This window comes from Rhizobium sp. RHZ01 (assembly GCF_014851595.1).
Classification (GTDB): domain Bacteria; phylum Pseudomonadota; class Alphaproteobacteria; order Rhizobiales; family Rhizobiaceae; genus Rhizobium; species Rhizobium altiplani.
This window is the reverse complement of record NZ_JACUZZ010000001.1, coordinates 57,672-288,357: the sequence shown is the minus strand read 5'-3', so window position 1 is coordinate 288,357 and position 230,686 is coordinate 57,672. Positions and strand designations below refer to the sequence as shown.

The following is a 230,686-nucleotide window of genomic DNA, read 5'->3' as shown; positions in this document are numbered from 1 at the left end:
CTTTCGCCGCCCCTTGTCGATTAGTCCACGAAGAGCCTGGAAGAGGTCCGGAAGGCGGTGGACCTCGTCGAGAATAACCAGTTTATCCTCGTGACCGGTAAGGTAGAGCTCCGGCTCGGAGAGCTTGGCTCGATCGGCGTCCGACTCCAGATCGAGATAGATCGACGGCCGCTGTTCGCCTATTTCCAATGCGAGCGTTGTCTTTCCTACCTGTCGAGGTCCCAGCAAAGCGACGGCCGGATTGGAATCGATGAGCTCAATGAGTTCTAATGTTTTTCGCCTGCGGATCATCCTTGCAATTATGGAGTTCAGATCCAGAAATGCAAGGTTAAATATCGAGATGGGAAGGGCGACATGCGATTCAGATCCCTAGGCAAGCGACAGCACGCTAACGATCTCAAGTCGTGAAGTGGCACCAGAGCGAGTCATATCCGCGGGGCGCGCGCGTCCGCTGCGCCGGGTTGCAACGTTGTAGCAGCTCGACGCCTGCTGCACCGACCGATGGCGTGATTGCTCCTCCGCCTCAGTGAGAGGACGCGATCTTCCAAATGTTCCGCTTTGAAGAACTATAGTGCGCTTTGCATTTCTCGGCAGAGAATCCCAAAGTTCAGCTTTCCTAAAGAGTTGGGATTTTCAATCCGCGGCCGCCGCAGCCGGAGGTTTGCTGTCTGGGTCGACCCGATCGACACCAAAAAGCTTACGCTTGACCGCCTCCCTGACCGTTTGAACGTATATATAGAGGAGTGGAATTATCAGGAGGCCGAGGACCGATCCGACCACCAGGCCGCCGAGAACCGTCGTGCCGATTGCCTGCCTGCTGCCTGCTCCCGCACCTGTAGCCACGACCAGCGGCACCACGCCAAGCACAGATGCCATCGCAGTCATCAGCACTGGCCTGAAGCGCTGTGACGTGCCATCGGTCGCCGCTTCCATGATGCTCAGCCCTTCCTCCCGGCGCTTCTTGGCGAACTCCACGATGAGAATCGCATTTTTGGCGGCCAGTCCGACCAGCAGCAGCAGGCCAATTTGGGCGTAGATGTTGAGGTCGATACCACCAATCAGAAGGCTGCCCAACGCTCCCAGAACGGCCACCGTCACGGACAGCATCACTGCAAGCGGGACGCTCCAGCTTTCGTATTGAGCAACGAGGAAGAGGTAGGTGAAAAGAATCCCCGCAATCAGGATGATTGTTGTTTGGTTACCGGCCTGCTTCTCCTGAAGCGCCATGCCCGTCCATTCGTATCCGAAGCCGGGTGGCAGCTTTTGCGCAGCGAGTGTCTCCATGGCGTCGAGGGCGGCGCCTGTACTCGTTCCCGCGGCAGCCTGTCCGTTGATCGCCGCGGACGGGAAAAGATTGTAGCGGCTGATGGAGTTGGGTCCGTAGACGGTAGAAATGGAAAGCAGTCCCTGGAGCGGAATAAGGCCCCCCGACTGGCTTCGCACTCTGAGCCGTTGAATGTCCTCGATGCGGGTTCGAAAACTCGGTTCGTCCTGAAGGCGAACCTGGTATACGCGCGAAAAAATATTGAAGTCGTCGACATAAGACGATCCCAGGTGGGCTTGCAGCGTGTTAAAGATTGTGGCGGGCGAAACCCCGTAAAGCTCCGTGCGCTTCCTGTCGATATCGAGATAGACCTCGGGAACGTCGGCGGAAAAAGTGCTGAAGACACTGGTCAATGTCTTCGTCTGGTTTGCTGCGATAATCAGGCCCCTCATGACTTCGGCGAGCTCCGCCTGGCTTTGCCCGGCCCGCGCCTGAAGTCGGAAGTCAAAACCCCCAGTCGTCCCGAGACCCGGAATTGCAGGCGGATTAAACGGCACGACCGAGGCGGTCGAAATCGCGGCGAACTCCGCGCGCAATCGGTCCATGAGAGCAAAGACGCTTTGATCGGTCCCCCGTTCATTCCAGGGCTTCAGCGCGGAAATGATCATTCCGGAATTGGAGCCGCCGCCACCAACCATGCTTGCGCCGGCAATTCCGATCGTATTTGCAACGCCCGGCGTGCGTTGAAGCACGGAACTGACGGCCGCAATTGTCTGCTGCGTGCGTTCGAGCGAAGCGGCGTTCGGCAATTGCACATTCATGAAGAGATAGCCCTGGTCTTCCGAAGGAACAAAGCCGGTCGGAAGGATGCGATAGAAACCGTATGTACCGCCCACGATGACAGCAAAAACCAGCGCGCTGAGGGCAAGCTTGCGGGCAAAGAGATCGAGCAACCGCAGATAAAACCGCCGTGAAGCATCCAGTCCCTGGTTCACCTTGACAAAAAACCGCGAGCGGCTCTCGGGGGTGGGGCGCAGCATCAAAACGCAAATTGCCGGACTGAACGTCAGCGCGTTGATTGTCGAGAAAGTGATCGTGACCAGGATGGTGACCGCAAATTGCCGATAGAGCTCACCGGTTATTCCGGCGAGAAAGGCGACTGGCACGAAGAGAGCGGCCAGCACCAGTGTGGTGGCGACAATCGGGCCCGTGACTTGGTCCATGGTGCGGAGTGTCGCCTCGCGGACGTCGACGCCGGTTTCGCTCATGACGCGCTGGACGTTTTCCACGACGATAATCGCGTCGTCGACGACCAGAGTGACGGCAAGGATCATGGCGAACAGCGTGATTGTATTCGCTGAATACCCCATCACGTAAAGCACGGCAAAGCCGCCTATCAGCGAAACGGGAATCGTCAACGTGGGAATGATCGTCGCACGCCAGTCCTGCAGAAAAAGGAAGACGACCGCCACGACAAGCACAAAGGTGATTGCCAGCGTAATGAAAATTTCCTCGATGGTTTGGCGAACGAAAGTGGTCGTGTCGAAAACGACCGTGTATGCGACGTCGTCAGGAAACTGCTTCGACAATGTTTGCAGTTCCGCAAGGACCGCGGCTGACACGGCGAGCGCATTTGCATCCGGAGATTGATAAACGACAACCGTGGCACTCGGCTGCCCGTTCAGGGTTGAGGCCGTGTCGTATGATTGCGCTCCGAGCTCCACCCGGGCGACGTCGCGAAGACGCACGATCGCTCCGTCTCTGTTGGTGCGGACGATGATGTTGCCGAACTCTGTTGCATCCGCAAGCCGTCCCTGGGCCTGGACCGTCAATTGCAATTGCTGGCCTGTCGGCGATGGAGGAGATCCTAGCTGGCCGGCGGATGCCTGCGCGTTCTGGCCCTGGATGGCCGCGGTCAAGTCGGATGCCGTCACCCCAAGCGCCTGCATCCGATCGGGGTTCATCCAGACGCGCATGCTGTAGACGGGACCAAATACGCTGGCTTCCCCGACGCCCGGCAGGCGTGCGATCGCGTCTCGGATATTGATCGTCGCGTAGTTGCTGATGAAGACGTCGTCCCTGGTCCCCTTTGGGGAATAGACCGCAAAACCGAGAAGCATGCTTGAGGAGCGACTTCTCACCGAGACGCCTGTTTGGGAGACCGCAGCAGGAAGGCGTGGTGTCGCCATTGCGACGCGATTTTGTACGTTGACTTGGGCAATCGCCGGGTCTGTCCCCGCCGCAAATGTGACCGTCAGACTATAGCTGCCGTTGTTGGTGCTCGACGACGACATGTAGAGCATGTCCTCGACACCATTCACCTGATCTTCGATCAGTGCTCCCACACTGTCAGTCATGACACTGGCACTCGCGCCCGGATAACTTGCCGTCACCTGGACTTCGGGCGGGGTGATCTGCGGAAACTGCGCGACGGGTATCTGAAGGAGGGAGACAAGTCCTGCGATGATCATGACGATCGCAATAACCATCGCGAACCTTGGCCGGGAAATGAACGGCGCGGATATGTTCATTGCGGCGTACCGGATGGTGATAGGACGGGAGTGGCAGAGGTCACGTTGTTGTCATCAGGGGATATCTGAGTGACGGTCACAGCCAAGCCCTCGGAGACATTCTGCAGGCCCTCGACGATCAGCTTCTCGCCGCCTTTCAAGCCGTCGTCCACCTCCCAGTTTGCTCCCACTTGTTGGGAGACTTTTATGCGCCGAAGCACGACCTCGTTCTTTTCATCGACGAGCAACACAAACTTGCCCTCGCGATCCTGCTGGACTGCTCCGAGCGGCACAACCGGGCGCAGCGTCTTTTCCCTTTCCGAAATTATCACCGTTACGAACTGGCCCGGGGTGAGCAGGAGCTCCGGATTGGGAAACAGCGCTCGAATTGCCAGCGTTCCCGTTGATTCGTCGATTTCGTTTCCGAAAAACTCGATCTTGCCGGGTTCCTTGTACTGCTGACCGTTGGATAGTCGCAGGGTAGGCTCGTACCGCTTTGCAAGATCGTCCTTGCTGGCACCTCCGGCAGCCGCACGCAGTTCAAGGATCGATCGGTCGCTGACAGAGAATACAACCCGGATCGGATCCAGCTCGACAATGCGAGCGAGTATCACCGAACTGCCGCTGACGAAGCTGCCGACCGACAACTCGGCCGCCCCTATGCGCCCCTTGATTGGTGCGGTTATCCGGGTGTAGCTGAGATTAAGTTCGGCTTGGCCCACGCGCGCCTGCGCCGACATCACGGAAGCCTGAGAGGTTTCGACCGCGGCCTGGCTTTCTTCCAGCGTTGCACGCGATACGGTCTGTGTGGTCAGTGACTGATTTCGCGCAAGTCGACGCTGGGCGTCAGCGAGGGTCGCCTGCGCACTCGCAAGGGCAGCCTTGGCATCTGACAGGGATATTTCCAGGGATCGAGGATCGATAAGGAAAAGGTCCTGATCCTTTTGGACGACCTGGCCTTCGTCGAAAAGGCGCTTGTCCAGGAACCCTTCGATCCGCGATCGAATATCGACGGCATTAACCGCTTCCACGCGCGCGACGAATTCGTGCTTGGGCGAAACATCTTCCACCGGAACGCTGATAACGCCAACCGATGGGGCAGTCTGTGCCACTGCACCCTCAGGCGCGGCCATCCAGGCTGCAAGCACGATCAACAGGCAGGCTGGCGGAACACGACATGACAGTTTCATCGACCAGTCTCCAGCAGAACCGAGATGGCTTCTTCAACTCCAGGCACTTAAAAGTAGGTATCAGATCGACCGCAATTCACAAATGCTACCGTTAGTCGCTGAAATCGGCAAGTCCCGGGACATCCAGGCTTGGAATGCTGATGGCGACCTGACGACGATGTCGTCGACAACAAGCCCTTCACGCATCCCGACTGGACCAATAAGCGGCCATGGGCCAAGGGCGACGGCAGCTTCGGCAATCCAACGGCATTCAGCAGCAGAGAAGGCGCCGTTGGGGCCAAAGGTGCGGATCAGCGCACAGGACAGGATGATCGCGAACAGGAGATGACAGGCGCCTGAAGCCGGGCCCCGGCATGCTGGCTCCGGCATGCGGGTTCCTGCACGCAGGCAGAAAGCCGTGCGAGGTTTCCTTCATTGAACCAAAGCAGAAAGTGCTGTGATCCGGCTTTGCCGGCGGCATCAGAAAGCCTCAATCGGGCCGGTCCCTGTCTCGAATGCGTGGGAAGGACGGTGAAGAGCCTGGCCTGGGAGACAGCAAGCCCTTCACCAAAGGCGTGGCCCGGAGGAAGGGCTCCGTGCGTGGCCATGGCTCAAACCTCCCAATCGCGAAAAGGTTCCGTCGGTCGTGAAAAATTCTCAGCAGACGACTGGGCGCCCCGTCATGAAAGGTTTTCTTCAGCAGCCCGCTCGCCGCGGTCTGAGCCTTGACCTGCATCCATATCCTTCGGCTCACCTTGATCTGGTCGTCCCGCAGTTCGGTCCCACAAGTAGGGCTGCCTGGCGCCGCATCGCAGGAGTATCGTGTGGGGAAAAGCACCCACATGGTTGACGCTACTCACCGTTGCGGTCGATCAGATGGCATCATCACAGGTTCGCCGAATCAGCAACTTTCAATATCGCCTACATGTTTATGCAGCATAAAACTGTATTTATCGGCCTTGCTTTCGATAAATCGCGCAACAAAAGATGTTTATTTATCCCTTGACTTAGTAATTTAAATTCCAAACTATAAGCACGGTTCCAGCTTACTTCACTGATGTCCGGAGGCGATGTCGTATTACATCGGGACACATGCAGTAACTCCGAACTAAGCCTGGGAGGAAGTTTCGTCTTAATCGAGGAACTTTCATGGCACCGACTAAGAGCCGGGTTTCGGCTATTTGCGCATCTCCGGGACTGCCCGACGTCATAGGTTCAAGTTTGTTGGGAGATTCCTCGATGTGTTTCGTTGACACGAAACGCAAGGAGGAATCATTGGTCGATTTCATCGGTCGCACCCTCCCAACTGTTGTTATTTGCGAAGTGGCAAATGACGCTGACCTTGCAGTCGGCAGGGCCGTGCGTCGGCTGTCAAATGCCGAGCGGGATAGCTCGTTCAAGGTCATCTACGCGGTGGATCCCCTGATCGCGCGCCGGATCGACGAAATCTACGTCGATGGCATGCTGAACATCGTCTTCACCAACGACGACGATCAGCAGATCTATAAGGCGATATCGCTTGTTGCGCAGGGTGGCCACTACATCAGCGCGGCTGTCTTCAACAGCTTGTCGGCGCTCGATATTCGCAGTTTTCATTCCCTGATCAATAGCGGACCCGAGAGGATCGAGCGTAGTTCCGAGGGCAATCTCAGCGCCAGAGAGGAAGTCGTGCTGAAGCTTTTTGCATATGGATTCAGCACGAAGGAAATTGCCGCCGAAATCCATGTGAGCACCAAAACAGTCGAGACATACAAGGCACGTGGAGCCGACAAGCTCAGCCTTTCCAGCCGGGCATCCATAGTAAAATATGGCGCATCGAGAGGCTGGTTCGACATATACAATACTTAAATCGCGCGCGTAATTAGAACGTACTATAGATGCTGCCGTCTATTCTACGGACCAATACAATTGCGCCTAAATATAAAATCGCCTTTTCGCATTTTCCCTACATTTATTCTGTTTTTCCCGACTTCATTTCTTTTGTCGCGGGCATAACATTCTCTTGCGCCTGACGAGACTCGAGACTTGCCTAAAAAGCAGACGCTGCCGGATTCCGCAGCGAGAGTTTTTAGTGATCGTAAAACGGGGACATGACATGTCGAGAATAAGCATTATTGGCATCGGATATGTCGGTGCCGTTTCGGCTGCCTGTCTCGCGGAGGACGGTCACACCGTTGTCGCGGTTGACACCGATCCCTCGAAGGTGGCGAAACTCAATGCGGGTGAGCCGCCAATTGTCGAAGCTGGACTGGCGACGCTGCTGGCCCGAAACGTTGAATGCGGACGGCTCTCGGCCACGACCGACGTTTGCGCGGCAGTGGCCAATACTGACATAACGTTCATCTGTGTGGGCACACCCAGCACCGCCGAGGGCTCAGTTGAGCTCAACTATGTCAAGCAGGCGTGCAGCGATGTTGCCGGCGCCTTGCGCAGAAAGAACTCATTCCACTCCGTTGTCCTGCGTTCCACGATTGTACCAGGGACAATGGAAGAGACCTGCATACCGATCCTCGAGATGGTTTCGGGCCTGACGGCAGGAAGGGATTTCGGGGTTGGCTATTATCCTGAATTCCTTCGTGAAGGTACAGCCATCGATGACAACTACAATCCGGGCCTTATCGTTTTTGCCGCCCTCGACTCCAAGACTGAAAACGTCCTGCGCGAGCTGAATGGCAGGCTTGCCTGCGCATGCAGCGTCGTGCCGCTGTCGACTGCGGAAATGATCAAATATACCAGCAATTCGTGGCGCGCGGCCAAGATCACCTTCGCAAACGAAATCGGTAACATTGCCAAGAGCTGTGGGATCGACGGCCAGTTGGTCATGAAGGTTCTCTGCTCCGACAGCAAGGTGAGCATGTCGCCCTATTTCATGCGACCGGGGTTTGCTTTTGGCGGTTCCTGCCTGCCAAAGGATGTGCGAGCGCTGCGCCATGTCGCCCAGAAAGGCGGTGTTCCGACGCCAATGCTGGATTCGGTCCTTGAGGCAAACACTCGCCAAATCGAAAGAGCCGAGAATCTCGTCCACAACAGCGGTGGCAGATCCGTCGGAATGGTCGGAATAAGCTTCAAGGCAGGGACGGACGATCTGCGGGAGAGCCCGCTTGCCGAGCTCGCATCACGACTGATTTCCAAGGGCTTCGGCCTGAAGGTCTACGACCCGAGCGTCCGTGTCGCCTATCAGAGCGAGCTTGGTGGATCCGGGCGCGGCGACGGCAAGGTTCCCGACCTTAAGGAACGACTGGTTGCCGGGATCGAAGAACTGATCGACGAAGCCGACGTTCTTTTGGTCGGCAATCGCTACGAAGAGACGATCGAGCCATTGGCAAGAGCCGCCGTGGCCAAAAGTCTTGTCGACCTCACACGCCTCAGACCGGATTTGCGGTCAGGCGGCTTCTACGAGGGTATTTGCTGGTAGGAGAGACCCGTATGCTTGTGCTTGGTCACATCCTCTACATGCTAGTTTTCGTGAGTATTGCGATTGCCGTGCCGACCCACCGGCTCGCGGAGAATGCCGGCCTGGCGCTGACAATCGGCACATTGGGAATTTGGCGCTATGGCTGGGGTGGTGTGAATTTCGTCAGGGCGAAGCTCTTCATTCACTTCGCGCATCCAGCCAGGCGAGCAGCTGCGGTCAAGGAATATGAGGCAAAAAACAGACCGGCTCACGCCTTCTTTGTCGTCACGACCTACAAGGTTGATGTCGCGGTAACAGTGCGTGTCTACCGCGCGATTTTTCGGGCTGCAGCCGCATCCCGGGGCGGCGCCACCGTCGTTGCCTCTGTCGTGGACGTTGCTGACGAGCGTTTGGTTCGGCGAATATTCTCGCTGATGCCGCAAAACGCCAGAGGCATCCAGCTGATCGTTGACCGAATACCGGCGACCGGCAAGCGCGATGCCTTGGCTGCTTCCTTGCGGATCCTTTCGAGGCAATGCCCCACAGATGATGACATTGTGGTCTTCGTCGACGGTGACAGCTGCCCACCGGAAGATGTTGTGGAGGCATGCGCGCCCTTCTTCGTCGATCACCGCCTGGGCGCGGTTACGACCGACGAAGATTGCGAAATCAGCGATTCAAAGCTCTTTCGCGACTGGTTTAATCTGCGCTTCACGCAGCGCCATATGATGATGTCTTCGATGGGCCTATCTAGGCGCGTTCTGACCTTGACGGGACGCCTGTCGATATTCCGTGCGTCTCTTGCCTGCAATGCCGATTTTATCGAGAGCATTCAGTACGACTCGCTTGAGCACTGGCGTCTTGGCAAAGTCCCCTTTGTCACCGGTGACGACAAGTCGACGTGGTTCTGGCTGTTGAAGAACGGCTATGAAATGGCCTACCTGCCCGACGTGCGCTCTGTTTCGATGGAAAGCCAGCCGAAGCCGGGCTTTGTGGGTTCCGCTGTGGCATTGATGCTGCGCTGGTTTGGCAACATGCTGCGAACCAATGGCCGAGCATTGGCTCTTGGGCCAAGACGCATTGGCTTGTTCACCTGGTGGTCGCTTCTGGACCAGCGCATCTCCATGTGGACTACCCTCTTCGGCCCGGTAGCGGTGCTCATGTCGACACTCTTCGTCAGTCCGCTCGTCCTGCCGATCTATGTCGCGTGGGTCATGTTCACGCGGTACATAAACTGCTGCCTGCTGGCGACATTCCGACCGTCCTTCCCGATATCCTATCCGTTCCTTCTTTATTTCAGCCAGATCTGTGGGGCGCTCGTCAAAAGCTTCGTGTTTTTTCGTCTCGATCGACAGAGATGGACACGTCAAACGGCCGAAGCCTCACACCGCATTCCAACCGCCTCCGAGCGCCTTCGCGGGCTCTCGTCGACCTACGTACACATCCTCGCAAGCGGGTGGCTGTTGTTCGCTGCCTTTATGATTTCAAGCGCCAAGATCTGATTTGGAGTTTCTCATGACGACATTTGATCAACGTGAACACAATGATAGCCCGCCGCCAACAGACGCGGAACGCGACAGTTTGCTCGATTTTGCCGATGGCAACGAACATCCGCGCGTCAAACTGCCCTTTTCGGTGACCATCGACGGGCGATCATATGAGGGCTCAGCACTGTCCATGGTCGCGGCCCGCGTGACGGGAATCGTCGGAGCAAATTGGCCGGGCGCCCACAAATTGGCGATCTTTCGCTTCAATTTTGGGAGCTTCTGGATGTCTCTTCCAATCGACGTGACGGTTTCCGCTGCTGACAGCAAGACCGGAGCAGTTACTCTTCGCTATCGCGATCCGACCGGCCAGCACATGCCGCAACTGCGTTACATCCTGAATTCCTGGCTTGCTGGCGACCACGTCGACGTTAATGGGATGCTGGTGGCCGAAAGCAGTCTGCCGAAAGGCAAAAATACCGCACACAAGGTCGCCCAGTCTGGCTCATCGCGCCTTTCGAAATTGCTTGGCACATGCGTCGTCGCAGCCGCGTCGGCTGCGCTATTTGTCTTTGCAGCATCGGTGCTCAGTGACCGCCTTTTCGTGACGGACGTCGAGGCACCGGCGATTGCTTACAGGCAGGGTTCGACGATGACCGCAACAACGGGCGGTCAGCTTGATTTTATCGACACTCATGCCGCAGTCGGCAAGCCCGCATATTCGATCCTTGCGTCAACCGGCGTTGCGGTAACGGCTACGATGCCTTGCGACTGCGATGTTGAGACAGCCGGTCTTGCGAAGGGTGGGACCGTGATTGCCGGTCAGCCGGTTCTCTTCGTCAGCGAGCCGGGAGCGCCGATGATCGTTCGCACGTCCTTCACGGGCTCCGACTTCCGCCATGTTGCGGACGGCGCGAAAGTGACGATTGAAACCGCCGATGGCGGCTCTGTTCCTGCGAAGGTCGAAGTTGATCGCGAAGCCATTGGCGATGGCCAATCGGCATCGGTAGTTCTGGTTCCACTGCAACCCGTGTCCGGACTGCAGCCAGGATCACCTGTTGCCGTCCGTCTAGACGCTACCCCGCAATGGCTGCGAACCATTCGCAGCGGCATCTCGTTTGCGGCCGAGCAAACCGTAGGAGGTGCACAATGAAGCGCATACATCCCCTTATTCTCTGCGGCGGCTCCGGGACGCGTCTCTGGCCGCTGTCCAGGGCTCATCAGCCGAAGCAATTTCAGCCCATTAACGGCGACGGCACGCTGACGTTCTTCCAAAGCACCGTTCAGCGCCATCGCACGCAAATGTTTTCTGATCCGATCGTGTGTGTGAATGCGCGACACGTGGAAACAGTGGGGCGTCAGCTTCGCGAAATACAATGCAAAGCCAGCATCCTCACGGAGCCGGTGACTCGAAACACCGGGCCGGCCGTTCTTGCCGCGTCGCTCTACCTTATGGCAGCCGAACCTGACGCCGTTCTCATTGTCCTTCCTTCCGATCACGTGATTCAGGGCGACCTGAACCGTGTCATCGCGCGGATGCACCGTGCGGCTCTGGACGGAATGATCGTGACCTTCGGTATCCATCCGACCTATGCGGAAAAGGGATACGGCTACATCATGGACGGCGGCGAATTTAATGATTACCCCGGCCTTCATAGGGTTGAACGCTTTATCGAGAAGCCGAGCGTCAATGTGGCACAGTCGCTGATTGACACCGGCTTTGCGTATTGGGCGTCTGGTATCAGCATGTTCCGTGCCGATAAACTTGTCGATGAATATCGACGGTACGACCCAGCCACACTTGATGCAGTCACCCGCGCATTGACGGCGGCTTCGCCGTTGGCCGCTGAAACCGGGCTGCTTCTGGAAGAGCATTTCTTTGCCCAGGCCGTCAGCCAGCCAACGGAAATGGCTGTGTTCGAAAAATGCAGGGATATCGCACTTGCCCCAACTGTAATCGAATGGGACGACGTAGGAGGATGGACCTCCATCCATTCGATCGGCTTGAAGAACGAGAGCGGCAACGTCACATCGGGCGATGTTGTCTTGCTGGACACCCGCGGCTCCCTGGTTCGCGGCAGTGATCGCCTGGTTGCCGTGGTTGGCATGAATGACGTCGTCGTCGTTGATACCGATGACGCCCTGCTGGTCACCAACAGGGCCAGTGCGCAGGATGTCAAGAAGATCGTTGAACATCTCGTTTCGCTCAAGCGTCGCGAGGCAGAAAGCCACCGCAGTCAGGTCACGGAATGGGGCGGCATGAAGACCATGCAGGCGGGTGCGGGTTTTGCAATGGATCTGCTGACGATTGATCCAGGAAAGCAGGTGACCCTGATTGGGGAAGAAGGCGTGTCGCGGGTGCTCGTGGTGATCCGCGGCAGCGTCAGCGTGAATGGCAACCGGTCTCAGGAACAGCTCACCGCCGGCTTGTCGGCGATGATCGATTCGGCAACGGGCGTAACGCTTTTCAACAATGCAGACGGTGCCGCGGAAATCGTCGAGATCAGCTGTGGAACGGTGATGGCCGGCGTCGTCGCGCCATCTCTGACACAGTTCGCAACCGGCGTGAGGATGGCCGACTATGCCTAGCTGGTTGAGGGTAGCCTCCCTGGTCGGTGCGATAGCAGTTGCAACGTCGTCATCGGCGACGGACGGCGGACCTGCACAGAAGCTGCAACCGCTCCTGGTCCTGGTACAGGACGCCCGTGACCTCTCCGTCGCGGCGCCTGATGTCTTCCAGCGCGCTGCGGCCTTTGGCGAGGTTCACGCGCTCCCAGCGCTCAAACAGCCAGACAGCGTCCCTGCTTCAAGTCGCCAGAAGAGGATCAGCCGATCTGCCGTCGACATTCTTGTGCGCCGCATCGGTCCATCAGCCGGCGCCGGTTTCATGGAGACGGTTCTGGCTGCGCAGCCGCCTGACGGGATCGGTGCGATCGTCATCGAGAGCGGCTCGTTCCGGCTTGGCGATGTCAGGCGTGAACTGGAAGCGCTTGGCCACGCCGGACATCTCGAAGCAACGCCTGGTGGATACATTGCACATACGCCAATCTTCATCTGGAATGGCGCAGAGTTGAAGATAACGCCCGGCGAAATTCTCCAGATGGACAATGCCAAGGGCGCGTTCATGGTGAACGCCGGTTCGCTCACGGTTGATCATGCAACATTGCAAGGCATTGGCCGGGGCGCGTCGACATTTCGGGCCTTCGTCCTGACCACCTTCGGCGGCACCACGACAATTGATCGCAGCAATCTCGTCAGCCTTGGCTTCGACGCGTCAGCTGAAACCGCGGGCATTGCATTTGCCCGACAGCAATTTGCGAACGCCGCCAGGCCTTCTATCGTGCAAGGCAGTCTGTTCCAGGATGTCGCGGGCCTCAGCCTGATCGACGTCAACGGCTTGAAAATCCTGGGTAATCGCTTCATTGACAGCCCAACGACGGCAATCATTCTCAGAGCTGCGCGCGACGTGCACATCGCTGGAAACATTATCGTCGGCGATCGTGGCTCGCATGGCATCAAGGTGATGAGCAGCTCGAGCGGCGTCACGATCACTGACAATCTCGTCGTGGGCGGCGCGGGCAACGGAATTTTTGTGACCGGTGGCGCGACATCGGTTGCGATCTCCAACAACATCGTCGCCCTGTCGGCACTGACCGGCATCGGTGTCGATACAGCAGCCTGCGTCACGGTGCAGCAAAACGCTGTCATCAACAATGGTTCCAAGGGCGTTGCGATGCGCACAGCGCTTCACAGCCACGTTCGTCAAAACCACCTCGCAGGCAACGGCTTTGCCGGCCTTTCGGTCGACGACCAGTATCACGGCATGCCGCTCGAAGTATCCCGCAACGCGTTTAGCGAAAACCGCGCGGGGTTGGCTGGGTCAGGTGTCGGATCCGTGGTTTTGGTGGGAAATGATTTCGACAGGCAAATGCCACGCCTCGGCATCGGTGAATTTGCTGGCAGCGTCGGCCAGTTGCTGGCTTTCGACGCATCAAGGCAGGATGGTGAATTTCGTCTTGCGGGAAAAACAATCGACAACCAGCCAGCTCTCGCGGCGTTTTCCGCTGTCGACCTTGCTGCCTGCGCAGGAAAGGGGGGATGAGTCAAAATGGTATTCTCCTCCGAAGTCTTCCTGTTTCTCTTTCTGCCAGTTTTCCTGGCGGTCTATTATTTGACGCCCATGCGGGGCCGCTCCGTCACGATCCTTTTGGGATCCTATGTCTTCTACGCCTGGTGGCGTATGGACTTCCTTCTTCTTTTGTTCGGAACGACCGTCTGGGTTTACACCTTTGCGATCCTGGTCGAGCGCAATCTCGGTAGCCGCCATGCCAAGCTCTTCCTAACCATTGGGATTGCCGGGTGCCTGGCTGTGCTCGGCATCTTCAAATACCTGAATTTCTTTATCGACAGCTTCGCCGAGTTGATGGGAACCGATGCGCACGGCCTTGGCGTTCACTGGCGCCTCATCCTTCCGATCGGTATCTCTTTCTATATCTTCCAGTCGATCAGCTATCTGGTCGACGTCTATCGGCGTGACACGCCTGCAACCCGCAATTTCATCGACCTCGCCGCATACAAGGCCCTCTTTCCGCAGCTGATAGCGGGCCCCATCTTGCGCTTCAGGGATCTCGCCGGCCAGTTCCAGTCGAGGCAGCATACGCTCGAGAAGTTCACGGACGGCACGTCCCTGTTCGTCATAGGCCTTGCAAAGAAGGTGCTGCTTGCCGATCCCATCGCGCCCATTTCCAACACCGTTTTTGCAAGCTCGCATCCGACCATGGCCGAGGCCTGGCTCGGCGCGATCGCCTACGCGATGCAGCTGTATTTTGACTTTTCGGGATATAGCGACATGGCAATCGGCCTCGGGCTGATGATCGGTTTCCAGTTCCGACCAAACTTTGACAACCCCTACATCAGCCGCAGCATAACCGAATTCTGGCGTCGCTGGCACATCAGCCTGTCGAGCTGGCTTCGTGACTACCTTTACATTCCGTTGGGCGGTAGTCGGCTCGGCCCGACGCGCACCTATGTCAATCTGGTTCTGGTCATGCTGCTTGGCGGCCTGTGGCATGGAGCAAACTGGACGTTCGTGCTTTGGGGTGGATGGCACGGCGGATGGCTTGCGCTTGAGCGTGCGACTGGCTGGAACAGGATCGCCGACACCAGGTGGATCGCCCTGCCAGGGACCTTGCTGGTCGTGTTGCTAGGCTGGGTGATGTTTCGCGCCGACAGCGTGGCCGATGCTTTTGCCCTTTATGGCGGCATGCTCGGTCAAAACGGGCTGGGAATTCGTGCCGACACGCTTCTCGATGTCACGCATGAGGCAATGTTGACGCTGGCCGTTGCGTGTTTCGTGGTGGCCATCGAGCCGATGATGGGATCGCTGAGGCAAACAAACATTGCAGCACCGGCAGGTAACGGCGCCGCCGTGATGCGCCAGCCGATCGTCATGCCGCTGCTGCTTTCCTTGCTCGCCACGGTCACCATTTTGAAGCTCGCGGAATCCAGCCAGACTCCCTTCCTCTATTTTCAATTCTGAGGGTGGTGCCATGTTTGAACGCGCAATGCCGATTACAAAGTTTCTCCTTCCCGCCTTGCTGTTCGGCTATGCGGCCTTCGCCAATGTCGACATCCGAGATAAGATTGCCGGCGCCTTTTCACGGCTGCCAACCGATGGCGGCTCTCTGAGCCACGGCATGCTCGGAGACGGGCTCGACGCGCTCTACAAGACTGAGCTTCCCCACCGGGAACTCGCGTTCGATCTGATCGGTGCAGCCAGGTACATGGTCCTTGGGGAGGGCCGCCGCGGCGTTATCGTCGGAAAGGAGGGATGGCTGTTTTCGGACGAGGAATTTCGTGGTGCCGCGAGCGCTGAAGCCGGTATTAGCGACGCCACAAGGGAAATAGCCAAGATCGCGGCGACGTTGCGCACACACGGCGTACGCCTGATTGTTGTTCCGCTTCCAGCCAAGAACGATGTCTATCGCGAGCACCTTGCAGATCCTCGTTACGCCGAGATTTCCCGGGATCGCTATCTGGACTTCACCCGTGCCATGGCTTCGGCGAATATTGAGTTTGTAGACGCAAGAGCGGCGCTTCTTGAGATGAAATCGAGGGGATCGGTTTTTCTGAAGACCGACACGCATTGGACGCCGCTTGGTGCCAAGGCCGTCGCCGAGGCTACCGGCGCCAGGGCGGGTGTTTCCCCCATGGCACAATATGCACTGAATGATGCCCCATCCGAGGATGTGCGGGGCGACCTGGTCAAATTCGTCACCGGCAGGGCGCTTGCGGCTGCGATCGGGCTGGCAGATGAAAGCATCACGCCGCAAACAGCGTCGCAAACCGGGTCCGACGCGCTAAATGACATTCTGGCAGACGAGAGCTTTCCAACGGTTCTGGTCGGGACAAGTTACAGTGCCAACGAGGCTTGGTCATTCGCTTCTTATCTTGAAGCGGCACTGGGGTCGAACGTCCTCAATGTCGCCGAGGTCGGTCGAGGACCGGTTTTTCCAATGCACAAGTTCTTGTCCAACGCAAACGGCACGAGTTGGCCAGAGACCGTCATATGGGAATTTCCGATCCGCTACTTGACCGATCCGGCGTTGTGGAAGTCGGACGATCTCGAGACGAAGGAGTAACAGGATGCTCAGGACCGCGAGTCTGATCGCTCTTGGCATCGCGATATGCATCGCTGGCAGCGACGCTGGCGCGGTTACCCAGTCGGGCGCGGTTACCCAACCCAAGAACACCAAGGTTGAGACCAGGAAATCGAAAGCCGACGAACGCCGTTATCGACGCGGATTTAATCAGGGAGTAACGCGCACCGATCAGCTCAACAGCGCCCAGCTTCAGGGAATCCGCAAGCGCATGATAGGCCACCGAAAAGTGTCCTACAGGGAGCTTCAATTGTTGGCGGATCGTGGCGATGGCCTGGCTGCGCTTTACGTCGCAAAACGGCTCTCGACAAATCCCGCCCATAACGCGGATACCATCCACTACTATACAATTGCCTGCACCACCGGCAGGGCGGGTGCGGTTGCGCCGCTTGCAAGACAGCTCAAGAGCGCCAGCGATGGTGTCAGCAAGGTCCGCCTTGACCAGGCAGAGGCGACCCTGCTTCAGCACGCCGCGCGCAGGAACCCCGTCGCAATCGACGCGCTTGTCAAATTCTATGCCGCCGGGGAGCCGTTCGGCACCAACCCGCAGGAAGCCGAACGACTGCGACGCGAGGCCGCAAAAGGTGGCGACAGCAAAGTCGCGCTTGATTTAGCCATCGCGATGATCTCGGAAGGCCTGCTGGACGAAGACGAAAAATCCGAGGCCCGCAGATATCTGGCGATCGCCGAAAAGTCACCTGAACTGAGTGTCAAGACAGTAGCCGCGGCGGTGCTCCGGCAGCTCGACGCTGCGCCCGTCAACCCGATCGAGGTAAGTCAATGAGGCATCCTCTGACAAAATCGTCGCGGTGGCCCTGCGCTGTCCTATGCGCACTGGGCGTTTTGGGGCTGGCCCATACCGCCAAGGCGGAATCAAACTTCGGCTGTGCGAACCTTGAGACCGACAAGCAACTGAGCGTCGTGGAAGGCAGGCAGGGGTATTTTTATCGGACGATCGCGGATCTGCGAATGGAGCAGCAACTTTCCGAGCATACGGCCAGTCAAATGGCCGCACTCTCGGAGGCTCTGGAAGCAGGAGGAACGACGCTCGTTTATGTGCCAATTCCGACAAAAAGCCTGGTGATGCCCGAATATCTGCCGCGCGAGGCCGGCGACTATGGTTTTGACTACGACGTGGCAAAGCGCGTCTATGACGATGTCATCAAGCGCCTTCGCGACCACGGGGTGGTGACGGTCGATGTTCTCGGTGCGATGAAGCGCGCGGGAGGCCAGGAGCCGCCGTTCTTTCAAGCGGACTTTCACTGGACCTCTTCAGGAGCTCGCGCGGCGGCAGATGAGATTGCGGCCGCAATCCAGCAACTTCCGGGCATTGATGATCTCGCGAAGGCTTCATTCGAGACCAAGCCCGCAGGGCGGCAGGCAATCATCTCAACGATGCGCCGCCTGCTGCAGGCAAACTGCAAACAGGCCCTGCCGTTGCCGGAAACCGATGCGTTTACGACCACTGAGGTGGCAGCCGGAGATGCCGGGCTCGATATCTTTGGAGACGATACTTCGAAGGGCGCTGTAGCGCTGGTGGGAACGAGCTACTCGGATCTGGCTGCATCAAACTTTGCGGGCTTCCTTTCGCAAGCGCTCTCCTCCCCGGTTACGAATTATTCGATCTCGGGCGGCAATCAGTTCGGATCAATTACATCCTATCTGACGTCGAAAAACTTCGCGCAGTCGCGACCGCGCTTTCTCATCTGGGAAAACCCGATCTACAACAGTCTTGGAAAATTTGGTGATGCGCCCCTGCTCGAGTTGAGGACGGCGGCTGGCCAGAGTTGCCACGAGATCGAGCCCGACGAGATTTCAACCGTTGGCGACAGTACTCTCGAAATCGCCCTTCAGGATGGCGGCAAAATTCCGGATTCGGCAGTAATATACGTGTATTCCGGCGATGACCGCAGTCGACAGGCAACCCTACGCTTCCGATTGAATGACGGCCACATGTTCGAGAGCAGCATTCGGCGTGCGGACAGGATGATCTCCACCGGGCGGTATTACTTTCCTGTGCGCTACTTTGGAGTACAGGCATCGCAAAAACTGAACCTTGAGTTTGATCGCATGTCGGCGAAGGAAGTGTCGGTCGGCATCTGCAACACAAGAGGAGGATAATCTGATGGATAGGGCTCGTGCCTTTGGAATATTCGCCGCAGGAACTCTTCTGGTTGCCTCAACCTACTCAGCTGGGCTAGCCCAGGACTCTGGCCTCTACGGCAAGCCGATAGATCCGAATTCGTCCTTCATTCGAGTTCTTGACGCAAGTGCCTCTTCAGCCATCATTGCGGGGGCATCCATCGAGAATTTTAGCGATGGCGTCTCACCCTACGTCAACGTGAAGCCGGGCGAAGTAGAGATGTCCCTGGGGGCCAAGACAGCCAAGGTGACGGCCGAACCCGGAAAATACTACACGTACGCCGCCCTGGCAGATGGGCAGACGAAGCTTTACACGGATGCGGTCAAGGACGATCCGTCGAAGGCACAGGTTTATCTCTACAATCTAAGCGATTTGAAAGCGGTGGATCTCGTGGTTCCGGCTGCCAAGGCCACCGCACTGAAGGCAGTGGCGCAGGGAGACGCTCAAAGCGTATCGCTGAGAGCACCACTGAGCTTGAGTTTTGCCATCCAGGAAGGCGGGAAGACTGTAGCGGAAACCAGCAAGGTCGATCTCAAGAGGCGCTCGGGCTTCACGATTGTTCTTTCCGGCAGCGCCGGCAACTACCGCGTCATCGCATTAGAAAATTACCTGAACCAATAGGAGATCCAATCGTGACCGGGCGTTTGCGTTTCTCAGTTCTGTGGATCAGCCATCTCAGTGTGGCAGCGGGCGTGTTTGCCGTTTTGGGGGCTGCATCCGCTGCTGCAAAGCCGGTCGCCGTTGAGTTTCTGCCTCCGGCGATTGAGTTGAAACCCATTTGCGAACAGCGCTCACAGGACAGCGATGTCGTCGGTCGCTGGCTTGCCTGGGACAGAAAGGCGCTGCCGAAGCAACAGCCTTGGCTTGTTCTGAGGGAGGCTCAGCGCCTGCGCGACATCGACCCGCAACAGTATTTTCCGATCATACAACGGATGATCGAACTTCTGCCCACGATCGACCCCGGAATGAAGGCAGACGATGTTGCCGCTGAGGAGATTACACTCTACCTGCGCGCCGGAAAGACTGACGAGCTGCGTCAGAGCAAGATGGTTGAACAGCTGATCAGTCGCGCAGAGGCGAACACCCCGAAGAGCCTCTATCTTGCCGCTGAACTGATGCTTGATGGTGTAAGCGCAAAGCACGATGAGAAGAAGGCCCTTTCCTATCTCGTGGCAGCCGCCTACGGCGGTAACCCAAACGCCCTTCTGGAGCTGGCCAAGAGAAATCTCGAGGGTCAGCAGATCCAGGGCTGGAGTGTCGATCCGTCGCTGGCCGTAACGATGGCCTTTGGCGCGATGGTTGGTAAGCTCGACAACGGAATATGTGACCGTGTCACTCGGATCGCGCGGGAGTACGAAAAGGGAGAAGTGGTCGCCGCCGATCGCCGTATTTCTGAGGCATGGTTGCGGTTTGCGGCCGATCTTGGAGATGGGAACGCAGCCTGGAATGTTGCCCGTTACCATCTCGACAGCTCCGAGATTACCAAGGACAACAATCTCCTGATCCACTATCTCCAATTTGCCGCAGACAAGGGCGTGGTTGCCGCGCAGTCTGAACTCGGGCACCTCTATGAAGTTGGGGCGATTGTTCCAAAGGACCTGGCCAAGTCCGAGTATTACTATCAGCTTGCCGTCGCCGCGGGCCATCGAAACAGCCTGATCAAACTTGCAAACCTTTACGAAGACTCCAGTCAGCAGGGCGCGCGCGAAAAATACCGCCACGCATTGAATGAACTCGCTGCACTCCCGGACCCACCGGGCTGGACTTTTGCCAAGCTTGGCAATCTTGCCATCGAGGAAAGCGGCTACTGGCGGGCAGAGAAAACAGCGACCGACTTGTTCGAAAAGGGCGCCGAGCGCCGGGATATGACATCAATCCGCAGTTTGGCCCTGATCCGTCTTCAACACAGTGCGACCGACGGTCAGTTCGACGAGGGCATAAATCTGCTTCTCGAATTGCTTGATAGCTATGGCCGGACGGACACGATGGCCGACCTTCGAGATGCCTACCTTTGCCATGCCCCCGACGGTCCGCAGATCGAGAAGGCCCAATACTGGTCGGCGACTGCAAAGGAGGCACTCAATGCCGGATGGTCCGTCAAGACCATCGGAGATCTTGTCGAGCATCCCAGCACCGCCGAAACGGCGAGCCTGCAGTCGGGCGCCTTGAACGGGCAATCCAATTTCATCGCGGGGTATCTCTGGTACCTCAAGACCTCGAAGGCTACCCCGGAGGCGATCGGCGAATGGGAAAAACGCGTTGCGCAAGATCCCGACGCGAAGACCGCCTACGCAGTTCTAATGCTGCAGGCGGACGACGGCGTAGACAACAAGAAGGCTGCCTTGAAAATGCTGCTGGAAGCGGCGCAAGCCGGGGGCCGGGGCGCAAAGACAGCCGCCGCCGATCTTATCCTGACCTCTCTTGGTCAAGACGCGAAACTGGTTAAGACGGCGGGAGATTTCCTTCATGCCGAAGCGGCAGGCGGATCGGGAGCAGCCATGCAGCTTCTTGCAACAAAGTCGGGCCCGTCGACATCGCCTGCCGACGTCTACCGGGAGTATAGCGACGCTATCGAAGCCCGCGGTGATACGGAGGCAATGATCTTCGCGGCCGGACAGGTTTCCGACGTCGAACAAAAACGGAGCTATCTTGCCCGGGCGGCGGGTAGAATCGATTGCTCTTTCGACTCGGCACTTTTGATGGCCAGCGCCTATTTCTCCTTCAATCAGGCGGCGGATGCCGTCAAATGGATGACGGTTGCAGAGGCGTTTTCGGCAGGAAAGCCGTGGAGATCAAGACTGCTCGGCGAGACGTTCCAGCGGATCCCACAGCCCGATATGCAGACCAATGCCATGCGGCTGTTTGAAGTCGCGGCCTTGGGCGGCGACGCAAAGGCCCAGCAGTATCTGCTGAAGGTCTACCTGGACGCCGCGGGCCCCAATTACTCCCAGGAAAAGGCGGTCGACCTGATGGTGGCCACGATCAGCAAGGCTTCGCCTGCGCAGATTCTTGACAGCTTGTCGCGGCTTGAGCGATCACACAAGGCCATACAGCCGCAGGTGTTGGCGCGCGTGAACCTGGCGACACTGTTTCACGATGCAGCCGCAGCCGGCGATCCCGTGGGCATGAGGGAATTTGGAAAGCTCCAGCTTGCCAGGATGGACGGTCCCGAAGACGCGGTGGTCGCCCAGGATATGTTCCAAAAGGCAGCTGGCAAGGGTGACGTCGAAGCGATGGTGCTGCTTTCCAGAAATTACGCGTTCGGTATCGGCACCACCCCATCCCTCTCGCTGGCCAGGACGTGGCTCGAAAAGGCAGCAAGCCTGGGCAACAAGGAGGCCAAGGAAATGCTCGTTGTCATGACAATGAAGGCCAATTGACATGCAAACCATTCGGTTTTGGACACCATGCGAAGGTGACGTCGATCGGCGCCGAAAGTGGCAGTTGCCATCTATCATCATGACAATTGGCCTGCTTGCTGCACCGCCCTACGCGCTGGCCGCCGTAAAGTGCCCCAGCGTCGGAAAGCCTGTGGTCAGCCTGGAGTTGGGCAGCCGATATGAAAGCAATGACAAGTCTCGTTCCGACATCGACGAGAATGCAGATGCGGCCGTCGACAAGGCGTTGAAGCCGATCGACGTCTATGTCAGGAGCCTGGCAAATCTTTCCGACCAGTCGCCGAAGTCTTCGACGCGGGACGAAACGAACCGCTGTTTGTATCGTGCGCTGTCGAGTTGGGCGGATGCCGGCGCACTTTCCGACCTCGGCACGCTCAATGCCAAGCTTGCGATCTCGCCGCGAGTGGCGGGAATGGCAATATCCTACCACGACGCAAAGGCCGTCACGCCGCCCGACGACGAGCAGAAGAAGGCGATCGAAACCTGGCTTCAGTCTCTCGGCGTGGAGCTCATGACATTCTTCGACGAAGACGCGCCGAAAATGGCTTCGCGAAACAATTTACGGGCCTGGGCAGGGCTCGCCGTCGGCCAGATCGGTGTGGCGACAGACAATGACCAGCTTTCCAGTTGGGGCGCAAAGACGAATGAGATGGTCATCTGCTCGGCAGACGATGACGGCGGACTGCCCTTGGAGATGAAGCGGGGCGACAAGGCGCTCCATTACCAGCTTCATGCGGTGGGTCCTCTTGTCGTCAATGCGGCACTCCTCAATGCGAAGTTCAACGACAGTTTCAGTGTGTGCCAGGGCAAGCTCGACCGGATCGTTGATTTCACGCTGTCCGCACTCCAGAAGCCAGAGCTGGCTGCGGCCAAGGCAGGCACTGAACAGACATTTTCGACTGGCAAGGAAAAACTCGAACCCTTCCAGATCGCATGGCTGGAGCCCTATCTGAAGTTTCGGCAAAGTGAGAAAGCGACACGGCTCGCCGAGCGCTACCGGCCGCTATCCAATTCGAACCTCGGCGGAAACTTGACCAGTCAGTATTCCGCGAAGTCGAAAAAATGAGTGCAGGATAGCTGGAACCCCCTGTTTTACCACGACTGACGGTCAAAGGCGGGCTTGCAATCTATCCTCAAAAACCAATCGATAGGGAGGTCGCGTTGAAAAAGCACCTGGTATTTGGGATCGCGTTCAGTGCCGTGGCCGCACTCACCTTTAATCCGGTTCTTGCTGCTCCGCCCACTGCCCCGCAACAACAAAGCGCATATGTTGCGCCTGACAGTCAATCCAGGCTCAGTCCGAAGGCCTGCGCAAAGCTGATTGCAAAAGCGAAAAACTCAGGCAAAAGCAACGAAATCATACTGAGAAGAAAGATGCGGCTTGAGGCACGAGGCTGCGTTTTCTGACGTCGGCCAGCGGCCATGTTTTCCGCGATCTGCGGTGTGAATATCCCGCGGCCGGCCCCTGTCAGCACGGCGTCCTGGCACGCCCGCTGAGGCGCCACCATCCCCTCAGGTGGACCTGACGGTGCCAACGGCGTAAGATGCCGCCAATGCTGAGGGGCTCTCCGAAGGACACACGCACGTGGCTATCTTCATGGACCGGCATGATCTTGCGGGGACATCCGCCGAAGATATAGCCGAGGCGCATCGCAGGGATCTGGCTGTCGAGGATCGGTATGGGGTGAAGTTCCTCACCTATTGGTATGACCAGCGGCGCGGAACGGCGTTCTGCCTGATCGATGCGCCGGACGCCGAGACCGCGCAATGCGTGCATCGCGAGGCACATGGATTTGTCGCTGGTGAAGTGGTCGAGGTGGCGTTGTCGGCGGTCGAGGCATTCCTTGGGCGCATTCACGAGCCCGAGCAGAAGGCCGGCCAGCCCGGTGCGGAAAGGGATGCCGGGCACAGGGCGATCCTGTTTACCGATATCGTGGGCTCGACGGAGATGACATCACGCCTTGGCGACCGCATGGCTGCGGAACTGGTGCGAGCGCATGATGCGATCGTGCGCCGTTGCCTGACACAATGCGAGGGTCGGGAAGTGAAGCATACCGGCGACGGGATCATGGCCTCGTTCGTTTCGACCCACGCCGCCGTTGGCTGTGCCATGAGCATCCAGCGCGAATTCACCAGCTATAACAGCGGAACGCCGGAACCCATTCACGTTCGTATCGGCCTTGATTGCGGCGAGCCGATCGAAGACAGCCACGATCTCTTCGGCTCGACGGTGCAGCTCGCCGCTCGGCTCTGTGCGGCAGCCGGAGTCGATCAGATACTCGTATCGGAGAATATCTTCCGGGAGCACGGAGCCTCCGATCTTTTCGCCAACGCAGCGCGCCGACGTCTCAAGGGCTTTTCGAAGCCGGTGCTGGCATTCGAATGCGCCTGGAGCGACGCCGAGGGAGTTCGGTCGGACTAGGTAAATCGCAATATCGATGTCGCCGCCGCGCAGGTTCGAGCCGAATGAACGCAACACAGCCTGCGAAAACGCCGCCCTACCCCATCACGATCTGCAGCTTCACGTCACTCGGACGCGCTTCGACGGCGCGATCGAAGGCGGCAATGGAATCCTCGAAGCGGAATGTCTCCGAGATCAGCGGCTTGAGATCGACACGGCCGGAGCCGAGCAGCGCAATCGAACGCTCGTATTGGTGTGCGTAGCGGAACACGGTCTCAATGCGGATTTCCTTTGTCGAGGCCGTCGAGACATCGAAGCCGATCGGATTGACCGGCAGACCGACGGCGACGATGACGCCGCCCGGACGGGGCAGTTCCATGATGGTTTCCCAGGCCTTTGGCGAGCCGGAGCATTCGAAGATCACATCAGCGCCCCACCCATCCGTCAGGCGAGCCACTTCCTCGACGAGGTTCCTCTCGCGGATATTGACCGGGATGACACCCTGATATTGGGCGGCAATGTCGAGCTTTGGTTGGGCCAGATCGGCAACAACAGCGCGAGCACACCCACCGGCAAGAGCGGCAATCGCCACCATCGTGCCAATCGGACCGGCACCAAGCACGACAGCCGTATCGCCGGGGCTGATCTTCGCCTTGGCTGCGGCCTGCATGCCGACCGCGAAGGGCTCGACCATGGCGCCTTCGGCGAAGCTGACGCCATCAGGAAGCTTGTAGGTATAATTGGCCGGATGCACGACTTCTGATGTCAGCACCCCGTGGACCGGCGGAGTGGCCCAGAAGGTAACGGCCGGGTCGACATTGTACATTCCAAGGCGACTCGCCTTGGAATTGGGGTCGGGGATACCGGGCTCCATGCAGACGCGGTCGCCGACTTTCAGATGCGTGACGCCGGCGCCGACCTCGACGACGGTGCCGGCCGCTTCGTGTCCGAGCACCATCGGTTCGTTGACGATGAAGGGACCGATCTTGCCATGGGTGTAGTAATGCACATCGGAACCGCAAACCCCGACGGTGTGGATCCTGATCTTCACCTGTCCCGGGCCTGTCTCCATTGGCAAATCGATGTCGCGAAGCGCGAGTTCATGCTGGCGCTCGAGCACCAGCGCGCGGACTTTGGCCATTTGTGTGTTTCCTTCCCGGTTGGCGCCCGCTCTTTACCTGGGCGCGGCGGCTTTGGACGGACTATATGATCCGAAGCCTTCGCATTCAATCGGATCTAGAAGGCTTTTGCTCAATAAAAGTTCAAATGCTCATTTTGCTTGAGATCGGATCAGCCGGGACCTGACGCGATTTATCGCTGACGATGGTCCACTGGGAACCCCCGATCAAATCATTTCCAGAAACTGGCCGCTTGCCTGAATTTTCCTCGATCAGGGGTTGGAAGCTTGGGTGATCTTTATGCGGTGCTTATATTTGTAGTCGTTTATCACGCTCGAACCTTTATCCCGTCTGAGCCTATGAACACGGAGACTGGCGACCCACGAAACCGGCTGGCGACAGCGACAGTCCTGGCCGGTCCCCGGACCCGCCCGCACGAACGACAAGAGAGACTTCATGGACCTTTCGATGATCATCCGTCCCGAGCACACCTTCATCGGCGTGTCGGTGGCGACGAAATGGAAGGCGTTGGCGAATATTGCTGAGAAAGCCGCCATCGCCTTCCATGTCGAGGAGAGGAAGATACTCCAGGCTCTGGAGAGCCGTGAGAGCCTTGGATCGACGGGGATCGGAAATGGTGTCGCCGTTCCGCACGCTGTCGTCGAAGGGCTGACACATCCGCGTGGCTTGCTCGTGCGCTTTGCGCGGCCACTCGATTTCGAGGCCGTCGACGACGTGCCGACAGACATTGCCTTCGCGCTTCTGTTTGGCGAGGCCAACCGCGGCGAGTATCTGAACGTGCTGGCGGCAATCGCGCGTCAGCTGCAGGCGCCGGGGGTTCTTGCAGCCATGCGCAAGGCCAAGACTGTCGAAGAACTCTATTCTGATTTCCTGGCGGATTCGCGTCTTTGACGAACCGGTAGATCTCTCCGATTTGGCTCGGTGTGCCAGTGCCGCAGACCCGGGCTGCCGCCCGGACCCGGCGGACAGGATCGCACCGAATGCCTCTCGACCATCGTTCGCCTCGTTGCCGGGGACAGCTTCGGCTTCTCGCCGCTCGGTGGACCCGCCAGCCGATGCATCCGATCCGATTCAGGCAATATCGATGAGGATAAGCGCCCGCAGACGGGCCGCGTTCAAGTGGTGCACCTGAAGGTCCGGCGTGCCCAAGGGAGCAAGTCCATTTCCAAAGTGCCTTCCAAATGGGATGCCATTCCAGAGTTGAGGGGGGGAACAGAAACATTCTTCGTTTCATTATACGACTGACTTGGTAGAGTTTCGGCCATCAACGAAGGAGGTTTCCATGCAGTCCATAAGGATCACACGGCTTCTCGCGGCTGTGGCGCTGGCAGGCAGCGTCGCAATCGGGGCTGTCGCTCCCGCACTCGCGGATCAGACGCTTCTCAACGTATCCTACGATCCGACGAGAGAACTGTATAAGGATTTCAACGCCGCCTTCGCTGCGAAGTGGCAGAAGGACACCGGTGAAGCGGTCACCGTCAAGGCTTCTCATGGTGGGTCTGGCGCACAGGCGCGTTCTGTCATCGACGGGCTTGATGCCGATGTCGTAACCCTCGCCCTCGAGGGCGATATCGACGCGATTGCCAAGAAGACTGGAAAGATCCCTGCCGACTGGAAGACCAAGTTCCCGAACAACTCGACGCCGTACACCTCCACGATCGTCTTCCTTGTGCGCAAGGGCAATCCGAAGGGCATCAAGGACTGGGCTGATCTGGTGAAGGATGATGTCCAGGTCATCACGCCCAACCCGAAGACGTCGGGTGGCGCGCGCTGGAACTTCCTGGCCGCCTGGGCATGGGCCAAGCAGGCCAATGGCGGCGATGACGCCAAGGCACAGGAATATGTAACAAAGCTCCTGCAGCATGTCCCGGTACTCGACACCGGTGCGCGCGGCGCAACAACGACCTTCGTGCAGCGCGGCCTCGGCGATGTCCTCCTTGCCTGGGAGAACGAGGCCTATCTCTCCCTGGAAGAACTCGGTCCCGACCAGTTCGAGATCGTCACCCCGGCATTCTCGATCCGCGCGGACCCCCCGGTCGCCGTGGTTGACGGCAACGTCGACAAGAAGGGCACCCGCAAGCTCGCTGAAGCCTATCTGAATTATCTCTATTCGGACGAAGGCCAGAAGATTGCTGCCAAGCACTTCTACCGGCCGATCAAGCCCGAAGCTGCCGACAAGGCAGACATTGCGCGCTTCCCGAACCTGAAGCTGGCGACAATCGATGATTTCGGTGGCTGGAAGGACGCGCAGCCGAAATTCTTCGGCGATGGCGGCGTATTTGACCAAATCTACAAGCCGGCACAATAATACGTCGCATGAAAGCATATAGCCCCACGCGGTGGCGGTTCAGACGGCCGAGCGTCATTCCAGGCTTTGGAATGGCGCTCGGCCTTACCTTGACCTGGCTCACCCTTCTGATCCTCATTCCGCTTTCGGGCCTTGCCTGGCGGTCGAGCGAGCTCGGCTGGACAAAATTCCTGGCCATCGCCTTCGATCCTCGAACGTTGAGTGCTCTACGCATCAGCTTTGGAACCGCCTTCGCAGCCGCCTGCCTCAATGCCGCCTTCGGCGTCGTTCTGGCCTGGGTGCTCGTGCGCTACCGCTTCCCTGGCAAACGCATCATAGATGCCATGGTCGATTTGCCCTTTGCATTGCCGACCGCCGTGGCCGGTATTGCGCTTGCAACACTTTATGCGCCGAATGGCTGGATCGGCCAGTTCCTGACACCACTCGGCATCAAGATCGCCTTCACGCCGCTTGGTATCGTCATTGCCCTGGTCTTCGTCGGCCTTCCCTTCGTCGTGCGGACGGTCCAGCCCGTCATGGAGGAGATCGACAAGGAGGTGGAAGAAGCTGCCGCAACGCTTGGCGCCACGCGTCTGCAGACGATCTTCCGCGTTTTGCTGCCGGGCCTCGCCCCACCTGTCCTGACGGGTTTTGCGCTCGCCTTCGCCCGCGGCGTCGGCGAGTATGGCTCGGTGATCTTTATTGCCGGCAATCTTCCGTTCCGGTCGGAGATTGCGCCGCTTCTGATCGTCATCAAGCTCGAAGAATACAATTATGCAGCTGCGACGGGCATTGCGGCCGTGATGCTGGTCATCTCCTTTGCCATGTTGCTGATCATCAACCTCATCCAGAGCTGGAGCAGACGGAGATATGGTTATGGCACTTGATACCAGCGCTCCGACAAAGGTGCGCTCCGCCGTTACCGAGCACCGGTTCGCGCGGTGGACGCTGATCCTTGTCTCTCTCACTTTCCTGACGCTGATCCTGCTTCTGCCCCTGGCAGCCGTTTTCGTCGAAGCCTTCCGCAAGGGGGCGGGACCGTTCCTCGAGGCGCTTCAGGACGAGGAGACCTTTTCCGCCATTCGCCTGACCCTCATCGTCGCGGGTGTCAGCGTGCCTCTCAACCTGTTTTTTGGAGTGGCGGCCGCCTGGGCGATTGCCAAGTTCGAGTTCAAGGGCAAGGCTCTTCTGACGACGTTGATCGACCTGCCCTTTTCGGTCTCGCCGGTCGTTTCGGGCCTGGTCTTCGTCCTGTTGCTTGGTGCCAATACCTATCTTGGTCATTGGCTGAGCGCCTACAACATCAAGATCCTGTTTGCCGTTCCGGGGCTCATTCTCGCGACCATGTTCGTCACCTTTCCCTTCGTGGCGCGCGAGCTGATCCCCCTGATGCAGGAACAGGGGACGGGTGACGAAGAGGCGGCGATATCGCTGGGGGCCAGTGGCTGGCAGACTTTCTGGCATGTGACCTTGCCGAACATCAAATGGGGTCTGCTCTACGGCGTGCTGCTCTGCAACGCCCGCGCCATGGGTGAGTTCGGCGCCGTTTCTGTGGTCTCCGGTCACATCCGGGGACAGACGAACACCATGCCGCTGCAGGTGGAAATTCTCTATAACGAGTACAATTTCACCGGCGCGTTTGCCGTTGCCACCCTGCTTGCCTTGCTTGCGCTCGTGACCCTTGTTTTAAAGACGCTGCTCGAGATGCGATACAGCGAAGAAATCGCCGCCAGCCGACGGCACTGAAGGAATTAGAATGGAAGTTCGCGTACAAAACCTGCGCAAGGAATTCGAACGCTTTCCCGCGCTGCACGACGTCTCGCTCGACATACACTCCGGTGAACTCATTGCGCTGCTCGGACCGTCCGGTTCCGGCAAGACGACCTTGCTGCGTCTTATTGCCGGTCTCGAGAGCCCGACGGAAGGGTCGATCTATTTCGGCGACGAGGATGCGTCGAAAAAGACCGTGCAGCAGCGTAATATCGGCTTCGTGTTCCAGCATTATGCCCTCTTCCGGCATATGACCGTGCTCGACAATGTCTCCTTCGGCCTGAAAGTGCGCGATGGTGCGCGGCGTCCGCCCAAGGCTGAGATCCGCAGGCGGGCTCTGGAGCTTCTCGACCTCGTTCAGCTCTCCGGCCTGGAGAAGCGCTATCCGGCCCAGCTTTCCGGCGGCCAGCGTCAGCGCGTGGCGCTTGCGCGCGCCATGGCGGTTGAGCCGAACGTGCTTCTGCTTGACGAGCCCTTCGGCGCGCTCGACGCCCAGGTCCGCAAGGATCTGCGCAAATGGTTGCGCGAGATCCATGATCGCACCGGCCACACCACCGTCTTCGTCACGCACGACCAGGACGAGGCAATGGAGCTTGCCGACCGCGTGGTCGTCATGAGCCAGGGCGCGATCGAGCAGATCGGAACACCCGACGAGGTGTACGACAACCCAAACTCGCCCTTCGTCTTTGGCTTTGTCGGACAGTCGAACTGTCTCGACGTGCGGGTCAATGGCGGCGAGATCTGGTTCGAGGACCGGCCGCTCGGGCTGAAGGTCGAGAGCGAAGCGGATGGAGACGCCCAGCTTTACTTCCGGCCGCACGATATCGAGTTGCGGGACGGCTGCGGCGGTTGCATCGCCGGTCTGCTGACGACAAGCCGGCGCGTTGCCGGCACGCGCCATATCGAGGTCGACATCGGCAAGGGACATCCGCCCATCGAACTCGAACTGTCGCCTTCGCAGGCAGGGGCGCTCGATCGGACGCGGATCGCCTTCAGACCGACACGGTGGAAGTTGTTCCGGCCGGCTGCATAGTGACGGTCCACGCGGGCGATAGCGGCACGAATCAGCATGCCGCGCGGGCCGATTTCGGTGGTTGCATCCGCCTGGCGGTCATTACCGGTGATGGAAGATCTCTTTGTTTTCGGTGGGCGGCAGCAGTGCGAATCACCCTGCGCAGCCGGGCGAACGGCGCCCAAATCAAATTGTGATACTAATTGGGTTTGAAATTTACCTGAAACGCAGGTAAAAAAGCGATCACTTAATCGAGAAGGGCTTACTACTCTAAATAGGGGGCACCTGACATTGAGGGCGCATACATCGTTGGGAAAATCTCTCGCCGGGATTTTGCTCGCGGGCGTGGCTGTTGCAGGCTGCACGACCGCACAGCAACCGGCTTCGAAGGTGGTGAGCGACGCCACCAAGCCCAGGAATGCGGCGCACGCGGCGCAATCATCCAAAGTTACCTTCAATTATACGGCCAAGGATCGCGATTGCCTGAAGCGGGCAATGTACTTCGAATCCGAGCATTCTGATCGCGACGGCTACATGGCGGTCGGAACCGTGGTCATGAACCGTCTGACGTCGGGCGCCTATCCCGATTCAATCTGCGGTGTCGTTGCCCAACAGAGGCAGTTTGCACCTGGCGTGATGACGCGCGAGGTCGAGCCTGTGGCCGAGGTTGAACTGGCAGACGCCGCTGACGCAATCTTGCGTGGCGAACGGCATCCGGGCGTCAAGGACGCGATGTTCTTTCACACGGACGGTCTGTCGTTTCCATATCGCAACATGCACTACGTGACGATTGCCGGCGGCAATGCGTTCTACGAGAAGCGTGGCCGGGACGGCGAGCTGCAGACGCCAGCACCCTTGCCCGCATATGAAGTTGCAATGAACTATCTGCCGGGCCGCAGCAGGATGCCGGCTCAGTTCGAGGCGCTTGTTCCGACGACGGTCCCTGTGCCGATCCCGATGCCCGGGGCGGTGGCGACCTTGGGAACGGAACCGGCTCCTCCGGCACCGACGGAAGCTGTCGTGCCTGTCAGCACCGACGCGGTGATACCAGTCGCCATTCCGACGCCGAGGCCGGACTTCGATAACGCCGTTCTGCGCGGCAGCCTCGCCCACGGCTGAGGCTGTTCGCCCTACTTCGCCCTGTTTCCATCGGCATCGAAGACGTGCAGATGCTGCGCGGGGAACGACACGTTGATTGTCGGGCCGGATGTCAACGCGGCCCGGTCGAGCGTGAAGATCTTGAATGGCAGGCCGTGCAGCGACAGGTGCAGGATGATGCCGAAGCCGGTCGGCTCGACCAATTCGACGTTCGCGGTCAGACCGCCCTCGCTGGCAATCACAACATGCTCCGGACGAATGCCGAGCGTGACTTTAGCACCGTTTGTCAGCGACAGCGGCGCAGCGAGCGGGACAACCGTTCCGTCCTTCAGGCGGACCCCGCCGTCTGTATAGGTCGCGTCCAGGAAATTCATGCCTGGCGAGCCGATGAAGCCGGCGACGAAGAGGTTGGCGGGAGTATCGTAGAGTTCGAGCGGGCTGCCGACCTGCTGCACAACACCGCCATGCATGGCAACGATCCTGTCAGCGAGCGTCATCGCCTCGATCTGGTCGTGGGTGACATAGATCGAGGTCGCCTTCAGGTCGCCATGCAGTTTCTTGATTTCCGCGCGCATCTGTTCGCGCAGGCGCGCGTCGAGGTTCGACAGCGGCTCATCGAAGAGGAAGGCTTTCGGCTGGCGCACGATGGCACGGCCCATGGCGACGCGCTGGCGCTGGCCGCCCGAAAGCGCCTTCGGCCGGCGTTCGAGCAGCGGGTCGAGGCCGAGCTTGGAGGCGGCAGCACCGACGGCGCTGGCGATCTTTTCCTTGGCGGTTTTGCGAAGCTTCAGGCTGTAGCTCATGTTGCCGGCGACATTCATGTGGGGATAGAGCGCGTAGGACTGGAACACCATGGCGATGTCGCGGTCCTTCGGATGCAGCTCGTTGACGCGATTGCCGGCAATGCGGATCTCGCCGCCGGTAACGTCCTCGAGGCCAGCGATCATGCGCAGCAGGGTGGACTTGCCGCAGCCCGACGGGCCGACAAGCACGACGAACTCGCCGTCCTTGATCCTGAGGTCGACGTCATGCAGCACCTTGACGGGGCCATAGGCCTTCTTGACGTTCTGGATATCGATCGATGCCATTTTGATTAACCCTTGACCGCGCCGGCCGTCAGGCCCTGGACGAGATAACGCTGGATGAGCAGGAAGAAGAGACCGGCCGGGATGAGCGCGAGCACGCCTGCCGCCATCATCTGCCCGAAATCCACGGAGAATTTGGAAACGAAGGTCAAAAGCCCGACCGGGAAGGTCGCCGCGTCGTTGCCGTTGATCAGCATGAGGGCAAAGAGCAGTTCGCTCCATGCCGCGGTGAAGACAAAGCCGAGCGTCGCGGCGATGCCGGGCAACGTCAGTGGCAGGATGATCTGCCGGAAGGCCGTGAACTGCGTGGCACCATCGATCATCGCTGCCTCCTCGAGATCCTTCGGAATGCCGTCGAAGAACGACTGCATCAGGAAGGTGGCAAAGGGCACGTTGAAGGCGGTGTAGACGACGACGAGACCGGTCAGGCTGTTTGTCAGGTGCAGTGGCGTCAGGATCTTGAAGATCGGCGCAACCAGCATGACAAGCGGGAACATCTGCGTCAGCAGCATCAAGGCGACGATCCAGTACTTCGCCCGGAAGTTGAAGCGCGACAGCGCATAGCCCGAAAGCGAAGCGCAGACTGTCACCACGACGGCGGTCGAGGCCGACACGATCAGGCTGTTCTTGAAGAAGGTCGGGAAGGCACTGTGCTGGATGACGAAGGAATAATGTTCAAAGGTCGTCCGTGAAGGCCACATCCGGACGCCTTCCGTATAGAGCAGGTCGTTCGGCGTCACCGACACCTTGAGGAGCCAGAACAGCGGAAACAGCGCAAAGACGATGTAGCAGAGAATGGCCAGGCGATGCGCGATGGTGGGGAGAAGGGATCGCTTCATGGCATCAATCCTTGTTCAGCAGGGTCTGCCGCAGCAGGATGATCAACATCGAGTAGGCGAGCAGCAGGACGAGCAGCACCAGTGCGATTGCCGAGGCATAGCCGAAGTCCAGGCGCTTGAAGGCCTGCGTGAAGATGTAGCTCGCGACGATCTGCGTCCGGTCGGCCGGTCCGCCGCCGGTCATGACGACGATCAGGTCGGCGAAGTTGGAGACCCAGACGGTGCGCAGCAGCACGGTGATGGCAATCGTCGGCGCGAGGAAGGGCAAGGTGATCGAACGAAACCGCTGGAACCAGCCGGCGCCGTCGATGGAGGCTGCCTCATAGAGATCGCGCGGGATCGCCTGTAGTGCGGCAAGCAGGGTGATCGCAAAGAACGGGATGCCCCACCAGACATTGGCGATAATCGGTCCCCACATCGCATGTTGCGGATCGGAGAGGATGTTGGCAGGCTCGCTCATCAGCCCCAGCGCAAACAGCCAGTGCGGGATTGGCCCGATCACGGGATTGAATAGCCAGGCCCAGTTCAGACCGGCGAGGAAGGATGGGACAGCCCAGGGCAGAAAGACCAGAGCCTGCACGACACCCCTGCCCCAGAACGGCTTGTCGAGCAGAAGCGCGAGGATGAGGCCGAAGACGAACTGCAGCAGGACGGAGGCGCCCGTCCATAACAGCGTATTCTTCAAGGCACCGTAAAAAGCGGCATCTTGCGAGAGTGCACGGAAATGGTCGAGCCCGATGAAGCCGCCCGAAAAGGGATTGAGCAGCTGGATGTCACGAAACGCGTAGGACACCCCGATCACCAGTGGCACCAGCATCACCGCAATGATCAGGACCAGCGATGGCGCACTGTAGAGATAGGGTTCGGAGGCATCGGCGACGCGCTTCAGCCAGGGGCGTCTGTCCTGGCGCCTTTCCAGCGTATCGGCAGTCATGGTCATCAGACAAAATCCGTTTTGCGGCGCTTGTTGCGCCGTCGCAAGACAGGGAAGGAGGCGGCGGACAGGTCCGCCGCCGGTGGTCCGTTACTTCTTGGCGAGGAACTTCTGCTGTGCCTTGGTCAGATAATCTGCCCACTGGTCAGCCAGTTCCTTCGGCGTGATGTCGCCGAGAAGCGCCTGCTGGGTCGTCTTGATCGCGAGCGAATCCTTGAAGAAGGCGAACTCTTCGAGGTAGGTCGGCATCACGGTCGGAACGATATTCGGATCGGCCAGCTCCTCGAACCAACCCTTGAACTGATCGCCCGCATAGAAGGGATCCTTCTCGGCCGAGGTATGAACCGGAAGTGCGCCCGTCCGCTTGTTCCACTCGATGTTGCCCTCAGGCGATTCAAGTGTCTCGATCAGCTTCCAGGAGAGATCCTTGTTCTGGCTGGTGTTAAACATCGACCAGCCGGCAAAGCCGATTGTCGTGAAGCCCTTGCCGCTCGGGCCGACCGGCATCTTGGTGACGCCGAAATCTTCCGGCTTCATGCGCTGGGCAACCGCGATCAGCGCGTCCGGATCCTGGTCGAGCATCGCGCAGGTGCCTGAATAGAAACCGGCGACGGTTTCATTGAAGCCCCAGTTGACGCTGTCCTTCGGCGTCAGGCCCTTCTTGTAGAGATCGACAACCCATTCGAGACCCTTTGCCCAGCCTTCGCTGTTCATGGTCGAGGTGCCGTCCTCGTTGAAGAACTTGTTGGAGCCCGCCATCGTCGCGCCGAACATCACCCAGCCGTTCAGGCCACCCGGACCACCGCGCAGGCAGTAACCGGACTTGCCCGGGAGCTTGGAGACCTTTTCGGAAGCTGCGACGAAATCGTCAAGCGTCTTCGGCGGCTCGGAAACGCCGGCTTCCTTGAAGAGGTTCTTGTTGTAGAACAGCGCACGCAGGTAGAAGCCGTAGGGCAGCATGTAGGCGGTGTTCTTGACGTCGCGGCCGAGTTCAAGGGCGCGCGGCGTCAGGCCCTTGGTGTGCTCCCACTTGGCAAGGTAGGGCTCGAGGCTTTCGAGCATGCCGTTGTTGGCATAGAGCGAAAGCCAGGTGTCGGGCATTTCCATCACGTCTGGCGTGTCGCCGGCCGAGACCATGGTCGCGAACTTCTGGAAGGCTTCGTTCCAGGGTAGCGAGATGATGTCGACCTTGGTGCCGGGGTTTGCGGCCTCGAACTTGCCGACGATCGATTTCAGGGTCTCGGTTCGTTCGGGGCTGGTGATGACCTCGACCAGTTTCAGCGTGGTATCGGCGAGCGCCGTACCGGCCATCATCGTGGCGAGTAGAGTGGCGGTGATCAGTCTTTTCATGCTTGCTCCCCCTTTTCAGGTTTTTCAGGTTGTCAACTCAAGAGGCGACCGCCAATGCCGCCTCGATGTCCTTCCACAGCGCCTCAGTTCCTTCGAGGCCGACGTGAAGGCGTACTGACCGCGCATGGATCCCGAAGGTATGCGCGGAATTCGGTTGCGCCTTCTGCTGAAGGACGACCTCGCCTGGTACGATCAGGCTTTCATGCCCACCCCAGCTCACTCCCAGTTTGAAGAGCTTGAGGTGATCGGCGAAGGCGCGGATATCGACGCCCTCGCGGAATATGAAGGAAAACAGGCCCGACGTGCCGTTGAGGCCAGCCGGAAGCCGGTTGGCAAGGCCCGGATGGCAGACGGTCTCCACCACGTCGAGTTCCTGCAGGCGCCTGGCGATCGTCATCGCGGCCGCCTCATGCGCCCGCATACGGATCGGCAATGTGCGCAGGCCGCGGATCAAGAGCCATGCGTCAAACGGCGAGAGCTTGCCGCCGAGATAGGGGTAGGCCTCTGCCTTGATGCGGGCGATCATCTCCTTCGAGCCGGCAACGACACCGGCCACGACGTCGCTGTGGCCGCCGAGATATTTCGAGGCCGAATGGATGACGATATCGACGCCGAGTGAAATCGGCTGCTGGAAGTATGGGCTCGCCCAGCTATTGTCGATCATGGTGACGACGCCATGCTTCCTGGCAAGGGCCGCGAGCGCGCCGACATCATGGGCTTCCATCACCCAGCTCGTCGGGCTTTCCATGTAGAAGACCTTGGCGCCGGGCAGCGCCTTGGCTACAGCCTCTTCATCGCGACCATCGACATAGGTCACCTCGACCTTCATGCGCTTCAGGATCGTGCCGAACAGGCGGAAGGCATCGGGATAGACATGCTTGACGGCAACGATCCGGTCGCCCGGCTCGACGAAGGAGAGCACCGCCGAGGAGATCGCCGCCATGCCGCTTGCAAAGCCGAGCGCATCTTCAGCGCCCTCGAGCTTTGCCAGCATTTCCTCGAACATGCGAACGGTCGGGTTGAGGCCGCGCGTATAGATCGGCCGGACCTTCTCGCCCCGATAGGAGGAGATCATGTCGTCATAGTCGGAAAAGGTAAAAAGCGACGTCTGAAAGATCGGTGGCACGACGGCTTCGGCGAAGTTTCCTTCGTCGTGTGCTGTGATGAGCGAGGCAAGATCGAACGCGTCTGCGCCGTTGTTCATTTCGACATTTCCTTGATATCTTCCTCGACGACCCCGAGGATTTTCAGTGTCTCTTCACGCGCGGCCTCGGCGTCCCGGGCAGCGATCGCGTTGAAGAGCGTGCGGTGAAAGGGAAACGAGCGGCGGGCGAAGTCCTCGCGCTCGAAGGGATGCTCCCAGAACTGCCAGAATGTCTCGCGCATCTGCTCGAGAAGCTGGCGGAAAAGCGGATTGTGGGTGGCATCGTAGATGGCAAGATGGAAGGCAAGGTCTTCAGGCCCCGACGTGCCCTTCTCTATGTGGACGCGTTCCATCTCATTGAGGTTCTGCTCGATCAGGATGAGATCCTTGTCGGTCCGCTTGCGCGCGGCGACCATGCAGGCCTCGCACTCGATCCCGCGACGCACCTCGAGCGTTTGCAAAAGAGCGTTACGCAGATGGCCGGTATCAAGCGACAGCGGCATATGGATTGTCGCCTTCGAAACCGGTTTCAGCAAGTAAGTGCCGCTGCCCTTTCGTGTTTCGATGACGCCGAGCGCCTGGAAATGACGGATCGCTTCACGGATCGTCGAACGGCCCACCATCAGCGCCGCCATCAGCTCGCGCTCCGCCGGCAGGCGATCGCCTGCCCTCAATTGCGCGCTCTGAACATACTCGGCCAGTGCGTCGGTCACCTGACGTGCCCGATCCATGGCCGGAAGCGGCCGGATAACCGGCCTGTCGCTGCGTGGTGCCTTCATGGTTCCCCAGAATTCTTATAGGCAGTCGACCTAAAATTGGTCTGACATCTTAGCATTTCCAAAAAGCAGCGGAAACGTCAAGGGCAAGTCGGAAGTTAAAGAGCGGATTCTAGATTCTCCCAGGATACGGATCTCGGAAATCGAGGTCGTGGCGAAGGTCAGCGACCCTTACACAAACCTTTAAAAGGCAGACCTCACAGCAGGCGCTGAAGGCGCGTGTCAGTCCTTGCCCACCGAGCGGTGCAAACCCGCCGTAGAGCTACGGCCGACTATCCGACGGGTTATCACGCACCGCCAGTTCAGCCTCGGTTGGAACCTCGTTTATCTCGAACATCCTTCGTGGGCGTTCCCGCCATTGCTCCAAGTCGCCCTCACTCCAGAGGACAACGGCAACCATCGCCGCGGACGTCCGCTTCGTCCTTCGCCATCGGCCATGTATTGAATGACCTCACACCGAAACGTCGCGCGCCAAAACCCGGAGAAAGAAAAACCACAGCGCCTGCTTGACTAGTAGCAAGTTCCAGCGTCCTTGCAGTGTCGGTATCGCCCTGAACGATTGCGCCGAATTCTCGCAAAAGGTAGCAACCGCCACACTTCATAGGCGGAATTCAACGCTTGGGGCTGAAGCCACCCGTATCATCATCGCTTACGATTTTCGGCCGCTCGGGTTGGCCTGGAAATGCCTTAGTCATTCCGATCGTAGTGCACGCGAAGTGTCTGAGCCGGCCGATTGCCGTTCAAGAGTTTGTCGAGTTCAGTAGTACGGGATTTGGATAGCCGGACTTTGTCAGCAAACTGCGGCCACCGGTCTACGGCCGTTCGCACCTGCTCTATAACATACCGAGCGTCTTGATCCGAGATCGAAGCCCCTCTGGCGACCGCCAAGAGGTGAGACATGCCAGGGTTTCTACCTTCCCCAGCTATTGCCGCGCTGTGCTCTCCGCCTGGTCCGGACGAAAAGGTAAGATCGTATGCAGGTGCTAATGACCAACGACCATTCCCCATCGTCCGGACATTCTGCCCATATCGGGGACGAAGTCGAGATCCATTACCGCTGGCATGCATTTTATGGTCGGCATGTCCGACGTTACTACGGCGAGCGGCGCAATGGATCGGAAGTCGTCGTTGTCGAGCATGAACCCGGAATAACAACGGCCGTGGACTGGTGGATGCTCGACCGCGCGACCTGTGCCGCGATGACGTTGGGCGAGCCGCTTGTATCGGTGGAAGCGCTGATGGACCTCGATCGGGTACTCAAGGATCGTGGACTCAGGCAAGTCTTTTCGGATGACACAACAGTTATCGAGGAGGCATGTAATGAAAGCACGACAGCACCCCGCCATCGTAAAGCGACCCTGCCAGCTCAGCATGACGTTGGAAACACCCGAGTTGACGCAGATGAACACTGCGGAGCGACAGGCAATGATTCTGCGCCTCGCGCAATTGATCCTGCAGGCGGGTGGGATGAGAATCATGGAGGCGAGCGATGACGAGCGTTGATCTTCCCGCATCGCTGCTAAAGCGGAAGGCCGTGGTTTATGTCCGTCAGTCCACGCCCGCCCAAGTACAACTCAATCGCGAGAGCCAGCGGCGCCAGTATGAACTTGTCGAGGAAGCCCGACGGCGTGGATTTCGAGATGTGGAAGTCATCGATGACGATCTTGGGCGCTCGGCGAGCGGGACCGTCGCGCGACCGGGGTTTGATAAGCTGGTGGCTTGGTTGTGTGCCGGGAACGTTGGCGCCATCCTTTGTCTCGACGCTTCCCGTCTCGCCCGTAACGGCCGAGACTGGCATCACCTCTTGGAACTGTGTGGTCTGGTTGAAGCTCGGGTGATCGATCTCGACGGCGTTTACAATCCTTGCCGTCCGAATGACCGGCTATTGTTGGGCATGAAGGGGAGTATCAGCGAATTCGAGTTAAATATTCTGCGAACGCGCATGTACGAAGCGGTCCGCTCCAAGGCACGGCGAGGAGAACTGCGTATCGGCGTGCCCATTGGATATATCTGGCATCGCGAGATCGGCCTTGGCCTGGATCCTGACGCTCGCGTCCAGGAGGCAGTGCGGCAGATATTCAGCCGTTTTCGCCAATTGGGAAGCGCTCGTCAGGCCCATCTGGCGCTGCATCGCGAAGGCATGCATTTCCCTCGTCCATCGGATGGCAGGAAACTGACGGCGCTCGACTGGACGCCGATCCGCTATCGCAATGTAATCTCGGTACTGAAGAACCCATTTTATGCTGGAGCTTACGCCTATGGCAAAAGCAAGAGCAGAACCGAAGTCGTCGACGGCCGCCCCTACAAGACCTACGGTCACCTTCTGCCACTCAACGAATATGATGTCCTTTTGAAGGATCACCATGAAGGTTACATCGACTGGGGAATATACGAGCGTAATCAGAAGTTACTTGCCATCAATGCATATGGTCAACGCGATGGAGCCAAGTCTGGGCGAGGCGGCCGATCTCTGTTGATCGGATTGATGACCTGCGGCCAATGCGGGCATCGGTTGAGGGTAGCCTATCGAGGACGTTACCCTTATCCTGTCTACCAATGCGTCGGCCGGACGGCTCTCGGACTACCGCGGTGCATGTGCTTTGGCGGCCAGCGGGTCGACACGGCGATTGCGCGCGAGTTGGTGCGGGTTGTGCAGCCGATTGCAATTCAGGCAGCGCTTGTTGCAGAGCGGACGCACATGGAAACTCAACGGGAACAACAGCGCATTCTCGAACTCGAGTTGCAACAAGCTCGTTATGAAGCTTCGCTCGCCGAGCGACGTTACGCGGCGTGCGATCCGGATAACCGCCTGATTGCCGCACAGCTCGAGAAGAACTGGGAGACATCATTACGCCGTGTCGGCGAGTACGAGGCTCGCCTGCAAAACATGAAGATATCCAACTCGGCTACGCCCAATCCCGATTTTACGGGCCTTGCCGAAGATCTCGACGTAGCCTGGTCGTCTTCCAACGTGACGATGCGAACGCGCCAGCAGTTGGTGCGCGCGCTCATAAACGACATTACCGTCAACCTCAATGCGGCTGACAGCGAGATCGTGCTGACGATCCATTGGAAGGGTGGTCGACACTCCACCCTCCGCTTGCGCAAACCACAATCCGGTGAGCATGAATGCGTCACGTCCGATGATGCCTTGGCCATCATTGAGAGTATGGCGAGCCGCTGGTCTGATGAGCACATCGCTGCGACCTTGAATCGGATGGGGCTGCCGACTGCTCAAGGCAAGACCTGGACGGCAAAACGTGTCGGCTCAATCCGGCGCGTGCGTGGAATTCACGCCTATAAATCAGCGGAGAAAGACGGAGAATGGCTGACGCTGACCGAAGCAGCCAAGGCTAATAACGTTACCGCTCATCGTATTCGCAGCCTGATCGCGGCTGGGATACTGCCGGCCCAACAGGTTGTTCCTGGCGCGCCGTACCAAATTAAGGCTTCGGATCTTCGCGGTCCTGACGTCGCGACTGCGATGAGGCGGAAAGGGCGCCCGTGTCAGTCGCCGCCCGAAAGTCAAATTCCAATGTTTACAGACACTTGAAGAGGGGGTGCATAATGAACACAACGTGCCGTCCATAAGGAATGCGTGGTTCTTCGCGTGGTCGTCGCGATTCTTGGCATATACATTGAACACCATGTTTCGAAACATCTTGAGGACTTCTGCGGCGTCGCGGGTCATCATATGGGTAAGCTTGTGAAGTTGCTCATAGTTGAGAGAGGCCTCGCGATGGCTGGCATTCAACAGACCGCTTGCCGTGTGCATGTGAAGCCTACCGGCGGGTATCCTGTCAAAACGCTTCGTCGCAAAAAGCCGCCTTCCCTTCCGGGTGTCGAATAGCTGGGTGTCGGCCATCTCCAGCCCTGCAGCTGCCGCCATGAGCGCATAGGCTTTTTCTTCGGCACCGATCTCCCCCGGATCGCTAGAACTGGGCGCTTTGACCATCCATCTTTCAAATCCCGGATCCAACGGCCGGCCGTAGTCCAAAACGCAGGTATTCTCGGCCTTGTTGAAGGCGATCATAATCTTTGGTCGTGCACCTGCGGATCCACCTTGCGCGCCCTGCAAGCTATCGATGTCAGCGACGTCCATTTCTGTCTGTACCAACTCCACTTGATCAGCGAACCAGTCGAGGTCAGCGTCGGTCGGTTGTTTCAGATCGTCCGGCAAATCGGGAACGTATGTCAGCGCACCCATTCCCGTTCTTCCCACTGCCGAGAGACGGTCGATAGGAGTGAGCTGCGTATAGTCGATGCCCGCTCGCTGGAGACGGCGGTCAAGCAATAGACGACCCCAACCATCAGGCAGGCTGTCGTTGAAGAGCCCATGGAGCCCGTCAAACGGATCGCGAGGCGCTGCAATCAATCCAGTGGCGGCCACCATATGGAATGGTGAAATCAAAAGGGGTGCTGCGAGAAACTCTGCCGAGTACTCGAAGTAGGCCCTCCGTTCCTTGCCGCTCCAAGCGAGCGTGCCGAGCTTCTTCTCATTCCCTTCGAGATTCAGATAGACGTTCATCCGCTGGACTGGTTTGAACTTCATTTCCTGCGCACCCGCTGCCTAAGAGGACGATCAACGACATCATCGATATTCTGCGGCGGCCGACTCGGAAACAATCGCTCGAACTCAGCCTCGGCCTCAAGGGCGAAGGCAATTTTCACGAGACTCTCGAGGGAGATTTTTCCACTTTCTTCAAATAGTCTCAACGACCCGTACGAGACATTCGATCTTGCCGCCAGTTCCCGCTGGGTCAGTCCGTGCTCGATCCGCCGGCGCTTCATTCTTTCCGCCAAGCCTCGAATAACTTCCACCGGGGACGACATGTTAAATGTGAACATATTATCACCTAATCGCGTTATTGGGAAGTTAATGCCAATATAATAGCATTTAAATATATTGCAAGTCGATGATCTAATCGATCGCCCTGGTATGGTCCGCCGGATGTTCAGGATCATCCGAATACGACACCGTTCAGTTCGCCGATCCTGACGAGATTCCGTCGTATCGCGATCCTACAGGCAATTGAACATGGTCTCCGACAACCTGCCGTCCGTCATTCCGCTCCGGCAGCCGTCGAGTTGATCCTCAACTCGACCTCGGCTGTGCGCTGTGCTGGAAAATACCAAAATGCGGAATGCGGCAGCGCACACATATCGACGCCGGCACGCCTGTGTGTGCCACGGAAGGTCAACGAGCAAATAGTGTCGCTCGCGCTACCAAACCGGAAACGGATCTTCGAGTGCGGACCAGTCTTGCGGATCCGCACTGGCCAGACACTCGTCCAACGCGCCGCGAACGCCTGTCTCATCCATGCCCACACCGATGAACACCAGCTCCTGCCGACGATCACCCCAGGCGCTGTCCCATTGGCTCTCCAGACGCTCACGAAACTGCGGATGGACAGGCCAATCTTGCCAGGGCACCGCCGCCCACCAGAGCCCCATCGGTTCGCAGCGCCGCTGCACTCCGGCAGCCGACAGCAGGCCCACATGACGCGGGCGCGTGGCAAGCCAGAAATGGCCCTTTGCGCGAATGACGCCCGCCCAGGGCTCATCCAGGAATGCGCGAAATCGCATGGGATCGAAGGGACGCCTTGTCCTGTATACAAAGCTCGACACGCCATATTCCTCCGTCTCTGGAACATGGGTGCCCGGGCTGTACAGCTCCTTGTGCCACAACGGGTGGGCGGCTGCCTTTGCCTCATCGAAGCGGCCGGTGTTGAGAACGGTCGCGAGAGGAATCCTGCCGAAATCCGTCTCCACCTGGAGCGCATCAGGATTGAGTGCCGCAACCACCCTGCGGACCTCGGTGCGAACGTCCTCGGTCGTGTCCGAGACCTTGTTGATTACCACGACGTCGGCAAATTCGATCTGGTCGACCAAGAGGTCAATAAAGGTTCGCCGGTCCTGGCTGTCACGCTCCAGGCCACGATCACGGAGCAGGTCTGCGCTGCTGTAGTCGGCAAGAAGGCTTGCCGCGTCGACGACAGTGATCATCGTGTCAAGTTTCGCAAAATCGGATAGGGAGATCCCGTTTTCGTCGCGGAACGAAAAGGTTGCGGCGATGGGGCGTGGCTCAGCAATCCCAGTCCCCTCGATCAACAGATAGTCGTATCGCCCTTCCTCGGCCAGTCGCCGCACTTCCGTCAACAGGTCGTCGCGCAGGGTGCAGCATATGCAACCATTGCTCAGCTCAACCAATGTTTCCGTCGTATGCGACAGGTTGGAGCCGCCATCTCGAATGAGGCTGGCGTCTATGTTCACTTCGCTCATGTCGTTGACAATGACGGCGACCCGCAAGCCCTCGCGGTTGGCCAGCACATGATTGAGGAGTGCCGTCTTGCCAGCCCCGAGAAAACCGGCAAGCACTGTCACCGGCAGCCTCTTTGTTCCTTCCATCGGCATCCTTTCGATGTCGGCATTTGCGACGACGGCTTGCCGCGGCAAGAACCTGCATTGCATTCATTGCATCTGAAGTCGGCCTGTCACTTCGGCCGCCTCATCACGCTGCGAGTTGTGGCCGGAAGACCACGTCGGCCCAGTAGTTCGCCGAATCAAAGGTGCTGGTCGGGAAGAGACCCGCGGTCGCGGACCCGCCATAGCTATAGACGCCGTTCCCACCCGCGGCGGCACTTGAGAGGGCCGTCAGAGGACCGTTCGTGACGCCGCTGGTGAAAAAGCCGTCGGTTGCCACATACGCACCGGTCGTATGGTAGGACGCCACATAGGTCGTGTTGGCGGTGATGGTGACCGGCGTTGCGAAGTTCACCGTCTGCCAGCCGCTCCCGGTGGTGCCGGAATAGGTGGCAGTGGCGAGCTTGGTGCCTCCGGTCGTCCACAGGTCGACGACGTTCTGGCCATTGTCGTTGGCGCTGCGGTAGAACTTGATACCGGTGATATCACCGGCAACATTCGCCTGGAACTTGACGCCGAGTTCGATCTGCTGGCCATCGTTGAGGTTCGTCTGGGCCGGCGTGCTGGTGGCACTGAACAGGCTGTAGGTGGTGGGGGCTGCGGCCGTATTGATGCTGAAGGTCTCGCTGGTGGCGAGGCCGGCAATGTCGGTTGCCGTCACCTTGATGTCTGACGTGCCTGATGTCGTCGGCGTACCGCTGAAGGTGCGCGTCGAGGCATTGAAGCTCAGCCAGGTGGGAAGTGCCGTGCCGTCGGCAGAGGTTGCCGTGTAGGTCAGCGTTTCGCCGCTGTCGACATCGGTGAAGGTGCCGGCCGGCAGCACGAAGGAGAAGGCGGTGCCGGCCGTGGCATTCTGGGTGGCGGTCTGGGCCGCCAGAACAGGGGCGTCGTCGGCGCCGTGGATGGTGATCGTCAGTGAGGCCGTGGCGGTGGCGCCGGCGGCGTCACGCATGGTGTAGCTGAAGACCTCGTTCAGCGTGTTGGTCGATTGCCGCAGCGCCTGCACCGCGGAGTTGGTCTCGTTGATCGTGTAGCTATAGGCGCCCGTCGCATCGATCAGCAGGCTGCCATAGGTGCCGGCAAGTGCGGTGCCGAGCGTGCCTGTCGTCGCGCCGAAGCTGACCGCCGTGACGGTCTTGGTATCGCCGGAATCTGGATCGGTGTCGTTGGTCAGCACGTTGCCGCTGGCGACAGAACCGCCCGAACCATTGGCAACGCCACCCTTCTCGGTCGCATCGCCAGCGTCGGCAACCGCCGTCGGCGTCGTGTTGCCCGCTATCGTCGTGGTAATATTGAAAGTCTCGCTGGTGGCAAGGCCGGCAATGTCGGTTGCCGTCACCTTGATGCCTGAGGTGCCTGTTGCCGTCGGCGTACCGCTGAAGGTCTGCGTCGCGGCGTTGAAGCTCAGCCAGGTGGGAAGAACCGAGCCGTCGGCAGAGGTTGCCGTGTAGGTGAGCGTTTCGCCGCTGTCGACATCGGTGAAAGTGCCGGCCGGTAACGCGAACGAGAAGGCGGTGTTGACGGTGGCATTCTGGGTGGCGGTCTGGACCGCCAGAACAGGCGCGTCGTCGGCGCCGTGGATGGTGATCGTCAACGCGGCCGTGGCGGTGGCGCCGGCGGCATCACGCATGGTGTAGTTGAAGATCTCGCTCAGCGTGTTGGTCGACAGCCGCAGCGCCTGCACCGTGGAGTTGGCCTCGTTGATCGTATAGCTATAGGCGCCCGAGGCCGCGAGGACGAGACTGCCATAGGCACCGGCAAGTGCGGTGCCGAGCGTGCCTGCTGTCGCGCCGAAGCTGACGGCCGTGACCGTCTTGGTATCGCCGGAATCTGGATCGGTGTCGTTGGTCAGCACATTGCCGCTGGCAACCACGCCGCCCGAGCCATTGGCAACACCGCCCTTCTCGGTCGCATCCCCCGCATCGGCAACCGCCGTCGGCACCGTGTTGTTTGACGGGTTGAACATCACGTCGACCCAATAATTCTCCCCTTGGTAGGTGCTCGTGGGATACAGGCTGGTGCTGCCGTAGCGATAGACGCCGTTGCCGCTTGCAGGCGCGGTCAATGGGCCACTCGTCACGGCGGATGTGAAGTAGTTGGTGGTGCTCGAGTAGCGACCGGTATCCGTGTGGTAGGACGCGGTGTAAATTTGCCCCGGCGTCAACGTCACCGGACTGGAGAAATAGGCCGTCTGCCAGCCGCTCACGGTCTCGTTCGTGAAGGTGAGGGTCGCGAGCTGCGTACCCGTGCTCGACCATAGAGAGCCGGTATGCGTGCCCGTGTTGTCGGTGCTCTTGTAAAAGCGAATGCCGCTGACAGTACCGGCCACGGAGGTCTGGAAGCGGACGCCTAGCTCGACGGCTGCGTTGTCGTTGGTGCTGGCGACCACTGGTGTCGTGGCACCAAAAAGCGATGTGAACGAAGGGCCACTGACAGTGACCGTGCGCCCCGCCGAGGGGGTTTCGAGGTTGATGCTGTCGTCGACAGCGCGGGAGCGGATGGTGTAGGTACCGGCGACCTGGGGAGACCAGCTATAGGTCCAGCTCTCGTCCCCCGTGGCCGGGTGCCAGCTCGCGCCGTTGTCGGTCGAGACCTCGACGGCCGCGATGACCCCGCCGCCCGTGTCGGTGGCGGTGCCAGAAATCGTGATCGTCGTGCCAACGGTGGCCGTAGCCGGGACCGAGATGACGGAGGTCGGTGCGGTATGGTCCGTCGACGTTGTTGTCGCGATGAGCCCGGACTGCAGCGTTCCCGGCTGAATGCCCATGTCGGCGAACAGGTTCACCATGGCCTGTTGCACTCGGGGGTCGGTGGGAGTCACCTCCTTGTCGTGATTGTCGCTGAGGCCCCAGGTCCAGTAGACAGTGCCGGCACCAAACACCAGCGCACCACTTGGCGCGCGATAGAGCGTCAGATTGTGGGTCGAGGTACCGTTGCCGGTCGTGTTTCCATAGTCGAGCAGGTAGGAGCTGACATTCAACGTCGTCGACGACAACTTTACCAGGCCGGCTGGATCGAAGCCGTTATCGGGTGAGTCGTCCCATTCATACCCGAGGTAGTTCTTTGTGAGTGTCGCGGTCTGTCCGGGCTGAAGGTTGGCAACACTCGTATTGCGCCAGAATCGCAGGTTGGCGTCATCATAGGGAATGGTAATCGACTGCAGGTTCGTGCCGACATCGTCGACCTTGAACAACTGGCCGGTCAGCGAATTTTCCGGATTTCCCCCGCCGATAGCGGGCGGGCTGAGGCGCGGGTCGCGGAAGGTGCCTGTCCATTGGTCGGAGGGGTCGATGCTGGCGCCAGGTGACCATGTCTCCTTGTAGGAAATCAGGGTACGGTACGGGGTGGCATCACTGCTATAACTGTTGCCCCAACGGGTACGCCAGTAAACCTCGTTACCGCTCCAGAACTCCAGATTGACGCCAGCGTCGCGTGCTGCCTCGACATTTGCCCGTTGCTGTCCAGACCAATATTCGTCATGCCCGGCGTCCACATACACTTTATGGTTTAGAAGCAGACTGCCGTAGCGGTCGACATCGACGCCCGACAGGTAAGACACATCGTAGCCGTTCTGTTCCAGCCAGTAGATCCCGGCATACTCTGCGCCGAACAGATAGTCCTGTGGCCCAGCATATGTGCCAACCCCGCCACGGGTCGCGATCGGCCTGTTGTAACTGACAGCATAGGCGCGACCGGCACCCTGCCCCGTCGCGGGGCCATTGCCGCCGTAGAAATTTGCGCCGCCCCAGCCATTATAGGCCTGCCAGGTCTCGTCCGCGGTCTGGAAGACGATATCGCTGTGACTGTCATCATCGCGTACGATGAAGGGGATGTGGTTTTCGCCGAAGGTGCCGTCCTGACGCACGAGCTTGGCGATGTAGACGCCTGAGACGGCGTCCTCTGGCACGGTCCACGACGCCGAGACTGCCCAGTTGCCGGCATCCACCGTGCCGGTCGAGGCATTGCGCAGCGGATCGGGCTGGTTCTGCAATCCGGTGTGCTGCAGAGTGGCGACCTTGCGCGCGCCCATGCCGCCATAATAGCCGAGCCTGTAGATATCGATCCGATAGTTGGTGGAATCCGTATCGATCTTGAAGCTGATCGTCTTGCCGTTGTCGACGCTGATGTCGGTCGCGAACCCCTCGATGTTGGAGCTGCCCGCGCCGTCGATGCCCCACTCGCTCTCAGGATTGCCCTGCTTCTGATTTTCCGCCACGATCGCGTTGGCGGCGGCGGCCGTTGCCGCGAGCCCCTGCGTTGCTGCCTTCTGCTGGCCGCCGCCCACCGGTTTGGTTACCGAGCCGGATAGTATGCCGACGCCCTTTGAGGTTGCGCTTCCGGTTCCAATCTCCCCGCCGCCTGGCAATGGCCCGTTCGAAACTGTTGAGCCAGTCCACCTTGCCGTTCCGCGCCAACCTGACAAAGGCGAAAGGTCACGGTTGAGAAGCGGGTCGCTGACCGACGCGCCAAATGTTCCCTTGCCGGTCGGTACATAGTCCGGTCCCTCGGTCAGCCTTGTTCCCGGCAATTGGCCGTCGGGCTGGAGCATACCGCCGCCTTGGGCCCAATCAAGCAGTCGCGTCGGAGACGTATAGTAGCCGCAGCCGCAGACGCCAAACGGCAAGCCAAACGCCAGGAATGAGTGCGATCCGTGAGCACTCGTCTGCGCTGAGGGGGTCGAATCGAGGATGACGACTTTACCGGAAGCGGAGCTGCTCCCCACATGGGTCGAACCTTGCCCGGATGCTGTCTGCGCAGCACCGTTCCGCAGAAAAGGCGCCAGGGGATCCGCAGCCATGAAGCTCGTTCCCGCGCGCGCGCCGTGGAGCGGCCATTTCATGCCAACGGTATTGGCGTGCCTGGCGGAAAGCGAAAAACCCCAATCAGCTGCAAAGGGCTGATGTGCTACAAAGTCGCCGCGTTGAAAGCCGGCTCCGTCGATCGTTGCGAAACCGTCGGCCAGCGACGGCAGCGTGATGTCGTTGTTGACCTGGCCGTGAGCGTCGCAGACCATTCCCGTCGGCCGATCGTTATCTTCATTGAGCGCGATGGTGTTGACGGGACTGTCGGCGGCAGTGCCAGACTTGATCGCATCGGTCGTTTGTGCGGCCAGCGCGAGTTGATAGTTGTTATCTTCCCTATAGGGGGTGTTACGAAGCTTCGCCTTTCGGCCCGCAGCGAACCACCGGGGAGTCAACGAATCCAATAGCATTGAGCGAGATGCCCAACGGAGAGCTTTGCGATGCATGGCATGCCCCCTCGCGAAAATCTATCAATGTGCAGATTGTCGAATGATAGCCGAAGAAGCGCAAAATACCTTGTACGCCTTTCGAGCTAAAATGGGCGATCACCTTTTGGCCAATAAGGACCACGCGCTCTCGCAGGACGGAGAGACCCGTTCCCTGCCGGCCTCGACGATATGCTCTACCAGGCGCAATTTGCCAAAGGGCTGTCCGGAATGCCCGGACAGCCCCTTTATGGCTAGTTTGCAAGCAGATCGTTGACGCGGGTTTCGGCGTCTGTGAGCGCGGCATCGATCTCTTTTTGCCCAGTGATCGCAGAAGCAATCTCTTCGCCGATGATGTCGTTGACCGCGAACTGATGACGAACCTGTGCAGGCAGGGGTTTTGCGACGTTTGCGATGCTGAGGATCGTGGCGCGATGCGGCAGCGCCTTGAACTCCGCTGAATCAATGACCGCCTGCTGAGCCGGCAGGTGACCGGTCCGGGCCCAATCGAAGTTGTGATCGGCCATGAACTTCAGGAACTTACCGATTGCCGCAACCTGCTCCGGGGTCCGATCCTTCTTTGTCATCGCCCAAGAGTGGCCATCCGACCAATAGGCCGGTTCACCACCGAACACCGGCGGATACGGATAGACGGCGTAGCCGTTGGTGAGCGCGTTGTCGGCCTCTTTCGACAGGGCATCGAAGTCACCCACAACCCAGGTACCGTTCAGAAGAACACCACCGTCCCCCTTGGTAAAGCCGGACAGGGATGCAGCATAGTCCTGGTCTTTCGTGGTCAGATCCTGATCGTAGATGTCCTTGAACAGCTGGACGATCTTCTTGGCTTCAGGTGTGTTGAGTTTGACGTGGGTCGGATCTGCGAAGAAGTCGGACTTCATCTGGGTCAGGTAGATATAGAGGGCACGATAGAACGCACCCTTTTCGTTGGCCATGCTCTGAACCAGATAAGGCTTGCCGGTCTTTTCCTTGAACTGCTTGGCCTGTGCGAGCAGTTCATCGGCCGTCTTCGGCAGCACCGGCGTTCCGTCATCATTCACCAGACCCGCCTTGCGGAAATAGTTCATGTTGATGTGCCACAACATGGTGTGGGAATCGATCGGAAGGCCGAATATCTGGCCTTCCTTCGTCACCCCTTCCCGGCCCGCCGCGGTGAAAGTGGAAGAATCCACGCCGGCAGCCTTCAGTACCGCGTCCAGAGGCTCAAGAAGACCCTTCGACTGATAGTCGGACAATACGGATTCATGGATGGTGACGACATCTGGCGGCTCGCCCGATGCCAGCTGCGCCGTCAGCTGGTCGTAACCAGGCCATTCGACGGTGTTCACATTGATCTTGATGTCGGGATTGTCGGCAACGAACTTGTTGATCTGCGACGTGATGATTCCGCACTCGCCTACAGCCTTGCTGACGTCGGTGTTGGTTCCCCAATCGGCGTCGCAGGCTCCGAAGAACCGCTGAACCGTAATCTCGACCGGATCAGCGGCCAGAGCCGGCCACGACGCCATGGTCAGCGTCGCCGCCAGTAAGATATTCCTCATGCCAATCTTCATTGCAATCTCCTCCTATTGCTTGCGAAAATGCGGGTTGAAACCGGATTGTCAGATCATGATCGTCATCGCACTGCGTAACCCGAAACCGCGGTGACGATGTATTTCTGGAAGAACAGGTAGACAGCGAGCGTTGGCAGGCCCGCAAACACAGCCTGAGCCATCAGGAAGCCGAGGCCTTCAGTCTGGGCGAAGTTCATCTGCATGGAAGCAATGCCGGTCGTGATCGTGTACATGTCCTTCTTGGTCGCCGAGATGAGCGGCCACAGATAGTCGTTCCAGGCACCGAGGAAGGTGAACACACCGAGTGTCGCCTGGGCCGGGATGGTAAGGGGTAGAAGAACCGTCCAGAAGATCTTGAAGCGCGACGCGTTGTCGAGCAGTGCTGCCTCATCCAGTTCCTTGGGAATCTCCCGGAAGTACTGCGTCATCAGGAAAACACCGAATGGCGCAGCCAAACCGGGCAGTATCAGGCCAGGATAGGTATTATGCAGTCGCAGCATGCTGAAGATCTGATGACGCGCGACGATCACTGCCTGCTCCGGCACGGCAAGGCCAAACAGAACGATGACAAACAGAATGTCGCGCCCCGGAAACCGTAGCCGCGCGAAACCATAGCCGGCAAGCGACGACAGGATCAGCACACCCAGCGTCATCCCGGACGAAACGATGAGACTGTTCAAGAACCAGCGGAAGACATTGGATCCGCCAAACACGTCTGCGTAGTTCTTGATCGTATACGGAACGTGGAAGACCGAATTCGTATCCAGCTTCAGTTCCGCATTGAGCTTGAACGACAGCCCGACGACCCAAAGGATCGGCAATACCATGATCAGGCCGGCTGCCACGACGCCGAGAAGGATGATCCGGTCTCCCAGGGATTTTCCGACAATGCCGGAGCTCGTGCGGCTCATCGATTTTCTCCCTGCCGGTTGGAAAGGAAGTACTGCAGCATGCCTGCCATCAGGATGATCGCGAACAGGACCTGCGAGGTCGCAGCGCCCATGCCGACATCGAAGCGGGTGAAGGCAACGTCGTAGATGTAAAGGACAATCGGTCTCGAAGCATTGTTGGGACCGCCCTGCGTCATCAGCTGGGCCTGGCCGAATACCTGGAACTGAAGCACGCTTTGAATGATCAGCACGAGCAGGAATGTCCGACGGATCGACGGAAGCGTAATGCGCCACAGCGTCTTCCAGCGCCCGGCATTGTCGAGCGCCGCGGCTTCATAAATCTCGCCCGGCACCTGTTGCAGCGCGGCCAGAAACAGCATCATCGGCAAGCCTACGCCCCACCAGACCGTTGCGATCGCAACGGCCGGAAGCGCAAGACGCGCATTGCTGAGGAAGGTGACCTGCGGCAGACCGAACCAGCCGAAGATATTGGAAAGCAGGCCAATGTCGGGAATGAAGACGATGCGCCATATCAGCGTTACCACTGTAACCGACAGCACGGACGAGGCAAAGAAGACGGCGCGCATCACCGAGGCGAAGCGTGTCTTGCGGTTGAGCGCCAGCGCGAGTGCAAGTCCGAATACCGCGAGAACCGGCACGGTCAAGACAACGAAATAGAGCGTATTCAGAACTGCCCCGCGGAAAATCTTGTCGTTGAAGAGGCGCGTATAGTTTGCAAGCCCCACAAACTTGCCGGGACCGAACAGGTCAGCCTTCGTCAGGCCAAGCCAGAAGCCCCAAAAGAGAGGAATGACGAGCAGGCAGACGAAAACAAGCACGAAAGGCGCAACGAACAAGCCGTTTCGCAATCGGGATTCGTTCATGTGGATGGCCTGGCTCATCACGCTGCCTCTGCGGTGTGATAGCTGCGGCCGGCCGCGTCAAAGAGGTGGGTCCGGCGGCCGTCGAACGTCAGGGCCACGGCTGCGCCTGGCGCGAGTGGGCTGTCTCCTTTGGCTTCTGCCACCAGCAGCGAGTTATCCGCGATGCGAGCATAGACGAGCGTGCGATCCCCCAGCCGCTCGATGACCTCGACAACGGCATCCGTGTCGCCTGTGCCGGATCGCCCGATCGAAATGGCTTCAGCGCGGACACCCATCGTGTAGTCACTGGCCGGCGCCAATTCTTTGATTGGAACCGACGTATGGACAGTCGTTCCGTCGGTTAGGCAAACAAAATCGCGGTCCAGTTTCACGGGCAGGAAGTTCATGGCAGGAGAACCGACGAACTCGGCGACGAAACGTGTCGCAGGTCGTGCATAAATCTCCATTGGTGTGCCGACCTGTTCGATGCGGCGATTGTTCATGACCACGATCCGGTGTGCGAGCGTCATCGCCTCAATCTGGTCATGCGTCACGAAGACCATTGTCGATTTGACGCGGTTGTGAAGCTGCGCCAGCTCGACGCGCGTTCTGACACGAAGTGCCGCATCGAGATTCGACAAGGGCTCGTCGAACAGGAAGGCTTGCGGCTCCTTGACGATCGCGCGGCCGATGGCCACGCGCTGACGCTGACCGCCGGACAATTGCCCCGGTTTGCGATCAAGCAGCTTGTCGAGAACAAGAACCTTTGCCGCCTCCGTTACCCGGCGAACGATTTCCGCTTCGTCGACCCCGATGTTTCGCAAGCCGAAGGCCATGTTGTCGCGCACGCTCATATGGGGGTAGAGCGCATAGTGCTGGAACACCATGGCGATACCGCGCTCGCCCGGCGGCAGATGATCGATGCGCTTGCCGTCGATGCGTATCTCGCCGCCGTCGATGCTCTCCAGCCCGGCAATCATTCGCAGCAAGGTTGATTTTCCGCACCCGGATGGGCCGAGGAAGACCATGAACTCGTTGGAATTGATCGTCAGGGACAGGTTGTCGATGACCTGCACCGCACCGTATTGCTTGCTTATGTTCACCAGTTCGATGAGCGCCACGTATTCCTCCGCTGATTGAGTTCCAGAGCCTGCCGCTTGAGGCCGAGCACCGTTTTCCGCGCCCGCCTCAGCTCGTTCATTTGCTCTGATTGACCGTCGCGATCATGGCATCGAACAAGGCAGCAGCGACCGGATCGGTACCGGCCGGGCCGCTCGTCAACCGGAAGGTCGTTGCAACGAGATTGCCGCGCCCGACACGTCGTTCAGCGATGGTGACCGCGGGTTTGTGGACCCAACCGATGACCAGCCCGCCATGGACCGGTCCGGCATACTCGAAGGTGCGGAAGCCCGTCATGACGTGATGTGGAACGACCTTCTCGAAGGACAGGTCGAGCAACGGGCCACCCGGCAATGAAGCAAACGCACCTTTGCGTCTGATCCAGCTGAAGTTGGCAATCCAGTCGCCACGCCAGAGTGTACCTTCACGTGCGATCAGTCCGATTCCTGGAAGCTGCTGGTCGATACCAACAGGCATATCCCGCTCATCGATGGTCATCTCGCGATAGAGCTTTTCGCCTTCGGGAATGTCCTTGCGCAGATTGCGGTGCGTGGGAATGCTGCCATCGGCGATCACAAGATAGCGTGCCCCGTGGCGCATTGCCTCAATGTCGCTCTCATCAAGGGCATGCGCCAGATTGACCTCCGCTTTATCAGGCTCAGAGACCGGATAGCCCAGTGTCTCTGCAAAAGCGCGAAGCGCCGGATCCTTCGAAGCGATGCTCGGCAGGTTGGCTCGGCCGCGCTTTGCGTACAGCGCGATATCGAGAACATTGGTCGCAAGCCGCCGTCCGTTGGACATGACCTCAAGTTCGATGCGAAGCATGCGATTGACGTCGGTTTCCGGCATTTGCATCGGCACTATGCCGACGCTTGCCACCGCGTTGGCACCCGTTGCCGGCAGTGCCCGCTCGCCGTCCTGCCCGTAGGTCCAGCGGATCGTTGCGCCATCCGGAATGGACGCGCCACCGGTCGCCACCGAGAGATCCACCTCCAGCACTTCGCCGGCGTAGGCAGACCAGGCATTCGGGCGGGCGATCACGACGATGTCGCTATTGATGCTCGCGAAGTCGTCGTGGAAGACACGCGGATTTCTGTTGATGTCGAGAAGGCCGTTTGCCTCCCAATGAACGTCCGTGAATTCGGTGATGACGTAGCCGACGATCTTGGGATGGGCGCGCATCACCTCGATTTCATATTTGAGGTTCGCGAACTGGTACCATTGCGCGGCCTCGATGAACGATCCGAAGTCCTTGAAGACGGTGCCCAGATGGAGCGCGCGGAAGCGCTTTTGAACGCCATGCGGATAGGCGACGCCATCACCCCATGTCGCACCGGTTTCCATCCAGAAGGGCTCGGAACCATCTTGCAGAAGGAGCTTCGAGGGATCGGGCAAGCCCCACACGCCAAACTCGGAGACGATGAGAGGCTCTTCGCCTCGCCACTGCGCATCGCCAAGGCCAGAATAGCTCCACGCTGCGCCCTCGGCGAATTGCCTGGTGATGTCGTCCCACTCTTCGCGTCGTTCCGGAATGGAGCGGTAGTAGTGGTAGTCATTGAGGTCCGACTTCACGTGGAAGTTCGGGAAGCAGGCGGAATTGTCCGAAACAAGACGGCTCGGGTCGAGCGTCTTCAACCAGTCGTAGGTCTCGGCGAGCCACTGGCGATGATCGGCGTTCTCGACGATACGGGTTCCCCAATCCTCATTGATGATCGTCCAGGCGATGATCGACGGGTGATGGCCATCGCGCCTGACGATTCCCTGCATGGTCTCGCGCATTCGCCTGGCCGAGGCATCGCTGAAGGTCTGGACGTTCGGAATTTCGGTCCAGATCAAAAGACCGATACGGTCCGCCACATCGTAGTAGCGCGGGTCGGGAACCTTGATGTGGATGCGCAGCGTATTCAACCCAAGTGCCTTGGCCTTGCGCGCCTGGTCCTCGAGGAACTCAAGCGAAGGCGGCGTGCAGATGCCTTCGGGATAGTAGTCCTGATCAAGTGCGGCACGCATGTAGAGCGGAGCACCGTTGAGGAAGAGCTGGCCGCCCCTGGTCTCTATGGTGCGAAACCCGAATGTAACCGAAGTCGCATCGACGATTGCGTCTGCGACCGAAAGACTGATGTCGGCACGGTAAAGCTGCGGTGCATCAGGCGACCAGGACTTCACCTCGCCAACAACGACGCTCAAGGTGCGACCAGATCCCTTTGCCGCGGCCTCCAGGGCTCCGTCCGGCCCGTAGACAGCAACGCGCACCTCAGCGTCTGCCGCGGATGCGGAAAGGTCCAGATCGAAGCGAACGGCACCCGAGGAAAGGTCTGCCCTTACATCGGCATGCTTGATGTGGCTGGTATCACGCGCCTCCAGCGTCACCGATTGCCATATGCCGCCGAGAGGACCGTACCAGCTTTGCTTGCCATGCGGAATTTCCGAAAAGGGAAACTGCGGGTACCTGGTCGCGTCGGCGCTCGGAAGCGTAACCGAGACCTCGATCTCATTTTCCGCTTTGAGGATGCTGTTCGGAATCGTCAGCGAAAACGGAAGGTAGCCCCCTTCGTGGTTGCCGATAGGCTGACCATTGACCAAGACTTCAGCAAAATAGTTCACCGCGCCGAAGTGAAGGGAGATGTCGCGCTCCGCCCATTCTTGCGGCAGAAAGAACTGTCGACGGTAGCTTGCAGTGCCAAACGCGTCGCGAAGATCGGAAAATTCGGATTGCCAAACGGATGGAACGGAAATCGAGCGCCAGTCGGCATCCCCTTCGAATTTGAACTGCCAGAGGCCGTCGAGTGTCATTCGCTTGCGCGCGTCCTGGGATAGCGGCAAAGCGGGCGTGACAGGGGCGGTCATGTACTCTCTCCCTTGCGAATTATGTTATTAGTTATATTATTAGTTATGGGTACAGAGAATATAACTGCCTGGCAAGCCGGAAAATTCGGGACCCGCAAAACCCACAGTGGACGGTTGTCGGAAAACTGGGTTTTCTATAATTTGATGAATGGGATGGGCCGATCGATGAAGTGGGACAAGCATTGACCAAGCGTGCAACCATGGTTGACGTTGCACAGCGTGCAGGCGTCTCACAGGCAACGGTGTCGCTGGTATTAAATGGGGTCAGCAATCCCCGCGTTTCCGAGATGACTCGATCACGCGTCGTGGAAGCGGCCGAAGCCCTTGGTTATCGCAAGGGCCCTCGACACAATGTTCCCGAGCATCGGCGACCCGTTATCGGGCTGCTGCTCGATGAAGTCAGCACAACACCGTTTGCCATGCCCTTCATCGAGGGCGCGCGCGATGAAGCCGCCCTGCAGGATATCCTGATCGCAACTTTCTGCACGCGCTCCGATCCCAGGATCGAGAGCGCAGCTCTCGATCTGCTTCAGGAATTGAACGTCATCGGCATTCTTTATACCACCCTGACGACCCGGCAGATCGTTGTCCCGGAACGGCTGAACGACATCCCCACAGTTCTCGTGAATTGCTATGAGAAGCATCGGCGTCATCCCTCGGTCGTTCCCGGCGATATCGCCGGCGGGCATGCGGCGACCGAGGCGTTGCTGAAGGCCGGTCATCGAAGGATCGCTCACCTGAAGGGCGAGGACTGGATCGAAGCTGCCAGGGACCGCGAAAAAGGATACCGGCAAGCGCTGACCACATGGGATGTGCCCGTCGACGAAGACCTGGTTTTGATGGGAGGATGGACCGTCAATGGCGGCCGCGAACTGACCCTCAAATTGCTTGATCGGAAAGACCCGCCGACTGCCATCTTCTGCTTCAATGACCGAATGGCCGTCGGCGCATATGACGCCATCAAAAGCCGCGGCCTGCGTGTGCCCGAAGACATCTCCGTGGTGGGATTCGACGACGAGGATCTGGCCTCCTACATGGTGCCACCACTTTCAACGGTGCTGTTGCCCCATGACGAAATGGCGCGATGGGCCGTCGGTGCCCTCCTCGACCACAACGAGGGTATTTCATCCCACCGAACCACCCAGAAGATCAAGCTCGAGTGCCCATTCGTTGAACGCGGTTCGATCGCGGCCCCTCAGTCTTGATGCGGTTGATACATAGCCTCCTCGTTTTTGACCTTGGAAGAGGATCAGTCCACCGAGGAACGGGATCATGTCGATCAGGAATCGCGGGATGTCGCGCGCCCTGGCCCGCGCGCCCCGTGATTTTCCTGAAGTGGTTTCGTTTGTCGGCGTTCAGCAGGCTTGAAACTCACGCATCGTCGATGCCGGGCGGCGGCAGGTGATCTGGTGGGTTCCCGGGGCCGCTTACTCAAAGCCGAGGCGCTGGGCTCCCTCGCGGAACAGCGCCTGGTCAGTGGGCGGCAAATGGAATGCCGAGATGAAATCGTTCAGCCGATAGGCGGGATACCGATCGTGTATCATGGCGAGATAAGACTTCCCCTCACTCAGCCGTCCCGCGATCGACAGGCAAAGTGCGGCGATCGCCAGAATGTGAGCGTGAGCATTCGGACGGGCGGCGGCCCTCACGCCCCAGTCCGCGGCATCCTCGAAGCTTCCGAGGCGCACGAGAGCCAGGGCACGGCTTGCAAGCATGCCGAATAGCAGCGGGTCGAAAGGACTGAGCGCGCGGGAGTGATCGGCCGCCAGGATCGCGGCGCCCGGATCACCGGACTGGGATTGAACGAAAGCGAGGGAGTAATGCGCGATCGCGAAACTGGGGCTCAGTTCGACCGCCTGTTGCAGCTCGCTGACGGACTGATCGTGCAACGCTCTCAACCATAGCGCCCGGCCCATGGCGAGATGTGCCGTCGGGTCGCGATCATCGACCATCATGCTCTGGCTCGCTGCTCGATAGGCAAGTTCGGCCTCGGTGTCGCGATCCGCCCAATGCTGGAAGGCACTCTGGAAATGGGTGAAGGAGAGCCCCGCATGCGCACGGGCAAACGTCGGGTCGAGGCCAATCGCCCTTTCGAAGAAGCGCTGGGCTTGCTCGTTGTCGCTCTTGGTGAAGCGATACATGTGCCAGAGCCCCCGGTGGTGGGCCTCCCAGGCGTCGAGAGAGTTCGGCGTCTTCAGGAGGGCACGATTGCTCTCGATCGTTTCGACTTCGCGCTCGATCGAGACGACGATCCTGCTGCCGATTTCCTCAAGAAGGAGGAAGGTATCGGCCACACGGCGCTCGAAGACCTCCGTCCAGGCGATGCGCGCTGTTCTTGCCTCTGTCAACTCGACGCGAAGGATAATGCGGTCGCCGACGCGCTGAAACGATCCGTCGACCACGTAGTCGACGCCGAGCAGCCGTGCTGTCTCGTCAACCGTGTGGTGCCGGTCCCTCAGCGCAAACATCGTGCCCTGCGCGATTACATGGAAAGAGCGCAGCTTCGCGAGCCGTGTGATAATGTCGTATGCCAATGCATCGGACGGACCGCCGGGAGCGGCCACGGCCGACAGCTCATTGAACGGCATGATCGCAATCGATGCGCGCCGCGGCTCCTTGACCAAGCTTTCGGTTTCGGGTGGAGACGATGCAGCCACAGCGCTGGCGCCTGGGCGCTGCTGCCGGAAGGTTTCGTCTGTCTGGGTTCTGGCCGTCTGCCAGGCGTCGCGCAAGGATCGCTCGTTGATACCCTCGGCATCAAACAGCTTCGCGGTCGCTTCCAGATGCTCCTCGCCTTCTCGAAAACGACCCGCCTTGGCAAGGGACATCAACAGCAATTCGTGCGGGCGAAGGTCGAAGGGCGCAAGCTGGATCCAGCGATCGAGATAGGTTTGTGCCTCTTCGGGCGGGAAACGCTGCACCATATGCTCGAGAAGGGCTGTATGGATGTCGCGCAGCCGACGACGTTGCGACAGCAGCCATGTTTCGAATGCCGGGCTACGCTCGACGCTCGATCCTTCGTGAAAGTCCCCGGCAAACAGGGCTGCCAGGGACCGTAACTGGCCCAGTGACTGCGTCTTGAATCCATGCTGATAAGCCGCAGTCGCCTCGATCGCATCGATAAAGCAGTCCGACAGATCCAGTCTGATGGTGTCACCCTTCGTGATGACGCATTGTTCCCCGATCAGCGTGCGAATCTTGCTCAGGCACCATCGCAACTCGCCGCGCGGATCGTCGGGGATATCCCACAACAGATCGCAAAGCTGCGCCCTGCCGCAGGGCCTCGGTGACAGCGCAAGGTAGGCCAGAAGAGATCGCACCTTCCGGGAGCCGGGGAGCTTCAGATCGACGCCCTCTCGCCGGATCGCCATCGGGCCGAGCAGTCGGATCTCGAGCGGGCCTCCGGGTTGATTTGCGTCCCCGCCGCCCGATTCCACGCTCATTCCCACGCCAGCTGCCACGCCGACCCCCACTATCCCTGTCTAAGCCAGAGACCGTGGCACGACACGTGCCCAACCACGGTTGCCATAGACGCACCATGAGGCTGATCAATCTGACCCAAGGAGAAAACAATGTCCACATCTGCGGCCGTCGCCAGTAATCCTCAGCCCGCCGTCGATTTCAGCGCGCTCAAGGCCAGGCAACAAAGTGCATGGTCCTCGGGCGACTACGCAATCGTTGGGACGACATTGCAGATTGTCGGGGAAAGCCTCTGCGAAGCGCTCGATCTGCGCGCCGGTTCGAAGGTACTTGACGTTGCGGCCGGCAACGGCAACGGCGCGCTTGCCGCAGCCCGACGCTGGTGCGAGGTCACGGCAACCGATTACGTTCCGGCGTTGCTCGAACGTGGCCAGGAGCGCGCAAAAGCCGATAGGCTGCCGATCGTCTTCCAGGAGGCCGATGCAGAACATCTGCCGTTTGCCGATCAGTCCTTCGACAATGTGCTGTCGATTTTCGGCGTGATGTTCACGCCCGACCAGGAGCGCGCTGCGTCCGAACTCATTCGCGTCTGCAAGCGCGGCGGCTCGGTTGGCCTTGCGAACTGGACCCCTGACGGTTTCATCGGGCAGATGTTCAAGACGATCGGCAAACATGTGCCGCCTCCGTCAGGCGCTCGCTCGCCGGCGCTCTGGGGCTCGCGGGCACGGCTTGACGAATTGTTCCCGAAAGCCGTCGCGTCGATCGCAGCAACGCCTAGGCAGTTCGTGTTCCGCTACAAGTCACCGGACCATTGGCTTGAGGTCTTCCGGACCTATTATGGTCCAGTGCTGAAAACATTCGCCGCCCTTGACCCGGCGGCGCGAGATACACTGACCGACGACCTTTTGGCGCTCATGGAACGCTTCAATCGCGCCGATGACGGCACCGTGGTCGTGCCAAGCGAATATTTGGAGATCATCGTCACGAGGCTCTGAACACAGGCTTCCGACACTGGCTGGGCACGGGCTTTAAATCCCGATGCTCGGCCGTCAGGTCGAGCGTGTTGTTTTCGAGCCAGGCGATGCCGCCCGCTTGGAGTTGGAACAACGCTCTGATCTTGGAAACGAATGCCCGGTTGCTGGCAGACTGCCCCTGATTGGAGAGGAAACTCAACCCGGAATTCGCGCGTTTGAGATCGCGCCTGGGGGCAACATGACACCGTCTGAGTTTAGCGCGGCCGTGGTGGTCGCAAGAATGTCGGCAAGCGACATTCAGGAACTGCTTGGCATTGACGAGCGAACCAGAAGCCAGCTTGCCTCTGGAGAGAAGCCCGTGCCTCGTTGTGTCGCCTTGTGTCTATGGCTCATGGCTGCCTATGGCGTTTCCATTCTGGAGGCTCGTGTCCTTGCGGAAGATCCTGGCAGTTAAGAAACCCGCTCCAGCGGAGCTCAATGAGCCGATCTCTCGCTTTCGCAAACATGGATCAATGCTCGAAGAGAATACCCTGCCAGTTCTGGCCGCCATAGTAGACGTCGAGAATGATGGCCTGCTCGTCTGTGACGGTGAACGCGATAGTCACAGGCCGCTCGAACCCAACCGTGCGAAGGCCGGGACGAATACCGTCATGCAACGTTCCGCGCTCGGAGGCGACATCGAAGCCGCGCACCTAGGTTTCCAGCCGGTCGACATAGCCAAGCGCGATGTCGGGGGATGTCGCATCCGCAATTCACGCATAGAGCGACAGCAGATCGGCCGAGCTTCCGGTGATATAACCGTGCGGCACTTCACGTCTAGTCTTTCACCCGCTCCGCATGACGGGCGCGCACGCTGGCGAACGCATCATCGACACTGACACCGCGCGCGGGATCGGCCTTCATCGCGTCGAAGCTCGGGGCTGCCTGATGCTGGAGCCAGCGCCCGACCGGCTCATCGCGTTCTTTCAGCGCAGGAATACCCTCGCGGACCACCTCGCTCGCCGAAGCATAATCACCCGTGCTCACCTTCGCGTCGATAGACGCTGCCTGGTCGCTCGGCAGGCTGATGGTTCTTTTCTCGATGGTCGCCACGATACACCTCCAGCATCCATCACATCACGTGGTATGAAAGTATATGCCATCGACCTAAGCGCACTTCCATAGGCCAAAAACCGTAGAATTCTGCACCCTCTGACCATCTGAAAATATGCGCCCCACCTCATCGATATCTTGAAGATACCGAAAAGACTATGGCCGCGGTTTGTCGGCGAAATGCTTGATCGCGTATTCCGCAACACGCTGGTTCGACTGCCTTGCGTCATCGAGCCAGAACGGGAAGAGTTGCCACTGGTGGATCATGCCAGGCCAGATCTCGGTCTCGACGTCGACTCCGACCTTTCGGGCCTTTTCAGCCAGCCTTAACGTATCGTCCAACAATGCCTCGCCCGAACCGACCTGGACAAGCAATGGTGGAAACCCGGTCATGTCGCCATAGAGGGGCGACACCATCGGATCAGTGGGCGAGCGTGCTCCGAGATAAGCCTTGCGCATGAGATCGAGTTGAGCGGCGTCGATCAGTGGATCGGTGCTGGCGTTGGCCGTCAGCGATGCGCCTGTTGCAGCCAGATCCGTAACGGGGCTCATCGCCACGACCGCCGCAGGCAACGGTCCCTTGACCCGCATCTGCCTGAGCGTGGCTTCGATCGCGAGGTTTCCGCCGACGGATTCGCCAACGACGACGACATTGCTGGCCTCATAGCCGGAACCAAGCAGCCACCGGTAGGCTGTCAACGCGTCGTCGATTTGTGCGGGATAGGGGTTATCGGGTGCAAGCCTGTAGTCGATGAGAAGCACGTCGGCGGACGCCGCCTTGGCCAGTGCGCCCGCTATGGCCCGGTGCGTGCGCAACGAACCGCCATAAAAGCCGCCGCCGTGGATATAGAGAATGGCGCGCTTGCCGATCGGATGATGCAGCCTTGCCGGCCAGATGAGCTGCGCGTCGACACCATCTGCATCGACAGGCCTGATTTGCACGCGCGTCGGCTCGGGGGTGGCTTCCATCATGTCTTCGAACGCGTTGCGCCGATCGCGAAGGCTGTCGGCCTTCGCATAATAGTGCTTCCATGTTTCAACGAGCTTGCGGACCTGGTCCTTCGAAACCTGCGTCTGGACCGGCGTATCCCCGGCGCTGGTGGGCGACATCGAGAAGGCGACGGCAAGGCTTGCGACCAGACATGTTTTGGTCAGTCCCGCTATTGAGCGCATGATCGCCGCGGACGCACGCCCGCGCGATATGTCGACCCGCCGCCGCAAAATCTCCATCACAAGCACCGCGAAACCTCCGATTCAGGACATCTGTCGAGACAGGTGAAACCTGCCACGACCACGGGCCCTGTCAAGCTCGCCATGGTTTAAGAAGCGACCCTTTTCGGCGTGTGAAAGTAATGCCTCTGTCGTATGTCGGCTAGGCTTTGGCCGCGAGTTCTTCCACCCGCTTCAGATTGACCACGGCCTTTACCGGCAGGTGATCGGAGGCAATGCGGGCAAGCGGCGTGTCGTGCGCCTCGACCGCTGTCACGACCCCCTTGCGATTTGCCATGATGCGATCAAGCGCGAGAACGGGAAGTCGTGCGGGAAAGCTCGGTACGGCGAGCGGCTGCGGGCCAAAGGCGGACTGGAACGTGTGCAGCGATGAACGGTCACCGAGCCGCCACTCGTTGAGATCGCCGAGCAGGATGGTCGGGACCTCACGCTTGTCGGCCATCAGTTCGACCAGCATCTTGGCCTGCTGTGCGCGCGAATGGCGAAGCAGGCCGAAATGGGCGGCGATGATGCGCAAGGCCCCGCCGCGTTCGAGATCGAGTTCGGCGACAAGCGCGCCGCGCGGCTCAAGCCCGGGGAGGTTGATCTGGTGCACGTCACGGACGAGGCCACGCTTGAAGAGCACGACATTGCCATGCCAGCCGTGAGCCTTGGCCATGCCGTTAACCGGCACCGGGATCAGTCCGGTCTCCCGTTCCAGCCGGCCGAGATCGAGAATGCCGGTACGCTCGCCAAACCGGGTGTCGGCTTCCTGAAGCGCAATCACATCGGCATCGATCTCGTGGATGACCCGGCTGGTGCGCTCCGGATCGAAACGCCGGTCGTTGCCGACACATTTGTGAACGTTGTAAGAGGCAATCAAAGTGCCGTCCGAGCGCGGCTTCTTCTCCGAATGTGCTGCATCCAGTCGCTTTTTTCGATTGCGGATCGATGCGAGGATGTTTGAGGGCAAACTGTCCTTTTTGGCATGCATCGGAGTTTGCTCGCGCTCCGTTGGTCGAAGTGGTTTGATCCGGAGTATAGGCCGGCTATTGAAACTTGCCACGCCTTTAGGCCGAAGAAATCCGCTACAAATAAGGCGATCCGAGCCAAAGAACCTTCTCGAGCAGCCGGACAGCGAAAGGTCGCGCACGCAGCCCCTCCAACGTAACCGGCGACGCCGACTTGATGGCCTCGTCGATATGCTCGTCAATCTCGTTGGCAAAGCCTTCATTCAGCACTTCCAGGTCGACCTCGAAATTCAGCCGCAACGATCTCGGATCGAGATTGGATGATCCGACATAGGACCAGACCCCGTCGATCGACAACAGCTTGGAATGGCTGAAGGCGCCGCTGGAGCGCCAGATGCGGCAATAGCTGCTAAGAATCTGGTCGAATTGCGCTGTCATCGCCCGGTCGACCAGGACGAGGTTGTTGACGGACGGAACGACGATATCAACCTCGACGCCACGTCGTGCGGCCGTCGCCAATGCGCTGATCAGCTCCCGGTCCGGCAGGAAATAGGGCGACATGATGCGGATCGATTTGCGCGCAATGGAGAAGGCGCCCATCAGCATCTTGTGGTTCGTCTCGATGCTTCTGTCGGGCCCGGACGCCACGACGCGCATGAAGACGGGATCCCCCGGTTGGCGCTCGGGCATCGCGGTTCGCCATGCTTCCCCTTGCAGGATCTCGCCGGTCGTGAAGCGCCAGTCTTCGGCGGCAACGTTGAAGAGGTCGGCAACAACCGGCCCGGTAACACTGAAATGGGTGTCGCGCGCAAAGCCCTCCCCTGCTATTTCGCGGGTAAAGCCTGCCCGGATGTTCATGCCGCCGGTCAGCGCGACGCGGCCATCGACGATGAGGATCTTGCGGTGGGTGCGCAGGTTCGCATAGGGCAAACGCAACCCCATGATAACGTTGCCGTTGAAGACCGAGACTGTGACGCCGCCATCTGCAAGATATCCGAGTATGCTCGGCACCGAATAGCGGGCGCCGACCGCATCGATCAGCACGCGCACCTCGACGCCCCGCTTGACCGCAGCAATAAGGGAATCGCCGATCCTCAATCCGATCGGGTCGCGGTCAAAGATGTAGGTCTCAAGCAGAACACTGCGGGCCGCACTGTCGATTGCCGCCTTCATTGCACCATAGCAGTCGTCGCCGGTCTCCAGCATGTCGATCGTGTTGCCGGTTGCGAGCGGAACGCGGGCGACGCGGTCGCCGAGTGTCTGGAGGGTAGCGAAACGCCGGCCAAAGCCGCTGATGACGATATCCGTGTCGGCGTCGAAGCTTTCGAGCTCATCGAGGTCCGCGTCGGGGATCAGCGCATCGCGCTGAAGGCTGAGCGAGGCGCGCCGGATACGATTGATACCGGCGATCGCATAGAGCACAGCACCGACGATCGGTGAGAGGATGATAACCCCGACCCAGCCGATTGCGGCGCGGACCTCTTCCTTTGTCATGGCCGCGTGGATCGCTGCCGCGGCGCCCATGGCGAGCGAAACAACGAATAGAATATGCGGCCAGTAGGTCGATATGAGATAAAACATTGCGTTGAACTATAAACACAAAGCTGCAGTGTTCAATTGCGCACTCATGGGCATGAAGCGTCCGGTTTTGCCGGCGCAAGATCTGTCGTCGGCAAGCACGAAGCACGCACCGCGCAGCAGCTGAATGCTGCAATGCGGGATTTATTTTTGCAGTGTGTCAAAAATTGCTTGAAACCGCACGATTACTCTGGAACTCTGAGGCCAGTATCGCGTTAGACCACGGGCCTCACTGACTGGAGATCGGCGATGACAGAAACTCGCGAAGAGTGGATCAGGAAGCGTGCCTATGCGCTTTGGGAAGAGGAAGGGCGTCCAACGGGCCGGGAGTTCGCACATTGGGAACAGGCCCGTGCCGAGCGCCAAGCGCTCGAAGGGTCTGCTGCATCCCCGGATGGCAAGGAAGTGAAGACGCGCAAACGCACCGCCTCCGCTTCAAACGCAAACGGCGCCGTCAAGGTCGCCGCGCCAAGGAAAACGGCTAGCCGGAAATCGGCGTGATCGCTTTTTCCGCTGTGACGGCGGGCGCCAATGATGCCCTTCGTCACATGACTGCATTGCTTCTGCTCTATTGAGTTCCTGGGGGCACGAAAGGTGCATCGAGGGAGAAGAAATACATGACTGCGCATGACGCCCACCTCGACGCCCACCTCGCGGAAAAAATGCTGCGGCGGCAATCGGCGATGGAACCAAAATCGAACTTGGAAGTTGATAGATTTGTCGTAGCGGATTGCCGCCTCCGCATCGCGCCTCGAGGGTAAAATGACCGCTCTTGTCATTGCCGCGTTAGCCTATCTGGCCCTCGCCCTGATCCTTGTCTATGCGATCGACAATCTCGTTGCACTGTTCTTTCCTGATGCACATTCTGCCCTACCGCTGCATTTTCCCACCTTTGAGAAGATGATGGCGTTGTCGCGCAAATATTATCGCAAATAGGCGACCTCGTCGGCGCACTGCTGCTCCTTTGGGTTTACGAGAACGTTGGAACTTTTCGAGCGTCAGTTGGTTGCCCTTTTCTCTGTCAGAAAAGGAGCCAGACATGCCAAGAGGCGACAAATCCGCCTACACGGACAAGCAGAAAAGAAAAGCCGAACATATCGAGGAAGGCTACGAAGACCGTGGCGTTTCCACCAAGGAGGCCGAACGGCGGGCCTGGGCGACGGTCAACAAGGAAAGCGGTGGCGGCAACAAGTCCGGGTCCGGTCGGGGCAAGCAAGATACCCACGAGGCATCGGAAAAGGGTGGGCGCAAGGGCGGCGCCGCCTCCGCAGCGCGTTCTGCGGCAGAGCGCTCGGCTTCGGCCAAGAAAGCAGCAGCGACGCGCAAAAGCAACGCGCAGCACGCGCATCACTGATCTCGAGCACGCCACCGGGAGGGACCTCATGGCATATGAACTGTACTATTGGGATGGCATTCAAGGCCGCGGCGAGTTTGTCCGCCTGGCGCTGGAAGAAGCCCAGGCGGATTATGTCGATGTCGCCAGGCAATCCGGGCCCGCGATGGGAACCGGAGCGATGCTGGACCTGATGAAGAGCAAGCGCCAGCCGCACATTCCCTTTGCACCGCCGTTTCTGAAGGACGGCGAGCTCATCGTCTCGCATGTCGCCAATATTCTCTCCTATCTTGGCCCAAAACTTGGCCTCGCGCCGGAAGATGAGAAACTGCGCTGCGTCGCCAACGGGCTGCAATTGACCATCACGGACCTGGTGGCAGAGGTGCACGATACGCACCACCCGATTGCCACCTCCCTTTACTATGAGGATCAGAAGGAGGCGGCGAAAGCCCGCTCCGCCGCCTTTATCAACGAGCGCATTCCAAAGTTCCTCGGCTACTTCGAGAAGGTGCTGCAACAGAACCCTCAGGGGCCGTACCATATCGTTGGCGATGCTCTGAGCTATGTCGACTTGTCGCTGTTTCAGGTCATCGAGGGCCTGCGATATGCCTTTCCAAAAGCGATGAAAGCCTATGCGGCCGACTATCCGGGGCTGATCGCGTTGCACGATGCCGTCGCCAAGCGCCCGAACATTACCGCCTACCTACAGTCGGACCGCCGGCTTGCCTTCAACGAGGACGGAATTTTTCGGCACTATCCGGAGCTTGATCTCGCGCCATAGCGGATATGGCATTGCCCCGGGTTGAGGGAGGCTGATAAGCTCCCTGCAACTCGCCCCAAACCGTCCCGTCACATTCCCGGAGGCTATCGCTGCCATGGCAAATCTTGCTCAATTGCTTGCATCCATCAAAATCCCGGACCTCGCCGGCAAGGCGGTGCTGATCACCGGCGCCTCGACCGGTATCGGTGCAGCGCTCGCCCGCGCCTTTGCTGCGCAGGACATGAAGGTTGGCATTCACTACAATGCGAGCCGGGAGCCGGCCGAAGCGCTTGCCGACGAAATTAGGACAGCCGGCGCAACCGTGCACCTCGTTCATGGTGATGTGTCGAAAGAGGGCGAGACGGAACGTGTCGTCGAAGAGACGGCCAGAACCTTCGGGCATCTCGACGGGCTGGTAAACAATGCCGGCGGCATGCTCGGTCGCAAGCCAACCGCCGAATATACCGACGAGCACTACATGAAGGTCATGGATCTGAATGCCCGCTCGGTTCTCGCTGCAACGCGCGCGGCCCATCCATGGTTGAAGAAGCAGGGCGGCTTCATCATCAACACGACCTCGATCGCCGCCCGCAATGGTGGCGGCAATGGTGCCGTGCTCTATGCGGCATCGAAGGGCTTCGTCTCGACGATCACGCGCGGCCATGCCAAGGAGTTCGTTCCTGACCGCATTCGGGTCAACGCGGTGGCGCCGGGCGTCATCGCCACGCCGTTCCATGAGCGCTACACCAACGACGAACAGATGGAGCTCCAACGCAAGACGATTCCGATGGGTTTCGTCGGAACGCCGGAGGATTGCGTCGGCGCCTATCTCTTCCTGGCATCGCCGACGCTTTCCGGCTACGTCACCGGCCAGATCATCGAGGTCAATGGCGGCCAGCTGATGCCGTAAGCGTGGGCTTGCACAAAGAAAAACAGCGCGGACGATCTCCGCGCCGTTTTCGTTCTGCGATGGAAATCAGACGCGCTCGAGCGCGATGGCAATCCCCTGACCGACGCCGATGCACATGGTCGACAGCGAGTAGCGCCCACTGGCTTCCCGCAGTTCCATTGCAGCCGTCCCCGTGATGCGCGCGCCGGACATGCCGAGCGGATGGCCAAGCGCGATGGCGCCGCCGTTGCGGTTCACACGGCCGTCATCGTCGGCTACGCCGAGTTCGCGCAGAACCGCCAGCCCCTGCGAGGCGAATGCCTCGTTGAGTTCGATGACGTCGAACTGATCCTGCGTCATGCCAAGCCGTGCCATCAGTTTGCGCGATGCCGGAACCGGGCCGATACCCATGATGCGCGGCGGCACGCCGGCAGCCGCTCCGCCCAGAATGCGGGCGATCGGTGTCAGTCCATACTTTCTGGCAGCAGCTTCGCTGGCAATGATCAGGGCGGCAGCGCCGTCATTTACACCGGAGGCATTGCCTGCTGTCACTGTCCCGCCCTCTTTCTTGAAGGGTGTGGCAAGCTTGGCAAGCGCTTCCATTGTCGTCGCGCGCGGATGCTCATCCTTCTCCACGACGACAGGATCGCCCTTGCGCTGGGGGATGGTGACGGAGGTGATTTCCTTTGCCAGCCGGCCATTGGCCTGCGCGGCCGCGGCCCTGGCCTGGCTTCGAACCGCAAAGGCGTCCTGATCCTGGCGCGAGACCTTGTAGTCCTCGGCGACGTTCTCGCCGGTCTCCGGCATGGAATCGACGCCGTACTGCTTCTTCATCAGGGGATTGATGAAACGCCAGCCGATCGTCGTGTCGTAGATCTCTGCGTGGCGGGAGAATGCCGTTTCCGCTTTCGGCATGACGAAGGGCGCGCGCGACATGCTTTCAACGCCGCCGGCAATCATCAGTTCGGCTTCGCCTGCCCTGATGGCGCGCGCGGCCGCGATGATGGCGTCCATGCCAGAACCACAGAGACGATTGATGGTCGTACCTGGCACCGAGACCGGCAGGCCCGCCAGCAGCGAGGACATGCGAGCGACATTGCGGTTGTCTTCGCCGGCCTGGTTGGCGCAACCGAAGATCACATCGTCAACCGCTTCCCAGTCGACATTGCCGTTGCGCTCAATCAGCGCCTTCAACGGCACGGCGCCGAGATCGTCAGCGCGAACCGCTGACAGCGAACCGCCGAAGCGCCCGATCGGGGTGCGGATATAGTCACAGATATAGGCTTCGGTCATCAGGCTTCTCCCTTAGAGTTCCGGGACGACGAGATCGGCAACCGGACCGTCGATGTAGAGGGGCGCGCCGGTCATCGCCTGCAATTCCTCGACCGTCATGGCGGCAAGCTTCTCGCGCAACACGAAACGGCCTTCCACAATGTCGATCACGGCATGGCTCGTATAGACGCGGGTGATGCAACCGACCCCGGTCAGCGGGAAGGTACATTTGTCGACAAGCTTCGGCTCGCCGTTCTTGGTGACGTGCTCGGTAATGACGCAGACCTGCTTGGCGCCATGCACGAGATCCATGGCGCCACCGACCGCCGGCACGCCCTTGGCGCCGACCCTCCAGTTGGCGAGGTCACCATTCTGCGCCACCTGGTAGGCGCCGAGGATCGCGACGTCGAGATGGCCGCCGCGAACCATGGCGAAACTGTCGGCATGGTGGAAGAAGGCCGAGCCGGGCTTCAGCGTCACCGGCCGCTTGCCGGCATTGATGAGATCCCAGTTCTCCTCTCCGGCGGGCGGTGCCTCGCCGAAATCGAGGATGCCGTTTTCCGTATGGAAAATCGCCTGGCGGCCTGGCGGCTGATAGCGTGCCACCATTTCCGGAAAGCCGATGCCGAGGTTCACATAGGCACCGTCGGCAATGTCCTGGGCTGCGCGCCATGCGATGCTGGCATTGGAAAGCTTGATGTCTTCGCGGGTGTTGATGATGCTGATATCGACGGTCATTGATAGACCACTCCGGCTCGAACGAGCTCTTCTTCCTGGGCGGGATTGGCGACCTCGACGACACGGTCGACGAAGATGCCGGGGGTGACGACATGCTCGGGGTCGATGCCGCCGGCGGGAACGATGCTGGAAACCTGGACGATGGTCTTGCCCGCCGCCATGCACATCAGCGGATTGAAGTTGCGCGCCGCCTTGTTGTAGGTGAGGTTTCCGTGGGTGTCGCCAACATGGGCCTTGACGATGGCGAAATCCGCCTTCAGCCAGCGCTCCTGCACATAATGCCGGCCGTCGAATTCAGCGATGACCTTGCCCTCGGCAAGTTCGGTGCCGTAACCCGTCGGCGTGTAGAAGGCCGGGATGCCGGCGCCGCCAGCGCGGATGCGCTCGGCAAGCGTTCCCTGAGGCACCAGCTCCAGCTCGATCTCTCCCGCAAGATACCTGTCCGTGAAGGCGCGCGGGTCGGACGAGCGCGGGAAGGAGCAGATCATCTTCCTCACCATGCCGGCGTCGATCATCGCGGCAATCCCGATGCGGCCGTTGCCGGCATTGTTATTAATCACCGTGAGGTTCCTCGGCCCCTTGTCAATCAGGGCGTGGATCAGCTCGATAGGTGCGCCCGACCCGCCGAAGCCGCCAATCATGACGGTCGCTCCGTCTCCGATTTCGGAGATGGCCTCAGCCGTGCTCCCGATAGTCTTGTCCATGCTGGATCACTCCTTGCCGGCGAGATGCTCCTCTGCGCCCTTCACCGATGGATAAAACGCTGAGGCAGGGCGGGCAAGGTATTTTGTGCGGTATTTGACATTTGTTCGTATATCGCACAAAATAATGGGGCGAATTGCATTCTGACCGGGATCCGGCAACAAGCTCGCGAGCAAAGGAGGAACCATGCGAGAAACTGATTTTGTCAGCGGCTTTGCCAGAGGACTGAAGGTCATCGAGGCGTTCGAGGAGACCCGCCAGCGGCTTTCGATCGCCGACGCCGCGAAGTTGACCGGCCTCGACCGCGCCACGGTGCGCAGATCGCTGCTGACGCTGGCCGAACTCGGCTATGCCGAATATGACGGCAAGTTTTTCGCCCTGACGCCCAAGATCCTGCGGCTCGGGCACTCCTATCTCTCGGCAACGCCCCTGCCCGTCCTCATCCAGCCGCATCTCGATCAATTGTCGGAAAAAGCCGGGCAGAGCGCATCCGCCTCCGTGCTCGATGGCACGGAGATCGTCTATATCGCCCGCGCTTCGCAGCGGCGTGTCATGTCGATCAACCTGACGCCGGGCAGCCGCCTTCCCGCCTTCTGTGCCTCGATGGGTCGCGTCCTGCTGTCAGCACTGCCGGAGGCCGAGGCCAGGGCAGTCCTTGCCCGCACCGACCTCAAGCAAAATACGCCAAACACCAAGACCGACGTCGAGGAACTGATGGCGGAGTTTCGGCGTGTGCGCGATCAGGGTTACGCCGTGATCGACCAGGAACTGGAAATCGGCCTCTGCTCCATTGCAGTTCCGGTCGAGAACGATCGCGGGCAGACAGTGGCGGCAATCAATATCGGCGCACCGGCCGCCCATGCGCCAGCCGCGGAAATGCCGGCTCGCTACCTGCCGCTCCTTCGAGAGACACAGAAGGCGCTCAGCCTCGTGCTGCGCTAGACACCAAGCTTCGCACGCTCCGCCATGCGCCATGATCGAGGCGTCTGGCCAGCCTGTTTGAGGAAGAAGCGCGAGAAATAGGCGGGGTCCGAAAACCCGAGCCGGTAAGCGATCTCCTGGACGCTGCCAAAGGTGAAGACCAACTCGCGTTTTGCCTCATCGAGGAGCTTTCGGGCAATCAACTCGTGCGCACCGTAACCGCTCGTGGCGCGTACGATCCGGTTCAGGTGGGTCGGCGAGATGCCGAGCGCCCTGGCATAGAAAGCTGCCGGCTGGTGCGATTTGAAATGCCGCTGGATCAGGCCGTGCAGCAGCTCCATGCGACGTTCATTCTCGTCGGCAGCCGCCTCGTCGTCCTGTCTTTCAGAGGAGAGGCGCGCGGTCAGCAACAATGCCGACGTCAGATAGGACTCCAGCAGGTCGTTGCGCCCGCTTTTGCGCCGCGCGAATTCGCGTCCGAGCCGCTGCAGGCAGGCAGCCACGTAGCGCGCCTCCTCATCGTCCATGTCGAGCCTCGTCAGATGCGGCGATGCCATCCACTCGCCGAGCCGGCTGCGGTCGCCGGGGATGGCCTTCAGATGCGAGCTCAACACCGTGATGACGAAGCCGTCGATGTCCCTGGAGAAACGAAAACCGTGATCGAGGCCGGGGGGAACGGTAATGACCGACTGACCTTCGATCGGGTGCCAGGCGCCTGAGAACATTGCCTCGCCGGAGCCGCTATCGATGTACAATATCTGAAAGAAACTGTCGTGGCGATGTGGCCGGATCTCGAAATGATGCAGGCTGCTACGGGCGGGAATTGTTTCGCAGTGCAGCCAAAACTCCGGCTTTTTGCCGGTATTCTCGCCGTAGAGCTCGTAGGTCGGCACAATCCTTACCATTCCTGCCTCCATCACCCGATGTTCGCTTTGTGCAATTTCATGATGGATTTGTCCATTGTTGATGGCGCCTTGCCCGGTCAAGATTTGACAAAAGACAAGTGCGGGAGGACACCATGCGCACCAAGGTAGCCATCATTGGCTCCGGCCCTTCAGGACTTTTGCTTGGCCAGTTGCTGACTGAAGCCGGCATCGACAACGTCATCCTGGACCGCGTTGGCAAGGAATATATCCTTGGCCGCGTACGTGCCGGGGTGCTGGAGGAAGGAACCGTTGGACTTATCGATGAGGCAAAGGCTGGCGCGCGCATGCATGCCGAAGGTCTTTCGCATGACGGCTTTTCCCTTGCCTTCGACGGGCGCGACCATCGCATCGACCTGTTCGGTCTGACCGGCGGCAAGCGCGTCATGATCTACGGGCAAACGGAAGTCACCCGCGACCTGATGGAGCGACGCGAGGCCAGCGGCGCGCTGACGATCTACGAGGCAGCGAATGTCAAGCCGCACGATTTCGATGGAGCGGCCCCTTACGTCACCTACGAAAAGGATGGTGCTACGCGCCGCATCGACTGTGATTTCATCGCCGGCTGCGACGGTTTCCATGGCGTCAGCCGCAAGGCGGTTCCCGAAAAATCGCTGCGCACATTCGAGAAGATCTACCCCTTTGGATGGCTTGGAATTCTGGCCGAGGTCGCTCCCGTCAACCATGAGCTGATCTATGCCAACCACCCGCGGGGATTTGCGCTCTGTTCCATGCGCTCGGAGCATCGCAGCCGCTACTACATCCAGTGTCCACTCGATGAAAAGGTCGAGGATTGGAGCGATGACCGCTTCTTTGACGAACTTCGCCGCCGCCTGCCTGCGCATCATGCCGATGCACTTGTGACCGCGCCTTCCTTCGAGAAGTCGATCGCACCGCTTCGCTCCTTCGTTGCCGAGCCGATGCGCTTTGGCCGCATGTTCCTTGTCGGCGATGCCGCCCATATCGTTCCGCCGACCGGTGCCAAAGGCCTCAATCTCGCCGCGAGCGACGTGCATTATCTGTTCTCGGGCCTGATCGAACACTACCAGGATCGTTCGAACGCAGGCATCGACACTTATTCCCAAAAGGCACTCGCCCGGGTTTGGAAGGCGGTCCGTTTCTCCTGGTGGATGACAACGATGATGCACCGGTTCCCCGATACCGGTGACTTCGACCAAAAGATTCAGGAAGCCGAACTCGACTATCTGACGCATTCACGCGCAGCTTCGACCGCGCTTGCGGAAAACTACGTCGGCCTTCCCTACTAGCTTCCCTTCCGCCATCCACGGAAGGGGTGCACGGAGAGCGGCGGTGGTTCATGCGTCCCACCGCTGCTCGCCCGTCGATCGGGACCTCTGTCGGCTGGCAGGCTTGCTGGCGTCAGACCTTGCGGAATTCGAGTTCGTAGACGACCTCCTCGCCGTTCTTTGGATCGACCCCAGGGGCGCCGCTGATGACAAGCCTGTTGCCGTCGATGGAGAACGGCCGGATCAGGTCGCTGACGCCCCAGGCCGGATTCCAGCTCGCATCGACATGGTGCACCACGCGTCCATTCTCGAAGGTATAGGTTCCGGCATAGGCGAGCATGGAATCGAACAGCGCGACCTTTTCGGCGTCCGTCGGGACTTCGCCCTTGAGTGCCGGTCGCTCTCGGCTGACGACCACAGCCATTACCCGGCCATCCGGATGATAGGAAAGATATCCGACGGGGTCGGGTCCCATCGCATTCGTAACCAACCCGGTCGCAACAGCACGGCGCGTCCAGGACACCATTCTCCATGTTCCATGTAATGCGGCTGCACTTCCCATAGTGTGGCTCCCACGCGCAGTTGCACGAGCTGGACGATACCACGCAGGCCCTATCCGCAACAGGGTCGCTAGGTCTTGGCGGCAACCTCCATAGCCGCCTCCCGCAGCGTCTGCATGAGGATCGAAAGCGGCAGCGAGGGAATGGCGTCCGTGCGCATTGTCAGTCCAACCGGCCCTTTTGTTTCGCTGGTGTCAATCGGCAAGACTTCCAGGAGGCCGTCGGCGATATCGGTTGCGACCACACCTGTGGAAATGATCCAGATGGCGTTGCTCGACCGCACGAAGGCGCGGCCAAATGAATCGGAGACCGTTTCGATCTGGTTCGGCAGGCTGGCGACGCCGTTGGCAATCAGGAAGCTTTCCACGAAGGGGCGAATGATCGAGGCGCGCGTCGGCATCAGCACGGTATATTCACTGAGCTTCGCAAACAGCGACTGGCGCGATTTCAGCAGCGGATGGCCTGCACGAACCGCAAAGACGACCTGTTCGGAGTAAAGATGCTCGAAGGCAAAGCCGGCCATCTTTTCCGCGCCGGCAAGCCGCCCGACGACGAGATCGAGGTCGCCGACGCGCAGCTGCTCCAAGAGCACCGCATTCTCTCCCGTCACGATCTTGATGCGGCTCCAGGTGTTTTCCTTGAGGAAAAGCTCCATGGCGCGCGGCATGATCCGCGTCGAAACCGTCGGCAAGGCGCCGATGCGAATCGGCGGGGCCTCGCCGAAACGCTCCTGGGATACCGAATCAAGGCCCTGGCGCAAGGCCGTGAGCGCTGCTCCCGCATGGCGCAGAAAAACGTCGCCATAGCGGGTGATCTTGATGCCGCGCCCGTCGCGCTCGAAGACCGCAACGCCAAGCACCTCCTCCAGTTCGCGGATCGTCTTCGTCACCGCCGGCTGGCTGACATTGAGCAATCCGGCTGCCTTCATCACGCTTTTCTGCCGCGCCACCTCGACAAATGTCTGTAGATGACGAAACTTCACCCGACTGTCGATCATGGATTTCATAACTCCGGAGTTATCGAAATGCCACGAAATATCATTTTACCTAACCAGATTAAACATCCAATTTGAACCAGGGTCTGTGTCGGCCCCTCTCATTCAAGTCGGCCGCGACTTGCATGGAGACCGGCACGGAGAGGAGATTTGCCGTGCAGTTTGCCCGTATCAATGACATCGCGATCCACTACCAGCTGATCAGCGGCCCCGCTGACAAGCCGGTCATCGTCTTTGCTAATTCGCTTGGCACCGATTTTCGCATCTGGCGCGACGTGATCGTACGACTGGCCGGGGACTACGCGATCATTGTCTACGACAAGCGAGGCCACGGGCTTTCCGATGTTGGCCAGGTTCCCTATTCGATCGCAGATCATGCTTCCGATCTTGCCGGCCTGCTCGATCTTCTGGCGGTCAAGCAGGCCTTCATCTGCGGTCTTTCCGTGGGCGGGCTGATTGCTCAGGCGCTCTACAAGGCGCGACCCGACATGGTGCAGGGACTGATCCTTTGCGATACGGCGCACAAGATCGGCACCACCGAAAGCTGGAATTCACGGATTGCAACCGTCGCCAGCAAGGGTATTGCGAGCATTGTCGACGGCGTCATGAAGCTCTGGTTCACGCCGGCTTTCCGGCGACCGGAGAACACGGCCTATCACGGCTACAGCAACATGCTCGTGCGCCAGCCGGTGGAAGGCTATCTTGCCACCTGCGAGGCAATCCGCGATGCCGACTACACGGACGTGGCCACCAGGATCAGCGTTCCGACGATCTGCATTGTCGGTGATCAGGACGGTTCCACGCCGCCCGATCTGGTCAAGTCGACGGCCAGGCTCATTCCGAACGCCCGCTTCGAGATCATACGCGATGCGGGCCATATCCCTTGCGTCGAGCAGCCGGAAGCGCTGACGGCAATCATTCGCGCATTCATCGATTCCGCATTGCATGGAGAAAAGAGCTCATGAGTGAACTCCACCAGCCGTCGAAGCGCTTCGAGCAGGGTATGGCGACGCGGCGTGCCGTGCTGGGCGATGCCCATGTCGATCGCGCCGAATCAAGCTCGACCCCGTTTGACAAGCCGTTTCAGGACCTGATCACGGAAGCGGCCTGGGGACATGTCTGGTCGCGCCCGACACTGACGCGCCGCGAGCGGTCGATCGTGACGATCGCGCTTCTGGCAGCACTTGGCCAGGACGACGAGGTGGCGATGCATGTCCGCGCCACCGCCAACACCGGCGCCTCGCGCGATGATATTTGCGAAGCGTTGCTGCACGTGGCGATCTATGCCGGCGTTCCCGCCGCCAATCACGCCATCAAGATCGCCAAGCATGTTTTCGAACAGATGGACGCCGGCAAGGCGGCCTGAAAGGCATAGGATGTCCGATCTTCCCAACCGCATTCCCGAAACCGGCGCATTCTTCGCGCGAGACCGCGAATGGCATGCGCCGGCCTTCACCCCAGGCTACAAGACCTCGGTCCTGCGTTCGCCGCAGCGCGCGCTGTTGTCGCTCGACGGAACGATTTCGGAAATCACAGGGCCGGTCTTCGGCCACTCCGTCATCGGTGAGCTCGACAACGATCTGATCCACAACTTCGCCAGGCCGGGCGAAAGTGCCATCGGCGAACGCATTATCGTCCACGGCCGTGTGCTCGACGAACGTGCACGCCCGGTACCCGGTGCCCTTGTCGAGTTCTGGCAGGCCAATGCCGGCGGGCGCTATCGGCACAAGAAGGAAACCTATCTCGCCGCCATCGATCCGAACTTCGGTGGATGCGGGCGCTGCATCACCGATGAGCATGGTCAGTATGCGTTTCGCACGGTTCGCCCGGGAGCCTATCCCTGGCCCAACGGCGTCAACGACTGGCGCCCGGCCCATATCCACTTCTCGATCTTCGGCCATGGCTTTTCCCAGCGTCTGATCACGCAGATGTATTTCGAGGGTGATCCGATGATCTGGAAGTGTCCGATCGTCGGCACGATCCCCGACAAGCGCGCCATCGAGCAATTGATTGCGCCGCTCGACTGGGGCAACACGATTCCGATGGATGCGCGCGCCTACAAGTTCGACATCGTTTTGCGCGGCCGCCGCTCGACGATGTTCGAAAACCGCATGGAGGGGAACTGATGGTTCAGGAACTCGGCTATCTCAAGGAAACGCCCTCGCAGACGGCAGGCCCCTATGTCCATATCGGCCTGACCCCGAACTTCTGTGACATCAAGGGCGTCTATGAAAATGACCTCGGAACGGTGATGGTCAACGACAAGACGCTTGGCGAGCGCATCACGGTGACAGGTCGCGTTTTTGACGGTGCCGGTGCCCTGGTGCGTGATGCAGTCATCGAAGTCTGGCAGGCCGACGGCGCCGGCCTCTATAACAGCCCGTCGGAGATGCGGGGCACGGCAGATCCGAACTTTACCGGCTGGGGCCGTTGCCCGACACGCGCCGAAGACGGCGTTTTCACCTTCGACACCGTCAAGCCGGGCCGCGTTCCCTTCAAGGACGGCCGCAAGATGGCGCCACACATCACCTTCTGGATCGTCGCACGCGGCATCAACATCGGCCTGCATACGCGCATGTATTTTCCAGAGGAGGCAGAGGCCAACAAGGCCGACCCGCTGCTTCTGCGCATCGAGCACCGGGAGCGCGTCGACACGCTGATCGCCCAACGTGACGGATCGACCTATAGTTTCGACATCCGGCTGCAGGGCGACCGGGAGACCGTGTTCCTCGATATCTGACCGCAGGGACTTGCGTTAAGGCCATTGCAGGCGCAGTTGTCGGTCGCAGCAGGAAAGACACCGATGACCATCTCAGCCTTTGATCACCCGTTTCTGTCCGGCCTGCTCGGCGACGAGGAGACGGCTTCGTATTTCTCCGCGGCGGCAGATATTCGCGCCATGCTCGGGTTCGAAGCAGCACTCGCCAGGGCCGAGGCCGTTCACGGTCTGATTTCGCATGAAGCGGCACGCCATATCGGCACGGTCTGCGCAACGTTTGAACCGAATGTCCTCAATCTGAGAACGGCCACGGCCCGCGACGGAGTTGTGGTTGCCGATCTTGTCAAACAGCTGCGCGAGGCAGTCGGGGAGCCGTACTTTGATTGCGTCCACCTCGGCGCCACGAGCCAGGATGTCATCGACACCAGCCTGATGGTTCGCCTGAAGGCAATCACGTTCCTGTTTTCAAACCGGCTCACGAAGCTTGCCAAGGTGTTCGACAGTCTCGACGCGCAGTTCGGGAAAAGCGCTTTGATCGGGCGGACCCGCATGCAGGCAGCGATCGCGATCACAGTCTCTGATCGTCTTCGCGCCTGGCGCGCACCGCTTGCCGGTTATCGGGACCGGCTGACCGAACAGGGCTTTCCCCTGCAGTTCGGCGGGGCAGCCGGTACTCTCGACAAGCTTCAGGATCTTGCCCCAGCCGTGCGCTCAGCCCTGGCCCAGGAGCTCGGCCTCTCAGACACGCCGCAATGGCAAAGCCAACGCGGGGTCATCGCGGATTTCGCCAATCTGCTGTCGCTCATCGGTGGCAGCCTTGGCAAATTCGGGCAGGATGTCGCGCTTCTGGCGCAGGCGGGCGATGAGATCGAGCTATCAGGGGGTGGCGGTTCGTCCGCAATGGCGCACAAGCAAAACCCGGTCGCAGCCGAAACGCTCGTTGCTCTGGCGCGCTTCAATGCGACCCAACTCTCCGGCATGCATCAGTCGCTGGTGCACGAACAGGAGCGATCGGGCGCGGCGTGGACGCTGGAATGGCTCATTCTGCCGCAAATGGTCATGGCGACGGCCACTTCGCTTCGCCTGGCGCTTGAACTGGCCGGCAATATCAAGCGAATTGGGCACAAATCATAACCCTCGGGGTATGAGTTTTGCCGTTTATTTCATTTTACATTACCGTTTTGAATGAGACACTATCGCCAAGGCTTTAGCTGTGAACTAAAGCGGCGTAGGAGTGCGCCATCGTCAATGGGAGGATTTATGAAACGGTTTGTCCTGGCCGCCGTTGCGGCAGTCGTCATGAGCACAGCGGCCTATGCCGATACCATCAAGGTCGGCGTCGTCGGGCCGTTCTCTGGTCCGTTCGCCCTGCAGGGCAAGAACTTCAAAGCCGGTATCGATGCCTACATGGCGATCAACGGCAACAAGGTCGGCGACAACACCGTCGAAGTGATCTATCGCGATCTGCCCGCGGCCGATCCGGCGCAGTCGAAGGCGCTGGCGCAGGAGCTGGTCGTCAAGGAAAAGGTCCAGTACCTCGCGGGATTCTATTTCACGCCTGACGCGATGGCCGTGACGCCGATCCTGAAGCAGGCGAATACGCCGCTCGTCATCATGAACGCGGCCACATCGGCAATCGTCACCAAGAGCCCGCTGGTGGTGCGCACCTCGTTTACGACGTGGCAGACCTCGACGCCGATCGCCAAGGTTGCCCATGACGCCGGCGTCAGCAAGGTCATCTCCGTTGTCAGCGACTACGGTCCGGGCGTCGACGCCGAGAATGCCTTCAAGGCAGCCTTCGAGAAGGAAGGCGGTCAGGTCGTCGAGGCAATCCGCATGCCGCTCTCGACCAACGATTTCAGCCCGATCATGCAGCGTATCAAGGATTCCGGCGCGCAGGGCGTTTTCGCCTTCCTGCCATCCGGTCCGACGACGCTCGGCTTCGTCAAGGCCTACAATGAAAACGGCCTCAAGGCTGCCGGTATCAAGTTCTTTGCGCCAGGTGACCTGACGCAGGAATCCGATCTTCCGGCACTTGGCGATGCTGCTCTCGGCATTCAGACAACCTTCCATTATGCCGTCTCGCATGATTCGCCGGAGAACAAGGCGTTTGTCGAGGCTGCAGCCAAGGCAATCGGCAGCAAGGCGGAACTGTCCTTCCCGGCCGTCGGTGCCTATGACGGCATGAATGTCATCTACAAGATGATCGAGGCGACCGGCGGCAAGCAGGATGCAGCCAAGGCAGTCGAGGCAGTCAAGGGCCTGACCTGGGTCAGCCCGCGCGGTCCGGTCTCGATCGATCCGGACAGCCGCCACATCACGCAGAACATCTACCTGCGCGAAGTCACCAAGGCCGATGATGGCACCTATTACAACAAGGAAGTCCAGACGTTCGAAAAGCAGGGCGACCCTGGCCTTGCGGCTGCGAAATAACGACCTCTGACATCTGTAGCGGACCGGGATGCTTGCGGCGCCGAGCGCGCTCTAAGCACCGCAATGCCGGCCCGCTCCAACAGCATCGGGATAGCCTCATGCAAACAGTCTTCAGCATAGCCGTCGATGCGCTTGCCTATGGCATGGTGCTGTTCGTCATCTCGATCGGTCTGTCGGTAACCATGGGATTGATGCGCGTCGTCAATCTCGCCCACGGCGCCTTCGCCATGATCGGCGGTTACATCGCGTCCTATACCGCGCGCGATCTCGGGCTTGGCTACGGTGTTGCGGTGATTGCCGCTGTCGTTGGGACCGTCATCATCGCAATTCCTGTCGAACGCTTTCTCTACAGGCGGATTTATGGGGCGCCAGAGCTGACGCAGGTGCTGATGACGATCGGCATTACCTTCTGCATCATCGGCATTGCCAACTATGTGTTTGGTCCAACCCTGAAGACGATCCCGCTGCCGTCAGGACTTCAGGGCTCGGCGGACCTTGGCTTCCGAACCATCCCTGTCCACCGCCTGTTTGCTATCCTGTGCGGTCTCGCAGTCGCGGGCGGACTTTGGTATGCGATCGAAAGGACCAGCTTTGGCGTGAAGCTGCGCGCCTCCGTCGACAATGCGGCGATGGCGGCAGCACTCGGGGTACGCACCGAGATCATCTATGCGCTAAGCTTTGCCGTCGCCGTTGGCCTTGCCGCCTTCGGCGGGGTTGTCGGCGCCGAACTGCTGCCGGTCGAACCCTACTACGCGCTGCGCTATATGGTGACCTTCCTCGTGGTCGTTTCGGTCGGCGGTGCCGGCTCCATCCCGGGCGCATTGATTGCCTGCCTCGTGCTCGGCGGCATAGATACGACAGGACGCTACCTGATGCCGGAATTCGGCGAATTCTTCTTCTACCTCGCGGTCATTGCGATCATCTGCATCTTCCCGCGCGGTCTGGCGGGAAGGACGAAATAGAATGGCTGCCGTCATGAACACCGAAGCAGGCGTTTCCGCCTCTGCCCGCCGCCACCGATCGCTTCACCGTGATGCGGCAGGCGCTGCGGCGATCCTGGTCGCTGCCGTCATCGGCTACTTCCTGTTTCCGGATAATCTTGCGCTGCTTACCCGCATCGTCGCCGTCGCCCTGCTTGTTCTCTCGCTTGATCTTGTCACGGGCTATTGCGGCGTCGCGACGCTTGGACACGCAGCCCTCTTCGGTTCGGGCGCCTATGCCGCGGGTATTCTCTCGGCGCATTATGGCATCAATGATCCGCTGCTGATGACCCTTGCGGGCATCGCTGGCGGTGCTGTCGCGGGACTGATCAGCGGTATCATTATCCTGCGTGGCCATGGCCTGCCGCAGCTCGTCCTGTCGATCGCGCTCATCCATCTCTTCCACGAGTTCGCCAACAAGGCGTCCAGCTGGACCGGCGGTAGCGACGGGCTGTCGGGGATCTCTGCCGACCCTATCCTCGGATATTTCGAATTCGATCTTTATGGCCATACCGCCTACGTCTTTGCGATTGTCCTGCTGCTCATCGTCTTTGTGCTTCTGCGTCTCATCGTGCGCTCGCCCTTCGGCATGTTGTGCCGTGGCATAAAGGAGGATCCGTTGCGCATTAAGGCCATGGGGGCCTCGCCAAAGGCTGGCCTGATGAAGATGTATGTGATCTCGGGTGCGGTCGCAGGCGTCGGTGGGGCACTCAACGCCATCACCACACAGGTCGTTGGCCTCGACAGCCTCTCCTTCACCCTGTCGGCGGAGTCACTGGTCATGCTCGTTCTTGGTGGCACGGGCTCACTGTTCGGTGGGCTTTCCGGCACGGTGATCTTCATGCTCTTCGAGGACTATGTCTCGGCGGCAAACCCATTCCACTGGCTGACGATGGTGGGCGCGCTTTTGATCGCCGTCGTCCTGTTCGCGCCGAAGGGGCTCTACGGCTCCGCCGCAGCCTTCTTTAATCGCAGGAAGGAGGCGGGACAATGAACGCCGTCTTCGAAGTTGCCAACCTGAAGAAATCCTTCGGCGGCCTTGCCGTGACAAACGATGTCTCGCTGTCGATGGCGCCGGGCGATCGCGTGGCGCTGATCGGACCGAACGGTGCTGGCAAAACGACCTTCGTCAATCTTGTGACCGGCAACTTGCAGCCCGATTCCGGCGATGTCCGGCTTGCGGGCGAGACTGTCACCAAAGTTGGTGCCAATGGACGTGTCAAGCGCGGCCTGGTGCGGTCCTTCCAGGTTACCCGGCTCTTCCTCGAGATGACTTCGGCCGAGCATGTCGCCCTTGCCATCCTCCAGCGTCAAGGACGCACGGGGCGCATGTTCGGGAATTTTCTTGCCATGCCCGATGTGATGGATGAAGTCAGCGAGCTGCTCAGTACGCTGGGGATCGCCCACCTCATGCATCGCAAGGTGAATGAGATTGCCTACGGCCAGCAGCGGCTCCTGGAAATCGCCATCGCGATGGCCCTCAGGCCAAAGGTGCTCCTGCTTGACGAGCCGGCCGCCGGCGTTCCCCAGAGTGACACCGGTCGCATCGAGCAGGCGATTGCCGACCTGCCCGCCGATCTTGCTGTGTTGATGATCGAGCACGACATGGATCTTGTTTTCCGTTTCGCCAAGCGCGTTGTCGTCCTCGCGGCAGGCACGATCATCTTTGATGGATCGCCCGCCGACGTGACCAAGGATGCCCGCGTTCGCGAGGCCTATCTCGGGAGCTATGCCAATGCCAGCCACGCCGCTTGAGGTCGAAAACCTGTCCGCCGGCTACGGGCCGACACGGGTTCTAGAAGGCATCTCATTCTCCGTTCCATCAGGCGCGCGCCTTGCCGTTCTAGGCCGCAACGGAATGGGCAAGACCACCCTGCTTGCGACGCTCGCCGGGCAGACCAAACGCTACGACGGCACGATCCGGATCGGTGGTGCCGACGTGACGGCCATGCCAAGTGCGTCACGCGCGCACAAGGGACTGGGCTATGTTCCGCAGGCGCGCTGCATCTTTCCGACATTGACGGTGGAGGAGAACCTCTTCGTCGGCCTCAAGGGCCGGCCGAAAAGCGCGCTTGAGGAAGCCTATGGCATGTTCCCGCGCCTGAAGGAGCGACGCCGCAATCTTGGCAACCAGCTTTCGGGCGGCGAACAGCAGATGCTGTCGACGGCACGCACGATCCTTGGTCGTCCGTCGGTGCTTCTGCTTGACGAGCCGCTGGAGGGCCTGGCACCCGTCATCTGCGAGGAGCTCATGGTTGCGTTCGCCGAGCTCGCGAAGACCGGCGACATGACGATCCTGCTGGTTGAACAACGCATCCAGAGCGCGCTTGATTTTGCCGACCATGTGATCGTGCTGGAGCGCGGGCGCCTCGCCTGGGCTGGGACGCCAAAGGCGCTGTCGGACGATCACGCGGCTGTCGAGCGCTTGCTTGGCGTTGGCGGTCTGCATTAGGCGGAGCAACCAGGGGGGCACGATCGTCGTCCTGCCCCGTGGCCAAACCGCCCGCGGCGCTCTCATACTATTGACGGAGAAGCATTCAATTGTATTCCGGCAGTCGAGAAACCATCTAATAGACAAGAAAAGTGGGCCATGCCGTCTCCCATCTTGTCAGGCGTCATCGTCCGTTTACTGAAAACAAACCATAAGCAGTTGCGTTCTGGCGTGAAAACCGATTGCTTAGAAATATCTACCATTCTGCTCGCAGCTGGTAGAAACGGCACGAAGGATACGGGTCGCCGACAAAACTCAACGCTTCGCTTGTTCGTCAAAGTATGATTACCATGGCGTAGAGAGGTCGGCCCATTTTGAAGACGCGATGAGTAAAGATCTGTTTCAGGTAAAGTTTTGGGGCGTTCGCGGCAGCATCCCGGTCTCGGGCCCCGAATTCGATCGCTATGGCGGCAACACCTCGTGTATCGAAATCCGCTGCGGTGAACACCGGATGATCTTCGACGCCGGATCAGGCGTGCGCGAAGCCGGGCTTGCCATGCTCAACGAGGATGTCAGGGATGTCGACCTGTTCTTCAGCCACTGCCATTACGACCACATCATCGGCCTGCCCTTCTTCAAGGCCATCTACTATCCGACGATCGACCTGACGATCTGGTCGGGCCATCTCGACGGCAAGATGAGCACACGCGAGATGATCGAGCAGTTCATCAGCCCACCGTGGTTCCCGGTCAAGACCGACATCTGCCAGGCGACGATGAGTTTCCGCGACTTTCACGCCGGCCAGACGCTGGAGCCGCGGCCCGGCGTCAAGATCAAGACGTTCATGTTGAACCATCCGGGCGGTGCAATCGGCTACCGCATTGAATGGCAGGGGCGCTCCGTCGCCCTGATCTACGATATCGAGCATGTTCCCGGCGTTTACGATCCGGTTGCGCTTGAAATGATGAAGGACGTCGATCTCGCCGTCTATGATTGCACCTACAACGAAGACGAGATGCAGCGCTTCAAGGGCTTCGGCCATTCCACCTGGCAGCATGGCGTCGAACTGGCCAAAATGGCGGGTACCAGGCAGTTTGCCTTGTTCCACCATGCTCCATCGCGAACCGACACGCAGCTCGAGCAGATGGAACATGAGGCCCAGGCCGCATTTCCAGGAGCTTTCGCCGCAAGGGACAATCAGGTCCTCGAAATCTAGTCCAGAAGATCGCGCGCCGACATCCAGGCGGCGCCCGGATGTTTCCCGGTCTCCTGGAAGAGGCGGGTCAGGAATTCCCACTCCGATGCACCGTGCACCAGATGGTGGGTGAGAACGCCAACGGGCTCGTCGTCTCGCGCAAAGCGCGCTTTCAATTCTGCCACCAATTCCGCGACAAGGTCGCCATGCGGACGGTTCCCACGCTGTCCGCGCTGGTTTACGACGTCGACATGCGTGTTCAAAAGGCGGATCGGGCTGTGAGACGTGGTCCTGCCGAATATCGACAGCACATCAAAACCCTGTGCTCCAAGCAGCGGGATGAGCTCGGCGCTAATCCTGTTCCAGGGCGGCACGACCATTGGAACGAGCGCGGGGCCGTAAAGGCCTTGAAGGATGACAAGACCATCGCGCAATTCGCCGAGCACGAGGTCCGCCGGCCGATGGCGGCCAAGCTCCTGTTTCTTTTCCTCCGGGCCGGCATGGTTTGCATGTGACCAGCCGTGAACGGCGACAAGGATATGGTTTTCCCGTAACAGGCGCGTTGCCAGTGCTTCGCCAGTCGAGGCTGGAATGACGGCAATGGTCAGCGGGACGGAAGCTTGACCTGTGAGGGCGAGCAGGCTCTCGAGCGCGTCGGTCGGCTCGATTGCATCATCGTCGCGAAGCCAAAGCCGTGCCCGGCGCCCCGCCGCCTGCCAACGGTCGAGTTCCCGTCGGAGCGGCAGCCAGATCTGATCGTCGGTCATGCTTTTCGTCTCACGTAAGTCTGCAAAATGGTGTCGAGGGCTTTCGCGGCGACCTTGAGCGAACGTTCTTCCAGAACGAATTGGCGCGCATTTGCACCCATTGTCGAGCGCCTCATGGGGTCGTCAAGCAAAGCCGCGATTGCCGCGGCAAAGCCAGGCAGATCGCCCTCTGCCGTCAGATAGCCGGTCGTGCCGTCGATGACCACCTCCGGAACGCCCGCCGTCCTCTGGGCGACCACCGGTAACCCGGCCGCCTGCGCCTCCAGATAGGCAAGCCCATAGGCTTCCCCGCAACCCGGCCACACATAGATGCCGGAGCGGCTGAGTTCAGCAGCGATTTGTCTGCCATTCAGCTCGCCGAGCCATTCAATACGGCCCGGTTCGAAGGCGCCAAACAGTTGCTCCACGTCGGCCCGCATCGCCCCATCACCGGCGATCGCCAGTGTCCAGGCGCGATCGCCAAGAAGCCTCAGCACCTTGGCCAGCATCGTGTAGCTCTTGATCTTGTCGCCGCCGCGCATCATGGCGACGGCGATCAGCCGTTGTGGCTTTGCCTTATGCAAGGCGGTCTCGAAAAGCGCAGTGTCGATGAAGGGCTTGAGTACGGAGAACGAGCCGGTCGGCAGGACTTCTGCCAGCCCCGCCCTGTCGCGTTCCGTAAAAGCGATGTTGACGGCCGCGTTACCGGCTCCGTCCACAACCAGTTTCTGCAGCGGTGCCCAATCGGTGGCGTCGCGCTTCGCCGAATAGGATGCCTCGGCCGTGACGTAGGGAATGGCGAACTCCCGGCAGAGCGTCGGTCCGAAGAAATCGGGTGACTTGTAGTAGGGATGGTAACAGAACCAGAGATCCGGGCGCAGCCCGCCTGACCAGTCCTTGCGGAGACGTTGCAGTTCCACCTGTCCCGCCGGCCATAGCCCGGCGGCATCCTCGGCGGTCGCAGCAAAACTGCGGAACTCAGAGACGACCTCGACGGAATGTCCGGCCAGTTCCAGTGCCTGCATGATGAGCCGCGCCATCTCACGGTCACCTGAGGGAACGGGATGGTTCGGGGACTTCAACGGTGCATAGAATGCAACCCGCATCAAAGCGCCTCCGTGGACACACACTGTTTACAATCGATGTCTGGGCTTGCCACGAGAAATTCCGCTATTGTCGGCTTCCTTAGGTTTTGCTGATAGCATGTGAAAGGCGATCACAATCAGAGACGGCGGCAATTCCACCTCAATTCCGTCCTCTCTATTGTATTTGTCATTTGGTATTCAAGAACGGGAATGAATGGCGACGGTCGCTGCCACCAGTATTTTTTCAGAGCGGACGATCAGGAGAGCTCGGCTTGGTTCCGGCCTCGTCATGTTTCTTTTTGTCCTGCTGCATCTGTCCAACCATGCGCTGGGTCTGATCTCCGTCCCGGTAGCCGACGATGGGCGGAGGCTTTTCCTGGCGATCTGGCGCAACCCTGTCGGAACCGTTGTCTTCTACGGCGCCGTCCTCGTTCACATCACGCTGGTGCTGAGGGCGGTCTACAGGCGCCGGAGCCTTGTCATGCCGGCGGGCGAGATGACCCAGATCGTACTCGGGATCGCGATCCCGCTGCTGTTGATCGACCATGTCATCGGCACGCGGATCGCCCATACGCTGTTTCACTACCGGGACGACTACGAGACGATCGTTCGGTTGCTCTGGATTACCTCTCCTGGTAACGGATGGCGCCAGATCATCGCACTGCTTGCCGTCTGGATCCATGGCTGTATCGGCCTGCACTTCTGGCTTCGCTACCGGCCTTGGTACGACACCATCGCCGCCATGCTTCTCGCGGTCGCGATCCTCTTGCCGGTGCTTGGCATACTCGGCTTCATTGAAATGGGAAGGACGATCGCGGAGCCGGCCTACGAGGGAATGGTCAACACCAACCGCTATCTCGAGAATCTCAATACGCGCTATTACTCGAACCCTGAGGCTCAACGCCAGCTTTCCATGATCCGCGCCGGCCTCTACGGCTCGTTTTCGGGCGCGCTTTTGATCGTCGTCGGCGCGCGGACATGGCGACGGTGGAGGGAGCGGGTCAACCAGATCACAGTGCGCTATCCGGGTGGCGAGGCGATCAGCGTGCCGCGCGGCTTTACGGTTCTGGAGGCAAGCCGGCTCGGTGGTTTGCCGCACTATTCCGTCTGCGGCGGCAAGGGGCAATGCTCGACCTGCCGCGTCCAGATCCTTGGCCGCTACGAGGATCTGCCGCCGCCTGACAAGCTCGAGCAATCGACGCTGAAGAGGATCAAGGCAGCACCCGATGTGCGGCTTGCCTGCCAGCTGCGGCCAACTCATGACGTGACGGTCGCACCGCTACTCGTTGCCGCGCCGGAGGCGACATTGCCGGCCAACACGCAGGAAACGAGCCCCGGACGCGAGCGTGAGATTACTGTTCTCTTCTGCGACATTCGCCATTTCACGTCACTGACGGAAATGCGTCTGCCCTTCGACATCGTATTTTTGCTCAACCGCTATTTCGCCCTGGTTGGCAACGCCGTTGAAAAGGCAGGCGGCCGTGTCGACAAGTTCATCGGTGACGGCGCCATGGCGCTCTTCGGCATCGGCAGCGCGCCTGAAGAGGCATGTCGCCAGGCGCTTGCCGCGGCAGCGGCCATCGTGCGCGACATCGAAAAGCTTGGCGTCGAGCTTTCGGACGAACTCTCCATGCCGCTTCACATCGCCATCGGAATTCACACGGGGCCCGCCGTCGTCGGAACGCTCGGCTATGGTCGGGTGCGCAGTCTCACGGCGATCGGCGACACCGTCAACGTTGCAAGCAGGCTGGAGACCGCAGCCAAGGAATTCGATGCAGCCATCGTCATTTCCGACGCGGTCGCAAGCCTTTCCGGGGCCGACACGGCGGGTGTGGAAAGCCGTGAAATCAGCGTGCGCGGTCGAGCTCTGCCCTTGAAAGTCTATGTGATTCCGAGCGACAAGGCCGCTGAACTGATCGAAGGAAAAGATGCATGACGAGCCGCGGCTGGCTCAACACCAAATTCTGGCAGAAACGGCTGCGAAAGGCGCGCAACGCTGTCGCAAAAAGGTTCTTCGATACTCGCACCGGCAGGCGGTTGCTGATCGAGAGCATCGGGCCGCGCGTCGTGTCGATGACGGTCGATGCTGGCGATCATCTGATGACCTTCTCGCCGTCCGACTACATTGGGCGCAAGGTCTTTCGAAAGGGGCATTTCGAGCGCGAGCATGTGGACCGCCTGATCGCGGTGCTGCGCGAGCGCGGGCTCATGCACGGGCGCTATCTTCTGGAGATTGGCGGCAACATCGGGACGCAGACCGTCTATTTCGCACTGAGCGGCGCCTATGATCACATCGTCAGCATCGAGCCCGATCCGCGCAACTTCCCCCTGCTGCAGACCAATATCCGCCAAAACAGGCTCGATCAAATGGTGACGCTGGTCAACTGTGCCGCCGGGGCGACGGCTGGCGAGATCGACTTCTTCATGAATGCCGACAATCACGGCAAGAGCAGCGCGTACCGGAAAAGTGCAAGCGACCAGAAAACGAGCGTCCCGGTCAAACCGGTGACCGAGATCCTCGATGAGCTCTCCATCGATCCCCTCGATATCGGCCTCGTCTGGATGGATATCGAGGGCTATGAGCCTGTCGCCTGCGCCTCGATGGCACCGCTCCTGTCGCGCCGCGTGCCGCTCTACATGGAATTCACGCCGCTCTTTTACGGACCGGAACAGACCCGCGATTTCATCAGGACGCTCGCCGGCTACTACGAGGATTGCCTGGTCTTCTTCGAGGAGGAAGAACAGGAGATGAAGGTCGTCAACCTGCCGGGCAGCATCGAACAGTACGACGTCTTGTTTCTTCCCTGATTATTTCCGCCGGTAGAGATAGTAGCGGCCTTCCTTGACGCCCGCCGGAAGTTCGAGCGGCTCCAGTTCCGGGCGATCCAGCGGCAGACCGCTGACGGCGATGCCATTCTTGGCAAGAACGCCTGCCATGAGTTGCGGCAGCCAGGTCAGTGTGATGGCGTCGATATCGTCATGCCCGGTGCCGATATCGGCATGGGCGAGTGCCGCTCCGATTCCCAGAAAGGCCTGGCCGGACTCGCGGATATCGCCGGTCACCATATTCTCCGACGGGGGTGTCGAAGACGAATAGGAGCGAACGTCGCGGTCGAAGGCAATGATGCGACGATCAGGAAAATGCTCGCGCAGATGATCATAGGTGCGGCCGTTGCCGAGGCCGAATTCCAGAACCGGCCCCTCGGTGCCGTTCACGAGCTCGACGATCGCATTCAATATGTCGCGCTGAGCCGTCAATCGACGGATGAAGCTGTCCAGGCGGCTCATCTATGTTCTTGTCCATTCAATCGTTTTTCGAAATCGGTGCTAGCACATGAAACTGTATGAAGTCGATTGCCGTAGATGGGAAAATGGCGTTGCAGTTACAGCATGGGTCTGTGCTAGGTTTCTCAGATGAACGACATCTCGAATGAAAGATTCTTTGCCGACGTACCCGTTTTCACCGATTTCGAGCGGGTAACCGATACGAGCAATTATCACCCGCTTCCCGACGGCTGGTTCCTGGCCCTTGCCGACATCGTCGGTTCGACGCAGGCGATCGCCGCCGGCCGCTACAAGGACGTCAACATGGCGGGCGTCAGCGTCATTTCAGCCGTCCTGAATGCGGTTGACAAGGGCGACTACCCGTTCGTGTTTGGCGGCGATGGTGCCGTGGTTGCGCTGCCGGGGAACCTCGAGAATGCGGCGCGAAGTGCACTTGCGGCAACGCAGCGATGGGTAGAGGAGGAAATGGGCCTGACGCTGCGCATTGCGGTCGTCCCGCTTGCCGATATTCGCAAGGAAGGCCTGGACGTTCGCGTCGCCCGTCACGCCGCCAGTCCCTTCGTAACCTATGCCATGTTTGCCGGCGGCGGAGCCAGCTGGGCCGAGCGCCAGATGAAGGCCGGACACTACGGCGTCGAGCCTGCACCGTCAGGGACGCGGCCGGATCTGACCGGTCTCTCCTGTCGGTGGAGCCCGATTGCGGCGCATAACGGCGAGATCGTCTCCATTATCGCCGTACCGGAAGAGGGCGGACGCCCCAGCCCGGAGTTTCGCAAGCTCGTAATGGAGGTGGTGGCTATCTCTTCAGAACAGGGCCGTGGCGGCCACCCGATTCCCGTGGATGGCCCTGAATTTGCCTTTTCTATGCAAGGCGTTGATCGTGAGGCACGGGCAACCGCACTGCCTGGAAAGAGACTGCTGCGGAAGCTGATCATCCTGTTTCAGGTCGCGCTTGTCGTCGCGCTCCACAGGCTGGGCATCAAGCTTGGCCGTTTCGATGCCCGGCGCTACACGCAAGACGTCTCCGGAAATTCAGATTTCCGCAAGTTCGACGACGGGTTGAAGATGACGATCGACGTCGATGCCGGCCATCTCGCCCGTATCCAGGCGCTCCTCGAAGAGGCGAAAGCAAAGGGCATTGCCCGTTACGGCCTGCACCGGCAGTCCTCGGCGCTGATGACCTGTTTTGTCCCGACACCGGTGTCACGCGACCACGTGCACTTTGTCGACGGTGCCAGCGGCGGCTACGCCGTCGCTGCCAGCCAGATCACGGGCAAGACACTGTCAGCAGTCGATATCACGCCTTGACGATGTGGTCGGCGAACAGCCCGAGGCGCGTGAAGACATTGCGGGTGTCGATGATCAGCCGCGCACTATCTGCAATCACCGCATAGTCGAGTTGATCATGGTCGGTTGCGACAAGAACTGCATCGTAGGCTTCCAGGGCTCCGGGCGTGAGATCAACCGATTTCCGGCCCTTCAGATGCTGATATTCGCGCGTCGAGGGGATCTCACCGACATGGGGATCGTGATAGTCGGCCTTGCCGCCGCGCTCTTCGATGATCTCCATCAGGCGCAATGAAGGGCTCTCGCGAATGTCGGCGACGTTCTTCTTGTAGGCGAGGCCAAGGATCAGGACCCGCGAGCGGCTGAGCGCCTTGCCGGCCTTGATGTCGAGTGTTTCGGCAAGTTTGCCGACGACATAACGCGGCATCGCCGAATTGATCTCGCCAGCGAGCTCGATAAAGCGCGTCGGCAACTCGTATTCGCGGGATTTCCAGGTGAGGTAGAAGGGATCGATCGGAATGCAGTGGCCGCCAAGGCCCGGGCCCGGGTAGAAGGGCATGTAGCCGAACGGTTTGGTCTTGGCCGCGTCGATCACTTCCCAGACATCGATTCCCATGGCGGCGTAGACGGTCTTCAGCTCGTTGACGAGCGCGATGTTGACCGACCGAAAGATGTTTTCGGTCAGCTTGACGGCTTCTGCAGTGGCGTTGGAAGACACCGGAACGACGGTTTTGACCGCAGCGCCGTAGAAGCTCTTCATCAGCGCCAGGGCCTCTGCGCCATCGCCGGCGACAACCTTCGGAATTGTCGCCGTGTGATAGTGCTGGTTGCCCGGATCCTCACGCTCGGGCGAGAATCCGACGAAGAAGTCGCGGCCGGATTTCAGGCCGGTTTTCTCCAGGATGACCTTGACGACATCATCCGTGGTGCCCGGATAGGTCGTCGATTCCAGCACCACGAGCTGGCCGGCACGCATATGCTCTGCAATCGACCGAGACGTTGCCTCCACAAAGGAAAGGTCAGGATCGCGATGCCTGGTGAGCGGGGTCGGCACACAGATGACAATGACGTCGCAGGCCGCAAGCTTGGAAAAATCCGTCGTGGCCGAAAAGCGCTGGCCGTCAATTTCGGCAGCGAGGTCGTCGCTTGCGACCGCATCGATATAGGAACGCCGCGCATCCAGGGAGACGATCTTGTTGGGGTCGATGTCAAAGCCGGTGACAGCAAAGCCGCAGCGGGCAATGGCGATTGCCAGCGGCAAGCCGACATAGCCGAGGCCTATGACACCGGCTCGGGCATTGCGGGTTTCGATCTTGTTTGAAAGGACGTCGTAGGTGGAGGAACTCGCCAAGGCAGGTCTCATCATAGTGCTGAAGGTACCTTGATCTAATGTAAGAGCGCACCAATTGAAACCCGCCGCCAAATCGACGTCCGTTGATGTAACCGCGAAGACTCGCGCTGCGGCTGTGCCTCGATCCTCCGGCAGTCCCGACCAGTGTGACCAAAAAGGCGCGGATGCCCCAAGAGATTTCATTGCAGGGTCAGAAAATGCGCAGATACCATTGTTTGGGATTGGTCCCGTGCCTATCTACATCGAATAACGAACCACGAGAAAGGACTGCCTATCCTACCCACTTTATCAAGGGTTTGACAGGTGCCGCTGCCGGGCTCCCGGCAGATCGTTGACACAATATTACCGCTCGTCCATCCTCCTTCCCGCCCTGCGCACGGCGTTGCTGCAGGCAGGGTTGTCGACGCTTTTCAGGAATGGACGTGCTTTATGAGGATACTACCAAGAATGGGCACGATCGAATCCAGCGTCTCCTCTATTTTGTTGGATCGGGTCGCTGAATGGCTGACGAATTCGTCGCTGGCCGGAGATGACCTCGAAAGCATCGTTCGCGGATTCTGCGAGCGTATTGCGGCGGCAGGGCTGCCGATCGCGCGCGTGCATCTGACGTTTTCGATGCTGCACCCGCTTTACGACGCATTGAGCTTTACATGGCGACGCGCAAGCGGTGTCACGATCGAGGGTTATCGCCATGCCGCCGGTCAGAAGCCGGACCGCTTCCTGCAGAGCCCCTACTACTATCTCCTGGACAATAACCTCCAGCACATCCGTCGCCGGATACCGGCCGACGGCCCAGCTGAATTCCCGGTCTTCCTCGACCTGCGCGATGAGCGCATCACCGACTATCTGGCTTTCGTCCAGCCATTCGGCGATGGCTCCGTCCAGGGCATGATGGGCTCATGGTCGACGGATAGCCACGCCGGCTTCTCCGACGACATGATCGATGCGCTGTTGCGCATGCAGAACCATCTTGCCGTTGCCGCGAAGATGGCGGTCTTAGGCAAGCTCGCCAACAACATGCTCACCACCTATCTCGGCGGTGATGCGGGAAAGCGGGTGTTGAATGGCCAGATCCGCCGTGGCGACGGCGAGACGATCCGTGCCGCTCTCGTCATGGGCGATATGCGCCAGTCGACCGTCTACGCCGAAAAAGAGGGGCGGCAGGCCTACATCGATACGCTGAACCAGTTCTTCGACGCGATCGCTGCGCCATTCAACCGCAATGGCGGTGAGATCCTGAGCTTCCTCGGCGACGGTTTCCTGGCCGTCTATCCCTGCGGCCGGCACAAGGATCCATCCAAGATTGCCTGTCAGGCAGCCCTTTCCGCGGTCCACCAGGCGCAAGCGCGTGTCGCGGAATTGAACCGGGAGCGACTGGATGCCGGCCTGACCAAGGTTTCCTACGGGATCGGCCTGCACGTCGGCAACGTCATGTTCGGCAATGTCGGCCTCAAGGATCGCCTGACTTTTTCGGCGTTCGGCTCGGCCGTCAACGAGGTCCAGCGCCTGCAATCGCTGACGAAGAAATATTCGAGCGAGGTCATCGCAAGCCAGGCCTTTGCCGGCTACTGCGGCGGCGAGTGGCGCACGCTCGGCGAGGAAAAGCTCCGCGGCATCCGCCAAAAAGTCACGGTCTTGCAGCCGCATGTGCCAGCACCCGTCCTGCATGTCGAAGAGAATTTCCGCGAGGTCGCACCGGCCGGACTTTCCGAGGCGGAGCAGGTCATTCTGCTTCATCGCGATGCTAGAAAGCAGGCCAAAAGACCGACGGTGGAGGAATTCGTCCAGTAGAGATACCAGGGCGCAGATTCAGCCGAGATTGAATCTTCCCCAGCCTGTAAAATGCCACGGTTTTCAAGTGTCCGTCATCAACTGGACACCCCGATTGCGGTACGGTAGTGTGCCTTAACGGGAACATGGAAAAACTGGGGAATTTCATTGGTATGGCGTCCGCCTCGGATCTGTTGCGCATCGAGAACCTCGACGTTTCTTTCTCGGTTTTCGGCGATCGCCTGCGCGTCGTAAAAAACGCGAATATCCGTATTTTGCCGGGCAAGGTCACTGCGCTCGTCGGAGAATCCGGCTCAGGTAAATCGGTCATCAGCCAAAGCATCATGGGCATCCTGCCAAACCCCGCAACGGCGGAGGGGCAGATCCTCTTTACCGACCCGCTGGATGGCAAGACGACGGACATTCTGCGCTATTCCCGCGACAGCGAGGAGATGCGTGACCTGCGTGGCCGCCGCATGGCGACGATCTTTCAGGAGCCGATGACCTCGCTGTCGCCGCTCCACACCGTCGGCAATCAGATCAGTGAAGCACTCCTCATCCACACGGAAGCCGACAAGAAGGAGGCGCGCGAAAGGACCGAGGAGATGCTGGGTCTTGTCGGCTTTGCCAATCCGAAGCGCACCTTCGACATGTACCCCTTCGAGCTCTCGGGCGGCATGCGCCAGCGCGCGATGATCGCAATGGCGCTGATCTGCAATCCGGCGCTCCTGATCGCCGACGAGCCGACCACGGCGCTCGACGTGACCATCCAGGCACAGATACTGGAGCTGCTGCGCGACCTGCAGCACAAGCTCGGAATGGCGATGCTGCTGATCACGCATGATCTCGGCGTCGTTGCCAACATGGCCGACGAGGTGGTGGTGATCTATCATGGCGAGATCATGGAGGCGGGACCGGTCGAGTCGATCTTCCTCAACCCGCAGCATCCTTACCTCAAGGGTCTGATGGCTGCCGTGCCGCATTTCGACATGAAGCCCGGCGAACGTCTCAAGGCGCTGCGCGACGTGCCTGTCAACCTGGAGTCCCTGATCGGCAAGAAGAAGGTGAAGGCCGAAGGGCCGGAGATCCTGCTTTCCGTCAACAATCTCTCCAAGACCTTCAAGACCCGCAACCGCGGCCTTTTTGGAACGCGCGAAGCCGCCGTCGTTCATGCTGTCGACGATGTCAGCTTTGACATCCGGCGGGGGGAATGCCTAGGGCTCGTCGGCGAATCCGGCTGCGGCAAGACGACGGTCAGCAAGATCCTGATGCGGGCCGTGACGCCGAACGGTGGCTCGGTGATCTTCAACGATGGCAAGGACGTCATCGACGTCCTGTCTGTTTCCGGCGACGATCTGCAGGAGCTGCGCACCAAGATACAGATGGTATTCCAGGATCCGGTCTCGTCGCTGTCACCGCGCATGACCGTGCGCAACATCCTCAGCGAGCCGCTGGAGATCCACGACCGCGGGGATAGCGCCGAGCGCAAGCAGAGGGTAGAGGCGCTGATGGGTGCGATCGGCCTCGACCGGCGCTATCTGAACCGCTACCCGCACAGTTTTTCCGGCGGGCAGCGCCAGCGCATCGGCATTGCGCGCGCGCTGGCACTCGGGCCAAAGCTCATCATTCTCGACGAGCCCGTATCGGCCCTCGACGTTTCCGTCCAGGCACAGATCCTGAACCTTTTGAAAGACCTGCAGAAGGATCTCGGGCTGACATATCTCTTCATTTCGCACAATCTGGCGGTTGTCGACTACATGGCCGACCGCATCGCGGTGATGTGCAAGGGGCGCATCGTCGAGATTGCCCCGCGCGAGATCATTCTGCGCGATCCGGTGCATCCCTATACGAAGTCGCTCCTGGCGGCGGTCCCCTTCCCCGACCTCAACCGTCCGCTCGATTTCGAGGCGCTGAGAAGAAACGGCGCCGCAGACAAGCAGAACTGGGGCATTACCTTTACGGCGGAGCATGATGATGCGTCCGAGCTCGCCTACGCTGATCTCGGCAACGGCCATCTTGTGCGTGCCCGCAAGGGTGCAGACGCAAAGGAGCTTCGCTCATGGTAACGCGGCGCACGTTTCTCGGTGGTCTTATCGGTTCGGCAGTGCTGCCCTCGGCTGTCAAGGCGGCGGAGGATCGTGATATCGAACCCGAATTCCTCAGGGATTGGCTGCGCGCAGGGCGCATTCCTCCCATGGTGGATCGCCTGCCGACGCATCCGCGGATCGTCAAGATGAAGGATACGGGGCGCCTGCCGGGCGTCTATGGCGGCACGGTGCGCACGATCATCGGCAGCCAGAAGGATATCCGCTACATGACCGTCTATGGCTATTCGCGCCTGGTCGGTTACGACAAGCATCTGATGTTCCAGCCGGATATTCTCCTGGGTTTCGAATCCAAGGATGACACGGTCTTCACCTTCTATCTCCGCGAAGGTCACCGCTGGTCCGACGGTGCACCCTTTACGGTGGACGATTTCCGCTACTGGTGGGAGGACGTGATCCACAACAAGGACCTGACACCTGGTGGTGGCGCGCTCGAGTTGCGACCCCATGGCACATTGCCGAAATTCGAAGTGCTCGACGCTTTGACGGTTCGCTACACCTGGGAGCGACCCAATCCGATGTTCCTGCCGGCGCTTGCCGGCCCTCTGCCGCTCGTGATCTTCGGGCCGGGGCACTATCTCAAGCAGTTTCACAAGAAATACCAGGACGATTTCCGTATTTCGGCGCTGATGAAGGAAAACCGCGTCAAGAAGTGGGCGGATCTGCACATCAAGATGTCGCGTTCCTCGCGTCCTGAAAATCCGGAACTGCCAACGCTCGATCCCTGGCGCAACACGACGCCTCTGCCGGCCGACCAATTCGTGTTCGTGCGAAACCCGTTTTTCCATCGCATCGACGAGAACGGGGTACAACTTCCCTACATCGACAAGTTCATCCTCAACGTCAGTTCATCCTCGATCATCGCCGCCAAGGCGGGCGCCGGTGAATCCGACCTGCAGGCCACTGGCGTCGACTTCAACGATTACACATTCCTCAAGGACGCCGAAAAGCGGTTCCCCGTGAAGGTCAACCTGTGGAAGCAGGTACGCGGATCGCGCGTGGCGCTCCTGCCGAACCTCAACTGCGCCGACGAGGTCTGGCGCAAGCTGTTCCGGGAAACGCGCTTCCGCCGGGCGCTGTCGATGTCGATCGATCGGCATGAGATCAACATGGTTGCCTTCTATGGTCTCGGCAAGGCAAGCGCTGATACCGTTTTGCCCGATAGCCCCCTCTTCAGACCCGAATATGCGGAAGCCTTCATTGCCCATGATCCCGATCAGGCAAACAAGCTCTTGGACGAGCTCGGGCTGGCGAACCGTGGCGCCGATGGCATTCGGCTGTTGCCGGATGGTCGCCGTGCCGAAATCACCGTGGAGACCGCTGGCGAAAGCAACCTCGACACGGACGTTTTGGAACTGGTGCGTGATCATTGGTTTGAGGTCGGTCTTGCTCTTTATACCCGCACCTCACAACGCGACGTTTTCCGCAGCCGCGCCATGAGCGGCACGATCATGATGTCGATCTGGTACGGCATCGAGAACGGGGTTGCGACCGCGGACATGTCTCCGGGGCAGCTTGCGCCAACCGTCGACGATCAACTGCAATGGCCGCTTTGGGGGATGTATCACCTGTCGGCCGGGCAGGAAGGCAGCGCGCCGGACCTTGAGGAAGTGCAGCAGCTCGTCGCGCTTCTCAAACAGTGGGGTGATACCTCGAGATTCGAAGAGCGAGAGGTGATCTGGCATCAGATGCTGGCGCTCTATACCCAGCAGGTTTTCTCGATCGGCCTCATCAACAGCACGCTGCAGCCGATCGTCCGATCCGCCAAATTGCAGAACGTGCCGGATGAGGGCCTCTATGGTTTTGACCCGACATCCTATCTCGGCCTCTACATGCCGGATGCCTTCTGGTTCAAGGAGGCTTGAGGGATGCTGAAATACATCCTCTGGCGCATTGCTGCGATGGTGCCGACACTGTTCATCATCTCGGCGCTGGTCTTCACCATCATCGAACTTCCGCCGGGCGACTTTTTCGAAAGCCAGATCGCCGAGCTGCGGGCGCAGGGCGAGAGTGCCAACCTGCAGGAAATCGAAGAACTCAGGATACAATACGGTTTCGACAAGCCTGAGATCGTCCGCTACTTCTTCTGGGTCGGCGGCATGCTGCACGGGGACTTCGGCTATTCGTTCGAATATCAGCTGCCGGTCTCGGAAGTCGTCGGTGATCGTCTCTGGCTGACGATGCTCGTTTCCTTTTCCACGATCCTGCTGACGTGGTTGATCGCCTTTCCGATCGGGATCTATTCGGCGACCCATCAGTATAGTTGGGGCGACTACGGGCTGACCTTTCTCGGCCTGCTCGGCATCGCCATCCCGAACTTCATGCTGGCCCTGATCCTGATGTACTTCGCCAACATCTGGTTCGGCGTCTCGATCGGCCACTTGATGGACCAAAGGTTCCTGAACGAACCGATGAGCTGGGAAAAGGCGCGGTCCATTCTCTCGCATCTGTGGATTCCGGTCATCATCGTCGGCACGGCGGGAACGGCCGGCATGATCCGCCGGCTTCGCGCCAATCTGCTCGACGAGATGCAGAAACAATACGTCGTCACCGCCCGCGCCAAGGGGCTTCACCCGCTTCGCGCGCTCGTGAAGTATCCACTGCGCATGGCTCTCAACTTCTTCGTCGCCGATATCGGATCGATCCTGCCTTCGATCATCTCAGGGGCGGAAATCGTCGCCATCGTGCTGTCGCTCGAGACGACAGGGCCCATGCTCATCAAGGCCCTGCAGAGCCAGGACATGTATCTTGCGGGTTCGTTCCTGATGTTCCTCGCCTTCCTCAACGTCATCGGGGTTCTCGTCTCCGATATCGCACTTGGCTTTCTCGATCCGCGTATCCGCCTGCAAGGCAGGAGCACCAAATAGATGTCGCCCTTGCCACCGCCCGGCGCGCCGATGCCGCATTATGTTTCGACCGCACCCTTCGATCCCATGGCGACCGAGGGGATGACGGCTGCGCAATCGCGCATCCACCTTGCCTCGCAGAAGCAGTTGATGTGGTGGAAGTTCAAGCAGCACCGGCTGGCACTTGCCTCCGGCATTTTTCTGCTTGCGCTCTACTCCATGATTATCGTCGTCGAGTTCATTGCGCCCTATGGGCTGCATACCAAGAATGTGGACTTCATCCATTCCCCGCCACAGCGCGTGCACTTCTTCCACGATGGCAAATTCGTCGGCCCCTTCGTCTACGGGCGCAGCATGTCGCTCGATCTCGACACCCTCCATCGGCTTTACTCCGACAAGCCGGATGAGGTGCAGCCGATCCGCTTCTTCTGCCGCGGCGATTCCTACAAGTTCTGGGGACTGGTCAAATCGGATCTTCACCTGGTTTGCCCGGCAGTCGGCGGGCAGATGTTCCTGCTTGGCACTGACCGCCTCGGCCGTGACGTGCTGTCGCGCATTCTCTATGGCGCCCGCATATCGCTGACGATCGGCCTGATCGGTATCGCCATCAGCTTCTGCCTCGGTATCGTCATCGGCGGATTGGCAGGCTATTGGGGCGGTGTCTTCGATCTGATCGTCCAGCGCCTCATCGAAGTTCTTCAGTCGCTGCCAAGCCTGCCGCTCTGGATGGCGCTGGCGGCGATCATGCCTGTCACGTGGAGCCCCATCGTCATCTATTTCGGGATCACGGTCATCCTCGGTATCATCGACTGGACTGGTCTTGCGCGAGCCGTGCGCTCAAAGCTCTTGGCCCTGCGTGAAGAGGATTATGTCCAGGCTGCCCAGCTGATGGGCGCCAGCACGCCGCGCATCATCGGCCGGCATCTTGTTCCAGGCTTCATGTCCCACCTGATCGCCTCTGCCACGATCTCGATTCCCGGCATGATTCTCGGTGAGACGGCGCTCAGCTTCCTTGGCCTCGGTCTGCGCCCGCCGATCACCAGCTGGGGTATTCTGCTGACAGAAGCAAAGAGCGTAAGCGTCATCGCCTTCTATCCATGGTTGCTTTTTCCGATTATACCTGTCGTTCTGGTGATTTTGGCGTTCAACTTTCTGGGAGACGGCTTGCGCGATGCGGCAGATCCCTACAAATAGCGGCCAGCCCGGCGGAGCACTGCTTTGTCTTTTGACGGCCAGCAATAAACCGGCGGTGCTCGTATGATCCACAGCGCAGAAGGATTGCCCATGGCACGGCGCCTGGAAGATGCCCGTATCCTCATGTACAGCCACGACACGTTCGGGCTCGGCCACTTGCGCCGCTGCCGCGCGATCGCGCATGCTCTGGTCGAGGACTATCGCGGGCTTAATATTCTGATCATCTCAGGAGCCACGATTGCCGGCGCGTTCGACTACCGGGCGCGCGTCGACTTCGTGAAGATCCCGAGTGTCATCAAGCTTCGCAACGGCGAATATACGTCGATGGCAAGCCATATCGATCTGCATGAAACGCTGAAGATGCGTGAATCGAGTATCCGACACACCGCAGAGACCTTCCAGCCCGACATTTTCATCGTCGACAAGGAACCGATGGGACTGAAGGGCGAAGTCGAGGAGACGCTGGCCTATCTGAAGGCGCAGGGCACCGTTCTGGTGCTTGGCCTGCGCGAGATCATGGATGCCCCCCACCTGCTTGATGCAGAATGGAAGCGGAACGGCATCATGCAGAAGATCGACCAGTATTACGATTCCATCTGGGTCTATGGACCGCCTGATTTCTATGATCCGCTGATCGGCCTGGACGTGCCGGCAAGTGTGCGCAGAAAGATGGATTTCGTCGGATTTCTGCAGCGCAGTGTCTCGACGAACAAGACCTCGATCAATGCGCGCTCGGACAACTACATTCTGGTCACGACCGGCGGTGGCGGCGATGGGTCCGATCTCGTTCACGATGTCATGAACGCCTATGAGCAAGACCCTTCCCTGCAGCAAAAGGCGCTTGTCGTGCTCGGCCCCTATATGCCGGCTGCGGAGCGCTCAAAGCTGGTCGCCAAAGGGTCCCGCATTCCCTACATAGAGGTGATCGAGTTCGACAATAATATGGAAGAGCTGATCGTGGGGGCCACCGGCGTTGTGGCCATGGGTGGCTATAACACCTATTGCGAAATCCTTTCATTCGACAAGCCTGCACTCATTGTTCCCCGGGTGAAGCCACGCGAAGAGCAGCTGCTGCGCGCCAGGCGAGCGAGTGAGCTTGGCCTGATCGACATGCTGCTGCCGGACCAGTCGGCAGATCCCAAGGTGATGTCCGAGGCCCTGAAACGACTTCCCGAACGCGCACCGCCGTCCAAAAGCGGCTGTACCTTGCAGTTGCAGGGCCTCGATCACATTTCGCAGACGGTCGGACATTGGCTGGATGGCCGGGGCTCGCATCTGTCCGTCGTCGGAGCCGAGTGAAGAACAAGATCTTGTCGAAGCGTCGTAAGATTCTCGTTGTGCTGAAAGGCTACCCGCGCCTTTCGGAGACATTTATCGCCCAGGAACTGCTCGGCCTGGAGAAGGCCGGGTTTGACCTGACCTTGATCTCGATGCGCCGGCCAACCGACAAGAAGCGGCATCCCGTGCATGACGAGATCAGGGCACGCGTCGTCTATCTCCCCGAGTATCTTCACGAAGAGCCGATCCGCGTGCTGAAGGGGCTGTTTGCGAGCTTCCGGCGGCCCGGGATCAAGGCTCTCTGGCAGCGCTTCCTCAAGGACCTCCCACGTGACATCTCTCGCAACCGCTTCAGGCGGCTTGGACAGGCGATGGTGCTCGCACGCGAATGGCCGGATAGCGGCGAGTGGCTGCACGCACATTTCATCCATACCCCTGCCTCCGTGACCGAATATGCGAGCATTCTCACCGATGTACCCTGGACCTGTTCGGCCCATGCCAAGGACATCTGGACATCGCCGGACTGGGAGTTGCATGAGAAGCTTGGCAGCGCCCGCTGGACGGTGACCTGCACGCGAAGCGGCTATGAGCACATGCGCACCTTGACCTCCCGCAAGGACGCTGTTCATCTGAGCTATCACGGCCTCGATCTGGCACGTTTCGGGCATTTCGGCGGCCAGCGATCGCAGCGCAACGGCAGCGACCCGGCGAACCCTGTCGTCATTCTCAGTGTCGGCCGTGCCGTCGAGAAGAAGGGCTACGAGACGCTGCTCAAGGCACTCGCACTGCTGCCCGGCGACCTGAACTGGCGTTTCGAGCATATCGGCGGCGGCGACAAGCTGCCGAAGCTGAAGGCACTTGCTGAAGATCTCAATCTGACGGATCGGATCAGCTGGAAGGGCGCACTCGCACAGGAGGACGTGCTCGATCACTACCGCCAGGCCGATATTTTCGCACTTGCCTGCCGGATTGCATCCAATGGCGATCGCGACGGCCTGCCGAACGTATTGGTGGAGGCATCGAGCCAGCGCCTGCCCTGTATCTCGACGTCGGTATCCGGCGTGCCGGAGCTTCTTGTCGACGGTGAAAACGGCAGGCTCGTGCCACCCGAGGATCCTGCGGCGTTTGCGGCGGCACTCGAGGCACTGATCCGCGATCCTGCCTTGCGGTCGCGGCTGGGAGATGCGGCCGAAAGACGCGTGCGCGAGCATTTTGACCACGAGGTGAGCATCACCGAGCTCGGCCATCTGTTTGAACAGGAATGGCAGAAAGCCTCATGAACGCGCCCCGGGTCTTTTTCTATGTCCAGCATTTGCTTGGCATCGGGCATATTGCCCGGGCAAGCCGCATCGCGAGCGCGCTTGGCAGCGACGGGTTCGACGTCACCGTCGTGACCGGTGGGCTGCCGGTTCCGGGTTTCCCGGGAGACGGCATCAGGACGGTGGCTCTTCCAGCGGTGGTGGCAAGCAATGCCGGTTTTTCCGGACTTGCGGACAGCAATGGTGTTGCCGCCGACGAGGCGTTCCTGAGCAAACGCCGGGATCTGCTGCTCGAAGCCTTCCATGATACAGCGCCCGACGTCGTCATCATCGAAGCATTTCCTTTTGGCCGCCGGCAGATGCGGTTCGAGCTGCTCCCGCTTCTTGATGCAATCGAAAAAGCGCATCCACGGCCGAAGCTTTTCAGCTCGGTGCGCGATATCCTGCAGCAGAACCGGAAGCCCGGGCGCGACGAGGAGACCGTGGCGCTGGTCAGAGACCATTTCGACGGCGTCCTGGTGCACGGGGATCCGAGCTTCGTTCGCCTGGAAGATACCTTTCCCCTGACGGCGGAGATTGCCTCCAAGCTCCTCTATACCGGCTTGGTGGCGGCCCCGCGGGCGGCTGATCCTGAAGAGACCTTCGACATTGTTGCATCCGCTGGTGGCGGAGCCGTCGGCCTCGACCTGCTTCGCGCGGCCAATGGCGCGGCCGCGATGTTGCCGGGGAACCTGCGGTGGCTGCTGATCAGCGGGCCGAACCTTCCCGAGGCCGACTTCGCCAGCCTTTCGAAGGCAACGCCCTCGAACGTTACGCTGACCCGGTTTCGCAAGGATTTCCCATCGCTGCTGCGCGGCGCGCGTGTTTCCATCTCGCAGGCGGGCTATAACACCGTTGGCGATCTGCTTCAGACCGACTGCCGGATGATCCTCATTCCCTTCGTTGCCGGTGGAGAGACGGAACAAACGGTCCGCGCCGAACGGCTGCGGGCACTCGGGCTCGCGGATATCCTGCCGGAGGCCGGTCTGACGCCCGAAATCGTTGCCAATGCCGTCACAACGGCACTCGCAAAACCGCGGGCAGCCTCGGCATTTCTCGATCTCGGGGGGGCCGGCAAAACGGCATCAATCATTCGGTCCATGATTGGGTGAAAGCCTCGCACTTTGCAAAAATGATGTGATATAAACAACGTCCCGGCGAGAATCGGCATGACGATGGAAATCCGATGCGCCTTGTTTTCGTTATGAGATACGGCGGTCCGGTTGCATGATCCTGTTTTCGGCATTCCCTTTGGCTTCGCCGCAGGTTCACTGCCCCCAGATTTCCCAGGCAACTGACGGTTAGCAATGGAAAAAAGCCTCGCGCGTTACATCTGGTCGAACACGCGGCTGCAGCAGCTCTGGATTTTGACAGTCGTTGCAGTCTCGATGATCCCCTATTTTCTGTCCTTCGACCTGCCGAAGCAGATCGTCAACGGACCGATTCAGGGCTCTGGCTTCGAGGGCGAAGGCGCAACGCAGACGTTCATGCGGTTGTCCTACACCTTTCCGGTCATCGGCGAGGTAGAGTTCTTCAAGGGCCTGCAGCTTGACCGCCTGCAAATGCTGATGGGGCTCAGCCTCGTCTTCCTCGCGCTGGTCGTCTTGAACGGCCTCTTCAAATTCTACATCAACACCTACAAGGGACGGCTTGGCGAGCGCATGCTGCGCCGCATCCGTTTCGAGTTGATCGACCGGGTACTCCGCTTTCCGCCGTCGCATTTCAAGCGCGTCAAGTCCGCCGAGATCGCAACGATGATCAAGGATGAAGTCGAACCGATGGGCGGCTTCACGGGGGATGCCTTCGTTTCGCCTGCCTTGCTCGGCGGTCAGGCGCTGACGGCGCTCGCCTTCATCATCGTGCAGAATTTCTGGCTCGGGATGATTGCCGCGGGAATCGTCGGCGTGCAGGCGGTGGTGATCCCGCGCATGAGAAAGCGCCTGCTCGAGCTTGGCCGCCAGCGTCAGCTGACAGCCCGCGAGCTGTCCGGACGTGTCGGCGAAATCGTCGATGGCATCGGCACGATTCACGGCAACGACACTTCGAATTTCGAGCGTGCTGACATCGCCACCAGGCTCGGGCTGATCTTCTCGATCCGTTATGACCTCTACCAGTGGAAGTTCCTGGTCAAATTCCTGAACAATTTCCTCGCCCAGGTCACTCCATTCCTGTTTTATGCAATCGGCGGCTATCTCGCGCTGCAGGGCCGACTGGACATCGGTCAGCTCGTTGCGGTCATCAGCGCCTACAAGGATCTGCCGGGTCCGCTCAAGGAACTGATCGACTGGGATCAGATGCGCCAGGATGTGCAGGTCAAGTATCAACAGGTCTACGAGCAGTTCAACGTCGAGCCGCTGATCGACGGCAAGATACAGGACATCTCGTCAGAAACGATCGGCGCCCTGACAGCTCCGCTCGTGGTCACAAACCTCACTGTGAGTGACGACAGTGGCGCGCGGCTGGTCGACCACGTCTCGGTCGAAATCAAGCCCAACGAAACGGTCGCGGTCGTCGGCCCGAACTCGAGTGGTGCCGAAGCCTTCGCGGAAGCCCTCGGCCGGCTTGTGTGGCCGGATTCCGGCCGCGTGACGATCGATGGCCATGACCTTCTCGGTCTGCCTGAATCCATTACCGGCAGGCGCATGTCCTACGCCTCCGCTGACGCCTACTTCTTCCACGGGACGCTCAGGGACAATCTTCTTTACGGCTTGAAGCATGCCCCGATGCGCGACCCGCAGTACGACGGCAAGGAGGCTCTTGAAGCCAAGTGGCATGCCGAGGAGGCCGTCAAGGCCGGCAACCCGACAATGGATATCAACAGCGACTGGGTGGACTACCAGGCCGCCGGCGCAACCGGCCCCGAGGACATCCTGACGGCAATCCGTCCTGTGCTCGATGCGGTCCTCATTTCACAGGACATTCTCGACCTGGCGCTTCGATCGACCGTCAACACGAGCGTGCATGTGACGCTTGCCGGACATATCGTCGATCTGCGTACGGCACTTCGCAAGCGCATGCAGGAGTCGGAGCTCGGCAATATCGTCGTACCGTTCGATTTCGATGCGTTCAATCCGCAAGCCACCGTCGGCGAGAATTTGCTCTTCGGCTCGATGAAACGGCCGATGATGAACAATCGCCGGCTGGCGGCCCACCCCTATTTCCAGGCGCTCTTCCGCGACACCGGCCTCAGCGACGATCTCTACGCCATGGGTCTGGAGATCGCGGAGAATGCCGTCGAACTCTTCCATGATCTGCCGCCGGATCACCCGTTCTTCCAGCAGCTGACCTTCATGACGGCTGACGATATCCCGACCTATCAGGCGCTGCTGCAGAAATTGCAGAGCCGACGGTTTGATGACGCAACGCCCGAAGAGCGCTCTGCAATCATCCGTCTCAGCTTTGCCTATATCGAGCCGCGGCACCGTTTCGGTCTTCTGACCGACGCGCTGATGGCCAAGATCGTCAGCGCCCGCAAACAGTTCCATGAGAATATTCCGGATGATCTTTCCGCCGTCATCGAGCGGTATGATCCGGAGGACTTCATCTCCTCGGCAAGCCTGATGGACAACGTCCTGTTCGGGCGCATCGCCTATCAGCAGGCTGACGCGTCCGATCGCATCCGGGCCATCATGGGCGAACTCTTCGACTCTCTCGAACTCTTCGACGACGTCTTGTCGATTGGGCTTGAGTTTGATGTCGGTTCTGGCGGCAAGCGCCTGACGATGGCGCAACGGCAGAAGCTGAACCTTGCCCGTGCGCTTCTCAAACGGTCTGACTATTTTGTCTTCAACCGGCCGTTATCCGCGCTCGACCAGCGTGTTCAGGATCAGATTACCCGAAATGTGGTCGAGGGATTGCACAAGGAAGGCGAACAGCCGGCCATCATCTGGGTGCTTTCGAACGCAAAACTTGCGGAATTGTTTGATCGAATCCTGCTGTTTGACCGCGGTGCGCTGGCCGAAGCAGGCAATTTTCCGGAGCTTTCCGAACAAAACGGTATGTTCAAGGAACTGTTATCGTAATATCCTAAAGAGGGACAATAAAGATGGTGCCCCCTTGCGAGGTGCCACGGTCAAGCGTCGCGCACCGGAAAGCGTGACGGGGGTAGTACGTATATGTTGTTGAGAGACGAAGTCGAAATGCTGCGGCGGGTGCCGATTTTCTCGCGAATTGCACCTGCAAAACTCAAATTGTTGGCCTTCACTTCCGATCGCATGACATACAACGTCGGGCAGGACCTCTTCCATCAGGGGGATCCGGGGGATGCAGCCTATGTTGTCCTGTCCGGAACGGCCGACATTCTTGTCCATTCACCTGCAGGCGACATCAAGGTCGCCGATGTGGAACCCAACTCCATCGTCGGTGAAATCGCCATATTGTGCGACGTCTCGCGTACCGCGACGATTCGCGCCACCTCGCCGCTGGAAGTGCTGCGCATCAGCAAGGAGCACTTCCTTAAATTGCTCAGCGATTTCCCCGAAATGGCTGTCGAGATCATGCGCGTGTTGGCAGACCGTCTGAACCATACAACAGCGGAATTGACCGCAGCGCGCGCGGCGAAGCAGCCGCAGGTAGCCGCGATGTAGCGATTTCATCATCAATGAATGCAAAGGCCTGCCTAAAGAAACCTGAGTGGCCTTTGCTGTTTTTCGTGACTTTGGAACAGATCCTGTTCAATCCGGGTCATATCTGCAGCCCCCGGCTGTTTGCGCATTCTGCAGGCGTCCAGACGCTGCTGGGGTGCGTTCGCGGCACAACGAACGAACCTCGTAAACCAGCGCAGCCACGTGTCGAGCTGGTCGCGGATCGCTCTCAGCTTCAGCCGATCGGGGTCGCGATCAGCACATCGTGGTCAACGCTCGCCAATATCATCCTCCGCCCTTCGTATTCCGCAAGCCGATGCAATAGGCCGGAATCCAGGACTTCGACGGGTGCGAAAGCCGGCCGGTGTTTTAGAACGGACGCGCTTTGATTTTAGAATAGACGGGCGCTCACTTTAAATTGGCCGGAATATGCGTTAAAGATGGTCGGATGAGCGAGCATGTTGCCTCCAGAGCCCTGATTGACCGCAAAGCTTTTCCCTTGGTGCAAACTGCGCTGGCGGACACGCGCGTCGTCTTGATATCGGGGCCACGACAGGCCGGCAAGACGACCCTCGCGCGGATGTTTTCGGGAAGGGACCGTCCCTATATTACTCTTGATGATGTCGGCACCCTGAGTGCTGCCAAGGCGGATCCCATAGGCTTTGTTAGGGGACTCAAACGGGCGGTTATTGATGAAGTTCAGCGAGCTCCCGATCTTATGCTCGCGATCAAGGCAAGTGTCGATGTTGACGAGGAGCCCGGCCGGTTTCTCCTGACGGGTTCTGCCAATCTCGCTACCATACCTGCAATCGCTGATTCTCTGGCTGGCCGCATGGCTGTCATCCCGCTCCTCCCCTTCGCACAGGCCGAAATCCGGTCGACTCCTGGCCGAATGTTGGATCGTCTTTTCGCGGGAGAGGAACTGGAGAACGCGAGCCCTGCGCTCCTCGGCGAGGACATGATGAACGTCGTGCTTGCCGGCGGTTATCCTGAAGTCCTCAGAAGATCCTCCATAGCCAGACGCGTCTCATGGCTCGAGGACTATGTCAGCTTGATTCTGGATCGCGACGTACGCGACATCGCCAATATAGATCAGCTCGATCGCTTGCCGCGGCTCCTTTTGATACTCGCGGAACATGCGGGACAATTGATCAACAACAGCAGCTTCGGTTCGGCACTTGGACTTTCAGGCGCAACGGCACAAAAATACGTTGCCATTCTGGAACGCCTTTTTCTCGTGAAGACCCTTGCCCCGTGGTCGAACAATCGCCTGAGTCGGCTTGTCAAAACGCCGAAGCTTCATTTCATCGATACCGGATTGCTTGCCGCGTTGCGCGAAGATGAGGTGAGGCGATTACATGAGGACAGGACCAGGTTTGGCCCACTCCTGGAAAGTTTCGTCGTGTCGGAACTGATGAAGCTTGCCTCATGGTCTGAGCGGCGATTGTCGTTCTCGCACTACAGGACAAAGGACCAGGACGAGGTGGATGTCGTCATTGAAGATCGACGGGGCCGGATCATTGGTATCGAGATCAAGGCCTCAGCGACCGTGAAGGCAGACGACTTTCGCGGGTTGCGTCAGTTGCAGGGCGCTGTGGGGGATCGGTTCCTGCGTGGCCTCGTCTTACACGATCACGACCGGATCACACCCTTCGGGGAAAAGCTTCAGGCTGCGCCGTTGTCAACCTTGTGGTCAATGTAGGCGGGCAAGGTTAGTGCGCAAACAGCCTCCCCATTCTCCGAGCTTAAAAAATAGCTAAAGTCTGCACGAGGTCGACGGCAATCTCGTCAGCGTCGGCTGCTCCCAGGGACTGCTCCGCTTTGCGCGTGCAGTCGCATGAAGCGTTTCGCGGGCAGGATCGATAGGCATTCAATGCTGGTGATCGGCACCTGTTCGGTCGCAGGCGGCGTCCCTCATCTCCCCAGCAGTGGCGTTCGCATTTTGAGCTTGGGAGATGAAACCGCTTCATCGAGATGAGGACCATGCGCAGCGTAGATGTTTAGGGGACGCGGTAGGGCGATCCCCGTCACAACGTGCAGAACGCACATCCTACTTTAGAGCTGCAGGATAGACCCGGATTGAACGGATCTTCTCTACTCGCGCTGTTCGAGCGCTCTGCTGAAGGCCAATGCCGCAAGCGTACAGACCGCGCCAGACAGCAGGTAGTAGCCAACGAAAGGCAGACCAAAGTGGCTGGACAGGGTCAGCGCGACGAGCGGGGCAAAGCCGGCGCCGACGAGCCAGGCAAGGTCGGAGGTAAAGGCCGCACCGGTATAGCGATAACCTCTGCCGAAGCGCGACGAAATCGAGCCGGTCGCCTGGCCAAAGGACAGTCCGAGGACGCCGAAGCCGATGATCACGAATGCACTCTGTCCCCCGGAGCCGGCTGCCATCAGGAGCGGACCGACAAAGCTGAAGATCGCAATCAGCACGGCACAGATCGCAAGCTGGGCACGCCTGCCGATTAGGTCTGCGATCATGCCGGAGACGACGATCGCGACGAGACCGACCACGGCGCCAATGATCTGCACAACCATGAAACCGCCGATCGGCTGGGTTCCGTAAAGATACACCCAACCCAGCGGGAAGATCGTCACCAGGTGGAACATCGCGAAGCTCGCGAGCGGCACGAAGGCGCCGAGCAGGATGTCGCGACCATGGATACGCACCACGTCGCGGATCGGTGCCGCCTCGAGCTCGTGCTGTTCCAGTGCGGAGCCGAATTCGGGCGTCATGACCAGACGCAAACGCGCAAACAGCGCAACCACGTTGATCGCAAAGGCGACAAAGAACGGATAGCGCCAGCCCCAGCTCAGGAAGTCCTCACTGGAAAGATTGGCGATGAAATAGCCGAAAAGCGCGCTTGCCAGCGCAAAGCCGATCGGGGCACCGAGCTGCGGGATCATCGCATACCAGCCGCGGTGGTTTGGCGGCGCGTTGAGTGCCAGCAGCGACGCCAGGCCGTCCCATGCGCCGCCGAGCGCAAAGCCCTGCCCGAGCCGGAACAGGGCAAGCAACGCGATCGACCAGGCTCCAATCTCGCTGTAGCCGGGCAGGAAAGCGATCGAAGCCGTCGAGCCCCCAAGCAGGAACAATGCAATGGTCAGCTTGGCGCCGCGGCCATAGAAACGGTCGATGGTCATGAACACGAGCGATCCCACCGGGCGCGCCAGAAATGCGAGCGAAAAGATCGCAAAGGAATAAAGCGTTGCCGTCAGTCGATCGGGCGCGAAAGGAAAGACAAGCTGAGGGAAGACCAGCACGGATGCCAGGCCGTAGACGAAGAAATCGAAAAATTCGGACGCGCGCCCGATGACGACGCCCATCGCGATGCTGCCGGCTGATATCGGCTTGTCGGCATGAATTCGCCGCGCGTCCTGCTCCATCGATGTGGACGATGGTCCGTAGTGTGTTGTGCCTGCCATTAAATGCCTCCCTCATTGAGGCACCCTGTGGCAAAGCGCCTCACTAGCGATCTTGATCAAACCACTGCGCTTATCAAGTCCGATCGACGCAAATAGTTCATCATCCGGCTTGAAAATCAGATGTGGATTAAAAATCACGGTCATGCCGCGAAATCGGTCTGCAAAAGACTGGCATGATCGGCGTGTACGGATATATTAGCCCCTCAAAATGGATTGTGCGCAAGAATCCTTCGAATTTTCCTCAGGATTTTGACATCCTGCGCCACGTGCCTTATCCCGCAGTGCGGCATTTCTGCTGCACTGCGACCAAACACCTCATGTTGCTATCAGGTACGGTGCTTTAGTCGCGGTCTGGACGAAACAACAAGAGCATAGAGACGTGCAAAAACTGCCAAAGTTTTCCCGCCATCTCCTCATTCTGCCCCTGCTTCTGACGCTGGCGGGATGCAATTTGGTGGTCATGTCGCCTTCGGGCGATATCGCCATGCAGCAACGCGACCTGATTATCGTGTCGACGGTTTTGATGCTGCTGATCATCGTTCCGGTGATCTTCCTGACGCTGCTGTTTGCCTGGCGTTATCGCCGTTCCAATACGGCTGCCACCTATGATCCGGAATGGCACCATTCCACCCGTCTCGAAGTGGTCATCTGGTCAGCACCGCTGGCCATCATCATCGCGCTCGGGGCCATCACCTGGATCAGCACGCACAAGCTCGACCCATTTCGTCCGCTCGATCGGATTGATGCCGAGCGCGCCATCCCGGCCAATACCAAGCCGCTGACCGTCGAAGTCGTCGCACTCGACTGGAAATGGCTGTTCTTCTATCCCGAACTCGGGATTGCGACCGTCAATGAAATGGCAGCGCCAGTCGATGTTCCGATCAGCTTCAGGATCACCTCCTCGTCGGTCATGAATTCCTTCTACGTGCCTGCGCTTGCGGGCCAGATCTATGCAATGCCCGGCATGGAGACCAGGCTTCATGCCGTCATCAACCAGGAAGGCATCTTCGACGGCTTTTCGGCCAACTATAGCGGCGCGGGTTTCTCCCACATGCGCTTCAAATTCCATGGCGTAAACCAGCAGGGCTTCGACCAATGGGTTGCGCAGGTCAGGGAAAAGGGAACTGCGCTTAATAGAGATACCTATCTCAAGCTCGAACGGCCGAGTGAGAGGGAGCCGGTGCGTTACTTCTCGACCGTCGACAAGGATCTCTTCAACGCGATCCTCAACATGTGTGCGGCCCCCGGTCAGATGTGCATGAACGAAATGATGCACATCGACCGGATGGGTGGCGGCGGCAAGGAAAGCGCCGAAAATCGCGAGAAGCTGCTCTACGACAACCGCCACTCCGATCAGGCCGGTGGCGGTCACGAAACGCCTGCGGGCGAAAGCCCCGATGCCGGCGAAACCAAGCCGGCAGACGCTCAAAACGGCGCCGGCCAGTCTGGCGGCACGCAGATGCCAGGAATGCAGCATGACGGGCACACAATGCCCGGCATGGACCACGGCACCGGCAGCGACCCGGCGCCTGCGCAATCAAACAGCAATTAGACCTGGCGCTTTGCGTCGATACGACATCAATGAACGGGTTCATCCATGTTTTCCAATCCTGACCTCCTGAAGTTCATCTTCGGTCGGTTGACCCTAGAATCGATCCCCTATCACGAGCCGATCCTGGTCGTGACCTTTGCGGCAGTCGCACTTGGCGGCATCGCGCTTCTGGGTGTTGTTACCTATTTCAAGCTTTGGGGTTATCTCTGGCGCGACTGGCTGACGAGCGTCGATCACAAGAAGATCGGCATCATGTACGTCATCCTGGCGCTCATCATGCTGCTGCGCGGCTTTTCCGACGCGATCATGATGCGTCTGCAACAGGCAATCGCGTTCAACGGATCCGCCGGCTACCTGCCGCCGCATCACTACGACCAGGTCTTCACGGCCCACGGCGTCATCATGATCTTCTTCATGGCCATGCCGTTCGTCACGGGCCTGATGAACCTCGTCGTGCCGCTGCAGATCGGCGCCCGCGACGTTTCATTCCCGTTCCTGAACAATTTCTCGTTCTGGATGACGACCGCCGGTGCGATCATCATCATGATCTCGCTCTTCATTGGCGAATTCGCCCAGACCGGCTGGCTTGCCTATCCGCCGCTGTCGGGAGCCGCCTATAGCCCGGGCGTCGGTGTCGACTATTACATCTGGGGTCTCCAGGTGGCCGGTGTCGGCACGACGCTATCGGGCATCAACCTGATCGCGACGATCGTGAAGATGCGCGCACCCGGCATGAGCTTCATGAAGATGCCGGTCTTCACCTGGACCGCGCTCTGCACCAACATCCTGATCGTCGCGACCTTCCCGATCCTGACGGCGACGCTGGCGCTGCTGTCGCTCGACCGTTACGCCGGCACGAACTTCTTCACGAATGATCTCGGCGGCAATCCGATGATGTATGTCAACCTCATCTGGATCTGGGGCCACCCGGAGGTCTACATCCTCGTGCTGCCGGCATTCGGCATCTTCTCGGAAGTCGTTGCCACCTTCTGCGGCAAGCGTCTCTTCGGCTACGCCTCGATGGTCTACGCCACCTGCGTGATCATGATCCTGTCCTACCTCGTGTGGCTGCACCACTTCTTCACGATGGGTTCGGGTGCCAGCGTCAACTCCTTCTTCGGCATCACCACGATGATCATCTCGATCCCCACGGGGGCGAAGATGTTCAACTGGCTGTTCACGATGTACAGGGGACGCATTCGCTACGAAGTGCCGATGCTGTGGACGCTCGGCTTCATGGTGACCTTCGTCATCGGCGGCATGACCGGCGTTTTGCTCGCCGTTCCGCCCGCCGACTTCGTGCTGCACAACTCGCTCTTCCTGATCGCCCACTTCCACAACGTCATCATCGGCGGCGTGGTGTTCGGCCTGATGGCTGGCGTCACCTACTGGTTCCCGAAGGCGTTCGGCTACAAGCTCGATCCGTTCTGGGGCAAGATGTCCTTCTGGTTCTGGCTGATCGGCTTCTACTTCGCCTTCATGCCGCTCTACGTGCTCGGCCTGATGGGCGTCACGCGCCGCGTGTCGCAGTTCGAAGATCCGTCGCTGCAGATCTGGTTCATCCTTGCCGCCTTCGGCGCCGTCCTGATCGCGATTGGCATCGCCAGCTTCATCATCCAGCTCGTCGTCAGCTTCTTCAAGCGCGAGGAGTTGCGGGATACGACCGGTGATCCCTGGGATGGCCGCACGCTGGAATGGTCGACCTCGTCGCCGCCGCCGGACTACAACTTCGCCTTCACGCCCGTCGTCCATGACCATGATTCCTGGTACGACATGAAGGCGCGCGGCTATGCCCGTCCGCTGGAAGGCTTCAAGCCGATCCACATGCCGAAGAACACCGGAACCGGTGTCATCCTCGGCGCGATCAGCGTCGTGCTGGCATTTGCCCTCATCTGGTACATGTGGTGGCTGGTCGTGCTTTCGTTCGTCGCCATGATCGCCGTCGCGATCGGCCATACCTTCAACTACAATCGCGACTTCTATATCCCCGCCGAAGAAGTCACGGAAACGGAACGCAAGCGTACCGCGCTGCTTGCCGAGCAGGTGTAAGACCATGAGCGATGCTGTGATCGACAAGGCAGACAAGCCTGAATTCTACCTCACCGAAGAGCACCATCCGGAAGGCAGCACAATGCTGGGCTTCTGGCTCTACCTGATGAGTGACTGCCTCATCTTCGCGGTGCTATTTGCAACCTTCGCCGTCCTCGGCCGCAACTTTGCCGCGGGGCCCTCGCCGGCCGATCTCTTTGATCTGCCGCTGGTGGCGATCAACACCTCGATGCTGCTTCTGTCCTCCATCACCTACGGCTTTGCGATGCTGCAGATGGAGCGGCAGGAGAAGGGTGCCACACTCTTCTGGCTGGCCATTACCGGCCTCTTCGGCCTGGCCTTCCTTGGGATTGAACTCTACGAGTTCTCGCACCTGATCCACGAGGGCGCAGGTCCAACCCGCAGTGCCTTCCTGTCCGGCTTCTTCACGCTGGTCGGCACACATGGTCTGCACGTCACCTTTGGTATCGTCTGGCTGATCACCCTGATGGTGCAGGTGTCGATCCGTGGCCTGATCCCGGAAAACCGCCGCCGCCTGATGTGCCTGTCGATGTTCTGGCACTTTCTTGACGTCGTCTGGATCGGCGTCTTCTCCTTCGTCTACCTTATGGGAGTCCTCGGATGACCTCTAACGCACCAGTAACCGAGGACGCCCACGAAGCCCATCATGGTCACAGCCATGGTCATGTGGCCGCCCACGGCACCTTCAAGAGCTATATGATCGGCTTCGTGCTGTCGGTAATCCTGACAGCGATCCCGTTCTGGCTGGTCATGGCCGGCGTCTTCGAAAATCCATCGGTAACGGCTGCATGGGTCATGGGGCTCGCGGCTGTCCAGATCGTCGTTCATATGATCTTCTTCCTTCATATGAACCCGCGCTCGGAAGGCGGCTGGACGATGATGGCGTTGATCTTCACGCTTCTGCTCGTCGCCATCGCGCTGGCCGGCTCGCTCTGGGTCATGCATCATCTGAATACGAACATGATGCCGATGAGCCCGGAAATGATGAAGAATATGCCCTAAAGGCAAGAGCGGGCGGTGGTGACGCCGCCCGCCAAGGTTTTCTGGCAATGGCCGACATCCCCTCCGAGAAAGCACAAAGACAGCATACTTCCGCCGGGCTTGCGATATTCTGCGGTCTCCTGCTGGTGCTGATTGCAGCACTGCTTGCGCTTGGTGTCTGGCAGGTCGAACGGCTTTCATGGAAAGAGGATCTGATTGCCCGCGTCGATCAGCGCGTCCATGCGGAGCCGGTTCCCGCGCCAGTGCGCGCACAGTGGGGACAGGTCAGCCGCGCCAATGACGAATATCGCCATGTGACTGCCGAAGGGATCCTGCAAAACGACGAGGAAACGCTGATCTACGCGTCGACGTCGCTCGGGCCCGGCTATTGGGTGATCACTCCCCTCAAGCTGGCCGACAGCACCTCGGTCCTGATCAACCGCGGTTTCGTCCCGACGGAAAGGCGCGATCCGGCAACACGCAGCGAAGGGCAGATTGCAACCCCGGTGAAAATCGCCGGACTGCTGCGGATTACCGAGCCTGGAGGCACGCTGGTCAAGTCCAATGATCCGGCCAATGATCGCTGGTATTCACGCGATGTCGCCGCGATCGCCGATCGTCGCGGCGTCGCAGATACCGCCCCCTACTTTATCGATGCTGATGCGACGCCAAACCCAGGCGGCCTGCCGGTCGGTGGGCTGACGCAGATCGCCTTCCCCAACAACCATCTGGTTTACGCGATCACCTGGTTTGCACTTGCGCTCATGGCCGCTGGACTGCTCGCTTTCGTCGTCCGCGGCGAGTTGCGCGCGCGTCGATCCTGATCAGACGGCCTTGCTCCGGGGATAGAAGCGCTCAGCCATATGTTCGCCGACCGCATAGGCCTGGCTGACGATCTCGGGCACGAGGTCGATGTCAGGCAGACTGCCAAGGCCGAGGGGCCCGACGGCAAACAGTCCATCGACCATTGATCCATCTTCAAGACAGGGCTGGCCCCGCTGATTGACGGCAAGTCCTAGCGACAATTCATCTGCGAGGGCCAAACCTCCGCTCACAAGGCTTGCCAGCAATGGCGAGGTCAGTTGCGGCGCGCGGCAGCGACAATCCAGGATACGCTCGGCATGAACGATCTCGTCGGCGTGCGAGCCGGCGGGCCGGAAGAAGAGACCGCTCAGGCCCTGCCGACCCACGACGCCACGACGCAGTACGGTATTGCCACTGGCGAGCTCGCTTTGGAGACGGGCGTAGATGGCCTCGGGCAAGCGGTTGCGGTGGCTGTCATAGATCGCCCGCAAGTGCCGGTTGAACTGATGCTTCTGATGGGCTGGCAGTGCGCGCCACAGAGAGCGAGCGTGTTTGCGCAGCCCGTTCATGACGGATTGCCAGCTTCTGCCCTCTTCCTCTGCCTCGCGGCAGGCCGTGCGGATGAAGCGCAGGATGTCAGGGAGGTTTGTTGGCAGCGCGTCGGCCGGAAAAACCGGGTCGGCGGAGTTCGGCGTGTGGCTCTGCGGCAGGAAGCCATGTCGGGAAAGGATGGTAACCTGCCCCGCGTAGCCGGCGTCGCGCAATTGCAAAAGTTGATCGACAACCCTGATGCCGCTGCCGAGAAGGACCGTGTGTGGGCGCGCGACCAGGCGCTGGGCTCTCACCTGAGACGGCTCCTGCTCAGTCTCCTCGGTCTCAGGCAGACCATAGCCAGTGGCCAGTATGACGGTGTCGAACAGGGGATTGGCTGGATTGGCGCTTTCGAGGAGGAAACGGTTGCCGTGGCTCTTGCGGATCGCCACAACCGGTTCATGGCACACCTGAACCGTAATGTCCTTGCGGGCGGACAAGGCTTCCGAGAAGCGCTGGTAGACGTAGTCGCTGAAAATGTCTTTCGGCACGAAGATCTGGCGAAATCCCGGGATCGCCGCATGCACGGCGGCGCGGAATTCCGCGTTGCTACAAAGCCAGTCGTTGAAATCATCCGTATCGCCCACCGAGACGGAAAGATCGCGAACACGCGTATTCAGGATCGTCGAGGTCCGCGCCGACGAGAGTGCCTGCCCCCCGCTCACCGAAGAGTTGGGGTCGAAGAGTTGCAGATGAAAAGGCAGGCGCACTGTCTTCATCAGCGCGATCGCCATCATCATTCCGGAAAAGCCGCGGCCGACAATGGCAAAACGCGGCACGGCGGAGATCTTTGCTGCCGCCGCTGACTTCGAAGAAAACAGGCCTTGAACCGTCATCTCAACTCCCTTGCGACCGTCTGCGCATCGTGTCTCGATTGATTTCAACGCGGGAAAAAACGCTCGCGCGTTGAGCTGGTTCACGCGGTTTTGAACCGCCCTATAGTCTATCAAACTGGTCGTGTATCAAAGCGCCAAAAGATGATTTAGGCAAGCCTTTGTTCCGAGTGCCGGCGTCTGGAGCGGATAAGTGTCTGAAACCGTTTCGACATTTCGAGACGCCATGGGCGGTCAAAATGGTGCTTCCTAGTCTTTGTTGCACTCACGATAAAATAACCAGTTGGTGAATTCTTGACTTGAAGGGCCGAAAGGAATCGGCAAAAGTAAGGGCGCTAATCAATCCCTTCATGGATTCGACGTCTTTCCGGACCAACGTCCGACCACACCTCTGTTTTGGAATATGACCGTGAGCAGCAATGCTTTAACACGCACGACGAAGCCATCCGCTTCGATGGCGAAGGCGACTGCGGCAGGCTGGGGCAAGGGCCTCTTTACGCTCGTCCGCATCACCGTCATGGCGTTCCGCCATCCCTGGCAATCCGGTTTCGCCATCGGCGCAACCCTTGTCGCCTCGACCTTCCAGCTGATGATCCCGCGTCTGCTCGGTCGGGCGGTCGACCACACGCAGGTTGCGATGGAAGGCGGCCAGGCGGGACAGATCGCACAGGATGCGCTGCTGACCACGGCGCTGATGCTGCTCGGCGCCAGCGTTCTGCGTGGCATCTTCACGATGATCCAGAACTACTACAGCGAGAGCGTCGGCCACCACATGGGCTACGAGCTGCGTCTTGCCTGTTACGAGAAAATCCAGCGCCTTTCCTTCAGTTTTCATGACAGCGTCCACTCCGGCGATCTGATCACCGTCGGGCTGCTCGACCTTGAAGGCGTGCGCATGTATTTTTCGACGGCGCTGGTACGCATGGTGCTCTTGACCATGCTGATCGGTATCGGCGCCTACATGCTGCTTTCCACCGATGTCGTCCTCGGCTTGCTTGCCTTGAGCTTCGTGCCCTTCGTTGCCTGGCGTTCCTCGGTCACGCAGTTGCGGTTGCGCGCAACCTGGCTCGACCTTCAGGAGCGGCTGTCGGTGCTGACCCGGATCATGGAGGAAAATCTCGGCGGCATCCGCGTGGTCAGGGCCTTTGCCGCCCAGGCGCACGAGATGATGAAGTTCGAGGGCGCTTCCAAGAACGCCTTGGCGCTCGCCCACCAACGCGTCGGCATCCGTGTCATCAATACCAGCGCCATGACCTTCTCCTTCTTCACTGCCATGGGCCTCGTCCTCTGGGTTGGCGGTGGCAAGGTGATGGCTGGCGAGATGACGGTCGGTACGCTTACTTCGTTCCTGACCTTCATGACGATCCTGCAGATGCCTGTCCGCCAGCTCGGCCTGATGGTCAATGCTTTCGCCCGCGCCTCCACCTGCGGCACCCGGCTGTTCAATTTGCTCGACCTGGAAATTGCCGTGCGGGATGCCCCTGACGCCAGGGATCTGGTGCTCAGCGACGGGACGCTGCGCTTCGAGAATGTAAGCTTCGCCTATCCGAGCTCACCGATGCACGAGGTCCTGAGCAACGTCTCCTTCGAGGCAAAGCGCGGCGAGACGATCGGCATCGTCGGGCCGCCCGGCAGCGGTAAGTCGACGCTTGCCCATCTGATCCCGCGCTTCTACGACGTCACCAGGGGCAAGATCACCATTGATGGACAGGATATCCGCAAGACGACGCTGCAGTCGCTTCGTCGTGCGATCGCCGTTGTCCAGCAGGACTCCTTCCTGTTCACAACCTCGATTGAAAACAACATCGCCTATGGCGACCCCTGGGCAAAGGAAAGCCGCATCGAGCGCGCGAGTGAAAGTGCCCAACTGCACAACTACGTGCTCGGCCTGCCGACTGGCTACGGCACGGTCGTTGGAGAACGCGGTGTGTCGCTCTCGGGAGGACAGCGCCAGCGCCTGTCGATCGCCCGTGCCCTGATGTTGAAACCCGCCGTCATGGTCTTCGATGATTCAACGGCGGCAATTGATGCGGCCACCGAACAGCGCATTCGCTCCGCGATGCGCAAGTACGCGGCTGATCGCGTGACCATCATTGTTGCGCATCGCCTGAGCTCGCTGATGCATGCCGACCAGATCCTGTTCGTCGAGAACGGGGAAATCGTCGAACGCGGCACGCACGAGGAGTTGCTGGCCGCGGGCGGGCGCTACAAGGCGCTCTACGATCTGCAGGTACGGCCGGGCGATGAGGCGCTTAGCGCCTAGGGAGGAATGAAATGGCCGAGGAACTGGAAACCGAACGCTCCGACGTTCGCGAGGATGGGCGCCGACCGCCGCGCGCCGTCGTTGGCTCGCATCGCATTGAAGAGGAGATGTTCGGCAAGGCTTTCGATGGCAACATCATCAAGCGCATCTGGGCGTTCGTGCACCCATACCGCAGGCAGGTTCTGCTATCGGTCGCTGCCGTCCTGACGTTCACGGCCATGCAGCTGCTGATCCCGCTGATCATCCGCTACGCCATCGATCACGGCATGCAGCCTGGTGGAAGTCATCAGGCGCTGACCTTCGCGATGATCGCCTTTCTCGCCGCGATCCTCATCAACTACTGCGCCAGTTACTGGCAAGAGACGCTGGTGGGCAACGTCGCGGAAGAGGTGCTCTTCGACATCCGCAAGGCGATGTTTTCGCATCTCCAGCGGGTTTCGCTCTCCTTCATGGACAAGACCGAGGTCGGCCGTCTCATGTCGCGCCTGCAGGGCGACGTCAATTCGATGCAGGAGTTCCTGGAAACGTCGGTCCTATCTGTCGGCGATATCACGCTTCTGTTCGGCATCGTCTTCGTCATGCTCTATCTCGACTTCAAGCTCGGTCTTCTGACGCTCTCGGTACTGCCGATCCTGTTTGTCGTTCGCCTCTTCTGGCTGCCGCTGGCGCGCAAGTCCTTCATGGCAGCACATGAGACCAATTCCGTTGCCGCAGGGGCGCTGGCCGAGGCCATCCACGGCGTGCGCGCCGTCCAGAGCATGGATCGCCAGGGTGTCAATTTCACGCTCTATGACGACAAGGCCAGGGCAAACCTGAAGACGCACCTCACAGCAGCGCGCTACGCCCAGGTGATGGTGCCGATCGTGGATTCCCTGACCGGCGTTGCCATGGCGCTTGTCATTGTCGTTGGCGGTGCACGCGTTCTCAATCAGGCGCTCGATGTCGGCGTGCTCGTCGCTTTCCTGTTTTACATCCAGCGCTTTTTCGACCCCATTCGCTCGCTGACGCTGCAATATTCGGTCATGCAGCGCGCCATGGCCTCCGGACAACGACTGACCGAGGTTCTTGATGTTCCCGTCGAGATCAGGGACGCGCCTGACGCAAAGGAGCTTTCCGCCGACATGGATGGCTCCGTCGAGTTCCGCGACGTGGTTTTCGGCTATCATCCCAAGCACCCGGTCCTGAAGCATGTGAGCTTCAAGGTGAACCCAGGCGAAACCGTGGCCCTTGTCGGGCCAACCGGTTCCGGCAAGTCGAGCTGCATGTCGCTGATCCATCGCTTCTACGATGTACAGCAGGGACAGGTTTTGGTCGGCGGGCATGATGTGCGCGACCTGACACAGGATTCGCTCGGCAACCAGATCGCCATGGTTCTCCAGGAGCCGTTCCTGTTTACGGGCACGGTGTTCGACAACATTCGCTATCACAAGGTGGAAGCGACACGCGAACAGGTCATCGAGGCGGCCAAGGCGGTCGGCGCTCATGACTTCATCATGCGCCTGCCACAGGGCTATGACAGCATGCTCGGCGAGCGCGGCGGCAATCTCTCGCTCGGCCAGCGCCAGCTTTTGAGCTTTGCCCGTGCTCTGGTCGCCGATGCCAAGATCCTGGTGCTGGACGAGGCAACCGCCAATATCGACAGCTATACCGAGATGCTGATCCAGAAGGCGCTCGTCAAGCTGCTCGAAAACCGAACAGGGCTGGTCATCGCACACCGCCTCGCCACCATCAGAGAGGCGGACCGCATCATCGTCCTGCAGAATGGCGAGCTGATCGAAAGCGGTAACCACCAGCAGCTGATGAAAAACCGCAAGCTCTATTCGCGGCTCTATAACCTGAACTACGCGTCCTTCGACGATATTCCGGATGCCGTGCTCGAAGAGACGACGGCGAACGGTTCAGCGACTTAAAATCAAGCCTTCCAAGCAACGTCACTATTCGAAGAGGAGGATCTTCCATGGATTACCGCAAGCTTGGCCATAGTGGAGCAATTGTAACCGCTTACTGCCTTGGCACCATGACGTTCGGCGCAGAGGCCGACGAAGCTTCCTCGCACAAGCTCCTCGACGATTACTTCGCCTGGGGCGGAAACTTCATCGACACAGCCGACGTCTACAGTGCCGGCAAATCGGAAGAGATCATCGGGCGATGGCTGAAGGCGCGCCCGAGCGAGGCAAAGCAAGCCGTGATCGCGACCAAGGGACGGTTTCCAATGGGGTCAGGTCCGAACGACATCGGCCTTTCGCGCCGCCACCTGAACCAGGCGCTTGACGCCTCTCTTTTGCGGCTCGGCGTCGAGCATATCGATCTCTATCAGATGCATGCATGGGACGCACTAACCCCGATCGAGGAGACGCTGCGCTTCCTCGACGACGCCGTCTCTGCCGGCAAGATCGGCTACTACGGCTTCTCCAACTATGTCGGATGGCAGATCGCCAAGGCAGCCGAAATCGCCAAGGCCCGCGGCTACACTCGCCCGGTAACGCTGCAACCGCAGTATAATCTGCTGGTGCGCGACATCGAGCTGGAAATCGTCGCGGCATGCCAGGATGCCGGCATGGGGCTACTGCCGTGGTCGCCGCTCGGCGGCGGCTGGCTGACGGGCAAGTACCGGCGCGACCAGATGCCGACCGGTGCTACCCGCCTCGGGGAAAACCCCAGCCGCGGCATGGAATCCTACGCCCAGCGGAATGCGCAGGAGCGGACATGGACGATCATCGAGACGGTAGAGGCGATCGCCAAGGCGCGTGGTGTGAGCATGGCACAGGTCGCCCTTGCCTGGACGGCAGCGCGACCGGCGGTAACATCCGTCATTCTCGGAGCCCGGACGAGCGAGCAGCTCGCAGACAATCTCGCTGCTGCAAAGCTTCTGCTTTCCGAAGAGGAAATGACGAAGCTTAGCGATGTCAGCCAGCCGCATGTGGCCGACTATCCCTATGGGGCTGGCGGCACAAACCAGCGCCATCGCAAGATCGAAGGCGGGCGTTAGGATTGGTGTGCGGCCGGAATTTTCCGGCCGCCTTGTTCTTCAGAGGCGCACGCCGCTCGCGTCGTCGAAGAGGTGCAGTTGCGACGGATCGACGGTCACGCCGACCGTTTCGCCTGCGCGTGCTGTACCGCGGCCCGTCTCGACGATCGTTAGCTCGGGGGTCGTCGCCGCCGTGACGAAGGTGGATGAGCCGGTGGATTCCACCACCGCGACAGGCACATCGAAGGTGCCCTGCCCCGGTGCGGTTACGCCGATATGCTCGGGACGAATGCCGGCAGTCACCTTGCGGCCCGGCTGGATCTGATGGTCGATCGCGATCTTGTGCTTCACGCTGCCGAGATCGATGGTCAGGCTCCTGCCGTCTTCGCCTGCTACCGCCGGGATGAAGTTCATGGCCGGTGAGCCGATGAAACCTGCAACGAACTTGTTGGCTGGCTTGTCGTAGAGATCGAGCGGCTTGCCTTGCTGCTCGATCACGCCCTCGCGCATGACGACCACATGGTCGGCCATTGTCATGGCCTCGATCTGGTCGTGGGTGACATAGACCGAGGTGGCATGCAGACGGTCGTGCAGCGCCCGGATTTCCTTGCGCATGTGAACACGAAGTGCGGCATCGAGGTTGGAGAGGGGCTCATCGAACAGGAATGCTTTCGGATGGCGGATGATGGCCCGGCTCATTGCAACGCGCTGGCGCTGGCCGCCGGAAAGCTCGCGCGGGTAACGCTTCAACAGATGCGACAAGCCAGTTGTAGCAGCGACCTCCTCCGCCGCCTTTTTGGCTTGCGCCTTGGCGACGCCGCGAATGCGCAGGCTGTAGGTCAGGTTCTCCTCGACGGTCATGTGCGGATAGAGCGCGTAGGACTGGAAGACCATGGCGACATCGCGCTTGCGCGGCGGCACGTTGTTCATCAACTCGCCGGCGATCTTCAACTCACCCTCAGAGATACTCTCAAGGCCTGCGAGCGAACGAAGCAGTGTGGACTTGCCACAGCCGGACGGACCGACGAGTGCAACAAAGGTGCCCTTTGCGATCGACAGGTTGATGTTCTTCAGGGCATGAAACGCGCCGTAGTGCTTGTTGACGCCGCTGAGCTCGATCTGATTGGTCATTTAAGGGCTCCAGAGGTGAGGCCGGATACGATGCGGCGCTGCAAGAGAACGAAGATGGCGAGGATCGGCGTCACATACATCGTGGCGTAGGCCATGATGTTGTTCCACTCGTTGGTGTTCGGCCCCATGAAGGAGTTGAGACCGACACTCGCCGGCTGAAGCTCGGCAGCCTGGATCATCGACTTCGAGTAGACGAACTCACCGAAGGCCTGCATGAAGATGAGGATGGCGCTGACGAGGATGCCGTTGCGGGCAAGCGGCAGCACGATGCTGAAGAAGGCACCGACGCGGCTGTTGCCGTCGACCAGCGCTGCTTCCTCGAGTTCCATCGGCACGGCCATGAAGGTGGCGCGCACCAGGACGACGAAGAAGGGCATGCTCTTGGCGGCGATCGCGATGATGACGGCAAGGCGCGGATAGTCGAGCATGCCCAGTTGCGAGAAGCCGACGAAGATCGGGGTCACCATCAACGATGCCGGCAGGACCTGCAGCATCAGGATCATGAACAGACCGATATCGACCCACACGTTGCGGTAGCGCGCCAGAACATAGGCGCAGCCGACGCCGAGTACGGTGATCAGGGTAACGGCGCCGACGGCGATGACCAGCGAGTTCCAGAGATACCGGCCCATGCCGCGGCTTTCCCAGACATAGCCGAAGGTTCCCCATTGCGGGTCGCCCGGCCAGAAGCTCGGGGGCGTTGCGAACATCTCGGACCCGCCCTTGAGGGCCGTGATGTACATCCAGTAGAGCGGGAACAGATAGATCGCCGCCATGAGGATGGCGATCACGAGCATAAGGCGGTTGCGTGTCGTATCGCTCATCCGCGCACCTCATGACGTGTGGAGCGGACATAGACGACCGAGGCGAACATGACGAAGATGATCATGATGACGGAGATGGTCGCGCCCTTGGCGAAATCATACTGGCGGAAGGACAGGTCCCAGGCCCAGTATTGCGTGACGTTGGACGAGTTGTTCGGACCACCTGAGGTGATGGCGGCAAAGAGATCGAACTGCTGCAGCGTGAAGATCAGCCCAAGTGCGATGATGGCGCCGATCGTGGAACGCATCATCGGCAGCGTGATCGTCCAGAAGCGTTGCCAGGCATTGGCACCGTCGAGTTCGGCGGCTTCATAGAGGTCACCGGGGATGCCGGACAGGCCGACCGACAGCAGGATCATGTTGAAGGCAGTCCCCAGCCAGACGTTGGCGATGATGACCGCATAGAGCGAAAAATGCGGATCGGAGCGCCAGAAGATGTTGCTACTAATGATGCCGCTCTCCTTCAGAATGAAGTTGAGGACGCCGAAATCGCCCGAGAGAATCCAGTTCCAGATCGCTCCGACGACAAGGCCGGGCATGACCCAAGAGACGAGAAACAGGCCGCGCAGCCACGAGGCGCCGGGGAAATTGACCCAGAAGAACAGCGCCAGGCCAAATCCGATCAGAAACTGACCTGCGATCGAGCCGACGACAAAGATCACCGTATTGCCGAGGATCGGCCAGGTTTCCGGCTGGGCAAAGAGATCGGTATAGTTCTTGAAGCCGACGAAGGGGCGCGAGAAGGTTCCGAGGCTGAACATGTCAACCTCCTGGAAGCTCATCACCACATTGTAGATGAGCGGCAGTCCCGCCATCAGGAACAGGAAGGCCAGCGGAAAGGCGACCAGGGTGATGTCGAAGCCGCGGCCGTCCCTGACGCTTGAAAGAATCCGTTTCATCGATCCTCCAATACTCCGAACGGGGCTGCCTGAAGCTTGCGCTGCAAGACAGCCCCTGCCGGGAGGAAATGGTAGGGACGGCCCGAAAGCCATCCGGTTATGCAGAGTGGATTAGCCGAGCACGGCCTTGATCTTGTCGGCAGCCTGATCGAGCGCGTCCTTCGGGCTCATCTGGCCGGTCAGGGCAGCCTGGATCGCGTCCTGGATCGCCTTCGAGATCTTCGGCCATTGCGGATTCGGGCCGCGAGGCTTGGCGTACTTCAGCTGTTCGATGAAGACCTTCAGCGCCTCATCCTTGAGCTTCTCGCCGGTTTCCGGGATGGTGATGTCGGAACGGGCCGGAAGCTGGCCGTAGTTCTTGAACATCTTGTCGTCCTTCGAGGCAAAGAACTCCAGTGCCTTGAAGGCTTCGGCCGGATGCTTCGTGCTGGAGAAAATAGCCCAGTTGAAGTCGCCCATTGCCGAGGAACGCTCAGCGCCTTCCTTCGGAACCGGAAGCAGGGCAACGCCCCAGTCGAACTTCGCCTCCTTGGTCATTCGGTCGAGTTCCCAAGGACCGGAGATCGCCATCGCGGCATTGCCGGAGTTGAAGGTGCCGGTCGAATCCCACTGGCCGCGCGTCAAGGTGTCCGGAGAAGCAAGCTTCTCGTCCATGATCGTCTTCCAGGTTTCAAGCGCCTTGACCGCGCCCTCGGCATTGATGTTCTGATAACCGCCGCCCGCCATCTGGGCCCAGGGAAGGAACTGGAAGGTGCCTTCCTCGTTTGCCTTGGCCGAGAAGGCGAGACCATAGACGTTCTTTGCGGGGTCGGTCAGCTTGCGGGCATCCTCGACAAGCTCGTCCCAGGTCTGCGGCGGCTTGTTCGGGTCGAGGCCCTTCGCCTTGAACATGTCCTTGTTGTAGTAGAGCGCGATCGTGTTGGTCGCCTTCGGCACGCCGTAGTACTTGCCGTCCCATTCGACGGACTTCAGCGGACCTGGGAAGTAGTTTTCCGGCTTGATGACCGACGATCCCTTGATCATGTCGGTAATGTCGAGGAAGGCCCCGCGCGACGAGAACATCGCGTGCTCGGGGTTGTCGACGGCGATGATGTCAGGGGCCTGGCCGGTGGCATAGGCGCGCATGGCCTCGGTGACGACATCATCGAACTGGATCAGACGATATTCGATCTTGATGCCATTGTTCTGGGCGTTGAATTCCTTGACGAGGTTCGGCGCCGGCTGGATGTCCTTGTCCAGCGACCAGAGGGTCAAGGTGACGTCTTCGGCCTTGGCGGCCAGGCCGAAGAGAGAAACGCCTGCGAGCGCCAAGGCGCCGATCATTGCAAACTTGCGGATACCCATAGTTCTCCTCCTTTGTGGTTATCCTGTCGGAAGCCGGCGATTCCTCCTCGCCGGCCGCGATGTCATCAAACCGGATCGACGACGAAATCGGCGCCCCGGGCATGCTTGAGATGGTTCAGCGCATAGACCTGACCGGTCATTTCCAGCGCGTCGCGATAAACCGGGTCGTGCCAGCCTTCGATATCGATCGAACCGGACCAGCCGGCAAGCCGCAATTCGGAAATGATGTCCGTCCAGTTGCTGTCGCCGAAGCCCGGCGTACGCATGAAGACGAATTTCTCCTTGCCGAAAATGCCATGTTCCTTGATGACGTCCCAGCGGATCGTCGCGTCCTTGCCGTGCACGTGGAAGATCTTCTTGGCCCACTTGCGGATCTGCGGCAGCGGCTCGATCAGATAGACCATCTGATGGCAGGGCTCCCACTCAAGGCCGATATGATCGTCCGGCGTTTCGTTGAAGATCAGTTCCCAGGCATCCGGGTTGTGCGCGATGTTCCAGTCGCCGGTCGCCCAGTTGCCGTCCATGGCGCAGTTTTCGAACGCGATCTTGACGCCCTTGTCGGCGGCGCGCTTTGAAAGCTCGCTCCAGATTTCCTTATAGCGCGGCAGGCTGTCGGTCAGCGGCTTGTTGCGGATTCGACCGGTAAAGCCGGCAACGCAGGTTGCGCCGAAATGGTGAGCATTGTCGATGCAATCCTTCCAGCCCTGCAGCGTCTGCAGGTCGATGTCGGTCGTTTCCAGCGGATTGCCGAACATGCCGAGCGTCGAGATCGTGATGTCACGGTCACCGATGGCGTCGCGCGAGCGTTTGCCGAGTTCGGCCAGATCCTGGCCGTTGGTCGTCTGCCAGAAGAAGGGTTCGAAGCTTTCAAAGCCCATATCGGCAATCTGGCCGATGCGCTTGTCGGCGCCGCCCTTGGAGGCGCTGACCATGGTGCCGATACGAATGGACTTGGCGGGGTTGCTCACAATCGCTTTTCCTTATGCTGAAATTTCAATGCGCTTGCCGGTCTTGGCACTTTCGATCGCGCCGAAGACCATGGCGAGGCTTCGGATATTGTCGGAGCTTGCGGTTTCTGGCCGCTTGCCTGTCTTGATCGCCTCGACGAAGCTTGCAATGACGCTGGCATGGCCGTGCGTTTCTTCTTCGTGCGCGGGCTCGGGAACGTTTACGGGCGTAAAGCCGTGCAGGAGGCCGGGATCCTTGCCGGCGACAGCTGCATTGAATGTATCGCCGCCATCCCAGGTCAGCATGCCCTTCGAGCCGACGAGACGCCATTCGCTTTCCCAGCTCGTGCGCTCACCTTCGGCGCACCAGGAGCCGCGATAGGTGAAGACGACGTCGTCGGAAAATTCGAAGGTGGCATTGGCGGATGCGCCGTGCTTGTACCAGGATCCGGTCGGATTGCGTTCGACGCAATAGACGGCAAGCGGCTTCTTGTCAGCGACATAGCGTGCGGCGTCGAAGGTATGGATTGCCATGTCGAGCAGAAGCACATTGTCCATCTCCTCGCGAAAACCGCCGAAATGCGGGCCGAGGAAGAAGTCGCAATGGATGGCGGTCAGGTCGCCAATTGCCCCGCTCTCGACGAAGCGGCGCATGCGGCGCACACCTGAGATGAAGCGGCGGTTCTGGATGATGGCGTGTATCTTGCCGGTCTCGGCGGCAAGATCGATCAGCGCGGCTCCTTCTGCAAGCGAGGTCGCCATCGGCTTTTCGCTGAGAACATGGCAACCTCCCTTCAGCGCCGTCGAGACGACATTGAAACGGGCTGTCGGTATGACGACGTCGAATACGATGTCGGCCTTGGTCCTGGCGATGACGTCGGCAAGATCGCTGCCGATGACGGCGCCCTCAAGACCGAACTCGGCGGCAAGTGCTTCAGCGGCTGCCGGATTGACATCGACGAGGCCCTTGACCTCGATCGCGGCTGCAAGAGCCGGGGTTTCCTTGATGGCGCGCAACCAGCCTTTGGACATGGCTCCGCACCCGCATAGAACGGCATTCAAAATCACGATTTCCTCCGGTGGGTCGTTTCCGGTTTTCCTCCCGAAACGCATCCCGTAAACGTTTACGATACTAAGCGGAAACGTTTCTTGGTGTCAATAGTGGTTCAAACAGTGCGAAATGCTGCGGAAAACACCTGCAAACCTAGGGCTTTAGATAAATACGTGCTGCGCCGCAGCACGGAAAAAATCTGCCTGATTTCGCCGCGGTAAATGAGGCCAGCCCCGCAAGGCCCACGATACCTTGAAGGCCAGCGGCTGTGGTCCTTCGCGTAGCGCCCTGAACTCTCTATCCTTCTGAACGTCCATTTCCCCGCACAGGCGTTTGGCCCCTCTTGGGTCCTTAGTTCGGAGGGAAATCGAGTAGCGCTCTTTGCCAATCTTGGCGATCAGGTCTTTGGGAACTCGCTTGACGTAGTAGTAGACGCCGTTCGGGCCTTTGGTCGGATTCGTGATCAAATGCACCATGTACGTAACCCGTGTACACGACTCGGGTCTCAGGTAGACCTTGATATCACTTAGGTATTTGAAACGTAAGGGAAAAGAATGGTGGGCGATGAGAGACTCGAACTCCCGACATCCTCGGTGTAAACGAGGCGCTCTACCAACTGAGCTAATCGCCCTCGCGAAATCGGTCCCGTTTGGTCCGCCGCGTCGGTGGCCGTGATTTATGCGGATCGCGGGGAAACCGCAAGAGCGTTTGTGAAGATTTTTTTATTTTTTCGGAAGGGCTTTGCAGGGCTCGAACCACTAGGGGCCAACCAAGCCGATGCGCGGTGGCAAAAACGGCCTGCACTGGAAAGCGATGAGCAGGGCCTTCCGACCACGCTGGAGACTATGCCTCCAGCGAAAAGGCGTCGCTCTCGCCCGGGACGAGCTCAAGGGGCCAGATCGTGTTGCGGGCACCCCTGGGATAATGCTCAGCGTAAGCCGGCATCGTCGCGAGCAAGGTCTCGGCGAGCTCGACGCCGAGATCGCGCAGTGACATGCGGAAGCAGGTTAGCGATGGCTGCAGAAATTTTCCGCGAGGTTCCTCACGAAAGCCGATAACGGCCAGATCTCGACCAGGAACGATGCCCGCCTCGTTCATGCGCCGGTAGAGACCAATCGCCATCAACTCGTAGATCAGAATGATGGCCGTCGGCTTGCTGTCGAGCCGTAGCATCTCATGACCGGCCTGATAGCCGCCCTGCTCACTCGATTTGACGCGGATCACCAGCGACGGATCATAGGCTATGCCGTGGCGCTCCAGTGATTGGCGATAGGCATCGACGAAAATATAGCCGAGGTTGATGTCATTGGATGGCGCCGCGATCGCGATACGGCGATGTCCCTTCGACACGAGACGATCGACAGCGCAGGCTGCAACGCCCTCGAAGTCCAGATCGATCCAGGGGTGGCTTCCGCCGGAGGTGCTGCGGCCAAGCGCGACAAAGGGGATCTTGGCCTTCACCAGAAGATCGATGCGCTTGTCGACCCGCTGCGTCGCCGAGATGATCATCGCATCGACGATGCGCCGCGCGACCATGCGCTTGAGGTATTCATGCGGATCCTCGTCGTTTGGGCACGGCAACATCAACAGATCAAGTTTGTGACGGGACAGCACACTCTGCAGGCCACCAGTAACGCCGAGGAAGAAGTTGTCGCTGTTTTCGACCGTTTCCTTGCTGGACTCGATCATCAGGCCGATGACATTGGTCGTGCCCTGGCGGAGGCTCCGGCCGGACTGGTTTGCCACATAACCCAGCTCCTCGGCCGCCGCGAGCACGCGCTTGCGGGTTTCCTCGTTGACGTCGGGCCTGTCGTTCAGCGCACGCGAAACGGTCCCGATCGAAATGTCGAGATGCTTGGCGAGTTGGCGAATTCCCTTCATTTGCGGCAATCTTCCTCCCGGATTGAACGCGTCAGGTCCTTATCTGCCATACAAAAACGTTTCCGGAAAGCGCGATTGCAACCCGCAGCCGTAGCGTCAATTCTTGCTCAGGCAGCGGTCGACAGCGTTACTATCGCTGCCAAAGCGCCGGCGGCGGCTCCGACGGATTTCGCCATGGCGTCTGGCAGTCGCGCGTGTCGTGACGGCGACAGCAGTTGAAGTAATTCCGAAAGGCCGGCGCCAACAATGCAACTGATCGTAATCAGCACCGGAGACTGCGAATAGCCAAGCACAAAAAAGAAGGCCATCGCCGCGAAAGCGAGGCTCCTGTCGAGATTGACGTGAGTGATCGTTCGCGGACGCAGCCTTATGGGAGCGATCGTCACGAAGAGGATGAAGACAAGCAGTACCCATGCGATTGCTTGGGCAACGACGACGAAGGTCAGCCCAATGGCAATTTGGTCGGACACGTCGGACATCCTGTCGTCACCGGTTTGCGAGGAAGCGCAAATTACAACTATGTGAAGAAAGCGAAAGCCTCAAGAACACCGTGCATCCGCAATCCTTCGGCATTTTGGGACAAACACCGTCCTTTCGTTAAAAACCACGCATCACACCCATCGCCAGCAAATATTCAGCGAGGCGTCATTCAGATGACTGTATGACTGTACGCTCGTTCTCAGGCCAATAGACGTCCTTCATCTGTAGAGGAATTGCGCAGAATCGGAGTGTGCAGGAAAGCCGTGGGCGAAACGGACGTATCGCGCACGCACCTTGCAAACACTTGCAAACGATGACGAGCTAGTAGGCGTTGTGGCGGCCAATCACGGTGCCCATCGTCATGAAGACTATTTTCAAATCGAGCCACAGCGACCAGTTATTGATGTACCAGATGTCGTAACGAACACGGTCAGCCATGCGATCCACGGTCGGGGTTTCGCCTCGGCATCCGTTGATCTGGGCCCAGCCTGTCAGGCCTGGCTTGACGTGGCGGCGGGATGCGTATTGGGCAATAAGCGATCCGTAAAGGTCATCGTGCGCCAACGCATGCGGACGCGGGCCAACCACCGACATGTCACCTTGAAGGACGTTCCAGAATTGAGGGAGTTCATCCAGGCTCGTTGATCGAATGAAGCCGCCAACGCGGGTCACGCGAGGATCATTGCGTGTCGCCTGACGCACGTCGGCGGCATTTTCCATGACAGACATGCTGCGAAACTTGAGGATGCGAAACGTCCGGCCATTATATCCTTTTCGGGACTGCACGAAGAAAATCGGTCCCGGACTGTCGAGCTTGATGGCGACGGCAACCGCAGCGCAGATCGGGAACATGACCACCAGCGCCGCGATCGAGAAGGCGATATCGAACGCTCTCTTCAGCCCGCGTTCGTAAAGCTCGAGCGGTGGGCGGTGTGTCTGAAATACGCGCCGTTCTCCGACAGTCTGCGCGAAGCCCTCGACGACATCACCGACCACTCCGCCGAACATGACGTTTACCGGCACACAGAACTGGCGCAGGGTGTTCAGACACTCCTCGAGTGCCCGCAAATTGCCGTAGTCGCTCCAGGCAACCAAGACCTCGTCGACTTCGCCTATGCCGCTCTTCACATAAGCGTCGCTCGTGGAAGCCAGCGAATGATCACCCTCGGAAATTCGCATCGTATGCTCTACGGAGAGACCGCTGAGGGCGGCACGTTGAACGACCGGTTCCGTCGACATCGTGCCTGGGCAAACAAGCAGGACCCGGCGGGTGCGGAACGCGGCGCGCGCGATCGCCCTGCTAAGGTGGCGATACCAGAGCAAGCGCAAAGCCACCAGTCCGCTCAAAGAGAGGGCCGCACTTGTGACGATTGAACCCAGCGATATCGCCATGTCGATCTTGAGGAACAGGATGACGGCGAGAAGGAAGAATAGGGCGGCCGGGAGAAACGCGACGATCAGTAACAACTGGCGACGGAAGGAGAACATCTCGCTCGATCGATAGGCGTGGACGCTGAACATCGCCAGTACGAAAACCGTTGCCACAAGCAAACCGATCCCGATGTAGCGCAACGGGTCAGCCAGGGTGCCGTAGGTCATCTGCTCATAGAACAAATGCCCTGCGGCGCTTGCCGCAAGGAGGACGACAAAATCGAACGCTGCTGCGATGCAGGTAATCGCTATGCTGTGGAGGCCGAACCATTTCCGGTCGCTCTTGACGGAAAGATGCGGGCCCCAGTTCTGTTCGACTGGAATGGTCATGAAGCACACCCTCAACCCTGCCGTATAGTTAGCATGGGTTAAACGTGTCCAACAATTATCCTCAGATACGCCTTATTGCGTAACGTTGAGACAATTCCAGAATATATATCGAAGCACGGAAAGTATAGTTTCGTAATACGCAGCACAGATTGTATTTTTCGAATGGGTTTCTATTAATTTGTATTTGTGCCAGTCGGCTAATCCAGATCTGTTGTTTTTAATCGGCTCACTTTCGCCTGTGGTTATGTGAGATCGGCTTTGGGTGCGCCTAATTCGTCGCCGACCTGCGCCATGTTTACGAGCGGAAGCCAAGTCTTTAATGCCGGGATCGCCGCCCCACCTGAGAATAGTGAGTCTGCCGGGCAAACCGCCGGCCCCGCCTATCTCGGCACGTCCAGCTTGTTGACAGCGAACTGATAGTTGCTGCCGGTGCCCGCGCGGGTGACCACCAACTTGCGTGTCCTTGTTGTGATACGCGCAAAATTCCCGTCTGTCGTGATCGACCGCGCGATCGAAATCTTGGCGGAGTCTATTCCCGGGAATTTTTCCGGGCATGCCTTGCCACCGATGCCATACATGCGCGTGCCGCCTTTTTCGTAACGTTGCAAAATGGGCCGGCCGCCCGGGTCGGCAAGAACGTTGCAGCCTGGCGCATTTGGTACCGGAACCATCCGATACCAGGGGCTGTCACCGAAAGCGCTGAGCACGGATAATGACAGCAGGGCGGAGGCGACAAGAGATAGTCTCAGCATGGCCCGGCTCCTTCGTTGCCAACCCTGCAAAGGTATATTAGCAAACACTGATCGACAAGATTCATCCGGGTTTCGGAAGAGATCTTGGGGGCTTGCAGGTGTCCCTACCCCTTCACGGCGCCGGCGGTCATTGAGCCGGAAATCTGCCTGTACATGACGAGACCGAGCACCGCAGGCGGCAGCGCGCCGAGCATCATGACGGCCGATGCGGTTCCCCACTGCACCCCGCCTCCGCTGGCGGCAAAGAAGAAGGAGGCGCCGACGGTCATTGGAACGGCCTGGCTGGTCGTCAGCATGAGGCCAAACAGGAACTCGTTCCAGGCGGTGATGAAGCCGAAGATGAAGGTGGTCACCAATGCCGGCCTGACGACGGGCCGGATGATCATTACCATTATTTGCCAGGAGCTGGCACCATCCACCTTCGCTGCTTCGTCAAGTTCCAGGGGCACGTCGGAAATGGCATTGACCATGATGACGAGCGCAAGTGGCGTATTGACAATCGTCAAGATCAGACCCAGTCCAAGCCGCGTATCGAGAAGGCCAAGCCATTGATACATCATATAAAGCGGGATCGCAAAAATGATCAATGGCACCGCTCGAAGGTTGATGATCACAGGCAACAGGGTGCGCTTGCCCGCCTCGCTTCGAGCAATGGCATAGGCCGCCGGGAAGGCCAGAAGGATCGCAAGGCTCGTTCCGATGAGCGAGGCAATCGTACTGTTGAAGAGATACGAGTAAATGTTGAACCGATCCGTGTGTGTCAGAACCCGAAGGTAGTTCTCAAGTGTCGGCTGGCTTATCCAGAGACCGGGATTGATTGACAGTTCACTCGCGCTCTTCAACGAGGTGACGAGTGTAACGATGACCGGAAAGTTCATTGCGAGCGTAGCAATTGCAAAGACGAGCCAACGAGCAGTGTTCAGCATCGCTATCTCCTCCTGCGACCGGCAAGCCAGTTGAGACCATAGAGCACCGCAAGCGAGGCGACGAACAGCATGACGGATGCCGCAACCGCCTTGCCGATGGCGCCCTCCTTGAAAAAGGCCTGGTAGATGTAGATCGAAAGCGATGTCGTTGATCCCCCGGCACCACTGCCGGTCAGCGCATAAACGTTGTCGAACACGCGAAAGCCATCGATGAAGCGGATGAAGAAGGCGATGACGAGTGTGGGAAGCATCAGCGGCAGTTCGATCCACCACAGGATCTTGAACCACGGGGCGCCGTCGAGCTCGGCCGCTTCCCGCACATCGAGCGGTATCGCAACGTAGGCCATATAAAAGAGCAGAAAGGCAAACGGCGTCCACTGCAGCGTTTCGACGACGATCAGCGTGCGAAAGGCATTATTGATGTCGAGGAAGGCCGGGCTGTCACCGAACCACAGGAAAAGGTAATAGGGCACCGGTCCGGCAAACTCGTGCAGCACAAGCCGATACATCAGGCCGATCATGGCGGGAGCGACCATCAATGGCAGCATCAACGGCGCCATCAGGAACGATCGCTTCGCAAGCAATGGCGCAAGGAAGATCGCAAGGAACAGGCCGATCAGGCATTCGGCAAGCGCGGTCAAGATGCCAAAGCGCATCGAGAAAGATACAGACTGCCAGAACTCTCGGTCTACCAGCACTGATGCGTAGTTGCCAAGCCCGCTGAGGCTCGGACTGCGCAGGTTCTCGAAGCTGACGGTAGAGACCGAGTAGATGAGGTTGACGAGCGCAGGAAAGCCCAGAAAGAGAAGCAGGAATGCCACAAGCGGTGCGAGATAAGCTCTGCCTTCGGCACGTTTTACAATAGCCATTATGGTCCGCCGGGTGTGCCGGCGCCAGGCGAAACCTGACGCCGGGTTCGTCCTACTTCTTCAGGAGATCCTGCATGCCCGTCTTCACATGGGCAAGCGCGTCGTCGAGCCCCTGTTGTCCCGCCCAGTAGCCCGTGAATTCCTTTGCCTGAAGTTCATAGACCGACAAGGCATTGGCGGAGGTGGCGCCGTTCATCACATAACCATACTTGCTCGCGAATTCGCCGAGTTTGACGAGATCAGGACGCTCGCTGGCGACCTTGGCGACGACTTCGGGCGAAAGGGCGGGAGAACCACCGCTTTTGGCATAGAGAAGTGCGGCGTCCTCGCTTGCCAGCCATTTCAGAAACTTGGTCGCACCTTCCTTGTTCTTGGCATTCTTGTTAAGGCCAAGCCCGAGGCCGTGGATGTGGTCCGCGCGGCCGTCAGGGCCAGCGGGCGGCGCGACGATGCCGGTCACTCCGGCAACGGCCGGCGACTTTTCAGCGTTGGTCAGATCGGCCGCTGCTGCATTCCATTGCAGCGCAGTTGCAGCCTGGCCGGAGCCATAGGCGGCATTGGTTTCGGCGTACTCGTAGCTCAGCGAATCCTTCGGGGAAGCGCCTGCATCATAGAGCTTCTTGTAGAGCTCGAGGCCGGTTTTGTACGCATCAGAATCGACCGTGATCTTGCCGTCCTTGTCCATCCAGTTGCCGCCGTAGGAGCGTGGCAGGGATTGGAAGACCATCATGTTGAAAAGCAGGTTCTTCATCTGCAGGACAGTGCCGTAGCGCACGGGACTTGCCGAATTCGCCTGCTTGCTGAAATAGAGCGCGGTTGCTGCCCAATCGTCCCAGGTCCAGCTGTCGGGATCCTTCGGCTGGAGTTCCTTGCCGAGGTACTTCTGGGCGATTTCCCCGTAGGTCTTCTTTGCCGCCTCGTCCTTCATCAGGGCGTCGATGAGATCCTTGCGGTAGTACATGAAGTGCAGGGAGAGGTCTGTCGGCACGCCATACTGCTTGCCATCGAACTGCATCGTCTTGAGGACAGATTCACCAAACACCTTTGCGGCGTCCGAACCCAGTTCGACAGGCTCCATGTAAGGCGCGTAACGGCCGATCGAATAAGTGGCAACCAGATTGACGTCAAAAGCATCGGAGCCGGCGGCCATGTCGGCCTGCAGCTTGTCGAAGAAGCCATCGCGGTTGAAGAACAGCAACTGCACCTTGTCGGCGTCGCTGATGCCGGCCTTAGCATTGTAGGCTTCGACCGTAGCTCTGAGCGCGGTTTCCTCCGAGCCACCGGGCCAGCCGAGCACCGTTACAGTCGCGTTTGCAATACCCGGCAGTGCAACGCTCGCAACGAGCGCAGCCAGTGCCGGAAGAGACCTGGTTTTGAATTTCATCGTCGTTCCCTTTCTTTTATCAGGTTTCATGCCATTCGCTCGCCGCTACTTGCCCTCACCAGCAAGATCTGCAGCGCCAATGATACCGGCGCGGCGGCCGAGCTTTGCAGCCACCAGACGCGGAGTGAGCCGAGGCGACATGCCAGACAGCTGGCTGCGCATCAGGTCGAGATAGCCTTCGGCCAGGCCGATGCCGCCGCCGATCACGATCACATCGGGATCAAACATCAGCTTGATATCCCGGCAGAGCGTCGCGGCGCGATGGGCCGAAAGGGACATGATATCGGCTGCCCACGTTTCACCCTTGCGCGCGCGCTCAAATACCTCGACGGCGTCGATCGGGTGGCCGGTCTTCAGGGCCTCGCTCGCAATCCATCTGCCGGACGTCTGATCTTCGAAGGGAGCCTGCCCCTGCGATGGTGACCGGATCAGGCCAAAGTGGCCGGCAAGCCCCGACAGCGGCTTGCCGTTGACGACAACCCCTCCTCCGATACCGGTCGAGATCGTCAAAAAGACCAGATCATCACCCGACCCCGCCCCGAATCTGTACTCCCCCCAGGCTGCAGCCTGCGCATCATTGACGGCAAAAGTGGGCTTGCCAAACAGTGCAGCAACGCGATCGACCAGAGGGTAGCGATCAGGAATTGAAAGCGTTGCCGGATTGAGCGCCGACCAGTTACCGCCTTCGATGAAGCCGGTCACCGCAATCCCGATCCGTTCGTATCGGTTCCGCCAATTTGCGGTGCTCTCGGCCACCTTTAAAAGCCAGGCGTCCGGTCCAGCGTCGCGCGCGGTCGGAACGACGATCTCTTCCAGAACGGTACTGCCGCTGACGAGTGCGGCCATCGTCTTGGTGCCGCCAATGTCGATGGAGAGGACGGTTTCGCGGTTTGCTCTATTATAGGCCTTGGCGATCGCCTCATTGAACCATGAGGTCACATGCTCGGTGCGGGTAATGGCAGAACCAACGACGACCGCAAACGCCCCGGCTTGCGCGGCCGCCAGAGCCTGCTCCGGCGAACGGATGCGACCTTCGGCGATGACATAGGGCGTGAGCTGTCGCATCGCCGTGATGAGCTCAATGTCCGGGTCCACGGGTTCCGGTCCGCCAACATAGCCCGAGAGTGTTGTGCCAACGAAATCGACGCCCGCGTCAAGGGCCCGCTTGGCGTCGTCGAGAGATGAGCAGTCCGCCATAGTCAGCTTGCCCCTCGCCTTGATGATTCGGACAAGTTCTTCTATCGAAGCCGGGCGAGGCCGATCCGTCGCGTCAAAGGCGATGACGTCGGCACCAGCATCGGCAAGCGCCTCGGCGTCGGAGACGAAAGGTGTAATGCGGACCGGACTGTCTGGAAGATCCCTCTTGACGATGCCGACAATCGGAGCGGAAACGACGGGACGAACAGCTTTCACATAGGCAACCGACTCGATCCTCAGTGCCTTGGCACCGGCGTTCAGTGCCGCTTTCGCAAAGCCAGCGACGAAATCGGCACGATCCATCGGCCCGCCGGGAACCGGCTGGCAGGATACGATAAGGCTATTCCTGATGTCTTCCCGTTGCACTCGTGACACTCCATTTCGGTATCACGATAAAAGGAAAATACCAGATTACAACCAGTTTGTATCTGGTCTTATCGCTGCAGTTCGAAGACGAAGTCGTAGACGTCCCCTTTGTAGCGTGTCTCGCAGTACTCCACGATCTGCTCGTCAGGCAGGAAGCAGCGTCTTTCGGTCATCAAGAGTGGTGCGCCGACCTCGCAATGAAGATGGCGCGCATCTTCGCTGGTTGCTGCTCTCGAACGCATGCGCTGGATTGCCCGTTGCGGCATGAAACCACGCGCCGCAAGCGCTTCGTATAGTGAATCCCCGACCAGATCGGGCGAGGGAAGAAAGCGCGTCGGCACGGTTGACGTTTCGACCGCGATCGGTGCGCCATCGGCTGTGCGGACGCGTTTCATGCGGATCACATTTGCATTGGCTGACAGCCCGAGCGCCATCATCTCCGTTGGCGAAGGTCGGCTTATGTGTTTGGAAATCCACACACATCCGGCCACCATGCCGCGAGCGCGAATGTCTTCCGAAAAACTCGTCAAGGTCGACATCGACTTCTCGACGCGCGATCCGACCTCCGTCTTGAAGCCGTGGCGGCGATTGAGAAGACCCTCTTCCTCAAGCAATGCCAGGGCTTTGCGAACCGTCACACGTGAGAGTGACAGGCTCTCGGCAAGTACCCGCTCGCCCGGCAGAACGGCGCCGGCCTTCACGGCATTGGAGCGAATGGCAGCTTCAATGGCCGATTTGAGCCGCTTGTAAAGCGGCACATCGGGCGCCGTCAGGCCCAGTTCCTTGGCTACGAGTTCGATCAAGCTCATATCTGGCATGCCTGTCCCCGTAACAGATCGATTGCCAAAAAGATTCTTGGCAATCGCATCTGGAGCTATACTGGTATTATGCCGGTCATGCAATTGCTCTCGAATTGCATGATGGCGCTGCACCTCTTAAGGTTCTTCGGAAGCCCCGCCTGAGGGCAGAAGGGTGATTGCGACCGGCGCCCGTTGCTGCGGCGGATCGCCCGGCTATTGACCGTCCTGACGCAGTGGCTCGAAAATAGCTTGTCTCTGCCAGTCCAGACACGCGAATGGCGAACGAGGCAGGTGCGCAGAAGCTTACAATGACAGCGCGGCTATGATCTATGCCGTCAGGCGGCGGGCAGAGAGCACCTGTCGGCGCTCCCACCATACAAGCATGAGGCTGGAGGCGACGATGAGGACTGCGCCTGCCACGACATTGACGGTCGGGACTTCCGACCAGATCAGATAACCGTAGAGAAAAGCCCAGACGAGGCCGCTATATTCCATCGGCGCAAGCGTTGATGCCGGGGCATGGCGGAAGCCCTCATAGAGCAGATACTGGCCGGCTGCAGCGACAATGCCGAGACCGATCATCAATGCCCAACCGAAAAGATCCGGCGTCTTCCACAGCCATGGCAGCATCGCGCCGCAGGCGACAACGAACAGGAAGCTTGTTGCCGTCATCTGGTTCAGCGTGCTTTCAGTGCGGCTGACAAGACGAACCAGGACGGTGCTCCACGCCCAGCAGAAGCCTGCGAAGATGACCATCCCCGCCGGCACGAGACTTGGCGCTTCTGCCGGATTGGCGGCAAGCAGCACGCCGGCGAAGCCGCCGATGCACGCGAGCCAGCGCATTGGCCCGACGTTTTCCTTGAGAATGAGGATCGACAGCACCACGACCATGATGGGTGCTGAGAAATACATCGTCGTGATCTCGGCGAGACCGAGATGGCGTGCAGCCGTATAATAGGCCATCCATGCCGAAAGCATGAGCCCTGCCCGCAACAGCAGCGATTTCCGGTGCGGGCTCTTGAGTATTGACGGATGGCGCAGCCGGCGGACCATGATGCCGGCGATAACAACAATCATGATGCTGCGCATGAAGAGGATCTGCGGAACAGCGTAGTCCGCCACGAGCCACTTCACGACTGCGTCCTGGATGGCAAAAAGTGAATAACCCGAACATGCGAGCGCAATTCCGACGAGCGGGCTCGGGGCGTGGTCAGGGGATCGTTGGAGCATTGGCCTGCGGCGGGAGTTACGTCTTGTGCGTGACGCCTATCAAGAAGCTCGCCTCGTGACAATCGCAAGAAATCGTAATGCAAAGCTGCGTCGGCCTATGCGGTCGTGGCCCTTCCTGGATACACAACGCGCTGCCTGATGTGGGAAGAACGTCGCATCGGGCCTTGCCTCGCGGGCGCAACTGCGGTGTATCATGCGCCGTCTGACGCAAGGCAGAAGGGTGCGTGTGATGAATGAAGGCAAGTCGGCGCTTTACTTGGCGGCGTCGTGGGCATTATGGCCCGCACTTTTTGCGGCTGGATTGATCGGGGCGGGTTGGGCTTTTCACACAGAGGCACCGCTGTTGTGGTTCAACGTCGTCTATCTGACGATCGTGGCGGCGATCGCAGGGTTCGAGCGGCTGATGCCTTATGAACAGGAATGGCTGAAGCATGATCGCGAAACATTCAACGACATCGCACATACGCTCCTGACAAAGGGGGGCGTGCAGCTTGCCGCGGCGATCGGCGCGTCCGCCCCGATGGCGATTGCCACCGTCGTACAGCCGGCAGTCACATCGGCAACGTCTATATGGCCGGATCACTGGCCTGTCTTCTTTCAAGCTGTATTGGGGTTGATCATCGCTGAGTTCGGTCTTTACGTTGCGCATCGTGCCGCGCACGAGTTTCTTTCGCTGTGGCGGTTTCATGCCCTGCATCACAGCGTCGAGCGCCTGTGGGTCGTCAACACCGGCCGCTTTCACGTCGTCGATTCGCTGTTCAAGATCGCGCTTAGCCAGATCCCCCTCTATCTCTTGGGCGCGCCTTTGCCGGTCTTTCTCTGGACCAGTGCCGTCACGGCCTTCATCGGTCTTCTCACCCACTGCAACATCGATGTCAGGACAGGTCCGCTCGACCGGATTTTCAGCACACCCCGATTGCATCGATGGCATCATTCCAAGGTGTTGGCTGAGGGCAACACCAACTACGGCGAAAACCTTGTACTGTGGGATCAGATATTCGGCACTTATTTCAATCCCGCGCGCAGGCCGCCTGCAGAGATCGGAATCAGTGGAAGGGTCGCCGAGGGTTTCCTGGCTCAGCTTGTGCAGCCGTTTTCGGCAAAGGGATTCAGGCAGATTCTGGGGCGTCGTGTAGAGCCACAGATGAGCGCCACGCCTGAAAAGGAAAGGGCTGAAGCCTGATATCCACCGGCAAGTGCCGACATTTCCGGCTTTTGCTATGAATGAGGTGGGACAAGGTATTTGCAGAGGCGCTCAGCCATTTGCTGAGCGCCATCTGTCGGGACGTAGAGTCTATGTACTGGGAGATACGAGCGGCAAGAATTACTCGGTCGAGGTCGCCCAGCCTCTATCGCTACTGAAACATATCATTCAGCTTATAAGCAACTTCCGTCCGGTTGGTGGCCTTCAGCTTCTTCATGATGTTCCGGATGTGAACCTTGACTGTGCTCTCGCGCAGATTGAGTTCATAGGCGATAATCTTGTTCGCCTTTCCCTTGCGAAGTGCCTGCACGACCTCGGCTTGCCTGAGCGTGAAGATGCGCGTGAGCTCCTTCGGCTGATGCTGCTTCTGGCTCATGTCGATCGAAGCAGTTTCTGCTGCAGACGGAGAAAAGTTGTTCCCCGCGAGGATGAAGGTGCCACCTGCAACCGCAAGAGCAAGTGCCTCGACGCATACCTCAATTCCGACGGACGTCGGTATGAAACCGCGCGCGCCGCATTGGAGCATCTTCAAGGTTTGGTTGAGGTCATCGCCATCGGCCAGGATAACGACCGGAGCCGGTGCAAGCTCTGCGGTGATCGTCGCGATTTCTTCGGACAGGGCGGCATCGTCGGCCTTCCGGCCGGCAATGTTGAGAAGGACCGCGCCTACGGGCAGGTTGGTATCCTTCTTGCGCTGCCACTCTGCAATCGAGCCGACGGCAATAGCACCCATGCTGAGGCCGTTCGCTTTCAAGGTCGCCGCAAGGCATTCGCGTTCGAGCGTTCTGGCGTCGATAATCAGCAGGCACTGGTCATCGCCGTGCTCCCTTTCAGTATGCTCGAATTCCGTGCTTGCCTTGGAGAGTGTCGGTACAGGCCGGAGCCTGTTCAATGCGATTTTGCCATTTTCGAATTCCGAAGGTACGTAATTCATACTAGCCCTCATACCCTATAGTGCTGGGGGACGGTACGCATCAAGTATACGCAATACTTTGCGACGGTCCCCTGAACGCTGTGATGATCCCCTTTAGTATGCAACAAAGTAGATATTCGACTTGTGCCCAACAACTATTTTGTTGTTGTCGAATTTCTACTTTATCCAGAAGCTACATACATACATGCTAATAAGCAATACAAAAATATTTCCAAAGGTTAACGCACGAAAGGCGGACATACAAATTTATACCTATCTTTGTTAAATCTTGAAATGCAGTTTCACCAAAAGAAAAACGCAGTATTAAAAGGCCATATCAACTGAATGGCGCTAGAATAAAAATCCTGAATTATGTTACAGACGGGATCTTTCTTAACCAAAAATACGCCCGAAAATCGCATTTTGTATACTCTTAACGCCGTTGGTTGTGCCTAAGTAACTGTTTAGTTTTCCAAGAATTGACGGGTAATACAGAGGGTGCCCTACTATTCTTATATGACGTTCTTTGCGCGCTCCCGACCGATATTATTCCTGTGCTGCCGTGTTTGCCTCGCCATGAGGGGCATCTCTCATGGCTGGCCTATTTTCTGTCACGAATGAAAGGGCCTCGCTGCTCGACGTGGATGGATCAGGAAGCCGATTGGGGTAGAGAGGTGCCTAACACCCGCCGTGAATACCAAGGTTTAGGAGGAGACCAGGAATGCCGCCGGTTCGTTTTGCCCTCAACCATATGGCAGCCCCGTCGCTGCCGATCGAAGATTTCTTTGCGTTGGCGACGTCGCTTGGCATTGATGCGGTTGAGATCCGCAACGACCTTGCGGGCAATGCGATCCTCGATGGAACCTCGCCCGAGACCGTTGCCCAGGCTGCAGAGCGTCACGGGCTGACTATCCTCTCGATCAATGCGCTGCAGCGCTTCAACGAGTGGAACGCCACCCGTGCGGACGAAGCCCGAGAACTGATCGACTATGCCAAGGCTTGCGGCGCGCGCGCACTTGTTCTTGTCCCGAAAAACGATGGCACCGGTCGTGCTGATGGCGAGCGGCAGGAAAATCTCCGCCAGTCGCTGGCTGCCTTGAAGCCGATGCTCGATGCCGCCGGAATCATGGGTCTTGTCGAACCCCTGGGCTTTGCGATCTGTTCGCTCCGGTCAAAGGCGGAGGCTGTTGCGGCAATCGACGCTGTGGCTGGACGATCCACGTTCAAGCTGGTTCATGACACCTTCCATCATCACCTTGCCGGCGAGGAACAACTCTTTGCTGACTTGACCGGGCTGGTTCATATTTCCGGTGTCAGCGATCCCGCCGTCTCGATCGCGGATATGCGCGATCCTCACCGCGTTCTGGTTGCGGCAGATGATCGCCTGGACAATGCCGGGCAGATGCGTGCCCTTATGGAGGCGGGCTACGCCGGACCGTTTTCCTTCGAACCGTTCGCGGCCAAGGTGCATGACCTCAGCGATCCGGCAAAGGCGCTGCGGGCGAGCATGGACTACCTTTCCGCAGAGGTCTGAGGCGCGCAGTCCCCTCCCCTACTTCCGGCCGCGAAAGCGTCGCTGGTAGGACGCATCATAGAGCGAGCTCTCGCGAAAGCCGCTGGCAGCAAGCGTCTGGCCGACGAAGATGATCGCCGTTCGCTCGATGGGCGCGGCGGCCAGCTTTTCCTCGATGTCACCGAGCGTCCCCCGGATGATCCGCTCATCCGGGCAGGACGCCTTAGCGACGATCGCAACCGGGCACTCGGCGCCGTAGAGCGGCGTCAGTTCCGCAACAACCTGTTCCAGGGCATGAATGGCAAGGTGGATCGCCAGCGTCGAGCCTGTCGCCGCGAATCTCGCCAGGGTTTCCTCGTTCGGCATTGGGGATGCACGGCCGGAAACACGCGTGAGCACGAGGCTCTGCGCTACGGCTGGAATGGTCAGTTCCCTGCCAAGGCTTGCCGCTGCCGCTGCAAAGGCAGGCACGCCAGGCGTCATCGTATAGCCAATGTCGTGCTTTTCGAGCCGGCGGATCTGTTCGGCAACGGCACTCCAGAGGGAAAGGTCGCCCGAATGCAATCGTGCAACGTCCTCCCCGGCTGCGGCGGCCCGCAGGTACTCGGCCTCGATTTCATCAAGCGACATCGGTGCCGTATCGATGATGCGTGCGCCGGGCTGGCAATATTGCAATAGTTCCGGGGAGACGATCGAACCCGCATAGAGACAAACGGGGCATTTGGCGATGAGGTCACGGCCGCGCACCGTAATCAGGTCCGCTGCCCCCGGCCCCGCGCCGATGAAATGCACTGTCGTCATCTGCTTTCTCTCACTTCTTTATATAGCGCCATTGCGTGATGGGCATGGCCGGACGCCAACTGGTCATACCGCCAAGGGGCGCCGCGCGCGCTATTTCGATACGTGTCAATGTGCCGCCATGCTGCCGCTGCAGCGAAAACAGCAGGGATTCCATTTCAAGGGTAACGGCATTGGCAACGAGACGCCCTCCCCTCTTCAAGGCGTGAAGTGCTGCCTCGAGTACACCTTCCTCGCTGCCGCCGCCGCCAACGAAGACCGCGTCGGGCTCGGGCAGGTTCGCAAGCGCCTCCGGGGCGATTCCCTCCACGATCGCAAGCCCGGGAACGCCAAAGGCAACCGCATTTCTTGCGATGCGCGCGGCTCGCTTACTCGATTGCTCGATGGCGACTGTGCGCAGTGACGGGTCGGCGAGCATCCATTCGATGCCGATCGAGCCGGAGCCGGCGCCAATGTCCCAAAGCAGTTCACCATGGCGCGGGCCAAGGGCCGCAAGCGTGATTGCACGGATCTCCTGTTTGGTGATCTGGCCGTCGTGTTCAAAAAGCGCGTCGTCCAGTCCTGTTGTGAAGGCGAACGTTCGCGCCCCCTCCCCTGCCACGATCTCGATTGCGCAAACGTTGAGCGGGTCAATCTCCCCCAGGTCGAGACGATCTGCACGTCCACTGCGCTGCCTTTCGCGATCCCCGCCAAGCGCCTCGAGGACGTGCAGGCGGGATTCGCCGAAGCCGGTGACGCGGAGGAGCTCCGCAAGTTGCGCCGGCGTCTCGCCGTCGGAGGTCAGTGCGATGATCCGCCTGCCGTGGTGCAGGTGTGGCCGGATCAAATCCAGCGCTCGGCCATGCAGCGAAATTGTCGCCGTCTCTTGCAGCGGCCAGCCAAGGCGGGCGGCAGCCAGGCTGAACGAGGATGGCGCCGGGATGACACGCATTTCCTCGGCTTCTATGCGGCGCGACAGCGTCGCGCCAATACCGTATAAAAATGGATCGCCTGAACCGAGGACGACGACCGGTGAGCCCCGATACGTGGCGACTGCCTCAATCGACCTCTCGAAAGGGCTTTCCCAGGCGAGCCTCTTGCCGGTGATGAGCCCCGCCGCTAGCTCATGATGCCGCTTGCCACCGAAGACGACGGGCGCGGCAGCGATTAGCCGCTTCGCCTCGTCACCCAGTCCGGCTGGACCATCTTCGCCGATGCCGATAATAGTCAGCCAGCGTTGGCCGGGAGCGGAAGGCATATCAGACATGGGCAAAATCCGCATCCTGATGCTCGGAGGCACCGGCGAAGCGCGAGCTCTCGCTGAAGCGCTTGATCGCACTGGCCGGTACGATATTTTGCTCTCGCTTGCTGGCCGAACGGAGAAACCCTCCAATCAGCCAGTTCCGCTGCGCATAGGCGGTTTTGGTGGTGCCGAAGGTCTGGCCGCCTTTCTGCGTGATGGTGGTTTCGACCTTTTGATCGATGCAACGCACCCGTTCGCTGCTCGCATCTCCAGAAGCGCCAGTGAGGCCACAGCTGCAGCGGGCATTCCCGCACTGGCCTTGCGCCGGCCGGAATGGATGGCTGAGCCGGGTGATCGGTGGACGCCTGTTGCGACCATCGTGGAAGCGATAGAGCGGCTTGGCCCCTCCCCTCGCCGGGTCTTCCTGGCAATCGGGCGCCAGGAAGCCCATCGCGCCGAAGCCGCCCCCCAGCACTCTTACCTTGTGCGAAGCGTCGATCCTGTCGAGCCGCCGCTTGTTCTTCCCGACGTCCAGCTCGTTCTCGATCGCGGCCCCTACTGTGTTGAAAGCGAAGTTTCGCTGCTCCGTACCCATCGCATCGATGCCCTTGTGACCAAAAACAGCGGCGGTTCGGCGACTTATGCGAAGATCCAGGCTGCACGCCAGCTCGGCATCGAAGTATTCATGGTCGCGCGGGCGCCAGCCGCCACCATGGAGACGGTTGCCACTGTTGAAGCGATGCTGGCGGCGGTCGATCACCTGTTTCCCCCTGCGATGAACCGCGGAGTGTAGACGAGGTCCGGCTTTCCGTCTCGAGTGATCACCTTTGTCTCGGGCGAACCGATGATGACACAGGTTGCCATATCAGCCGTCGTCGCGTCGGCTTCTGCAAGCGGCTGGACGGTGATCTGTTCGTCGGGACGTCCTGCAGCCCTACCGAAAATCACTGGAGTCGTTGCCGGCAGGTCCGAGCGCAGCAATTCGAACGCCTTGCCCAATTGCCAGGGCCGTGCCTTGCTGATCGGATTGTAGAGCGCAATGACGAAGCCCGCTTTTGCCGCCATTGCAAGACGGTTTTCTATTATATTCCAAGGCTTTAGGTTGTCAGACAGCGAAATGGCGCAGAAGTCGTGGCCAAGCGGCGCACCAATTCGCGCGGCAACCGCAAGCATGGCGGTAATCCCCGGCAGCACCACGAGGTCGATCGTGCGCCATTCTTTCGGACCGTTGTCTATGGCCTCGCATACTGCGGCTGCCATCGCAAAGACTCCCGGGTCTCCGCCGGACACGACGCAGACGGTTGCGCCGGTTGCCGCCGCCCGCAATGCGGCCGATGCCCGATCCAGCTCTTCCCGGTTATCGGAGGCCTGTCGCCGCTGATCGGGTCTGAGGTTCAGCCGGTCGAGATAGGGTCCGTATCCATAGAACTCGGTTGCCTTAGAAACCGCCGCAGCCGCCTCCGGTGTCATTTGATCCGGATTGCCGGGACCGGTCCCGATCACGAAGAGCCTGCCGGTCATCGGCGAGACTCCCAGCCGGGCACGAGCACCAGTGAAAAGTAGGGTGCGTCGCCGTCGGGCCGGTCGGCGAGTTTCGTCATCGCCGCATTGACCATGGTGCCTCGCTCGACATAGACGGCCTCGGCAAGGCGTCCGGATGCCTCCAGTGCGCGGCGGATCTTGGGAAGGTTGCGTCCGACCTTCATGATCACCGCGGCCTGTGTGTCTGACAGTCGGCGCTGCAGCTCGGCTTCAGCCATCGTACCCGGCAGTACGGAAAGCACGTCATCTCCCTGAACGATCGGGAGGCCGGCGAGCGACCAGCATCCGGACATCGCGCTGATCCCCGGGATCACCTCGGTTGGATAACGGTTCGCCAGGCGTACATGCAGATGCATGTAGGAGCCGTAGAACAGCGGGTCACCCTCACTCAACACGGCAACGGTGCGGCCTTCCTCCAGGTGAGCCGCCACGGCGGCGGCCGATTGATCGTAGAAGGCGGTAATCTGGTTTCGATAGGCCTCGTCCGTCTTTTCGACCTCGGTCGTCACCGGATAGTAGAGCGGCAGCAGCATCTTTTCCGCGGTCAGGAGATGCTCGACGATCGCCTTGCCGTTGCCGCCCCTGCCCTGCTTGGCAAAATACGCAACGACATGTGCGGCCTCGATCGCCTTGACGGCCTTGACCGTCAGGAGTTCCGGGTCCCCGGGACCGGTGCCGACGCCAATAAGACGGCCAGGATTCGTCATAGGCCGGGCCTCGCAAGGGCATTCAGGGCGGCGGCCGTCATGGCGCTGCCGCCGAGACGGCCACGCACGATCGCGAACGGCACGCCGTAGGAGTTTTCAGCCAGCGCATCCTTCGATTCGGCCGCACCAACGAAGCCGACCGGCATGCCGATGATCGCAGCCGGTTTCGGTGCGCCATCTCGAAGCAGTTCAAGCAGATGGAAGAGGGCTGTCGGAGCATTCCCGATGGCGACGACGCTGCCGGCCAGCCGGTCCAGCCAAAGATGGAGCGCCGCTGCCGAGCGGGTATTGCCGTTCTGTTTCGCAAGCTCCGCGGTGCGCGGATCGTGCAAGGTGCAGAGCACGTCGTTTTGGGCGGGCAAGCGTGTCCGGGTGACACCATGCGCCACCATTTGCGCATCGCAGAAGATCGGTGCGCCGTCATGCAAGGCAGCACGTGCGGCGCTGACGAAGCCTGGCGAGAACACAAAATGCTCTGCCGCCTCAACGAGCCCGCATGCGTGAATCATGCGCACGGCAATATCGGCTTCCTCGACAGAAAACCGTGAAAGGTCGGCTTCGCTGCGGATGATCGCAAAGGACCGCTGGTAGATGGCGTCCCCGCTGTGAATGTAGTCGTAGTCAGGCATTCTTATTCCTGTCGCAGCGCCTTTATGGCGTCGTGTTTGCCGATCCGTCTAAGGCAGGCGGCAGCCGATTCGCCAGCTTGTCTCTCGTTTTTGATGAGGCGAGCGAGTTTCTCTATAGCGGAATCGATATCGCCGCCAGCAATCTGTGCATCGGGAATGTCCGATGCCACGCCGTCCAACATGAGATGATAACCATCGTCCGCGCCGACAACGCAAAGAGCGGGTCGCGGATGGGCGCAGCCCTTGGCGCAGCCGGAGAGGTGAACAGTCATCGAGCCGTCCAGCAGTTCCCGTGCTTTGCCGACCAATCTCTCGGCGCAGGCCTTGGTCTGAAAGCGGCCGGAAGCACAGGCGCCGGCGCCGGCACACGTGGCGATGTGCATCGACGGATCGTCGCCGTCGACTGATAGTCCGTACCGGGGCGCCATCTCCGCAACGGTTGCGGCTGACTGGCCGTCGAGCCCCACCAGGAAGAAAATGCGCCCGGGGCCAGGCCGGACTTCTGTTGCGCCCAGCGCTTCGGCTTGTTCAAGAAATGAGACAAGCTCGCTGGCATGCATCTGGCCGAAGCGCGGTCTGAGGCCAAGGATTGCCGAACCGTCAGGCAAGGCGAGGGTGCCGAGGAGAGGATTTCTGCGCCCGGGCGCCCTTGCGTGCGACATATCCTCCAACGAAGGAAAGGCCAACAGTAGAGATTCACGCTCGATATCCCGGCATCGTTTGTGCCGGCCGAGCAGAACAAGCAGGCGAAGAAGCTCACCGACCGCCCGAACTGCTTCAACGGCATTTCCTGTCAGTAACGGCAGCGCCGTTCGTTCGTCACCGTTGATCGCAACCTGCCAGACACCAACAGAAACTGCGCTCACGCGAATGTCGCCGGTGACCGTAGCAAGGCCACCGATGCCGCCGCCATCGAGCACAATCGACAGCTTCGGGGCCAGTAGCGGCGAGAGCAGTTCGACAGCGAGTTCTTCGCGAAGCCGGGCTTCGATCTCGGCCGGATTCCCGATCTCGTCGGGTGCGATGCCATGCAGCGGCGAGAGCTCGATGACCGGGCCGGCGGGAACCGAGATAGCTGATGCCGCGAGATCGGCCGCGAGCAGCTGGACCGAGCCTGATCGAAGGCCGCGGATCTGCAGGCTGCCGCGGGCCGTGATCTCGACGATCCCGTTTCCATGCTTTTTTGCGGCCTCGGCCAACCGGATGAATTGCCGGACAGTCAGAATGCCGCCGGTGGGGCGCAGCCGCGCCAGGAGGCCGTCGCCGGTTTGCATCGGTTCCAGCAGCGTCGGGCAGGCGCCACGGCGCTGCCAGGTCGAAGGTGCCTCTTCCTGGCCGCTATGCGCCGTCTGTTCGCCCAATGTCATCACTGCCAGTTCCTTCGATTACGTCCTTATATAGCCGGCGTGATCATCGCAAAACCTGATCCGTGTCAAAGATCGTCGAAATCATGTCCCTTGCGAAGCAGATAGATATCCATGATCCAGCCGTGACGCGCCCGTGCTTCAGCCCGGAGCCGGACTATCTCCTCTGCAACGTCAGCCAATCGGCCGGCCCGGGTAATCTCGTCCGACGTTCCGAGGTAGGCGCCCCAGAAGATTTCCGCGTCGGGGTCATCGATCTTCGAAAAGGCGGTTTCGCCATCGAGCATCACGACTGTGCTCTCGGCTTGACTGCCTTGTTCGAGAAGACGTCGGCCCGTGGTGATTTCAAGCGGCTTTCCAACAAGGTTGATCGGTATGCGGTGGCTTGCGGCGAGTGCCTGGACGCTCGTAATACCCGGAATGACACTGAATTCGAAGGCGAGGGTGCCGGCTTGTCGGGCGCGCTCGAGGATGCGGATCGTGCTGTCATAGAGGCTGGGGTCGCCCCAGACGAGGAATGCACCCTCGCCGGCTTCCGGTAGCTCTCCGATGAGGCGCACATAGGTCTCGGCAATGGCGGCATGCCATTCATCCACACTCTCAAGATAAGTCCGGTCGGTGGTGGCGCGTTTCGGTACGGCAAATTCAATGATGGCGGTGCGGCTGTTTGTGACGTATCGGCTGCAGATCTCCCGGCGCACGGCCGCAAGTCCTTCCTTTTCAGCGCCTTTCGTCGGAATGAAGATCGCATCGACTGCATTCATCGCGTTGATCGCCTGGACGGTCAGATGCTCGGGATTTCCTGTCCCGATGCCGATGATGTGGATATGACGCACGCCTTTTCCTCTTTGGTTCTGTCCGTTTCTGGCGCAGTCAGCCTGTCTCCGCAAGGGGTAGGGCATGGAGTTGGCCGCGGCCAACTTGGCAAAGGCCAGCGTGGCGGTTGTTGTCGCGATTCGCGAATCATGGCATCTTCGATACGCTTTTTAGCGCGATGTTGATAGAAAAGCGCATTGATAGGGATCGGGTGTTTTGGACAACATTAGCGTATCGACGACGGACGTCCGCATCGAGCGGCACGCCAATCAGCTTTCTCGTCAGCTGAAGCTCCTCCGCGAAAAGCTCTTCCCTCCATTGTCGCAAAAGACGTTGCGGACATTCACTTCAGGGGAAGCAGCGCAGATGATCGGCGTATCGGACGGATACCTGCGGCAGCTCTCACTCGACGGCAAGGGGCCGCAGCCGGAGCTCTCCGGAAACGGTCGGCGTTCCTATACGCTCGGTCAGATCAGCGAGTTGCGACAGCATATGGCCAGGATCAAGCCGAAGGACGCGTTGTCCTATCTGCCGTGGCGTCGGCCGGGTGAAAAGCTTCAGACTGTCGCGGTGACGAATTTCAAGGGCGGTTCGGCGAAAACCACCACAACGCTTTATCTCGCCCAGTATCTGGCGCTGAACGGCTATCGCGTGCTGGCAATCGACCTCGATCCACAGGCATCGCTGTCGTCGATGCTTGGCGTCCAGCCGGAATTCGATCTTGCCGATGGCGATACGCTGTATGGTGCGATCCGCTATGACGGCAGCCGCCGCTCGCTAAAGGACGTCGTTCGGAAGACCTATTTCGACGGTCTGGATCTGGTGCCCGGGAATCTCGAATTGATGGAGTTCGAGCACGAGACTCCTCGCGCGCTCGGTGATCGCCAGCGGACCGGTGAGGTGTTCTTCCGGCGCGTCGGCGTTGCCATTTCAGAGGTTGAGGCCAACTACGATGTCGTTGTCATCGATTGCCCGCCACAGCTCGGCTATCTGACGCTCGGCGCCGTCTGTGCCGCAACGTCGCTTCTCATCACCATCCATCCGCAGATGGTCGACGTGGCTTCGATGTCGCAATTCCTGCTCATGACCTCCGATTTGCTGTCGGTCGTACGAAAGGCAGGCGGTGACCTGCAGCATGATTTCATCAAGTACGTGGTCACGCGCCATGAGCCCTTCGATGCGCCGCAATCACAGATTGTTGCGCTACTGCGCAATTTGTTTGGCGACGATGTCCTGACGGCGACCATCCTCAAGTCCACGGCGATTGCCGATGCCGGGCTGACGAAGCAGTCGCTCTATGAGATCGAGAGGGGTCAGGTCCGGCGTTCTACCTACGACAGAGCGCTGGAGTCGGTGAACGCCGCCAATGGTGAGGTGCTTGCCGGAATTCACAAGGCATGGGGCCGGACATGAGCAGACGAGATCGACTGAAGGGGCTGTTCGACGATACCGCACAGGAGTTGGCCGCGGCCAACCCGGAAGATGAAGCGCCCATGCGCGGTCCGGCCGGTCCGGTTCGCTCGATGGCGCTGACGCTCGGACGCATGGAAGAAGAGAGCAGGGCGATGCAGGAGGCGCTGCTGTCAGGTGAGCGCGTCGTCGAGCTCGATCCTGAACTCGTGGACACGTCCTTCGTCAGGGATCGTCTTACCGACCTACCGCAAGATCTCGCCGATGAACTGGTGCGCTCGATCGAGGAAAATGGGCAGGAGGTCCCTATTCTCGTTCGCCAGCATCCTGACGACGATGCGCGTTACCAGGTGGTCTACGGCCATCGACGTCTCCAGGCGCTACGACTGCTCGGGCGCAAGGTACAGGCGATCATCAGGACGCTCGACGATGTTGATGTCGTCATTGCACAAGGTATCGAGAACTCTGCGAGGCGCAACCTGTCCTATGTCGAGCGGGCCGTCTTTGCCTTCAATCTCGAGAGCAAGGGCTTCGAGCGATCCGTCATCATGAAGGCGCTTTCAACCGACAAGACGGAATTGTCGAAACTGATCTCGGTCGCCAGGACGATCCCGATGGACGTGATCAGAGCGATCGGTGCGGCGCCGGCTGCTGGACGGCGCAAATGGATTGCCCTTGCGCAAGGTTGGACGAATGCGACGACCTCGCGCCTGCGCAAGCTCCTTGGCTCCACTGAGTTCGCCGATCAGGACAGCGATCGACGCTTCGAGCTCGTTGTCGCCGAACTGGCAAGGAAGCCGGAGCGGCAAGCGGTGAGCGAGTATGAATGGGCTCCGAAGCAGCCGGGCAAGATCAAGGGCCGTATCAGGAGCGCCGGTGATTCGTTCACCATCACGCTGAAGACGGGCGATGCAGCAGACTTTGGCGACTATATTTCGCGGCACCTCGACGATCTCTACGACGCGTTCAGGGGCGGAAAATAACCTTCCGAGGCCGACGACAGCACTGAACCTGCCAATAAGCTCTGGATCTTCAGTATCAGGCGAGAATTTACCCGTCCGGCGATTTGAATGTGCTCTCCACTCATGTCATACATGACGGAAGTTAACGGTGATTTGGGTTCCGTTGCGGGGAAATCGAAATAGCTAACAATGCGCTATGAAATCGACAGTCCTTTGCTGGTCAGTCTGTTGCCGACGATTGTCGAGGCCGAAGATGGCCTGGCGAGGCTCGATGAGCGTGCGGCACGCGCAGCGATCGCTGAAGGCTTTGCCGAGCGCCGGAATTTTTTTGATGCGGTCGGTGCTCTGTGGGTCGCAGGCGAGCTGGTTCACGTCGAGGACCTTGTCCTGCATGACGCACATATGGACACACGAACGCCAAGCCACGAGTTGACGATTGCCCATTCGATCCTGCGCGCACGACGGCGCATCTGGACGGCAGCGCCGGATTGGGCCTTGAGCGGTTCAGGATTGTCGATCCTCGGCGGCGACACTCAAGGGGAGGGGGCTGCTCCAGAAACCAGGAGCGCAAAGGCGTTGGTCGAAGACGACGATGCCGAAAATGAAGCAGATGCGCTTCTCTCCGCTGAACTGGCCGAGATTGATGCGATCCTGGAGAGATCGCAGCGGCTATTGGACAGCCATGGCAGTCCTGGTGCGCCGGAGCCGCATGAGGCGCCTGACCGCGTTCGCGAGAAGCGGAGCGACGACCCTCTCGGTCTCTTCGACGATGAAGAATGGGATGAGGCGGCGCGCCTTCGCGCGTGGCGCAAGACCATTTCGATCGCCGACAGCCTGCCCCCAGCGCTTGGTGCGGCTTTACTGTTTGATGCGTGGGAACGGATGGAGCCACTTCGTCGTCAGCATTGGCTTGGTGGGCTTCTTGTTGCTAGCTATCTGCGCGCCCGCGGCAAAGTCACATCGCACCTTTTCGCCTTCTATGCCGGCCTCAAGACGGTACGCTATGAGCGACGACGTTCGCGCGATCGCTTGACGCGACTTCAGGCCTTCCTTGAAGCGATGGCGGAAAGCGCGGCTGCGGGCTTGAAGGAAATGGACCGGCTTTCGCTGGCACGTACACAGATGGAAATCCGCTTCAGGGACCGTCGCTCGAACAGCAGCCTGCCGCAGCTTGCGGATTTTGTCCTGTCGCGGCCGATGGTTTCCTCGGCAATGGTGGCCCGCGAGTTGCGGATAACGAGCCGTGGCGCGCTCAATCTGCTGAATGATATCGGCATCCGGGAAATCACCGGGCGAGGGCGCTACCGCGCCTGGGGCATCCTCTGATCTCAGAAGAAACGAAAGCGGCCGGGCGTGGAGACCCGGCCGCTGTCGTTAGTGAGCACCCGATCCGCGCATCCTGTCACAGAGTGCGAACCGGGTGCCTAGCGCTTCCATTGCCCCCAGAAGCGCTTAGCCCTATTCCCGCTCGCCCGTGAAATTGAGCAGCAGCTGGAAGATGTTGACGAAGTTCAGGTAAAGCGACAGCGCGCCGAAGACGGCAAGCTTCTGGTTCGATTCCTGATCATGATTCTCGGAATACTGTTCCTTGATGTTCTGCGTGTCGTAGGCGGTGAGGCCGACGAAGACGAGGATACCGATCACCGAGATGGCGAACTGCAGGGCGCTCGAGCCAAGGAAGATGTTGACGATGCTCGCGATGACGACGCCGATCAGGCCCATCATCAGGAACGAGCCGAAGCGCGAGAGATCCTGCTTGGTCACATAGCCGTAAAGGCTGGTCGCGCCGAACATGGTCGCGGCGATAAAGAAGGTGCGTGCGATGCTCGTGCCTGTAAACACCAGGAAGACAGATGCGAGCGACAGGCCCATGACTGCGCAGAAGGCCCAGAAGGTCATCTGGGCCGCACTGGCCGACATTGTCTGAAGCTTGAACGAGAAGAAGAAGACGAAGGCAAGCGGCGCAAACATCACAACCCACTTCAGCGGGGACTGGAAGATCGGCACGTAGAGCGCCGGTGTGCTGCCGACGATGAATGCGACGATGCCCGTGATGACGAGGCCGAGGCCCATGTAGTTGTAGACGCGCAGCATATGCAGGCGCAGGCCCTCGTCGAACAGCGCCTGAGAGCCGGCGGCCGAGCCGTAGCCAAAACGCGGATTGGTGGGGTTCATGCTGATCTCCTCGGTTGAACGAACTAGTAGAGGGTGCGGGCAAGCCGATCGGCTTCCGCATCGAGATTTATGCCGCGATCGCCGGTCACCAGCGCATAAGCCACTTCGCCGATCTGCCAGTAGGCTGCTTCGGCCTTGTCGAGGGCGACATGCTTTACGGATTGCACGGCAAATGCACCCGGCCGGACGGCAAAAAGCGAGATCTGCTTGTCCTCAGGCGTCTTGATCGCCATTTCGACGCTTGGACCGAATTCGGACGGGAAGATCTGTACGTCGGAGATCTTCCAGTTCTCGGGCAATTGCGGCATGACGATCGCAGTTGCTGCGCGAATGTCCTCGGCCTTGTAGCTCGCGACGGGCTGAGATGGCACGGACTGGCGAAGCAGCGCCGTCTGATAGGCGCGCACTGCATCTTCGACATAGGCCGGCGCTGGCACAGAGGCGGCTACTTCGGTTGCCGTAAACGCGCCGAAGGAAGTGTGGGCGACCCAGCCTGCGGCGATGAGAACGGCGACAGCCGCAATCCGCTGCATCGAATGGAAGATCCGGCCATAGGTGAGGCCGCGCTCCAGGCGTCGAGCCGCGTCGCGGGTCTCTGGACGGCCGAAGGCGTTTTCGCTGGCAAGCGCAAGGCGCAACTCGCCCCTCATGCTGAGGTCAGCCATGACCTTGGCGGCAATCGCGGGGTTTTCTGACAGGAAGGATTCCACCTGAATGCGGCGCGCCACGTCGAGTTCGCCGTCGACATAAGCATCGAGATCAGCGTCGACGATAGGATCAATTGCCTTCATTGCCGTTCCCTCCGATTAGTCTCAGGTGTACCGCGCGCGGTGTCTTCTCCTCGAACTCGCGAAGCTGGGCACGCGCGCGTGATATGCGCGACATCAAGGTGCCGATCGGTATGCCGAGGGCCGCTGCCGCCTCCTGGTAGGAAAGGTCCTCGATCGCAACGAGATGCAGTGCCTCTCGCTGCTCTTCCGGAAGATGGAAGAACGCGTCCCGCACCTGCTGGAGGCGAACGGCGTGTTCCTGGCCGGCCTGCAAAGACTGTTCGGTCTCCAGCGCTGCCTCGTCGTGCCGGCGTGCCAGGGAGCGGTCCTGGCGGATGCGGTCGATATGAGCATTGTGCATGATCGACAGCAGCCACGTACGCAGGTTGCCGCCACGACGGAAACTCTGCTTTTTCTCATAGGCGCGCATCAGCGCGTCGTGAACGAGGTCTTCCGCATCATCCGAATTGCGCACGAGCGAGCGCGCGTAGCGCCGAAGCGCGGCAAGCTGGCTTATGACATCGAATGGGCGTTCTTTCCGTTCCATGACTGAGTATACGGATGCGAGTGAAGAGTTATTCCAGCCGGCGCCAAAAAATTTTGGTTTTCCGCGGATCGGTAGGATTCCGGAGGGCTGACGTCGCGATGACGCTGAGGCAAAGACATGAAGGAGCTGCGGGACCTTATTCAGGCCGAGCGTCCGACAGCTCCTCAAGGATTGGGCAATCAGGCCGGTCATTGCCGTGGCATGCGTGGACCAGATGCTCCAATGTCCGGCGCAGTTCGGTAAGTTCCCTGATCTTCCGATCGATCTCCGTCAGCTTCGCCTGCGTCAGTTCCTTTACATCCGAACTCGCCCGGCTCTTGTCTTCGTAGAGTGCCAGCAACTGGCGGCATTCCTCGACGGAAAAGCCGAGGCCGCGCGACCTTTGAAGGAAGCGCAGCTTGTGAACATCGGCCTCGGCATAGTCGCGATAGCCATTTCCGCCCCGGTCGGGGCGGATCAGGCCAATATCCTCGTAGTAGCGGATCGTCTTCGGAGCCAGTCCGGAGTGTTCCGATGCTTGCCCAATGTTCATGGCAATCTCCTATAGTTTGGCGAGCCGCAGCCTAAGCGCGTTGGTGATGACCGAAACGGACGACAGGCTCATGGCGGCCGCGGCAATCATCGGCGACAGCAGCAATCCAAAGACCGGATAGAGCACGCCAGCGGCGAGCGGCACGCCGAGTGCGTTATAACCGAAGGCAAAGCCGAGGTTCTGGCGGATGTTGCGCATGGTGGCCATGGCAAGGCGTCTGGCGCGCACGATCCCCGTCAGATCGCCCTTGACCAGGGTCAGGCCGGCGCTCTCCATGGCCACATCTGCACCGGTGCCCATCGCGATACCCACATCGGCTGCCGCAAGCGCAGGTGCATCGTTGACGCCATCGCCTGCCATTGCGACCACGGCACCCTTGCCGCGCAATTCGTCGACCAGAGCCTTCTTGCCTTCGGGCAGGATGTCGGCGCGCACCTCGTCGATGCCGAGGCTCTTTCCAACGGCGCGCGCAGTGCGCTCGTTGTCGCCTGTGGCCATGATGATTTTCAGGCCGTGCTCGTGCAGCGCCTTTATCGCAGCCGCCGTGGTTGGCTTGATCCGGTCGGCAACGGCCACGAAACCGGCGAGACCTTGATCGATGACGACGAACATCACCGTCTTGCCCTCGTCGCGCAGTGACCGAACCTGCTCGGCGAGCGGCGTGACGTCCATACCGAGATCATCCATCATTGCGGCGTTGCCGAGAGCAACGACTATCCCGCCGGTCTTGCCCACGACACCCTTGCCCGTTCGTGCTTCAAAGTCGGTGACATCGCTGAGCTCAATGCCACGCTCCTCGGCACCCGATAGGATCGCCTCGGCCAGCGGATGTTCGGATCCACGCTCCAGGCTGGCGGCCAGCTGCAGCAGGCGAACCTCTCCTATGCCGCCAAGCGCGACGACATCCGTAAGCCTCGGCTTTCCCTCTGTCAGCGTGCCTGTCTTGTCGACGATCAGAGTGTCGACGCGCGCGAAGCGCTCAAGCGCTTCTGCATCCTTGATGAGAACGCCTTCCTGAGCGCCGCGCCCGGTCGCGATCATGATCGACATGGGGGTCGCAAGACCGAGCGCACATGGGCAAGCGATAATGAGCACGGCAACGGCGGCGAGCAGCGCATGCGCCATGCGCGGCTCGGGGCCAACAAGGCTCCAGACAACGAAGGCAGCGACAGCCGCGGCAACGACGGCGGGTACGAAGACGGCAGAAACGCGGTCAACTGCGCCCTGGATCGGCGCGCGCGAACGCTGTGCCTTTGCGACCAGGTCGACGATGCGCGACAGGGTCGTGTCGGCGCCAACCTTTTCTGCCACCATCACCAGTGTGCCATTCTTGTTGATGGTACCGCCGGTAACCGCGTCGCCTTTCTGTTTTTCGACCGGGATGGGTTCTCCAGTTATCATCGACTCGTCGACCGTCGACTGCCCCTCACTGACGGATCCGTCGATCGGGATGCGCTCGCCCGGGCGAACTCGCACGTGATCGCCAACCCGGACATCGTCGACCGGTACGTCGGTTTCAGAACCGTCCTCGTTGATGCGGCGCGCGGTCTTCGGCGCAAGATCAAGCAATGCACGGATGGCCGAACCGGTTTTCTCGCGGGCCTTCAGTTCCAGAACCTGACCCACGAATACCAGAGCGACAATGACGGCGGCGGCCTCGAAATAGACAGGAACCGTCTCGCCATGGCCGCGGAAAGTGTGGGGGAAAATGCCGGGCAGGATCGCCGCCACGACACTATAAAGATACGCCGTCCCGACGCCGAGGCCGATCAGGGTCCACATGTTCGGGCTGCGGTTGACAAGCGAAGCCCAGGCGCGGCGGAAGAAGGGCAGGGCGGCCCAAAGGACCACAGGTGTCGCAAGAACGAGTTCGATCCACGTCGCCTGCGGCTCTCCAATCCAGTCACGCAGTGGCAGGCCGATCATCGGCCCCATGCTGATTGCAAGCAGCGGGATCGAGAGCACACCGCTCACCCAGAGCCGGCGGGTGAAATCCACGAGTTCGGGGTTGGGACCTTCATCGACAGGTGGAATACCCATCGGTTCCAGGGCCATGCCGCACTTCGGGCAGTCGCCCGGATGATCGCTGATGACCTCGGGGTGCATCGGGCAGGTATAGAGCGTCCCTTTCGGCATCGGCTTTGGGGCGGGCCGGTTTCCATCGCGGTAGGATGCGGGATCGGCTTCGAACTTCGCCTTGCAGCCGGCCGAGCAGAAATAGAACTTTTCGCCCTCGTGCTTCAGGAAATGCCGGGCGTTCGCCCGGTTGACGCTCATGCCGCACACAGGATCCTTCGCTGTCAGGTAGTCTTGTGGCGCAGCCTCGAATTTTCGCCGGCAGCCTTCCGAGCAGAAATGATAGGCATGCCCGTCATACCGGAGCGAGGGCTTGCCTGCCTCGGGATCGACCGTCATGCCGCACACAGGATCGCGCACCACGTCGTCCGCAGAGGGCGCCCCGTACTCATGGTGGTCATGGCCATGATGCCCGTGGTTATGATGGTCGTGCGTGCTATCCATGCGATTCTCCTTTGCCCTGATACGGCATTAGACATCCTTATGAACCTTCCAGCAACTGGAAGGTCAAGGGGAAAGTTGCGCAGCGACGAATGTGGATAGAATAGCGCAATCGGACCTGCGGCCGCCCGTCGAAGTGCTTCTGACCCGCCTGTCGTCAGGGGGCCCGGGCGAAACGGAAAACATGACCCGGGTAGCGGACCGCCTCACGGCAAAGACAGCGGTCGCGACAGTTGAGGCTGCGGTCGGCGCGCCCCTGATCATCGCCTCAAGAAACGGCGTCGTGAAACAAAAAGGCCTGCCGCGAGGCAGGCCTTGCATGAGATAATGGCCGATTTTGAAATATGACTAGTAACAAATTCCGCATCCTGCGAGACATAACACCACATCCGGCTAAGGGTCGCATCGCAGGAAAAAGTAGTATCGAGGCCCGTCATTTGGTCAGGAGGTCAGTTCTTGCGAGGCTGCTCCTGATCGTCCGCCGGGCCCTCATCAGCCTGAAGGATCAGAAGAGTTCCAAGCGCTCTGGCAGACTCTCGTGGCAGGGCGTAGTGCAGCCATCCATAGCGAGGATCGCGAATGTGCAGAAGCGGTTCGCCAAGCAATGCGTCGGCTTCCGAGTACCAGCGTGGATCAAGCACGGCGTCGACCATTTGCCCACCTTCCCAGGTCTCGTCGTGAGGCGGCGGCATCTCCGCCCTGATCTGGCCGGCGCCTTCAATGAGCTTTGATACGGCCTCGGTGTCAAGCACGAAAGCGACGGGTGGATCTGTCGGAAACGTGATCATTAACGTCTTGAACTCGTCGTCGAGCTCCCACTGAGGTTCTTTGCTGTTGTTCATGTTCACGTCCCTGTTGATCGCACTGCGGGATGCAGACTTGGCTTGCCGACGACGCAAACAAGGAAAAGCCGACGAAGAGTGATGGGGTATCCAAGACAACCGATCGTTCTGGTATGATCCAATAGTGTCGCAACTTCCCTTTGATGGCACGTACTCCGTTGGGTGTAGCCACAGGCAAGTACATTCCGTGGCCCTGCGCGCTCGTATCGCCACGCTCTGCGCCAACCAGCATCGGCCGGTCAAAGCTGATGGGGTCGCATCTCTAGGCTGGCGCACTGAAACCGAAGGGTCCGAGTGGGAAGAGACTTCGTAAGTCACATGTTTCGGGCTTTATTTTACGACTGTTTCATTACCTACGAAAATGGCAGCTTCCTTCGCGCGATCTGACGATCCATCGACGTTTCAGTCGATTGGCTCACCGACTTCATCTCATGCTCGTCCGCATATCTGCCTGCAGCTGCCGCAGCGCGCTCAGTCGCCTCTGAAGGGTCTCAACATTCCAAAATCTGCGTTGATTTGAGGACTTGCCGCGGTTTGGCCCGCATTGGCGCGTTTCTTGTTCGCGAATGATGCCGCTCTTTTTGAAGCTGTCCGCACGCGATCAATGCCTCTGAGAATGGCCAACATGTGCTTGGCTTCCTCGGCATCCATCGCAGACAGCGGGATACCGTCCAGGCGCGCTGGCTCGTGCGTCGCCCGATCGATGATAGACCAACCTGAGTCTTCAGTACGGAGACTATATTCCTCAGCCATCGACAATCCCCATTTGTAGACACCTGCAATTCTGAACGTGTGGGGTGGAACGCGCTACTTCCCAAATTGGCCGATTTTATCGCTCAAAAGTTGTACATTCAGATGTAGTAATATTAAAACAAAGAGAACATATCCCGTAGCGCCGCCATGCTCGAAGCCGGAATTCTCCATCCAGTTGGCAAAAACACCTGTTGGTGCAATGAAATGCATGGTTTAGCCGACCAACCCGACTGGATACAGCCGGAGCACTTCGCTATCCTGGGTACATGCTTCTCGACCGACTCCTGAAGATCGCCGCTTGGTTATCGCTTGCCGCCATCCTGTTTGTGACTGTTTCGCCGATCGGTCTGCGACCGCACGACGTCATGTCCGTGCGCGATGACCGGGCACTCGCCTTCACGACAATGGCTTTCCTGTTCGTCGTAGCCTATCCCCGCCGTTTTTGGGTTTGCGCTGTCCTGGTCATATTCGGAGCGGCCGCAATAGAGTTCCTGCAGTATCTTTCACCAACCCGGCATGCACGGCTTGAGGACGCTGCTGTAAAAGCGGTCGGTGCAGCGATTGGCGTGGGCCTGGGGTATGCGGCAAACTGGGTCCTCCGGCCGCGCGCGGACTGAATTAGTCTCACGAACCGCGATGGTTATCCAGATTGTTCGGCGAACCACGCCTGGGCCGTCAACGCGTTCTGGGTTCGGCATACGTGAAGAAAATATGACGGATCTCTCTGCAGATGATCAGTCGATGAAGACGCCGACGCTTGCGGCCCGGCCCATGGCATCAATCACCGTGAGCTTTGAGTAGCCGCCGCCGTCCGGCACCCACTGATTGGTGCGGCGCCGGGAAATATCGGGCAAAGGCTTGCCATTGGCGAGCCAACGAAAGGGCGCGCGTCCGCCCTGCAGCTTCAGCATCAACGGCGAGAGATCGCCGCTCTTCGCCCCAAGGTCGACATGTGCGCCCTCCGGTGGATAGACGATCTGCGGCGCCGGTTCACGGCCTGTGGTCGCCAGCAGGCCGCTTGGATTGATGGCAAAGCGACGCTGGCTGATCGGCAGTTCTGGTTGGGCGATCCGTATTGCTCCCAAGGGCGGGCGCGGGAGGGGCGTCGTCGCAATCCCTGACTTTGCGAAACCTTCAAAGAGGATCGGCGCGGCAGTGCCGTAACCCGTCAATCCCGGGACAGCGCCATTGTCAGGGCGCCCGACCCAGACGCCGAGGACATAGCGCCCATCGTAGCCGACGGACCAGGCATCGCGATAGCCGTAGCTGGTGCCGGTCTTGTATGCGATCCCGCGTTTCGGAGCGCCGGCCGGTGGAATGACGCCCGATAGGATATCAGCGACATTCCAGACGGCCACCGGATCAAGCATTCCCTCGCCATCGATCTTGCCGGGGCGGTCGCTGACGCCATCGCCGATGCGAACAGGCTGGCCGCGATTGGCAAGCGCCGTGTAAAGCTGGACCAGATCCTTCAACGTGATGCCGAGGCCGCCGAGACCGATTGCCAGCCCGGGCGTTTCGTTCGGGGGCAGCAGGGGACGCACCTCGGCGCGGCGAAAACGGATCAGCAGCTTGGCCGGATTGACTGCATCGAGCAGCTTCACCGCCGGGACGTTCAGCGACAATTGCAGCGCCTCGCGCACCGTAACGTCGCCCTGATAGCTCATATCGAAATTCCGGGGCCGATAGCCGAAGAAATCGGCAGGTCGGTCCTCGATGATCGTCTCCTGGCTGACAAGGCCTTCTTCGAATGCGAGGCCATAGATGAATGGCTTCAGCGTGGAGCCTGGCGAACGGTTGGCGCGCGCCATGTCGATCCAGCCCGAACGGCTGGCATCGAAGTAGTCGGCAGAGCCGACCTCGCCGACAATGTCGCCCGTTTGTGCATCGGCCATGACCATGGCAATTGAAAGCTTCGGACCCAGTTTCGATGCGGAGGCGCGCGCAACGGCCTCCAATCCTGCTTGCACCTGTTTCTTCAGGGTCGTCTCGTATTGCCGTGCTTTCGGGTCCCTGCGTCGTGCTACCTCGCCAACATGGGCTGCAAGGGCCGGAAGCTGCATGCGTTGAGACGGCACCGGCACGATTTCGGCACGCGGCGCCTCACCCTCACCGACAGCCTCGGCGACCGCGACACGCTCTAGCACCCGTTTGCGCGCCATCTCGGCTGTCGCGAGGTTGCGGTCCGGGCGACGCTTTTCAGGCAGCTGTGGCAGCGCGACGAGGAGAGCGGCTTCCGCGACCGTCAGCCGCCGCGGCTCCTTGCCGAAATAGGCGAGGCTCGCAGCCCGTACACCCTCGAGATTGCCGCCATAGGGTGCATGGGTGAGATAGAGATCGAGGATCTGCGCCTTGGATAGCCGCCGCTCGATCTGGATGGCGCGTGCCATCTGCAGGAGCTTTGCCGACAGCGAGCGGCCCTGACGCGGCTCGATCAGCCGGGCGACCTGCATCGACAGCGTCGATGCACCGGAGACGATGCGGCCATTGGTAACGAACTGCAGGGCGGCACGTGCCATTGCCTGAAGATCGACACCGGCATGGCTGTAAAAACGCCGGTCCTCGTAGGCGATTAGCATCTTGAGGAATTGTGGATCGACATCGGCGGTTGTGGTTTTCAGACGCCAGAGGCCTTCGGGCGTTGCAAAGGCACGCAGCAACTGACCATCCGCATCGACCACTTCCGCAGAGACCGTTTCCGCCTTGTCGAGCGGCGGCGGATAGGCCCGGTCGGCGATGTCAAGCAAGACCAACCCGGTGCCGGCAAGGATGATCCCGGCAGCACCTCCGATCGCGAGCTTCGTTGCAAGTCTCATTTCGACGCTGCGGTAACCTCCATCTTGCCGGTCGCGGTGCGTGCGGAGAGCTGCGGTCGATACATGTCCTCGACGACGGCGGCCGGATGATCGTAGGTGCCTGGGGTCACGGCGCGCACGACATAGGCGACATTGATTTCGCGATTGTCGTCCGCCGACCGATTGAACGCGGCCACGAAGCGGTCATTGCGGAATTCGGTGTGGGCCGCCGTCACCTCGCCGATCCAGTCGAAGTTCGTCAGTTGGGCGCTGTCGACCAGGTTCGGATTGTCGATCTGGAAACCGGCCGGAAGCAGGTCCGTCACGACGATCCGCGACGGCCAGTTGTTGCTTTCCGTGACGTGCAGCACAACGACATAGCGCTCGTTCTGCTTGGCTTCGGTCACATTCGCCTGCTCGCCATCCATCGTGTAGTAGGTGCGCTCGATGGCAAAGCCGTCACCGCCGGCGGGCGGCGGCACGACAGGTGCAGCAAATGTCGTCACCACCGCCGAGACAGGCTCGCCGGTCTGGTTGGTGAGCGTGAGCGCATTGCCCATCAAGGCATCCCCGGTCATCTTCGCCATGTAGGCGCCATTGTGCAGCGCGCCGTTGACGTCGATCTTGATAGAGTCATCACCGCCCTGAATTGAGCGCGCGGCAAGCAGCATCCAGGCCTGTTCCTGGGTGCTTGTGTATTTGCTGCGATTCCATTCCTTGGCGACCGCTTTGGCCAATTCCGGAACCACCGGCGGGACCGGACGGCTTTCGGCGGCAAGAGCAAGGATTGCGGCACCATCGCGCAGGATCGAGCCATAGTCCGTTCTCGAAAGATTGACGCGCGTGACCATGGACTGTTCCGACATCTGCAATGCGTCAACGAAGATGTTTTTCGATCGCGTCGCATCGCCATAGAGCGCCAGTGCCGCTGCGATATGCGCCTTTGCGAGCGGCGTCGGAAAGTCGTTGATCATCGTATCGGCATAATAGCGAAGATCGCTGATCGCGGCCTTCTTGTTGCGGGCGAGAACGTAGAGCGCATAGGCAATCTGGTCGCCCTGATCCTTGACATTGACGTCATAGCTCAGCGCGTTCTGAAGGTTCTCCAGAGCTTGCGCGAATGCCCGATCCGGGACGTCGTATTTCTGCTCGCGTGCGCGGGTCAGGAAATCGGTGACATAGGAATCGAGCCAGAGGTCGCCGCTATCCGGTCCCCAGAGACCGAAGCTTCCGGCGGACGCCTGATAGGAAAGAACGCGGTAGATTGCGTCCTGAACGCGCTTCTTGACGTCGGCGTCATCCTCCAGACCGGCCTCATGGGCAAGCTCACTCAGATAGAGCAGCGGCAGGGCACGGCTGGTCGTCTGCTCGGCGCAGCCGAATGGGTAGCGGTCGAGCGACATCAGCAGAGCTGGAATGTCGAAGGCGGCCGAACGCGTAACGCTGACGCTGACGGAGGCGCCTTGTAGAACGCTGTCTGCCAGCAATGCCTTGTCGACGGTCAGCCTGGTGGCTGGATTGAGCGCCAGGACGCGGCGTTCGGTCATCGGCAGAACTGCTGGTCGAACAGGGACGTCAACCGTCTGATCCAGCGACAGGCCGGCCGCGTCAGCGAGATTGATCGAAACGCTGCCATGGCCCGGTTGCGTACCAGTAACAGCGAGTGTCACGGCTGATCTGGCGCCGGCCTCGAGATGAACAGTCTGTGACGCCTCGCCAATGCGCACGGCATCGTTGCCAGCAACGGTCAGCTTGAAGTCGCCTGCCGGCGCGTCCGTGTTGGCGATATCGAGCCGAAGCTCGGAGGTATCTCCGGGGGCGAGGAAGCCCGGCAGGCTCGCCGTCACCACGACAGGGTCACGAATGATGACGTCCTTCGTCGCATGGCCAAGGCCGGCTTTCGACCAGGCGACCGCCATCACGCGGGCAGTGCCGTTAAACTGGGGAATATCGAAGCTCACATTCGCCTTGCCCTCGGCATCCAGTTTCACCGGGCCTGAGAAGAAGGCAACCAGCTTTTGCGTCGGCGGGCTTCCCTGAAGAGCCACAGCGCCTCCGTCGCCGCCGGTCCTCAGCTTGCCGGTAGTGCCGAGCGAACCATCGATCAGCCGTCCGTAAAGGTCCCGAATTTCGAGACCGAGCTGGCGCTGGCCGAAATACCAGTCTTCAGGGTTTGGTGGCTCGTAGCGGGTCAGATTGAGAATGCCGACATCAACAGCCGCAACCGTCACATAGGCGTCCTCGTTGGCGCCCGCGCCGGCAACGGCAAGGGTGATCGGCAGCGGTGCGCGCGGCAGCATCTTTTCCGGCGCATCGATCGCTACCTGCAATGCCCGCTCCGCCGGATCGACCTTCAGCCATTTCACGCCGATCGCGCGCATCGGCATGTGGCTGTCCTGAGCATCGCCGGGGCGGAACAATGTCGCGGTGACATAGGCGCCAGCCCCCCAATTTGAAGTGACGGGAATATCGACTTCGCCACCGTTCTCGCCAATGGATGCGTTCTGGATGGCCACGAGGGTTTCCGTACCGGCCGCGATCATCAATTCGCCTGCGTAGCGCGATGAGACCTTCAGCTTCGCCGTCTCGCCGATCCTGTAGCTCTCCTTGTCGAGCGCGATCTCAAGCCCGTCAGGCGTCTCCGTCGACGTTGCCTGGACGAACCATCCCGCATCGAATTCCACGCTCGAAGCGGGGCCGTCGGTCTGCGTGCTTTCGACCTCGAGGCGGTAGCGCCCCCAGGCGACGGGAGACGATATCTTCGCTCCGTCCAGGGACGCATCGACATTGCCGTTGGCAACCTGCTCGGCGGTGTAGATCGGCTCGTATTTCCAGGCCGTGCCATCGCGATACCACTGATAGTCGCGGTTCAGCTTGTAGAGTTTCCAGCGCAGGCCGCTCATCGCCTGCTTCGCCCCGTCTGCATCAACGCCGATAATGGTGAAGTTCGCGATCGAATTCTCGCCAAGGTCGCCGGAGAATTCCGGCTTGATGCCGATCATCGGGCTTTGGTTCTTGACGGGAAGCACGAGCGAACGCTCGATGGCGCGGCCACCGGCTTCCTGCATGCGGATATAGACCGTGGCGTTCAGAAGCTGCGTCGTCGCCGGCAGATCGCCGACAGTCAGGTCGGTGATACCTTCGCCATCTTCGTCGAGGTCGGGCAGGCCTTCTATGGTCTGGCGCGTCTCTTCGCTGGCTTCCTCGTCGGCAAGCCCAAAGAAATAGCCCGGGAAGGCGTCCGCCTGGCGGGTCGGCTTGATCACGACATCGCCTTCGAGCGACAGCCCCGCTGCCGGTGCGCCATAGAGATACTTGCCTGATATGTTGATTGTCGCTGACGTCTCCGGACCGATAACCTTCGCCTCTGTCTTGATCTCCATGTCGGTGCGATCCGGCACGAAGTCGTCGACCAGGAAGGTTTTTGTCGCGATCGGCGAGCCTTTTGGGTCGGTGTGAATGTTCATCGTCCAGGTGCCGCGCATGGCATTTTCCTGAACGGGCAGGTCGATGGCATAACCGCCGACATTGCTGGTCTGGCTGACGATCCGCCGGTCCTCGACACCGTCGGGGCGCAGAAAGATGAAGGTCAGCGGCAGGCTCTCGATGGCCTTGCCATCGGTATCGCGAGCAAGGGCAGCGGCGTGCACCGTCTCGCCAGCGCGGTAGATGCCGCGCTCCGTCCAGCTCAAGACATCGATGGCACCGGGAGAAGCACGCCCGGTGACGCCGCGATCGGAGAGATCAAAGCCCGCGCGCGTCATGTCGAGGAAGACATAGTCGGCGCCACCTTTCCTGGCGGTGATGACAGCCGGTGTCAAGGCAGCCGTCGCACGCATCAGGCCGGCAGTGAACGTCGCCCGACCGTTCTCATCGGTCGTTGCCGTGCCGAGTACTTCATTGTTCTTCGCCAGGAGCTGGAGCTCAACGCCGGCAATCGGCTTTGCCGAGGCGAGCGAGCGGGTGAAGACGTTGAGGCCATCGGTACCCGCGTATGTCGTGATGCCGATATCGGAAACCACGAACCATTGCGTCGCCTGCGCATTCCAATCCTGGTCCGGGGCGTTTGGCGCCGTTGCCGTCAGAACATAGACACCAGGCTTGCGCTCGGGCAGCGCCTCATCCACCGGGAAGCTGGTGACGACATCCTTGTTGAGGTCGTTGGTCATCTCGATCGAGCCTTGCCAGACAAGTTCGCCGCTCTCGTCTTCGATGCGCTGTGCGCTGTATCCGTCGAGCTGCGTCAGGAATTGCGAGCTCGTCAAAAGCGGAGCGATGCCGCGATCGCCGATACGATAGAGCTTCAGATTGGCGGAAGGCATGTTGACGGAAACGATCGGGATCCCGCGGCGGGCCGTCGACGGCAGAACGAAGCTGTCGCCAGTGAAGCGTACGCTGGCTGTGCGGTCCTTGACGTAGATATCGAGGCTGACGGGGGCCTCAAGCACTTCGTCGACCGAAGAGGGCAGGCCGGTGCGGAACGTGATCTTGTAATTTTCACCGTGGGTCAGCCCCTCGATGCAGACCTGCTTGTCCTTGGTCTCGAGCGCCTTCGGGGCTGCACCGTTGAGCGTCACGAAGGGCGTATAGTCCTGCGTCTTGACCAGGGTTTCGGAGAATGTCGCGCAGATACGGGGATTTGCACTATCGGCATCGACAGTATGCTCGGTAATGCGAAATCCTTGCGTCGATTTCAGCTGCAGGAAGGCCGCCTGGACCTCCTTCGAGTTCACGAGTGCCAGGCTTGCCTTGTAGGCATTGAGTGCGGCGCGATAGCTGGTGTTCTTGTCGAGCGCGGCGGCAAGCACGGAGAGCGCCTCGGCACGGGCCGAGGCTGTTCGTGTCAACCCATAGCCATTGACCGCGTCCAGCACAGCCTGTCCGTAGATCTCGCTGCCATCGTTGTCGTCGGTCTTGGTAAAGCTGTCACCGGCGCGCGCCGTTTCCAGCCAAAGATCGGCATTGTCGGGGGAAAGTGCGAGCGCACTTCGGAAGGATTTCACGGCATCAATGACATTGCCTGCCGTCAGGTCGAGACGGCCGTTGGCGATCAGGCTGTCGGCGCTCTGGCCCTGCTGGTCGTCGGCCACTTCAAGATTGGCCTTGTTATCGCGCGCCTGCTGGATCACATCTCCGGAGAGAAAGCCGAGCCGGGGCGCGGCCCCGATATCCGGCTCCGGCTTTGCGGCGGCAGTTTCGACGATCTTGCCGGCGATAGCGCCCGGGAAGGCGTTCATCGTCTTGAAGTCGGACTTCAGGAAGCACCACTTCACCTTCGGATTATAGGTGAAGGCCTTGCAGGACTTGTCGCCGATGCAGGATGTTTTGCATTGATCCAGCGTAAGGTTCTGTTCGGTCCGCAGATCGAAGCCGAAGTAATCGGCGTCCTGGATTGTCTGGATTTCACGTTTTGCGTCTGCCGCAAATGCCGGAAGGCTTGGAGTGATTGAGGCGAGAGCAACTGCGGCTATGGCGAAAAACGCGCGTACAGACATAGGTCCCCCCAAGGTGACTGGCGCTGGTCCAGAGTGCACTCTCCGCACTCCACAACCGGTTGTCAACTTGGCCAGAGCGTTGTTTCGGAAGGAACCAAGAGTGGGCGAGGATAGTTGGGGACGCTGCTATACACGGTTACCATCCGAGTGGCCCATGAATTCCCAATCGGCCACTTCTGCTCGCTCCTCACATTTGTCGTTAACGGTTTGTTACCGTTAACAGCGATCTATTGGCGAGCGAATTCGCCTCAGCGCGGAACATATTGTCCTCAATGCCGTTATCCGCTCGCCAACATGCTGTTGAGCGTAATCAGTGTTGCAAAATAAGCAGAAACAAGGGGCAATCATGGACAGCGATGTCGAAACACAACGGCGGACAGGTGGCGCCATCCGTGAAAGCGTCTTGATCGTTGAAGATGACTATCTCGTTGCGCTGGATCTTGAAACAACAGTCAGGGAAATGGGGCTCGATGTCGTCGGTGTCGCAACCGACAGAAGGCAGGCTTTCTCACTAGCCGCACAGGCCGACATCGCCTTTGTCGACGTCAACTTGGCTGACGGCGCGACTGGCCCAGAGATTGGTCAACGGCTCGTCGATGAATTTGGCGTAACGGTCCTCTTCATGACCAGCAACCCCGCGGCGGTCGTTGGCCGTGTTCACGGAGCACTGGCTGTTGTCAGCAAGCCGGCAACGCCATCGATCGTGCAGAACTCTCTGCGTCATGCCCTCGATGCGCGCCGCAGTGCGTGAGGACGCTGTAAGTCAGAAAATCCGCGATATCCGCCAGCTGTCCGTGTCGCCATGCGGCCAGAGCTATGCAGTCTGAACGTCCAACTGATCCACCGCTGCAATCACGCCTCGGAGCTCCGCCAGGCCCTTCAGCCGGCCGATGCAGGAATAGCCTGGATTGACCTTCTTTGTCTGGTCGTCGATCAGAAGATGGCCATGGTCGGGGCGCATCGGAATGATGCTGTCTGCCCTTCCGGACGCGGCCCGGCGGCGCTCCTCCCGACGTAGCACCGAGATCAGCAAGACCATGTTGACGTCGCCGCCGAGGTGCTCGGACTCGATGAAGGAGCCGTCCGCTTCCTTGCTGACATTTCGCAGATGCGCGAAATGGATGCGCTCGGCAAAGCGGCTCGCCATGCCGACGACGTCGTTGCCGTGGCGCGAGGCGTAGGATCCGGCACAGAGGGTTATGCCGTTGGCAGCATGGTCGACCGCTGCAAGGATGGTCTCGATATCTTCCGACTTCGAGACGACACGCGGCAACCCGAACAGCGAGAAGGGCGGGTCGTCCGGGTGAATTGCAAGACGTACATCGTTTTCGACGGCTACCGGCACGACCTCTTTTAGAAACTCGACCAGATTGCTGCGCATGTCGTCGTCCGAGAGCTCGTCGAATGCCGCGATTTGCCCGCGGATGGTTTCCCGCGTGTGGCTGTCCTCGCCGCCTGGAAGGCCGGCAATAATATTCCTCTCGAGGGTATCCACATCCTCCTCGCTCATGCCTGCCAATCGAACTCGTGCCGCTTCGACGAGCGGAGCGTTGTAGCTCTCTTCGGCCGCAGTACGCTTCAAAACAAAGACGTCGTAGGCGATGAAATCGATCATGTCGAAGCGAAGCGCCAGGCCGCCAACGGGCGTCGGGTAGAGCAGGTTGGTGCGCGTCCAGTCCACGACGGGCATGAAATTGTAGCAGACCACAGGCACGCCGCCTTTGCCGAGATTGGCAAGACTCTGCTTCCAGGCATCGACATAACGGCGCCAGTTTGCGTTTCGCAGTTTGATCGCCGAATTGACAGGGATCGACTCGCACACCGACCAGACCATGCCGGCGTTTCTTACCAGGGCCATGCGTTCGGCAACGTCGTCCGGCGTCCAGACTCGGCCGTCGTAAATATGGTGGAGCGCGGTTACGATGCCGTGCGCACCGGCCTGACGGGCATGGGACAATGTGACAGGATCCTGCGGTCCGAACCAGCGCCAACTTTCCAGCATTACAGACGACCTCCCTAATATGTTGGACAATTAATCGCACTTTATTTGATCTTCGCAAGCCAAAAGCGACGATTGCCAAAATAAGGCCAACATAATAGATTTTCCGGAGAACGGAGCTTTTCACTGTGCAGTTCAGCAATCGCGCCTCGGCGGTAGATGATGTCGTCCGACAAATCCGCGGTCTCATCCGCGAGCGGGGGCTTGGTGTGGGCGACGTCCTGCCGAGCGAAGTCGAGCTGGCCGCGATGTTCGATTCCAGCCGAAATACGGTGCGCGAAGCCTTCCGTACGTTGAAGGCGTACGGAGTCGCCGAATCCAGGCAGAAGGTCGGCGCCGTGCTGACTGACCAGCATCAAAATGCCATGCGCGATCTCTTTTCCTTTGCCATGGAGATTTCGGTCGATGCCTTCCGCGATATCCAGGGCTATCGGCGACTGACGGAAATGAACCTGTTCGATCTGCTTGCTGACCGTCTGGCCGATCAGGCTCTTGCCGAGATGGAAGCAGCCAACGCAGCCATTCTGACAGCGGAAGACGCCGAGCGTGCCTCCGAGTTCGATTTCGAGTTCCACCGCCTACTTGTGGACGCTGCCGGCAATCGCACATTGTCGGAAACTTATGGAATGCTGAAGCCTGTCATCCAGCGATTGATGCTCGCCGGAAAATCGCAGCGACTGACTTTGGAGGCGGTTGTAGCCGAGCACGGCGATATTCTGCAGGCCCTGCGCGATCGCGACCGGATTGCCTTTGTCTATCACATGGATCGGCATCTCAGCGCCGGTCTTGAGTTCATTTCTGAATGAGCATGCCGAACAGCGGGAGAGGCTGATGGGAGAATATGCCGGAAAGATCGCAATCGTTACTGGGACAACCGGAATCGGACGCGCGATCGCATTGCATCTGGCGCGCGAGGGTGCGGCCGTTGCCAGCCTTGGCATCGATGAAAAGGCGAACACCAAGCTTGCGGAGATCGGTGCGGAGGACGGTCTGGCCCTGCGCGTTATCCGAACGGATGTTTCCGCCCCCGAAAGCGTGGCTGATGCCTTTGCCGAATCTGTCGCAGCGTTTGGTGGCGTGGATATCATCGTCAATTCGGCGGCGGTGCACCCCTACGGCAACGCCACCGACACACCCTTCGAGACGTTCATGCGCTGCATGGCGGTGAATGTCGGCTCGATCCATCTGACAGCCGAGCATGGCGTGCCCGAGATGCGCAAGCGCGGCGGTGGCGTGATCATCAATATTTCAAGTGTTCAAGGCTTTGCGTGCCAACCTGGCGTTTCTGCCTACGTCGCGTCGAAAGGGGCGATACACGCATTGACGCGGGCGATGGCGATCGACTTTGCGGCAGAAAATATACGCGTCGTATCGATCAGCCCCGGTTCCGTGCGCACGCCGATCCTGGAGCTGGCAGCGCGCACATTCGAAGGAGAGGATGCCGATATCGATGCGGTATTTCGGCGTTTCGGAAAGGCGCATCCGCTTGGCCGCATTGCCGAACCCGAAGAGGTGGCCGCACTTGCGGCCTTCCTGGCCTCGGACAAGGCTGCGTTCATTACCGGATCGGATCACCGTATCGATGGAGGTCTGACGGCCGGTATCGGGGTGCGCTGAGGGCCATGCCCGGCCTTTTGACCGGGCAGGCGCTTTGTTAGATGAGACCGGTAAACAGCCCGATGCCCGCGAGTGCGGCAATGCCGCCAGCCGAACGCATGACGATTGCTCCTTGCTGCTCGCTGATCTTGCCGATCAGGTAGCCAATGATGATGCCGGCAATGTGAAGCACTGAGGTTGCCAGCATGAAGCCCGCTGCATAGGCAATGCCGGCGGCAGCCGCGGGCATTTCGGAGCCGTGCGCATGTCCGTGAAAGATAGCAAAAAGGCCGACGACACCGGCTGCGATGGCGAGGGAAGCGCGGATGTCCAGCGCGACGACGGCACCAAGGACGATCACGGAAAAAGCAATGCCGGCTTCGACAAATGGAACGGAAATTCCCATCATCCCGAGTGCGCCGCCGATCGCCATGACCGAGACAAAGGTGGTCGGCACCAGCCACAGCGCACGGCCGCCGAGCTGCCAGGCAAGAACGCCGACGAGGATCATCGCCAGCACGTGATCGAGCCCGGAGACGGGATGCGTGAAGCCGTGGGCGAACCCAACTGTCTGGCCAGTGCCGGTGTGGGCGAAGGCGAGCGATGGAGCAAGGACGCAAACCGCGAGCGCGGCGTTAAATCTGGAAATCTTTGAAAACATGGGAGGCCCCTACTTTGTGCAAGTTGTCCGGAAAATGGCACGCGGGATCAGGGGGATAAAGCAAAAAGATCAGCGACACCGTCATTTGACGTAGTTCAGCATCGGCCGCTCAAGTCGGCTGCAGCATGCCAAACACGGCGACAAGGCCAAGCACTGCAAACCCCAGGACTATTTCGGCGCCAGTCGCCCACTTGAGGGGCTCGAGCGAGGGGTTGCGAGCAAGCCTTGGAACAAGAAGGTAACGATTGCCTATCGCAAGCGCGATCAGGGCGAACACGATGAGGATCTTGATGCTGAGCAGAAGCTGATACTCGAGCTGCCAGTCCAGTGGAACGGATCCGACAATCAGTGCTGTATTGATGACGCCGGTCGTGATGACGAGTGCCACGGCAACATGACCCGCGGTTGAAAATCGCATCAACGCCGTCCGTGCGTCCCCCTGCCATCGGGGATCTCTCAGCATCGGCAAGGTGACGACGATGGGGACCAAAGCGCCAAGCCAGGCGCCACCAGACAGGAGATGAACCCCATCGTTGAGACGATGCATCATGCGTAGCCAGCCGCTGTGCATGGCGGCATGGCCGCTGAGCGTGAGACTGACGAGCAGGAATGCGGCGCTAGCCGCACGGGCACCGTATCTGAAACGGCCCGTTGCCATGCAAGACACGATCAAAAGACCGGCGGCGCAAGCCTGGGTAATCCAGGCCTGCCCGACATTGGTCCCTGTAAGGACGGAGGATAGCATTTGCGGCGCGAACGCGTCGGCCCAGCCCTCGCCGATCGCAGCCGCTCGCAGCGGGAGCAGGGAGGTGGTCGTGCCGATGATCAGAAGCGTTGAGAGGCCATAGCAATGACGGATCCGTCGGCCCACCTGTGCCGCCAGATCTGCTGGCGCAATCCAGCAGATGTAGGCTGATGCGCCCCACAAAAATATGGCGGAACCATAGAACAGGAAGCGGCACAGGACGAGCGCGGCGTCTGGTGTCACGGCTTGACCGTGAAGCCGTATGCGCCCGTGGTCTTATGGCCGTCTGTCGAAAGAACGTGCCATTCCACTTCATAGACGCCGGGATCGAGCTTTTCCGGAAGAGGAACCATCAGGGTCTTTCCGTCATCCATCAGCATGGCGTCACCGGTCTTCACTGAAGCCTTGTCCGGGCCGATGATTTTCGCGCCGGAGAACTTAAGATCCAGCTCTTCGGAAAAGTGCAGGTCGAGCTCGTCGGGAGAGACTGCGACCGTCGCCTTGTCGGCAGGCACGCTCTCGGTCAGATGAGCGTGCGCAAAAGCTTGGCCAGCAAAAATGACGAGTGCAAGGGCTGACAATGCGGCAAAGCGTGAATGTTTAGGCATGTTTCTATCTCATATTCTGGTCACGGTTCTGATGCGGTAGCGCATGCGAGCCTGGTGGTCGCTGCCCTTATTGCGGCTTGGACATGTCCATGCCACCCATATCCGAGTGGCCGTCCTTTGCGGACGCATTCGCCCCGCCAGCACTGCCGACTGTAAACTCGACATCCACCGATCCCGCCTTCTCGAAGGTCAGGGTCGCCTTGATCGTCTCCCCTTGCTTGAATGGCTGCGCGACGTCCATGAACATGATGTGGAAGCCGCCCGGCTTCAGCTCGACGGTCTGCCCGGCGGGAATAACGAGGCCACCGGCGACGGGTCGCATCGTCATCACGCCGTTGTTGACGCTCATCTGATGAACCTCGGTTTTTGCCGCCCGGTCGGATGTGATGCTGACGAGCCTGTCATCGGCCGAACCGGTGTTGGTCAGGTTCAGGTAGCCACCCCCGACCTTGGCACCCGGCACCATGGCTCGAGTGCGGGGGTGGCCGATGTCGATGGCGCCCACCTTGATATCATTGGCGGTAGCGATGGCAGCAAACAGGCCGGCAAAGATCAGGCCTGTGATGAGTATGATCAGTTTCTTCATAGGGTGCTCCTGACAGGATCATCTCTCGCGGCGATGTACGACGGCAGAGAGAAAAACGTCATTGCGAAATGGATAATTGGATGCGGGTGCGATCTGCTTCAACCCAACAGTAACTAAGCGCAGGTCGGTGGCCACTGTGACAAGCATCGCGGCATGAGCCGAAATGCTGGTTCAAGCAAAGGCAGAAATGGCCGGAGGTGCCCTCGGACCTGTGTTCGGCGGCAGGATCCGCCGGAAAGTAACGTCCACGTCGTAGGGCCGCATGGCAGCGGTCGCGATGCGTGGACGCTTGCCACGATAATCGTCAGGAACGGGGAGCAAGGCCGAGGCGACGATCCGGCATACCTCACAACCCTGCGCTTGCTGCGCCGTGCCATGTTTGCTCATCCCGTCTGCTTTGCCCGCTATACAGATTACGGGAAGCGTGCCGTCTGGCAGAACATATTCTGCAAGTTCGGAGGGAACGAAGGCGCCTTTGGCAAAAGACGGCGTTTGATGGGCGAAGCCGACAAACAGCAGCGCGATGGCGCAGGTCATGCGCAACATCCACCGCATGATCATCGCGTATCTCGCCTGCAACCGTTTCTCCTTCGCTGACGCGAACGTCTCTACGGAGCACAGCAATAGATCCCAATGCGGCAATTTGAAAGAGGCCCGAAGCGATATAGCTTGCGTTATCGCAAACACGGATGCCTGCACATTGAATGCGCAAGGCAAATTGTACATTGTCTGGATGAGCGAGCGCGGCACCGACTGCGATTTTTTTGGCGTCCGGCACGGGAGCGTGGAACATGTCTGATGGGGCCTGGGATTTCTGGATCGATCGAGGAGGCACTTTCACGGATATTATTGGCCGTGCACCTGATGGCAGTTTGCATCCGCGAAAGCTTCTCTCCGAAAATCCGGAATCTTATCGCGATGCTGCGATCCACGGGATTCGCGGCCTGCTCGGTCTCGGGCCGACGGAGCAAATACCGTCCGATCGCATTGGCGACATTCGCATGGGCACGACCGTGGCGACCAACGCGCTTCTGGAACGCAAGGGGGACAGGGTCCTCTTGTTGATTACCAAGGGCTTTCGCGACGCGCTTCGGATTGCCTATCAGGCACGCCCCGACATTTTCGCCAAGGAGATCATTCTGCCGGAACAGCTCTACGAGCAGGTCGTGGAAGTCCACGAACGCGTTCGCGTGGATGGTTCGATCGAGGTGCCGCTCGAGACGAGCGCTGTAGAGCAGGCAATTGCCAGAGCAAGGATTGATGGGATTGATGCGGTCGCCATCGTGTTCATGCACTCCTACAAGTATCCCCAGCACGAAAAAGTGGTCGCCGATCTCTGCCGGGCAGCGGGATTCAAACAGATTTCGGTAAGCCATGAGGTCTCGCCGCTGCTCAAGCTCATCGGCCGGGGCGATACGACGGTCGTCGACGCCTATCTCTCGCCCATTCTATCTCGGTATGTTCAACAGGTGGCAAGCGAACTTGGAGTAGAACAGGCCGGGAAAACGTCGCCGCGACTGAATTTCATGATGTCCTCGGGAGGCCTGACCGCCGCCCATATGTTTCAGGGCAAGGATGCACTCCTATCGGGCCCCGCTGGCGGTGTGGTTGGTATGGTGGAGACCGCGAAACTTGCGGGGTTCCATAAGGTTATCGGCTTTGACATGGGGGGCACCTCAACCGATGTGGCCCATTATGATGGCGAGTACGAACGCGTCTTCGATACCGAAGTTGCAGGCGTTCGAGTGCGCGCGCCGATGATGCGCATTCATACCGTCGCTGCCGGCGGCGGCTCCATCCTTCATTTTGAAACAGGTCGCTTTCGCGTCGGTCCCGATTCGGCGGGCGCCAATCCCGGACCCGCCTGCTATCGTCGTGGCGGAGAGTTGGCGGTAACGGACGCCAACGTCATGCTCGGAAAACTGCAGCCGGATCTGTTTCCCGCAATCTTCGGGCCGGCCCAGAACGAACCACTCGATACCGAGGCCGTGCGCGAGAAGTTCGAGGCAATGTCCGCGCAAGCCGCCAGCGGACACAGCCCGGAGAGCGTCGCGGAAGGCTTCATAAAGATCGCGGTTGAGAATATGGCCAATGCCATCAAGAAAATCTCGGTGCAGCGTGGCTACGACGTGACAGGATACCTTCTGAACTGCTTCGGTGGTGCGGGTGGGCAGCACGCCTGCCTTGTTGCCGATGCCCTCGGCATGTCGATGGTGTTGGTTCACCCCTTTTCCGGTCTGCTGTCTGCTTACGGCATGGGCTTGTCATCGATCTTCGCATCCCGTCAACAAGCGTTCATTGAGCCTCTTTCGGAAGCGTCGCTCCCAGAACTTGACCGCTTGATCAAAACCCTGAGGATCGGTGTTCGTGACGAATTGCAGGCGCAAGGCATTTCGCCCGATGCAATGGAGTTCAGGCCCGTCCTCGCCTTGCGATACGAGGGTACGGATACTGCGCTCCCGGTCGATTTTGGCCTTGGTTCGATATCCGATGCCAGGACCGACTTCGAGCGGGCGCACAAGGCGCAGTTCGGCTTCGTCTATGACGGTAAAACGGTCGTCGTTGAATCCGTGAGCGTCGAGGGAACCGACCGATCCGAGGGCCGCAATCAGGAGGCAAGTCACGAGGCGGCGGCAAGTCCTGCCCGTGCCTCAGAAACTCGGCCAGTCTTCTTCGAAGGCTCCTGGCGTGATACCGGCGTCTTCAGGCGAGAGGATCTCTTTCCGGGTTGCCAGGCACTCGGCCCGGCACTTGTCATCGAAGCCAATCAAACAATCGTCGTCGAGCCGGGATGGCGGGCGGAGATCACCGCGAATAACCACGTGCTGCTCCGCCGTGTTGAAGCGAAGAAGAACGTAGCCGCCCTTGGGACCGATGCCGATCCGATCATGCTGGAGATATTCAACAATCTCTTCATGTCCATCGCCGAACAGATGGGTGTCACACTTCAAAACACCGCCTATTCCGTCAACATCAAGGAACGATTGGATTTTTCGTGTGCTGTCTTCGACCGAACCGGCGCGCTCGTAGCCAATGCACCGCATATGCCGGTTCACCTGGGATCCATGGACCGGTCAGTAGAGACAATAATCAAGTTGAACGCAGGGCACATCCACCCGGGCGATGTGTTTGCTCTTAACGCCCCGTACAACGGCGGAACACATCTCCCCGACATAACAGTCGTCACGCCTGTGTTTGATGACGCAGGATCCACGATCCTGTTTTATGTTGCTTCGCGCGGGCATCACGCCGATGTTGGCGGAACAGCGCCGGGCTCAATGACCCCGCTTGCAACGACCGTCGAGGAAGAAGGTGTTCTCTTCGATAACTTTCAACTCGTCGAACGCGGTCGCTTCCGTGAATCCGAACTGCTCGAGCTCCTGACAAATCATCCTTATCCGGCGCGCAATCCGCAACAGAACATCGCCGATCTAAAGGCTCAAATTGCTTCAAACGAAAAGGGCGTGGCGGAACTGCGTAAAATGGTTGCTCATTTCGGCCTGTCGGTGGTCGAAGCCTATATGGGACACGTCCAGGACAATGCGGCTGAAAGCGTGCGCCGCGTCATCGAGCGGTTGCCGGACACCGCCCAGTACGACTATCCAACCGACACCGGTCAGCTGATCAGGGTCAAGATTACAGTCGATCGCCAGAGCCGTGAAGCGACCGTGGATTTCACTGGAACCTCGGCGGTTCAGGCCAACAATTTCAATGCGCCCGAGCCGGTCACCCGCGCTGCCGTTCTTTATGCTTTCCGCGTGATGGTCGAAGCCAATATTCCGATGAACGCCGGCTGCCTGAGGCCGATCAAGATTATAATCCCCGACGGCTGCATGCTAAAACCGGCTTATCCGGCAGCGGTTGTCGCCGGAAATGTCGAGACATCGCAGCATGTCACCAACGCGCTCTTCGCCGCCATGGGGGCGATGGCCAATGCGCAGGGAACGATGAACAATCTGACCTTCGGAAATGCGAAATACCAATACTACGAGACAATATGCTCGGGCTCTCCGGCAGGACAGATGAATGATGGCCGGGGCTTTGCCGGAACCGCTGGTGTTCACACGCACATGACGAATTCGCGGCTCACCGATCCGGAGGTCCTGGAGCTTCGATTCCCGGTTCTTCTGGAAGATTTCCACATCAGGCCGAATTCAGGCGGCAAAGGCACCTGGAACTCGGGCGACGGAACGGAACGAACCATTCGCTTTCTCGAGCGGATGGAATGCGCTATCTTGTCCTCCCATCGCAACCAGCCGCCTCGCGGCATAAGCGGGGGCGGTGACGGTCGTCTGGGCGCAACGAGAGTGCTTCGCCTGGATGGCAGCGTGGAGACGCTGAAGGCAAGCGATCAAACGGTCTTGGAAGCCGGCGAGGCCATTACGGTCACGACGCCAACGGGCGGCGGCTTCGGAGCCTGATTGTCATTCGCCGGCGGTTATCGAGCCTCCAGCGGGGTCCCATCATCCCAGACATTGCCCCGCCATATGTTGCCCTCTCCCCCATCGTAAAAAGAGGTGGTTGGTCCATAGACGGCGCAGTTGCCATTTGGTCCTCGTTCCCACACGTTGTCGACAACCACAATATAGGTGGGATTGTCGCCAAATGGTTTGCCATGGTTCAGTCCGAACGATGTACAAAAACCACCCGGTGTTGCCAGAAAGAGATTATGCTCGAAGGTGAATCTCGATAGTGACGCAAAATCACCATAGATCTGAGCGCTCCCGGAGCATCCACCTCCAACATCATTATCCGGCACGTCGCATCCTATCGTGTTGTGACGAAGCGTGACATCACCCCAACCAAAGGCCGCATAGCCGCCGAGGTGTTGCGGCTGTTCAGGCTGCATGTATTGGCCATGCAACCAAGAATCCTCAATGAGGCAGTTCGGCGAACAATGGATGCTTGCCCCCCCACCCTTTACTTCGACACGTCTCACGGTCATGTTCGAATAACCAAGGGCAGCGCTCTGCCAGCTTCCGGCATTGACGACACTGTCCTCGATCGTAAGGGAGGCGCCAGGGGTATCGACGTCGATCCGATTTGTCGTGCTTCGCGTTATTCGAACGCCGGGCGCCTTGATGTACAAGTCGCAGGTCACGCGTTTGGAATCAATCACTGTATTCGGTTCCGTTATGCCGCACGGACCGGTATAGGGCGCAAGCTCGGTGCCCTTGGGCACGCCCGTATTGTTCGGGCCAGGGAACGAGTTGCGATCGATTGCCAGCGCGCTGCGGGCAACCGGCACAAACACGACTAGAACCGACAGACCAAGCAGGGCAATCTTTTCTTTGAGTAGCCTCTGCATGGCCCCTTACCTTTCGACGGGCATTAACTTGATCGGTGCTTACGTATTCTTCGAAGGAGTTCCAGACACGGACCGCGGGTTCCAACGTTGGCTCAGCGTCGTCGCATTGGTCGCGCCACAGGAAAGCGAAAGCATGATTGCGGCTCTGTAGCTACGGATAAGAACGAGACCGACGAAGGCAAGGCCGCGCGCCCTCCAACCGTTCAATCGGTCTGAAACGCAGATTCGCCTTAATTCTGCAACGGGAGAAAGAGCAACGGCGACGGCTCGCAATATCCAGCGCAACCTCCAGCCCTGCTGTCCCTTTGCACGGGCGAAGTCGTGGGCAGTGTGTCGTTGCCACTTCAGGCCCAATTCAGAAAAACTCTTGCGAGCCGGATGGTAGGCAATCATTCTCTCGCAATAATGTGTCCGATAGCCTTTCCCCAACGCCCGTTGTCCCCAATCACGATCCTCAGCAATATCGATGCCACCAAAATTGCCAATCGAGGCAAAAATCTCCGTGCGTACTGCCAGATTGCCCGTTCCCGTAAACCCTTGCTTTTCGATGTATTCTTTCATGCGATACGCGAATACGCTTTCGTAGGCTTCGAGAAGCGTCGGATGCTTTGGATCGTCACACCCGATCCGTACGTCTCCGCCAAGGATGGACTTGCTTCTATCAGCGGAGAACTGATGCGTGATTTCATCTAGCCAACCGTCTGCGGCAACACAGTCAGCATCGATGAAAGCCAAGGTGTCTCCCGCAGCGTTTGCTACACCAAGATTTCTGGCGGGGCCCGGACCAGGAACTGGTTGCGACAGCAGTTTGACATTTGGAAAGGCAGCGCAAATCTCCGCTGGCATCTCTCTGGACCCGTTGTCCACCACGATTATCTCGAACGAAAGCCCAGGGTTATTCTTGAGTGTCAGCGACATCAAGCAGCGTCGAAGCAATTCGGGCTGGTCAAGATGCGGGATAATGACGCTTATCATCGACGCCCAATCTCCTGCGAAATACTGTGCGATAGGCCGTCAGATAGCGACGAGCTTCGTTCGCCCACTGGAACTCACGATCGGCGACAGATCGCCCGACGGCTGACATCTCCGCGCAGCACTGTGGATCGTCCACAAGCGCGAGAATTCCGGTTGCGAGTGCTTCTGGCGAATGCTCCTTAACCACGAGCGCCGCTTCTGTTGCATCACGCGTGGCTTGCCGAAGATTGAACTGAACGATGGGAAGGCCCAACATCATGTATTCAAAGACCTTGTTCATTGAGAGCTTGTCGTTGAATTCATTGGGTGGGTCAGGAATGACTCCAATGTTTAGTGCAGACAGGTGAGCCATGAGGGGCTGGCCACTCAAATAGCCACTGAAGCGAACGGTATCGCCAAGGTTGAGGTCGGTCGCGAGCTTTTTCAGTCGGCTAAGCTCCGGACCGTCACCAATGATGAGGCCGTGGACATCGTCTCTCTTGCGATGATGGACAATCTCGGCGAGGGCGCGGACCATGGTCTCAACCCCGTCCTGTTCGCCCATAATGCCGAGATAGCCGACCAGGTGCTTGCCGGGGACAACGAGCGACTGATCAGGAATTGTGCGCCGGAACCGTGAAGCTTCTGGGTAGCTTTTGACGACAACTACACGATCGGGGGCCATTCCACCGCGAGAGATTGCAATGTCGCGGAACGTCTCGTTTGTCGCAATACTGACATCGGCCAACCGGAAGGTCTGCCGTTCAAAGAAGCAGAGCAATCGGTGAAAGATGTCCTTGCGTCCGAACTTGGTAGCGTAGAGCTCCGGGCTGAGATCGTGATGGTCGAATACAAAGCGGGTGCCGAACAGCAATTTGTGGATCAGGGCAACGAGGAACATCAGATCCGGGGGATTGCATGCCTGAATGGCGTCAATTGACTGGCGCCGCCGGACGCGGAATGAAAGACGTGTCTGATGAAACAGCGCGAGGCAATACTCTCTCAAGTAGCCAGTCGCGCTGGTGGCTTCCCGAAGCGGATGCCGGTAAATATGGATGCCGTCCAGAACTTCATAGCTTTTGTCGTACCCCTTTCCTTTGGGGCAAATCACGGACACCTCGTAACCGGCGTCGTTTAGGGCCCGGGCTTCCTGCCATACCCTGCGATCGAACGGGACCGGCAGATTCTCGACCAGGATCAGAATGTGATGGTTGCTAGGAATGGCGGCCTCCCGCGTGTTGAAAACACATCAAGGCTCAAAGATACGGCCCTGCCGGGACGGCATTCCAGTTAGCAAACCGGTTAAAAAAGGCGGCTTTTAGTTGATCTGTGGTTCACCCATATGGGTATCTATGAATCGGTTCAGTATTATATGTAAAAATCTTTAGTAATTTCCAAGTGTACATGAGTTCCAAAAGGGAAATGGGCGGTGCCGGAGGGTGTTTACAAAGAAAAAGTTGGAAGTACATTGCTTTGTCCAATTTCTTCTGGCGACGTGCAGCGAGTGGCGAACTTCCTGCATGCGGAACTAAATGGGAAATTGTCGCCAGCGACGTGGGCCTCAGCGATACGACCGTCTTGGAAGTCGACATCCCCCAATCACGGGTACATGCTGATTGCAGGCGAGCAAATCGTCGGTGTGTATGTTGCTTTTTATTCGGACCGACGGGTTGGGCAAACCGTCGAGAAGTTCTGCAACCTGAGTGCCTGGTGCGTCCTGGATGGTTATCGGGCCCATGGTCTACGACTCCTGAAGGCACTTCTCGGCCAGGATGGCTACACGTTCACGGACCTTTCGCCGAGTGGCAATGTCGTTCCGCTCAACCGACGGCTCAAATTTCAGTTAATCAACACTGCCGTTGCGATGGTGATAAATCTTCCTCGGCCGAGTTGGGGAAGCGGCGTTTCGATCGTCACCGATCCTCATCTCATCGAGCGTTATCTCGACGCTCGCAATCTCGGTATCTACAGGGATCATGCTCTTGCGCCCGCCGCGCATCATCTCGCTGTGATAAAGGGCGATCGTTGCTGCTACGTCATCTTTCGCAAGGATACGCGCAAACGGATGAGGGTGTTTGCGTCGATCTTGCATGTCGGGGACCGCGACCTTTTCGCGGAGACCGCTCACCACGTCTACAGCTACTTGCTAACGCGCTTTGGGATCGTCGCGACCTTTGTCGAAGAGCGCTTTGCCGACGTGCACCCAAGGCTTTCCATCTCGCTTCGATCCCCGCGCCCACGGATGTTCTTGAGTGATCGGGTGTCTCCAAGCGAGGTCGATTACCTCTACAGCGAACTAACCTGCGTACCCTGGTAGCGAGGAGTTTCGAGATCAATGCAGCCGACGATCAAGATCAACATTTCCGATCTGCTTCGCCACGGGGCAGCTTCGTTCGGCAATTCTCCTGCCCTGACATACAAGAATACCACTACTGGCTACGCTCAGCTTTGGCAAAACGCCTGCGGATTCGCATCAGCCCTGGATGCCATCGAGACGGCCCCGGGTGACCGGGTGGCGATTTTCCTCGACAAGCGGCCAGAGACCGCCGTCTCGATATTCGGTACTGCTGCAGCTCGCTGCGTAACGGTGCCAATCAACCCCATTCTCAGGCCACAGCAAGTCGCCTATATATTAGCGGACTGCGATGTCAGGATATTGGTCACGTCCGCAGATCGCCTGGCCCTACTCCAGGGACACCTTGCCGGAGTTCAATCGCTCCAACATGTCATACTCGTCGATGGCACAAACACAGAAGCACAAAAGGACGGCACCTGCCCGTGCATCCACTCTTGGATCGAGATCGTTCCGACGGAGGCATCGCCTCCGTTGCAAAGAGGCGTTGATTGTGACGTTGCCGCCATTCTCTACACATCTGGAAGTACCGGCAAGCCGAAGGGGGTCGTTCTCAGCCATCGCAATATGATCGTCGGCGCTGAGAGCGTAAGCCACTATCTCGGGAACAGTCCGCACGACACGATTCTGTCAGTTCTACCACTGAGTTTCGATGCGGGACTAAGTCAGCTTACGACAGCCTTCAACTCGGGTGCACACGTCGTTCTCATGAACTATCTTCTGCCTGGCGATGTCGTACGGCTTTGCGAGAAGCACAAAGTGACCGGCATTACCGGCGTTCCGCCTTTCTGGATCCAAGTTGGAGCTCTCGACTGGCCAACGGAAGTCGGTGCTAGGCTACGCTACTTTGCAAATACGGGTGGGAGGATGCCGAAGGCAACACTCGACCGGCTGCGCGCGTCCTTCCCCAATGCGCTTCCATATCTGATGTATGGCCTGACGGAGGCTTTTCGATCAACCTATCTCGATCCGACCGAGATCGACCGTCGACCGGATTCGATCGGCAAGGCGATTCCCAATGCGGAAATTCTCGTCGTGCGGCCAGACGGGACGCTTTGCGATCCTGGCGAACCCGGCGAACTGGTTCACAGGGGCCCGCTCGTGGCGCTTGGATACTGGAACGATCCTGCCCGCACCAGCGAGCGCTTTCGGCCATTGCCCGGGACGGGTTCAACCTGGCGGCAACCGGAAATGGCGGTGTTTTCGGGAGATACTGTGGTTCGTGATGAGGAAGGCTTCCTGTATTTCGTCGGTCGCCGGGATGAAATGATCAAGACGTCTGGTTACCGTGTCAGCCCGACCGAAATCGAGGAAGTTGCATATGCCACGGGTCTGGCCCGTGACGCAGTGGCTATGGGAATCGATGATCAGGCGCTCGGTCAACGGATTGTACTGGTTGCTAGCCCGGTTGCCGAGACACTCGACGTGGGTGCACTGTTAACGGCGTTCAGACATCGACTGCCGCAGTACATGGTGCCGTCGAAAGTCATCGAAATGGCGTCCATTCCGACCAATCCAAACGGCAAGTTCGACCGCGTACTCTTGAGGGAGCAATTGGGACAGTGAGTGCACATCCTTCCATTGACATGTTTGACGTGACCGAAGACTGTTTGGCAGTTGGAGGGATAGGCCTTGATCGTCTGGCCGAGCGGGTCGGAAGCACACCTTTCTTCGCCTATGATCGCCGATTGATCACTGCACGGGTCGGGTATCTTCGTTCGGTTCTGCCGAAGGAGGTTCGGCTGAGCTATGCCATCAAGGCCAATCCAATGCCAGCGGTGGTCCAGCATCTGTCGGGCCTTGTCGATTCACTCGATGTTGCTTCCGCCTACGAAATGAAGACAGCCCTGGATACGACAGTGCCTGCCTCCAGCATCAGTTTTGCCGGGCCCGGCAAAACGTCGGCTGAACTGATCCAGGCGGTTGCCGCTGGTGTAACGATCGAGATGGAATCGGGAACTGAGGCTTTGCGTATTGTCGAAGCCGGAAATCGCCTTGGTATCCGACCGAGGGTGGCGTTGAGGGTGAACCCGAATTTCCAAGTCAAGGGATCCGGGATGAAGATGGGTGGTGGCCCACAGCAGTTTGGCGTTGATGCCGAAGAGGTGCCGTCACTCCTTGAAAAGCTTGCGGGCGCAGATCTGGAGTTTCTCGGGTTTCACGTGTTCGCGGGATCGCAAAATCTTCACGCAGATATTCTCTGCGAAGCTTTCTCCCGCAACGTCGAACTGCTGCTGGATCTTTCCGGGAAGTACGGACACGTCGTTCGCTACCTCAATCTCGGTGGTGGTTTCGGAATTCCGTATTTTGAGAAAGATCGCCCTCTCGATCTCGTTCCTGTCGGAAAAAGGCTTGGCGAGCTGGTTGAGAGCGCGATTCTGCCTGTATTGCCCGATGCGAAAGTCGTCATCGAACTCGGTCGGTACCTCGTCGGTGAATCTGGCGTCTATGTAACGAAAGTGGTCGAACGGAAGGTATCACGCGGACGGGTCTATCTGGTGGTTGACGGAGGTCTTCATCATCAACTGGCCGCATCAGGCAATTTTGGTCAGGTGATCCGGCGCAACTATCCAATCGCCATCGGCAACAAGATGAATGCGCCCGAGCTGGAGACCGTATCTGTGGTCGGATGCCTTTGCACGCCCCTGGATCTGCTGGGTGACAATGTTTGTTTGCCACGTGCAGAGGCGGGCGATCTCGTCGTTGTCTTCCAGGCCGGCGCATACGGCCTGACTGCCAGTCCAACAGCATTTTTGGGGCATCCAATGCCGCTGGAGGTGCTCGTTTGAAACCTCGTCATCAATACTGCTATCGTTGTGAGGCACCATGAATTCTTCAACATTTGAATCCGTCAAGGATGTCATCGCCGAAACCCTCGAAATCGAGGACAAGGGTCGCATCGCCGACCCCTCAACCCCACTGTTCGGGAGTCTCCCCGAACTTGATTCATTTGCCGTGCTGAGCCTGATGGCGGCCATTGAATCTCGATTTGGAATTCAAATCGATGACGACAACTTCAGCGCCGAACTATTCGAAACCGTGGGATCGCTGGCATCATTCGTGGACCTGCACCGGTCGAAAACCGATGCCCCTCTCGGCTAGAAAATTCAGGAAACAAAGCATCCAAGGCGGTAACTGGCGCGATGACTGTCGGCAAGTTTGAAAGTGGAAAGCGGAGGAGCCGAACATGACGGTGCTCGCGGGAAATGTTTTCGATCAACTGGATCCTGGCGAAACTCGGCCAAGCGTGGTCGTTGTCATCGTAACTTTCAACAGTGCCAGCGCCTTGCCGGCGCTACTGGATTCCCTTGTCGGCGGTCTTGAAGGTGTGGATTACTTTGAAGTCATTGTCGTCGACAATAATTCTCGGGATGGCTCGGCAGAAATCGCTGAAGCACATCCGGTCCGCCCCACAGTTATCCGCACGGGCCGAAATGCTGGCTACGCGGCAGCGATCAATATTGCCTCAAGCAAAGCGGCAACCGCATCCCATCTTCTGATCTTAAATCCCGACCTTCGGCTCTATCCGGGTGCGGTCAAACCGCTCATTGAGCGGGGAACAACCTCAAAGGTTGGGGTCGTCGTTCCACTCAATTATAAAGAAGACGGGTCGGTCGACCCGACCTTAAGACGCGAGCCCTCGATTATCACCGCGTGGGCGGATGCTATTTTAGGGGGCAGGCTGGCTGCGCGTCTTGGGGTCGGTGAAATCATAGGTGAGCGCCGCCATTACGATCAACGCAGGCCCGTCCAATGGGCAACAGGATCGGCTCTGCTCGTAACGACCGAGGCTCGGAAAGCTGTCGGTGCATGGGACGAGTCGTTTTTTCTCTATAGCGAAGAAGTGGAATATCAGCGCAGGATCCGCGAAGCAGGATTTGAGATCGTCTTTGAGCCGCGCTCGAAGGTGATGCATGCGAGTGGGGGAAGCGGTGCCGGCCCTCGGCTCTTTGCACTGCTGACAGCCAACAGAATTCGCTATTACCGTCGCCACCATGGGGCGCTGCAAACCTCAATATTCAAATTGGGCGTGATTATCGAACATGCCGTCAGATTGTGGCGTGGCGCGTCACATCGTGCAGCGCTGGTGAGCGCGCTGACGCCAGGTCGATCAGCTGCCGCGTTTGTTGAAAGTACACGGGGTTAGCATGGCGAGGGAAGGGGAATACCGCATCATCAACTTCCATGGGATTGGAGAACCGCGACGTGAACTTGAGCCCGGCGAAGCCGATTATTGGCTCAGTCGAGATCGCTTTCTGACGATCATTGATAGCATTGCATCCCATCCCCAACGGGAAAGCGTATCAATCACCTTCGACGACGGTAACGCCTCTGATCTTCTGATCGCCGCACCTGAATTGCGACGGCGTGGTCTTCGCGCAGAGTTTTTCATATTGACCGGTCGCATCGGGCACCCGGGATCCCTTGCCTCTGACGACATCGAGGCACTTACGGCCATGGGGATGCGCATAGGAAGCCACGGCGTTGATCACAAAGACTGGACCAAGATTCCAACTCCCGCGCTTAGACACGAGCTTGAAGCATCACGCACGCGGCTACAGGAGATTTGCGGGGTTGATGTTCAGTCCGCCTCCTTGCCCTTTGGCTGGTATAATAGCGCCGTTCTCTTGGAAATAAGACGAGCCGGATACATCGCGGCTTATTCAAGCAGTGGAGGCAATGCAGCCCCCGGCAGTTTTCTGAAACCACGGACTTCCATTCGATTTGACACGACCGATGCCACCCTCGCTCGCATTCTCACAGGTCAGATGCCGATCTGGCGAAGCGTTCGTAGCGAGGTTCGGGCGCGCTTCCGAATATAGGTGGAGATCTTAGAATGGCAAAGCTGTTACTGGTCGCGCCTACGTGTAATGGGGAAGATGTGGGGGAGGCCTCCATCGCATACCAATGGGCGCAGCGGCTTGGCGAGCGCCACGAGGTCACATTGCTCACGTATCACAAGATTGGAGCCAGACCCGCCTCGCAACAACTGAGGAATGTCAACGTCATCGAGTGGCGTGAGCCGCCGCTGCTCGGACGGGCGGAGCGGTTGAATAGCATCGTTAAACCCGGGTATATCCCATTCTATTTTCGGGCACGACGTTGGATTAGAAAAGCGCTCTCCGAAGGCAAACACTTCGATTTGGCGCATCAACCTGTTCCCGTCGCGATGCGCTACCCGTCTCCAGCGGCAAACCTTGGTCTGCCACTGGTGATAGGTCCTGTAGGAGGGGGGCTATCGTCCCCGCCAGGATTTGAAGCGGATGAACGATCAGCCCCATGGTTCATGAGTCTACGTCGTCTGGACACATATCGTCAAAAATTCGATCCCATCCTGCGCGGGTCGTTTCAGAGTGCAGATTGTGTCCTCGGAATTGCCGACTACGTAAGGGATCAGCTCTCCAATATCCCATTGAAGCGGTTTGAAGTAATGGGTGACAATGCCCTTGACGCCATTCCGGCTCTCATTCGACGACAACCGCGGTCGGGTTCGGTTAAGCTGCTCTACGTCGGTCGTCTCGTTCGAACAAAGGGCGCTCGAGACCTCATTCGGGCAATGACATCTCTTCTCGATTTGCCAGTTGAACTGGACATCGTGGGTGATGGACCAGATCGTACTGAATGCGAGAGACTGATAGCAGAATTCGGACTAGAACATCGCGTTCACCTTTATGGTTGGGTGGCGAAGGAAACCGTTTCGAAATTTTACCGACAGGCTGATGTGTTTGTCTTTCCTAGCTATCGGGAGCCCGGCGGGAGGGTTGTTCTGGAAGCTATGGCGTATTCGCTGCCGCTGATTATTGTTGATCGCGGCGGGCCGGCAAGCGCTACAACCGAAAATTGCGCAATAAAGCTCGCAGTCTCGACACCCGACGTGCTGGCCAATGATATCTCCGTTGCCGCGCGGCGACTTGTCACTAGTCCCGAGTTGCGCGGACAGATGGGAGCAGCCGCTCATGCTCATGCCATGGAGACTGCGCTATGGTCCGCCAAACTCGAGCGGATGAACGAGATCTTTGCTGAACTGATCAACAGAGATCGGAAATTCAGATGATGTGGCATCACGTCTATCGTCGCATTGGGATTAGGTTGGTTCCCATCTCAACATTCCGAGCGCGAACCGGGGCGACGATCCAAACGCTCGAACGTCGTACTCACCTTGCATGTCAATGGTCCCGTAAATGCCACAGCGTTTTTTGGCGGAGCCCTAAAACATGAACGCGGTTACACGTTCGCAACCAGGTGATGCACGGCTGGTACCTCGCACCCTTAAGGAGGCGGATGATGCACGTCGTTCAGGCATACGCGGCACAAAGCGTGACAAGGCACTACTTCCTCCAGAGGCGAAACAGGAACGGCTGGCCTGGCCGTTAAAACTCTTTCTGATTGGACTTATGGTTCCGTGGGCAATTCCGATTGGGCCGCTCGCACTCTCTGTTTATAGAATAGTCCTGCTCATAGCCGTTATTCCATGCCTTTTGGCCTGGCTACGGGGCCGGGCCGGCCCCAAAAGACTCGCCGACTTTGGCTTCCTCCTGTTTTGCTCATGGGCGGCAATTGCCTTCTTTGTCGTTCAAGGCGTTGAAGAGTCGATCGAGCCAGCCGGCATCCTCTTCATTGAAACAATGGGAGCATACATGTTGGCGCGCGTGTGTATTCGTACACCGCAGGATTTTAGTCGTATGGTGCTGTTTGTCGCCAAGGCGATAGTTTGCATGATGCCATTCGCGATTTATGAATGGTTGACCGGGACAAACTTGATCCTTCTCATGTTTGGGACGGTGTACAAGACCGAGACAATCGTTGTCATGCCACCAAGAATGGGCCTCTGGCGCGTGCAGGGCCCATTTAGCCATACGATCCTGTTTGGAACCTTCTGTGGAAGCATGCTTGCACTTGCAGGCATGGCAACTATCGGCAGGCTCTCGCCCAAGGCGCGCGTCATACTCGCTGGCCTGGTTGGGTTTACCGCTCTGTTGTCAATGTCTTCGGCGCCCATCGGCGGCCTCTTGTTTCAACTGATGTTGCTGATGTGGAACAAGACCCTGGGCGGATTTGCTGGCCGATGGAAGCTACTGTGGGCGATCGTGTTTGCAGGATATCTCCTCATTGAGTTTGGCTCAAACCAGACACCCGTCCAGTTCTATATTTCCCACTTCACCTTTGAGCAGCAGACAGGCTGGTACCGAATCTGGATTTTTGACTACGGCTCTGCATCGGTAGCAAATCATCCGTTGTTCGGAATTGGGCTGGGTGATTGGGAGCGACCCGTCTGGATGCCGGAGAGCAGCGTCGATAATTTTTGGCTGCTAATGGCGATGCGCCATGGCCTACCAGCTTTTTTGCTGATGACGTTATCGTGGCTTCATATCTGGTTTTCGGTCGCGAAGCACAAGAGTCTCGACCCCACGGTCGACGCTTGCCGGATCGCCTATTTGATTTGTATGACAACGTTTGTGTTTGTTGGATCAACCGTGCATTTCTGGGGAGCTGTTTACGCTTGGTTTTTCTTCCTTGGTGGATCCGGCGTCTGGATCTTGGATACAACGAGGCCGACGTTGAGCTCCAAATACAGGAGGTTCCAGGGGCGGGAACCTTGATGAAGCCTCGGACCCCACGCAAACTCGAAGAGGGATATCTGTACAGGGGGCACCAGACATCCAGCCAGGGGGCGCCTGGGTGAAATGCGACCGGACGCCAATCGCGCTCGAGCCTGGCGATAAGATACAGAAGTCGGTTCCATCGCAGTAGGCAAAGGGAGTGATAGTGCCCAGCCGCAGTCATAGGAAGGTCCACAATAGTGCGCATTTCCTTATTCGTTGGCCAAGAACAAGTGGGACACCCAAAAGACTGCCTTTAATCGCGTGGTCGCGCTGACTGACTGGTGGTCTAACTCTTCTGAAGCAGTCTCTTAACTCCATTGGACGACAGTGACGCGCTTACTAGACAATGCGTGATTGGATAGACTGACAAACACTTCGGTCCAATGCACATCGATACGCTGAAGAAAGCTAGGGGATGATAGATGCAGTTAGAATCTGATCAACTCGCCGGTCAGTTCGTTCTTGCAAGCGAACCTATACCTCGCTTCCTCAACTGGGATCACTGTGAGCTAGGCTCTCTCCACCTTGCCCTGGCGCCGGGCGCCAAATCTGTGCCCGTTGTCGATGCCGAAGGAAATCAACTAGGGGTGCTCCTTGGAACTCCGATTGATCTAGCACAACGTCGTGTGATCGCGGATAGTTACAGCATTTCTGAAAAGCTTGAGGACGTGGATGACGTCGACGATTTTATTGAAACGCACATCTACAGCCTGGCAGGCAGTTTTCTTTTCATATTGTCCACGCCGACGAAGAGGCGGGTCTATCTCGACGCAAACGGGACGATGTCGCTTGTCTATGATGCGCAGGCTCGGCTGGCGGGCGCGACCGCTGCAGCGCTATTGAGTGAGGATCAATATCGGCAACGGTTTCGAGCGAAGCTTTACAAGTCGCTCGATGTTGAAAATGCTGGCTGGTTTACCGGTGACCTGACAGCTCATGCCGGTGTTAATCGCCTGCTTTGCAACCACTATCTTGACCTCGACACGTGGACGGCGAACCGTCACTGGCCCGCGTCGCCTATTACAGTCTCGCTTGATCCGACCTCAACCTGCACAAGGATTTTCGAGCGGGTGGGACAGACAATAGAGATCCTTGCTCGCACCGGAAAGACCAGTGTGGCTTTGACCGCGGGAAGCGATTCCCGCTTGTTGCTCTCCTGCTGCAAAAACCTCCTGAGGGAAGTCTCCTTTGTGACGGTAAAAGCTCCAAATGCCGACGTTGACACCAACTGCGCGAAGCGTCTCGCTCTCAAGTTCAAACTGGCCCATGAGACATTGGCTTACTGCGAAGCCACACACGAACAGGCGGAGCTGTGGCGGCTCAGGGCTGGCCACTGTGTTGGCGGAAACAACGTCAAGATGCACCCGAGCGTGCGTGCGCTGGAAGGCCGCTATTTTGTCGGTGGCCTCGGCGGTGAAGTGGGCCGCGGCTTTCTTTGGCTGAACGCGAAACCGGACACGGTCATCGACGCAAAAGGCCTAGTGAGCCGCCTGAAGCTACCGCAGAGCGATGAGATATTGCAGTCTGTTGAGGACTGGATCAGACCCATATCGCATTTTGATGCACTGACGATACTGGACCTTGCCTATATCGAATTGCGAATGAGTTCCTGGGGATTTTGCGACACTTACGTCAAACCCAACCAGTGCGAATTACATCCGATGATATCGAGGGCCAACTACGTGGATATGCTTTCACTGCCGCCTGACTTAAGGCGAAAGGGTGAGATCTACTTTCGGCAGATAGAACGCACGTGGAAGGAAATTTCCGAGATACCGATCAATAAGTACGGCAACTATCGGGACGTGATTGCGCCAGCCCTCGCGGTCGTTAGAAATCCGAAACGAGCATATCGGAAAGCGCTGCAAATTATGGCAGCTTCACGCTAGAGGCGACAGGGGTTTGCCTGAACAGCTCCGGACGTTTCGCCAAGCGGATTTTCCGCCGCGATTAAAGCTGTCACCACCGGTGTCGGTCAGCGCGTTGAGTTAAGCCTGAGCCAGCACTCTGCCTGGTTGGCCCTGTGTGACCGGCACATCGCTTGCGGCGCAAGATCGGCTATCCACCTTGGCGCTGATCGGCTCCGAGCTCCAGCTAGTCCGTGTCCGCTTCCTCGGTTACCCGCATCAAAGCACGTCTTCCGGTCTTTGAAACCAGCCGCTCCTTCAACATGCGATGATAGGCGATGGCTTTTACCGCAAAACGGCTAGGTAGTTGGACACCCCTCGGAAGTATTCAAGATCCTCATAGTAGGACTCAATCTTGGACAGTCGACCGCCAGGCGTAATCCTGCTCAGGCTGTAGCCGTATCCCGTCAGGAAATCCCAGAAACTTCGGAAGAACGTGCCGGAATAGATATTTGCGGAACCGAATTCGAAAGCGATTGCCCGAACCGCGCCCCTCGAAATGAGGTCGGAAGCGCCTTTCAGGACAGCGAGCTCATGCCCTTCCACGTCAATCTTCATATAATCGATCTTGGAAATTGAGTTTTCGGCTGCAAAGTCGTCAAGCTTGAGGATTGGCACCTCGATGCTGCCCACCTGATCAGCAAAATAGCTCTCCTTCCGTTGGTAGATCGACGCGCTACCCGCTCCTTCGATCGAGAAATGGAACGTCACCGTGCCCTTCTCATTGCCAACGGCGCTAGACACTAAAACGCATCCATCGGCCGCTAGCGGGGCCAACTCACGCTGGCAAGACGGCTGAGGCTCAAACATGTATATTTTGAGTGGCTGCTTGTAGGCGTGGCGGATTTCCGTCGTCCACGTGCCCATGTTTGCCCCCACGTCGAAAACAACTGCGCCGGGGGAAAGGAATGGCAGGGCGACCTTCGTTTCGGCGCCAGCGTCCCAACCCGTGCCGGCCCCCTTGCCTTGCAGTATTGCAACGCTCGTCTCGAGTAGAGAGAGAGCCAATTGAGCGGGCCTTGGGCTGAAGGCAGGTCCGATTGTCGGAAATATCTTTTTGGCAAGCGTCCTAGACCAGCCTAGCTTATGTACTTCCATTAAATCACCCTCCAGTTATTGGCGAAGACTAACAGGTGTTTTCGTTTTTGCTATTCAAAAATAGCATTTATTCTTGTCTATCGCTTGCTTATAAAAAGACGTGACTTGCGTTCGCACTCCGTTGGTAAACTGGCATCCATGATGCGCCACGCGGCATCGCTTCAAATGCTAGCCACGTACCAAAATTGCCTCCCGAAAGGTTGCCCCCAATCTCCGCAGCAACGTCGGTACGCGAGCCACAATCGGGATTCACTTCATAGAACCACTGGATCAAAACTGAATAAAACTCGGGCGAGCTACTTTTTCCGATTCCGCGTTGATCGGACCTGCTCTTGCTGCCAGGAAATTCAGTGACGGCTCAGCCTCAGGCGGTACCTGTTAATCACGGCCCGTGCAGCGGGAAATATTCTGCAGGATCAGTGAATAAAGTAGGCTCATATTTAGGGCGCGCTCCCTCATTGACGAAACTGGCCTGAACGCGCGGTAGAGTGTTCTTGCTAGAAATTCGAAACGAAGCATGTCAGTCTTGACGTATATAGCAACAGCCAAGCATTCGTTGCGGCTTTTCAATACGCTGTTTCCGGCAGGATTGTTATAGGACATGCCCGCGCCGGATATCTTCGCGATGTATTTCCTTTCGAAGTTGATGGCCCAATTCGACCAGTCCTGGTCTTCCGCTGAAAAAACCTCCGGACGGAAAGAGCGCTGTCTTAGATGACGCGTCTTGTAAAGGGCGCATGTATTCCAAACTCCGTTGAAACCCGAAAAGTTCTTCGGGCCAATCAGATCAAATCTCATATTCTGTGCAAATTCCTGGACGAAATAGGCAGCTGCAATATCGTCATTTTCTTCGAGCGTCGCGAGGGCGTATTCCAGCGCTTGGCTATTCGCTATGGAAGTGTGGGAGCTCACTACCATTGTATAGGGAGTCTCGATGTGGGCAATTCCCTCATTCAGAGATTCCGAATAGTTGAATTTCTTTGCCCGGTAATGATGAATGATCGAATTCTTGGGGGCGATCTCTAGCGTACCGTCGGTCGATCCAGAGTCGACGAAGACATACTGGCTGGGAGGAACTGATTGCTGCGCAAGCGATAACAAGGTCGATGCGAGCGTCCTCTTAGAATTAAAAGTTCTGATTAACGCTGTATAGTTTGGGGAACTCATCGCGCGACCACTTCGATCTTTGGGCAGGCACTGATGCAAGAGGAGATCGCATTGGTCCGCTCGCCTTCGATAAGGGTCGTGTGAAGAAAAGACAGAGCCGTTCTCGGCAACACGGAATGAACGTACGAACATGCCTTCGTTTTCGGTGGTCCACTGATCCAGCAGGTCGGGGCGTCGCACGAAAAATCTCGACCGGCGGTCAATCTTTCATTGACGGCGATTGCTTCGACGTGTGCGAAGAATCTTGACGAGTTCCACCTGCCTGTGAATCGGTCGTTCGATAGAGCAATGATATGAGTGACGGCAGCGTAGACCGACGTTCCTGCTAAGCCGCCCTGATAATGGAGCAGTCCTTGAAGCAACTGCCCAACTTCAAAGAGCTCCACTCCAATTGCGATCGAAGGGGCGGGAAACATGCGCATCTCCGTTCTGGTGAGCTGAGTTCTACTGCAGTTTCGACGACGGATACAGATTGCCGTTTGGATTAGAAATCGTTCTGGCGTACCTCCAAATGATCATGGATCAGCCCCTTGATTCAAGTATTCATTTAAATAGTGTAAAGTATATGATTGAGGTTTGGAGTACAGCGCATGGCGACAGTTCAGGTGCTCATCCCGTGCTATAATTACGCGAGATATCTTGAACAGTGCGTCTCCAGTGCGCTTAGCCAAGAGGGGGTGTTCGTCAACGTCCTGATTATTGACGACTGCTCCACCGACAACACCCCTCAAGTCTGCCAGAAGCTTGCATCAGGGGATTCGCGCATCCGCTTCATTCGTCATGAAACCAACCGCGGGCACATTGCGACCTACAATGAGGGTATCGGACAGATTGAGGGCGATTATTTTGTACTCCTTTCGGCGGATGATTGTCTGACTCCCGGATCACTTCGCCGCGCCACGTCTCTAATGGACGCAAACCCGAATGTGGGTATGACATATGGTCAGGCGATATCCTTTTTCACCGACCACCCGCCCAAGGCGCGCACGACAATGACGGGAATATCGCTCTGGACTGGGGAGCAGTGGATCCGACAGGTGTGCCGCTCTGGTAAAAATTTCCTCATTTGTCCGGAGGCAGTCGTCCGATCGAGTGTTCAAAGGCAGATCGGCGGATACGATCCAGCGCTTCCGCATTCTGGTGACATGGAGATGTGGCTGCGCATCGCCGCAGTGTCCGATATTGGCCGCGTAAACGGAGTTGACCAGGCCTTCTACCGTGTTCACGAACAAAGCATGCAAAGAACCGTACACGCTGGCTTTCTCGTCGACTTAGTCGGTCGGCGGGAGGCCTTTCAATCTGTCTTCCGCAAGGAGGGCGCTGGCCTGTCCGCTAGCGAGGAACTTCATGAGTTGGCCAGGCAGGCACTGGCATTCACTGCGGTTCGTTACGCTCGACAGGTCTGCGACCTCTCATGCGACGATCCGGTGCCTGTCAGTGATTACTGCGACTTTGCTGCGTCGGTCTTCCCCCCAATTGTCAACACCCGCGCTTATCACGCCCTTCTTGCAGCCGCGGGCAGCGAGCGAAATGCCTTACGACGATCAACAGCTCGCTGGAACGCTCGCCTTCGTCGACTGATCGAAGTCGAGATCTTTAATCGAGTCGAGTATCATTGGTCACGACGGACTGGTGTATATTTTTCACGATGTGGCTTCTTAGGTGGATAGCTCCATGATGTGTGCCAAGCCGTGAGATGAATTCGAGCTGCCGGAGAGGGTTTTAGACCTCACGATCCGGCCAGTCTTTCCTGACGCTCCGGGGTCGTTGCGACGCTGGGATCTTAGTCTGCGCAATTGACCCGCAGTTCCCTTGGGAGCGTGATTTCCGCAAAATGAAGACCGGCTTTTGCGCCGGCCCGTTAACAGCAGGAGTCAACTCGCGGCTCGACGTGGGGCATTGCGCAGCGCCTTGCGCAGCGCACTATCCACCGCCGAGCCTGCGATGTCCCAGGACATTGCAGCCACACTTTCAGCAGCACGCCAGGATGCAGCGTGAAAGCCAGGCATGGTAACGATACTCTCCATTGCATCGGCCAACGCATGTGGAAGAAGTGAGGCATATCTGACGTGCGAATTATCCAGAACCAAGCGGTTGTGGTCGGCGTCGTTCACAACCGGGATGCAGCCGCATGCAAGCATTTCATGAGGCACGAGCGAGACATTGGTCAATGATAGACTGAGCCCTGCAAAGCACTTGTTGTAAATCTGGTTGAGCTTGTCCGGAGAGACGAGGCCGTGATTGATAAACTGGAATGGAAGGCTCCCCATAGACTGGCCGAAAAGGTGCAGTTCGATGTCAGGCCGTCTGGCGGCAAACAACTCGAGCGCTAGCAGGCCGATCTCAACCGCGCGGCGCGGCGTGCCCGACCTGGCATAGAATGCAACACCGGAGCGTCGTGAAGTGGCATCAAAGCGATAGCGAGCCGTATCGCTTCCGAACGGGAACCAATCGGTTTCCATTGCGAACTCTCGCGCGAGCTTCTCGGAGAGCCAGCGACCTGCAGTAATGCCGTGAAATCCCATCCTGTAGGTTGTTTCCGCCAGGGCGCTATTCGTCCCCACAGGGTAGAACGAAGGCTCATAGTCCTGAATGAAATAGAAGCGCTTGCCGGCGCAAGAAGCGTTGAATGCTGCGTAGGCAGTGGGCCAGCAGGTTGCTATGACGCCATGAGCGTCCTTCATGCCAAGACTGATATCTTCAATGTCGCAAGTCAGATCATAGTCGGACCGTGCGACGTGCTGGTAGTATTTGCCGTCACCGCCATAGGGGTCATAGAAATATACCCGGTTTCGGTAGCCCGCTGTTTGAAGATATTTGAGGGTGCGGAATATGGTCGTATGACCGCCCGATCCAGGTCCGGCGGGACCGACGATCCAGTTTAACTCGATAGGCTCTCCATCGATCAGAACTGGAATGGTAGGGCTTGGTGGCTTCGACAGGTCGGCCTTCAGGACGTCAGATGGAAAAACATGCCATAAGAATGTCTTGGGGTGAATTGCATCCGATAGCTTGGTTCTTATTTTGTTTGTGAGCGCCTTCAGGCCCCCATCCAAAATAATGCGTTTGATCTGACGCCTGAAGCGGCCGAGTTGCTTGTGCGTCGTTGACACGTTCGCAGCAGCAAACGTCAGGAAGCTGCTGGTCGGAAATTTCTTTGATTTAAGAGACAATCGCGCAGTCCCCATGCCCAATGCGGTTTCACTTTCGCCAGCGACGACCGTGAGAAGCCTCATTGCCCGTCTGTGCTCGGTCGTACGCGGAAATTCTAGAATATTCTATTAAATACTTTGCTGCCCGATGTAAAATTCTCAAACTGAACTCAACATACTACTTTTGATTAACCGAATACCGATTTTTGTTTTCTTTACTCCAAGGATAAAAGAAGACTTCTTTGTCTTCAGGAATTGTTCAGTGGGGGCGCGTTTATGCTCGACGTAATTGACAATCCGCTGGGATCAAGCGGCTGCTGCGCGGGGCGGATGGGATGATCGCACAAAGCGTAAAGCTGGGCGACGACGTGGTGATCCACCATCCCGATCTCGTGAACCTTTACGGCTGCTCGATCGGTCGGGGCTCACGTATCGGAACGTTTGTCGAGATCCAGAAGAATGCGTCGATCGCTGAAAACTGCAAAATCTCCAGTCACACTTTCATATGCGAGGGTGTGACAATCGAAGATGGTGTTTTCGTCGGTCACGGGGTGATGTTCACCAACGACCTCCATCCACGTGCCGTCAACCTTGATGGTTCCCTCCAGTCCGACGCGGACTGGTCGGTCGTGCCGACACTCGTCAAGCGCTACGCCTCGATCGGCAGCAACGCCACCATTGTCGCAGGCATAACCATTGGCGAAGGCGCGCAGATTGGTGCGGGCGCGGTCGTCACCAAAGACGTGCCTGCCTACGCAATTGTTGCTGGCGTGCCGGCAAGAATCATCGGCCGCGCAAAGGATGCGCCAGTCGAAGTCATTTCATCCGGGAGAGTAAGATGATCGGAGTTGCCGTCGTCGGTTATGGGTATTGGGGCCCCAACCTGGTCCGAAATCTTGCCGAAACGCCCGGTGCAAAACTTGTCTGGGTATGCGATCTCAAGAAGGATCGCCTTGCAGGTGTCCAGCTGCGCTACCCAACCGTCCAAATCACAGATGATTTCGACGAGGTGCTGCGTGATCCCCGTGTTGACGCCGTCGCAATCGCGACGCCTGTGTCGGCCCACTACATGCTGGCGATGAAAGCGCTCATGGCCGGCAAGCACGTGTTTGTCGAAAAGCCCATGGCTTCGAACTCCGAAGAAGCTCGCCGGATGGTCGACGAGGCCGCGCGGCGCCGGCTCATTCTCGCGGTTGACCACACCTTCATTCATACAGGTGCGGTCCGCAAGATGCGGGAGATTATCGAGAATGGCCTCGGAGACATCTATTACTACGACTCCGTTCGCGTGAATCTCGGCCTCTTCCAGCATGATGTCAGCGTCATCTGGGATCTCGCCGTCCACGATTTGTCGATCATGGACTACGTGCTGCCGGAAAAGCCGGTGGCGGTCTCGGCAACGGGCATGGGCCATGTTGCCGGTGAGCCCGAAAACATCGCCTATCTGACGCTCTTTTTCGAGAGCAAGCTAATCGCCCACATCCACGTCAACTGGCTGGCACCGGTCAAGGTGCGCCGTACGCTGATCGGCGGCAGCAGCAAGATGATCGTCTACGACGATCTGGAGCCGAGCGAGAAGATCAAGGTCTATGACAAGGGCATCACTCTCAACGGCAATCCGCAGGCCGACGGCAAGAAGGTCCACGACATGCGCGTCGGCTACCGCACCGGCGATATGTACGCGCCACAACTTGATATGACGGAAGCGCTTGGACGTGAGCTCAAGCAGTTTGTCGATTGTGTCGTGACAAACGGCCAGCCGATCGCCGACGGTCATGCGGGGCTTCGCGTGGTGCGCATTCTCGAGGCTGCCACCCAGTCGCTCGCCCAGCGCGGACGTGTCATCGAACTCGAGCCCGCGAGGCTGATTGCATGATCCCCCTTCTCGACCTCAAGGCTCAGTACGCCGCCATCAGAAGCGAGGTTGAGCCCGCAGTACTGCGCGTGCTGGCGTCGGGCCACTATGTCCTTGGCGAGGAAGTCGCTCGCTTCGAAGAGGAGTTCGCGGCCTATTGCGATGCCAGGCATGCGATCGCCGTCAACACCGGCACAAGCGCTTTGCATCTTGCCTTGCTCGCCGCCGGCGTCGGCCCGGGCGACGAGGTCATTACCGTTTCCTTCAGCTTCGTCGCGACCGCATCCGCGGTCTGCTATACTGGCGCGCGCCCGGTCTTCGTTGATGTCGAACCGGTAACCTTCACAATGGATCCGGCCAAGCTCGAAGCATCGATAACGCCTCGGACCAAGGCCATAATGCCGGTCCATCTCTATGGGCAGATGGCCGACATGGACGCCATCAAGGCCATCGCTGACAAGTATGGGATTCCTGTCATCGAAGACGCCTGCCAGGCACATGGCGCAGAATACAAGCAACGCCGTGCGGGAAGTATCGGCGTGTCGGGCTGTTTCAGCTTCTACCCCGGCAAGAACCTCGGGGCCTGTGGCGAGGGCGGCATCGTCGTCACCAACGATGATGAGCACGCCAAGACGATCAGGATGCTGCGGGACTGGGGCCAGGAGCAGCGCTATCACCATGCGCTGAAGGGCTACAACTATCGCATGGATGAGATCCAGGGTGCGATCTTGCGCATCAAACTTCGGCATCTCGAGACCTGGACCGAAGCACGTCGGGTTCGTGCCGATCGCTACTCCAGCCTCTTCGCCGATTCGCGCTCGGTGAGCGCCCCTGTTGCGATGATGGATCGGCGCCATGTCTACCATGTCTACGCCGTACGCTCGCACGACCGTGAGCATCTCCAGCATTCGTTGCGGTCGGCTGGCATTCATACCGGCCTGCATTATCCGATCCCGATCCACCTTCAAAAGGCGCATGCTGACCTTGGCTATCGTGCCGGAGATTTCCCGATCTCGGAGGCCGCAGCACGTGAGGTGCTCTCGCTGCCGATCTATCCGGAGCTGACATTGACGCAAGTCGATCAGATTGCAGCTGCTGTGGAGCAGGAAGCCTATGTCAGCTGACCCCTTAACCGGCGTGCGTCTTGTCCTGGCCGTGCATGGGCGTCAGCAAACCTCCGTGGATCCTGATTATGCCGTTCATCTGGCCGAGGAACTGACCCGATCCTATGGGACCGCGGGCCTCGTCGAACTCTACGCGCGCTTTGCGACGGGCGACGGATTCGTCGACAGTTTCATGCGCAAGACAATCTGGAGAAGCCTGGCACGCACCTGTGGCGACGGCTTGCAAGTCGGTAGCGGAGCCGGTTTCAAGCACCCGGAAACCTTCGAAATCGGCAATGGCGTGTTTATCGGCGCTCAAGCCTACATTCAGGGCAGATTCGACGGAACTTGTCGGATCGGAAACAACGTCTGGATCGGCCCGCAGGCCTATTTTGATGCCCGCGACCTCGTGCTTGAGGATCATGTCGGATGGGGGCCGGGCGCTAAGGTCCTCGGTTCAAGCCATACTGCACTGCCGGTCGACATGCCGATCATCCGCACCGACCTGGAAATCAAGCCGGTCCGCGTCGAAGCATGGGCAGACATCGGCACCAATGCCACCATTCTTCCCGGCGTGACCGTCGGCAAGGGTGCAATTGTCGGCGCTGGCGCCGTGGTTGTTGACGACGTCGCTCCCTTCTCAGTTGTTGCCGGCGTTCCTGCAAAATTCCTCCGCTGGCGAGCGGATCAGGATTCAAGCGGACCAAATTCGGAGTGTTAGAGTATGAAGAACAAGCGGATCTTGATCACCGGTGGCGCCGGTCTCATCGGCTCGCATATTGCCGATCTCGTCGCCCGCGAGGACCCCAGGGAAATCGTGGTCCTGGACAATTTCGTCCGAGGCAGGCGTGAGAACCTTGTTGACGCCATCGATCGGGCTCGGGTGACGATTGTCGAGGGCGATATCAGGGACCGTGCGCTTCTCAAGGACGTCAGCCAAGGCATCGATGTCGTCTTCCACCAGGCGGCCATCCGCATCACGCAATGCGCCGAGGAGCCGCGGCTTGCTTTTGATGTTCTGGCAGGCGGAACGTTCGACGTCCTCGAAGCGGCCGTGCAGGCTGGGGTTTCCAAAGTTGTGGCGGCGTCTTCTGCCTCGGTCCTGGGGCTGGCCGACACCTTCCCGACCACCGAGGAACATCACCCTTACAACAATCGGACCATTTACGGCGCTGCCAAAGCCTTCAACGAAGGCCTGCTGCGCAGCTTTGCGGAAATGTACGGCCTTCGTTACGTCGCGCTTCGCTACTTCAACGTCTACGGTCCGCGCATGGATGTCTACGGCGCCTACACGGAAGTTCTGATCCGCTGGATGGAGCGAATTGCCAGCGGCCTACCGCCGATCATCCTCGGTGATGGCATGCAAACGATGGATTTCGTGCACGTGCACGACATCGCGCGGGCCAACCTGCTTGCCGCGAAGTCCGATGTCACCGACGAGGTCTTCAACGTCGCAAGCGGCAGCGAGACGAGCCTCCGCGAACTTGCCGCCCTCTTGACCAAGGTCATGGGCTCTTCGCTGGAACCGCAATTCGGGCCGGCGCGGAAGGTCAATGCCGTGCCGCGGCGTCTCGCCTCAACTGCCAAGGCAGAGAAGCTTCTAGGCTTCAGCGCAAAGGTGACAATGGAAGAAGGCCTGCGCGATCTCGTAGAGTGGTGGCGCCAGGAAAAGAGCTTGAACGCAGGAGAGGCAGCATGAGCCAGATCCCGGTTGCCAAGCCTGTTCTCGACGAACAGGAGGTCGAGGCGGTCCGTCGCGTCATTTTGTCCGGCTGGGTCACGCAAGGGCCCGAGGTGGCCGCGTTCGAGGAAGAGTTCGCCGATTTTGTCGGCGCCCGGCACGCATGTGCCGTATCCAATTGCACGACTGCGCTTCACCTTGCCCTAAAGGCGGTCGGCGTCGAGGCTGGCGATGAAGTCGTCACCGTCAGCCACACCTTCATCGCAACCGCAAATGCGATCCGCTACTGTGGGGCCGTGCCCGTTTTCGTCGATATCGAAAAAGATGGCTACAATATCGATCCCGACTTGATCGAAGCGGCCATCACGCCCCGAACAAAGGCCATCATTTGCGTCCATCAGCTCGGAATGCCCTGCGACCTGCATCGCGTCGTTACGATCGCGGCCCGTCATTCCATCCCGGTGATCGAGGATGCCGCTTGCGCAACTGGTAGCGAAATTCTCTGGAAGGGTCGATGGGAAAAGATCGGCAAGCCTCATGGCGATATCGCCTGCTTCTCCTTTCACCCGCGCAAGGTGGTGACGACCGGCGACGGCGGTATGCTGACAACGGCCAACCCGGAATATGATCGAAAGTTCCGCTTGTGGCGGCAACACGGTATGAGTGTGACGGATGCAGTACGCCACGGCTCGAAGCAGGTCATTTTCGAATCCTATCCCGAGTTGGGTTACAACTACCGCATGACCGACATGCAGGCGGCGGTCGGGCGTGAACAACTGAAGCGACTTCCGACGATCATTGCACTGCGACGCGAGCTCGCGGATCAATACGGGCAGGGACTTCGTTCTACGGCAAGTGTCATGCTGCCCATTGAGCCTGCTTGGGCACGCAGCAATTGGCAGAGCTTCTGCCTGAGATTGGCCACGGATCTTGATCAGCGAGACGTTATGCAGGAGTTGCTTGATCGAGGCGTGTCGACGAGACGCGGGATCATGAACATCCACCTTGAGGGCGCCTATTGTGAACCGGGTTCACATCGCGTCTCGGTGAGTTTGCGGCGAAGTGTTGAAGCACAGCAACATTCGATCATTTTGCCGCTCTTTGCGCAGATGGAAACAAGCGATTTGATTTGGGTCGTGGATGCAGTCAAGTCGACTGTCCACAGACATCAATTGGCAATCGAGCAGGCAGTAGGTTGATTTTCCCGGGCTGGGCTCAGATTGCAAATCTCTGGCCAAGAAACGCGTGCCAAGTACCTAAGATCAAAAATACATAAGGGTGCAGTTGGCCGAAAGGCTAACTTGCCGCGATAAGGAAACCCACGAAGATTGGCCCTTCAGGAGACCCGGCATTGTACGGAGATCGGACATGGCGCCTAACTTTGAGTTCTCTTGGCATCCTGGCATCGGCGATCCGACCGCCGGGGGTTGGATTACTGTCGTTTTGTACCTCCTTGCCGCCGGCAGCTGCTGGATGACCGTCCGGGTTCTCCGTCGACAAGATCCCAAAGACAAAGCCGATGCCCGTGTCTGGCGCAATATCTCTGTTCTCTTTTTCCTTCTCGGGATAAACAAGCAATTAGACCTTCAGTCTGGCCTGACCGAGCTTGGCCGTATGGTCGCCTACTCAGGCGGGTGGTATGAACACCGCCAGACAGTACAGATCTATTTCATCGCTGGCATTACCGCCGTATGCCTGGCGATCTTACCAGTTTTGATTTTCGGGCTCAGGAAAGCCCCATTTCAAACGTGGATGGCGGTAGCTGGTTCGACGTTTGTGCTCGGTTACGTATTAATTCGAGCCGCGTCGTTTCATCATATGGACAGCTTCCTTAGGACCCGCCTCCTGGGCCTCAAATGGTACTGGATCCTGGAAATGGCTGGGATCGTGATCGTGTTGATCGCCAGCGAGTGGCGGCGAGCAAAGGCCTTTCAGCAAGTTGGCGAGCGCGTCGTCAATTAGCATCTCGGCCGGTTCAGCGCCGACACTCAAAACTGGAATTCGACCTATGTGACCACATCCCCGTCGGCAGAATCCATTGCGCAGGGGAAGAGGCAGAAGCCTCAAAGCCACTATTGTTTTATATCTTCGCGTCCCGATACCAGGCCGAGGCCGCTTGCAGATCATAATACCCCGTTGGAGATTGGAACGGGCCCATATGTGTTTCAAATTCGACACATGTTTAAGAGTGGCCGGATCAGACGTGGCAACGCGTGTTCTGGGACCAGATCAGCGAGATTTCTCAGGGAGTGGAGGCCAGCCAGGGCCGCAATTGCCAATCCAAGAGTCGTTGCCTGCCACAGCGGCAAGAGCTGGAGGGCGCCAAACAGAAGCGCCGAGATCGCAAGATAGGCGTTGATCAGATTGCGATTAACCGGTGACCAGCGAAAATCGGTGAAGTGGCGCGCGATAAAGTACATCAGAACACTGTGCCAAACGTAGAGGCCGAAAAACGCAAGGCCCGCACCTGCGGCGCCGAACTTTTGAACACAGAGCCAAGCAAGTCCAACTTGAACGACGGCAGCAGCAATCTCCGACCAGAAGAATATGGATTTTACGCCCTTGGCGAGCACGATGAACCCCATCGGCCAAGCCACGATTCTCAGCATCATGCCGAGGCAAATCCAGCGGAGAATCTCAACAGCTCCCTGAAATTCCGAGGAGTAGAGTAGCGCCATGAATGCCGGAGCAAGGGTCATCGTCGCGATCAGACCAGGGCCCGCCAGCAGGATGCTGATTTCAGTCTGCTCGTTGACCAGTCGGTTGCACTCCGCGTTGTCTTCCGAAACGGCCGTGAGCCTGGGATAAAAGTCCGTGCCCATTGCCTGCAGGATGAAGCCTGCATAAAGCCCTCCCAATGACCAGGCTGCCTGGTACAGGCCGGCCGCGTGCAATCCGCTCTCCGACGACACAATAAGGCGAATTGCGTAGGTGCTCCCCATGCTCAGGAACGCGCTCGCCATGAACACAAGGCCAAGCTTGCACAAGTCGCTGGCTTCCAGCAGCGCCCTTCGTAAAGAAAGCGAAGGGCGTGGTAGGTGAATTCGTCGGCTGAACCACCATGAGGCAACGAAGTTGACAAAGGCTGCCACCACCAGAGAAATCGCGATTCCGGTTTCTCCGAGGCAGTAAATGATCGGCACTCCCACGATCACGCTGAACAGGCCTGCGAGGACACCGATCCAAGCAATGCTGGAAATGTCACGCATTCCCTGAAGCAGCGCAGTTCTCGCTCCGGCGGCAACCTGAAAGAATACCGCCAGCGACAGCGCCATTACACCCAATGTGTGTCGGCTATCTCCGAATGTAAACTGAGCGACAGGCGCGGCCAATACGAACAACAGCGTCGTGCCAATGATGCCCAAGAGGAGGGAAACGCGGCGAAGCACCGCCACGACCTCGGATACACGGGCAGTATCTTCCGTATTGACGGCAGCGATCTGCCGCACCCCACTCGCGTTGATGCCAAGGCCGGCGACAGTCTGGGACATGTCCACGATCGAGTTGTAAAGAGCAATCATTCCAATGCCTTCGGGCCCCAGAAGCAGGGCCATGGCCTTGTTGCGAAGGATTGAAAACATCACATTTATGATAGACGAGCCTCCGATAAGCGTCGTCGACTTAATTATCTGTGTATAGCTCTTGCTAACGTCACTGCGGGGAGGCGTCATTGTGGCGGCCTAATGTCGCTGCGGATTCATTGGCTGATACCGGTAACTATCGCTTGTGGAGATGGTCGCGCTGGGTTCGTCTGCACGACCTTCAGTACGTCTCCGGGGAGCAGTGCCGTCATTTCGCTGGACGCAATCTCGGTGGTATTGTTGGTGCCGGGTGCACGGCGCACGAGGACGAATTGCAATTTTGGTTCTTTGTCCTGGTGCATTGCGTCTGTAATCGCTGGGCTATCGATCAGAAGCGTTTGAAGAGTATCACGCTTTAGTCTTAGCTGGGTCAAGGTGGCCCGCTCGGATTGCAGTTCCGTGGCAACCTCCGTCTGTCGCCGATCGTAGAGTCCCTCAAGGTCCCTTGTCGCCTCGCTTATGCCCTGGCGAGCTTTCGTAATTGCGACCGTCAAATCGAGACGGTTGATCCTGTAATCTCTCATTGTACGCTCTACGTCGGCCTGTCTTGTGGCATTCAGCGCGCCGCGCTCGATCAGGTTGATCGTGCTCTCGAGTTGCTGTTGTATTGAGTTAATGGTTAGGTCAGTGCTCTTTATCTTTTCCTGAAGGACGTCGATTTCCTCCGACAAGAGATCGCGCAGATCCGTTAACGACTTCGACTGTCGGGCCAGTTCGTTCGCACGAGCAGAGAATATCACCTCTTCCTGCTTATAGATTGCATTGGAAAAGGCGTCCGTCTTCGGGCGATCCTCTTTCGGTTGTATCGTCCGCTCACCCGCCATTTCCGCTTCAAGGCGCTCGATCTTCGCTGAACTGCGGATGATTGAGTCGTTTATTTCCCTGATTTCACCGACTAGCTTCGTGATGCCTTGCGAGTTCTGCAAACTGTCAAGCGAGCGCAACTGCCCTCCGCTCATTGCCAGCGCCTGAAGAGCGGTAATTCCCGTATGAAACTCATACTCACCTGGCTTTGCGACATCACCAATGACATAGATAGGCGGATAGCTGAGGATCTGAATCGTGGCTGCCGGTTCGTCCACCAGACCAATTTTCTCCTTAAGTTGCCTTGCAATGGCGGATGCCAATGTTCCCTCATCCTTGTCTCTGACGGAGACGTCACCAAGCAAGGGAAGCGAAATCATGCCTTCTTCCGAAACCGTATATTCACCACCGACTGTTGGCCACTGTTCGTAGCTGCTCTTGGTCGGCATCCATTGTACGAGTGTCAACCGAATTTTTGTGTTTGGCAAAAGGGGTGTGCAGGAGGCCTCACTGGCGCTCAAAAACGTCGAAGCAGCTATTGTCGCCGCTGCAATTTTCGAGATTGCACTCAGTAGATTGCCGCGGCATGCCAGTGGTGCCTTGTAACGCATCAGCCAATTCCGGAGTCTGATCGGTTCCATTTAAGGTGATGCTGGACATCGAGCGATCGGTGTATTGCATCATCTGTGCTCTTAAATTGTAGTTTTTGATGTATTATGTTTGCAAGGCTGCGAGGTTAATTAATAAAGATGAGAGTCGTATATTATGCATGCGAGAATTATATATAGAAATGGTGTAAGAATTGGCATTTACTACTTGTAGTGCCTTTAACCAAACGGACTAGTTTGGCTGTCTAGGTTCCTACACTATCGACCAACTATCAACCTAACCAAAACTGATTGAATATGGCAGCTCACGCCACGCCGCTCTAGTTCTAAAGTTCGGATGAAGTCGTAATGGGTGACATCGATTTTCGCTTTTATCTTTCCATCCTTCGGCGAAGACTGCCGTACATTATAGTCTGCGTAACTCTGGCAACAGCAGTCGCGCTTGTGGTGGCGCTCCTCATGCCACGCAGCTATCAGGCCACCGCGAAGATCCTGGTTGAGGCGCCGCAGATTCCCGTGAATCTAGTTCAGTCGACGGTGCCAACAAGCTCGCTCGGCCAGTTGCAGATAATCCGGGAGCAACTGACGACGCGGGATAATCTGGTAAAGCTGGCAGCCAAGCTCGACATCTACGCCGACGCGAAGGAAAAACCTCCGGTCGACTACCTCGTCAGGGATCTCAGATCCCGGCTTATCTTTGAGCAAACCGAACTCAGCAGTGGCGATGGTGCATCGGTACTCGCAATCGGATTTGAAGCAGGCGCGCCGGCCTTGGCAGCGCGGGTCGCAAACGAGCTTGCAACCTCGATCGTGACTAGGAATCAGAAGCAAAGAAACGAGCGGGCGGATGACACGCTCGATTTCTTCAATGACGAGGTGAAGAAGCTCGATGCTGACCTCGGCCGGATCGAAGCGGAGCTCTTGAAATTCAAGAACGAAAACCGCGCTACTCTTCCCGAGAGCCTGGAGTTTCGGCGCAGGCAGCAGAGCACGCTGCAGGAGCGTCTGATATCGCTCGAGCGTGAACAATCGGATCTTCGCACGAGGCGCAGCCTTTTGGTCGAGACCTATATGGTGACCGGTAAATATCCGACCGGCGAGCCGTTGACCGCGGACCAACAGATGCTTCTCGATCTTAACAAGGCCCTTTCTGATCAGCTTACGATCTTTTCGGAAACCAGCCCGAACATAGTCTCGCTGCGAGCGCGCATAGCATCACTGCGGGGAAAGGTTCTGCCAAATAAACAGGAGGGCGCGGATACCAAGGCCCAATCCGGGCTTGACCTTCAGCTGTCCGACGTGGACAGGCGAATTTCTGCAATCGAGAAAGAGCACGCGGAAATAACCGAGACTATCGCTGCTCTCACTCAATCCATAACCGCCACGCCGGCCACCGACATTCGCCTGAATGCCCTTGAGCGAACGCTATCAAACACACAAACACTGTATAACACTGCGATCGCGAAACGGGCGGAAGCTTCATTGGGAAAGCAAGTTGAAACGCGTTCCGATGGCGGGCGGTTCTCGCTTTTAGAAGAGGCCACCGAGCCGCAGCAGCCGTTGCGGTCGCGACGCCGTTTTACTGTTCTAGTCGGTGCCCTTGGCGGCTTTGGGCTTAGTCTCGCGATCATCGCACTGCTCGAAATGCTGAACAAGACAATCCGTCGACCTTCCGAATTGGTTCAGATGCTGCAGGCGCAGCCACTGGCAGTGATACCCTTCATTGCCACGCCCTACGAAATGCGAACGCCACCCATGAAACGGAAACTGAACATTGCGTCACGGGTGTTTCTGAACCGCTGATGTATTTGAAGCGATACCTGCCACCAGGTTCTCTTCAATGGGAATAAACCCGTACAGCGTCACAGATCGACGCGGGCAATGAGGACGTCTAATGGAATCAGTTGGCAGATCGTCACGTGGTAGAGGAATTGTCGAAATGGACGATCGGAGTTTGGCGTTGCCGGAACAATTGGAGGTTGTGGGAGGGGCGTGGGAGGGTCTTTCCCAGCTTGTCATCGACCTCGATGCAGCAGCCAACAATCGTGTGATCACCTTGAATCGGCAGTCGCCGGCCCACGCAGCCTTTGACATGATGCGGACGAAGCTGCTTCGTCTTCTGAAGGAAAATAACTGGTCGTCAGTTGCCATCACATCGGCTACCCCAGCGTGTGGGAAGACGTGTATTGCGCTCAATCTCGCGTTCAGCCTTGCCAATCAGAGAGATTGTCGGACTGTTCTTGTGGATCTTGATCTGCGGCGCCCTCAGATCGGCAGGTCGCTTGCGATCAAAAATCCAGGCTCGATGGAGAGTTTCCTGAAGGGTAAGGCTGGCTTGCGCGAAACCTTTTTCCGCTGCGGAGATAACCTCGCAATTGGACCAAACCGGCAGCCGGTTCAGTTTTCAGCGGAACTCCTTCAAAGTGCTGCGGCTGCCCAGTCATTGCAAGAAATGCGTCAGAAGATAAGGCCGGACGTCATTCTGTATGATTTGCCCCCGATGCTATCGACCGATGATGTGCTTGCGTTCCTGCCGAATGTGGACGGTGTCATTCTCGTCGCTGCTTCCGATCAAAGTACGATAAGTGAGGTGGACATCTGCGAGCAGAGCCTGCGCGAGAAAACGAACCTGCTGGGCGTCGTTCTGAACAAGAGCGAGTACAGCCACGAGCAATACGGATATTAGCAGAAAGGGCCGTCCTTCCCCGTCTCCTTGCTGGGAGATACCCTGCTAGCGTAAAACACCCTGGAATTTGAATGGCGGTTCGGCCAGACCATCTGCAGCAAGTTCCTCGAGTTTTGCAGCGATTTCGGCAGGTCCCCGCCCTTGAGCATAATGCATCAGGCCACCGCGCCAGCGCGGGAAGCCGTATCCGTGGATTTCCACAAGGTCGATGTCCTCAGCCCTTAGCGCCACCTTCTCGTCGAGGATCTTCGTGGCCTCGTTGACCATCGGCAGGACGATGCAGTCGATGATGCTGGCTTCATCCCACCCTCGCTGCGGCGTTTCCCGAGCTTCCCCGGCAATGATGTCGGCGACGATATCCGAGTGCTTCGCCGTGCGATCGCCCTTCGCGTAGTCGTACCAGCCGCCGCCGCTTTTCTGGCCAAAGCGTTCCAGAGCACAAAGCCGTTCCGCGATCCGCGCGAAGGGCGTCTCGCCGCGGGCACGCGCCGCCTTGCGCTGGAAAGCAGCAATGTCGAGGCCGCCGAGGTCCTGGGCCTCGAAGGGCCCCATGGGCAGCCCGAAGCTGCGCATCGCTGCATCGACCGCCTGTGGTGTCGCGCCCGCCAGCAACAGGCGTTCGGCCTGGGCGCGCGTAATTTTCAGGATCCGGTTGCCGATAAAGCCATCGCAGATGCCGGCGCGCACAGGGATCTTGTTCAGCATCCTCGCAAGTGCAAAGCCGGTTGCAAGGGTTGCGGGCGCGGTATGGGCGGTCGGTACGATCTCCAGCAGCTTCATGACATGTGCCGGGCTGAAGAAGTGCAACCCGAGGAAGCGCTCCGGGTGCCTGATGCCTGCCGCGATCTGCTCGGGGTTAAGGTAGGACGTATTCGTGGCAAGCACCGCATCGGCGCGGCAGACCGTCGAAAGCCTGCTGAAGACTTCGCGCTTCACGTCGAGATCCTCAAACACTGCTTCGATGACCAGGTCGGTTGCGGCCAGCTGGCCGTAGTCGGTCGTGCCCGTTACACCGGCCAGGCGGGCTGCCGCAACGTCTGGACTGATCTTGCCGCGCTTGACCGCGCCTTCGAAGATCGAACGCAGGTTGGAAAGGCCGCGTTCAACCGCAGCCTCGTCGCGCTCCACAAGCGTCACCGGCAGGCCCGCGTCGCGAAGGGCGGCCGCGATACCTGCGCCCATCGTGCCGCCGCCGATGACAGCGGCAGAACGGATCTTCCGGGGCTCGACCCCTGCAAGCTCAGGCGGCCGGGGTGCTGCCCGCTCAGAGAAGAAAACGTGGCGCAAGGCTGCGGCCTGGAGTGAGCCGCGCAATTCGAGAAATGTCTGGCGCTCGAAAGCCATCGCTGTGTCGAAATCGGCCTCCGCCGCCTTCCTCACGCAGGCGAGCGCGCGAAGCGGTGCTTCCTCACGCCTGGCGCGGCTGGCGACCGCCCTTGAGGTCGTTTCCCAGAACGTCGCGTCGACGGCCGGCACGCCGCGCTGGCGGAGCGGAAGTGGAAGGGACTGATCGATGGCAGAACGCGCAAAGTCGATCGCCCCCTTTTCCAGATCACCCTCGACAATGGCATCGATCAGCCCTTGAGACCGCGCCTTCTGCGCTGCCACGGGCGTACCCGTTGTGACCATCTCGGTTGCAAGCGCCGGTCCGATCAGCCGTGGCAGGCGCACGGTACCCCCGGCACCCGGAACAATGCCGAGGCGGACTTCGGGCAACCCGACGCTTGCCGACGGCACGGCTATGCGAAAGCGGCAGCCGAGCGCCACTTCGAAGCCGCCACCGAGCGCGCTGCCATGAATTGCAGCAACCCATGGCTTTACCGCTGCCTCGATACGAGCAACGAGATCGGGAAGGTGAGGGGGCATCGGCGGCTTGCCGAATTCGTTGACATCGGCGCCGGCAATGAACGTCCGTCCGTCGCAGATCAGGACCACTGCGCGCACCGAAGGGTCGGCGTCCAGCGTCTCGGCCGCATTCCACAGGTCCTGCCGCACCGCCTGCGACAAGGCGTTCACGGGCGGGTTGTCGATGGTGACGATGGCAATGTCGCCGTTTCGTTCGATGGTCACTGTCATGATGTCAAATTCCCAGGTAGGCTTCGCGAATTCGTTCGTCGGCAATCAGGTCCTGAGCTGGTCCCGACATTGTAATACGGCCAGTCTCCATCACATAGCCGCGGTCGGCAATCGAGAGCGCGCCAAAGGCGTTCTGTTCGACGAGGAGCACAGTGACGTTGAGCGAACGCAGGCCCTTCACCACCTCGAAGATCTGGGCGACGAGGATCGGCGCCAGTCCCATGCTTGGCTCGTCGAGCAGCAGGCAGGAGGGGCGGGCCATCAGGGCACGCGCAATCGCAAGCATCTGCTGCTGACCGCCGGACAGGCCCCCGGCCGCCAGATTGCGTTTTTCGCGCAGCACCGGGAACATGACGAATGCCTCCTCCATGTCCCGTTCGACCTTGTCGTCGGAGAACAGGAAGGCGCCGAGGCGCAGATTTTCCTCGACGGAGAGGTTCGTGAAGATCTGCCGTCCCTCCGGCGATTGCGCGAGGCCGCGCGCCGGGCGGCGATAGGCTGGAACACTGTTCAGGCTCTCGCCGCGAAACACAATGGAACCTGATGACACCGGCTGTATGCCGGAAAGGCAACGCAGAAGCGTCGTCTTGCCAGCGCCGTTCGCCCCCACCACGGTGACGATTTCGCCGGAGCCGACCTCAAGATCAATGCCGTGCAGAACCTCGATGCGGCCATAGCGGGAGCGCAATCCTTCAACCGTCAACATCAGCCGCCTCCACCGCTTGCGCGCCAAGATAGGCTTCGATGACCCGCGGGTTGCGGGCGACCGCTGCCGGTTCTCCTTCTGCGATCTTCTCGCCGTGATCGAGCACCACGATATGGTTCGAAATGCGCATCACCATCTTCATGTCGTGCTCCACAAGCAGAATGGAAACGCCCTCTGCCGCCACCTCGGCGATCAGGTGATCGATCTCATCCGTTTCCACGGCGTTGCAACCGGCCGCCGGCTCGTCGAGAAGCAGCACGCGTGGTTGCAAGGCAAGCGCGCGGGCGATCTCCAGCCGTTTCAGCGCACCGTAGGACAAGGAGCCCGCAGTTCTCTCGGCTGCCTGGGCTAGGCCAACCCGCTTAAGCAGTTCGCGGGCTCCGGCTTCCGAGGCCTGGCTTCTCAGGCGCGAGCCCGGGAGCCCGAGGAGATCGGCGAGAATTGATCCCCGTTCGTGCAGATGATGACCGACGGTGACATTCTCAAGCACCGTCATCGTCTGGAATATCTGCAGGTTCTGGAACGTGCGGGAGAGACCGCGTTCGGCGAGCAGATGCGGCCCGAGGCCAGTGACATCCTCCCCTGCGAGCAGGATACGCCCGCGGCCGGGCAGGTAGACGCCCGAAATCATGTTGAAGAGGGTCGTCTTGCCGGCGCCGTTCGGTCCGATCACCGAGACGATTTCGCCAGCCTTCAGGGAAAAGCTCACATCATTGACGGCGCGCAGGCCGCCAAAGTCGATCCCGAGGCCTTCGACTTGAAGCAGGCTCATTCTCCCCTCCCTCTGATCAGGCGCGCAAGGCTCGGAAGCAGGCCGTCGCGCATGAAGATCATCACGAGCATCATGATGAGGCCGAGCACGAGCTGCTCATATTCCTGAAAGACGGTCAGGACCTGAGGCAGCGTCGTCAGGATGGCGGCCCCGAGGATCGCCCCGACAACGGAACCCGCACCACCGAGAACCGCCATGGTGACGAGCTCGATCGAATGCATGTAGCCGGCAACATCCGGGGTGATGAACTTGTTCTGCAGCGCCAGCAGGGAACCGGCAACCGACGCGTAGACGGCTGAGATCACGAAGGCCCTCAGCTTGTATTTGGCGACATCGACGCCGACGGTGCGGGCAGCGACCTCCGAGCCGTGAAGGGCGCGCAGCGCACGCCCGGTCGGGCTGTGAAAGAGGTTGAGTGCGAGCCAGGCGCCGATCAGCATGATGAAACCGGTAAAGGCATACCAGAAGACCGGGTTCGACATGTCGAGACCGAGTGACTTCAGGAGCGGCCGCAATCCGAGGTCGGCAACGGCAATGCCGTCAGGACCACCGGTCCATCCAGTTTCATTGGCAAGCACCATGGCAACCAGGGCACCAAGTCCGAGACTTGCGACGGCCAGATAGTATCCCTTCAGCCGGAGGATGGGCCGTCCGACCAGCCAGGCGACAAGGGCGGAAAGCACGGCGCCAAGGATGACGGCCAAGGCTGGATGCAGACCGATGTGAAGAGGCGCAAGCGCACAGCTGTAGCCGCCGATCCCGACGAAGCCGGCATGGCCGAGGCTGATCTGGCCGGCATATCCGGTGAGGATGACAAGACCCGTCACCGCAAGTCCGTTGACGAAGATCAGTGAGCCGACGCGGAAATAGTAGGAGGAGGGAAACAGGAAGGGCAGGGCGACGACGACGAGCGTCAGCACAAGCAGCGTGATGGTTTTCGAGGAGAGCTTCATCGTCATACCCGATCCGTGACTTTGCGGCCAAAGATGCCCTGCGGCATGGCGAAGAGGACGGCAAGGATCACGATGAAGGCAGCCGCGTCCTTGTATTGTGAGCTTATGTAGCCGGCGGTCATTGCCTCGAGGACGCCGAGAAGCAGGCCGCCCACGAGTGCTCCCTTGGGGTTGCCCATCCCGCCCAGCATGGCGGCGGCAAAGCCCTTGAGCGCCAGCGAGATGCCGACATCATAGCTGGTCAGCGTGATCGGCGTGACGAGCACACCTGCCAAGGCGCCGATCGCGGCCGAAAGCGCGAAGCTCAGCGTCATGATGTAGCGCGTGTTGATGCCGACCAGTTGCGCGGCAATGCGGTTATTGGCGGTCGCGAGCACCGCGCGGCCGGTGAGCGTCTTGGTGAAGAACAGCCGGAGGCCAATGAAGACCATGAGCGCGCCGGCAACGACCCACAGGCTCTGCGGCAGGATCGTCGCTCCGCCGATTGCGATCGGCGTTTCGCCCGAGAAGGCGGGGAAGCGATGCAATTGCTTGTCGAAGGCGATTTGCGTCAGGCCGCGGATGAAGATCGAGGCGCCAATCGTGATGATGATCAGGGACACCACGGGGGCACCGCGCGCGGGCTCGATGGCGAGCTTGTTGAGTGCGACCCCGATCGCCGCCGTCACGAGGATGGCAAGGATCGCCGCCAGCGGCAGTGGAATGCCCGCCTGATAGGAAAAGACGGTGATCATGCCGCCGAGCATGACGAATTCGCCCTGGGCGAAGTTCACGACATCGGATGCGTTGTAGATGATGGTGAAGCCGAGGGCCACCAGCGCGTAGACCGCACCGACCGTCACCCCGGACAGCAGAAATTGCATGAACTCGGCCATTGGCTGCCTCCCTTTGCACCGCGCCTGATCGGGAGCGCCACGCGCTCCCGAAAGCACGGCTCAGCACTTAGTCGACGATCTTCCAGCTACCGTCACGGATCTCCAGCATGCGGAAGGCCGTGAGATCTAGGCCGAGGTGATCGTCCGCCGTCATGGTGACGGTTCCGGTCGTTCCGACGAGGCCCTTCGTTTGCTCAATGGCTTCGCGAATGGCTGCGGGATCGGCTTTGCCCGCACGGTTGATCGCGTCGACGAGGATGCGCAGCGCGTCATGCGCATAGCCACCGAAGGTCGATACCGGCTTGCCCGTCGCTGTTTCGAAGCTCTTCTTGTAGGCGGCAACGACCGCGCGCTGCGGATCGTTTTCCGGCAGGAGGTCGGCCACCAGCAGGGCAGTACCCGGCAGGCGAATGCCTTCGGCCGCACTCGCGCCAGCCAGATCGATGAAGCCGTTGGAGGCGACACCATGCGACTGATAAAGCGGCAGACCGACGGCGAGCTGTGCGTAGTTGCGGGTGACAATTGCCGGACCCTGGCCGAAGCCCGGGTTGAGGATTGCCTGCACGCCTGACGTGTTCTTGATGTTGGTGAGCTGCGGGGTCATGTCCGCATCGCTCGGCCCATAGGTTTCGTCTGCAACCACTTCAATGCCATAGTCGCCAACGATGGCCAGGCACTGCTTGTGCATGGAGGCGCCGAAGCCGTCGGAACCGGAGATCATGCCGATCTTCGTGAAGCCCTTCTTCTTCATGTCGTCGAAGATCTTTGCGCAGGCCATGCGATCGGTGTGCGGCGTCTTGAAGGTGTAGGGCTTTACCGGGTCGACGATTTCGATGGCGCCAGCAAGCGAGATGAATGGGATCTCGGCATCTTCGGCAACCGGGATGATCGCCATCGAGGTGCCGGTGGTGGTGCCGCCAATGACCGCTGTGACTTCGTCGTCCTCGACCAGACGCGTTGCGAAGGTGCGTGCCTTGTTCGGATCGCCGCCGTCGTCGTAGATGACAAGCTCGAGCTTTTCACCGAGAACGCCGCCTGCCGCATTGATCTCGTCGACCAAGAGCTTCAGCGTCTTGGCTTCAGGGTCGCCAAGGAACGAGGCGGGTCCTGTTTCCGAGACAGTCGCTCCGATGCGGATGTCGGCAAGGGCTTCGCCGGCAAAGCCAAGCCCAAGCGCAAGCGTGCCCGCGAGCGCGGTGGTCATCGCAAATTTCATGTCAGTCTCCTCCCAAGAGAACAAAGGTTAAGTCAAAGTCGTCACGCCGCCTTCGGACGGCGCCACATGACGGTGCGGAAGCGGTTGGCCACGAAGGCCGCGTCTGTCAGGCTGGCATTGCCGGCCGGGTTGGCGCCGGTGACGTGGAAATCACTGAACGCAGCACTCTGATTGACGAAGATGCCGCCGGTCAGATTGATCGAGAGATTGACGCCTGCCCTGGCGAAGGCGTCGCAAGCAGCGTCGATGCGGCTGCTGTCGGTGTCATAAAGTGCCGCGGTGATCGCACCCTTGCGACGGGCGAGGCTTGCTGCCTTTTCGATGCCCCCGGCAACATCCGCAACGGCGACGATGAAGGCAATCGGACCGAAGCGCTCTTCCTCATGCGCATCCGTCTTGTCGGCATCGACGGCAAGGACGAGGGGCGTTGCCGTGCGTGCATCGCCTGTCGTGACCGGGGCAGAGTCGCGAATGAGCGTTCCGAGGCTGCGGGCGGTCTCGATGCGCTTAAGCGTCGCCGGGTTGGCGATCGCGCCGCAGACGCCGGCGGCGCGTGCCGGATCGGCAAGAAGGTCGTCGATGGCAGCGGCAATTGCCTTTGCTACGTCGTCGAAGCTCTTGTGGCCCTCATCGGTCTCAATGCCGCTCCTTGGAACGAAGATGTTCTGCGGGGCGGTGCACATCTGGCCGCTGTAGAGCGAGAGAGAAAAGGCGATGTTGGCGCACATGCCTGCAAAGTCATCGGTGCCGGCAACGACAATCGAATTGACACCAGCCTCTTCGGTGTAGACCTGAGCGTCTCCGGCATGCTTGCGCACCCAATCGCCGAAGCTGTTCGAGCCGGTGTAGTCGATGAGCTGTACCGCATTGTTCTCAACGAGGTCGCGGGTGATTTCGGCGCCCGGCGCATCGGCTGCCAGAAGCGCGATATTGGCGTCAAATCCCGCTTCGGCAAGCACCTGGCGAATGACCGAAACCGTGATCGCCAATGGCAGGATTGCGCCCGGATGCGGCTTGACGATGACGGTGTTGCCGGTCGCGAGGCTGGCAAACAGGCCTGGATAGCTGTTCCAGGTCGGAAATGTCTGGCAGCCGATCACCAGCGAGATCCCACGCGGCACGATCCGCCAGTGTTTTTCCAGAACGATCGGCTCGGCCTTGCCCTGCGGTTTGGTCCAGATGGCCTGAGCCGGCGTGCGGGTCATCTCTGCGAAGGCATAGGCAACGGCTTCGAGGCCGCGGTCTTGTGCATGCGGTCCGCCAGCCTGGAATGCCATGGCAAAGGCCTGTCCCGTCGTGTGCATGACGGCATTGGCGATTTCGAAGCTGATGCGATTGAGGCGGGCCAGAACTTCGAGGCAGATGCCGACGCGGGTCTTGACCGCCGCATCCGCCCATGCGGGTGCCGCAGCCTGCGAGGCGGCGATCAGCGTGTCTGCATCTGCGGCCGGATAGGTGATTGCGAGCGTCGGGCCGAATGGGGAAACTTCCGCGCCGACCTTCGCCGTCTCCGGATGGCCAGGCAAGGCAAAAGGCTTGCCGAGCCGGGCATTGTAGGATGCCAGGCCCTCGTCCTTGGCGGTTTCGCCATAGATCTTGCCGCTCGGGATTTCAGGATAGGCCGACCAGTAACCGCGTTCCTGCGAAGCCTTCAGGGCTGCGGCAAGGGTTGGCTGGTGGCGGTCGAAAAGGGCATCCATTCACATGTTCCTCTCATGCTGTGGATTTATAATTGACCGGCCGGTCGGTTTATGCAAGAGTTTTTTCATGAACCGCCCGATCCTGGCGGAACTGGAGGAAACATGTCCGAATCCGACACCGTCCAATCGGCATTTGCCGATGGCGTCCTTACGTTGACGCTCAACCGTCCAGACAAGCTCAACGCCTTCAATGAAGAGATGCATCTGGCGCTCAGGGCAGGCTTCGAACGTGCGCATCGGGATGCATCCGTTCGGGCTGTGCTTCTGACCGGCGCCGGTCGCGGCTTCTGCGCGGGGCAGGACCTCGGCGACCGCGATCCGCGCAAGGGTGGGGCGGCCCCCGACTTGGGACGCACGATCGAGCTTTTCTACAACCCGCTGATCCGGCTGATCAGGACGCTGGAAAAGCCCGTCGTCTGTGCCGTCAATGGCGTTGCCGCGGGTGCGGGCGCCAATATCGCGCTTGCTTGCGATGTCACTCTGGCGGCGCGCTCGGCGCGGTTCATTCAGGCTTTCGCCAAGATCGGCCTCGTACCCGATTCCGGCGGCACCTGGAGCCTGCCACGCCTGCTTGGCGAAGCGCGCGCCAAGGCGCTGGCGCTGACCGCCGAGCCGCTCGACGCGGAAACGGCGGCAAGCTGGGGGCTGATCTGGAAGGCGGTCGACGATGCGGCACTCCTCGATGAAGCCAGGACCCTTGCCACCAAACTCGCTGCCGGACCGACAAAGGGTCTCGGCATGACCAAGCGCGCGATCCAGGCAGCGGCAACCAATTCGCTCGATGAGCAGCTTGAGCTTGAACGCGATCTGCAGCGCGAAGCTGGACGCAGTGCCGACTATGCCGAGGGCGTCGCCGCCTTCCTGGAAAAGCGCAAGCCGGAGTTCAAGGGACAATGACCGACAGGATCATTCTCACGGCCGAGGAGCTTGCGAACGCCTGCGCAGACGCCATGTGGCGCGACGACAATGCCTCCCGTCGCCTTGGCATGGCGATGGAACGTGTGGCGCCCGGCATGGCGGTCATTTCGATGGTTATCAAGCCGGAGATGACCAACGGCCATGGAACCTGCCACGGCGGATACATCTTCACGCTGGCCGATTCCGCCTTCGCCTTCGCCTGCAATACCTACAATCAGCGGGCCGTCGCGCAGCATTGCTCGGTTACCTACATCGCACCGGCCTTTGCCGGCGACCGCTTGACGGCAACCGCGCGGGAGGTTTCACGGCGCGGGCGTGGCGGCATTTACGATATCAACGTGACCAATCAGAACGGCGAGCACATTGCCGAGTTCCGTGGCCATTCGCGCACCGTCAAGGGCACCCTTTTGCCGGAAGAGGCGTAAAGCCGCCGGTCATTCATCTCGGAGGAGAGACAGACATGGAAGACCTTTCACCCCGCCCTGGCGACCTCGAGGCGATAGAAACAGCATCGCGTGACGAGATCGCCGCACTTCAGCTTGCCAGGATGAAGTGGTCACTGAGCCATTCCTATGAGAATTCGCCCTTCTACAGGGCGCGTTTCGACGAAGCGGGCGTCCATCCGTCGGATCTGAAGTCGCTGGCCGATCTCGCAAAGTTCCCCTTCACGACCAAGAAGGATCTTCGCGATACCTATCCCTTTGGCATGTTTGCCGTGCCGCGCGAGAAGCTGACGCGCATCCATGGATCTTCGGGAACCACGGGCAAGCCGACGGTCGTCGGCTATACGCAGAAGGACATCGACGTCTGGGCGGATATGGTGGCGCGCTCGATCCGTGCTGCCGGTGGCCGGCCTGGAGACATGGTCCACGTCGCCTACGGCTACGGGCTCTTCACGGGCGGCCTTGGCGCCCACTACGGCGCCGAACGGCTTGGCTGTACCGTCGTGCCGATGTCGGGCGGCATGACAGAACGTCAGGTCACGTTGATACAGGATTTCCGGCCGCGCATCATCATGGTGACGCCGTCCTATATGCTCTCCATCCTCGACGAGTTCCACAGACAGGGCATCGACCCGCGCGAGAGCTCGCTGGCAGTCGGCATCTTCGGCGCCGAACCCTGGACGAACGCGATGCGTCAGGAAATCGAGCAGTCGTTCGACATGCATGCGGTCGATATCTATGGCCTGTCCGAAGTCATGGGTCCCGGCGTTGCCAGTGAGTGCGTCGAGACCAAGGACGGGCTGCACATCTGGGAAGACCATTTCTATCCTGAAATCATCGACCCGGCGACGGGCGAGGTCCTTCCCGATGGCGAAATGGGCGAGCTTGTCTTCACGACGCTGACCAAGGAAGGCCTGCCGATCATCCGCTACCGCACGCGCGACCTGACGCGGCTGCTGCCCGGCACGGCCCGCTCCATGCGGCGCATCGCAAAGATCACCGGCCGCTCCGACGACATGATGATCCTTCGCGGCGTCAACGTCTTCCCGACCCAGATCGAGGAGCAGATTCTGAAGTGTCAGGGGCTTGCCCCGCATTTCCAGATCGAGCTCAGCCGCGCCGGCCGCATGGACCAGATGACGGTTCACGTCGAGTGCACGCCCGAGGCCGCCGATGAAACTGCACGCGCCTCCTCGGCAAAATCCCTTGCCCACTACATCAAGAGTGTCGTTGGTGTTACCACGAAGATCGAGATTCGCGACCCGGGTGGAGTCGCACGATCCGAGGGCAAGGCAAAGCGGGTCGTCGACAACAGGCCAAAGGAATAGAGGCGATTGCTTCCCGGCGTGATGATCATTCCGGGAAGCGCAAATCACGAGCCCTTCGGCTCATCGCGTGGGGGCGCGGAGGAAAAACAGGAACGCAGGATAATATGGCACGAACGCGCGCGATCGATTTTGAAGAGAAACAACGCAGCCTCTTGAGCAGCGCCGCTGCCGTCTTTGCGGAGATGGGAATGGAGAAAGCCTCCATGGCCCACATTGCCTCGCGCAGCAATGTTTCCAAAGCCCTCCTCTATCACTATTACCCGAGCAAGGACGCGTTGATTTTCGATATCATTCGCAACCATCTCGAGGAACTGGAAGCTGCCGTTGCCGCCGCAGACGAGCCCAGCCTGACGCCTCAGGAGCGACTTCGGCTGCTGGTGCGGCAAGTCCTGGAGAATTATCGCGATGCGGACAACGAGCACAAGGTGCAGCTGAACGGCACGAGTGCGCTGTCGCAAGAACAGCTGGACGAGCTGCGCGCCATCGAGCGCCGGATCGTCAAGCGCTTCTCCAATACCATCATCGAGATCAACCCCGACCTCAATGCCAGCAAGCCTCTGCTGATGCCAGTGACGATGTCGCTCTTCGGCATGATGAACTGGGTCTACATGTGGTTTCGCCCAGGCGGCCAGGTCAGCCGTGACGAGTATGCCGATATCGCCACGACCCTGATCCTCGAGGGCGTCAAGGCGGTCCGCTAGGGCCCGCGGCGTTTCGCCTATTGCGCTTCGGTCGCCCATAAAGCCCCTTGAGATGATCATGACCGGCGGGCCAAGCCTGAAGGTTGATCATTTCGGTTTGGGAGCCATGAGATTGCCGAACTCCATCGGAAAGGGGAACAGGATCGTCGAGCTCTTCTCGCTTGCGATGACGTTCAAGGTGTTCAGATAGCGCAGCTGCATGGCCTCTGGCTGCCTGGCGAGGACTTGGGCCGCTTCGAGGAGCTTTGCAGCCGCCTGCTGTTCACCCTCGGCATTGATGACTTTTGCGCGGCGCTCGCGCTCGGCTTCCGCCTGGCGGGCAATCGCGCGGATCATCGATTCGTTGATGTCGACATGCTTGATCTCGACAGTGGCGACTTTGATGCCCCAGGCATCCGTCTGAGCGTCAAGGATTTCCTGAATGTCCAGGTTGAGCCGGTCACGTTCCGCCAGCATCTCGTCGAGATCATGCTTGCCGAGGACGGAGCGTAGGGTCGTCTGGGCAAGCTGGCTTGTCGCCATCATGAAGTCCTCGACCTGTATCGTCGACTTTCCGGGATCAATGACCCTGAAGTAGATCACCGCGCTGACACGGACCGAGACATTGTCATGAGAAATGACGTCCTGGCTCGGCACATCGAGTACCCGCGTGCGCAAGTCGACCCGGATCATTTGCTGGACGTAGGGGATCAGGAGTATCAGGCCGGGTCCCTTGACGCCTGTGAAGCGGCCAAGCGTGAAAACGACAGCGCGTTCGTATTCCCGCAGGATCTTGATCGCGGATGCAATGATCACGAGCAAGATAAGGATCGCCACAAGATAAAAGGCAAGATCTGCAAACAAAGCCATGACGTTCTCCTGCTCTCTTCCGGCCGCTAGCTCTTGTCGGGGCGTCTCTCGACCTCGAGGGTCAGACCGTTGCGGGCGATCACCTCGACAGCGTCCCCGGCGGCGAGCGCCTCGGTGGAAATTGCCTTCCAGCGCTCGCCATGCGTGATGACATAGCCTGTGGGCCCGGCCCAACTCTCGACCTGACCCGAAATACCGATCATCTGCTCAGCGCCCGTCGCGACTTTGCGCCACCGCGAGGCAAATGCCAGGCGTGCAACGAGGAGGCTGAAAGCGAGGCTGGCAAGAGCGATTGCGCCAAGTACAGGGCGCGAAACCTGAAGGCCCGGCATATCCGTATCAAACAGAATGGTTGCGCCGAGGATCATGGCTACCCCGCCGCCGATGCCCAGAGCGCCGAAGCTTGGCGAATGCATCTCGGCCACCGTCAATCCGACGCCGAGGATGATGAGCCCGATGCCGGCAAAGCTCACCGGAAGCAATGCCAGGGCATAGAGACCAAGAAGGAGTGAGATGCCGCCGATCGTTCCGGGAAACATCGTCCCGGGCGCAAGAAACTCGAAGATGAGGCCATAGATACCAACCATCATCAGGATGATTGCGATGTTTGGATCGGTAATCACCGAAAGCAGGCGTGTTCGCCAGTCCGGCTCGAATTCCTGTACCGTCAAACCGGCGGTATCAATTCGCATGTCTGTCTGACCGACCCGCACCACGCGCGCCTGTGCCTGCGCAAGGAGATCGTTGACATCCACCGCCGTGAAATCAATGACATGTTCGCGCACCGCTGCGGTCGATGAAAGGCTCGCGCCTTCCCGCACCGCCCGCTCTGCCCAGTCGGCGTTGCGATTGCGCAATTCCGCAAGCCCGCGAATATACGCCACCGCGTCGTTGATGATCTTCTTTTCGCTGGCACTGGCTGGAGGCTCGGCTTGCTTGTCATTTTGCTTGTCCGGTTCTTTCCCGGGTTTTGCATCGCCGCCAAAAGGGTTCACCCCGAGCGCGATCGGTGTGGCTGCTCCGAGGTTCGTGCCTGGCGCCATTGCGGCAATGTGGCTTGCATAGAGAATATAGGTGCCGGCGCTGGCAGCCCTTGCGCCGCTCGGTGCGACGAAGCCGGCGACTGGGACGGGCGAGGCAAGGATGGCGCGAATGATGTCCCGCATGGACGTGTCGAGGCCACCGGGCGTGTCCATCTCAAGGATAATCAGGCTGGCATGTCCGTCGGCACGCTGAAGGCCCCGTACGACATAATCTGCCGTTGCAGGTCCGATGGCGCCGTTCACCTTGAGGACGACCGCAGCGCGATTGGATTGCGCCGACGCCGACAGCGTGAAGATGCCTGGAGCTAAGAGCAGCAAGAACAACGAGATCAGGATTGGCGGCACCCACCGCCAACGCTTCAAGCTCAGCGCTACCACATGCGGAACGCTCATGATTTTCCAGTATATCCCAGAAATCACAAAGAGCCAGAAATCACAAAGAGAAAGAAAAGCGTCACAGTCCGGGGCGAACAGCTTGAATGTCTTCGAGGGTATCGAGGGTCGCTTTGCTCAAGGCGGTCGCGAGGCTGGGAGTGCGATCGAGCAATCCGGATCAAAGGCAGGTAATGCGCTGGCAGCGAAACTTGTGCAGCTGGCGACCAGTTTGCGGCGTCGATAGCCGGCAGAATTCTCGAGGCGATTGATCGCGGCGTCCGGAAAATCAACGGCATCGGAAACGTCAACGGGAATGCCGGTCGGACGATGCCGCCTGAGGCACTCTTTCCCAGAGGCGGTGGTGCAGGCGGATATTGATAATTAGGCCTTGTGAGGAAAAAAGGCGCGGCTCCTGGTCCGCGCCTTTTTCTGTTTCAAGCACGCTTCGAGAACCGAAACGACGATGGGTTTTGCCGAGCGCCTGCATCTCATCCTGCAGCCGACCAAGCTTGGAATGATGGTCAGGATCCAAGATCCGTCTGGCTTCATTTTCGGTCTTGCCGTGGCGGCGGGCTAGTTCTCGCTTCAAGATATTCGCCTCGTTGAAGGCTTCTATCACTGCGAGCTTGATCGCATCCTCGGCTTGTACCACACGCGCAAGAGTATCCGGATGCGCAAAACTTCCCGATCGGGGTGATTTTTATGCCTTCGGACACGCGCTTCCCGATCGGTAAGTCTTGCGTTGATCTAACGGGAATCTTCCTGTACGGTAAGCCACCTCTGGAGATGCTCGATGTTCAGGTCCGCACGCGATTTCGGCGCCGCCATCCGGGAAAATCGGAAGGCGCTTGGCTGGACACAGACCGAGCTTGCCGCCCGGTCCGGCACCGGCGAGCGCTTCATCGTCGAGCTCGAATCCGGCAAGCCAAGCTGCCAGCTTGAAAAGTCCTTGATCGTGGCGCGCACTGTCGGCATCGAGATCGGCGATCTCAGGACGGCCCAAGCCGCCCCGGCCTCGCCTGACGATGACCTGGACTTCCTGCCGACCTTCGGTGACGGTCGATGACGACGATCTTCTACGAAGCCCTCCCCGTCGCCCACCTGACCTTCGATGGCGAGTGGCGACTGGACTATATTCAACGTGCTGATTTGCAATTCGGATTCCCATGCCAAGAACTATTCCATCCTGATCGGTGCTGGCGGGTCAGCGAAGATGGCGCCGCTCTATGACCTGATGTGCGCGGCTGCGTACCGCCAGGTTGACCAAAGTTTGCCGCAGGGGATCGCCGGCCGGTTCAACGCTCCGGACCTACGGCGAGCGGATTGGCAGGCCCTGGCAGACGAGGTTGGATTAAGCGGTGCATCGACGTTGAGGCGCGTTGTGGAACTTGCCGAGCGTGTCAGCGCCGCGTGCGACGACGTAGCGCCGCAAGTCGAGGCTCTGGCTGGCGATCCGGTGAGAGTCCTCGAGAAGATTATCAATTCCGTCCGAAAGCGGTGTCGGCGAATACGGGTCCAATGTCGCGGATAGCCAGGAAAGCACGGAGGGCGGAAATTATTTCCGCTTCTCTTGCAAATATTGCGCTCACACAACTGCCGATTCTTCCGAAAATGAGACGGTACGGTCGCTGTTGCGGCAAGAGACTGTAGTGGGGCCGTCAGCCGACTATCGCCTATCAAAGGATAGGTCCAGGAGGGAAACCAAGGACTATCCCGGCACTCTCGTCTTGGACTTCGTGGTGCGCTGGGGTAACGTCCGCGCGACACAAATCATCAAAGACCCATGGCAGCCAAGACGACACTTAATGCGAAGAACCTTGAAGCTCTCGGCGTGCAACGCCTCGCCGAGCTTCTCATGGAAATCAGCACCGGCAGCGCTGCGCACAAGCGTCGGCTTCGTATGGAGCTTGCTGGCAACCATAGCTGCGCCGAAGTTGCCAGGGAGGTTCGCAAGAGGCTTTCCAGCATTGCACGCGCCAGGACCTTCGTTGATTGGCGAAAGGTGAAGGCGACCAGGACCGACCTGGAGACCCAGCGCAAGTCGATCGTCGAAACCGTCGCGCCCAACGATCCCGCAGGAGCGTTTGAGCTAATCTGGCAGTTTTTAGCGGTTGCGGATCCTCTATTTCAGCGATCGGACGATGGCAGCGGCTCGTTGATCCAGAGCTTCCATCAAGCCTGCATCGACGCCGGCGCGATCGCCAAGGCGGCGAATATCGATGCCGATGTCCTGGCCGAGAAGATATTCAAGGCAGTTCAAAGCAATGCTTACGGCCAGTTCGACCGGCTGATTACTGCAATGGTGGCGGCGCTGGCGAATGAAGGTTTGGAGCGTCTCAAGGCTCTCTTTGTCGGCTGGTCGAACGAGCCCAGGGAGAAGCCGGCCAAGAAAGATCAGCAGGTCATCGGCTGGAGCAGCGCTGGCCCGATCTACGAGGACGAGGTTTACGGCAATCACCAGGATCTGACCATTCGTATCGCGCTGCAGGAAATAGCCGACGCCCAGGGTGATGTGGATGCCTATATTGCGCAGCAGCCGGAAAGGACACATGGAGCGCCGATGGTCGCGGCTGACATCGCCAACCGTCTGGTCTCGGCGGGACGGGCTGAGGAAGCACTGAAAGCCCTCGAGAAGGTTGATGCGAAAGGCCGGGCGGATGTCCCCTTCGAATGGCAGCTTGCCCGTGCCGAGGCACTGGAAGCCCTGGGGCGCAACGACGAAGCCCAGGCGTTTCGCTGGGAGTGCTTCGAGCAGTCCCTGAACGACGACCACCTGCGCGCCTATGCGCGCCGCTTGCCGGACTTCGACGATCTGGAAGCGGAGGAGAGGGCGTTCGCCTACGCCCAAGCGTTCCCGGACGTTCATCGCGCTCT

197 protein-coding genes, 1 tRNA gene and 2 pseudogenes (2 of these 200 only partly in view) are annotated in these 230,686 nt (G+C 59.2%); 104 read left to right on the top strand and 96 right to left on the bottom strand.

All coding sequences use genetic code 11. The features are described from left to right. The 3 genes from IB248_RS01235 to IB248_RS01225 form a co-directional block, all read right to left on the bottom strand. Positions 1-291, bottom strand: the beginning of a protein-coding gene (locus IB248_RS01235; RefSeq protein WP_192240078.1) for an ATP-binding protein. The gene continues 879 nt to the left of window position 1, outside the view; only the first 291 of its 1,170 coding nucleotides appear in the window; its start codon is at positions 289-291; its stop codon lies off the left edge, out of view. 342 nt (positions 292-633) lie between these two features. Further along, positions 634-3,795 carry a multidrug efflux RND transporter permease subunit gene (locus IB248_RS01230; RefSeq protein WP_192240077.1) on the bottom strand — a complete coding sequence of 1,054 codons (3,162 nt, stop codon included), beginning with the start codon at positions 3,793-3,795 and terminating at the stop codon, positions 634-636. Next, positions 3,792-4,964: an efflux RND transporter periplasmic adaptor subunit gene (locus tag IB248_RS01225; protein WP_192240076.1), complete on the bottom strand. Its 1,173-nt coding sequence runs from the start codon at positions 4,962-4,964 to the stop codon at positions 3,792-3,794. Before IB248_RS01225 ends, IB248_RS01230 begins: the two co-directional genes overlap by 4 nt. A 1,218-nt stretch (positions 4,965-6,182) precedes the next feature. Between IB248_RS01225 and IB248_RS01220 the strand changes: the two genes are divergently transcribed. From IB248_RS01220 to IB248_RS01150, 15 genes are all read left to right on the top strand, one after another. Continuing rightward, positions 6,183-6,791, top strand: coding sequence for a LuxR C-terminal-related transcriptional regulator (locus IB248_RS01220; protein WP_192240075.1), 609 nt, complete (start codon positions 6,183-6,185; stop codon positions 6,789-6,791). Positions 6,792-7,038: 247 nt separating this feature from the next. After that, positions 7,039-8,358, top strand: a complete 1,320-nt coding sequence (locus IB248_RS01215) for a nucleotide sugar dehydrogenase (protein ID WP_192240074.1) — start codon at positions 7,039-7,041, stop codon at positions 8,356-8,358. 11 nt (positions 8,359-8,369) lie between these two features. Next, positions 8,370-9,839, top strand: a complete 1,470-nt coding sequence (locus IB248_RS01210) for a glycosyltransferase (RefSeq protein ID WP_192240073.1) — start codon at positions 8,370-8,372, stop codon at positions 9,837-9,839. Between the two features lie 13 nt (positions 9,840-9,852). Next, positions 9,853-10,974: a hypothetical protein gene (locus IB248_RS01205; RefSeq protein WP_192240072.1), complete on the top strand. Its 1,122-nt coding sequence runs from the start codon at positions 9,853-9,855 to the stop codon at positions 10,972-10,974. Further along, positions 10,971-12,410 (top strand): mannose-1-phosphate guanylyltransferase/mannose-6-phosphate isomerase, encoded by a 1,440-nt coding sequence (locus tag IB248_RS01200; protein WP_192240071.1) that lies wholly within the window; start codon positions 10,971-10,973, stop codon positions 12,408-12,410. Before IB248_RS01205 ends, IB248_RS01200 begins: the two co-directional genes overlap by 4 nt. After that, entirely contained in the window at positions 12,403-13,923 is a 1,521-nt protein-coding gene (locus IB248_RS01195) for a right-handed parallel beta-helix repeat-containing protein (RefSeq protein ID WP_192240070.1), read from the top strand. The genes IB248_RS01200 and IB248_RS01195 overlap by 8 nt, the downstream gene beginning before the upstream one ends. A gap of 6 nt (positions 13,924-13,929) precedes the next feature. Then, complete coding sequence (locus IB248_RS01190; RefSeq protein WP_192240069.1) at positions 13,930-15,360, top strand: MBOAT family protein; 1,431 nt, start codon at positions 13,930-13,932, stop codon at positions 15,358-15,360. 10 nt (positions 15,361-15,370) lie between these two features. Then, entirely contained in the window at positions 15,371-16,462 is a 1,092-nt protein-coding gene (locus IB248_RS01185) for an alginate O-acetyltransferase (protein ID WP_192240068.1), read from the top strand. 4 nt (positions 16,463-16,466) lie between these two features. After that, positions 16,467-17,264, top strand: coding sequence for a hypothetical protein (locus IB248_RS01180; protein ID WP_169680051.1), 798 nt, complete (start codon positions 16,467-16,469; stop codon positions 17,262-17,264). Further along, the gene (locus IB248_RS01175) at positions 17,261-18,601 is read left to right on the top strand and encodes an alginate biosynthesis protein (protein ID WP_192240067.1); all 1,341 of its coding nucleotides are present in this window, start codon (positions 17,261-17,263) and stop codon (positions 18,599-18,601) included. Before IB248_RS01180 ends, IB248_RS01175 begins: the two co-directional genes overlap by 4 nt. Positions 18,602-18,605: 4 nt before the next feature. Continuing rightward, positions 18,606-19,244 (top strand): alginate O-acetyltransferase AlgF, encoded by a 639-nt coding sequence (locus IB248_RS01170; protein WP_192240066.1) that lies wholly within the window; start codon positions 18,606-18,608, stop codon positions 19,242-19,244. Positions 19,245-19,255: 11 nt separating this feature from the next. Further along, the gene (locus IB248_RS01165) at positions 19,256-22,003 is read left to right on the top strand and encodes an SEL1-like repeat protein (RefSeq protein WP_192240065.1); all 2,748 of its coding nucleotides are present in this window, start codon (positions 19,256-19,258) and stop codon (positions 22,001-22,003) included. 64 nt (positions 22,004-22,067) lie between these two features. Next, the gene (locus IB248_RS01160) at positions 22,068-23,087 is read left to right on the top strand and encodes an alginate lyase family protein (RefSeq protein ID WP_192240064.1); all 1,020 of its coding nucleotides are present in this window, start codon (positions 22,068-22,070) and stop codon (positions 23,085-23,087) included. Between the two features lie 95 nt (positions 23,088-23,182). Continuing rightward, positions 23,183-23,428 (top strand): hypothetical protein, encoded by a 246-nt coding sequence (locus IB248_RS01155; RefSeq protein ID WP_169680061.1) that lies wholly within the window; start codon positions 23,183-23,185, stop codon positions 23,426-23,428. 178 nt (positions 23,429-23,606) lie between these two features. Beyond that, positions 23,607-24,443, top strand: coding sequence for a nickel-binding protein (locus tag IB248_RS01150; protein ID WP_192240063.1), 837 nt, complete (start codon positions 23,607-23,609; stop codon positions 24,441-24,443). A 76-nt stretch (positions 24,444-24,519) separates the two neighbouring features. Here IB248_RS01150 and IB248_RS01145 read toward each other — a convergent pair whose 3' ends face one another. Continuing rightward, complete coding sequence (locus IB248_RS01145) at positions 24,520-25,563, bottom strand: NAD(P)-dependent alcohol dehydrogenase (RefSeq protein WP_025658311.1); 1,044 nt, start codon at positions 25,561-25,563, stop codon at positions 24,520-24,522. Between the two features lie 433 nt (positions 25,564-25,996). On the opposite strand from IB248_RS01145, the gene IB248_RS01140 reads away from it, so the two are divergent. From IB248_RS01140 to IB248_RS01115, 6 genes are all read left to right on the top strand, one after another. Beyond that, positions 25,997-26,452 carry a PTS sugar transporter subunit IIA gene (locus tag IB248_RS01140; protein ID WP_192240062.1) on the top strand — a complete coding sequence of 152 codons (456 nt, stop codon included), beginning with the start codon at positions 25,997-25,999 and terminating at the stop codon, positions 26,450-26,452. 391 nt (positions 26,453-26,843) lie between these two features. Continuing rightward, entirely contained in the window at positions 26,844-27,869 is a 1,026-nt protein-coding gene (locus IB248_RS01135) for a sulfate ABC transporter substrate-binding protein (RefSeq protein WP_018855420.1), read from the top strand. Positions 27,870-27,877: 8 nt separating this feature from the next. After that, on the top strand, positions 27,878-28,735 hold the full coding sequence (gene cysT, locus IB248_RS01130; RefSeq protein ID WP_025658308.1) for a sulfate ABC transporter permease subunit CysT: 858 nt from the start codon (positions 27,878-27,880) through the stop codon (positions 28,733-28,735). Further along, entirely contained in the window at positions 28,725-29,594 is an 870-nt protein-coding gene (gene cysW / locus IB248_RS01125; protein ID WP_192240061.1) for a sulfate ABC transporter permease subunit CysW, read from the top strand. Before cysT ends, cysW begins: the two co-directional genes overlap by 11 nt. A gap of 10 nt (positions 29,595-29,604) precedes the next feature. Next, the gene (locus IB248_RS01120) at positions 29,605-30,651 is read left to right on the top strand and encodes a sulfate/molybdate ABC transporter ATP-binding protein (RefSeq protein WP_169680071.1); all 1,047 of its coding nucleotides are present in this window, start codon (positions 29,605-29,607) and stop codon (positions 30,649-30,651) included. Between the two features lie 270 nt (positions 30,652-30,921). After that, on the top strand, positions 30,922-31,749 hold the full coding sequence (locus IB248_RS01115) for a cell wall hydrolase (RefSeq protein ID WP_192240060.1): 828 nt from the start codon (positions 30,922-30,924) through the stop codon (positions 31,747-31,749). Positions 31,750-31,760: 11 nt separating this feature from the next. Here the strand turns inward: IB248_RS01115 and ugpC (IB248_RS01110) are convergent, their stop codons facing one another. The 6 genes from ugpC (IB248_RS01110) to IB248_RS01085 form a co-directional block, all read right to left on the bottom strand. Continuing rightward, entirely contained in the window at positions 31,761-32,816 is a 1,056-nt protein-coding gene (gene ugpC / locus IB248_RS01110; RefSeq protein ID WP_192240059.1) for a sn-glycerol-3-phosphate ABC transporter ATP-binding protein UgpC, read from the bottom strand. 5 nt (positions 32,817-32,821) lie between these two features. Beyond that, the gene (locus tag IB248_RS01105) at positions 32,822-33,652 is read right to left on the bottom strand and encodes a carbohydrate ABC transporter permease (RefSeq protein ID WP_192240058.1); all 831 of its coding nucleotides are present in this window, start codon (positions 33,650-33,652) and stop codon (positions 32,822-32,824) included. 4 nt (positions 33,653-33,656) lie between these two features. Next, complete coding sequence (locus IB248_RS01100; protein WP_192240057.1) at positions 33,657-34,592, bottom strand: sugar ABC transporter permease; 936 nt, start codon at positions 34,590-34,592, stop codon at positions 33,657-33,659. An 84-nt stretch (positions 34,593-34,676) separates the two neighbouring features. Continuing rightward, complete coding sequence (locus IB248_RS01095) at positions 34,677-35,936, bottom strand: sugar ABC transporter substrate-binding protein (RefSeq protein WP_018855412.1); 1,260 nt, start codon at positions 35,934-35,936, stop codon at positions 34,677-34,679. 37 nt (positions 35,937-35,973) lie between these two features. Beyond that, positions 35,974-37,140: a PLP-dependent transferase gene (locus IB248_RS01090; protein WP_018855411.1), complete on the bottom strand. Its 1,167-nt coding sequence runs from the start codon at positions 37,138-37,140 to the stop codon at positions 35,974-35,976. Next, complete coding sequence (locus tag IB248_RS01085) at positions 37,137-37,859, bottom strand: FadR/GntR family transcriptional regulator (RefSeq protein WP_025658300.1); 723 nt, start codon at positions 37,857-37,859, stop codon at positions 37,137-37,139. The genes IB248_RS01090 and IB248_RS01085 overlap by 4 nt, the downstream gene beginning before the upstream one ends. A 983-nt stretch (positions 37,860-38,842) precedes the next feature. On the opposite strand from IB248_RS01085, the gene IB248_RS01080 reads away from it, so the two are divergent. Continuing rightward, positions 38,843-39,349: a hypothetical protein gene (locus IB248_RS01080; protein WP_192240056.1), complete on the top strand. Its 507-nt coding sequence runs from the start codon at positions 38,843-38,845 to the stop codon at positions 39,347-39,349. Next, positions 39,346-41,409 (top strand): recombinase family protein, encoded by a 2,064-nt coding sequence (locus IB248_RS01075; RefSeq protein WP_192240055.1) that lies wholly within the window; start codon positions 39,346-39,348, stop codon positions 41,407-41,409. Before IB248_RS01080 ends, IB248_RS01075 begins: the two co-directional genes overlap by 4 nt. 36 nt (positions 41,410-41,445) lie before the next feature. On the opposite strand, the pseudogene IB248_RS01070 reads toward IB248_RS01075, so the two are convergent. From IB248_RS01070 to IB248_RS01030, 9 genes and pseudogenes are all read right to left on the bottom strand, one after another. Then, positions 41,446-42,384: pseudogene (locus IB248_RS01070) on the bottom strand (type II toxin-antitoxin system HipA family toxin); the annotation flags it as partial. A gap of 20 nt (positions 42,385-42,404) precedes the next feature. Then, positions 42,405-42,704, bottom strand: coding sequence for a helix-turn-helix transcriptional regulator (locus tag IB248_RS01065; RefSeq protein ID WP_246733570.1), 300 nt, complete (start codon positions 42,702-42,704; stop codon positions 42,405-42,407). A gap of 375 nt (positions 42,705-43,079) precedes the next feature. After that, complete coding sequence (locus tag IB248_RS01060) at positions 43,080-44,264, bottom strand: GTP-binding protein (RefSeq protein WP_192240054.1); 1,185 nt, start codon at positions 44,262-44,264, stop codon at positions 43,080-43,082. Between the two features lie 103 nt (positions 44,265-44,367). Then, on the bottom strand, positions 44,368-49,527 hold the full coding sequence (locus tag IB248_RS01055; RefSeq protein WP_192240053.1) for a DUF4082 domain-containing protein: 5,160 nt from the start codon (positions 49,525-49,527) through the stop codon (positions 44,368-44,370). A 233-nt stretch (positions 49,528-49,760) separates the two neighbouring features. Continuing rightward, positions 49,761-51,077, bottom strand: a complete 1,317-nt coding sequence (locus IB248_RS01050; protein WP_113469746.1) for an extracellular solute-binding protein — start codon at positions 51,075-51,077, stop codon at positions 49,761-49,763. A 62-nt stretch (positions 51,078-51,139) separates the two neighbouring features. Continuing rightward, complete coding sequence (locus IB248_RS01045) at positions 51,140-51,988, bottom strand: carbohydrate ABC transporter permease (RefSeq protein ID WP_169680087.1); 849 nt, start codon at positions 51,986-51,988, stop codon at positions 51,140-51,142. Beyond that, positions 51,985-52,869, bottom strand: a complete 885-nt coding sequence (locus IB248_RS01040) for a sugar ABC transporter permease (protein WP_112645083.1) — start codon at positions 52,867-52,869, stop codon at positions 51,985-51,987. Before IB248_RS01040 ends, IB248_RS01045 begins: the two co-directional genes overlap by 4 nt. Continuing rightward, positions 52,869-53,951: a sn-glycerol-3-phosphate ABC transporter ATP-binding protein UgpC gene (ugpC, locus tag IB248_RS01035; protein ID WP_192240052.1), complete on the bottom strand. Its 1,083-nt coding sequence runs from the start codon at positions 53,949-53,951 to the stop codon at positions 52,869-52,871. Before ugpC (IB248_RS01035) ends, IB248_RS01040 begins: the two co-directional genes overlap by 1 nt. A gap of 76 nt (positions 53,952-54,027) precedes the next feature. Then, complete coding sequence (locus IB248_RS01030; protein WP_192240051.1) at positions 54,028-56,796, bottom strand: sugar-binding domain-containing protein; 2,769 nt, start codon at positions 56,794-56,796, stop codon at positions 54,028-54,030. A 182-nt stretch (positions 56,797-56,978) separates the two neighbouring features. Here IB248_RS01030 and IB248_RS01025 point away from each other — a divergent pair, with 182 nt between their 5' ends. Next, positions 56,979-58,001, top strand: coding sequence for a LacI family DNA-binding transcriptional regulator (locus tag IB248_RS01025; protein ID WP_192240050.1), 1,023 nt, complete (start codon positions 56,979-56,981; stop codon positions 57,999-58,001). A gap of 222 nt (positions 58,002-58,223) precedes the next feature. Here IB248_RS01025 and IB248_RS01020 read toward each other — a convergent pair whose 3' ends face one another. Beyond that, the gene (locus IB248_RS01020) at positions 58,224-60,239 is read right to left on the bottom strand and encodes a transcriptional regulator (RefSeq protein WP_192240049.1); all 2,016 of its coding nucleotides are present in this window, start codon (positions 60,237-60,239) and stop codon (positions 58,224-58,226) included. A 129-nt stretch (positions 60,240-60,368) separates the two neighbouring features. On the opposite strand from IB248_RS01020, the gene IB248_RS01015 reads away from it, so the two are divergent. Beyond that, positions 60,369-61,211, top strand: a complete 843-nt coding sequence (locus tag IB248_RS01015) for a class I SAM-dependent methyltransferase (RefSeq protein ID WP_192240048.1) — start codon at positions 60,369-60,371, stop codon at positions 61,209-61,211. A gap of 217 nt (positions 61,212-61,428) precedes the next feature. Then, positions 61,429-61,644 (top strand): hypothetical protein, encoded by a 216-nt coding sequence (locus IB248_RS31320; protein WP_210332942.1) that lies wholly within the window; start codon positions 61,429-61,431, stop codon positions 61,642-61,644. A gap of 55 nt (positions 61,645-61,699) precedes the next feature. Here the strand turns inward: IB248_RS31320 and IB248_RS01010 are convergent, their stop codons facing one another. The 5 genes from IB248_RS01010 to IB248_RS00990 form a co-directional block, all read right to left on the bottom strand. Further along, positions 61,700-61,882: a hypothetical protein gene (locus IB248_RS01010; RefSeq protein WP_246779175.1), complete on the bottom strand. Its 183-nt coding sequence runs from the start codon at positions 61,880-61,882 to the stop codon at positions 61,700-61,702. Between the two features lie 124 nt (positions 61,883-62,006). Beyond that, a complete protein-coding gene (locus tag IB248_RS01005) occupies positions 62,007-62,282 on the bottom strand; it encodes a type II toxin-antitoxin system ParD family antitoxin (RefSeq protein ID WP_192240047.1) in 276 nt (91 codons plus the stop codon). 156 nt (positions 62,283-62,438) lie between these two features. Then, on the bottom strand, positions 62,439-63,512 hold the full coding sequence (locus IB248_RS01000) for an alpha/beta hydrolase (protein WP_192240046.1): 1,074 nt from the start codon (positions 63,510-63,512) through the stop codon (positions 62,439-62,441). A gap of 142 nt (positions 63,513-63,654) precedes the next feature. Then, positions 63,655-64,485, bottom strand: coding sequence for an endonuclease/exonuclease/phosphatase family protein (locus IB248_RS00995; RefSeq protein WP_169680103.1), 831 nt, complete (start codon positions 64,483-64,485; stop codon positions 63,655-63,657). A 94-nt stretch (positions 64,486-64,579) separates the two neighbouring features. Next, positions 64,580-66,043 (bottom strand): phosphatidylserine/phosphatidylglycerophosphate/cardiolipin synthase family protein, encoded by a 1,464-nt coding sequence (locus IB248_RS00990; RefSeq protein ID WP_192240045.1) that lies wholly within the window; start codon positions 66,041-66,043, stop codon positions 64,580-64,582. A gap of 246 nt (positions 66,044-66,289) precedes the next feature. On the opposite strand from IB248_RS00990, the gene IB248_RS00985 reads away from it, so the two are divergent. From IB248_RS00985 to IB248_RS00965, 5 genes are all read left to right on the top strand, one after another. After that, positions 66,290-66,541 carry a DUF2934 domain-containing protein gene (locus tag IB248_RS00985; RefSeq protein ID WP_192240044.1) on the top strand — a complete coding sequence of 84 codons (252 nt, stop codon included), beginning with the start codon at positions 66,290-66,292 and terminating at the stop codon, positions 66,539-66,541. Between the two features lie 261 nt (positions 66,542-66,802). Continuing rightward, positions 66,803-66,976: a hypothetical protein gene (locus IB248_RS00980; RefSeq protein ID WP_018860250.1), complete on the top strand. Its 174-nt coding sequence runs from the start codon at positions 66,803-66,805 to the stop codon at positions 66,974-66,976. A gap of 103 nt (positions 66,977-67,079) precedes the next feature. After that, the gene (locus IB248_RS00975) at positions 67,080-67,394 is read left to right on the top strand and encodes a plasmid stabilization protein (protein WP_192240043.1); all 315 of its coding nucleotides are present in this window, start codon (positions 67,080-67,082) and stop codon (positions 67,392-67,394) included. A 28-nt stretch (positions 67,395-67,422) separates the two neighbouring features. Next, complete coding sequence (locus IB248_RS00970) at positions 67,423-68,154, top strand: glutathione S-transferase (protein WP_192240042.1); 732 nt, start codon at positions 67,423-67,425, stop codon at positions 68,152-68,154. A gap of 94 nt (positions 68,155-68,248) precedes the next feature. Further along, positions 68,249-69,043 carry an SDR family oxidoreductase gene (locus IB248_RS00965; protein WP_192240041.1) on the top strand — a complete coding sequence of 265 codons (795 nt, stop codon included), beginning with the start codon at positions 68,249-68,251 and terminating at the stop codon, positions 69,041-69,043. A 66-nt stretch (positions 69,044-69,109) separates the two neighbouring features. On the opposite strand, the gene pcaF is transcribed toward IB248_RS00965, so the two are convergent. From pcaF to IB248_RS00950, 3 genes are read right to left on the bottom strand one after another with little or no spacing between them, the layout of a single operon-like run. Beyond that, positions 69,110-70,315, bottom strand: a complete 1,206-nt coding sequence (gene pcaF / locus IB248_RS00960) for a 3-oxoadipyl-CoA thiolase (RefSeq protein WP_018856629.1) — start codon at positions 70,313-70,315, stop codon at positions 69,110-69,112. 12 nt (positions 70,316-70,327) lie between these two features. Then, positions 70,328-71,032, bottom strand: a complete 705-nt coding sequence (locus IB248_RS00955) for a 3-oxoacid CoA-transferase subunit B (protein ID WP_113161389.1) — start codon at positions 71,030-71,032, stop codon at positions 70,328-70,330. Continuing rightward, positions 71,029-71,736, bottom strand: coding sequence for a 3-oxoacid CoA-transferase subunit A (locus tag IB248_RS00950; RefSeq protein ID WP_169680117.1), 708 nt, complete (start codon positions 71,734-71,736; stop codon positions 71,029-71,031). Before IB248_RS00950 ends, IB248_RS00955 begins: the two co-directional genes overlap by 4 nt. Positions 71,737-71,920: 184 nt before the next feature. On the opposite strand from IB248_RS00950, the gene IB248_RS00945 reads away from it, so the two are divergent. Next, complete coding sequence (locus IB248_RS00945; RefSeq protein ID WP_018856632.1) at positions 71,921-72,676, top strand: IclR family transcriptional regulator C-terminal domain-containing protein; 756 nt, start codon at positions 71,921-71,923, stop codon at positions 72,674-72,676. Here the strand turns inward: IB248_RS00945 and IB248_RS00940 are convergent. Beyond that, positions 72,673-73,560: a helix-turn-helix domain-containing protein gene (locus IB248_RS00940; protein ID WP_192240040.1), complete on the bottom strand. Its 888-nt coding sequence runs from the start codon at positions 73,558-73,560 to the stop codon at positions 72,673-72,675. The two genes, IB248_RS00945 and IB248_RS00940, sit on opposite strands and share 4 nt — an antisense overlap. A 113-nt stretch (positions 73,561-73,673) precedes the next feature. On the opposite strand from IB248_RS00940, the gene pobA reads away from it, so the two are divergent. Next, positions 73,674-74,846, top strand: coding sequence for a 4-hydroxybenzoate 3-monooxygenase (pobA, locus tag IB248_RS00935; RefSeq protein ID WP_192240039.1), 1,173 nt, complete (start codon positions 73,674-73,676; stop codon positions 74,844-74,846). 112 nt (positions 74,847-74,958) lie between these two features. On the opposite strand, the gene IB248_RS00930 is transcribed toward pobA, so the two are convergent. After that, complete coding sequence (locus IB248_RS00930) at positions 74,959-75,387, bottom strand: lipocalin-like domain-containing protein (protein ID WP_192240038.1); 429 nt, start codon at positions 75,385-75,387, stop codon at positions 74,959-74,961. A 68-nt stretch (positions 75,388-75,455) separates the two neighbouring features. Beyond that, a complete protein-coding gene (gene pcaQ, locus IB248_RS00925; protein ID WP_192240037.1) occupies positions 75,456-76,382 on the bottom strand; it encodes a pca operon transcription factor PcaQ in 927 nt (308 codons plus the stop codon). Between the two features lie 152 nt (positions 76,383-76,534). On the opposite strand from pcaQ, the gene pcaD reads away from it, so the two are divergent. The 11 genes from pcaD (at position 76,535) to IB248_RS00870 (ending at position 86,158) form a co-directional block, all read left to right on the top strand. Beyond that, the gene (gene pcaD, locus IB248_RS00920) at positions 76,535-77,344 is read left to right on the top strand and encodes a 3-oxoadipate enol-lactonase (protein ID WP_192240036.1); all 810 of its coding nucleotides are present in this window, start codon (positions 76,535-76,537) and stop codon (positions 77,342-77,344) included. Next, complete coding sequence (pcaC, locus tag IB248_RS00915) at positions 77,341-77,745, top strand: 4-carboxymuconolactone decarboxylase (RefSeq protein ID WP_018856638.1); 405 nt, start codon at positions 77,341-77,343, stop codon at positions 77,743-77,745. Before pcaD ends, pcaC begins: the two co-directional genes overlap by 4 nt. Positions 77,746-77,755: 10 nt before the next feature. Further along, positions 77,756-78,505, top strand: coding sequence for a protocatechuate 3,4-dioxygenase subunit beta (gene pcaH / locus IB248_RS00910; RefSeq protein ID WP_192240035.1), 750 nt, complete (start codon positions 77,756-77,758; stop codon positions 78,503-78,505). Beyond that, positions 78,505-79,119: a protocatechuate 3,4-dioxygenase subunit alpha gene (gene pcaG / locus IB248_RS00905; RefSeq protein WP_192240034.1), complete on the top strand. Its 615-nt coding sequence runs from the start codon at positions 78,505-78,507 to the stop codon at positions 79,117-79,119. The genes pcaH and pcaG overlap by 1 nt, the downstream gene beginning before the upstream one ends. Positions 79,120-79,182: 63 nt before the next feature. Then, positions 79,183-80,232: a 3-carboxy-cis,cis-muconate cycloisomerase gene (locus IB248_RS00900; RefSeq protein WP_192240033.1), complete on the top strand. Its 1,050-nt coding sequence runs from the start codon at positions 79,183-79,185 to the stop codon at positions 80,230-80,232. Between the two features lie 126 nt (positions 80,233-80,358). Then, a complete protein-coding gene (locus IB248_RS00895; protein WP_192240032.1) occupies positions 80,359-81,531 on the top strand; it encodes an ABC transporter substrate-binding protein in 1,173 nt (390 codons plus the stop codon). Positions 81,532-81,629: 98 nt separating this feature from the next. Continuing rightward, positions 81,630-82,493, top strand: coding sequence for a branched-chain amino acid ABC transporter permease (locus IB248_RS00890; RefSeq protein ID WP_192240031.1), 864 nt, complete (start codon positions 81,630-81,632; stop codon positions 82,491-82,493). Between the two features lies 1 nt (position 82,494). Further along, on the top strand, positions 82,495-83,505 hold the full coding sequence (locus IB248_RS00885; protein ID WP_192240030.1) for a branched-chain amino acid ABC transporter permease: 1,011 nt from the start codon (positions 82,495-82,497) through the stop codon (positions 83,503-83,505). Then, the gene (locus IB248_RS00880; RefSeq protein ID WP_192240029.1) at positions 83,502-84,266 is read left to right on the top strand and encodes an ABC transporter ATP-binding protein; all 765 of its coding nucleotides are present in this window, start codon (positions 83,502-83,504) and stop codon (positions 84,264-84,266) included. Before IB248_RS00885 ends, IB248_RS00880 begins: the two co-directional genes overlap by 4 nt. Further along, positions 84,247-84,963 carry an ABC transporter ATP-binding protein gene (locus IB248_RS00875; RefSeq protein WP_192240028.1) on the top strand — a complete coding sequence of 239 codons (717 nt, stop codon included), beginning with the start codon at positions 84,247-84,249 and terminating at the stop codon, positions 84,961-84,963. The genes IB248_RS00880 and IB248_RS00875 overlap by 20 nt, the downstream gene beginning before the upstream one ends. Before the next feature lie 364 nt (positions 84,964-85,327). Continuing rightward, positions 85,328-86,158, top strand: a complete 831-nt coding sequence (locus IB248_RS00870; protein ID WP_192240027.1) for an MBL fold metallo-hydrolase — start codon at positions 85,328-85,330, stop codon at positions 86,156-86,158. Here IB248_RS00870 and IB248_RS00865 read toward each other — a convergent pair. Beyond that, the gene (locus IB248_RS00865; protein WP_192240026.1) at positions 86,155-86,904 is read right to left on the bottom strand and encodes a polysaccharide deacetylase family protein; all 750 of its coding nucleotides are present in this window, start codon (positions 86,902-86,904) and stop codon (positions 86,155-86,157) included. The genes IB248_RS00870 and IB248_RS00865 overlap by 4 nt on opposite strands. After that, complete coding sequence (locus tag IB248_RS00860) at positions 86,901-87,989, bottom strand: glycosyltransferase family 4 protein (RefSeq protein ID WP_192240025.1); 1,089 nt, start codon at positions 87,987-87,989, stop codon at positions 86,901-86,903. Before IB248_RS00860 ends, IB248_RS00865 begins: the two co-directional genes overlap by 4 nt. 193 nt (positions 87,990-88,182) lie before the next feature. Here IB248_RS00860 and IB248_RS00855 point away from each other — a divergent pair, with 193 nt between their 5' ends. After that, entirely contained in the window at positions 88,183-89,904 is a 1,722-nt protein-coding gene (locus tag IB248_RS00855; protein ID WP_192240024.1) for an adenylate/guanylate cyclase domain-containing protein, read from the top strand. Beyond that, positions 89,901-90,776 carry an FkbM family methyltransferase gene (locus tag IB248_RS00850; RefSeq protein ID WP_192240023.1) on the top strand — a complete coding sequence of 292 codons (876 nt, stop codon included), beginning with the start codon at positions 89,901-89,903 and terminating at the stop codon, positions 90,774-90,776. The genes IB248_RS00855 and IB248_RS00850 overlap by 4 nt, the downstream gene beginning before the upstream one ends. On the opposite strand, the gene IB248_RS00845 is transcribed toward IB248_RS00850, so the two are convergent. Beyond that, on the bottom strand, positions 90,777-91,256 hold the full coding sequence (locus IB248_RS00845) for a class I SAM-dependent methyltransferase (RefSeq protein WP_192240022.1): 480 nt from the start codon (positions 91,254-91,256) through the stop codon (positions 90,777-90,779). Positions 91,257-91,382: 126 nt separating this feature from the next. Here IB248_RS00845 and IB248_RS00840 point away from each other — a divergent pair, with 126 nt between their 5' ends. Continuing rightward, a complete protein-coding gene (locus IB248_RS00840) occupies positions 91,383-92,561 on the top strand; it encodes a DUF3095 domain-containing protein (RefSeq protein ID WP_192240021.1) in 1,179 nt (392 codons plus the stop codon). Here the strand turns inward: IB248_RS00840 and IB248_RS00835 are convergent. Further along, positions 92,551-93,906: a nucleotide sugar dehydrogenase gene (locus tag IB248_RS00835; RefSeq protein ID WP_192240020.1), complete on the bottom strand. Its 1,356-nt coding sequence runs from the start codon at positions 93,904-93,906 to the stop codon at positions 92,551-92,553. The genes IB248_RS00840 and IB248_RS00835 overlap by 11 nt on opposite strands. A 432-nt stretch (positions 93,907-94,338) precedes the next feature. On the opposite strand from IB248_RS00835, the gene IB248_RS00830 reads away from it, so the two are divergent. The 11 genes from IB248_RS00830 to IB248_RS00780 all read left to right on the top strand — a co-directional run bounded on the left by IB248_RS00830 (position 94,339) and on the right by IB248_RS00780 (position 110,667). Next, on the top strand, positions 94,339-95,682 hold the full coding sequence (locus tag IB248_RS00830) for an adenylate/guanylate cyclase domain-containing protein (RefSeq protein ID WP_192240019.1): 1,344 nt from the start codon (positions 94,339-94,341) through the stop codon (positions 95,680-95,682). A 152-nt stretch (positions 95,683-95,834) separates the two neighbouring features. Then, a complete protein-coding gene (locus IB248_RS00825; protein WP_192240018.1) occupies positions 95,835-97,727 on the top strand; it encodes an ABC transporter ATP-binding protein in 1,893 nt (630 codons plus the stop codon). Continuing rightward, entirely contained in the window at positions 97,721-99,631 is a 1,911-nt protein-coding gene (locus tag IB248_RS00820) for an ABC transporter substrate-binding protein (protein WP_192240017.1), read from the top strand. The genes IB248_RS00825 and IB248_RS00820 overlap by 7 nt, the downstream gene beginning before the upstream one ends. Positions 99,632-99,634: 3 nt before the next feature. Then, positions 99,635-100,633: an ABC transporter permease gene (locus IB248_RS00815; RefSeq protein WP_169683721.1), complete on the top strand. Its 999-nt coding sequence runs from the start codon at positions 99,635-99,637 to the stop codon at positions 100,631-100,633. Beyond that, positions 100,634-101,806: an ABC transporter permease gene (locus tag IB248_RS00810; protein WP_169683720.1), complete on the top strand. Its 1,173-nt coding sequence runs from the start codon at positions 100,634-100,636 to the stop codon at positions 101,804-101,806. It abuts the gene before it with no gap. A gap of 90 nt (positions 101,807-101,896) precedes the next feature. After that, on the top strand, positions 101,897-103,105 hold the full coding sequence (locus IB248_RS00805; protein WP_192240016.1) for a glycosyltransferase family protein: 1,209 nt from the start codon (positions 101,897-101,899) through the stop codon (positions 103,103-103,105). 11 nt (positions 103,106-103,116) lie between these two features. Continuing rightward, positions 103,117-104,364, top strand: coding sequence for a glycosyltransferase (locus tag IB248_RS00800; RefSeq protein ID WP_192240250.1), 1,248 nt, complete (start codon positions 103,117-103,119; stop codon positions 104,362-104,364). After that, positions 104,361-105,494 carry a glycosyltransferase gene (locus tag IB248_RS00795; RefSeq protein ID WP_192240015.1) on the top strand — a complete coding sequence of 378 codons (1,134 nt, stop codon included), beginning with the start codon at positions 104,361-104,363 and terminating at the stop codon, positions 105,492-105,494. Before IB248_RS00800 ends, IB248_RS00795 begins: the two co-directional genes overlap by 4 nt. Positions 105,495-105,689: 195 nt before the next feature. After that, positions 105,690-108,404, top strand: coding sequence for an ABC transporter ATP-binding protein (locus IB248_RS00790; protein WP_192240014.1), 2,715 nt, complete (start codon positions 105,690-105,692; stop codon positions 108,402-108,404). A gap of 93 nt (positions 108,405-108,497) precedes the next feature. Next, positions 108,498-108,968, top strand: a complete 471-nt coding sequence (locus tag IB248_RS00785; RefSeq protein WP_018856664.1) for a Crp/Fnr family transcriptional regulator — start codon at positions 108,498-108,500, stop codon at positions 108,966-108,968. 445 nt (positions 108,969-109,413) lie between these two features. Then, entirely contained in the window at positions 109,414-110,667 is a 1,254-nt protein-coding gene (locus IB248_RS00780; RefSeq protein WP_192240013.1) for an ATP-binding protein, read from the top strand. 392 nt (positions 110,668-111,059) lie between these two features. Here the strand turns inward: IB248_RS00780 and IB248_RS00775 are convergent, their stop codons facing one another. Beyond that, complete coding sequence (locus IB248_RS00775; RefSeq protein ID WP_025658243.1) at positions 111,060-112,391, bottom strand: MFS transporter; 1,332 nt, start codon at positions 112,389-112,391, stop codon at positions 111,060-111,062. A gap of 379 nt (positions 112,392-112,770) precedes the next feature. Here IB248_RS00775 and cyoA point away from each other — a divergent pair, with 379 nt between their 5' ends. From cyoA to IB248_RS00750, 5 genes are read left to right on the top strand one after another with little or no spacing between them, the layout of a single operon-like run. Then, the gene (gene cyoA / locus IB248_RS00770) at positions 112,771-113,943 is read left to right on the top strand and encodes a ubiquinol oxidase subunit II (RefSeq protein ID WP_192240012.1); all 1,173 of its coding nucleotides are present in this window, start codon (positions 112,771-112,773) and stop codon (positions 113,941-113,943) included. Positions 113,944-113,988: 45 nt separating this feature from the next. Continuing rightward, complete coding sequence (gene cyoB / locus IB248_RS00765; protein WP_192240011.1) at positions 113,989-115,992, top strand: cytochrome o ubiquinol oxidase subunit I; 2,004 nt, start codon at positions 113,989-113,991, stop codon at positions 115,990-115,992. 4 nt (positions 115,993-115,996) lie between these two features. Then, positions 115,997-116,617, top strand: coding sequence for a cytochrome o ubiquinol oxidase subunit III (gene cyoC, locus IB248_RS00760; protein ID WP_018856668.1), 621 nt, complete (start codon positions 115,997-115,999; stop codon positions 116,615-116,617). Continuing rightward, complete coding sequence (gene cyoD, locus IB248_RS00755) at positions 116,614-117,015, top strand: cytochrome o ubiquinol oxidase subunit IV (RefSeq protein WP_025658240.1); 402 nt, start codon at positions 116,614-116,616, stop codon at positions 117,013-117,015. The genes cyoC and cyoD overlap by 4 nt, the downstream gene beginning before the upstream one ends. 47 nt (positions 117,016-117,062) lie before the next feature. After that, positions 117,063-117,818, top strand: a complete 756-nt coding sequence (locus tag IB248_RS00750; protein WP_192240010.1) for an SURF1 family protein — start codon at positions 117,063-117,065, stop codon at positions 117,816-117,818. Here IB248_RS00750 and IB248_RS00745 read toward each other — a convergent pair whose 3' ends face one another. After that, positions 117,819-119,225 carry an FAD/NAD(P)-binding protein gene (locus IB248_RS00745; protein ID WP_192240009.1) on the bottom strand — a complete coding sequence of 469 codons (1,407 nt, stop codon included), beginning with the start codon at positions 119,223-119,225 and terminating at the stop codon, positions 117,819-117,821. Between the two features lie 451 nt (positions 119,226-119,676). Between IB248_RS00745 and IB248_RS00740 the strand changes: the two genes are divergently transcribed. Genes IB248_RS00740 through IB248_RS00730 form a run of 3 tightly spaced genes read left to right on the top strand, consistent with a single transcriptional unit; the run spans position 119,677 to position 124,474 of the window. Next, on the top strand, positions 119,677-121,485 hold the full coding sequence (locus IB248_RS00740) for an ABC transporter ATP-binding protein (protein WP_192240249.1): 1,809 nt from the start codon (positions 119,677-119,679) through the stop codon (positions 121,483-121,485). A gap of 11 nt (positions 121,486-121,496) precedes the next feature. After that, positions 121,497-123,395, top strand: a complete 1,899-nt coding sequence (locus IB248_RS00735) for an ABC transporter ATP-binding protein (RefSeq protein WP_192240008.1) — start codon at positions 121,497-121,499, stop codon at positions 123,393-123,395. A 47-nt stretch (positions 123,396-123,442) separates the two neighbouring features. Continuing rightward, positions 123,443-124,474, top strand: coding sequence for an aldo/keto reductase (locus tag IB248_RS00730; RefSeq protein WP_192240007.1), 1,032 nt, complete (start codon positions 123,443-123,445; stop codon positions 124,472-124,474). 39 nt (positions 124,475-124,513) lie between these two features. Here IB248_RS00730 and IB248_RS00725 read toward each other — a convergent pair whose 3' ends face one another. The 18 genes from IB248_RS00725 to IB248_RS00640 all read right to left on the bottom strand — a co-directional run bounded on the left by IB248_RS00725 (position 124,514) and on the right by IB248_RS00640 (position 142,295). Beyond that, a complete protein-coding gene (locus IB248_RS00725; RefSeq protein ID WP_192240006.1) occupies positions 124,514-125,584 on the bottom strand; it encodes an ABC transporter ATP-binding protein in 1,071 nt (356 codons plus the stop codon). Continuing rightward, the gene (locus IB248_RS00720; RefSeq protein WP_018856678.1) at positions 125,581-126,408 is read right to left on the bottom strand and encodes a carbohydrate ABC transporter permease; all 828 of its coding nucleotides are present in this window, start codon (positions 126,406-126,408) and stop codon (positions 125,581-125,583) included. Before IB248_RS00720 ends, IB248_RS00725 begins: the two co-directional genes overlap by 4 nt. Continuing rightward, positions 126,405-127,307 carry a sugar ABC transporter permease gene (locus IB248_RS00715; protein ID WP_018856679.1) on the bottom strand — a complete coding sequence of 301 codons (903 nt, stop codon included), beginning with the start codon at positions 127,305-127,307 and terminating at the stop codon, positions 126,405-126,407. Before IB248_RS00715 ends, IB248_RS00720 begins: the two co-directional genes overlap by 4 nt. A gap of 111 nt (positions 127,308-127,418) precedes the next feature. Next, positions 127,419-128,651 (bottom strand): sugar ABC transporter substrate-binding protein, encoded by a 1,233-nt coding sequence (locus IB248_RS00710; RefSeq protein WP_018856680.1) that lies wholly within the window; start codon positions 128,649-128,651, stop codon positions 127,419-127,421. Between the two features lie 65 nt (positions 128,652-128,716). Then, positions 128,717-129,619, bottom strand: a complete 903-nt coding sequence (locus IB248_RS00705; RefSeq protein ID WP_025658231.1) for a sugar phosphate isomerase/epimerase — start codon at positions 129,617-129,619, stop codon at positions 128,717-128,719. A 12-nt stretch (positions 129,620-129,631) separates the two neighbouring features. Then, positions 129,632-130,666: a Gfo/Idh/MocA family oxidoreductase gene (locus IB248_RS00700; protein WP_192240005.1), complete on the bottom strand. Its 1,035-nt coding sequence runs from the start codon at positions 130,664-130,666 to the stop codon at positions 129,632-129,634. 144 nt (positions 130,667-130,810) lie between these two features. Continuing rightward, on the bottom strand, positions 130,811-131,125 hold the full coding sequence (locus IB248_RS00695; RefSeq protein WP_192240004.1) for a DUF6538 domain-containing protein: 315 nt from the start codon (positions 131,123-131,125) through the stop codon (positions 130,811-130,813). A 79-nt stretch (positions 131,126-131,204) separates the two neighbouring features. Then, a tRNA-Val gene (locus IB248_RS00690) sits at positions 131,205-131,280 on the bottom strand. 212 nt (positions 131,281-131,492) lie between these two features. Next, positions 131,493-132,530 carry a LacI family DNA-binding transcriptional regulator gene (locus IB248_RS00685; RefSeq protein ID WP_018856683.1) on the bottom strand — a complete coding sequence of 346 codons (1,038 nt, stop codon included), beginning with the start codon at positions 132,528-132,530 and terminating at the stop codon, positions 131,493-131,495. A gap of 107 nt (positions 132,531-132,637) precedes the next feature. Then, on the bottom strand, positions 132,638-133,009 hold the full coding sequence (locus IB248_RS00680; protein ID WP_192240003.1) for a VanZ family protein: 372 nt from the start codon (positions 133,007-133,009) through the stop codon (positions 132,638-132,640). A gap of 322 nt (positions 133,010-133,331) precedes the next feature. Further along, on the bottom strand, positions 133,332-134,771 hold the full coding sequence (locus IB248_RS00675; RefSeq protein ID WP_210332915.1) for an undecaprenyl-phosphate glucose phosphotransferase: 1,440 nt from the start codon (positions 134,769-134,771) through the stop codon (positions 133,332-133,334). A 380-nt stretch (positions 134,772-135,151) separates the two neighbouring features. After that, positions 135,152-135,523 (bottom strand): hypothetical protein, encoded by a 372-nt coding sequence (locus tag IB248_RS00670; RefSeq protein WP_018856686.1) that lies wholly within the window; start codon positions 135,521-135,523, stop codon positions 135,152-135,154. Between the two features lie 104 nt (positions 135,524-135,627). Further along, on the bottom strand, positions 135,628-136,449 hold the full coding sequence (locus IB248_RS00665; RefSeq protein ID WP_192240002.1) for a carbohydrate ABC transporter permease: 822 nt from the start codon (positions 136,447-136,449) through the stop codon (positions 135,628-135,630). A gap of 2 nt (positions 136,450-136,451) precedes the next feature. Beyond that, positions 136,452-137,318 (bottom strand): sugar ABC transporter permease, encoded by an 867-nt coding sequence (locus IB248_RS00660; protein WP_062368405.1) that lies wholly within the window; start codon positions 137,316-137,318, stop codon positions 136,452-136,454. A gap of 52 nt (positions 137,319-137,370) precedes the next feature. Further along, entirely contained in the window at positions 137,371-138,702 is a 1,332-nt protein-coding gene (locus IB248_RS00655) for an extracellular solute-binding protein (protein ID WP_192240001.1), read from the bottom strand. A 45-nt stretch (positions 138,703-138,747) separates the two neighbouring features. Next, positions 138,748-140,265, bottom strand: a complete 1,518-nt coding sequence (locus IB248_RS00650; RefSeq protein WP_192240000.1) for a putative N-acetylmannosamine-6-phosphate 2-epimerase — start codon at positions 140,263-140,265, stop codon at positions 138,748-138,750. 68 nt (positions 140,266-140,333) lie between these two features. Continuing rightward, the gene (locus tag IB248_RS00645; RefSeq protein WP_192239999.1) at positions 140,334-141,083 is read right to left on the bottom strand and encodes a GntR family transcriptional regulator; all 750 of its coding nucleotides are present in this window, start codon (positions 141,081-141,083) and stop codon (positions 140,334-140,336) included. 309 nt (positions 141,084-141,392) lie between these two features. Beyond that, complete coding sequence (locus IB248_RS00640; RefSeq protein WP_192239998.1) at positions 141,393-142,295, bottom strand: DMT family transporter; 903 nt, start codon at positions 142,293-142,295, stop codon at positions 141,393-141,395. 229 nt (positions 142,296-142,524) lie between these two features. On the opposite strand from IB248_RS00640, the gene IB248_RS00635 reads away from it, so the two are divergent. After that, a complete protein-coding gene (locus tag IB248_RS00635; protein WP_192239997.1) occupies positions 142,525-143,478 on the top strand; it encodes a sterol desaturase family protein in 954 nt (317 codons plus the stop codon). A gap of 172 nt (positions 143,479-143,650) precedes the next feature. Here IB248_RS00635 and IB248_RS00630 read toward each other — a convergent pair whose 3' ends face one another. Then, positions 143,651-144,433, bottom strand: coding sequence for a response regulator transcription factor (locus tag IB248_RS00630; protein WP_192239996.1), 783 nt, complete (start codon positions 144,431-144,433; stop codon positions 143,651-143,653). Between the two features lie 700 nt (positions 144,434-145,133). On the opposite strand from IB248_RS00630, the gene IB248_RS00625 reads away from it, so the two are divergent. After that, positions 145,134-145,946 carry a TIM barrel protein gene (locus IB248_RS00625; protein ID WP_192239995.1) on the top strand — a complete coding sequence of 271 codons (813 nt, stop codon included), beginning with the start codon at positions 145,134-145,136 and terminating at the stop codon, positions 145,944-145,946. Positions 145,947-145,964: 18 nt separating this feature from the next. Here the strand turns inward: IB248_RS00625 and cobM are convergent, their stop codons facing one another. Together cobM and cbiE are read right to left on the bottom strand one after the other, a co-directional pair. Beyond that, on the bottom strand, positions 145,965-146,726 hold the full coding sequence (cobM, locus tag IB248_RS00620) for a precorrin-4 C(11)-methyltransferase (RefSeq protein ID WP_192239994.1): 762 nt from the start codon (positions 146,724-146,726) through the stop codon (positions 145,965-145,967). A gap of 10 nt (positions 146,727-146,736) precedes the next feature. Next, complete coding sequence (gene cbiE, locus IB248_RS00615; protein ID WP_192239993.1) at positions 146,737-147,969, bottom strand: precorrin-6y C5,15-methyltransferase (decarboxylating) subunit CbiE; 1,233 nt, start codon at positions 147,967-147,969, stop codon at positions 146,737-146,739. Here cbiE and IB248_RS00610 point away from each other — a divergent pair. Further along, entirely contained in the window at positions 147,968-148,738 is a 771-nt protein-coding gene (locus IB248_RS00610) for a cobalt-precorrin-6A reductase (protein ID WP_192239992.1), read from the top strand. The genes cbiE and IB248_RS00610 overlap by 2 nt on opposite strands. Here IB248_RS00610 and IB248_RS00605 read toward each other — a convergent pair. From IB248_RS00605 to cobF, 5 genes are all read right to left on the bottom strand, one after another. Next, on the bottom strand, positions 148,702-149,466 hold the full coding sequence (locus IB248_RS00605; RefSeq protein WP_192239991.1) for a precorrin-3B C(17)-methyltransferase: 765 nt from the start codon (positions 149,464-149,466) through the stop codon (positions 148,702-148,704). The genes IB248_RS00610 and IB248_RS00605 overlap by 37 nt on opposite strands. Continuing rightward, a complete protein-coding gene (locus IB248_RS00600; RefSeq protein ID WP_192239990.1) occupies positions 149,463-150,194 on the bottom strand; it encodes a precorrin-2 C(20)-methyltransferase in 732 nt (243 codons plus the stop codon). The genes IB248_RS00605 and IB248_RS00600 overlap by 4 nt, the downstream gene beginning before the upstream one ends. After that, positions 150,191-150,823, bottom strand: a complete 633-nt coding sequence (locus IB248_RS00595) for a precorrin-8X methylmutase (RefSeq protein ID WP_192239989.1) — start codon at positions 150,821-150,823, stop codon at positions 150,191-150,193. The genes IB248_RS00600 and IB248_RS00595 overlap by 4 nt, the downstream gene beginning before the upstream one ends. Positions 150,824-150,825: 2 nt before the next feature. Then, the gene (cobG, locus tag IB248_RS00590; protein ID WP_192239988.1) at positions 150,826-152,190 is read right to left on the bottom strand and encodes a precorrin-3B synthase; all 1,365 of its coding nucleotides are present in this window, start codon (positions 152,188-152,190) and stop codon (positions 150,826-150,828) included. Positions 152,191-152,255: 65 nt separating this feature from the next. Next, entirely contained in the window at positions 152,256-153,023 is a 768-nt protein-coding gene (gene cobF, locus IB248_RS00585; RefSeq protein WP_192239987.1) for a precorrin-6A synthase (deacetylating), read from the bottom strand. Positions 153,024-153,219: 196 nt separating this feature from the next. Here cobF and repA point away from each other — a divergent pair, with 196 nt between their 5' ends. The 3 genes from repA to IB248_RS00570 all read left to right on the top strand — a co-directional run bounded on the left by repA (position 153,220) and on the right by IB248_RS00570 (position 156,701). Beyond that, positions 153,220-154,416, top strand: a complete 1,197-nt coding sequence (gene repA / locus IB248_RS00580) for a plasmid partitioning protein RepA (RefSeq protein WP_169683680.1) — start codon at positions 153,220-153,222, stop codon at positions 154,414-154,416. Next, on the top strand, positions 154,413-155,396 hold the full coding sequence (gene repB, locus IB248_RS00575; protein WP_192239986.1) for a plasmid partitioning protein RepB: 984 nt from the start codon (positions 154,413-154,415) through the stop codon (positions 155,394-155,396). The genes repA and repB overlap by 4 nt, the downstream gene beginning before the upstream one ends. Positions 155,397-155,564: 168 nt before the next feature. Then, on the top strand, positions 155,565-156,701 hold the full coding sequence (locus IB248_RS00570) for an RHE_PE00001 family protein (protein WP_192239985.1): 1,137 nt from the start codon (positions 155,565-155,567) through the stop codon (positions 156,699-156,701). A 132-nt stretch (positions 156,702-156,833) separates the two neighbouring features. Here the strand turns inward: IB248_RS00570 and IB248_RS00565 are convergent, their stop codons facing one another. The 7 genes from IB248_RS00565 to IB248_RS00535 form a co-directional block, all read right to left on the bottom strand. After that, complete coding sequence (locus IB248_RS00565) at positions 156,834-157,550, bottom strand: Bax inhibitor-1/YccA family protein (protein ID WP_192239984.1); 717 nt, start codon at positions 157,548-157,550, stop codon at positions 156,834-156,836. Between the two features lie 23 nt (positions 157,551-157,573). Beyond that, positions 157,574-158,341, bottom strand: coding sequence for an anti-sigma factor (locus IB248_RS00560; protein ID WP_192239983.1), 768 nt, complete (start codon positions 158,339-158,341; stop codon positions 157,574-157,576). Beyond that, positions 158,328-158,867 carry a sigma-70 family RNA polymerase sigma factor gene (locus tag IB248_RS00555; RefSeq protein WP_018856709.1) on the bottom strand — a complete coding sequence of 180 codons (540 nt, stop codon included), beginning with the start codon at positions 158,865-158,867 and terminating at the stop codon, positions 158,328-158,330. Before IB248_RS00555 ends, IB248_RS00560 begins: the two co-directional genes overlap by 14 nt. Positions 158,868-159,003: 136 nt before the next feature. After that, positions 159,004-159,399 carry a Cu(I)-responsive transcriptional regulator gene (cueR, locus tag IB248_RS00550; protein WP_018856710.1) on the bottom strand — a complete coding sequence of 132 codons (396 nt, stop codon included), beginning with the start codon at positions 159,397-159,399 and terminating at the stop codon, positions 159,004-159,006. 9 nt (positions 159,400-159,408) lie between these two features. After that, the gene (locus IB248_RS00545; RefSeq protein WP_192239982.1) at positions 159,409-161,919 is read right to left on the bottom strand and encodes a heavy metal translocating P-type ATPase; all 2,511 of its coding nucleotides are present in this window, start codon (positions 161,917-161,919) and stop codon (positions 159,409-159,411) included. 446 nt (positions 161,920-162,365) lie between these two features. Continuing rightward, entirely contained in the window at positions 162,366-162,758 is a 393-nt protein-coding gene (locus IB248_RS00540) for a hypothetical protein (protein WP_169683673.1), read from the bottom strand. A gap of 471 nt (positions 162,759-163,229) precedes the next feature. After that, positions 163,230-163,511 (bottom strand): hypothetical protein, encoded by a 282-nt coding sequence (locus IB248_RS00535; RefSeq protein WP_192239981.1) that lies wholly within the window; start codon positions 163,509-163,511, stop codon positions 163,230-163,232. Positions 163,512-163,777: 266 nt separating this feature from the next. Here IB248_RS00535 and IB248_RS00530 point away from each other — a divergent pair, with 266 nt between their 5' ends. Continuing rightward, positions 163,778-164,128, top strand: a complete 351-nt coding sequence (locus tag IB248_RS00530) for a VanZ family protein (protein ID WP_192239980.1) — start codon at positions 163,778-163,780, stop codon at positions 164,126-164,128. A gap of 117 nt (positions 164,129-164,245) precedes the next feature. Here IB248_RS00530 and pbpC read toward each other — a convergent pair whose 3' ends face one another. Both pbpC and IB248_RS00520 read right to left on the bottom strand, forming a co-directional pair. Beyond that, a complete protein-coding gene (gene pbpC, locus IB248_RS00525; protein ID WP_192239979.1) occupies positions 164,246-166,327 on the bottom strand; it encodes a penicillin-binding protein 1C in 2,082 nt (693 codons plus the stop codon). Next, the gene (locus IB248_RS00520) at positions 166,324-171,801 is read right to left on the bottom strand and encodes an alpha-2-macroglobulin family protein (protein WP_192239978.1); all 5,478 of its coding nucleotides are present in this window, start codon (positions 171,799-171,801) and stop codon (positions 166,324-166,326) included. Before IB248_RS00520 ends, pbpC begins: the two co-directional genes overlap by 4 nt. 346 nt (positions 171,802-172,147) lie before the next feature. On the opposite strand from IB248_RS00520, the gene IB248_RS00515 reads away from it, so the two are divergent. Further along, positions 172,148-172,552, top strand: a complete 405-nt coding sequence (locus IB248_RS00515; RefSeq protein ID WP_192239977.1) for a response regulator — start codon at positions 172,148-172,150, stop codon at positions 172,550-172,552. A gap of 63 nt (positions 172,553-172,615) precedes the next feature. Here the strand turns inward: IB248_RS00515 and uxuA are convergent, their stop codons facing one another. Then, positions 172,616-173,803 (bottom strand): mannonate dehydratase, encoded by a 1,188-nt coding sequence (gene uxuA / locus IB248_RS00510; protein WP_192239976.1) that lies wholly within the window; start codon positions 173,801-173,803, stop codon positions 172,616-172,618. A gap of 125 nt (positions 173,804-173,928) precedes the next feature. Between uxuA and IB248_RS32330 the strand changes: the two genes are divergently transcribed. Together IB248_RS32330 and IB248_RS00500 are read left to right on the top strand one after the other, a co-directional pair. Further along, entirely contained in the window at positions 173,929-174,606 is a 678-nt protein-coding gene (locus IB248_RS32330; protein ID WP_192239975.1) for an FCD domain-containing protein, read from the top strand. A gap of 25 nt (positions 174,607-174,631) precedes the next feature. After that, positions 174,632-175,417, top strand: a complete 786-nt coding sequence (locus tag IB248_RS00500; RefSeq protein ID WP_192239974.1) for an SDR family oxidoreductase — start codon at positions 174,632-174,634, stop codon at positions 175,415-175,417. A gap of 37 nt (positions 175,418-175,454) precedes the next feature. Here IB248_RS00500 and IB248_RS00495 read toward each other — a convergent pair whose 3' ends face one another. The 5 genes from IB248_RS00495 to IB248_RS00475 all read right to left on the bottom strand — a co-directional run bounded on the left by IB248_RS00495 (position 175,455) and on the right by IB248_RS00475 (position 178,575). Continuing rightward, positions 175,455-176,057: a HupE/UreJ family protein gene (locus IB248_RS00495; RefSeq protein WP_192239973.1), complete on the bottom strand. Its 603-nt coding sequence runs from the start codon at positions 176,055-176,057 to the stop codon at positions 175,455-175,457. A gap of 109 nt (positions 176,058-176,166) precedes the next feature. Next, complete coding sequence (copD, locus tag IB248_RS00490; RefSeq protein WP_192239972.1) at positions 176,167-177,045, bottom strand: copper homeostasis membrane protein CopD; 879 nt, start codon at positions 177,043-177,045, stop codon at positions 176,167-176,169. Then, entirely contained in the window at positions 177,042-177,410 is a 369-nt protein-coding gene (copC, locus tag IB248_RS00485; RefSeq protein ID WP_192239971.1) for a copper homeostasis periplasmic binding protein CopC, read from the bottom strand. Before copC ends, copD begins: the two co-directional genes overlap by 4 nt. 67 nt (positions 177,411-177,477) lie before the next feature. After that, a complete protein-coding gene (locus IB248_RS00480) occupies positions 177,478-177,996 on the bottom strand; it encodes a copper chaperone PCu(A)C (protein WP_192239970.1) in 519 nt (172 codons plus the stop codon). Between the two features lie 171 nt (positions 177,997-178,167). After that, the gene (locus tag IB248_RS00475; protein WP_246779174.1) at positions 178,168-178,575 is read right to left on the bottom strand and encodes a hypothetical protein; all 408 of its coding nucleotides are present in this window, start codon (positions 178,573-178,575) and stop codon (positions 178,168-178,170) included. A gap of 212 nt (positions 178,576-178,787) precedes the next feature. On the opposite strand from IB248_RS00475, the gene IB248_RS00470 reads away from it, so the two are divergent. Further along, positions 178,788-182,417, top strand: a complete 3,630-nt coding sequence (locus IB248_RS00470) for a hydantoinase B/oxoprolinase family protein (protein WP_192239969.1) — start codon at positions 178,788-178,790, stop codon at positions 182,415-182,417. A gap of 17 nt (positions 182,418-182,434) precedes the next feature. On the opposite strand, the gene IB248_RS00465 is transcribed toward IB248_RS00470, so the two are convergent. From IB248_RS00465 to IB248_RS00455, 3 genes are all read right to left on the bottom strand, one after another. Continuing rightward, complete coding sequence (locus IB248_RS00465; protein ID WP_192239968.1) at positions 182,435-183,250, bottom strand: hypothetical protein; 816 nt, start codon at positions 183,248-183,250, stop codon at positions 182,435-182,437. Positions 183,251-183,343: 93 nt separating this feature from the next. Beyond that, the gene (locus tag IB248_RS00460) at positions 183,344-184,279 is read right to left on the bottom strand and encodes a glycosyltransferase (RefSeq protein WP_018856729.1); all 936 of its coding nucleotides are present in this window, start codon (positions 184,277-184,279) and stop codon (positions 183,344-183,346) included. After that, on the bottom strand, positions 184,251-185,441 hold the full coding sequence (locus IB248_RS00455) for a glycosyltransferase family 4 protein (RefSeq protein WP_246779183.1): 1,191 nt from the start codon (positions 185,439-185,441) through the stop codon (positions 184,251-184,253). Before IB248_RS00455 ends, IB248_RS00460 begins: the two co-directional genes overlap by 29 nt. A gap of 426 nt (positions 185,442-185,867) precedes the next feature. On the opposite strand from IB248_RS00455, the gene IB248_RS00450 reads away from it, so the two are divergent. The 9 genes from IB248_RS00450 to IB248_RS00410 all read left to right on the top strand — a co-directional run bounded on the left by IB248_RS00450 (position 185,868) and on the right by IB248_RS00410 (position 196,104). Then, the gene (locus IB248_RS00450) at positions 185,868-186,575 is read left to right on the top strand and encodes a hypothetical protein (RefSeq protein ID WP_018856731.1); all 708 of its coding nucleotides are present in this window, start codon (positions 185,868-185,870) and stop codon (positions 186,573-186,575) included. 18 nt (positions 186,576-186,593) lie between these two features. Then, a complete protein-coding gene (locus tag IB248_RS00445) occupies positions 186,594-188,177 on the top strand; it encodes an acyl-CoA ligase (AMP-forming), exosortase A system-associated (protein WP_018856732.1) in 1,584 nt (527 codons plus the stop codon). Between the two features lie 20 nt (positions 188,178-188,197). Continuing rightward, the gene (locus IB248_RS00440; protein ID WP_018856733.1) at positions 188,198-189,400 is read left to right on the top strand and encodes a pyridoxal-dependent decarboxylase, exosortase A system-associated; all 1,203 of its coding nucleotides are present in this window, start codon (positions 188,198-188,200) and stop codon (positions 189,398-189,400) included. A 37-nt stretch (positions 189,401-189,437) separates the two neighbouring features. After that, positions 189,438-189,713 (top strand): acyl carrier protein, encoded by a 276-nt coding sequence (locus IB248_RS00435; RefSeq protein ID WP_018856734.1) that lies wholly within the window; start codon positions 189,438-189,440, stop codon positions 189,711-189,713. 85 nt (positions 189,714-189,798) lie between these two features. Then, on the top strand, positions 189,799-190,758 hold the full coding sequence (locus tag IB248_RS00430; protein WP_192239967.1) for a glycosyltransferase family 2 protein: 960 nt from the start codon (positions 189,799-189,801) through the stop codon (positions 190,756-190,758). 1 nt (position 190,759) lies between these two features. Further along, positions 190,760-191,434, top strand: a complete 675-nt coding sequence (locus IB248_RS00425; RefSeq protein ID WP_192239966.1) for a polysaccharide deacetylase family protein — start codon at positions 190,760-190,762, stop codon at positions 191,432-191,434. Positions 191,435-191,448: 14 nt separating this feature from the next. Next, entirely contained in the window at positions 191,449-192,666 is a 1,218-nt protein-coding gene (locus tag IB248_RS00420; protein WP_018856737.1) for a glycosyltransferase, read from the top strand. A 160-nt stretch (positions 192,667-192,826) separates the two neighbouring features. Further along, positions 192,827-194,212 (top strand): polymerase, encoded by a 1,386-nt coding sequence (locus IB248_RS00415; RefSeq protein WP_192239965.1) that lies wholly within the window; start codon positions 192,827-192,829, stop codon positions 194,210-194,212. A gap of 425 nt (positions 194,213-194,637) precedes the next feature. Then, complete coding sequence (locus IB248_RS00410; protein ID WP_192239964.1) at positions 194,638-196,104, top strand: hypothetical protein; 1,467 nt, start codon at positions 194,638-194,640, stop codon at positions 196,102-196,104. Positions 196,105-196,407: 303 nt separating this feature from the next. Here the strand turns inward: IB248_RS00410 and IB248_RS00405 are convergent, their stop codons facing one another. Next, entirely contained in the window at positions 196,408-197,220 is an 813-nt protein-coding gene (locus tag IB248_RS00405; protein ID WP_018856740.1) for an FkbM family methyltransferase, read from the bottom strand. Positions 197,221-197,598: 378 nt separating this feature from the next. After that, positions 197,599-198,567 (bottom strand): glycosyltransferase family A protein, encoded by a 969-nt coding sequence (locus IB248_RS00400; RefSeq protein WP_083929849.1) that lies wholly within the window; start codon positions 198,565-198,567, stop codon positions 197,599-197,601. A 410-nt stretch (positions 198,568-198,977) separates the two neighbouring features. Between IB248_RS00400 and IB248_RS00395 the strand changes: the two genes are divergently transcribed. Then, on the top strand, positions 198,978-200,057 hold the full coding sequence (locus IB248_RS00395) for a glycosyltransferase family A protein (RefSeq protein ID WP_192239962.1): 1,080 nt from the start codon (positions 198,978-198,980) through the stop codon (positions 200,055-200,057). A 204-nt stretch (positions 200,058-200,261) separates the two neighbouring features. On the opposite strand, the gene IB248_RS00390 is transcribed toward IB248_RS00395, so the two are convergent. Continuing rightward, complete coding sequence (locus tag IB248_RS00390; protein ID WP_246779173.1) at positions 200,262-201,623, bottom strand: glycosyltransferase family 1 protein; 1,362 nt, start codon at positions 201,621-201,623, stop codon at positions 200,262-200,264. A gap of 251 nt (positions 201,624-201,874) precedes the next feature. Between IB248_RS00390 and IB248_RS00385 the strand changes: the two genes are divergently transcribed. The 7 genes from IB248_RS00385 (at position 201,875) to IB248_RS00355 (ending at position 208,140) form a co-directional block, all read left to right on the top strand. Beyond that, the gene (locus tag IB248_RS00385) at positions 201,875-202,381 is read left to right on the top strand and encodes an acyltransferase (protein WP_018856745.1); all 507 of its coding nucleotides are present in this window, start codon (positions 201,875-201,877) and stop codon (positions 202,379-202,381) included. Further along, entirely contained in the window at positions 202,378-203,415 is a 1,038-nt protein-coding gene (locus IB248_RS00380; protein ID WP_018856746.1) for a Gfo/Idh/MocA family oxidoreductase, read from the top strand. The genes IB248_RS00385 and IB248_RS00380 overlap by 4 nt, the downstream gene beginning before the upstream one ends. Further along, a complete protein-coding gene (locus IB248_RS00375) occupies positions 203,412-204,518 on the top strand; it encodes a DegT/DnrJ/EryC1/StrS family aminotransferase (protein ID WP_018856747.1) in 1,107 nt (368 codons plus the stop codon). The genes IB248_RS00380 and IB248_RS00375 overlap by 4 nt, the downstream gene beginning before the upstream one ends. Next, positions 204,508-205,218: an acyltransferase gene (locus tag IB248_RS00370; protein ID WP_018856748.1), complete on the top strand. Its 711-nt coding sequence runs from the start codon at positions 204,508-204,510 to the stop codon at positions 205,216-205,218. The genes IB248_RS00375 and IB248_RS00370 overlap by 11 nt, the downstream gene beginning before the upstream one ends. A 3-nt stretch (positions 205,219-205,221) precedes the next feature. Further along, positions 205,222-206,196: an SDR family NAD(P)-dependent oxidoreductase gene (locus IB248_RS00365; protein ID WP_192239961.1), complete on the top strand. Its 975-nt coding sequence runs from the start codon at positions 205,222-205,224 to the stop codon at positions 206,194-206,196. Further along, positions 206,193-207,377, top strand: a complete 1,185-nt coding sequence (locus IB248_RS00360) for a DegT/DnrJ/EryC1/StrS family aminotransferase (RefSeq protein WP_192239960.1) — start codon at positions 206,193-206,195, stop codon at positions 207,375-207,377. The genes IB248_RS00365 and IB248_RS00360 overlap by 4 nt, the downstream gene beginning before the upstream one ends. A 169-nt stretch (positions 207,378-207,546) precedes the next feature. Then, complete coding sequence (locus IB248_RS00355; RefSeq protein WP_192239959.1) at positions 207,547-208,140, top strand: hypothetical protein; 594 nt, start codon at positions 207,547-207,549, stop codon at positions 208,138-208,140. Between the two features lie 203 nt (positions 208,141-208,343). Here the strand turns inward: IB248_RS00355 and IB248_RS00350 are convergent, their stop codons facing one another. Beyond that, positions 208,344-209,849, bottom strand: a complete 1,506-nt coding sequence (locus tag IB248_RS00350; RefSeq protein ID WP_192239958.1) for an O-antigen translocase — start codon at positions 209,847-209,849, stop codon at positions 208,344-208,346. 26 nt (positions 209,850-209,875) lie between these two features. Further along, positions 209,876-211,174, bottom strand: a complete 1,299-nt coding sequence (locus IB248_RS00345; RefSeq protein WP_246779172.1) for a polysaccharide biosynthesis/export family protein — start codon at positions 211,172-211,174, stop codon at positions 209,876-209,878. 345 nt (positions 211,175-211,519) lie between these two features. Between IB248_RS00345 and IB248_RS00340 the strand changes: the two genes are divergently transcribed. After that, positions 211,520-212,974, top strand: a complete 1,455-nt coding sequence (locus tag IB248_RS00340; protein ID WP_018856754.1) for a Wzz/FepE/Etk N-terminal domain-containing protein — start codon at positions 211,520-211,522, stop codon at positions 212,972-212,974. A 136-nt stretch (positions 212,975-213,110) separates the two neighbouring features. Next, complete coding sequence (locus tag IB248_RS00335; RefSeq protein ID WP_018856755.1) at positions 213,111-213,857, top strand: CpsD/CapB family tyrosine-protein kinase; 747 nt, start codon at positions 213,111-213,113, stop codon at positions 213,855-213,857. Between the two features lie 45 nt (positions 213,858-213,902). On the opposite strand, the gene IB248_RS00330 is transcribed toward IB248_RS00335, so the two are convergent. The 7 genes from IB248_RS00330 to paaN form a co-directional block, all read right to left on the bottom strand. Continuing rightward, positions 213,903-215,933, bottom strand: coding sequence for a 3-hydroxyacyl-CoA dehydrogenase NAD-binding domain-containing protein (locus IB248_RS00330; RefSeq protein ID WP_192239957.1), 2,031 nt, complete (start codon positions 215,931-215,933; stop codon positions 213,903-213,905). 4 nt (positions 215,934-215,937) lie between these two features. Continuing rightward, entirely contained in the window at positions 215,938-216,639 is a 702-nt protein-coding gene (locus tag IB248_RS00325; protein WP_018856757.1) for an ABC transporter ATP-binding protein, read from the bottom strand. Beyond that, positions 216,626-217,411 (bottom strand): ABC transporter ATP-binding protein, encoded by a 786-nt coding sequence (locus IB248_RS00320; RefSeq protein ID WP_192239956.1) that lies wholly within the window; start codon positions 217,409-217,411, stop codon positions 216,626-216,628. The genes IB248_RS00325 and IB248_RS00320 overlap by 14 nt, the downstream gene beginning before the upstream one ends. Continuing rightward, on the bottom strand, positions 217,408-218,370 hold the full coding sequence (locus tag IB248_RS00315) for a branched-chain amino acid ABC transporter permease (RefSeq protein WP_210332912.1): 963 nt from the start codon (positions 218,368-218,370) through the stop codon (positions 217,408-217,410). Before IB248_RS00315 ends, IB248_RS00320 begins: the two co-directional genes overlap by 4 nt. Beyond that, a complete protein-coding gene (locus tag IB248_RS00310; RefSeq protein ID WP_192239955.1) occupies positions 218,367-219,239 on the bottom strand; it encodes a branched-chain amino acid ABC transporter permease in 873 nt (290 codons plus the stop codon). Before IB248_RS00310 ends, IB248_RS00315 begins: the two co-directional genes overlap by 4 nt. A 67-nt stretch (positions 219,240-219,306) precedes the next feature. Then, the gene (locus tag IB248_RS00305) at positions 219,307-220,455 is read right to left on the bottom strand and encodes an ABC transporter substrate-binding protein (protein ID WP_192239954.1); all 1,149 of its coding nucleotides are present in this window, start codon (positions 220,453-220,455) and stop codon (positions 219,307-219,309) included. Positions 220,456-220,496: 41 nt separating this feature from the next. After that, complete coding sequence (gene paaN / locus IB248_RS00300; protein WP_192239953.1) at positions 220,497-222,155, bottom strand: phenylacetic acid degradation protein PaaN; 1,659 nt, start codon at positions 222,153-222,155, stop codon at positions 220,497-220,499. 102 nt (positions 222,156-222,257) lie between these two features. On the opposite strand from paaN, the gene paaG reads away from it, so the two are divergent. The 4 genes from paaG to IB248_RS00280 all read left to right on the top strand — a co-directional run bounded on the left by paaG (position 222,258) and on the right by IB248_RS00280 (position 225,545). Next, positions 222,258-223,052, top strand: a complete 795-nt coding sequence (paaG, locus tag IB248_RS00295) for a 2-(1,2-epoxy-1,2-dihydrophenyl)acetyl-CoA isomerase PaaG (protein ID WP_192239952.1) — start codon at positions 222,258-222,260, stop codon at positions 223,050-223,052. Continuing rightward, complete coding sequence (paaI, locus tag IB248_RS00290) at positions 223,049-223,498, top strand: hydroxyphenylacetyl-CoA thioesterase PaaI (RefSeq protein ID WP_192239951.1); 450 nt, start codon at positions 223,049-223,051, stop codon at positions 223,496-223,498. Before paaG ends, paaI begins: the two co-directional genes overlap by 4 nt. Positions 223,499-223,533: 35 nt before the next feature. Further along, positions 223,534-224,844, top strand: a complete 1,311-nt coding sequence (gene paaK, locus IB248_RS00285; protein ID WP_018856765.1) for a phenylacetate--CoA ligase PaaK — start codon at positions 223,534-223,536, stop codon at positions 224,842-224,844. A gap of 104 nt (positions 224,845-224,948) precedes the next feature. Beyond that, positions 224,949-225,545, top strand: a complete 597-nt coding sequence (locus IB248_RS00280) for a TetR/AcrR family transcriptional regulator (RefSeq protein ID WP_018856766.1) — start codon at positions 224,949-224,951, stop codon at positions 225,543-225,545. 87 nt (positions 225,546-225,632) lie between these two features. Here IB248_RS00280 and IB248_RS00275 read toward each other — a convergent pair whose 3' ends face one another. From IB248_RS00275 to IB248_RS00265, 3 genes and pseudogenes are all read right to left on the bottom strand, one after another. Further along, positions 225,633-226,394: a slipin family protein gene (locus IB248_RS00275; RefSeq protein WP_192239950.1), complete on the bottom strand. Its 762-nt coding sequence runs from the start codon at positions 226,392-226,394 to the stop codon at positions 225,633-225,635. 26 nt (positions 226,395-226,420) lie between these two features. Continuing rightward, positions 226,421-227,830, bottom strand: coding sequence for a nodulation protein NfeD (locus IB248_RS00270; protein ID WP_018856768.1), 1,410 nt, complete (start codon positions 227,828-227,830; stop codon positions 226,421-226,423). Positions 227,831-228,193: 363 nt separating this feature from the next. After that, a pseudogene (locus IB248_RS00265) lies at positions 228,194-228,461 on the bottom strand (hypothetical protein); the annotation flags it as partial. Between the two features lie 144 nt (positions 228,462-228,605). Between IB248_RS00265 and IB248_RS00260 the strand changes: the two are divergent. The 4 genes from IB248_RS00260 to IB248_RS00250 form a co-directional block, all read left to right on the top strand. Continuing rightward, positions 228,606-228,878 (top strand): helix-turn-helix transcriptional regulator, encoded by a 273-nt coding sequence (locus tag IB248_RS00260; protein ID WP_018856771.1) that lies wholly within the window; start codon positions 228,606-228,608, stop codon positions 228,876-228,878. After that, positions 228,875-229,042: a hypothetical protein gene (locus IB248_RS32325; protein ID WP_245267946.1), complete on the top strand. Its 168-nt coding sequence runs from the start codon at positions 228,875-228,877 to the stop codon at positions 229,040-229,042. The genes IB248_RS00260 and IB248_RS32325 overlap by 4 nt, the downstream gene beginning before the upstream one ends. Next, on the top strand, positions 228,996-229,343 hold the full coding sequence (locus IB248_RS00255) for a HipA domain-containing protein (RefSeq protein WP_245267945.1): 348 nt from the start codon (positions 228,996-228,998) through the stop codon (positions 229,341-229,343). The genes IB248_RS32325 and IB248_RS00255 overlap by 47 nt, the downstream gene beginning before the upstream one ends. A gap of 252 nt (positions 229,344-229,595) precedes the next feature. Beyond that, positions 229,596-230,686: the 5' portion of a DUF6880 family protein gene (locus IB248_RS00250; RefSeq protein WP_192239949.1), read on the top strand. The gene runs 346 nt beyond the window's last position; the window shows 1,091 of its 1,437 coding nt (coding positions 1-1,091); the start codon lies at positions 229,596-229,598; the stop codon falls past the right edge of the window.

Excerpts from the sequence above, each read along its gene's own strand:
- IB248_RS01230 (WP_192240077.1), bottom strand. The coding sequence starts at position 3,795 with ATGAACATATCCGCGCCGTTCATTTCCCGGCCAAGGTTCGCGATGGTT.
- IB248_RS01225 (WP_192240076.1), bottom strand. The coding sequence starts at position 4,964 with ATGAAACTGTCATGTCGTGTTCCGCCAGCCTGCCTGTTGATCGTGCTT.
- IB248_RS01220 (WP_192240075.1), top strand. The coding sequence starts at position 6,183 with ATGTGTTTCGTTGACACGAAACGCAAGGAGGAATCATTGGTCGATTTC.
- IB248_RS01215 (WP_192240074.1), top strand. The coding sequence starts at position 7,039 with ATGTCGAGAATAAGCATTATTGGCATCGGATATGTCGGTGCCGTTTCG.
- IB248_RS01210 (WP_192240073.1), top strand. The coding sequence starts at position 8,370 with ATGCTTGTGCTTGGTCACATCCTCTACATGCTAGTTTTCGTGAGTATT.
- IB248_RS01205 (WP_192240072.1), top strand. The coding sequence starts at position 9,853 with ATGACGACATTTGATCAACGTGAACACAATGATAGCCCGCCGCCAACA.
- IB248_RS01200 (WP_192240071.1), top strand. The coding sequence starts at position 10,971 with ATGAAGCGCATACATCCCCTTATTCTCTGCGGCGGCTCCGGGACGCGT.
- IB248_RS01195 (WP_192240070.1), top strand. The coding sequence starts at position 12,403 with ATGCCTAGCTGGTTGAGGGTAGCCTCCCTGGTCGGTGCGATAGCAGTT.
- IB248_RS01190 (WP_192240069.1), top strand. The coding sequence starts at position 13,930 with ATGGTATTCTCCTCCGAAGTCTTCCTGTTTCTCTTTCTGCCAGTTTTC.
- IB248_RS01185 (WP_192240068.1), top strand. The coding sequence starts at position 15,371 with ATGTTTGAACGCGCAATGCCGATTACAAAGTTTCTCCTTCCCGCCTTG.
- IB248_RS01180 (WP_169680051.1), top strand. The coding sequence starts at position 16,467 with ATGCTCAGGACCGCGAGTCTGATCGCTCTTGGCATCGCGATATGCATC.
- IB248_RS01175 (WP_192240067.1), top strand. The coding sequence starts at position 17,261 with ATGAGGCATCCTCTGACAAAATCGTCGCGGTGGCCCTGCGCTGTCCTA.
- IB248_RS01170 (WP_192240066.1), top strand. The coding sequence starts at position 18,606 with ATGGATAGGGCTCGTGCCTTTGGAATATTCGCCGCAGGAACTCTTCTG.
- IB248_RS01145 (WP_025658311.1), bottom strand. The coding sequence starts at position 25,563 with ATGGCCAAAGTCCGCGCGCTGGTGCTCGAGCGCCAGCATGAACTCGCG.
- IB248_RS01140 (WP_192240062.1), top strand. The coding sequence starts at position 25,997 with ATGGACCTTTCGATGATCATCCGTCCCGAGCACACCTTCATCGGCGTG.
- IB248_RS01135 (WP_018855420.1), top strand. The coding sequence starts at position 26,844 with ATGCAGTCCATAAGGATCACACGGCTTCTCGCGGCTGTGGCGCTGGCA.
- cysT (WP_025658308.1), top strand. The coding sequence starts at position 27,878 with ATGAAAGCATATAGCCCCACGCGGTGGCGGTTCAGACGGCCGAGCGTC.
- cysW (WP_192240061.1), top strand. The coding sequence starts at position 28,725 with ATGGCACTTGATACCAGCGCTCCGACAAAGGTGCGCTCCGCCGTTACC.
- IB248_RS01120 (WP_169680071.1), top strand. The coding sequence starts at position 29,605 with ATGGAAGTTCGCGTACAAAACCTGCGCAAGGAATTCGAACGCTTTCCC.
- ugpC (WP_192240059.1), bottom strand. The coding sequence starts at position 32,816 with ATGGCATCGATCGATATCCAGAACGTCAAGAAGGCCTATGGCCCCGTC.
- IB248_RS01105 (WP_192240058.1), bottom strand. The coding sequence starts at position 33,652 with ATGAAGCGATCCCTTCTCCCCACCATCGCGCATCGCCTGGCCATTCTC.
- IB248_RS01100 (WP_192240057.1), bottom strand. The coding sequence starts at position 34,592 with ATGACCATGACTGCCGATACGCTGGAAAGGCGCCAGGACAGACGCCCC.
- IB248_RS01095 (WP_018855412.1), bottom strand. The coding sequence starts at position 35,936 with ATGAAAAGACTGATCACCGCCACTCTACTCGCCACGATGATGGCCGGT.
- IB248_RS01090 (WP_018855411.1), bottom strand. The coding sequence starts at position 37,140 with ATGAACAACGGCGCAGACGCGTTCGATCTTGCCTCGCTCATCACAGCA.
- IB248_RS01085 (WP_025658300.1), bottom strand. The coding sequence starts at position 37,859 with ATGAAGGCACCACGCAGCGACAGGCCGGTTATCCGGCCGCTTCCGGCC.
- IB248_RS01080 (WP_192240056.1), top strand. The coding sequence starts at position 38,843 with ATGACCAACGACCATTCCCCATCGTCCGGACATTCTGCCCATATCGGG.
- IB248_RS01075 (WP_192240055.1), top strand. The coding sequence starts at position 39,346 with ATGACGAGCGTTGATCTTCCCGCATCGCTGCTAAAGCGGAAGGCCGTG.
- IB248_RS01065 (WP_246733570.1), bottom strand. The coding sequence starts at position 42,704 with ATGTTCACATTTAACATGTCGTCCCCGGTGGAAGTTATTCGAGGCTTG.
- IB248_RS01060 (WP_192240054.1), bottom strand. The coding sequence starts at position 44,264 with ATGGAAGGAACAAAGAGGCTGCCGGTGACAGTGCTTGCCGGTTTTCTC.
- IB248_RS01055 (WP_192240053.1), bottom strand. The coding sequence starts at position 49,527 with ATGCATCGCAAAGCTCTCCGTTGGGCATCTCGCTCAATGCTATTGGAT.
- IB248_RS01050 (WP_113469746.1), bottom strand. The coding sequence starts at position 51,077 with ATGAAGATTGGCATGAGGAATATCTTACTGGCGGCGACGCTGACCATG.
- IB248_RS01045 (WP_169680087.1), bottom strand. The coding sequence starts at position 51,988 with ATGAGCCGCACGAGCTCCGGCATTGTCGGAAAATCCCTGGGAGACCGG.
- IB248_RS01040 (WP_112645083.1), bottom strand. The coding sequence starts at position 52,869 with ATGAGCCAGGCCATCCACATGAACGAATCCCGATTGCGAAACGGCTTG.
- IB248_RS01030 (WP_192240051.1), bottom strand. The coding sequence starts at position 56,796 with ATGACCGCCCCTGTCACGCCCGCTTTGCCGCTATCCCAGGACGCGCGC.
- IB248_RS01020 (WP_192240049.1), bottom strand. The coding sequence starts at position 60,239 with ATGAGCGTGGAATCGGGCGGCGGGGACGCAAATCAACCCGGAGGCCCG.
- IB248_RS01015 (WP_192240048.1), top strand. The coding sequence starts at position 60,369 with ATGTCCACATCTGCGGCCGTCGCCAGTAATCCTCAGCCCGCCGTCGAT.
- IB248_RS31320 (WP_210332942.1), top strand. The coding sequence starts at position 61,429 with ATGACACCGTCTGAGTTTAGCGCGGCCGTGGTGGTCGCAAGAATGTCG.
- IB248_RS01000 (WP_192240046.1), bottom strand. The coding sequence starts at position 63,512 with ATGGAGATTTTGCGGCGGCGGGTCGACATATCGCGCGGGCGTGCGTCC.
- IB248_RS00995 (WP_169680103.1), bottom strand. The coding sequence starts at position 64,485 with ATGCATGCCAAAAAGGACAGTTTGCCCTCAAACATCCTCGCATCGATC.
- IB248_RS00990 (WP_192240045.1), bottom strand. The coding sequence starts at position 66,043 with ATGTTTTATCTCATATCGACCTACTGGCCGCATATTCTATTCGTTGTT.
- IB248_RS00985 (WP_192240044.1), top strand. The coding sequence starts at position 66,290 with ATGACAGAAACTCGCGAAGAGTGGATCAGGAAGCGTGCCTATGCGCTT.
- IB248_RS00980 (WP_018860250.1), top strand. The coding sequence starts at position 66,803 with ATGACCGCTCTTGTCATTGCCGCGTTAGCCTATCTGGCCCTCGCCCTG.
- IB248_RS00975 (WP_192240043.1), top strand. The coding sequence starts at position 67,080 with ATGCCAAGAGGCGACAAATCCGCCTACACGGACAAGCAGAAAAGAAAA.
- IB248_RS00970 (WP_192240042.1), top strand. The coding sequence starts at position 67,423 with ATGGCATATGAACTGTACTATTGGGATGGCATTCAAGGCCGCGGCGAG.
- IB248_RS00965 (WP_192240041.1), top strand. The coding sequence starts at position 68,249 with ATGGCAAATCTTGCTCAATTGCTTGCATCCATCAAAATCCCGGACCTC.
- pcaF (WP_018856629.1), bottom strand. The coding sequence starts at position 70,315 with ATGACCGAAGCCTATATCTGTGACTATATCCGCACCCCGATCGGGCGC.
- IB248_RS00955 (WP_113161389.1), bottom strand. The coding sequence starts at position 71,032 with ATGACCGTCGATATCAGCATCATCAACACCCGCGAAGACATCAAGCTT.
- IB248_RS00950 (WP_169680117.1), bottom strand. The coding sequence starts at position 71,736 with ATGGACAAGACTATCGGGAGCACGGCTGAGGCCATCTCCGAAATCGGA.
- IB248_RS00945 (WP_018856632.1), top strand. The coding sequence starts at position 71,921 with ATGCGAGAAACTGATTTTGTCAGCGGCTTTGCCAGAGGACTGAAGGTC.
- IB248_RS00940 (WP_192240040.1), bottom strand. The coding sequence starts at position 73,560 with ATGGTAAGGATTGTGCCGACCTACGAGCTCTACGGCGAGAATACCGGC.
- pobA (WP_192240039.1), top strand. The coding sequence starts at position 73,674 with ATGCGCACCAAGGTAGCCATCATTGGCTCCGGCCCTTCAGGACTTTTG.
- IB248_RS00930 (WP_192240038.1), bottom strand. The coding sequence starts at position 75,387 with ATGGGAAGTGCAGCCGCATTACATGGAACATGGAGAATGGTGTCCTGG.
- pcaQ (WP_192240037.1), bottom strand. The coding sequence starts at position 76,382 with ATGATCGACAGTCGGGTGAAGTTTCGTCATCTACAGACATTTGTCGAG.
- pcaC (WP_018856638.1), top strand. The coding sequence starts at position 77,341 with ATGAGTGAACTCCACCAGCCGTCGAAGCGCTTCGAGCAGGGTATGGCG.
- pcaH (WP_192240035.1), top strand. The coding sequence starts at position 77,756 with ATGTCCGATCTTCCCAACCGCATTCCCGAAACCGGCGCATTCTTCGCG.
- pcaG (WP_192240034.1), top strand. The coding sequence starts at position 78,505 with ATGGTTCAGGAACTCGGCTATCTCAAGGAAACGCCCTCGCAGACGGCA.
- IB248_RS00900 (WP_192240033.1), top strand. The coding sequence starts at position 79,183 with ATGACCATCTCAGCCTTTGATCACCCGTTTCTGTCCGGCCTGCTCGGC.
- IB248_RS00895 (WP_192240032.1), top strand. The coding sequence starts at position 80,359 with ATGAAACGGTTTGTCCTGGCCGCCGTTGCGGCAGTCGTCATGAGCACA.
- IB248_RS00890 (WP_192240031.1), top strand. The coding sequence starts at position 81,630 with ATGCAAACAGTCTTCAGCATAGCCGTCGATGCGCTTGCCTATGGCATG.
- IB248_RS00885 (WP_192240030.1), top strand. The coding sequence starts at position 82,495 with ATGGCTGCCGTCATGAACACCGAAGCAGGCGTTTCCGCCTCTGCCCGC.
- IB248_RS00880 (WP_192240029.1), top strand. The coding sequence starts at position 83,502 with ATGAACGCCGTCTTCGAAGTTGCCAACCTGAAGAAATCCTTCGGCGGC.
- IB248_RS00875 (WP_192240028.1), top strand. The coding sequence starts at position 84,247 with ATGCCAGCCACGCCGCTTGAGGTCGAAAACCTGTCCGCCGGCTACGGG.
- IB248_RS00870 (WP_192240027.1), top strand. The coding sequence starts at position 85,328 with ATGAGTAAAGATCTGTTTCAGGTAAAGTTTTGGGGCGTTCGCGGCAGC.
- IB248_RS00865 (WP_192240026.1), bottom strand. The coding sequence starts at position 86,904 with ATGACCGACGATCAGATCTGGCTGCCGCTCCGACGGGAACTCGACCGT.
- IB248_RS00860 (WP_192240025.1), bottom strand. The coding sequence starts at position 87,989 with ATGCGGGTTGCATTCTATGCACCGTTGAAGTCCCCGAACCATCCCGTT.
- IB248_RS00855 (WP_192240024.1), top strand. The coding sequence starts at position 88,183 with ATGGCGACGGTCGCTGCCACCAGTATTTTTTCAGAGCGGACGATCAGG.
- IB248_RS00850 (WP_192240023.1), top strand. The coding sequence starts at position 89,901 with ATGACGAGCCGCGGCTGGCTCAACACCAAATTCTGGCAGAAACGGCTG.
- IB248_RS00845 (WP_192240022.1), bottom strand. The coding sequence starts at position 91,256 with ATGAGCCGCCTGGACAGCTTCATCCGTCGATTGACGGCTCAGCGCGAC.
- IB248_RS00840 (WP_192240021.1), top strand. The coding sequence starts at position 91,383 with ATGAACGACATCTCGAATGAAAGATTCTTTGCCGACGTACCCGTTTTC.
- IB248_RS00835 (WP_192240020.1), bottom strand. The coding sequence starts at position 93,906 with ATGATGAGACCTGCCTTGGCGAGTTCCTCCACCTACGACGTCCTTTCA.
- IB248_RS00830 (WP_192240019.1), top strand. The coding sequence starts at position 94,339 with ATGGGCACGATCGAATCCAGCGTCTCCTCTATTTTGTTGGATCGGGTC.
- IB248_RS00825 (WP_192240018.1), top strand. The coding sequence starts at position 95,835 with ATGGCGTCCGCCTCGGATCTGTTGCGCATCGAGAACCTCGACGTTTCT.
- IB248_RS00820 (WP_192240017.1), top strand. The coding sequence starts at position 97,721 with ATGGTAACGCGGCGCACGTTTCTCGGTGGTCTTATCGGTTCGGCAGTG.
- IB248_RS00815 (WP_169683721.1), top strand. The coding sequence starts at position 99,635 with ATGCTGAAATACATCCTCTGGCGCATTGCTGCGATGGTGCCGACACTG.
- IB248_RS00810 (WP_169683720.1), top strand. The coding sequence starts at position 100,634 with ATGTCGCCCTTGCCACCGCCCGGCGCGCCGATGCCGCATTATGTTTCG.
- IB248_RS00805 (WP_192240016.1), top strand. The coding sequence starts at position 101,897 with ATGGCACGGCGCCTGGAAGATGCCCGTATCCTCATGTACAGCCACGAC.
- IB248_RS00795 (WP_192240015.1), top strand. The coding sequence starts at position 104,361 with ATGAACGCGCCCCGGGTCTTTTTCTATGTCCAGCATTTGCTTGGCATC.
- IB248_RS00790 (WP_192240014.1), top strand. The coding sequence starts at position 105,690 with ATGGAAAAAAGCCTCGCGCGTTACATCTGGTCGAACACGCGGCTGCAG.
- IB248_RS00785 (WP_018856664.1), top strand. The coding sequence starts at position 108,498 with ATGTTGTTGAGAGACGAAGTCGAAATGCTGCGGCGGGTGCCGATTTTC.
- IB248_RS00780 (WP_192240013.1), top strand. The coding sequence starts at position 109,414 with ATGAGCGAGCATGTTGCCTCCAGAGCCCTGATTGACCGCAAAGCTTTT.
- IB248_RS00775 (WP_025658243.1), bottom strand. The coding sequence starts at position 112,391 with ATGGCAGGCACAACACACTACGGACCATCGTCCACATCGATGGAGCAG.
- cyoB (WP_192240011.1), top strand. The coding sequence starts at position 113,989 with ATGTTTTCCAATCCTGACCTCCTGAAGTTCATCTTCGGTCGGTTGACC.
- cyoC (WP_018856668.1), top strand. The coding sequence starts at position 115,997 with ATGAGCGATGCTGTGATCGACAAGGCAGACAAGCCTGAATTCTACCTC.
- cyoD (WP_025658240.1), top strand. The coding sequence starts at position 116,614 with ATGACCTCTAACGCACCAGTAACCGAGGACGCCCACGAAGCCCATCAT.
- IB248_RS00750 (WP_192240010.1), top strand. The coding sequence starts at position 117,063 with ATGGCCGACATCCCCTCCGAGAAAGCACAAAGACAGCATACTTCCGCC.
- IB248_RS00745 (WP_192240009.1), bottom strand. The coding sequence starts at position 119,225 with ATGACGGTTCAAGGCCTGTTTTCTTCGAAGTCAGCGGCGGCAGCAAAG.
- IB248_RS00740 (WP_192240249.1), top strand. The coding sequence starts at position 119,677 with ATGGCGAAGGCGACTGCGGCAGGCTGGGGCAAGGGCCTCTTTACGCTC.
- IB248_RS00735 (WP_192240008.1), top strand. The coding sequence starts at position 121,497 with ATGGCCGAGGAACTGGAAACCGAACGCTCCGACGTTCGCGAGGATGGG.
- IB248_RS00730 (WP_192240007.1), top strand. The coding sequence starts at position 123,443 with ATGGATTACCGCAAGCTTGGCCATAGTGGAGCAATTGTAACCGCTTAC.
- IB248_RS00725 (WP_192240006.1), bottom strand. The coding sequence starts at position 125,584 with ATGACCAATCAGATCGAGCTCAGCGGCGTCAACAAGCACTACGGCGCG.
- IB248_RS00720 (WP_018856678.1), bottom strand. The coding sequence starts at position 126,408 with ATGAGCGATACGACACGCAACCGCCTTATGCTCGTGATCGCCATCCTC.
- IB248_RS00715 (WP_018856679.1), bottom strand. The coding sequence starts at position 127,307 with ATGAAACGGATTCTTTCAAGCGTCAGGGACGGCCGCGGCTTCGACATC.
- IB248_RS00710 (WP_018856680.1), bottom strand. The coding sequence starts at position 128,651 with ATGGGTATCCGCAAGTTTGCAATGATCGGCGCCTTGGCGCTCGCAGGC.
- IB248_RS00695 (WP_192240004.1), bottom strand. The coding sequence starts at position 131,125 with ATGGTGCATTTGATCACGAATCCGACCAAAGGCCCGAACGGCGTCTAC.
- IB248_RS00685 (WP_018856683.1), bottom strand. The coding sequence starts at position 132,530 with ATGAAGGGAATTCGCCAACTCGCCAAGCATCTCGACATTTCGATCGGG.
- IB248_RS00680 (WP_192240003.1), bottom strand. The coding sequence starts at position 133,009 with ATGTCCGACGTGTCCGACCAAATTGCCATTGGGCTGACCTTCGTCGTC.
- IB248_RS00675 (WP_210332915.1), bottom strand. The coding sequence starts at position 134,771 with ATGACCATTCCAGTCGAACAGAACTGGGGCCCGCATCTTTCCGTCAAG.
- IB248_RS00670 (WP_018856686.1), bottom strand. The coding sequence starts at position 135,523 with ATGCTGAGACTATCTCTTGTCGCCTCCGCCCTGCTGTCATTATCCGTG.
- IB248_RS00665 (WP_192240002.1), bottom strand. The coding sequence starts at position 136,449 with ATGCTGAACACTGCTCGTTGGCTCGTCTTTGCAATTGCTACGCTCGCA.
- IB248_RS00660 (WP_062368405.1), bottom strand. The coding sequence starts at position 137,318 with ATGGCTATTGTAAAACGTGCCGAAGGCAGAGCTTATCTCGCACCGCTT.
- IB248_RS00655 (WP_192240001.1), bottom strand. The coding sequence starts at position 138,702 with ATGAAATTCAAAACCAGGTCTCTTCCGGCACTGGCTGCGCTCGTTGCG.
- IB248_RS00645 (WP_192239999.1), bottom strand. The coding sequence starts at position 141,083 with ATGCCAGATATGAGCTTGATCGAACTCGTAGCCAAGGAACTGGGCCTG.
- IB248_RS00640 (WP_192239998.1), bottom strand. The coding sequence starts at position 142,295 with ATGCTCCAACGATCCCCTGACCACGCCCCGAGCCCGCTCGTCGGAATT.
- IB248_RS00635 (WP_192239997.1), top strand. The coding sequence starts at position 142,525 with ATGAATGAAGGCAAGTCGGCGCTTTACTTGGCGGCGTCGTGGGCATTA.
- IB248_RS00630 (WP_192239996.1), bottom strand. The coding sequence starts at position 144,433 with ATGAATTACGTACCTTCGGAATTCGAAAATGGCAAAATCGCATTGAAC.
- IB248_RS00625 (WP_192239995.1), top strand. The coding sequence starts at position 145,134 with ATGCCGCCGGTTCGTTTTGCCCTCAACCATATGGCAGCCCCGTCGCTG.
- cobM (WP_192239994.1), bottom strand. The coding sequence starts at position 146,726 with ATGACGACAGTGCATTTCATCGGCGCGGGGCCGGGGGCAGCGGACCTG.
- IB248_RS00610 (WP_192239992.1), top strand. The coding sequence starts at position 147,968 with ATGGGCAAAATCCGCATCCTGATGCTCGGAGGCACCGGCGAAGCGCGA.
- cbiE (WP_192239993.1), bottom strand. The coding sequence starts at position 147,969 with ATGTCTGATATGCCTTCCGCTCCCGGCCAACGCTGGCTGACTATTATC.
- IB248_RS00605 (WP_192239991.1), bottom strand. The coding sequence starts at position 149,466 with ATGACCGGCAGGCTCTTCGTGATCGGGACCGGTCCCGGCAATCCGGAT.
- IB248_RS00600 (WP_192239990.1), bottom strand. The coding sequence starts at position 150,194 with ATGACGAATCCTGGCCGTCTTATTGGCGTCGGCACCGGTCCCGGGGAC.
- IB248_RS00595 (WP_192239989.1), bottom strand. The coding sequence starts at position 150,823 with ATGCCTGACTACGACTACATTCACAGCGGGGACGCCATCTACCAGCGG.
- cobG (WP_192239988.1), bottom strand. The coding sequence starts at position 152,190 with ATGACATTGGGCGAACAGACGGCGCATAGCGGCCAGGAAGAGGCACCT.
- repB (WP_192239986.1), top strand. The coding sequence starts at position 154,413 with ATGAGCAGACGAGATCGACTGAAGGGGCTGTTCGACGATACCGCACAG.
- IB248_RS00570 (WP_192239985.1), top strand. The coding sequence starts at position 155,565 with ATGCGCTATGAAATCGACAGTCCTTTGCTGGTCAGTCTGTTGCCGACG.
- IB248_RS00565 (WP_192239984.1), bottom strand. The coding sequence starts at position 157,550 with ATGAACCCCACCAATCCGCGTTTTGGCTACGGCTCGGCCGCCGGCTCT.
- IB248_RS00560 (WP_192239983.1), bottom strand. The coding sequence starts at position 158,341 with ATGAAGGCAATTGATCCTATCGTCGACGCTGATCTCGATGCTTATGTC.
- IB248_RS00555 (WP_018856709.1), bottom strand. The coding sequence starts at position 158,867 with ATGGAACGGAAAGAACGCCCATTCGATGTCATAAGCCAGCTTGCCGCG.
- cueR (WP_018856710.1), bottom strand. The coding sequence starts at position 159,399 with ATGAACATTGGGCAAGCATCGGAACACTCCGGACTGGCTCCGAAGACG.
- IB248_RS00545 (WP_192239982.1), bottom strand. The coding sequence starts at position 161,919 with ATGGATAGCACGCACGACCATCATAACCACGGGCATCATGGCCATGAC.
- IB248_RS00540 (WP_169683673.1), bottom strand. The coding sequence starts at position 162,758 with ATGAACAACAGCAAAGAACCTCAGTGGGAGCTCGACGACGAGTTCAAG.
- IB248_RS00535 (WP_192239981.1), bottom strand. The coding sequence starts at position 163,511 with ATGGCTGAGGAATATAGTCTCCGTACTGAAGACTCAGGTTGGTCTATC.
- IB248_RS00530 (WP_192239980.1), top strand. The coding sequence starts at position 163,778 with ATGCTTCTCGACCGACTCCTGAAGATCGCCGCTTGGTTATCGCTTGCC.
- pbpC (WP_192239979.1), bottom strand. The coding sequence starts at position 166,327 with ATGAGACTTGCAACGAAGCTCGCGATCGGAGGTGCTGCCGGGATCATC.
- IB248_RS00520 (WP_192239978.1), bottom strand. The coding sequence starts at position 171,801 with ATGTCTGTACGCGCGTTTTTCGCCATAGCCGCAGTTGCTCTCGCCTCA.
- IB248_RS00515 (WP_192239977.1), top strand. The coding sequence starts at position 172,148 with ATGGACAGCGATGTCGAAACACAACGGCGGACAGGTGGCGCCATCCGT.
- uxuA (WP_192239976.1), bottom strand. The coding sequence starts at position 173,803 with ATGCTGGAAAGTTGGCGCTGGTTCGGACCGCAGGATCCTGTCACATTG.
- IB248_RS00500 (WP_192239974.1), top strand. The coding sequence starts at position 174,632 with ATGGGAGAATATGCCGGAAAGATCGCAATCGTTACTGGGACAACCGGA.
- IB248_RS00495 (WP_192239973.1), bottom strand. The coding sequence starts at position 176,057 with ATGTTTTCAAAGATTTCCAGATTTAACGCCGCGCTCGCGGTTTGCGTC.
- copC (WP_192239971.1), bottom strand. The coding sequence starts at position 177,410 with ATGCCTAAACATTCACGCTTTGCCGCATTGTCAGCCCTTGCACTCGTC.
- IB248_RS00480 (WP_192239970.1), bottom strand. The coding sequence starts at position 177,996 with ATGAAGAAACTGATCATACTCATCACAGGCCTGATCTTTGCCGGCCTG.
- IB248_RS00470 (WP_192239969.1), top strand. The coding sequence starts at position 178,788 with ATGTCTGATGGGGCCTGGGATTTCTGGATCGATCGAGGAGGCACTTTC.
- IB248_RS00460 (WP_018856729.1), bottom strand. The coding sequence starts at position 184,279 with ATGATAAGCGTCATTATCCCGCATCTTGACCAGCCCGAATTGCTTCGA.
- IB248_RS00450 (WP_018856731.1), top strand. The coding sequence starts at position 185,868 with ATGCTGATTGCAGGCGAGCAAATCGTCGGTGTGTATGTTGCTTTTTAT.
- IB248_RS00445 (WP_018856732.1), top strand. The coding sequence starts at position 186,594 with ATGCAGCCGACGATCAAGATCAACATTTCCGATCTGCTTCGCCACGGG.
- IB248_RS00440 (WP_018856733.1), top strand. The coding sequence starts at position 188,198 with ATGTTTGACGTGACCGAAGACTGTTTGGCAGTTGGAGGGATAGGCCTT.
- IB248_RS00435 (WP_018856734.1), top strand. The coding sequence starts at position 189,438 with ATGAATTCTTCAACATTTGAATCCGTCAAGGATGTCATCGCCGAAACC.
- IB248_RS00430 (WP_192239967.1), top strand. The coding sequence starts at position 189,799 with ATGACGGTGCTCGCGGGAAATGTTTTCGATCAACTGGATCCTGGCGAA.
- IB248_RS00425 (WP_192239966.1), top strand. The coding sequence starts at position 190,760 with ATGGCGAGGGAAGGGGAATACCGCATCATCAACTTCCATGGGATTGGA.
- IB248_RS00420 (WP_018856737.1), top strand. The coding sequence starts at position 191,449 with ATGGCAAAGCTGTTACTGGTCGCGCCTACGTGTAATGGGGAAGATGTG.
- IB248_RS00415 (WP_192239965.1), top strand. The coding sequence starts at position 192,827 with ATGAACGCGGTTACACGTTCGCAACCAGGTGATGCACGGCTGGTACCT.
- IB248_RS00410 (WP_192239964.1), top strand. The coding sequence starts at position 194,638 with ATGCAGTTAGAATCTGATCAACTCGCCGGTCAGTTCGTTCTTGCAAGC.
- IB248_RS00405 (WP_018856740.1), bottom strand. The coding sequence starts at position 197,220 with ATGGAAGTACATAAGCTAGGCTGGTCTAGGACGCTTGCCAAAAAGATA.
- IB248_RS00395 (WP_192239962.1), top strand. The coding sequence starts at position 198,978 with ATGGCGACAGTTCAGGTGCTCATCCCGTGCTATAATTACGCGAGATAT.
- IB248_RS00390 (WP_246779173.1), bottom strand. The coding sequence starts at position 201,623 with ATGAGGCTTCTCACGGTCGTCGCTGGCGAAAGTGAAACCGCATTGGGC.
- IB248_RS00385 (WP_018856745.1), top strand. The coding sequence starts at position 201,875 with ATGATCGCACAAAGCGTAAAGCTGGGCGACGACGTGGTGATCCACCAT.
- IB248_RS00380 (WP_018856746.1), top strand. The coding sequence starts at position 202,378 with ATGATCGGAGTTGCCGTCGTCGGTTATGGGTATTGGGGCCCCAACCTG.
- IB248_RS00375 (WP_018856747.1), top strand. The coding sequence starts at position 203,412 with ATGATCCCCCTTCTCGACCTCAAGGCTCAGTACGCCGCCATCAGAAGC.
- IB248_RS00370 (WP_018856748.1), top strand. The coding sequence starts at position 204,508 with ATGTCAGCTGACCCCTTAACCGGCGTGCGTCTTGTCCTGGCCGTGCAT.
- IB248_RS00365 (WP_192239961.1), top strand. The coding sequence starts at position 205,222 with ATGAAGAACAAGCGGATCTTGATCACCGGTGGCGCCGGTCTCATCGGC.
- IB248_RS00360 (WP_192239960.1), top strand. The coding sequence starts at position 206,193 with ATGAGCCAGATCCCGGTTGCCAAGCCTGTTCTCGACGAACAGGAGGTC.
- IB248_RS00355 (WP_192239959.1), top strand. The coding sequence starts at position 207,547 with ATGGCGCCTAACTTTGAGTTCTCTTGGCATCCTGGCATCGGCGATCCG.
- IB248_RS00350 (WP_192239958.1), bottom strand. The coding sequence starts at position 209,849 with ATGACGCCTCCCCGCAGTGACGTTAGCAAGAGCTATACACAGATAATT.
- IB248_RS00345 (WP_246779172.1), bottom strand. The coding sequence starts at position 211,174 with ATGCGTTACAAGGCACCACTGGCATGCCGCGGCAATCTACTGAGTGCA.
- IB248_RS00340 (WP_018856754.1), top strand. The coding sequence starts at position 211,520 with ATGGGTGACATCGATTTTCGCTTTTATCTTTCCATCCTTCGGCGAAGA.
- IB248_RS00335 (WP_018856755.1), top strand. The coding sequence starts at position 213,111 with ATGGACGATCGGAGTTTGGCGTTGCCGGAACAATTGGAGGTTGTGGGA.
- IB248_RS00330 (WP_192239957.1), bottom strand. The coding sequence starts at position 215,933 with ATGACAGTGACCATCGAACGAAACGGCGACATTGCCATCGTCACCATC.
- IB248_RS00325 (WP_018856757.1), bottom strand. The coding sequence starts at position 216,639 with ATGTTGACGGTTGAAGGATTGCGCTCCCGCTATGGCCGCATCGAGGTT.
- IB248_RS00320 (WP_192239956.1), bottom strand. The coding sequence starts at position 217,411 with ATGAGCCTGCTTCAAGTCGAAGGCCTCGGGATCGACTTTGGCGGCCTG.
- IB248_RS00315 (WP_210332912.1), bottom strand. The coding sequence starts at position 218,370 with ATGACGATGAAGCTCTCCTCGAAAACCATCACGCTGCTTGTGCTGACG.
- IB248_RS00310 (WP_192239955.1), bottom strand. The coding sequence starts at position 219,239 with ATGGCCGAGTTCATGCAATTTCTGCTGTCCGGGGTGACGGTCGGTGCG.
- IB248_RS00305 (WP_192239954.1), bottom strand. The coding sequence starts at position 220,455 with ATGAAATTTGCGATGACCACCGCGCTCGCGGGCACGCTTGCGCTTGGG.
- paaN (WP_192239953.1), bottom strand. The coding sequence starts at position 222,155 with ATGGATGCCCTTTTCGACCGCCACCAGCCAACCCTTGCCGCAGCCCTG.
- paaG (WP_192239952.1), top strand. The coding sequence starts at position 222,258 with ATGTCCGAATCCGACACCGTCCAATCGGCATTTGCCGATGGCGTCCTT.
- paaI (WP_192239951.1), top strand. The coding sequence starts at position 223,049 with ATGACCGACAGGATCATTCTCACGGCCGAGGAGCTTGCGAACGCCTGC.
- paaK (WP_018856765.1), top strand. The coding sequence starts at position 223,534 with ATGGAAGACCTTTCACCCCGCCCTGGCGACCTCGAGGCGATAGAAACA.
- IB248_RS00280 (WP_018856766.1), top strand. The coding sequence starts at position 224,949 with ATGGCACGAACGCGCGCGATCGATTTTGAAGAGAAACAACGCAGCCTC.
- IB248_RS00275 (WP_192239950.1), bottom strand. The coding sequence starts at position 226,394 with ATGGCTTTGTTTGCAGATCTTGCCTTTTATCTTGTGGCGATCCTTATC.
- IB248_RS00270 (WP_018856768.1), bottom strand. The coding sequence starts at position 227,830 with ATGAGCGTTCCGCATGTGGTAGCGCTGAGCTTGAAGCGTTGGCGGTGG.
- IB248_RS00260 (WP_018856771.1), top strand. The coding sequence starts at position 228,606 with ATGTTCAGGTCCGCACGCGATTTCGGCGCCGCCATCCGGGAAAATCGG.
- IB248_RS32325 (WP_245267946.1), top strand. The coding sequence starts at position 228,875 with ATGACGACGATCTTCTACGAAGCCCTCCCCGTCGCCCACCTGACCTTC.